Consider the following 228,966-nt stretch of genomic DNA (forward strand, 5'->3'; position numbering starts at 1 on the left):
ACCGGACGGGAGCTGAGCGACGACGACATCGAGATGCTGGTCGCGCTCGGGGTGGTCGAGCCGACGCCGGACGAGGACGTGTTCCAGGTCGCGACCGCACACCTGAGCCTCGGCGTCGAGCTGCTCGACCTGGACCTGCCGGTCGAAGCGGTGCTGGCGGCCGGTCGGATCTTCACCGAGCACGGCCGCGCGATCGCGGAGGAGCTGACCGAGGTGTTCCGCACCAAGGTCTGGCCCCACTACCGCGACTCCGGCGGTCCGCCGGAGCACATCCAGCACCTCGTCGAGCGGTTCAAGCCGGTCACGATCCAGGGCCTGGTCCTCGCCTACGAACGCGCCGTCGGCGAAACCCAGCGCGACACCATCCGGCGCACCCAGCACAAGCGCGCCAGTAGGTGATCAGGCGTTGGGGACGCGGAGGTAGGTGAGGCCGCGGAGGTCCAAGTAGGTGTTGTCCGGGGTGCTGACGACGCGGAGCAGGACGGACTCGCAGCCGTTGCAGCGGGCAACCATGCCGGGGGCGTCGACGTACAGGCGGGACTCGGCGAAGACGGCGACCTGGCCGCAGCCGTTGCACTGACCGGTCGCGGTGGTCAGGTCCACGGCGAACACTTCGCTCAGGGCCCCGGCAGCCGCGTTGCCGTCCAGGTAGTTGGCTTCACTCATCCGAAACGCTCCGTTCTGACTCGGGCCGGGTCGTGACCGGCCGCGACCAGCAGATCCGCCACCGTCTCCACGAACGGCGTCGGCCCGCACACGTACGTCGTCGCGCCGTCCTCGGGCGCGAACGCGTACTGCTCGATCAGCTCCGCGTCGATCCGCCCCACCCGCGGTTCCCCGGCCGGCGCCTCGCGGGTGTACACCAGCCGGACGTCGACGTCGTCCGACGCGGCCAGCTGCTTCAGGTCCTGGACGTAGATCACCGACTCCGGCCGCCGTACGGAGTACAGCAACCGCATCGGCGTCCCGGAACCGGCCGCCGCGCGCAGCATCGACCGCAACGGCACGACCCCCGATCCCCCGCCGATCAGCTGCACCGGCCCTTCCTGGCCGGGCTTCCACACGAACCAGCCGCCGACCGGCCCGCGGATCTCCAGCGGGTCCCCGGCCTTCAGCACCTCGACGAGGTACGGCGACACCTCACCGTCGGGCACCTCCTCGACGGTCAGCTCGATCGTCTCGCCGGTCCAGGCCGACGCGATCGAGTACGACCGCGAGGCGCGGTACCCGTCGGGCGCGGTCAGCCGCACGTCGAGGTGCTGGCCCGCGAGATGTCCCGGCCAGTCCGGTACGTCGAGCACGATCGTGCGGGCCGTGGCGGTCTCACGCCGTACCTCGGCCACCGTGGCGATCTGCCACGTCAGTCGCCGGCGTATCGCTGTTCTTTCCATGGGTCTCCGTACTCGTGATAGCCGGCGGTCTCCCAGAAGCCGAGGTCCTCGGTGTCGGACAGCACCAGGCCGCGGACCCACTTGGCGCTCTTCCAGAAGTACAGGTGCGGGACGAGCAGCCGCGCGGGTCCGCCGTGCTCGGGATCGAGCGGGTCCCCGTCGTACTCGTAGGCGATCCAGGACTGCCCGTCGAGCAGGTCGTCGAGCGGCACGTTCGTGGTGTAGCCGCCGTAGCTGTGCGCCATCGCGAAGTCCGCGCCGGTCTCGACGTCCGCGAGCAGGGTGTCGAGCGAGACGCCCTTCCAGGTCGTCTGCAGCTTGGACCACCGGGTCACACAGTGGATGTCCTTGGTGATCTCCTCGGACGGCAACGCCATCAGCGCCGCCCAGTCCCACTTGTACTTCTCGCCGGTCTCCGTGGTGACCGTGAACTCCCAGTGATCGGTCAGGATGTGCGGCGTCGGGCCGGCCGACAGCACCGGGAAGTCCCGCGTCAGGTACTGCCCCGGCGGTAGGTCGTTGCCGCCCCCGCGCCGCCCTGTGAAACCTGGTGACACAATGTCCATGCCGACCCCTCCCTCGGTGTGCCGCCCGGCCACCGCTCGGGAACACGCTGATGAGCGCATCGTACGGCGTGCGCACCGGCGGGCGAGTGAAGGGCACAAGAACGGGTACCGGGTTCCCTCCAGACAATCCATCAGGCCAGTGTTGCGATGAGTCACCAGATCATGATCCGGCCGTTAGAGTGGAGCATCCGCCCAGCGGCGGCTCGAATCTGGGTGGGGTACGTGGATCTTGACCGCGGTGCGCGGGTGTGGGGGGCGATCAGGTCCTCCGCACGCGCTGAGGGTACGTCCCCAACGCTGTCGCATGCTGTCCACGCCTGTGCCGCGGCGATGTCGGCAGTCGGTGCCGGCTTCGCGATGACCCGCGACGGCGGCGCCTGGGAGCCGCTGATCGCCAGCGGTCCGGAGGCGGCGGAACTGGACGAGGTGCAGTTCACCCTGGGCGAAGGCCCGAGCTGCGACGCGTTGCAGCGCGGCACGCCGGTCCTCGAATCCGACCTCGCCGGCCTCGGCGCCGGGCGGCGCTGGCCCGCGTTCACCGCGGCCGCCACGGAGCGCGACATCGCGGCCGCGTTCGCGTTCCCGATCGGCGTCGGCGCAGCCCGGATCGGCGTCCTGACCGTGTACCGGACCGAGCGCGGCCCGTTGCCCGGGGAGCTGCTCCAGGACGCGTTGGTGTACTCCGACGCCGTACTGGTCCTGGCCCTCGACGACCGGGTCGGTGCCGGCACCGACCCGGAGCAGGTGGTCTCGGCAGCCTTCAGCAACCGGCGTGCCGAGGTGCACCAGGCCACCGGCGCGGTCGCGGCGCAGCTCGGTGTCAGTGTCACCGACGCGCTCGCGCGGCTGAGGGCCTACGCCTACAGCAGCGGCCAGACCTTGCAGGAGGTCGCCGTCGCTGTCATGGCCGGCGAACTGCACTTCGAGATCGACCACACCGCACCGCGAACGAAGGAGACGGACTCACAGCATGGCGAGCAGCAGGAGGACTCATGAGCGCGACTGACAGGCGAGTGCGCGAGGTATTCATCGAGCTGTCCGACACCCTCGTCGCCGACTTCGACATCATCGAGTTTCTCGCCCGGCTCGCGGACCGCTGCAGCGAGCTGCTGGACGTGTCTGCGTGCGGCATCCTGCTCGTCGATCACCTCGGCGTGCTGAACCTGGTTGCCGCGTCCAGCGAGGAGGCGCGGCTGATCGAGCTCGGCCAGCTGCAGAACCGCGAAGGTCCCTGCCTCGACGCCTTCTCCACTGGGCATCCGGCGCAGCACGCCGACCTCCGCGACGGGTCCAGCCCGTGGCCGGAGTTCACGACGGCGGCTGTCGACGCCGGCTACGCCTCGGTCCAGGCGCTGCCGATGCGGTTGCGCGACACGACGCTGGGTGCGGTCAACCTGCTCAGCGAACGGCCCGGCCCGCTGACCGCGGACACCGTCCAGCTCGGGCAGGCGCTGGCTGACGCGGCAACCATCGGTATCGTGCACCAGCGGGCCATGGCCCGGCAGGAGATCATCACCGAGCAGCTGCAGACCGCCCTGAACAGCAGGATCCTGATCGAGCAGGCCAAGGGCTTCCTCAGCCACAGACTCTCCGTGGGCGTCGACGAAGCCTTCGACGTCCTCCGCTCCTACGCCCGCTCCACCAACCGCCGCCTGACCGAGGTGGCCGCCGACGTCGTCGAAGGCCGGATCACCCTGGCCCGGTGATCCCGGCTCAGATGCCCATCGTGCGGCCGATGATCTCCTTCATGATCTCGGTGGTGCCGCCGTAGATGGTCTGGATGCGGGTGTCGAGGTAGGCCTTGGCGATCGGGTACTCGGTCATGAAGCCGTAGCCGCCGTGGAGTTGCAGGCAGCGGTCGACGACCTTCTTCTGGAGCTCGGTGGTCCACCACTTGGCCATCGCGGCCTCGGCCACGGTCAGGGTGCCGGCGTTCAGCTCCTGGATGCAGCGGTCGACGAAGACCCGGGCGATCTGTGTCTCGGTGGCGAGTTCGGCCAGGACGAAGCGGCTGTTCTGGAACGACCCGATCGGACGGCCGAACGCCTTGCGGTCCTTCACGTACCGCAGGGTCTCGTCGAGCATGTTCTCGCACGCCGCGGCCGCGACCACGGCGATCGTCAGCCGCTCCTGGGGCAGCTTCTCCATCAAGTAGACGAAGCCCTTGCCCTCCTCGCCGAGCAGGTTGTCCACCGGCACCCGGACGTCGTCGAAGAACAGCTCGGCGGTGTCCTGCGCCTTGAGCCCGATCTTGTCCAGGTTCCGTCCGCGGTCGAAGCCGGGCATCCCGCGCTCCACGACGATCAGCGAGATCCCCTGGGCGCCCGCGTCCGGGTCGGTCTTGGCCACGACGATCACCAGGTCGGCCAGGATGCCGTTGGAGATGAAGGTCTTCTGCCCGTTCAGCACGTAGTGGTCGCCGTCGCGCCGCGCGGTCGTCTGGATGCCTTGCAGATCACTGCCCGCACCGGGCTCGGTCATCGCGATCGCGGTGATCGTCTCCCCCGAGCAGAACGCCGGCAACCAGCGCGCCTTCTGCTCGTCGGTCGCATAGTCCAGCAGGTACGCCGAGTTGATGTCGGTGTGGATCGTGAAGCCGACGCCGCTTGCGCGAACCCTGGTCAGCTCCTCGATCAGCACCGCGTTGAACCGGAAGTCCCGCACCCCGCCCCCGCCGTACTCCTCCGGCATCATGAAGCCGAGCAGGCCCGCGTCGCCGGCCGCGGTCCAGAGTTCGCGCGGCACGATCCCGGCGTCCTCCCAGCTGTCGTGGTGCGGGACGATCTCCTTGTCGCAGAACGACCGGACGGTCTCGCGGAAGGCATCGTGATCGGCGTCGAAGAGCTGACGTTCCACGGGCGGGTTCCTTTCAGGTCTGGACGGCGGCGCCGGACTCCAGCAGGTCGTCGAGGTCGGTGATGCCCCAGTCGGCCAGGGCCTCCCGGGTGTGCTCCCCCGGCCGCGCGGGCGGCAGGCCGAGGCTGGTCGGTGTCCGGCCGAAGCGCGGCGCGGGCGCCGCCTGCCGGACGCCGTGATGGTCGACGAAGGTGCCGCGGGCAACGAGATGCGGATGCTCGCCGGCCAGCGGCAGCACCGGCGCGACGCACGCGTCCGAGCCGTCGAACAGCTCCGTCCACTCCGCCTGGGTGCGCTGCCGGAACGTCTCGGCCAGGACCTTGCGCAGCTCCGGCCAGTTGGCCGGATCGTTGCGGTCCGGCGCGTCCAGGCCGAGCTTGCCGAGCAGATCGGCGTAGAACTGCGGCTCGAGCGCGCCGACCGCGACGTGCTTGCCGTCGGCGGTCTCGTACACGTCGTAGAACGGCGCCCCGGTGTCGAGCAGATTCGTCCCGCGCTCCTGCTGCCAGGAACCGGCCGCGAGCGCACCGAGCAGCATCGTGGTCAGGTGCGCCGAGCCGTCGACGATCGCCGCGTCGACGACCTGTCCCTGCCCGCTGCGCTGGGCCTCGTGGAGCGCGGCAAGCACGCCGATCACGAGGTAGAGCGAGCCGCCCGCGAAGTCGCCGAGCAGGTTCGCCGGAACCTGCGGCGGCCCGCCGGCCCGCCCGATCAGGTGCAGCGCGCCGGACACCGCGAGGTAGTCGATATCGTGCCCCGCGGCCTGCGCCAGCGGCCCGTCCTGGCCCCACCCGGTCATCCGTCCGTAAACGAGCCGCGGGTTGATCGCGTGACAGTCGGCCGGTCCCAGCCCGAGCCGCTCGGCGACCCCGGGCCGGAAGCCTTCGACCAGTACGTCGGCCTGCGCGACCAGCCGCCGTACGACGTCGACCGCGGCCGGCTGCTTGAGGTCCAGGGCCGCACTGCGACGGCCGCGGTTGACCAAGTCCAGTTCCGGCGGCCCCATCGACAGCCCGCCGCCGGGCCGGTCGATGCGGAGCACCTCGGCGCCGAGCTCGGCAAGCATCATGCACGCGAACGGCGCCGGGCCGAGCCCGGCCAGCTCGACCACCTTCACGCCCTCGAGTGGACCCATGCGGGCTATTGTGACAGTCCCACTGTCACAGTCGTCAAGTCATCCTGCGCGTCCCGGCCAGCGCGGTCAGCGGCAGCACGACCATCAGCCCCACGGACACCGCGAGCACGATCGACCAGCCAACATGGTCAGGTTCGAGATGACCGAGATGGAAGACCGTGTGCGGGACGGAGAACGCGAGATAGGCCACCAGCGCCAGCGTCGCGAGGAACCGGTCGAGGCGGACCGCCGCGGCGATCAGGACGATGGCCAGACCGAGCGACGCCGCACCGAAGTCGCGGAACGCGTGTTCGGCGTACGGCGGGTCCCAGTCGACCGTCGGCACGTGGTCGTAGAACGTCCTCGGCACGAGTGTCAGCCACACGCCGAGGACCAACTGGAGCGCGGCGAAGGCGATCAGCACCGCGCGAACGTACGCCCTCATCGAAGGTACTCCGCAAACGTGATCCGCCCGTAGGCCGGACCGTCGACCGTCGCAGCACCGTCGGCGAAGGCGCGGAACGTCTTCCCCGGAACCCGCACCGGCAGCACGGGCCGGCGCGACGAGCGGGCCTTCTTCCACTGCTGCGCCAAGGCCCGCGCCGACAGCCGTTCCGGACCGCCGATATCGGCGGCGCGACCGTTGACCGGCGGCGCGGTCACGAGTTCGGCGAGCCGGACGGCGACTTCGTCGACCGAGATCGGCTGCAGGGTGACGGCCGGGGCGAGGATCACCGGCGCGAAGCGCTGCGCCGTGAAGACCCGGTCGACGAGGTCGTGGAACTGGGTCGCCCGCAGGATCGTGTACGGAACGCCCGACCCGGCGACCAGACGCTCGGCCTCGAGCTTGTGCCGGTAGTACGCCAGCGGGATGCGGTCGATGCCGGCGATCGACATCACGATCAGGTGCTGGACGCCCTTGACGGCATCCAGGAGGTTGCGGGTCTGCTCGACGTCGCGGCGGCCCTGGCTGGTGGCCAGATGGACGACCACGTCGGCTCCGTCGACAGCGGCGTCGAGCCCGACACCGCTGGTCAGGTCGGCCACGACCCGATCAGGGCCGGGCCTGCGACTGAGGACGCGGACCTGATGGCCGGCGGCGCCGAGCTGGGTCACGGTCGGTCGGCCGAGCGTGCCGGTCCCGCCGGTGACGAGGATTGAGCTCATCGGATTCCTTTCGGTCACCAGCTCAGATCGGGCAGCCCTCCGATTCGTGACAGCTGTCCGACGGCGAACGCGAGTTTCTCCGGGTTCAGCACGAACTGGACGTCGGTGACGCCGTCCGGGCCGATGCCGACGAAGCAGATCGCGACCACACCTTCGGGGCCGACGGCAATCAAGGCCGGGCCGCCGTTCGCCTCGCCCAGCCGTGCCTCGATGCCGCCGCCGAACCGCTGCAGCGCTCCCGCGAGGTAGCGAGCGACCCGGTCCCGCCCGGTGAGCACGTTGCGGGCTGCGGACACCTTGCCGCCGCTGTCCGCGCGGGACACCACGTCTGCCGCGAGCAGCTTCTCGAGCTCTTCGATCTCCCCCAGCCGGGCGGCCGCGATGAACCGCTCGACCAGCTTCCGCCAGCCCGCGCGGTCGACCGGCTGCTCCCGTGGCTTGTCCGCGGCCAGCTTCTTGCCGGCCCGCGACGCCAACTGCCGCGCGTTCGCCTCGGACGTCCCGATCAGCTCGCCGACCTCGCGGTAGCCGTACGCGAACGCCTCGTGCAGCACGTACGCCGCACGCTCGGCCGGTGTCAGCCGCTCGAGCAGGAGCAACAGCGCGAACGAGACCGACTCCCGCTCCGCGACGACGTCCAGCGGTCCGAGCGCGTCGAACTCGGTCCGCCCGGTCAGGACCGGCTCCGGCAGCCACTGACCGACGTACGTCTCCCGCCGCGCCCGTGCCGACGTGAGCTGCCTGATGGACAGGTTGGTGACGGTCTTGGCCAGATACGCGTCCGGGTCCCGCACCGAGGAGCGGTCGACGTCCTGCCAGCGCAGCCACGCGTCCTGCAGGATCTCCTCGGCGTCGGTCGCGGTACCGGTCATCCGGTACGCGATCCCGAACAACCGGCCCCGCAGGCGCTCGAAGTCGTCCACGCTAGCGGTCCTGCAGGAACGTCTCCGCGGCGCGCTGGATCTTGGTGTAGTACGCCGACCAGCCGGCCTCGTCGAGCAGGTCCCCATCCTTGCCGCCCTGGCCGTCGATCAGTTCGCGGACGATGTCGGCGTGCCCGGCGTGGTGCGCCGTCTCGTCGACGACCCGGACCAGCAGCGCGCCGAACGTCGTACCGCGTTTCCCCTCGGCCCAATGCGGCACTTCGGCCGGGTGGTCCAGGTCGAGCTCGGCGATCGAGCGGTCGCTGTGCGCGCAGGCCTCGCGGTAGAGGCCGGTGATGTATTCGGTCGACTCGTCCGGCTTCGCCCACAGGTCGGCGCCTTCCCACACCGAGCCGTCCGCCTCCCAGGGCAGGACCTCGGCCGGCGGGCGGCCGACGCTGGTGCCGAGATAGACGTACTCGATGCCGACGAGGTGCTTCACCAGGCCGAGCAGGTTCGTCCCGGACGGTACGAGCGGGCGCCGGCGGTCGTACTCGCTGATCCCGTCGAGTTTCGCGAGCAGCAACGCGCGCGTGTCCTGGAGGTACTGCTGCAGGTGGGACTTCATGGCGCTCCTGGTGGGACGAAGGGAACAGCGGGCGCGCCGTCCTCGATCAGGCGCAGCAGTGCGGCGGTGTCGGCGTACTCGTCGATCATGTCGGCCAGCCGGTCCAGCCGCTCCTCGCGCAGCCCCGCGAACGAGACCGAACCGTCGGGCGCAGGCTTGCCGGTGAGCTCCGCGACCTCACGCAGGAAGGTATGCCGCGCAGCGTCGTCGTCCAGCAAACCGTGCCAGATGGTTCCCCACACGGTGCCGGCACGACAACCACCTGGGAACTCCTGCGCGTCGCCGATCACGTCGACGACGCCGTGGTGGATCTCGTACGCCGTCGGCGCCGGCCGCGCCAGCACCTTCTCCCGCCCGAAAACCGTTGTGACGGGCAACAACCCCAGCCCGGGGTGATCGCCACCGGTCTCCACGCCGTCAGGATCCGAGACGACTGCGCCCAGCGCCTGATACCCACCGCAGATCCCCAGGACCGGACGGCGCTCGGCCACCCGTGCCGTCAGCGCGTCGGCCAGGCCCTGCGCGCGGAGCCAGGCCAGGTCCGCGACCGTGGCGCGGGAGCCGGGCAGGACGACGAGGTCGGCGTCACGGATCTCGGCCGGGGTCGTCGTGAAGAACACGCTGTTGGTCGGCTCGACCGCGAGCGCGTCGAGGTCGGTGAAGTTGCTGATCCGCGGGAACCGCACGACCGCGATCGTCAGCAGGTCGCCCGGCGAGGTCCGCCGTACCGGGATGTCCAGCGCGTCCTCGGAGTCCAGCCAGAGCTCGGGCAGCCAGGGCAGGACGCCGTACGTCGGGCGGCCCGTGACGGAGGTCAGCATGTCGATGCCCGGCTGCAGGAGCGACACGTCGCCGCGGAACTTGTTCACCAGGAACCCGCTGACCAGCGCCTGGTCGGCGGCATCCAGCAGCGCGACCGTGCCGAACATCGCCGCGAACACGCCGCCGCGGTCGATGTCGCCGACCACGACGACCGGCGCTCGCGTGTGCTGTGCGAGGCCCATGTTCACGTAGTCCGACTGCCGCAGGTTGATCTCCGCCGGACTGCCCGCGCCCTCACTGATCACGACGTCGTAGCGCGACGCGAGATCGTCGTACGCCGCGAACGCCGCCTTCGCCAGCTCGGCCCGCTCGGTCAGGAACCCGCGCGCGGACAGCTCACCCCACGGCTGCCCCATCAGGACCACATGGCTGCGCCGGTCGCTGCCGGGTTTGAGCAGCACCGGGTTCATCGCCGCCTCGGGTTCGGCGCCGGCCGCGACGGCCTGGATCCACTGCGCGCGGCCGATCTCGGTGCCGTCCGCGCAGACCATCGAGTTGTTCGACATGTTCTGCGCCTTGTACGGCGCGACCCGGACACCCTGTCGCGCCAGCCACCGGCACAGCCCGGTGACGACGGTCGTCTTCCCGGCGTCGGACGTCGTACCGGCGATCAGCAGCGAACCCACGACGTCATCTTAGGGTTCCTGTTCGCGCCGCCGTTCAGCCCTCGGCAGCCGCGGCGTCGCGCCCTGGAAACGGGTGCTCCCGCTCGTCGACGACAGTGGTGTCGCGATGTTCTCCAGCGACTTGCCTTCCGCGTCCACGCCGAAGAACCAGGCAATCAGTCCGCCGATCAGCATCACGGCCGCGCCGATGATGTAGCCGACCGTCAGCGGCCCGCGCGCCGGGTGGTCGCCCTCACCGATCAGCGAGGCGAACAGGAACGGCGCGATCACACCGCCGGTCAGCTGCGAGATCGCGAAGAAGAACGAGATCGCCTGCCCGCGCAGCTCGATCGGGAAGATCTCGCTCACCGTCAGGTACGCCGACGACGCGCCCGCCGACGCGAAGAAGAACACCACGCACCACAACCCGGTCAGCGACGCGGCGTTCAGGACGCCGGAGTTGAACAGCAGCGCCGTGATGAACAGCACGACGGCGGCCAGCGTGTAGGTGCCGAGGATCATCTTCCGGCGGCCGATGGTGTCGAACAGGCGCCCGAGCAGCAGCGGCCCGGCCAGGTTCCCGATCGCGAACGGGAAGAAGTACAGCGCGACGCTGGAGTCATTCAGGCCGAAGTACGACTTCAGCACCAGCGCGTAGGTGAAGAAGATCGCGTTGTAGAGGAACGCCTGGGTGACCATCATCGAGAAGCCGAGGAACGAGCGGCTGCGGTAGTCGCGCAGCATCACCCGGGCGATCTCGCGGTACGTCACCGGCGGGTAGTCGACCACCTCGATCGCCTCGTCGTCGCCGACCTCGCGCAGCTCGCCGCCCTGCTGCCGGACCTTCGCCTCGATGTCGTCGACGGTCCGTTCGGCCTCCTCGACCCGGCCGTGCGTCATCAGCCAGCGCGGGCTCTCCGGGATGTGCCGGCGCAGGTAGATGATGATCAGCCCCAGCACCGGGCCGATCAGGAAGCACAGCCGCCAGCCCCACTCGATCGGGACGATGTCGGTGTTCAGGAACACCAGGCCGACCGCCGAACCGATCAGCGCGCCGGCCCAGTAGGTGCCGTTCACGCCGATGTCGACCCGGCCGCGGTACCGCGACGGGATCAGCTCGTCGATCGCGGAGTTGATCGCGGCGTACTCGCCGCCGATGCCCATCCCGGCGACGAACCGGAAGAACAGCAGCGACCCGAGGTTCCAGGACAGCCCGGCCGCGCCGGAGGCGATCAGGTAGACGAGCAGCGTGACGATGAACAGGCTGCGGCGCCCGAGCCGGTCGGTCAGCCGGCCGAACAGCAGCGCGCCGACCACCTCGCCGGCCAGGTAGACCGACGCCATCAGACCGACCTCGGAGGTGGTCAGATGCAGCGTCTCGGGCTCCTTCAGCACGTTCCCGACCAGGGAGACGAGCTGGATCTCGAGGCCGTCCAGGATCCAGGAGACGCCCAGACCGACGACGATCATCCAGTGGAACCGTGTCCACGGCAGCCGGTCCATGCGGGCCGGCACGAGACTCGGTATCGCCTTCCCGTGCTCCAACGCGTGCTCGCTCATCCCAGCTCCTCCCGGACCATGACGGTGGTTGTCGAAAGCCCAACGGCCGGTACCCCGGCAGTCACGGTCCTCAAACGCTGGGTGACGGTGGCTAGAGTGGCGATCATGCAGAACGACATCACCGTGGTGGACGCCAAGGAGCAGAGCCGCTACGAGGCGCACGACGCAGACGGCACGCTGATGGGCTTCGTCGACTACCGGTTGCACCCGGGCGTCATCGTCTTCCTCCACGCCGAGACGCTGCCGGAGTTCCGCGGCCGCGGCGTGGCCGGCACGATCGCCACCAAGTCCCTCGACGACGCCCGCGCCGGTGGTCTCCGGGTGAAGCCGGCCTGCCCGTTCTACCAGGACTTCCTCGCCGAGCACACGGAGTACGCCGACCTGGTGAAGGCGGCGCAGCAGTGACCGCACCGGTGCTGGGCAAGCTGGACTGGCAGCCGGCCGCCGAGGTGCCGGAGCTGCTGGCGGCGCCGGTGCAGGACGCGCTCGGCGACCTGCCGGCGTACGCGGCCGGTATCGACCCCGGGCTCGCCGACACCGCGGCCTTCTGCGCGGAGTACGACGTACCGATGGCCGCCTCGGCGAACTGCGTGGTCGTGCTCGGCAAGCGGGCCGGCGAGGAGTCGTACGCCGCGGTGCTGGTGCTGGCCACGGACCGCGCCGACGTGAACGGCGTGATCCGCAAGCACCTCGGCGTCCGGAAGATCTCGTTCGCCGCGCAGGACGACGCGGTCGGCACGACCGGTATGGAGTACGGCGGGATCACGCCGATCGGGCTGCCCGCGGACTGGCCGGTGCTCGTCGACGAGGCGGTCGTGCGGGCCGGGCCGGTGGTGATCGGCAGCGGCATCCGCGGCTCGAAGATCCTGATCGACGGCGCGGAGCTGGCCTCGTTGCCGACCGCGGCCGTGCTGGACCTCGCCCAGCCCTGACCCCAGACGAGCCCTGCCTGAGCCCCGATGGAGCAGCACGACTGGCCCGCCGAGTACGCCGAGCTGACGGCGGCGGGCCGGCGTGCGCCGCTGCCGCCCGCGGACCTCGACCGGCTCGCGGTCGCCGCCTTCGTGCTCGGGCGCGACGACGAGGTCGCGGCGTACCGGGAGCGGGCCTACGAGGAGCATCTCGCCACCGGTGACGTGGTGGCCGCGATCCGCAGCGGGTTCTGGCTCGGGTTTCACCTGCAGCAGCACGGCGAGCTCGCGCGGGCCGCGGGATGGCAGGCGCGGATCGAGCGGCTGATCCCCGAAGACAGCCCGCAGCTGGCCGGGATGGTCGCCATGGCCGACGCCGCGCTGCGCATGAACTCCGGTGACCCGGCCGCCGCACTCCCCCTCTTCGAGCACAACATGGGCTGGGCGACGGAGCCGGACGCGATCGTGCTGGCCGCTCTCGGCCGCGGGAACTGCCTGAACATGCTCGGGCGCGGCGCCGAGGCGCTCAAGGCGCTGGACGAGGCGATGGTGCACGTGACCGCCAGCCAGGTCGGCCCGGAGGTCGCCGGGATGGCGTACTGCTCGGTGATCGCGTTGTGCATGAACCTCTACGACATCCGCCGCGCCCAGGAGTGGACGCAGGCGCTGACCGGCTGGTGCGACCAGCAGTCCGGTCTGGTCCCGTACCGCGGGGCGTGTCTGGTGCACCGCGCGCAGATCCTGCAGTACCGCGGCGCCTGGTCCGATGCGGCCGACGCGGCCGAGGACGCGTGCCGCCGGCTCTCGGCCGGCACCGTCGGTTCGGCCTGGTACCGGCTCGCGGAGGTCGAACGCCGGCGCGGGCACGCCGCGGCCGCCGAACGCGCGTACTTGTCGGCAGCCGCGGACGGGATGGACGTCCAGCCCGGTCTCGCCCTGCTGCGGGCGGCGCAGGGCCGGGTCGACCTCGCGATCGCGGGCCTCGAGCGGGCCCTGGCCGAGGACTCGTTCTCGGCGAACCGGCCGATGCTGCTCGCCGCGCGGGCCGAGCTCGCGGTCTCCAACGGCGACCGCGAGACCGCCCGCAAGGCGGCCGCCGAGCTGACCGAGCTGGCGCGCGCGGACTCGCCGTACCTGCAGGCTCTGGCGGCGTCCTGCGAGGGCGCGGTGCGGATCGCATGCGGCGATCCCCAGGGCGCGATCCCGTTGCTGCGACGCGCGTGGTCGCTGTGGCAGCAACTCGACATGCCGTACGAAGGCGCGCACACCCGGTTACTGGTCGGGCGCGCGTGCCGAGCGCTCGGTGACGTCGACGCCGAGCAGATGGAGATCGACAGCGCGCGGGCCGTGTTCGAGCGACTCGGCGCGGTGGTCGACCTCGCCGCGTTGGAGTCGGACCGCGGCAGCGGGCTCAGTCCGCGAGAGCTCGAAGTACTGCGTCTGCTCGCAACCGGCGCCACGAACCGGGCCGTCGCCGATCAGCTGTTCCTGAGTGAGCGCACGGTCGCCCGGCACGTCAGCAACATCTTCGCGAAGCTCGGTGTGAACAGCCGGGCCGCCGCAACGGCGTACGCCTACGAGAACGGACTGGCTGGGTAGAAATGACCATTGGCCATTCGGAAAGTGGCGTCATCGGTTGATGTGCGGGTGCACCTCCGAGCCCTAACTTGAGGGTTATGAACAGGGTCGGAACAGTGGTGATCGGCGCGGGACAGGCCGGGCTGGCGATCGGGTACTACTTGCACAAGGACCGCGAGGACTTCGTCGTCCTCGACGGGAACGAACGCGTCGGCGACTGCTGGCGGCAACGGTACGACTCGCTGCGGCTGTTCAGCCTGCCGCGGTACGCGAGCCTGCCGGGGCTGCGGATCGGCACGCAGGACTGCCCGAGCCGAGACGAGATGGCCGACTACCTCGAGCAGTACGCCGTACATCACGAGCTGCCGGTGCGGACCGGCGTACAGGTGACGCGGTTGTCGCGGGACGACGAGGGCTTCCTGGTGGAGACGACAGCCGGCGACTGGCGGGCCGGCAACATCGTCGTGGCGGCCGGCATGCACACCGTGCCGCGGTGGCCGTCGTTCGCGGATCAGCTCGATCCGTCGATCGAGCAGCTGCATTCGCTGGAGTACCGGAACCCGTCGCAGCTCGCGGACGGGACCGTGCTGGTCGTTGGTGCGGCCAACTCCGGGACCGACATCGCGCTCGAGGCCGTGAAGACACACCGCACCCTGCTCGCCGGCCGGCACCCGGGACAGGTGCCCGTCGACATCGACTCCGCGGCAGGGCACTTCTTCACGCCGATCGTGATGTTCCTGTTCAAGTACGTGCTGACGCGCGGTACGCCGATGGGCCGCAAGGCGATCGCGAACGCCGTCCGCAACGGGCTGCCGCTGACGCGCAACAAGCTCGAGCACCTCGACACGGCCGGGATCGAGCGGATCGGGCGCATCGAAGGGACTCGCGACGGCAGGCCGGTGACCGCCGACGGCGACATCCTCGACGACGTCCGGACGGTGGTCTGGTCCACCGGGTCGGATCCGGATCACCGGTGGATCGACCTGCCGGTCTTCGACGACGCCGGCCGGCCGCGGCAGGAGCGCGGCGTGTCCACCGACGTACCGGGGCTGTACTTCCTCGGGCTGGACTTCCAGTACGCGATCGCGTCCGCGAGCATCCAAGGCGTGGACCGGGATGCTCGCTTCATCGTCAAACATCTCGCCCGCCGGGCCGTCGCCCGAGCGGTACCTGTAGACAGCCGGTAGCATCTCCCGCTGGAATGGGTGCGTGGCTGGGCGTGGGTCAGGGTGAGTGAGCAGACGGTGAGTGGCGGCGACGGTGGACCGACGGCACTCCGGATCATGCTCGGCGGGCAGTTGCGGCGGATGCGCGAGTCCGCCGGGATCAGTCGCGCCGACGCGGGCTGGCAGATCCGGGCCTCGGAGTCCAAGGTCAGCCGGATGGAGCTCGGCCGCGTCGGGTTCAAGGAACGCGACGTCAGCGACCTGCTCGAGCTGTACGGGATGGCCGACGAGGACGAGCGGTTCCGGTTGATGGAGCTGGCCCGGGCGGCGAACAACCCGGGCTGGTGGTCGCGGTACGGCGACGTGATGCCGAGCTGGTTCGCGAACTACGTCGGGCTCGAGGTCGCCGCGACGCTGATCCGGACCTACGAGGTGATGTTCGTCCCGGGCCTGCTGCAGACCGAGGAGTACGCGCGCGCCGTCGTCCAGATGGGCAAGTCGTTCCTGCCGCACCAGGAGGTCGACCAGCGGGTGGAGCTGCGGGTCACCCGGCAGCAGATCCTGACCCGGCCGAACCCGGCCCGGCTGTGGGTCGTCATCGACGAGTCCGTGCTGCACCGGCCGGTCGGCGGCGAGGAGGTCATGCGGGCCCAGATCGAGCACCTGCTCAAGTGGTCGCAGCAGCCGAACATCACCCTGCAGGTGATGCCGTTCAGCAGCGTCGGCTACCCGGGCGCGGGCGGCGCGTTCAGCCTGCTGCGGTTCGCGGACGGCGACCTGCCGGACATCGTCTACATCGAGCACGCGGCCAGCGCGATGTACCTCGACAAGCTCGAGGAGGTCGACGAGTACGTCGCGATCATGGAAGGGCTGACGATCTCCGCGGCCCCGGTGTCCTCGACCGAGGGCCTGCTGCTGCGGGCCCTCGCGAGGATGTAGCTCAGGCGACCTTGAGGTCGACCTTGATGTTGCCGCGGGTCGCGTTGGAGTACGGGCACACCTGGTGCGCCTTGGCGACCAGGTCCTCGGCGGCGGGGGTGTCCAGGCCGGGCAGGCTGACCACCAGCGCGACCTCGAGGCCATAGCCGGCGCCGCCGTTGATCGGGCCGATGCCGACCTCGGCGGTGACGGTCGAGCCGTCCACATCCAGACGAGCCTTGCGCGCAACAACCTTCAGCGCGCTGTGGAAGCAGGCCGCGTAGCCCGCCGCGAACAACTGCTCGGGGTTGGTGCCGTTGCCGGTGCCGCCCATCTCGGCCGGCGGCGCGACCACGACGTCGAGCTTGCCGTCATCGGTGGCGACCTTGCCGTCCCGGCCGCCGTTCGCGGTGGCGTGGGCGGTGTACAGAACCTTCTCGACAGCGATTGTCATAGCTGGTGTTCTCCGTTTTCAGCGAATGGGGTCGAGCAGGAGCTTGCCGACGGTCCGGCGAGCTCGCAGGTCTTCGTGGGCGGTGGCGACCTCGGACAGCGCATACTCGCCGCCGACGATCGGGCGGAGCTTGCCGGCCGCGGTCAGGTCGAACAGCTCGGCGAGCGGCCCGCCGAGCAGCTGCGGGTTCGCGAAGCAGTCGGCCAGCCAGAAACCGGTGATGGTCTTGGAGCCCTTCATCAACCGCCCCGGGTCGATCGGCGCGGCCTGCTGCCTGGACGCGGCGCCGAAGGTGACCAGGCGGCCGAACCGGGCCAGCGCGGCGAACGACTCGTCCAGCGTCGGGCCGCCGACCATCTCGAGCACGATGTCGACGGGCTTGCCGCCGTTCGCCTCGAGGATGCGATCCTTCAGGCCCTCCGGCGCACCGTCGATGGCCGCGTCGGCGCCGAGCTCGAGAACCTGCTTGCGCTTCTCCTCGGTGGAGGCGGTCGCGATCACGCGGCCGGCGCCCCACAGCTTGGCCAGCTGGACGGCGAGTGAGCCGACACCGCCGGCACCGGCGTGCACGAGGACGGACTCCCCCGGCTGCAGGTGCGTGGACGTCTTCAGCAGGTGCCACGCCGTAGTGCCCTGCAGGGCGAGCGCGAGCGCCTGGCCGTCGGTCACACCCTCCGGCACGTCCCACGCGTACGGCGCGTGCGCCACCGTCTGCTCGGCGTACCCGCCGGAACCGACCAGGGCGACCACGCGACGACCGTCGGCCGTGTGACCGACGACCTCGCCGCCCGGGATGAGCGGAAGCTCGGTCTTCGACAGGTAGCTGTTCTCGACCTGGTGGGTGTCCGCGTAGTTGATGCCCGCGCGGTCGACCGTGATCAGGACCTGCCCGTCGCCGGCGACCGGCTCCGGGACGTCGCTGACCTTCAGGACCTCTGGGCCGCCGAACTCGGTGATCTGAATGGCTCGCATACACCGTACTATACACTGTACGTTATGGACGCCGAAGGGAGATGGGTCACATGGCGCGGACGCCGCGGAACACGCTGAGCGCGGAGCTGATCGTGCGGACCGCGCTCGAGCTGATGGAGGCCAAGGGCACCGACGCGTTCAGCCTGCGCGGGGTTGCGGCCGAGCTGGGCGTCGGCCCGATGGCGCTCTACACCTACTTCCGGAACAAGGACGATCTGTACGACGCCGTTCGCGATCACCTGATGGGTCTCCTGCCGGACGTCCCGCAGGACGTGCCGTGGCCGGACCAGGTGCGCGCGGTGTGCCGCTCGCTGCGGCTGCTGATGCTCGAGCACCCTTGCCTTGCGCAACTACTCGCGGGACGCCCGTTGAGCGGTCACGAGACGGCCCGGGTCGCGGAGGGACTTCTCGGCGTACTGCGGGCGGCCGGGTTCGCCCCGGAGACGGCGGCGCGGACCCATACGACCTTGTTCACGTACGTGCTGGGGTCGACGTCGTGGGAGATCCAGATGGCCGCCGAGCGCCGTGATCCCGAGGCGTGGCGGCGGTTGCGGGCGTCGATGGAATCGCTGTCCGCCCGGGACTTCCCGTCCGTGGTGGAGCTGGCGCCGGAGCTCGCCCGCACGACCGGAGGTGACGAGCAGTTCGACTACGGCCTCGACCTGCTGCTCGCGGGACTCAGAACACCATCGTGACGATGGCCAGGACGCCGATGCAGACGATCAGCGCCCGCAACGCGATCGGCGGCAGCCGGCGGCCGTAGCGGGCGCCGATGAAGCCGCCGATGGTGGAGCCGCCCGCGATCAGCGCGGCGGCGAGCCAGTCGACGTGGGAGACGATCACGAACAGGATCGCGGCGACGGTGTTCACGACCGTGGCCAGGACGTTCTTCAGGCCGTTCATGCGCTGCAGGTTCGAGTCCAGGCCGAGGCCGAGGATCGCCATCAGCAGCACGCCCTGCGCGGCCCCGAAGTATCCCCCGTACACACCGGTCGCAAAGACGGCGGGGATTACCCACCACGCCCCGCGGTGCAGGTGCGAGGGCGCGTTGATCCACTTCGACAGCCATGGCTGGAACGCGACGAGCAGACAGCCGAGCAAGATCAGCACTGGTACGACGGCGTGGAACGCGGAGTCGGGCAACGTGAGCAGCAGGACTGCCCCGACGATGCCGCCGGCCAGCGACGCCGGCACCAGCCGGAGCATCCGGCCGCGCTGCCCTTCGAGCTCGCGGCGGTAGCCGATCGCGCCGGCCGCCGTACCGGGCGCCAGGCCGACCGTGTTGCTGACGTTCGCCAGCACCGGAGGGATGCCGACGGCAAGCAACGCGGGGAAGGTGAGCAGCGTGCCCGACCCCACCACGGCGTTGATCGTTCCCGCGCCCATCCCCGCCAGCAGGACGAACACCGCCTCGAACCATGTCATCGCTGACTGACTTTACGCACCTGATCGGGGTTCCCGCTCATCGGTCCGTCCGTTGGGCAGACAGTATGCGATCGACCTGTCGTCAATCGACAGCGCAAGGCCCTCCCCGGGCAGTTCCGGGGAGGGCCTTGGGTGCTCGTCTCAGCGCTGCGGCGGCTCAGCAGCCGGCGGCTCCTGCGGCGGCAAGTCCTGGGTGGGAGCCGGCGGCGGGACGGCCGGCGCCGACGGCGCGGCCTGGCTGCGGCTGCTGACGGCCGCGGACTCGGCCGCCGCGATCGCCTCGCGGACGGCGTTGTCGGCCTCGGCCACCGCGGCACCACCCGAGCCGTTGCCGACGCCGGCGGTGTCGAGCTCAGGCACCTGGCCGTTCTCGATCTGCGGTGCCTCCCAGTTGCCCTCGGCCTGCTGCGCGATCCCGGCCACCTGGCCGACCGCGCTGCCGAGACCCTTGAGCGCGTCGCCGATCTCGCTCGGCACGATCCACAGCTTGTTCGCGTCGCCCTGGGCGATCGACGGCAGCATCTGCAGGTACTGGTACGCGAGCAGACCCTGGTCCGGCTTGCCGGCGTGGATCGCGTTGAAGACCGTGGTGATGGCCTGCGCCTCACCCTGCGCCTTCAGGATCCGGGCCTGCCGCTCGGCCTCGGCACGGAGGATGCGGGACTGCTTGTCACCTTCGGCGGTGAGGATCGCGGACTGCTTCTGGCCCTCGGCGGACAGGACGGCCGACTGCCGCATACCTTCCGCGGTGAGGATCGCGGCGCGCTTGTCGCGGTCGGCGCGCATCTGCTTCTCCATCGAGTCCTGGATCGACGGCGGCGGGTCGATCGAGCGCAGCTCGACCCGGTTGACCCGGATACCCCACTTGCCGGTCGCCTCGTCCAGCACGTACCGGAGCTTCTCGTTGATCTCCTCACGCGAGGTCAGCGTCTGCTCCAGGTCCATGCCGCCGATGATGTTGCGCAGCGTCGTCATGGTCAGCTGCTCGATCGCCTGGATGTAGTTGGAGATCTCGTACGTCGCCCGCACCGGGTCGTTCACCTGGAAGTAGATGACGGAGTCGATCGACACCATCAGGTTGTCCTCGGTGATGACGCCCTGCGGCGGGAACGCGACGACCTGCTCGCGCATGTCGATGGTGTAGCGGACCTTGTCGACGAACGGGGTCAGCAGGTTCAGCCCCGGCTGCAGGCCGGTCTTGAACTTACCGAACCGTTCGACGATGCCGACGGTCTGCTGCTGCACCACCCGGACGGACTTGATGAGTGTGACGATCACCAGTAAGGCGACCAATGCCAGCACTACGAGGAACGCGGTCACTCGACCCTCCACTCGACAGAACGCTCAGGACGGACAGTCTTCCGTATGGACGGGCCATCCCGCGTACCGGTTCCCGGCGCGTCGGGTAGGGCCTGCCGCCCTACTTCCGACAGTACTGCGCGGACAGCTCAGACCTGAGGCGGGTCGTTCGGCTTCGGCGGCTCGGTGGCGTCGAGCTGGTGGTGCAGCGGTTCGCCGACCGGGTACACGACCGCGGTCGCGCCGTCGATCGACATCACCTCGACGCGGGTCCCCGGCGCGATCGTCGACACCTCGTCGTACGGCCGGGCCGTCCAGAGCTCACCGCCGAGCCGGATCGAGCCGCCGCCGTCGGGATGGATCTCCTTCACCACGGTCCCGGTGCGGCCGATGACGTGGGCCGAGCCGGTCTTCAGTTCCTGGCCGTGATGGATCTTCCGGACGATCATCGGACGGATCGCGGCGAGCATCGCCGCCGCGGTGACCAGCCCGACGACGATCTGCAGCCAGAGCAGCCCCGGGAAGAACGCCGCCACCCCGGCCGCGGTGAGCGCACCGGCGGCCAGCATCAGCAACGTGAAGTCGAGCGAGGCCAGCTCGGCCAGACCGAGGACGGCGGCGATCGTCAGCCACGCCGCCCACATGTTGTCCCGCAGCCAATCCATCATTTCCCAAGCCTATCCACGTCCGGGGCCCCCAGCAGATCTTTCGACGCGTCACCGGCCCGCTGGGATCCCGCGTCAGAGGGCGCGGGCGGTGTAGCGGCCGTCCTCCTGCTTCAGGGTGAGGGCGAGGTCGAAGGTCTCGCTGAGGTTCTCGGCGGTGAGGGCCTCGTCCATCGGGCCGGCGGCGACGATGCGGCCCTGCTTGAGCAGCAGGGCGTGGGTGAAGCCGGGCGGGATCTCCTCGACGTGATGGGTGACGAGCACCATCGCCGGCGCCCCGACCGCGGTCGCGATCGCGCTGAGCGAGCGGACCAGCTGCTCACGTCCGGTCAGGTCGAGGCCGGCCGCGGGCTCGTCCATCAGCATCAGCTCGGGGTCGGTCATCAGCGCCCGGGCGATCTGCACCCGCTTCCGCTCCCCCTCGGACAGCGTGCCGAACGTCCGGTCGGCCAGGTGCCCGATCCCGAGCTCGGTCAGCAGCGCCGCGGCCCGCTCGTGATCCAGCTCGTCGTACTCCTCGATCCAGCGGCCGAGCACGGCGTACGACGCCGAGACCACGACGTCGGACACCCGCTCGCCCTTCGGCAACCGGTCCGCGAGCGCCGCGCTCGTCAGGCCGATCCGCGGCCGCAGCTCGAACACATCGACCGCGCCCAGCACCTCACCGAGCAGGCCGGCGACACCGGACGTCGGGTGCAGCTGTGCGGCGAGCACCTGCAGCAGGGTCGTCTTGCCGGCGCCGTTCGGCCCGATCACCACCCACCGGTCGGCCTCGTCGATCGTCCAGTCGATCCCGTCGACCAGCCGCGAGTCACCCCGGACGATCGTCACCCCGGCCAGCTCCACCACTGCAGTCATGCTCAAAACCTAAGGGGTCGCCCTTGCCGATCGGTGATCGGGTGGTGCGAGACTTGCGGGCGTGCTGACGACCTCCGCCTCGCTTCGGTTCACGGTCTGGACGAACGCGATGCTGACCGGTGCCTGCGATCCCGACACCGCCGCGCAGAAGATCCTCGGCGACGACGTCGGTCACCACGTGGCCGGCCTCGCCGGCCACCCCGAGCCGGCCACGCTGCCGGTCGCACTGAACCTGTTGCGCGCCGCGGGGACGACGCAGGCGCATCTCGCCCTGCCGATCCCCGGCGACCCGATCGGCCTGGCCGGGCCGCCGCCGTTCAACGAGGCCGCGCTGGAGACCGGCGAGGCCGTCGTCCTGACCGGGCCGGAGCTCGGGCTGGTTCCGTCGTACGTCGGTCCCGCGGTGCAGTGGACCGTGCTGCCGGCGGTGTCGCCGCTGCCCGCGGACTTCGGCGAGGCGGACCGCGCTCTGCGGATGGCGCTGATCGACGCGGCCGAGTCGCTGGCCGCGCTGGACGTGGCGCGCTGGAAGCCCGAGGTCGCGGACGCGCTGATCGACATCCGCAAGATCGGGCGCGGGCGCGGCGACGATCTGGCGCCGGGGTACGAACCCCGCGCGGTGAAGACCGCCGCGACCGCGCGCCGCTGCCTCGCGATCGCCGACGCGGCCCTCGAGGACGACGGCGCCGCGGTGACCGGCGCGGAGGCCGACGCCCGGCGACGGGCTCTGCTCGGCCTCGCGGCCGCCGCCCGCCGCGCCCTCGTCGCCGCCTGCGCCCCACCCACGCCCTAACCGCGGGGGGTTGGGTAGCGTTCGGGTGAGATGACTGAGCTCAGTGAGGTTGAGAAGGCGGCGGCCGGTCGGCCGACGGTGCTGGTGACGTTGACGGGCACCGACCGGCCGGGGCTGACGTCCGCGGTGCTGTCCACGCTCGCGACCCGCGGGCTCGAGGTGATCGACGCCGAGCAGGTCGTCCTCCGGGGCCGGCTGATCCTCGGTGTGCTGTTGTCCGCCCCGCGCGACCACAAGGACCTGAAGGACGAGCTGAAGGCGCTCGCGAACGTCCTGGACGTCGACATCTCGGTGAAGAAAGGCGTCGGCGACAACGAGCCGCGGCGCAAGGGCCGCAGCCAGGTGACCGTCATCGGGCACCCGCTGTCGGCCGCCGGGCTGGCCGCGGTCGCCGGGCGGATCGCCGACACCGGCGCCAACATCGACCGGATCAGCCGGATGGCGCGCTACCCGGTGACCGCGATGGAGTTCGCCGTGTCCGGCGCCGATCCGGACGCGCTGCGGACCGTGCTCGCGCAGGAAGGGGTCCGGCAGAAGCTCGACATCGCCGTCCAGGACGGCGGGCTGTACCGGCGGGCCAAGCGGCTGATCGTGATGGACGTCGACTCGACGCTCATCCAGGGCGAGGTCATCGAGATGCTCGCCGCCCACGCCGGCCGGCTCGCCGAGGTCGCCGCGGTCACCGAGCAGGCGATGCGCGGCGAACTCGACTTCGCCGAGTCGCTGCGGCACCGGGTCGCGGCGCTCGAAGGTCTGCCCGCGACCGCCCTCGACGAGGTGTACGCCGCGATCGAGCTGGCGCCCGGCGCGCGCACGCTGGTCCGGACGCTGAAGCGACTCGGCTACCAGTTCGCGATCGTCAGCGGCGGGTTCAGCCAGATCACCGGCAAGCTGGCCGCGGAGCTCGGGATCGACTACGCGAAGGCCAACGAGCTGGAGATCGTCGACGGCACGCTCACCGGCCGCGTTGTCGGCGAGATCGTCGACCGGCCCGGCAAGGCGACCGCGCTGCGCCGGTTTGCCGAGCTGTCCGGTACGCCGCTGACGCAGACCGTGGCGATCGGCGACGGCGCCAACGACCTCGACATGCTGGCCGCCGCCGGCCTCGGTGTCGCGTTCAACGCCAAGCCGGTCGTCCGCGCCGCCGCCGACACGCACCTGAGCGTGCCGTACCTGGACACGATCCTCTACCTGCTGGGTATCACCCGCGAAGAGGTCGAGGCGGCCGACGCCGACACCCCCGCCTGATCACGACGATGCGGCAGGATCGGTCGCATGGACTTCACGCACCGCCCCGCAACCCTTGACGACGCGCCCGCGATCCACCGGCTGATCGCCGCCGCCGAGCAGCTCTGGCACGGACAGACCGACCGGGGTCCGGACGCCGTGGCCGCCGACCTGCAGCGCCCGCTCATCACCCTCGAGCTCGACACCCGCGTGATCGAGGCGCCGGACGGTGAGCTCGTCGCCTGGGCCTGGGTCCACGGCGGGCGGCGCGCGCAGGTCGACGTACACCCGTCGTACGTCGGTCGCGGCCTCGGGACCCAGCTGCTCGACTGGGCGGAGGCGCGCGCTCGCGAGCACGGCAGCGACTGGCTGGCGCAGACCGTCGACGACGCAGACACGGCCGGCACCGACCTGCTCCGCGCCCGCGGGTACGACGTACTGGCGACCAACTGGTTGCTCGAACGCCCAGTCACCGGCGACGCCCCGGTCCTGCCCGAAGGCGTGACGCTGCGACCGTTCGCGCCGGGTGACGCGCGCGCGGTCCACCAGGTCGTGCAGGACGCCTTCGACGAGTGGCAGCCGCGGCGGCACGAGTACGACGAGTGGGCCGGAACGAGTATCGAGCGCGCCAGCTTCGACCCCGAGGCGTCACCGGTCGCGGTCGCCGGCGACGAGATCGTCGGCGCCGTCATCAGCCTCGAGCTCCCCGACTCCCCCGACGGGTACGTCGACCAGGTCGCCGTCCGGCGGGACTTCCGCGGCCGCGGGCTGGCGCGGGCACTGCTCACGTACGCCGCGGCGGCCGCCGGGCGGCGGGGCAAGCAGACGCTGACGCTCTGGACGCACTCCGGCACCGGGGCGCTCGCGATGTACGAGCGGCTCGGGATGTCGGTCCGCCGCAGCACGACGGTTTACCGGACTGCGCTGTGAGCTGTTGACACACTGCCGTGAGAGCGCTCACATTGGCCTCATCCACCGCCCCTGGAGGTCGACATGCGGATCCGCCCCCTCGCACTCGCCCTGGTCGTCCCACTGCTCGCCGTCGTCTCGATCGGCGTCGCCGCGCAGGCCGACGTACCCACTCCACCCGCCGGCTGGTCGACGGTGTGGAGTGACGACTTCAACGGGCCCAGCGGCAGTCTGCCGTCGGGCTCGAACTGGATCATCGACACCGGCCACGGCTACCCGGGCGGCCCCGGGAACTGGGGCACCGGCGAGATCCAGAACTACACCAACAGCCCGAACAACGTGTCCCTGGACGGTGCCGGGAACCTCCGGATCACGCCGCGCCGGGACGGAGCCGGCAACTGGACGTCGGCCCGGATCGAGACCCAGCGCGGCGACTTCAAGCCGCCGTCCGGCGGGGTGCTCGCGATCGAGAGCCGGATCCAGATGCCGAACGTCACCGGCGACGCCGCGCTCGGCTACTGGCCGGCGTTCTGGGCGCTCGGGTCGCCGTACCGCGGGAACTACTGGAACTGGCCGGGTATCGGCGAGTTCGACATCATGGAGAACGTCAACGGGATCAACTCGGTCTGGGGCGTGCTGCACTGCGGCGTGAACCCCGGCGGCCCGTGCAACGAGACCACCGGCCTCGGCGCCAGCCGCGCGTGCCCGGGCTCGACCTGCCAGTCCGCGTTCCACACGTACCGGTTCGAGTGGGACACGTCGGTCTCGCCGAACCAGTTGCGCTGGTACGTCGACGGCCAGCAGTTCCATTCGCTCAGCCAGAGCCAGTTCCCGGCCGACACCTGGTCGATCATGACCTCGCACGCCGGCTACTTCGTGCTGCTGAACGTCGCGATCGGCGGCGCGTTCCCGGACGCGCTGAACGGGCCGACGCCGCGCGCCTCGACCGTCCCCGACCGGCCGATGGTCGTCGACTACGTCGCGGTGACCGCCAAGGGCGGGGGCACGACGACTCCCCCGACGACACCGCCGCCGGGCGGCTCCTCGGCGTACAGCACCCTGCAGGCAGAGTCGTATGCGCAGCAGTCGGGCATGGGCCTGGAGACCACGACCGACACCGGCGGCGGCCAGAACCTGAAGCAGATCGGCAACGGCGACTGGGCGCTCTACCGCGGGATCGACTTCGGCAGTACCGCGGCGACGCAGTTCGTGGCGCGGGTCGCGTCCGGTGCCGCGGGCGGGGTCAGCGGGCTGGTCCAAGTACGGCTGGACAGTCGCAGCAACGCGCCGATCGGCAGCTTCGCGATCGCCAACACCGGCGGCTGGCAGTCCTGGCGCACCGTCCCCGCCAACATGGCGTCGGTGACCGGCACACACGACGTCTACATCACCTTCACCAGCGGCCAGCCGGCCGACTACGTCAACCTGAACTGGTTCACGTTCGGCCACTGAGGTACCTAGCACCTATTCTTCGGCTTATGTCAGAACTGCAGGGTGGGCCGGGTGCCCTGTTCGCCATCGGCGGCGCCGAGGACAAGCTGAAGAAGCGGACGGTGCTGCAGGAGTTCGTCGAGGCGGCAGGCGGGTCGAAGGCGCGGATCGTGGTGGTGCCCACCGCGTCCGCGCTGGGGCCCGACGTCGTCGACGTGTACCGCGCGCTGTTCGCGGCTCTCGGCGCCGAGAGCGTGGTCGGCGTCCGCCCGGAGAACCGGGAGGACGCCGACGACCCGGCCTTCATCGCCCCGCTGAACGACGCGACCGGCATCTTCATGACCGGCGGCAACCAACTCAAGCTCGCGGGTGTCGTCACCGGCACGGCGTTCGGCCGCGCGGTCACTGCCGCCCATGCACGCGGCGCGGCCGTCGGCGGTACGTCGGCGGGCGCCAGCATCCTGGCCGAGCACATGATCGCGTTCGGCCGCTCCGGCGCCACTCCGCGGCAGCGGATGAGTCAGCTGTCCGGGGGTCTCGGCCTGGTCCAGGGCGCGATCGTCGACCAGCACTTCGCCCAGCGGAATCGGTACGGCCGGCTGCTGTCGCTGGTCGCGCAGTCCCCCGGCCTGCTCGGGATCGGCGTCGACGAGGACACCGCGGCGGTCGTCCGCGGCAGCCACCTGGAGGTCGTCGGCCGCGGCGCCGTGACGATCTTCGACGGCACCCGGATCACGTCGAACGCCCACAACGCCAAGCGGTCCGAGCCGATCCTGGCGTCCGGCGTCGTCCTGCACGTGCTGCCGGCGACCGCGACGTTCGACCTGCAGAACCGGGTGCTGCTGTCGTACGGCCCGCAGCCGGCCGCCTCGGAGTACGCCGAGCTCGCGGCCGCCGAGGCGGACCTGCGCAAGCTCGCGAAGGAGATCGCCGCGGAGGGGGTGTCACCGGCGTACTACGCCGAGCGGAAGCGGCGGGCAGGCCGCCGGGCGAATAAATCTGCCGCGGCCGGGGAATCCAGACCGGAGGCGACCGAGCCCCTGACCAGACCAACACAGGCGGCCGGCGCCGACCCGCTGCACCCTGCGTCCCCCGACCGCACGCTCCCAGAACAGTGACCCCCCAATGACCGAAACCCAAGGTACGCCCGCCCCCGACCTGAAGATCATCGAGACCCGCGTGTACCGCGGCCCGAACGTCTGGAGCTACGACCCCGCGATCCACCTGGTCGTGGACCTCGGCTCGCTGGAGAACTTCCCGTCGAACACCATCCCCGGCTTCACCGAGCGGCTGCTCACCGACCTGCCCCGCCTCGACCAGCACCACTGCTCGCGCGGCCGCAAGGGCGGGTTCATCGAGCGGCTGTACGAAGGCACCTGGCTCGGCCACATCGCCGAGCACGTGTCGCTGCAGCTCCAGCAGGAGGCCGGCCACGACATGCGCCGCGGCAAGACCCGGCAGGTGAAGGGGTCGCCCGGCATCTACAACATCACCTACGCGTACGCCGACGAAGCGGTCGGGCTCGCGGCGGGTGAACTCGCCGTCCGGTTCGTCAACAACCTGGTCCAGCCCCAAATGAAGGATGGACAGCCGGCGTTCGACTTCACGACCGAGCTGGAGAAGTTCATCAAGCAGGCCGAGCGGACCGCGTTCGGCCCGTCCACGCAGGCGATCGTGGACGAGGCGGTGTCCCGCGACATCCCGTGGATCCGGCTCAACAAGGCCAGCCTGGTGCAGCTCGGGCAGGGCGTGCACGCGAAGCGGATCCGGGCCACGATGACGTCGGAGACCGGCTCGATCGCGGTCGACGTCGCCAGCGACAAGGACCTGACCACCCGGCTGCTCGCGTCGGCCGGCCTGCCGGTGCCGCGCTCGGAGTCGGTGCGGACGGTCGAGGAAGCGGTCTCGGTCGCGCACAAGATCGGGTACCCGGTGGTGTGCAAGCCGCTCGACGGCAACCACGGCCGCGGCGTCTGCCTGAACCTGCAGGACGCGGACGCCGTCCGCGAGGCGTTCCCGATCGCCGCCGAGCAGTCCCGGCGCGGATTCGTGATCGTGGAGAACTTCGTCACCGGCAAGGACTACCGGTGCTTGATCATCAACGGCCGGATGGAGGCGATCGCCGAGCGCGTGCCCGCGCACGTCGTCGGTGACGGCCTCCACACCGTGGCCGAGCTGGTCGACATCACCAACGCCGACCCCCGCCGCGGGGTCGGCCACGAGAAGATCCTCACCCGGATCACGATCAACAACGCGGCCCGCCAACTGGTCCGCGACCAGGGGTTCGAGCTGGACGACGTACCGCCCGAGGACGTGATGGTGAAGCTGACGCTCACCGGGAACATGTCCACCGGCGGGATCTCGATCGACCGGACCTGGGAGGCGCACCCGGAGAACGTCGAGATCGCCGAGGAGGCGGCCCGGATGATCGGGCTCGACATCGCCGGGATCGACTTCATCTGCCCCGACATCACCCAGCCGGTGCGCGAGACCGGCGGCGCGATCTGCGAGGTGAACGCGGCGCCCGGCTTCCGGATGCACACCAACCCGACGGTCGGCGAACCGCAGTACATCGCCAAACCCGTGGTGGACATGCTGTTCCCGCCCGGTGCGGTCAGCCGGATCCCGATCGTCGCGGTGACCGGGACGAACGGGAAGACGACGACCTCGCGGATGATCAGCCATGTCTTCAAGGGCATGGGCCGCAAGGTCGGGATGACCTCGACCGACGGCATCGTGATCGACGAGCGGCTGGTGATCCGGCAGGACGCGTCCGGCCCGAAGTCCGCGCGGATGGTGCTGCAGAACCCGCGCGTCGACTTCGCGGTGTTCGAGGTGGCGCGCGGCGGGATCCTGCGCGAAGGCCTCGGGTACGAGCGCAACGACGTGGCCGTCGTGCTGAACGTCCAGCCCGACCACCTCGGGCTGCGCGGCATCGAGACGCTCGAGCAGCTCGCCGACGTGAAGGCCGTGCTCGTCGAGGCGGTGCCGCGGACCGGGTACGCCGTACTGAACGCCGACGACCCGCTGGTGCGGAAGATGCGGCGCAAGTGCTCGGGGCAGGTCGTGTGGTTCAGCATGGCCGAGCAGGGCAGCGAGATCCGCGACTACATCGAGGGCCACTGCCGCCGCGGCGGGCGCGCCGTGGTGCTGGAGCGGTCGGACCTCGGCGACATGATCGTCGTCAAACACGGCCGCCGGTCGATGCAGCTCGCGTGGACCCACTTGCTGCCGGCAACGTTCGGCGGCCGGGCGATGATGAACGTGCAGAACGCGATGGCGGCCGCGGCGGCGGCGTTCGCGGCGGGTGCGCCGCTGCACGACATCCGGCAGGGCCTGCGGACGTTCAACACGTCGTACTACCTGTCGCCGGGCCGGCTGAACGAGATCGACGTCGACGGGCGCAGCGTGATCGTCGACTACTGCCACAACGCGCCCGCGATGCGGATGCTCGGTGACTTCGTCGACCGGCTCGGCGAGAGCCTGAGCGCGTCGTCCGAGGTCGGGCGGCCGTCGCGGATCGGCGTGATCGCGACCGCGGGCGACCGCCGCGACGACGACATCCGCGAGCTCGGCGAGGTCGCGGCCCAGCACTTCGACGTGGTCGTGGTCCGCGAGGACGCCCGGCTGCGGGGCCGCAAGCGCGGCGAGTCGGCCGAGCTGGTCACGGCCGGGGTGCGGGCCGCGATGGACAACGGCGCGCGGTGCCGGCGCGTGGACGTCGTCCTCGACGAGCTCGAGGCGGTTCGGTTCGCGCTCGAGCGGTCGAACCCGGGCGATCTCGTGGTGTTGTGCGTCGATCAGCACCAGTCCGTGCTCGCCGAGCTCGAATCGGTGTCGCATCTCGCGCAGGCCGGGGCGCGGTCGGGTGACGAGGGCGGCGACCCGGACTTTGTGCAACCCGACGAAGAGATCACAGAGGACCCCGCGCGGGAACTTGCCTAGGGCAAGTCTCGTTGGCCGTTGCGTGAAGACGAGGCTATTGCTGTTGTTCGTGCCCTTCCTGGTCGCCGGTTGCGGATCGAATGCGACGCAGGAGGTCGCGGCCGGCACTCCCGGCGTACTCGTCGAGGACGCGTGGGTGCGGGCGACGACCGGCGCCAAGGACACCACGATGACGGCCGCGTTCATGGCGCTGACCAACCCCGGCGACACCGACGTGAAGTTGACCTCGGCAACGTCACCGGTGGCCGGCGTCGTGCAGTTGCACGAGATGGCGACCCAGGACGGCAAGATGGTGATGCGTGAGAAGACCGGCGGGGTCACGGTCCCCGCCGGATCCCACGCCCACCTCTCCCCCGGCGGCGACCACATCATGCTGATGTCGCTGAAGCACCCCCTGAACCCCGGCGACGAGGTGCCCCTCACCTTGAAGTTCTCCGACAACAGCACCCACGACCTCAAAGTCCCCGTCAAAGCCTTCACCGAAGAAGAAGAGCACTACCACCCCACCCCCCGATGACCGCGCCCACCAGCGGCCCCTCGCGGCGGCGGTTGCTCGGCTTCGGCGGGCTGGCTGCTGCTGGGGTCGTGGCCGGCGCGACAGGTGTTGTTGCCGTTGGCGCCGAACGGACTACGGTGCAGCCTCCGGCGCGGGCGATCTCGCCGTACGGAACGCATCAGGCGGGGATCGCACGCGCGGCGCCGGCGTCGGCCGAGCTGGTGGCATTCAAGCTGTCCACGGACCGGGCCGGGCTGGGACGGCTGATGCGGCTGTGGACCAATGACATCGTCGCGCTGGCGGACGGGCGTCCCGCGCCCGGCGACGCCGCGCCGGAGTTGGCGGTCGCGAACAAGGGGCTGACCGTGACGGTCGGGTTCGGGCCGCGGGTGTTCGACCTGACCGGACAGCGGCCGGCCGGGCTGGACGATCTGCCGGTGATGCGGCACGACCGGCTGGAGGCCGGTTGGTCGGGCGGGGATCTGCTGGTGATGGTCGGCGCGGACGATGCGGTGAGCGTGGTGCATGCCGTCCGGCGGCTGGTCGCGGACGCGAAGCCGTTCGCGACCCCGGTCTGGCGGCAGACCGGCTTCTGGGACAGCACCGGCCCGAACGGCGAACCGGTCACCGGCCGCAACCTCTTCGGCCAGGTCGACGGCACCGGAAACCCCGCCTTCGGTACGCCGGAGTTCGACCGGACCGTCTGGTCGGCCGACGGCCCTGACTGGTTCCGCGACGGTACGACGCTCGTCGTCCGGCGGATCCGGATGAACCTCGACACCTGGGACGAGCTGACCCGCTCCGAGCAGGAACGCGCCGTCGGCCGCAAGCTGTCCACCGGCGCGCCGCTGACCGGCACCGCCGAGCACGACGACCTCGACCTCGAGGCCCGCGACGCCGACGGCCGCCCGGTCATCGCCCAGAACGCCCACGCCCGGCTCTCCCACCATTCCGAGAACGACGGCCGCCGGATCTTCCGCCAGGGTCTCAACTACGTCCACGACACCGGCGCTGCCCGCGAGTCCGGCCTGATCTTCCTCAGCCACCAGGCCGACATCGCCGGCCAGTTCCTCCCGCTGCTGACCCGGCTGGACGCCGTCGACGCTCTCAACGAGTGGACGACCACCATCGGCTCCGCCGTCTTCGCCCTCCCGCCCGGTTTCCGGCCCGGCGAGTGGCTCGGCCAGAAACTTCTCAGCTGACCTGTCACCCTGCGACGCTCGTCATGACGTTGTAGGGGTGTGGGGATGACAGCCGAGGACGACTTCGACGAGTTCGTGCGCGCGCGGTGGAGCGCCACCGCACGACTCGCGTACGCCCTGACCCTGGACCACCAGAAGGCCGAGGACCTGGCGCAGGACGCGTTCACCAAGCTCTGGTTCCACTGGCGGAAGCTGCGGACCGGCAGTCCCGAGGCTTACCTCCGCAAGATCGTCACCAGCACGTTTCTGTCCGGACGACGCCGCCGCTGGCACGGCGAACACCCGACCGACACGCCGCCGGAATCGATCGTCGACGCCGGCACCACGCAGGTGGAGGAACGCCTCGCCCTCCGCGAGGCGATGGCACGCCTCAGCCCGCGCCAGCGCGCCGCCGTCTACCTCCGGTACGCCGAGGACCTGCCCGAGCGGACTGTCGCCGAGCTGCTCGGATGCTCCGTCGGAGCCGTCAAGCAACACACCCGGCGGGGCCTGGAAACGCTCCGCGTCGACATCACGTTCGCCACCCCGGACGAGCTGGCCGACCTGGCCGGAAAGGAGATCCGATGACCGACGACCCGAACCGGCTGTCCGAGGACCTGGGCGCGAAGTTGGCCCTGCTCACCGCCGAGCGCCCCGAGCCCGCCGACCCCGCCGTGCAGGTACGGCTGCGGATCAAGCGCCGCCAGGTACGTCGCCGTACCACCGCCGCGGCGATCACCGCGGCGGCGGTGACCGCGGTCGTCGTGGTGGCGAGCTCAGCGCTGGGCTCCCTGCGGTCCGCGGAGCCAGGCGTCGCCACCTCTTCGTCGACGGCCCCTGCCCCCGCGCTGCAGACCCAGCATCTCGGCTTCAAGTACACCCCGCTTCCGTCGCCCTGGTCCGACGAGCCGGCGTTCACGACGCAGCCGGACTCGCTCAAGTACGCACCGGCCTTCTACGTCGCCCGGGGCAGCATCCCGAACGAGAGCTGGGCAGTCGCGTCGTACATCAGGTCCGGCTGCCTCGTCGTCACCGACGAAGGTCCGGCGAAGGCCTTCGGCGGCGCCGACGCCTGCTTCAGCGAGAACTGGCAGCCAGGGCAACTCGCGCAGTACCGGGCCGTCCCGGCGGATGTCCCGAACCTCTCGTCGCCGATGCACCTCACGCTGGTCATGGGCGCCGTGGCCGCCGACGCACGCAAGGTGCGGGTCACCGCCGGCGGCAAGACCTACGACACCGACGCCGTCGGTACGCCGAACAGCAGTCGCCTGCGCTTCTTCGCGCTGGTCATCGACGCGGCCGACGTCACCTCCGTCACCCCGCTGACCGCCACCGGCCGGCAGGCGCCCGGCCCGCGTGGACGCTGAACAAGGTCGCACCGGGTAGCTGTGCTCCAGGTGTGGAAGGGCGGCGCTTCCCGGACACCGATCAGCCTATGGTTGAACCTTCACCTAGAGAGCCCTCTCCGGCGTGTTGCCGACGGGCGAGCAGGCGCCGGCGCGGTTCGATCTCGTCGATCCAGTCGAGGTCGTCGGACAGGACGGCGTCGTTGGACCGATCGGCGTACGGGTCCGGGGGCGGCGGCGCCGGCGGCAGGGCGCGGAGTTTGAGGGCCACCATCGGGATCGCCAGCAGGACGCCGACCACCATCCACGGCCAGTACTCGCGCAGCAGCGGCTCGAAGGACTGGAAGAAGGCCTCGGTCGAGGCGTTGCCGACGGCGTCCATCGGCTTCCCGGTCGACTGGCTGACCAGCCGGACCGACGCCACGATGCCGAAGCAGACCAGGTAGAACCCGGCCAGCGGGAGCCAGGACCCCACCGACCGCCAACCGCGCTTCCAGCACGCGACGTACAGCAGGAGCGCGAGCCCGGCCCCGACCAGCAGCCCGTTGAGCTGCCACAGCCACCGCCAGTCGGCCAGCTGCTCGGCCGGGCGCAGCGCGCTCCAGGCCACCGGCAGCGCCAGCGCGAACGCGGCGACCACCGAGCTCCGGGCGCCGAGGGCGCCGAAGAACCCGCCGAGAGCGCTTGCCACCAGCAACGTGATCAGCAGGTCGCGCTCGCCGATGGAGTTCCCGGTCAGCCACCACATGCCCGCGGCAACGACCAGCACCACCGGTACGGCGATCCGGATCCGCCCGATCAGCAGCCCCGCCAGCACCCCGCCGGCGAAGCCCCCGAGCACCACGAGGTCGATCCGCGGCGGCACGAAGGACGTCGTACCCTCCGGCAGGCCCTTCAGGTAGGTCGCGGAGAAGCCGCCCACGAACCAGGCGACCACCGCGGCCGGGATCGACCACAGGTAGCGCATCACAACCCCGTTCCCACCCCGACAGTCCCGTTGCGGGGGCGGAAGGGGCTAGCGCTGGGCTCTCTCGACCTTGCTCTTCAAGGTCTCCGGTGTGTCGACAGTAGCCCCCTCGGACCGCAACCAGTCGTCAAGACTCGCCCGATGCTGCAGAGACATCACTGCCACCACGTCGCCGGGCCGGGCTTCCGCGACCAGCGCCTGCGCCGCCGCCAGCTCGGTCGGGAACGCCGGTACGTCGGTCACGCCGACCGAGGCGGCCCCCTCGCGGAACACCGCCTCGAGCTCCTCCGGCGGCCGTCCGCGCAGGTAGTCGCTCTTGTGGCCGATCGCCACCCGGTCGGTGGCCCGCGCGCCCATCGCGCCGAGCGCCGCGACCATGTCGTCGGCCCGGTCCCCCGGCGATCCGAGCGCCAGCATCAGCCGGCCGCCTTCCGGCCGGACGCCGTTCATGATCTCGAGCAGCGCCTCCAGCCCGGCCTCGTTGTGCGCCAGGTCGATGACGACGGTGAAGCCGCGCAGCGAGTACATGTTCATCCGGCCGGGGTTGTTCTCGTTCGGCGCGAACGTGCTCAGTCCCTCGATCACGGCGGCCCGCGGCAACCCGAGACCGAGCGCCGCCGACGCCGCGGCCAGCGTGTTCTCGACGTTGTAGTGCGACAGCCCGGACAGCGTCATCGGTACGTCGACCACCTTGAGCAGCGGCTCCGGGTCGCGGGCGTTGTCGAGCACCGTGACGAACCCGTCCAGCACGGTCGTCGCCCGGCCGCCCTCGTCGAGCACGGTCCGGATCGACGGCGAGTCGGGGTCGCGGGAGAACACCCAGCACTTGGCCGGCGAGCCCAGCCGCATCGCGAACGTCCGCGGGTCGTCGCCGTTCACCACGCACCAGCCGCGCGGCCGGGTGATCTGGGTGATCACGGCCTTCACCTCGGCGAGCTGGTCGATGGTGTCGATCCCGCCCAGGCCGAGGTGGTCCGCGGTGACGTTGGTCACCACCGACACGTCGTTGTACGCGACGCCGATGCCGCGGCGCAGGATCCCGCCGCGGGCCGTCTCGGTGACCGCGAGCTGGATGCCCGGCTGCGACAGCACCTGTCCCGCGCCGCTCGGGCCCGAGAAGTCGCCGTACTTCACCAGTTCGCCGTCGAAGTACACGCCGTCGGTGCTCGACCAGCCGACGTGCAGCCCGGCGGCCCGCCCGATGTGCGCGATCATCCGCGACGTGGTGGTCTTGCCGTTCGTCCCGGTGACCGCGACGACCGGCACCTTCGGTCGCAGCGTCGGCGGCGGGTTGCCCGGCGGCTCGTCCCGGACCCGCTCGCCGACCGCAGCGATCAACTCGGTCAGGTCATCGGCACCGAACGCGTCGAGCACCTCGACGATCGCGGTGCCGAGCGCCCGCGCGCGACCCTCGTGCGCCCACGGGAACGCCACCACGAGCCGCCGTACATCGGCCTCCGGACGGACGCGGACACCGATCCGCCCGATCCCGGCTTCGCGGGCGATCCGCCGGACGACGTGGCCGACGACCCGGATCGCGAACCGCTGCCGGAAGCCGGACCCGATCCGCCCGGGACGGGTGGCGCCGAGACCGATCGCCTGCGCGTACGCCTTCGCCGCTGGTGCGGGCGCGTCCGCGATCGCCGACACGTCCAGCGTCAGCTTGATCGCAGCGCGGCTGAAGTAGAGGTTGGCGCCGTCGAGAACGCGGAGCTCCACCAAGGACGTTGCCACTACGCTCCCATCGCGTGGTAACCGCCGTCGACGTGCACGATCTCGCCGGTCGTCGCGGGGAAGAAGTCACTGAGCAGGGCGACGATGGTCCGCCCGGTGGGCTCGAGGTCCGACGGGTCCCAGCCCAGCGGGGCCCGGTCAAGCCACGGCTCCTCGAACTTCTCGAAGCCCGGGATCGCCTTCGCGGCCAGGGTCTTCAGCGGACCGGCCGAGACCAGGTTGCAGCGGATGCCCTGGGCGCCGAGGTCCCGCGCCAGGTACCGGTTGGTGGATTCGAGGGCCGCCTTCGCCACGCCCATCCAGTCGTACCCGGGCCAGGCCACGGTCGCGTCGAACGTCATCCCGACGACGCTGCCGCCGCGGCTCATCAGCGGCGCGCAGGTGACGGCGAGCGCCTTCAGGCTGTACGCCGACACGTGCACGGCCTGCGCCACGTCGTCCCACGGGCCGTCCAGGAACTTGCCGCCGAGGATCGTCTCCGGGTTGCCGTACGCGATCGAGTGCACGACCCCGTCCAGCCCGTCGACGTGCTCGCGGACGGCGTCCGGCAGCGCGGCCAGGTGCTCGGCGTTCGTGACGTCGAGCTCCAGGACCGGCGGCTCGGTCGGCAGCCGCTTCGCGATCCGCTTGGTGATGCTCAGCGCGCGGCCGAAGTTCGAGATCAGCACGGTCGCGCCCTGTTCCTGCGCGACCTTGGCCGTGGCGAAGCCGATCGACGAGTCGAGGGTGACTCCGGCGACCAGGATCCGCTTGCCGTCGAGGATGCCCATCAGTTGCCCATCCCGATCCCGCCGTCGACCGGGATCACCGCGCCGGTGATGTAGCCGGCCTCCTCCGACGACAGCCAGCGGACCGCGTTCGCGATCTCTTCGGTCAGGCCGAAGCGGCCGAGCGGGATCTGGCTCAGGTACTGCTTCTGGGTCTCCTCCGGCAGCACCGCGGTCATGTCGGTCTCGACGAAGCCGGGGGCGACCACGTTCGCGGTGATGCCGCGGCTGCCCAGCTCGCGGGCGATCGAGCGGGCCATGCCGATCAGGCCGGACTTGCTGGCCGCGTAGTTCACCTGGCCGGGCGAGCCGAGCAGGCCGACCACCGACGAGATGAACACGATCCGGCCCTTGCGCAGCCGCAGCATGCCCTTCGCGGCCCGGCGGGCGACCCGGAACGAGCCGGTGAGGTTGGTTTGCAGGACCGCGTCCCAGTCGTCGTCGGACATCCGCAGCAGCAGCGTGTCGCGGGTGATGCCGGCGTTGGCCACCAGCACCTCGACCGGCCCGTGCTGCTCCGCGATCGTGTCGAACGCGGCGTCGACCTGCTCCTGGTCGGTGATGTCGCACTTGACCCCGAGGAAGCCCTCCGGCGGCGGGCTGGTGTTGTACGTGACCGCGACCTGGTCGCCCGCTTCCTTGAACGCGGTCGCGATCGCCAGCCCGATCCCGCGGCTACCGCCGGTCACCAACACTGACCTACCCACAAGCCCTCCTCACATCGCCGGACGGAGGAACGCTATCCCACCGGGGCGGGTGCTCCCGACTTCGCGGGACCTGTCAGGAGTCTTCGAGCCGGAAGCCGACCTTCATCGTCACCTGGTAGTGGTCGATCTGGTTGTCGGAGAGGTGGCCGCGGATGTCGGTCACCTCGAACCAGTCGAGGTGCCGCAGCGTCTCCCCGGCGCGGGTGATCCCGTTGGTGATCGCCTGGTTCAGACCCTCTTTCGAGGTGCCGACGATCTCGGTGACCCGGTAGGTGCGGTTACTCATCGCCGTCCTCGCTTCGCTGCGGGCGGCGCTGAGGCACGATCGGACTGCGTTGAATGATTCCCTCGCTTCGCTCGGTCATGACAAACCTCTCTCCAGCCTGGCCACGCCCGGGCTCGGTTGCCGAACCGGCGCGGCGTACCGTTGTTGTGAGGAGGATAGATGTCGAAACGCCAGGAGCGGAGCGACGCCACGGTCATCTCGGTGACGAGCGCGCAGCCCGGCCGGTCCGAGGACCTGGACAGCCGGATCGTGCGCTACGCGTGGATGATGTCGATCCGGATCGTCTGCTTCGTGCTCGCCGTCGTCACGCCGTCGCCGTGGCGCTGGCTGTTCGTCGTCGGTGCGATCGCCCTGCCGTACTTCGCGGTGGTGCTGGCGAACGCCCACCGGTCCTCGACCCAGCCCGCCGCGGATCCGTACGTGGCGCCCGCCCGGCCCGCGATCGGGGACCGTCCGACGGTCGTCGTACGGGCCGAGAACGACACGTCCGAGGACCCTTCCGGCGACCCTTCCGAGGACCGTACGGCCGACACCGAAAAGTGATCTCGGCCGGGACTGGAAAACTTGGACTGATCCGTGTCAGAATCTCCCGCGTGCTCTGAAGTTCATCAGTGAAATTCAGGGACTTGATGCGGCGTCGGACGGCTCCCCCCGTGGCTGTCCGACGTCGCTTCATTTTGCCCAGGCTATTGATTATTGAGACATCAGGAATGCAGAGGAATGGCACCCGCGGATGACTGAAGAAGACACACCTGCGGTCTGCTCCGCCAAGGGCTGCGGGAACCCGGCGACCTGGGCCTTGCTGTGGAACAACCCGAAGATCCACACCCCCGACCGGCGCAAGACCTGGCTGGCGTGCGACGAACACAAGGACAGCTTGTCCGACTTCCTCGGGCGCCGGTCATTCCTGCGCGAGGTCGAGCCATTCGTCAGGTGAATACCTAGTACCGAAAAAGCACATTTCCGGATTGGGCCGGTATCACCGTCAACCGCCGATCGCGGACATCGGCCGCGCGGGTTGCAGGAAGCTCGGGTCGTTGATGCCGTGACCCGGCAGTTTGTTGAGCATCGCACGACGCCAGCGATCGGCCAGCTCGGCGTCGTCGGCGCCGGCCCGCAGCGCGCTCCGCAGGTCCGACTCGGTGCGCGCGAACAGGCAGTCCCGGACCTGGCCGTCGGCGGTCAGCCGGACCCGGTCGCAGTCCCCGCAGAACGGGCGCGTCACCGAGGCGATGATGCCGACGGTTCGCGGCCCGCCGTCGACCAGGAACGACTCGGCCGGCGCACTGCCGCGCTTCGAGGCGTCGTCCGGTGTCAGGTGGAACCGCTCGGTGAGCATGCCGAGGATCTCGTCCGCGGTGATCATCGTCGTCCGGTCCCAGCCGTGCTGGGCGTCCAGCGGCATCTGCTCGATGAACCGCAGTTCGTAGCCGCGTTCGAGGCAGAACTCCAGCAACTGCGGCGCATCCGCGTCGTTCACGCCGCGCATGAGGACCGCATTCACCTTCACCGGCGTCAGGCCGGCGTCGTGCGCGGCCTGCAGGCCCGCGAGCACGTCCTTCAGCCGGTCCCGCCGGGTGAGCTTCTGGAACGTCTCCGCGTCGACCGTGTCGAGGCTCACGTTCACGCGGTCCAGACCGGCCTCCTTCAGCGCGGCCGCCGAGCGCGCGAGACCGATCCCGTTCGTGGTCAGCGACACCTCGGGGCGCGGGTCGAGGCTCGTCGTCCGGGCGACGATGTCGACCAGGCCGCGGCGCAGCAGCGGTTCGCCGCCGGTGAAGCGGATCTCGTGCACGCCCAGGTGGGTGACGGCGATCGAGACCAGGCGGACGATCTCGTCGTCGGTGAGCAGCTCGGGCTTCGCCAGCCAGTCCAGGCCCTCTTCCGGCATGCAGTACGTGCACCGCAGGTTGCACCGGTCCGTGAGCGAGACGCGCAAGTCGGTTGCGACCCGGCCGTACCGGTCCGCCAGCCCTGTTCGCGTCACTTCGGGGGTCGCCGTCACGCCCCCAGCGTACGTGCCGCGCGCCGGTCGTTTCAGGGCATGGCTTAAGTTCGAGACGTGGGTCGCTTGATGAACGTCCGCTGGATCGCCGCCGCGCTCGGCGTGCTCCTCCTCGCCGGCGTGTGTGTGCAGCTCGGTCGCTGGCAGCTGCACCGCCTCGACGAACGCAAGGCGCGCAACGAGGTGACCCGGACCAACCTCGCCGCGCCCGCGGCGCCGATCGACCAGATTGTCGGCCCGCCGGGTGTCGTGGGTGACCAGCATGCGTGGCGGACCGCTGTCGTCACCGGGCGGTACGACGCCTCGAAGCAGGTGGTGCTGAAGTACCGCAACGTGCAGGACAAGCCCGGCTTCGAGATCGTCACACCGCTGGTCCTCGCCGACGGCAAGGCGGTGCTCGTCGACCGCGGGTTCCTGGCCCGGCAGAGCTCGGAGCTGATGCCGCTGCACGTTCCCCCGGTGCCGGCCGGTGAGGTGACCGTCACCGGCCGCCTGCAACGCAGCGAGCGCGGCGGCCGCACGAACGGCGGCACCCCGGACGACGGTACGGCGCGGCTCATCAACGGGCCCGACTACGCGAAGGTGCTCGGGCTGGAGCTGTACGACGGCTACCTCACGATCGACAAGCAGGAACCGGCCAACGACCCGGCGTTCAGCGGGTTCCCCGGTCCGGAGATCGACGACGGGCCGCACTTCTTCTACGCGCTGCAGTGGTTCTTCTTCGCGCTGCTGGCGCTCGGCGGCCTGGTGTACTTCTCCCGCCAGCAGACCCGGGACGCCGGTCCGCAGCCGCCAGTTGTTGCTGCGCGCAACGAAACCCCGGAACCCGTGAAGCACGGCGACTGACGCGCTGTTTGCCGTCGGCCACGAACGGTCGAGGTGCGCGGCCGGGGGCGGTGCGGCAGGATGGTGGTGTGGACCTTGGACTACGCGACCGCACCTACATCGTCACCGGCGCCAGCGCCGGGCTCGGTTTCGCCACCGCGAAGGCGCTGGCCGCCGAAGGTGCCCGGCTGGTCATCTCCAGCCGCAACGAGGAATCGATCGCGCGCGCGGCCGCCGAGCTCGGCGAGAACGTCGTGGGCATCCCGGTCGACAACGCGGCCCCGGACAGTGCGGAGCGGCTGGCCGCGACCGCGATCGCCAAGTGGGGCGCGCTGCACGGCGCGCTGATCAGCGTCGGCGGTCCGCGCGCCGGGACGGCGCTGGACACCGACGAGGAGGACTGGCGGGCGGCGTTCGACAGCGTGTTCCTCGGCGGCCTGCGGATCGCTCGCGCGGTCGCCCGGGCGGGCGCGGAGGACACCTCGATCGCGTTCGTGCTGTCGTCGTCGGTGAAATCCCCGATCAACGGGCTGGCGATCTCGAACGGCCTGCGGCCCGGGCTCGCCATGGTGGCCAAGACACTGGCCGACGAGCTCGGGCCGAACGGGATCCGGGTGAACGGGCTGATGCCGGGCCGGATCGCCACCGACCGGCTGAAGGAGCTGGACGGCAGGTCCGCCGACCCCGACGCCGCCCGGCGCGCCGCCGAGAAGACCATCCCGCTGCGCCGCTACGGCTCCCCCGACGAGTTCGGCCGGGTCGCCGCGTTCGTCCTGTCCCCCGCCGCGTCGTACGTCACCGGCGCGATCATCCCGATCGACGGCGGCGCCCTCCGCGCTCTCTGAGAGCCTCCATCACCCCCACTGGCCGGGGACGTAGTCGCCGGCCGGCTGCTGGGTGATGACGTTGAGGCGGTTCCAGGTGTTGATGCCGGCGATGGCCGCGACCAGGGCGCCGAGCTGCTCCTCGTCGTAGTGCTTGGCAGCGTTCAGCCAGACGTCGTCGGGAACGCCGCCGGCCGCGTCGGCGATTCGGGTGCCGGCTTCGGCCAGCGCGAGCGCGGCGCGCTCCGCCTCGGTGTAGACGGTGGCTTCGCGCCAGGTCGCGACCAGGTTGATCCGGACCGCGGTCTCGCCGTGGTGCGCGAGATCCTTCGAGTGCATGTCGACGCAGTACGCGCAGCCGTTGATCTGGCTGACCCGCAGCTCGACCAGCTCCAGTGTGGCCAGCGGTACGCCGGCGTCCATCGCGCCCCGGGCCGCGGTGTTGAGGTGCTTGACGAACTTGCCGAGGACGGGGTTGGTGAACAGATCCAGACGAGCATCCATAACAGGTGTCTCCTAGCGAATGAGCAGGTTGATGACACCTATTCCGACAAGGTAGGCACGCATGTTGTGAGGTGACGTCAGTCACCAATCCGATTGCCCTGCTCGTCCCAGTGCTCGGCGACCTTCTTGCTCGGCTGGACCCGCGGCGGCTCCCCCGGCATCTTCGGGTAGTCGGGCGGGAAGTTCAGCTCGCCGCCGGGGAGCTCCTCCCAGAGCCGTAGCAGCGCGTCCAGCGGGTACGCCGTTTCGTCCATACCGGCCCACGGGTCGCCGTCGCTGAGGTACTCCGGAACCGTGTGCAGGTTGAAGGCGCGGGGATCGTCGAGCTCGGCGAGCCGCTCCCAGGTCACCGGCGTACTGACCGGGGCGCCCGGCCGGGGCCGCAGTGACCAGGCGCCCGCGACGGTGCGGTCGCGGAGGTTCTGGTTGAAGTCGAGGAAGATCGAGGCCTCGCCGCGCTCCTCCTTCCACCAGGCGGTGGTGACGCCGTCGTCGCGGCGCTCGAGCTCGCGGCCGAGGCCGATCGCGGCGTGCCGGACCTCGTCGAAGGTCCACTCCGGCCGGATCCGCACGTAGATGTGGATGCCCCGGTTGCCGCTGGTCTTCGCGTACCCGCGCAGGCCCAGCTCCTCCAGGAGCTCCCGAGCGACGCCGGCCACCCGGCGCGCGTCGGCGAAGGTCGCACCAGGCTGCGGGTCGAGGTCGATGCGCAGCTCGTCGGGATGCTCGAGGTCACGGCTGCGGACGGCCCACGGGTGGAAGGTCAGCGTGCCCATCTGAGCCGCCCACACGGCCGCGGCGGGCTCGGTCAGGCACAGCTCGTCGATCGGGCGGCCGTTCGGGGTCAGGACCCTGCAGGTCACGAGCCAGTCCGGCGCGCCCTTCGGAAGGCGCTTGGAGTAGAAGCCGTCGCCCGTCTGCCGGCCGGTCGTGTCCACCGACAGCTTCATGCCCTCGCGCCAGCCGCCGGGCCAGCGCTCGAGGGCGACCGGGCGGTCGCCCGACGCGTGCATGAACGCGGGAGCGACGCTGATGAAGTACTCGCAGACCTGCAGCTTCGTGACCTCCGGAGCCCACTCGGTCGCCTCGTAGACCACCCGCTCGGGACTGGACACCCGGACCTCACGGTCCCCCACGGTGAGCATCACCGGTGTGCTCTTCGCCATGCAGCGACCGTATCGCCCCGCCCGGACACAGCGGCCGGATTTCCGTGCGCCGCACGGGAAAGGCAACTTTTCTCGACCTCTGGCCACGGTAGGTGACCGAGCGGTAACGTTCCTGCACCTCGTTCCTGGGGCGTGAGGCCTCCGGGACACCTGACAAGGAGCGCGAGGATGAACAGATCCGCCCTGTTCGCCGCTGCGACTGCAGTGGCGACCACCACCGCCCTCGGACTGACCAGCGCCACCACAGCAACGGGAGCGCCGACGGCGTCCCCTGTCCCCAGCCCCGCCGCGGCCGTCGCCAAGGCCAAGGAGGCGATCAGCGGCAACCTGACCGCGCTACGGGCCACCACGGCCGACGCGTTCGTGGTCAAGGACGTGATCGTCGACCAGGACGGCTCCAGCCACGTCCGGATGGACCGCACGATCGGCGGCCTCCCGGTCCTCGGCGGCGACGTCGTCGTCCACCAGTCGAAGGACGGCGCCTTCAAGGGCGCCAGCCTGACGCTGAGCAAGAGCGCGAACGTCGGCCGGACGCCGAAGCTCGGCAGCGCGACCGCGACCGCGAAGGCGGTTGCCAGGGGCCTCAAGGCCGACGGCAAACCGAGTCTGGTGATCGAGGCCCGCAAGGGCGCGCCACGGCTCGCCTACCTGGTCACGGCGGTCGGCACCCAGGCCGACGGCACGCCGAGCCGCATCACCACGACCGTCGACGCCCTGACCGGCGCGAAGCTCGTGAGCGAGCAGCACATCGAGACCGCGACCGGCGACGGCAAGAGCCTGTACAGCGGGACCGTGCCGCTGCAGACCTCCACGGCGACCGGCGGCTACACGCTGACCGACGCCACCCGCGGCGGCGGCTACACCGCCGACGCGAACAACAAGACCGACTCGCTGCTGTGCCAGCTGTTCGGGTTCGGCTGCACGGCCCCGACCCGGTTCACCGACGCGGACAACCACTGGGGCACCGGGGTCAACACCGACCGCGCCACGGCGGCCGTCGACGCGCACTACGGCGCCGCGACGACGTTCGACTACTACAAGAACGTGCACGGCCGGAACGGCATCTTCGGCGACGGCAAGGGCGTCCCGAGCCGCGTGCATTACGGCTCGAACTACGTGAACGCGTTCTGGGACGGCAAGCAGATGACGTACGGCGACGGCGACAACGTCGTCGCGGGTCCGCTGGTCTCGATCGACGTGGCCGGCCACGAGATGTCCCACGGCGTCACCGAGCACACCGCGAACCTGACCTACTCCGGTGAGTCCGGCGGTCTGAACGAGGCCACCAGCGACATCTTCGGCACGCTGGTCGAGTTCTACTCCAACAACGCCTCCGACCCCGGTGACTACTACATCGGCGAGGAGATCATGAAGGACCGCCCGGCGCTGCGGTTCATGGACAAGCCGAGCAAGGACGGCAACTCCGCGGACTGCTGGTCGTCCGGGGTCGGCAACCTCGACGTGCACTACTCCTCGGGCGTGGCGAACCACTTCGCCTACCTGCTCGCCGAGGGCACCGGTGCGAAGACGATCGGCGGCCTGCCGCACAACGCGTCGACCTGCAACGGCACGACGCTGGCCGGCATCGGGCGCGACAAGCTCGGCAAGATCTGGTTCCGCGCGCTGTCGACGTACATGACCAGCGGTACGACGTACGCGCAGGCCCGGACCGCGACGCTGAACGCGGCCACCGACCTGTACGGCGCCAGCAGCCCGGAGCGGGCCGCGGTCGCCGCCACCTGGTCGGCTGTGAGCGTCAACTGACGCAATAGGTCTCGTCGGGTCCTGTCCCACTGGGGCGGACAGGACCCGACGAACAAACGCTTTGTCCCCCATATCGCATTGCCCTCTGCTGTGTGCGGACCTACCGTCACAGACATGGGTGGGGACCCCGGGGAGGGGCCGCGACTACGGACCGCGCGGCCGGTACTGCTCGTCGTCGACGCTGACCCGGAGCGTCTGGAGCGGTGCGAGACAGAGCTGGATCGTGGTTTCGGCGCGGACTTCCGGGTCCGCGGCGAAGTGACGGCCGCTGCCGCCCTCGACTGCCTGCGGCGGGCCCGCGACTGGGAGCAACGGGTCGCGGTCGTGATGGTCGACCATTCGCTGCCCGACGAAGAGCGGGCCGAGATCCTCGCGGCGTCGCGGACGCTGCATCCCGACGCACGCCGCGCGCTGCTGATCGAGTGGGGCGCCTGGGCGGAGCGGACGACGGCGTCGGCGATCCTGTCCGCGATGGCGGTCGGCGATATCAACTACTACGTGCTGAAGCCGTGGATCGCGCACGACGAGCTGTTCCACCGGACAGTGGCGGAGTTCGTCCAGGAGTGGTCGCGGTACGAGGTCGCCAACTGGCGCGAGGTGGTCGTGATCGCGGCCCCGAACTCGGTCCGCGGTCAGGCGATCCGCAGCCTGCTGGCCCGCAACGGGATCCCGAGCGCGTTCCGGGAGAGCGGCTCGGCGCTCGCGAACGACGCGCTGGAGTTCATCGGCGAGCCCGATCCCGGCGACGGCGTGCTGGTGTGGATGCCGGCGGTGGGCGGTCCGGTGCTGCACGATCCGACCGACGTGGAGATCGCCGAGGCGTGGGGCGTCCCGACCACACTCGCGCCGGACGAGGAGCGGTCGTTCGACCTGCTGGTCGTCGGGGCCGGACCGGGTGGGCTGGCCGCGGCCGTGTACGGGTCGTCGGAAGGGCTGCGGACGCTGGTCGTCGAGCGCGAGTCGATCGGCGGCCAGGCGGGCACCAGTTCGCTGATCCGCAACTACCTGGGGTTCTCGCGGGGCATCCGCGGCTCGGAGCTGGCCCAGCGCGGCTACCAGCAGGCGTGGGTGTTCGGGGCGCATTTCCTGCTGATGCGCACGGTGGAGCGACTCGAGAAGCGTGGGGACGTGTTCGTCGCGGAGATCGGCGCAGTGGGCGAGGTCACGGCGCGGGCCGTCGTTCTGGCGAGCGGCGTGTCCTACCGGCGCCTGGCCGTACCGTCGCTGGAGAAGCTCGTCGGGGCGGGGGTGTACTACGGCGCGAGCGTCTCGGAGGCGCACGGGTTGAAGGACCGGGACGCGTGCGTGGTCGGCGGCGGAAACTCGGCCGGCCAGGCGGTCCTGCACCTCGCGCGGTACTGCCGCCGGGTGCTGCTGGTGATCCGTGGCGAGGACCTGTCGGCGAGCATGTCGCAGTACCTCATCGACGCGATCGACGCCGCGGACAACGTCATCGTCCGGGCGTCGAGCGAGGTGGTCGGCGGGGGCGGCGACGGCCGGCTGCAGGAGGTCGTCCTGCGGGACCGGCGGACCGGTGCCGAGGAGACGATCCCGGTCGACGGATTGTTCGTGATGATCGGTGCGGTTCCCGGGACCGAGTGGCTGCCGGAGCAGGTGGGACGGGATCCGCACGGGTTCGTGCTGACCGGGTCGGACGCCGCGACGGATCCTCGGTGGCACGAGGACCGGCCGCCACAGCCGTACGAGACGACGGTGCCCGGGCTGTTCGCGGTCGGGGACGTGCGGAGCGCTTCGGTGAAGCGGGTGGCGTCCGCGGTCGGTGAGGGATCGGTGGTGGTCTCGCAGATCCACACCCATCTCAAGGTTCGCTCGGATGCTTGAGCGCCGGTTCGTGTACTCACCGGCGATGGTCGGCCTGACCGCGCTGGTGCTGATGATCCCGCTCGCGGGCCTGATGCTGCTGCTGCAAAGGCCACAGCTCGACGTGCACTTCGAGCACCACCCCACGCACTTCTGGCTCGTGCTGCTGACCGCCGCGCTCAGCGCCGTCCTCGCCTACACGACCGGAGCGGCCGCCGTACGACGGGGTGACGCGCGGGTGCTGTTCGTGTCGCTGGCGTTCCTGTCGGCCGCCGGGTTCCTGGGCCTGCACGCGCTGGCGACGCCGAAGGTGCTCCTGGACACGCCCAACGCCGGCTTCACGCTCGCCACACCGGTAGGCGTGGCGCTGGCGTCGGTGTTCGCGTTCCTGTCGAGCCTGACCGTCTCCGGCATCACGTTGGGGCGAAGGCTGCGGGTCGCTCTGCTCGTGCTGATGGCGTTGTGGGCACTGGCCTCGGTGTTGCGGCTGTGGCCGCTGCACGGCCGCGCCGTTCCCGAGGTTGCCGACGGCATCCTCGCCGCGCTCGCCATACCGACCATCCTGCTGTACGTCGTCGCCGCGGCCCGGTACCTGCGGACGTGGTGGGCGCGGCCCTCGCTGATGCTGCTGTCGATGATCTCCGCGTTCGTGTTGCTCGGCGAGGCGATGGTCGCGCTGGTGTTCGCCCGCAACTGGGCGCTGTCGTGGTGGGAGTGGCACGTGCTGCTGCTCTCCGCGTTCGTGCTGGTCGTCGTGGGCGTCCGGATCCAGTGGTACGAGGAGCGGTTCGCCGACCTGTACCAGGAAGACACCGTGTCCGGGCAGCGCGAGCTGAGCGTCCTGTTCGCGGACCTGCAGGGGTTCACCGCGTTCTCCGAGCAGCACGAGCCGGCCGAGGTCACGGCGATGCTCAACACGTACTTCGAGGTCGTCGTACCGCCGGTGGTCCGGCGGCACGGCGGCGACGTGGACCGGATCATCGGGGACGCGCTGATGGTCACGTTCAACAAGCGCGGCGACCAGCCTGACCACGCGCGGCGGGCGGCCGAGGCCGGTCTGGCGCTGCAGGAGGCGGCCACCGCCATCCGGGCGGCGCACCCGAACTGGCCGCAGTTCCGGGTGGGGGTCAACAGCGGGATCGCGTCCGTCAGCCTGCTCGGGACGGAGGGCGGACGGACCCACACGGTCATCGGCGACACGGTGAACGTGGCGTCGCGGATCGAGGGCAAGGCTCCGGGCGGGGCGGTCGCGATCGGGGCGGCCACGAAGGCGCTGCTGCCGCAGGCCCGCACCGAGTCGCTCGGACTGGTGAGCTTGAAGGGCAAGGCCGAGCCCGTCGAGGTGTTCCGGCTGGTCGCGCTCGGGTGAAGGATCACCCGTGCCTTTCGGACGGGCACCGGGTGTTCACGTGTTGGACCTTGGAACGGCCGCGTGCCGGTGTGAGAATCCGGGCCATGTCTGCCCTGTACCTACCACGGCGCCGCGTGGGCGCTCTCGTGGTCGCTTCAAGTCTTGCCTTAGCCGGCGCCGCCGCACTGGTCGCCCGGCCTGCCGACGCCGCGTCCACCGACGTGGTCGTCACCGAGGTGTACGGCGGTGGCGGCAACAGCGGTGCGCCGTACACGAACGACTTCGTGGAGCTGACCAACAACAGCTCGGCCCCGGTCGACGTGAGCGGCTGGTCGATCCAGTACGCGTCCTCGACCGGCTCGTCGTGGCAGGTCACCAAGCTGACCGGCACCATCGCGCCGGGTACGGCGTACCTGGTCCAGGAGGGTGGCGGCGCCAACGGCCAGCCGATGCCGACGCCGAACGTGACCGGGACCATCCCGATGTCCGCGAGCAGCGGCAAGGTCGCCCTGGTCACCAACCAGACCGCGCTCGCCTGTGGCGCCAGCTGCCACGCGGACCCGGCCGTCAAGGACTACGTCGGCTACGGCACCGCGACCGACTCCGAGACCGCGCCGGCGCCGGGTCTGTCGAACACCACCTCGGCCGCGCGGGTCGACCCGAAGCAGGACACCGACAACAACAGCGCCGACTTCGCCGCGGGCAACCCGTCGCCGGGCACGCTCACCGGCGGTCCCGCCGAGCCGCCCGTCGACGCGAAGATCCACGACATCCAGGGCGCCGCGCACCGCTCCCCGCTGGAGGGCAAGAAGGTCGCGAACGTCACCGGTGTGGTGACGGTCAAGGGCAGCAACGGCTTCTGGTTCCAGGACCCGCAGCCGGACGCCGACCCGGCCACCAGCGAGGGCCTGTTCGTGTTCACGAGCTCCGCGCCGACGGTCTCCGTCGGTGACGCCGTCACGGTCGAGGGCTCGGTCGCCGAGTTCCGCCCGGGCGGTTCCGGCGGTACGACGAACCTGACGACCACCGAGCTGACCAACACGAAGGTCACGGTAACGGCTTCGGGGACCGGTACCGCCGCGGTCCCGGCGCCGACCATCGTCGGCTCGGGCGGCCGGGTGCCGCCGTCGACGGTGATCGAGGACGACGCGTCCGGCGACGTCGAGACGACCAGCACCGCGTTCGACCCGGCCACCGACGGCCTCGACTTCTGGGAGTCGCTGGAGGGCATGTGGCTGGGCATCGACCAGCCCCAGGTCACCGGGCCGACGAGCTCGTTCCGTGAGCTGTCCGTCGTGGCGGCCGGCGCGGGTGTGCGTACGGTGCGCGGCGGCATCCTGCTGCAGAAGACCGACAGCAACCCGGAGCGGGTGCTGCTGGACGACGTCCTGACGCCCATTCCGGACGCAAAGACCGGCGACAAGCTGGCTGGTGTGGTGACGGGTGTCCTCGACTACTCGTTCGGCAACTTCAAGCTGCTGCCGACAACGACGCCGACCGTGATCGACGGCGGCGTCACGCGGGAGACGACCAAGGCCTCGTCTCCGGTGCAGCTGTCGGTGGCGACGTTCAACGTGGAGAACCTGGACCCGTCCGACGGTGACGCCAAGTTCGACGGGCTCGCGCAGGCCGTCGTCCACAACCTCGCCTCGCCGGACATCCTCGGCCTCGAGGAGGTGCAGGACGACGACGGCGCCGTCAACTCCGGTACGACGACCGCGGACAAGACGCTCGGCCTGCTCGCCGCGGCGATCGTGAAGGCGGGCGGCCCGCAGTACGCCTGGCGGCAGATCGACCCGGTGAACAACGCCGAGGGCGGTGAGCCGGGCGGCAACATCCGGGTCGCCTTCCTGTACCGGACGGACAAGCCGTTGAAGTTCGTGGACCGGCCGGGCGGCGGCTCGACGGTCGCGACCACGATCGTCACCGACGCCGCGGGCCGGCCGCACCTGAGCTCGTCGCCGGGCCGCGTCGACCCGGCGAACCCCGCCTGGGCCGCCACCCGGGTGCCGCTCGCGGGCGAGTTCAAGTGGCACGGGCAGACCGTGTTCGTGGTCGTGAACCACTTCAGCTCCAAGGGCGGTGACAACCCGCTGTGGGGTCGTTTCCAGCCGCCGGTGCAGGTCACCGCGGAGAAGCGGCACCAGCAGGCCGCAGTGGTGCGCGGGTTCGTGGACCAGATCCTGGCCAAGGACACGGGCGCGAACGTCGTCGTGCTGGGCGACCTGAACGACTTCGACTGGTCCGAGACCGCGGACATCCTGGTCGGCTCGGGCAAGACCGCGCTGATCGACCTGCCGCGGACCCTGCCGCTGCCGGAGCGGTACAGCTACGTGTTCGAGGGCAACAGCCAGATCCTCGACCAGATCCTGATCTCGCAGAACCTGCGGCCGGCGTCTGCGTACGACGTCGTGCACATGAACGCGGAGTTCCCGGACCAGATCTCCGACCACGACCCGCAGGTGGTGAAGCTGATCCCGCTGCCGTCCTGGGTGCGGTAACCGGAGTCTTACGTCGGTCGCCCGGGCGGGGTTTTCTTGCCCGGGCGACCGATACTGGTGTCGTGACTGATGACACCAAGCAGTACGCCGTACAGAAGTCCGACGCGGAGTGGAAGGCGCAGCTGTCCCCCGCCGAGTTCCACGTGCTGCGCCAGGCCGGCACCGAGCGGCCGTTCGTCGGCGAGTACACCGACACCAAGACGGTCGGCGTCTACAAGTGCCGGGCCTGTGACGCCGAGCTGTTCCGGAGCGAGACCAAGTTCGACTCGCACTGCGGGTGGCCGTCGTTCTTCGCGCCGCTGGCCGAGGACCGCGTCGAGTACATCGAGGACAGCACGCTCGGCATGAAGCGCGTCGAGGTCCGCTGCGCCAACTGCGGCTCCCACCTCGGCCACGTCTTCGAGGGCGAGGGCTACGGTACGCCCACCGATCTGCGCTACTGCATCAACAGCATCAGCCTGACCCTCACCCCGGCCTGACCTGCGCGCCGTTCGCCCGGTCGGGTCCTAGACTGGGTCGGCTGGTGGACGCAGGGGAAGGAAATCGGTGGCTGACGACGTCCGTAGACCGCGGGTTCTCGATGTGCTGGCGGCGGAGGAGCCGTGGGAAGTGCCGGGCGCGTGGCTGTCCCGGGTCCGGGCGCAGCTGAAGGCCTGGGCCGACGATCCCGAGGCGTTGCGGCCGTTGCGGCCGGAGGCGTTCCCGGACTTCGTGAAGGGCACACCGGCGGCGGTCTGGTTCACCCACCAGGCCGCGCCGCTGCTGACCGGGTGGATCCCGGTCCTGCACGGTGAGTACGCCGACCTGCCGACCGAGCTGACCCGCGAGTTCTACCGGCCGTCGTCGCGGCTCGGCGGCAACGGCCACGTCATCTACGTGGCGCCGACGGACTGGCACCTGCAGGCGATCGCCGGCGCCCGCGGGTTCCGCGAGAACGGCCGCCGGCACGCGCTCCAGCTGTCCCGCAACGTCGTCGGGATGTTCGTCGACGCTCCCCCGATGGCGGCCCGCGCCACCGCCCTGGCCGCCGCGTTCGACCGGGTGCTGGCCGACCGCGAGCTGACCGAACTGCACGTCAACGGCGAGTACGACGAGATCGCGAAGTACTGGCGCACCGACGCGCTCAAGGATTCCGAGCGCGCCGTGCTGCCGGAGCTCGCCGGCCCCAGCGCGGCGCTGCGCTACTCGATCAACTCGGTCCGCGACACGCACGCGCGGATGCTGATGGCCAGCCCGGACGAGTACGCCGGCGACTTCGCCCAGGTGCTGGCCGAGCTGATCCTGGCCACCGGCCTGCGCGGTATCCCGCAGTCGGTGGCGAACGTCCTCGGCGACGCCGCGCTCGACGTGCACAAGGCGCTCGAGGACATCCACGAGGCCTTCACGCTGCCGATCTGGCACGGCCACGTCAACCAGTGGATGTCCCGTGCGATCCGCGGCGGGCAGTCGGCGCTCGCCCGGTCCTGGGGCGCCGCCGCGGCCCGCGTCGGCGTGCACCTGTCCGGTGTGCTGGCCAAGGGCCCGTGGCCCGAGGCCGAGGTCCCGGATCTGACCACGCTGTTCCGGATGCTCGACCGCGAGCGCTGGAGCATCATCGAGAACGCGGCCGCGGCCGACCAGGAGGCGTCGCTGTCGGCCGCCTGGAAGACCGTCAAGGACGACGAGGAGCCGAAGGCGCGTCCCAGCAGCAGCAGCGGCGGCACCCTCGACGATCCGATGCCCGAGGTCGTCGACTTCAGCGACGACCCGCTGGCCGAGCTCGATTCCCTGATCGGCCTGGAGTCGGTGAAGGACGCGGTCCGCCGGATGGTCGCCGAGGTGAAGACCAATCTGCGCCGCACCGAGCTCGGCCTGCCGAGTCACGAGCGAGCCCGGCACATGGTGTTCGTCGGGAAGCCCGGTACGGCGAAGACCACGATCGCCCGGCTGCTGAGCCGGATCTACCACCAGCTCGGCGTCCTGGAGAAGGGTCACGTGGTCGAGGTCGACCGCTCCGACCTGGTCGGCGCCGCCGTCGGCTCGACCGCGCCGATGACCGCGGCCAAGTTCCGTGAGGCGCTCGGCGGCGTGCTGTTCATCGACGAGGCGTACAGCCTGACGCCGGAGAACACGCCCGGCGACTACGGCCTGGAAGCGGTCTCGACGATCCTGAAGATGATGGAGGACCACCGCAACGACTGCATCGTGATCGTCGCCGGATACCACCGCGAGATGCAGCGCTTCATGGAGTCGAACACCGGTCTGCAGTCCCGGTTCCCGAAGCTGCTGTCGTTCAGCGAGTACGACACCGACCAGTTGGTCGCGATCTTCGAGCTGCAGGCGCGGCAGAAGGGCATGATCTACGGCGAGGAGGTGCTGGACAAGGTCCGCACCGTCATCCCGCCGGCGCCGCGCGGCCACAGCTTCGGTAACGGCCGTTTCATCCGGAACGTGCTCGAGGAGGCCGTCTCCAACCAGGCGACGCGGCTGTCCGCGAGCGACCCGGACACGCTCACCGAGCGGGACCTGCGCGAGCTGATCCCGTCCGACGTCCGGCCGCCCACGTCGATGCGCGCCGAGGACTACCTGCTCCAAAAGCCCGGCACCTGACCTGTTGCGTCCGAAGAAGTGGCGGGACGTCTCGTCGCTTCTTCGGACGTAACGGGTCAGACGGGGGTTGCCAGGGCTACGGGGTTGCCGTCGGGGTCCGCCAGGTAGGCCTGGCGCTCGCCCCAGGGCATCGTGGCCGGCTCCTGCAGGACCGGGTGGCCGGCCGCGCGGAAGCGTTCCACCTCGGCCTCGACGTCGTCGACGTACACGAACAGCTCGAAGCGCGGCGCCGTGCCGACCGTGATGCCGAGCTGCGCCTCGGGCCAGTTCGCGTCGGACAGGCCGAGGGACGACTCGCCGCGCTCCAGGCCGACGTAGTGCGGGTCGCCCTCCAGCGGGAACTGGTACGTCGGCTCGTACCCGAGGAGCGTGTAAAACCCGACGGCCCGGCGTACGTCGCTGACGTAGAGCACCGGGAACGCCTTGCGGTGCACGCCTAGACCAGGTTGGCGATCAGGTCGCCGAGCTCGGTCCGCTTGCCGGTGAAGAACGGGACCTCCTCGCGCACGTGCCGGCGCGCCGTCGACGCCCGCAGGTCGCGCATCAGGTCGACGATCCGGTGCAGCTCGTCGGCCTCGAAGGCGAGCATCCACTCGTAGTCGCCGAGCGCGAACGACGCCACCGTGTTCGCCCGGACGTCGGGGTAGCCGCGGGCCATCTTGCCGTGCTCGGCGAGCATCGCGCGGCGCTCCTCGTCGGGCAGCAGGTACCACTCGTAGGACCGGACGAACGGGTACACGCAGATGTAGGGCCGCGGCTCCTCGTCGGCGAGGAAGGCCGGGATGTGGCTCTTGTTGAACTCGGCCGGCCGGTGCAGCGCGAACTGCGACCAGACCGGGACCAGGTGCCGCCCCAGCCGCGACCGGCGCAGCGCGTGGTACGCCTGCTGCAGCGCGTCCGACGTCGGCGCGTGCCACCAGATCATGAAGTCCGCGTCCGCCCGGAACCCCTCGACGTCGTAGATCCCGCGGATCACCACGTCGTCGGCCGCCAGCTTCCCGATCAGGTCGTTGAGCTCGGCGGTCAGTTCGTCGCGGTCCGCGTCGCCGAGCGGCGTCTCGACCTTGAACACCGACCACAGGGTGTACCGGATGACGTTGTTGAGCTCGCGGGCTTTCGGCTTACCAGTCACGGTTTCCACGATGTCATTGTCTCCAATGCGTCCAGGTGCTCCCGCACCCGGGTGGCCGCGTTGCCACCCGATGCCACACACGCGGCGATCCCGACACCCCGGTACGCCGCTCCGCACACCGCCAGCCCGGGGACGCCGGCCACCGCGGCTTCGACCCGATCGACTCGGTCGAGGTGCCCCACGGCGTACTGCGGGAGGCCGCCGCCCCAGCGCGTCACCAGCGAGCCGACGACCGGCGCGTCGAGCCCGATGGCCTGCTTCAGGTCGGACACCGCGAGCTGGACCAGCTCCTCGTCGGACCGCTGCAGCACGTATTCCTCGCCGAGGCGGCCGACCGAGGCACGCAGTACGGCCAGCTCTCCCCCGGCCTCCGCCGACCACGCCCACTTGGCGTGCGAGTAGGTCGAGGCCTTGATCGTCCGGTCCTCCACCGACGGGACGAGGAACCCGGAGCCGGTCGCGCCGGCGGGCCAGTCACGCTTGCGGACCGCGAGTGTGACGATCACCATACTCGCGTACTCGATCGCCGCCAGCTCGGCCGACGCCGCCGGCGCCAGCTCCGCCAGCATCCGGCCCGCCGGAGCAGCCGGTACGGCGACCACGACCGCGTCGGCGGTGAACAGCGTCGGCGCGGGCACCGGGCCCGCCTCCAGCTCGAACCCGTCGGCGGTCCGCGAGATCCGGCGGACGGCGAGCTTGGTCCGGATCTCCACGCCGCGGGCGGCCAGGTCCTGTTCGAGGGCGCCGATCAGCCGGTTGATGCCGCCGACGAGGCCCGCGAACACCGGCTGGCCGGCCCGCTTCTGACCCAGTGCGCGCAGCTCGGCCGTGGCTGCGAGCAGGCTCGGCGCGGTCCGCAGCTTCGCGTACAGGTCCGGGACGGCGGCGGCGAGCGAGATCTCCTCGGCCTTCCCGGCGTACACCCCGCCGAGCAGCGGGTCGATCAGCTTGTCGGTGACCGCGGAGCCCATGCGGTCGGCAACGAACCGGCCGATCGCCACATCCTCGGTCAGCGCGGGAGCCGGCAGTTCGGCCTCGTGCGCGACCTGCTCGGCGGCCGCGGCCCCGAGCACGTCGGCGGTCGCCGCCGGGTCCACCGGAACGCCCATCACGGTCGGCGGGATGGCCCGGATCCGGTCGCCGACCCATAGGCCGGCCGAGGTGGTCGCCGGGTGCACCACGTCGTCCCCGAGGCCGACGGCGCGGATCAGGTCGACCGCCTCCGGCCGCCGCGCCAGCACGGACTCGGCGCCGAGATCGACCGGCACGCCCTCGATCGCGTCCCCGGCCAGCTTCCCGCCGAGCCGCGGCGAGCCCTCCAGCACCGTGATGTGCGGCGGGTTCGGCCCGGTCGCCAGCGCGTGCGCGGCCGCGAGCCCGCTGATCCCGCCGCCGACGACCACGACCCGGTTCATACCAAGCTCATTTCGTACTTCTTCCCCGGTCCCAGATCGGTGCTGCTGCTCCCGACCGCCCGGAACCCGACACGCGTCAGCACCGTCTGCGAGGCAGGGTTGTGATTCGAGGCCCCGGCCCGGAGCGCGGTCAGTCCGTACGTCGGTGCGAGCTCGATCACCGCACGCACCGCGGCCGTCGCCAGCCCCTTGCCCGCCCACTTCTCCGCGATCCGGTAGCCCAGCTCGGCCGATCCGTGCTCCAGATCGATCAGGTTCACCCGCCCGACCACGGCGCCGGTGCCGTCGACCAGCACGTGGAAGCGGCAGATCCCGGCCTCCTGCTCGGCGAGCAGGGCCGCGTGCCGGGTCGCGAAGTCGGCGAAGTACTCGTCGCCGCGGTCCCAGATCCAGGCCGCGAAGTACGCCCGGTTCTCGCGCTCGAAGTCGAGGACTGCGTCCGCGTGGTCCGCGCGCAGCGGCTCCAGCGTGACGCCATGGTCAGGCAGGTACATGGGCCGACTGCACGTACTTGGTGATCCGGCGCAGCACCTCGGGGTCGGCGTCCGGCGGGACACCGTGGCCGAGGTTGAAGATGTGACCGGGCGCGGCCCGGCCCTCGGCCAGGATCCGGTCGATCTCGGGCTCGATCGCGTCCCAGCCGGCGAACAGCAGGGCCGGGTCGAGGTTGCCCTGGACCGGTTTCGGCGCGCCGCCGGCGGCCGTGATCCGGCGGACGGCCTCGTCGAGCGGGACCCGCCAGTCGACGCCGACGACGTCCGCGCCGACCTCGCTCATCAGGCCGAGCAGCTCGCCGGTGTTGACGCCGAAGTGCACCCGCGGGACGCCGTACCCCGCCATCGCGTCGAACACCTTCGCGGAGTGCGGCAGCACGAACCGCTCGTAGTCCCGCGGCGACAACCCGCCGGCCCAGGAGTCGAACAGCTGGATCGCCGACGCGCCCGCCTCGACCTGCACCGCCAGGTACGCGATCGCGACGTCGGCCAGCCGGTCCGCGAGCGCGTGCCACAGCGCCGGGTCGCCGTGCATCATCGCCTTGGTCTTCGCGAAGTCCTTGCTCGGCCCGCCCTCGACCAGGTACGACGCGACGGTGAACGGCGCGCCGGCGAACCCGATCAGCGGCGTACCGCCGAGCTCGGACACCAGCTGCTGCACGGACTCCGTGGTGAACGACACATCGGCCGGCGTGACCGGACGGACCCGGGCGACCCCGGCGGCGTCCCGGATCGGGTCGGCGACGACCGGACCGACGCCCGGCTTGATCTCGATGTCGAACCCGGCCGCCTTCAGCGGGAGCACGATGTCGGAGTAGTAGATCGCCGCGTCGACGCCGTAACGGCGGACCGGCTGCAGCGTTATCTCGACGACGAGGTCGGGCCGCAGACACGACTCCAGCATCGAGATTCCCTCCCGCACCGCACGGTACTCGGGCAATGCCCGGCCGGCCTGCCGCATGAACCACACCGGCGTGTGCGGCACCCGCTCACCCCGGGCAGCGAGCAGATAGGCGGAATCGTCCAGAGCGGAGGGTCGCGTCACACAGCGATGATCCCACGCGCTCCCGAACGCCCGGACAGCCCCCGACCACGCCGCGCCGCACGCGCGGCCACACACAGCTACCGGCGCGTCTTGACGCGCGGCGGTGAGTAATCGGTCGTAGGCTGCCGATATGGGTGCCCGCAAGCAGGTCGACGCGCCACCCGCGGAGTTCACCGAGGCAGTCTCGCAGTTACGAGGTGCCCGGTTCCGGCCCGAGGTTTTCGTCGAGGAGATGCCCGCACCGCAGCGGATCGCACCGCATGCGGCGGCGGTCAGCGCCGACGTGACGGTCGACGGTGACGATGTCGCCACCGGCCGTCTGGTCGTCCTCTACGACCCGGCCGGGAACGACGCCTGGCAGTCGACCTTCCGTTGTGTCGCGTACGTGCGTGCCGCCGTCGAACCGGAGATGGTGACCGACGCGCTGCTCGGCGGCGTGGGCTGGACGTGGCTGATGGAGGCCTTGGCGGACCGGGGTGCAGACTTCCTGGCGCCGAGCGGTACCGTCACCAGGGTGGTATCGGAAAGCTTCGGCGGCATGGCCGACGACGACGCGACGGCGGAGATCGAGATCCGCGCGTCCTGGAGCCCCGTGCCCGGCCCCGGCGGCCTCGTTGACGTGACCCGCCACGCCGAGGCGTGGGGCGAGGTGCTGTGTACGGCGGCCGGACTGCCGCCCGTTCCGCCGGGGGTAGTCGCGATGCCGACCCGGCGCGGACAGCGGGGCCGATGAGCCCAGCCACCCAACAGCCGTCCGTCCCCGACGACCCGACCGCGCATCTGCCCCTCCTGGAGCTGAGGGACGGGCTCTCCGACGTCATCGACACCGGCTCTGCCCTGACCGGCACGGTCGAGGCGTTCCGGTCCGGCAGCGGCCCGGTCGCGGTCGACGCCGAGCGCGCCTCCGGCTACCGCTACTCGCACCGGGCGTACCTGGTCCAGCTGCGCCGTGAGGGCTCCGGCTCCGCGCTCGTGGACCCGATCCCGTTCGGGGACCTGTCGGCGCTCGGCGACGCGATCGTCGACGCCGAGTGGATCATCCACGCCGCGAACCAGGACCTGGCCTGCCTGGCCGAGGTCGGCATGGTGCCGCGGCAGGTGTTCGACACCGAACTGGCCGGTCGCCTGCTCGGCTACCCGAAGGTCGGGCTCGCCTCGCTCGTCAGCGAGGTGCTCGGCTACCGGATGCGCAAGGAGCACTCCGCCGCCGACTGGTCGACGCGGCCGCTGCCGGCGCCCTGGCTGGTGTACGCCGCGCTGGACGTCGAGATGCTGATCGAGCTGCGGAACGCGATCGAGCAGGAGCTGCACCGCGAGGGCAAGTGGGAATGGGCGGCGCAGGAGTTCGCCGCGATCCTCGACGCGCCGCCGCGGGAGCCGAAGCCGGACCCGTGGCGCCGTACGTCGGGCATGCACCGGGTCCGGAACCGCCGCAGCCTGGCCGTCGTCCGGGCGCTGTGGGAGGCCCGGGACCAGATCGCCGAGTCCGCCGACATCTCCCCCGGCCGGGTGCTGCCGGACGCCGCGATTGTCGAGGCGGCGTCCGCGATGCCGACCGACCGCGACACGCTCCAGCGGCTGACCGCGTTCAAGGGCCGCGGCGCGCACCGCCACATGCGGACCTGGTGGGAGGCGATCGACCACGCCCGCCGGCTCCCCGACTCCGAGCTCCCCAAGCAGGGCCCGCGGTACGACGGCCCGCCGCCGGCCCGCGCCTGGGCCGACCGCGACCCCGACGCGGCCGCCCGGCTGTCGGCCGCCCGCGCCGCGGTCGCCGAGATCGCCGAGGCGCACCGCCTCCCGACCGAGAACCTGCTTGCGCCCGACACGATCCGCCGGCTCGCCTGGTCCCCGCCCAAGGAGGTGAACCTCGAGGTGGTCACGACCTTCCTCCGCGACCACCACGCCCGCGCCTGGCAGATCGCCCTCACCGCGGAGGTCCTCACCGACGCGATGGCGTCCGAAGCCACGGTCAAACCGCTGGACTGACCACGTCCTCCTCCTTCGTCAGATCCCGCCGGATCTCGGGGTGGAGGGTGAGGACGATCTGGAGTGCGCCGAGCAGGATCACCGTCGCGATGACGACAAAGATCTGGCGGTAGCTGAGCAGGCTCACCAGCAGGCTGCCGAGGGCCAGTGAGATCGCCTGCGGCGTCGCGACGAGTACCTCGACGGCGGTCGACACGCGCCCGATCAGGTGACCCGGCGAACGGCGCTGCATCAACGTCGTGAACGAGACGAACGTCCACGGCAGGCCGACACCGCAGATCGCGGCGCCGACGAGCACCACGACGATGCTGGGGGCGACCACACAGACGACGGTCGACGCGGCGAGCACGACCAGTCCGAGGGCGCAGGTGGCGACCTCGCCGAGACGGCGTACGGCGCGGCTCGCGGTCAGGCCGCCGACGATCGCGCCGACCCCCTGACAGGTCACGAAGACGCCGGAGAACGTCGGCGGCTTGCCGAAGGCGTCCATCAGCGCGTAGATCGACGACTCGAAGAAACCGATGACGAGGATCGAGATCGCCAGCCCGGCCAGCACGTGGCGGAGCACCCGGTCGCCGGCGAGGAAACGGACACCGCCGAGCAGGTCCTCACGGAAGGTGCTCTTCGACGGGGCCGTTGTCTCGGAGACCTTGATCGTCGCGATCAGCAGGCCGGCCAGCACGAAGGTGGCCGCGTCGACGATCGCGACGAGCCAGCCGCCCGCAGTGGCGAAGATCGCGGCCCCGGCCAGCGGGCCGAACAGCCGGTACCCCTCCTTGATGGTGGCCAGGCTGGAGTTCGCGTCGACGAGCAGTTCGTCCGGCAGCAGCTCTTTCAGCAGTCCGTTCAGCGCCGCGGGCAGCACAACGAACGAGACGCCGTACAGGAAGGCGACCAACCAGATCAGCCATACATCGCCGGAGTCCCGGACGAGTACGAGCGGGAGTACGGCGGCACCGCTGGCGACGTTGCCCCAGACCAGGATCGGCTTGCGCGGCAGCCGATCCACCCAGACGCCGAGCACCGGAGCAGCCAGCGCCGGCAGCACCATGAAGAAGAACGTCAGGCCGGCCAGTGCGTTCGAGCCGGTGAGGGTCTTCACCCACATACTCAGCACCAGCAGCATCACCGAGTCGCCGAGCATCGACGTACTCAGGCCACCGAACAGGCGCGGGAACCCGGGCTGCGCGAACAGCCTCCTCATGAGGTCTCCACCCCCGGAAAGTACGTCGGCACGCCCCAGGCGACGAACTCGCACAGCCGCGCGTTCGCCGGGCGTTGCGACGGGTCGGTCAACCGCTCGGCATGGCGGTCGAGCACCGCGTTGATCGCGCTGTTCATCTCCTCGAGCTCGTCCGCGGTCAGCCAGGCGACCATCTCGGTGTTGCCCCGCGCGGCACGCCACTCCTCGGTGTCCTCCGGGGCGCGCTGCTGCGACTCCCGCAGACGGTCGATCGCCCGCCCCATCATCACGTCGGACAGTGCTTGCGCCGCGCGGCGTTCCTCGAGCGACGGTGATGCATGCTCCTCGTCCCAGCGGAACCCGAGTCCTGGCACCTTCCAGGGGCGTTGCCGGCCCTTCCCGCCCTCGGCCTCCTCGACGAACCCGTGCTGCGCCAGCTTGCGGAGGTGCCACGAGCAGTTCGCCGGGGTCTCGTCCAGCCGGTCGGCCAGCTCGGTCGCGGTCAGTGGCCCGCTGAGCGACAGCAGCTCGATGATCGCCATCCGCACAGGGTGCGCCAGGGCGTTGAGTTCCCGCGGGTCGCTGAGTCGGCGGTGAGGATTCGGCATCCATCGAAAGTACTCTTTCGAAAGAGTTGTTGCAATGCCGTACAGAAAAGATCCCCGCCGCGCGCCTGCGGCGGGGATCTCCGGTGGTCAGGCTGGGAGCTGGGCCTCGATGGCGGTGACGATCTCGTCGGACTCCGGCTCGGTGCGGGGGCGGAAGCGGGCGGCGACGGTGCCCTCGGGGCTCAGCAGGAACTTCTCGAAGTTCCACTGGATGTCGCCGGCGTCGCCGTCGGCGTCGGGGCTCTGGGTGAGCTCGGCGTACAGCGGGTGCCGGTGGTCGCCGTTCACCTCGAGCTTGCCGAGCATCGGGAACGTCACGCCGTACGTCGTCGAGCAGAAGGTCTCGATCTCCTCGGCCGACCCGGGCTCCTGACCGCCGAACTGGTTGCACGGGGCGCCGAGCACGGTGAAGCCGCGGGACGCGTACTTCTCCTGCAGGTTCTCCAGGCCCTCGTACTGCGGCGTCAGACCGCACTTCGACGCCACGTTCACGACCAGAACGGCCTTGCCCTTGTACTCGCCGAGCGAGGTCGGCGCACCGGACAGAGTGGTCAGCGGAATGTCGTACAGGCTCATGCTCATCCTTGGGAGGTTGGGAGGTGACGGGCAAGGAAGTCTTCGGTACGGCGCCAGGCCAGCGCGGACGCCTCGGCGTGGTGGAACATCGGCAGGGGGTTGTCGAACGCGTGACCGGCACCGTCGTAGCGGTGGATCTCGGCGTCACCCAGCCCCGGCACCACCGCATCGACGTCCAAGTAAGCGTCGTTGTTGCCGAAGTGGTGCAGGCTCGCCGCCCGCACCTTCGGCGCGAGCTCGAGCAGCCCGGGCAGGGCAGAGCCGTAGTAGCTGACCAGGACGTCGGGCGACGACACTGCGGCCACGTTGAAGCCCAGTCCGCCGCCGAAGCAGAAGCCGACCACGCCGGTGCCCCGGCCGCGCGCCCGCAGCCGGTCCAGCACCGCGACAGCGTCCTTGACCGCCAGGTCCCAGTCGAGGCGGCCGACGATGCCCATCGCCCGTCGCAGCAGGTCCGGCGAGGACTCGTCCAGGTCGGTGTCGTCGAGGCGCCAGTAGATCTCGGGCGCGACCACGTAGTACCCGAGGGCGTGCAGATCCGCCGCACGGCGCCTGATGTAGCCGGAGACTCCGAAGATCTCCTGCAGCACAAGGATTCCAGGCGCCCCGGAATCAGCGGATCCCCACTCGTGGACTGGTATCTCCGACGTCACACAGTGAAGCGTACGACCTCAGGAGTAACCGGCTCCGTCGCGGGCTCGGGCGCTGGCTCGGGTACGGGCGCCGGCATCCACGCCGTCGTCTCCGCGATCGCGTCGACGAGCAGCTTGTAGAGCCGGTCGTCCGGATCCGTCACGCACGCCTGCGAGATGCCCTCGACCGCGCACGACACCGCGCGCGGCGCCGTCCGGCGGGCGAAGTCCGGGGTCGCACGGCGCGCGCGGGCGGTGAACGACCGCGCCCACTTGGTCGCCGACGGCACCGACTGCAGCACAGCGAGCGAATCCGGCTCGACGTCGTCGAGCGGCCTCCCGTCGAGCGCGGCCAGTTGCTTCTCCCCCACCAGAAGCGCGACGGCCAGGATGTACTGCCGTTCCTGCGAGACGACCGGCAGCGCGTGCTGGATGCAGCGCGCGGTCACCCGCGGTACGACGTGCGGGTCGTCCGGGGTCAGCCCGATCACCGACGGGATCAACGGAGCCAGGCGGGAGCGCCCGGCGTCCGTGGTGCAGTCGTTGACGTCGCGGGCGACGCCCGCGAGCAACGGATGCGTGCAGGACGGATGGTCCGACCACGGCTCACCGGCCAGGTAGGACGCGAACTCCATGAAGCAGGCACCCTTGCGTGGGTTCCGATGTTTCCCCCGGCTCAGGACCGGCACGGACAGATCAAAATTGTTCATGGAACAACTCCAGTAACGCGGACCTTGAACACAGCATGCGCTCATTCGCGCCGCTTTTCCACGGGTCACGCTTTTGTGAGCGGACCCACACGCGCGGCTACTTTGGCGGTTCTGTTACTCACGGGTAGCATCGGGGTAGCTTTCCCGACCCCAGAGGAGGGCCCTCGTGCCCCGTGAGATCCGCGATGTCGTGTACGTCGACGGCGTTCGCACCCCGTTCGGCAAGGCCAAGGGCCAGTACGCCGAGACCCGCGCCGACGACCTGGTGATCAAGTGCATCCGGGAGCTGCTGCGGCGCAACCCGGGCCTCCCCCCGGAGCGGGTGGACGAGGTCGCGATCGCGGCCACCACCCAGATCGGCGACCAGGGCCTGACCATCGGCCGGACCGCCGCGCTGCTGGCCGGTCTGCCGAACACCACGCCCGGCTACGCCATCGACCGGATGTGCGCCGGCGCGATGACCGCCGTCACCACCACCGCCGCCGGGATCGCGTTCGGCGCGTACGACGTGGTCGTGGCCGGCGGTGTCGAGCACATGGGCCGGCACCCGATGGGCGAGGGCGTCGACCCGAACCCGCGGATCATCGCCGAGAAGCTCGTCGACACTTCCGCGCTGGTGATGGGCTCCACTGCCGAGAACCTGCACGACCGGTACCCGGGCATCACCAAGGAGCGTGCCGACGCGTACGCCGTGGCGTCCCAGGAGAAGGCCGCCAAGGCCTACGCGAACGACCTGATCCAGCCGGACCTGGTGCCGGTCGCGACCCGGTCCGCCGAGCAGGGCTGGGGTTACGCCAGTACCGACGAGCCGATGCGCCCGGGTACCTCGCTCGAGGACCTGGCGGGCCTGAAGACGCCGTTCCGTCCGCACGGGCGGGTCACCGCCGGCAACTCGGCCGGTATCAACGACGGCGCGACTGCCTGTGTGCTGACGTCGGCGGAGACCGCCGAGGAGCTCGGCCTCACCCCGAAGATGAAGCTGGTCTCGTACGCCTTCGCCGGGGTCGAGCCCGAGGTGATGGGCGAAGGCCCGATCCCCGCCACCGAGAAGGCGCTGCGGCTGGCCGGCCTGACCATCGACGACATCCAGGCCTTCGAGGTGAACGAGGCGTTCGCCGTGCAGGTGCTGGCGTTCCTGGAGCACTACGACATCGCCGACGACGACCCGCGGGTGAACCCGTACGGCGGCGCGATCGCGTTCGGCCACCCGCTGGCGTCGTCCGGGGTCCGGCTGATGAACCAGCTGGCCAAGCAGTTCGAGCAGCGCCCCGAGGTCCGCTACGGCCTCACCACCATGTGCGTCGGCCTCGGCATGGGCGGCACGGTCATCTGGGAGAACCCGAACTGGGAAGGTGCCGCGGCATGAGTCTGCAGGAACTGATCGACAGCGCTTCTGCTTTGTCGACCGACGAGGTCGTCACGCTCGCGCATTCCCGGGACGTCGTACTGCCCGGCAAGGCCGGCACGATGGCGCTCATCACGCTCGACAACGGGCACGACCACACCAAGCCGAACACCTTCGGGCCCAAGGGCCTGGGATCGTTGAACGCGGCTCTGGACGCGGCGCTCGCCCGCGACGAGATCGTCGCGATCGGCGTCACCGGCAAGCCGTTCATCCTGGCCGCGGGCGCCGACCTGACCGGCGTACCGAAGCTCACCGACCGGGAGCAGGCGCTCGCGCTCGGCAAGATCGGGCACGGCGTGATGCGCAAGCTCGTGGACGGCGGCAAGCCGTCGTTCGCGTTCGTGAACGGCGTCGCGCTCGGCGGCGGGCTCGAGGTCGCGCTGCACGCCACCTACCGGACCGTCTCGACGGCCGCGGGCATGCTGTCGACGCCCGAGGTCTTCCTCGGGCTGATCCCGGGCTGGGGCGGCAACTTCCTGCTGCCGAACCTGATCGGCGCGGACAACGCGGTGAAGGTCGTCGTCGAGAACGCCCTCAACCAGAACAAGATGCTCAGCGGGCCGGAGGCGGTGAAGCTCGGCATCGGCGACGTGCTGCTGGAGTCGGCAGACTTCCTCGAGCAGTCGCTGCTGTGGGCTTCGAAGGTTCTCACCGGTGCTGTCACCGTCGAGCGGCCTTCGGTAGACCGCGGCGAGGCGTGGGACGCTGCCGTTGCCCGGGGCAAGGCCTTCGCCGACGTCAAGGTGAGTGGCGCGGCGCCCGCGCCGTACCGGGCGCTGGAGCTGATCGCGGCCGCTCGCGACAATGACCGGGACCGTGGGTTCGCGGCCGAGGACGAGGCGCTCGCCGACCTCATCATGAGCGAGGAACTGCGCAGCGGGCTGTACGCGTTCGACCTGGTGAACAAGCGGGCCAAGCGGCCGGCCGGTGCGCCGGACAAGTCGCTGGCGCGGCCCGTTTGCAAGGTCGGCGTCGTCGGTGCGGGTCTGATGGCGGGTCAGCTCGCGCTGCTGTTCGCGCGGCGGCTCGAAGTTCCCGTCGTACTCACCGATCTCGACCAGGAGCGGGTGGACCGCGGCGTCGGGTACGTGCACGGTGAGATCGACAAGCTGCTCGCGAAGGGCCGGGTGCGCCCGGACAAGGCGAACCAGCTGAAGGCGCTCGTCACCGGGTCGGTGGACAAGGGCGTGTTCGCGGACGCCGACTTCGTGATCGAGGCCGTGTTCGAGGAGTTGCAGCTGAAGAAGACGATCTTCGCCGACCTGGAGAAGATCGTCCGGCCGGACGCGATCCTGGCGACCAACACGTCGTCGTTGTCCGTGACCGAGATGGCTGCCGACCTGGAGCACCCGGAGCGGGTCGTCGGGTTCCACTTCTTCAACCCGGTCGCGGTGCTGCCGCTGCTGGAGATCGTCCGCGCGGACCGGACCGACGACGCGTCGCTGGCGACCGCGTTCGCCGTCGGCAAGCAGCTGAAGAAGTCCTGCGTGCTGGTGAAGGACGCGCCGGCCTTCGTGGTGAACCGGCTGCTGACCCGCTTCCTCGGCGAGGTCAGCGCGGCGGTCGACGAAGGCACGCCGATCCTGGAAGCCGATCGCGCCCTGTCTGCGCTCGGCCTTCCGATGCCGCCGTTCGTCCTGCTGCAGCTGGTCGGGCTGCCGGTCGCGCTGCATGTCGCCGAGACCATGAACCGGGCGTACCCGGAGCGGTTCGCGGTGTCGGAGAACCTGGCCAAGGTCGTTGCCGCCGGCAAGAGCTCGTTCTACGTGTGGCCGGAGGGCAAGCCGGTCGTGGACCCAGAGGTCGAGGCGCTGGTGACGGTCGGCGACGCCCCGTCCACGGCCGACGAACTGCGCACCCGGGTGCTGACCGCGCTCGCCGAGGAGATCAAGATCATGCTCGACGAGGGCGTGGTCGCGGAAGCCCAGGACATCGACCTGTGCCTGCTCCTCGGCGCCGGCTGGCCCTTCCACCTCGGCGGCATCACGCCGTACCTCGACCGCACCGGCATCGCCGAGAAGGTCAACGGCACCCGCTTCCTCCCCCGAGGCGCAGCCAGCCTCGCCTGACAGACCTGCTGGGGGGCGGTACGGAGCCGGAAGCCCGCTCCGTCCCCCAGCAGCACTACAGCGGGGATCTGGGTGGCTGGCTCAGGCGCCTGCAAGCCCTCCGAGCAGCTAGCGGAACTGGGCCTCGCATGTTAATTCACGCCAAGCCGCCGACGGCGTCGCAGTCCGAGAATGCCAAGCCCTAAGGGCTGTTGCGTACACATCCGGGCGGCGCCACATCACCAACGGACACCTGAACGCTCCCCGCCGCCTCCCGAAGCCACACCCACGGCTTTCGGCGCCCGATAGCGCGGCGCCCGCCGACACAACCCCGTACGCCGGGCACGCCAGGAACGCCGGCACCGCTCGAACGGCAGGAACGGCGGGCACGCCGGCTACACCGGGCACCGCAGGCACGCCCGGCACCGCAGGCACGGCGGGAACGCCGCGAAACGCACGGCAGCACGGCACGCACGTCGGGCACCTCGGGCACGTCAGACCCGGCAGGTACGGCGGGCGCCACCCCGGCACGACAGCAACGCCCGACACCGGTACCTCGGGTGTGGCGGGTGCGGCGGGAACGCCGGAAGGCAGGCACGTCGGGCACCTCGGGCAAGTCAGACCCGGCAGGTACGGAGGGCGCCCCCGGCACGGCAGGTACCCCGGCACGGACACCCCGGATACGGCAAGCACCTCGGATACGGCAAGCACCTCGGATACGGCAGGCACCTCGGATACGGCAAGCACCTCGGATACGGCAGGCACCTCGGATACGGCAGGCACCTCGGATACGGCAGGCACCTCAGGTACGGCAGGCACCTCAGGTACGGCAGGCACCTCAGGTACGGCAGGCACCTCAGGTACGGCAGGCACCTCAGGTACGGCAGGCACCTCAGGTACGGCAGGCACCTCAGGAACCCCGGCACGGGCACCTCCGGTACAGCAGGCACCTCGGGTACGACGGGGCACGGTGGGCGCCCCCTGCATGGCAGCAACGCCCGGCACGGGCACCTCGGGTAAGGCGGCCACCGCAGGGCACCGCAGGCACGCCCGGCACCGCAGGCACGGCGGGAACGCCGCGCACCGCACGACAGGCACAGCACGCACGTCGGGCACCTCGGGTACGGCAGGGCACGGCGGACGCCCCGGCACGGCAGGAACGCCCGACACGGGCACCTTGGGTACGGCAGGCACCTCGAGTACGGCGGACACCCCCGGGCACGGCAGGCACCCCGGGCACCTCGGGTACGGCGGGCGCCCCCGGCACCGCAGGACCGCGGGGCACCGGCACCTCCGGTACGGCAGGCACCTCGGGTACGGCGGGTACGGCGGACGTCCCCGGCACCGCAGGACCGCGCGGCACCGGCACCTCCGGTACGGCGGGCAACTCGGGTGCGGCGGGTACCTCGGGTATGGCGGCGTCCGTCTGGCTGGGCCAGAGGACGGGCTACGTGGTGCCGGGGGGGGTTGGAAGGATTCGGCTCTCTCCGGACCCCGCCGCAGCACAACTGCCTCCTGCCTGCATGCCTGCGGGTAGGAGGTTGTTGTGTTGTCCGGGCTCAGCCGGTGGCTGCGAAGTCGGCCGCTTGCTGGAGGGCAGCCTCGTCGGCCCGCCATCGCGAGCGACCGTCGATGATCTCCTCGCGGTCGGGTGGCTCGGCCTCCGGTGGCGCTGCACGTCCGGGTGGCTGGCCGTGTGGCGGTGCGGCGCGTCGGGCTCTGGTGAGGGTGGGTCCGGGTTCAGCCCAGCTGGGGCGGGCGACGTGGACGATGCCGTCGAGGATGGTGATGTGCCAGCGGCCCCTGTGCAGGTCGACGTGGTGGCGACGGCACAGCAGAGCCAGGTTGTCGACCTTGGTGTCGCCGCCGTCGATCCAGGAGACCAGGTGATGCGCGTCGCACATAATCGGCGGCGCCCCGCAGACCACGCAGCCGCGGTCGCGGGCGTCCAGGGCGCGGCGCATCGCCCCGGTGACGAGCCGCACGCGGCGCCCGACGTCGAGCGGTTCGGAGTTCGAGCCGAGCACCAGCGGGATGATGTTCGCGTCGCACGCCAGCCGCCGGATCGTGGCCGCTGACAGCCCGCCGCTGTAGACGGTGCGCCCGATCGCGTCCGCGGTCGCGGACCTGAGGTCTTCGAGGTCGATCGTGACGGTGATGTTCGCCTTCGCGCCGTGCCCAGCCGGCCGACCACTCGTGCCCGCGGCGCCGGCTGTGCCCGCGCTACTCGCGGCGGGTCCGGCGGGTCCGGCGGTGTCCCATGCGGCGGCGGCGATGCTCAGGGCGGTGGACAGGGCGTCGGCCTGGCGCTTGTCGCGGGGGCGGGGGTCGTGTTCGCCGTCGACGGTCTTGTGTGGGCGGGCGCCAGCGTGCACGACGGCGCGCAGGAGTTCGGCGTTCTCGTTGGCCAAGAAGCCCTTGAACTTCACCCCGTTGTCCGCAGCCGAGAGTGTCAGGGACTCCTGTTCGTACGCCTTCAGTTCTTCTGGTTCGGGGCCGTCGGAGTCGAGCAGGTCGGCGATCTCCTTGGCGGCGGTGCGCAGTTCGCCGGGTGACAGGTGACCGGCCAGCCCGACCAGCTGCTCCGCGGCGGCGTCCAGGTGCTCCACCGGGACCCTTGACCGGACCCGGTCGAGACCGAACACGATCGCGGCCGCCTGCGCCGGACGCAGCAGCCAGCCACCACCAGCACCGTTCCCGGATACACCGTCCCCAGATCCGCTGTCGGGTACGCCGTCGTCGGACCCGCTGTCGCCCGATCCGCTGTCGCCGGATCGGTTGTCGGTGGTTGCGGAGGAGGCGGTGCGTTCGAGTGCGGTGGATACGGCCGGGTAGTGCGGGGCGGTCTGGGCGAGGCGGAGAGTGCGGCGGGCGGCCGGTGGGTCCAGGCGGTACCGGAAGCGCAGGAGTTCGGCGGTGTCGCGGGCGCCGAGCTCAGCGGCGTACCCGGTGGACTCGATCGCGGCGACCACGCTCAACCGGTAGGCCTCCAGGCGGGCGAGCTCGGCTTCCAGCGTGTCGAGGGTGGACAGCAGTTCGCTGCCACTCATCGACCACGTCGGTCGCTCGCCTAGAAGTTCCATGGCATCGACTCTAGACGGTGTCGCCGACAGTTTCCGAGCCGGAATCCCCTTATTTTGTGGGCAATTCGTGGGCCCACACCAGCAAACACCACGCGCCACTCGACGGCACCGATGTGGCGTTCGGACATGGGTGGGGCCTCCGCGGTCGCCGTCTCGTCATGATCCAAGCGACGCGCGGTGGGCGATTCTGGAATCGTTGCTGGCGATCGGTGGGGCCACGTGGCGCGGCTGGCAAGGCCCGTGCGGGGACTGGTCGACGGCGTGCGGTTCTGGGTCCGGGTCGGCTGCCGATGGGTACGGCCCGTGGTGGCGGGTCTATGCGTTGTTCGCGGGCTGGCAGTTGCTCGGCGTGTGGGACGAAATCGAGCAGGCATTGATCGCCCCGGCTGACGCCGGCGGCAAGGTCGGCTGGCGGGTCTTGGTGGACTCCAGTACCGCCCGGGGCCCATGTGCATGCTGCAGGTGCGCGCCGCGACAGCACCCACCGCGTGCCCGACGACGACGCGCTGGGGCGATCGCGCGGAGGCTGGTCAACCAAGATCCATTTGGTCTGCGAACGCGACCGGCAGGTGCTGGCGTTCGTGCTCACGGCGGGCCAGGCCGGCGGCTCACCGTAGATGATCCCCGTCCTGCAACGAATCCGGGCCTCGCGGCCCGAGCGGGTGCTGGCAGACAAGGCCTACTCCTCACGCGCCAACCGCACCTACCTTGCCCTCCGAGGCATCAACGCCCTGAAAGACAAATGCTCCGTCGCGACGCGCTACTCGCCGACCTCCTCGCGATCCAGCGCCACGAGGTCGTGGCCGGGTGAGGTCGTGGCGTTTGCGGCGGTTGTACGGCGTACCGCGGTAGCTCAGCCTTTGAACTTCTTGGCTGCGGCCGCTAGTTGGGTGGGGGTCAGGCCGGTGTCCTTCTGGAGGGCTGACTCGCCGTGGGTGGAGAGGTCGGCGTACAGGGTGGCCAGCTTCTTTTCACCGAGTTTGTCGGCGAGGTATTCGACGATCCACCAGCTGGTGCCGTAGGCCAGGTCTGCGTCGCCGTCGAAGGTCGCGGTGCTGGGGAGGGACTTGAGCTTCGGCAGGTACGCCGTGCGGACGCGTTTGCGGTACGGGTCGACGGACCAGTGCGGGTCGTCCTCGATCGAGCGGCAGCGGACGTACTCCGCCAGGCCCTCGACCGCCCAGATCGGCGTGCTCATCCCGAGCGTTGCCGTCGCCACGTGCGTCATCTCGTGCACGAGCAGGTCCTTGTCGAGCCGCTTGCGCAACGCCGGGTTCACCACGATCCGGCTGCCGATCGGCCGCCCGACGGGCTTGCCCATCTGCTCGCCCTCGAACAGCGTGACGGCCTTTGCGGCGATCGTCCAGCCGTCGCCGCTGCCGGCCGTCCAGAGCGTCGACATCACCCGCACCTGCGGCATCGCGACGACCAGCACGGCGCCGTTCCACGGTCGCTTCCAGTGCCTGCGGACCGATTTCACGGCCTGATCCGCGGCCGATGCGACCTTCTTGCCGAGCGCCGCCTCGCGCTTGTCGACGACCACGACGACCTTGCCCCGGCGGACGAGCTGGACCTCCTCGAAGTCCCACGGCTGCCGGTGCCCGGCCTCGGTCAGGGTCTCGTCGAACCCGGTGTCGTCGACCAGCACCCAGGTCCCGCCGCGCGGCACGAACGTGTACCCGAGGTCGGTCTGCACCGGCCGCGGGTCCAGCCCGCCGATCTGGTACCGCATCATCACCCGCGTCGAGAACGCAGTCATCCCGAACTTCTCGACCAGCGCCGGCGAGTCCTGGAACGCGTCCGCGGTGAAGTACTGCAGCGTCGCGAACCCGAACTTCCGCAGGTTCGTGAACAGCAGCCGCTGACGAGCGACGAGCTCTGCCTGCTTGGGGTCCACCGGGGCCAGGAAACCCTTCAGGTCGCCCTTCCGCACGGCGGCGGCCCGCCGGGCCAGAACGGCGTCGACCGCCTTCTTCCGCGCCGCCTGCTGGGCCGCGCTCAGCTCCCCCGGCGTCTTGCTCGCGGTGCCGGTCTTCGCCAGGACCGCGGTGGCCGGTACGCCGCCGTCCAGCGCCCGGACGGCAACGACCGCGCCGGACGCGGTCAGCGCCAGCGCGGCAACGCCCGCGAACAGGCGTTTCGGGTGTTTCATCGGTGCCCCCCTCGGACAGTCGGCTGATCCTAGCCGACTGCCCGAGGGCTGGGTTCAGGCTTTCTGCACCTCGCCGGTGCGCTGCTCCAGCCCGACCCGGCTCTTGCGGTAGCCGTAGAGGGCGTAGACCACGAAGCCGAGCACCATCCAGATCGCGAACCGCAGCCAGGTCTCCAGCGACAGGTTCAGCATCAGGTAGAAGCAGATCAGCGCCGCGAGGATCGGGATCACCGGGTTGCCCGGCACCCGGAACGAGCGCTCGATGTCGGGGCGGCTCTTGCGCAGCAACGGCACCGCGATCGACACCAGGGTGAACGCGGCCAGCGTGCCGATGTTCACCATCTCCTCGAGCTTGCCGATCGGGGTCACGCCGGCGACGATCGCGACGACCACGCCGATGCCGATCGTCAGGCGGTACGGCGTGCCCCACTTGGCGTGCGTCTTGCCGAGCTGCCGGGGCATCAGGTGGTCGCGGCTCATCGCGAACACGACCCGCGCGGCGCCGATCATCAGGGTCAGCACGACGGTGGTCAGACCGGCCACCGCACCGGCGGAGATCAGCGTCGCGAAACCGCCCCGGCCGACGGACCGGAACGCCTCGGCCAGCGCGGCCTCACCGCTGATGTCGGTGTAGTTCACCATGCCGGTGATGACGATGCAGACCAGCACGTACAGCACCGTGCAGATGGCCAGCGACCCGATGATGCCGCGGGGCAGGTCGCGCTGCGGGTTCTTCGCCTCCTCGGCGGTGGTCGCGACCACGTCGAACCCGATGAACGCGAAGAACACCAGCGACGCGCCCGACACCAGGCCCATCACGCCGAACGTCGAGGGTGTGAAGCCGAACAGGGCCTGGAACAGCGGCGTCGTGATCGTGACGTCGCCGTTCTCGGCCGGCACGCTCGGCGGGATGAACGGCGTCAGGTTCGAGCCCTTGATGTAGAACAGGCCGGCGACGATCACGAACAGCACCACGAACAGCTTGATCGCGACGAGCACCAGGTTGACCCGCAGCGACTCCTTGATACCGATCGTCGCGAGCGTCGCCAGCACCAGGACCAGCAGCATCGCGAGCACGTTGACGTTGCTGTCGGGCCCGATCGAGGACGGCCAGCCCAGTCCGATCTGTTCCAGGAACAAGGCGGCGTACGTCGACCAGCCCTGCGCCACGACGCTTGCCCCGAGCATCAACTCGAGCAGCAGGTCCCAGCCGATGATCCAGGCGAAGATCTCACCGAGGGAGAAGTACGAGAACGTGTACGCCGACCCCGACACCGGGACGGTCGACGAGAACTCGGCGTAGCACAGCGCGGCCAGTGCGCAGCAGACGGCGGCCAGCACGAAGGACAGTGCGATGCCCGGTCCGGCGTACAGCTTGGCCGCGCGGCCGGTCAGGGTGAAGATGCCGGCACCGATGATGACACCGATACCGAAGACGGTCAGGTCGACCGCGGTGAGGCGTTTCTTGAGCTGGTACTCCGGTTCGTCGGTGTCGGCGATCGACTGCTCGATCGTCTTCTTCCGCACAAGACTCATCTGGCGCCTCCTCGAGGTGGACGGAACCCTTCGAGCCTGTACCTCTGACCGGGTGAGGTCAAACCGCCACTCAGCGTTGCGGCTCGTATGTTGTCAGCGACGTCCACAGCGTCGCCTCGGTGAGCCCCGTACGGCTCAGCAGGATGCGGTCGCGGGCGGCCTGGTCGGTGCCGTTGCGGGCCATGTCCTCGTACAGTTCCTCGACCTTGCCGAGACCGATCCGCCGCACCAGGTACCGGACCGCCAGCCAGCTCACGCCGTACACGTCGGCGGAGTTCTGGTAGAAGCCGGCGTCGCTGGGCAGCGAGCTCAGCTGCGGCAGCGCCTCGTCGACGACCTCCTGCTCCCACTTGCCGACCTCGCCGGCTCCGCTGACCGCCTCGATACCGCTCCAGGACACGTACTCCGCGGCGCCTTCGGCCAGCCACAGCGGTTCGTACCCGCCGAGGTCCGCGGTCGCGACGTGGGTGATCTCGTGCGACAGCAGGATCTCGTCGACCCGGTCGCGCTCGTTCGGGTTGACCACGATGTACCCGCCGGCGACCGTACCGTCGGCCGTCTCCTGACCGGGCAGCGAGGAGAACGTCGTACCGGTGCTGGCCGCGGACTCGATGTCCTCGTCGGCGAACCTGGCGTCGCGGACCTCGGTCTCGTCGAGCGCGATCACGAACACCGACCCGCTCCACCGCAGCGGCCAGTACGCCGCGACCTCGCCGAGGCCCTCGGTCGCCTCGGCGACGATCGCCCGGCCGCGCGCCGTGTCGCCCTTCTCGACGACGACCAGGACGCGCGGCCCGCGCTGCACCTCGATCCGGCCGAGGTCCCAGGCCTCCCGGTGCGCGCCCGGCCCGAGGTCGGAGTCCAGCTCGTCGTCGGCGGTGATCAGCCAGCGGCCGCCGCGGGCGACGAAGGTGTAGCCGAGCTCGGTCGTCACCGGCGTGAAGTCGACCTTCTGGATCTGGTACCGCATCAGCACCCGGACCAGGTACGTCGTGCTGCCGTGGGCCTTGAGCACCGCCGGGTTGAACCGCTCCTCGGCCTGGCTGTAGCCGATCTCGGTGAAGCCCATCTCGACCAGGTTCGCGAACAGGATCTTCTGCTCGGCGCGGAGCTTCTTGTTCGCTGGGTCGACGTCGGCCAGGAACAACGCCTCGTTGCCGGTCTGCACGGCCTGCGCGCGGCGCAGCAGCACGGTGTCGACGGCGACCCGGCGGGCGGCGACGGCGGCGGCGATCCGGGACGGCTTGGTGCCGGTCGCCGGCGGCGGAGCCGGGGTCGCGGTGCGGGTGGCAGCCACGCGCTCGCGGGCGTCCTGCTCGCGCTGTTCAACGGTGTACACGACGCCGCCCGACACCAGGGCAACCGCCACCAGCAGACCCAGCCAGCGGCGGGGTCCTGGCGGACCGGACTTGGGCGTCGTCGCACTCACTTCGGGTCGTTCCCTCCGAGTACCCGGGTGGTCGCAGCCGGGCCACCCTACTCGACGCCGGGCGGTTACGCTGCCGCAGCAGCCTTCAAGGCGCGGAAAAGTCCCGCTTCCGTCATCCCGACGTGCTCGAGCATGATCCGGTCGCGCTCCTTCTGGCTCGACCCGAGCGCGGCCAGCTCGCGGTACAGCGTGCCGACCTCGACCCCGCCGAACCGCGTGAACAGGTAGTCGAGCGCCAGCCAGGACAGCGGGTACGAGCTGTCGGCGCGCGCGAAGAACGTGTCGTCGGTGGGCAGGCTCGTCGCCTTCGCGAGGTACTTCGCCCGTACGTCCAGCCGGTACTGCGGGATCGCCAGGGGTTTCTGCCCGTCCATCGGCAGGAACTCGACGTACGTCGCGGCGCCTTCGACCATCCAGCGCGGGGCGTACGGGCCGTACGGCGCGGCGGCGACGTGGGTGAACTCGTGGGCCAGCGTGCGGGCGTCGACCTTGGCGCGGTTGTGCGGGTTCACCACGACGTACGAGTCGGTCCGCTGGCCCTCGCCGGTGACCTCACCGGGTAGCGTGCGGTACACCCAGGTCGCCATCGCGAGCGCGTCCTCGGCGTTCTTCGGCTGCGTGTAGTCGGCGCCCCGGACGATCTTGTCGTCGAGCGCGATCACCACGCCGGAGCCGTTCCAGCCGCCGGGCCAGTTCTTCGAGACCGCCTGCACCGCGCTGCCCGACATCGCGGCGAGCTTGTCCGCGAGGGCCTCCTGGCCCTGCTCCACGACGACGAGGACGCGCGGCTCACGCTTGACCAGGACCGGGCCGAAGTCCCAGGCCTCCTGATGCGAACCGCGCGGCAAACGCTTGTCCAGATCGGAGTCGGAGACGAGCACCCAGGTGCCGTTCGAGCGCTGGGTGAACGTGTAGCCGAGCATCGCGCGCACCGGGACCAGGTCGATGGCGCGGATCTGGTAGGTCATCGCGACGGCGACCAGGTACGTCGACGGGCCGTACTTCTGGGCGATCGTGTCGTCGTACTGCTGGGCCAGCTGCTGATAGGCGAGCTTCGCGAAGCCGAACTGGCGAAGGTTCGTGAACAGCGTGCGCTGGCTCGCGACCAGCCGCTTGTCGCCGGCGTCGACATCGGCGACGAACGCCTGCTCGTTGCCGGTCAGCACAGCCTGCGCACGGCGCTTCAGGACCGCGTCGACGGCCGCCGCCCGCGCGGCCTGGTCGACCGTCGGCGTGCTCGTGGCCGGGTGGGCGACGCGATCGCCGGCCTGGCTCGACCGATGCAGGGCGAGGCCGCCGGCCACCGCAATCGCCACCAGGACGAACGACAGCAGCAGCGGCCAGACCCGCGATCGCCGGCGCGCGGCAGCGTGTCTGCTGTGCCGCCCTGGCTCGGCCATGGGCCGTTAGGCGTTACCCGGACGGCCGCGGGCCGGATCCGGCTCGTTGAGCGCGTGGCCGTGCTGGCGCGTGAGCTGCTCGGTGATCTCCCGCGCCACCTCCTGGCCGGTGAGCCCGATCTCCTGCAGGACAGCGGCCCGCTTGGCGTGGTCGAGGAACTGCTGCGGGATGCCGAAATCGCGCAGCGGGGTCTTCACTCCCCCGTCACGCAAGGCCTGGGCGATCATCGTGCCGCAGCCGCCGGCGCGGCCGTTGTCCTCGATCGTGGCGACCAGCTCGAACTCCCCGGCCAGCTCGATCAGCTCGGGCGGCACCGGCTTCACCCAGCGCGGGTCGACCACGGTGACGCCGAACCCGTGCGCCTCGAGCCGCTGCGCCACCTCCATCGCGGTCGCGGCCATGGCGCCGATCCCGACGAGCAGCACGTCCTTGCCGGTGCGCCGCAGGACGTCGAGCTGCCCGATCCGGTCGATCGCCTCGATGTCCGGGAACACCTCGCCCTTCGCGTACCGCAGGACGGTCGGGGCGTCGTCGACGTCGACGGCCTCGTTGAGGAGCTCCTGGACGCGCTTGCCGTCCCGCGGCGCGGCGAGCCGGAGGCCGGGCACGACCTGCAGGATCGACATGTCCCACATGCCGTTGTGGCTCGCCCCGTCGTCACCGGTGACACCGGCCCGGTCGAGCACGAACGTGACACCGCACTTGTGCAGCGCGACGTCGAGCAGGAGCTGGTCGAACGCCCGGTTGAGGAACGTGGCGTACAGGCCGACGACCGGGTGCATGCCGCCCATCGCCAGACCGGCCGCGCTGGTCACCGCATGCTGCTCGGCGATGCCGACGTCGAAGGTGCGGTCCGGGAACTCGTCGGCGAACGCGGCCAGGCCGGTCGGGTGCAGCATCGCGGCGGTGATCGCGACCACGTCCGGGCGGCGGTGGCCGATCTTCACCAGCTCGTCGGAGAACACGTCCGTCCAGCCGCGCGGCTTGTTCGCCGGGCGGATCTGGTGGAAGTTGTCCTCCTCGTCCTGCTCGGCGGCGGCGTATCCGTAGCCCTTCTTGGTGACCGCGTGCACGATCACCGGGCCGCCGAAGGACTTGGCGTTGCGCAGCGCGTCCTCGAGGGCTTGCCGGTCGTGGCCGTCGACGGGGCCGACGTACTTGAGGCCGAGGTCCTCGAACATGCCCTGCGGGGCCAGCATGTCCTTCAGCCCCTTCTTGATGCCGTGCAGCACCTCGTACATCGGCGGGCCGACGTACGGCGTGCGGCCGAGGTTCTTCTTGATCAGGTCGAGGATCTTCTCGTACCGCGGGTTGGTGCGCAGGCTGGTCAGGTGCGTCGCCAGGCCGCCGACGGTCGGGCTGTACGAGCGGCCGTTGTCGTTGACGATGACGACGAGCTTCAGGTCCTTGGCGGCGGCGATGTTGTTCAGCGCCTCCCAGGCCATCCCGCCGGTCAGGCCGCCGTCGCCGATCAGCGCGACGACGTGCCGGTCCTCCTTGCGCAGGCGGTACGCCTTGGCGAGCCCGTCGGCGTACGACAGCGCGGTCGAGGCGTGGCTGTTCTCGACGACGTCGTGCTCGGACTCGGCGTGGCTCGGGTACCCGGACAGGCCGCCCTGCTGACGGAGCGTGCCGAACTCGCCGGCGCGGCCGGTGAGCAGCTTGTGCACATACGTCTGGTGGCCGGTGTCGTAGACCAGGCGGTCGCGTGGCGAGTCGAACACGCGGTGCATCGCGAGCGTGATCTCGACCATGCCGAGGTTCGGGCCGAGGTGACCGCCGGTCCGGGACACGGTCTCGACCAGCACGTCCCTGATCTCCGCCGCCAGATCAGTCAACTGCTGATCGGTCAGCTTCCTCAGGTCGGCCGGCCCTCCCAGCGTCTCCAGCACGCGCATCGAGCTCCTCCCGCGGGTCGTCCTCGAATACTTGAGTCTATGCATCCCACGCCCGGAATCCGAACTCGGCAACGGCCTCCCCGGCCGTCCCGGGCAATCTCACCTTCCAGGACGCCGCCCGGGTACGCCAGGTTCGAACGTGTGGCTCGTCTCACCTAGGGTGATCGCGTGGAGATGGTGACGACGTTGTTCCGGAAGTACGACGGGCAGCCGCATCGTCTGGTCGAGGCGATCCGGCTCGGCGAGGACGAGTACGGCCTGTGGGTCGGCTCGGTCCCCGGGACGCAGGGCCGGCGCGCCGACGGCAGCTGGCAGACGATCGACCATCACCGTGTCCGCCTGTTCCCGCACGGTCAGTGGTGGAGCGCCCTGTTCAACGACACGCCGCACCAGACCGCGATCTACTGCGACATCACCATGCCTCCCGAGTTCGGCGTCGACTCGGTCACCGCCGTCGACCTGGACCTCGACATCCGCCTGCTCCGCGACGGCACCGTCCGCGTGATGGACGAGGACGAGTTCCGCGACCACCAGATCCGCTACAACTACCCGCCCCAGGTGATCGCCACCGCCCAGGCCACCTGCAACCACCTGGCCGCCACCATCACCACCACAGAGCCCTTCCTGACCGCCTACAAGCCGTACCTGGAGCAGGTCCGCGCCCTGTCCGAAGACTGAGCGGTTGAGGTGACCGGCCCCCAGGGCTAGGAGCCCCCCTGAGCCCTCGAGGGCCGATCACGATGACGACCTAGGGCCGACATCCCACCATGCTCGGTCGCTGTCGGCGACGGGTCCACCGCTGACAGCAAAATTGCAGGAAGTTGCAGTGCTGCTGAGCGCGGCGGCGGGCTCGCGGATGAATATGCTGCCGCGGTGGGGATCACGGTGACGATCATTGACGTGTCGGGGGCAGGGCGGGTCGGGGCGACGACCCTGCTGGAGGGGGTCTCGAGCAGGTCGACGCTGCGCGATCTCGTGCGGACGCGGGTCCGGGACGAGGTGGCGCGCTTCAACGCCGCGCCGCAGCCGATCTTCCGGGGACTGGTGATGCCCGAGGGCGGGTCGCCGGCCGAGGACGGGTTCCGGGTGCCTCGGCAGCGGCAGCTCGACTGGGAGCGGCAGGCCGATCGGGCGATCGAGGCATTCGGGCGGAACGGGTTCTTCGTGCTCGTGGACGACCGGCAGGTGACCGAGCTCGACGAGGAACTCGAGCTGACCGCGGACACGGACATCCGCTTCGTCCGCCTGGTCCAGCTGGTCGGCGGCTGAGCATGGCAGGCGACGAGGCCGCGACCCTGGTCGGCGCGGCGCTGGAGGCGTTGCGTGGCAGGTCCTGGACGGCCGACGGGGACGCCCGGGCGATGCCCCAGATCCAGGCGATCCAGCAGGCGCCGGAAGCGCTGCGGCGCGAGTGCATCCTGACCGCCTCCGATCGGGTGGACAGCTACCACTGCGTGCAACTGCTGTCGGTGATCGCGCGCAAGCGCGTCCAGCTGTCTGAAGCGCACATCGAGCGGCTGCTGACGCCGCGGCTCGGCGAGCTCGAGCAGCCCGAGTTCTGGTGGAGCAGCGAGGCGCTCCGCGCGGTCAGCCGCCAGATCGAGCACGCGTACGCCGCGTTGCCCGGCGTGGAGCAGGAGCGGTTGAAGCCGCTGATCGTCCGGGCGGCTGATCAGGCTCAGGACGCGGCGACCGCGACCCGGCTGAGGAAGCTGGTGGGGCCCGAGGACAAGCTCCGCGTCGACCTGATCGACGGAGGCGACGACGTCGGGCCGCGCCTGCGCAGCGCGTTCGAGGCCGCCGGCGAACCGGCCGACGTGGCGGCAGCGGCGGTCGACGTTCTCGCGGCGTTTCCCGGCAGCGGCCGACCGTCGAAGAAGTGGCTCACCGAGGCAGAGCACGTCGCCGGCCGGCTGACCGGTCCCGCGGAGCTGGTCGGTGCACTCCTCGATGCGCCTCTCGACGCGAGCGACAGCGAGACGGCGTACACCCACAACGCCAGCACCTACACCGTGCCGCACTACGCCACCGCCGCCAACGAGGCCTTCCTGTGCGGAGTCGTCGCGCTCGCGGGGCTGCTGCGGGATCCGGCGCTCCTGTCGCGGCTGCGGCGGCTTGCGCTCAAGACCGTGACCGTTATCGGGGGTCAGTTCGGAAACCCCCGAAGCCTTCGGATCGCCAACGCCTCGGCGCAGGCGATGGCCGACATCGGCGCGCCGGCGTCCATCACCGAGTTGCTCGCACTCGAGCGCTCCGTGCGGCACGGGACCCTGCTGAAGCAGATCCGGAAGGCCGTCGACGCGCTCGCCTCGGCGCAGGGAATGACCCGCGACCAGCTTCTGGAACGCGCTGTCGAGACCCATGACCTCGACAGCGACGGCAAGCGCCGCACGGAGTTGTCGCGAGGCTTCGCCGAGGTCGTCGTGGACGGAAGTACGGCCTCGCTCGGGTACGTCGACGAGAACGACAAGCCCCGCAAGTCCGTCCCCCCGGACGTGAAGCTGGCCAGCGGCGACAAGCTCGCAGTGATCCGCGACCAGCTCAAGGCGATCCGGAAGACGATCGCCGGCGAGCGTGTGCGGCTGGACGGCCTGATGGCGGCCGACCGCTCCTGGCCGCTCGACGACTGGCGTAGCTGGTACCTGGACCACCCGGTCACGGGTCGGCTGACACGCACGCTGATCTGGGTCTTCAGCACGCCGCAGGGAGAGAGCATCGTCGGCGTTCCGCTCGGCGGCGCGACCGCGGTCACGAGCTCGGGTCAGCAGGTCGAGATCCCCCGGCAGGCAGAGGTACGGCTCTGGCACCCGATTCACGCCTCCGCGGACGACGTACGGGCGTGGCGACGGCGGCTGCTCGACCAGCAGGTCGTCCAGCCGTTCAAGCAGGCGTTCCGCGAGCTGTACGTGCTCACGCCGGCCGAGGAACAGACACGCGTGTACTCGAACCGCTTCGCCGGGCATGTCTTCGGACAGGTCCAGGCTCGCGCGCTGATGAAGGGGCGTGGATGGTCCCCGGTCGCGGTCGCGTGGTGGGACGACGGCATCGACAACGGCGTGGCCCGGCGTACGTTCGACGCGGCGGGAATCCGCGCCGAGTTCTACTTCGACCCGATCCACGACCTGCAGCCGGACGCGACCGACCTCTACCCGTACTGCACCAGCGACCAGGTGCGGTTCGTCGACGTCCGCGGTGACGAGTCGGTCGAGCTGGCCCAGGTTCCGCCGCTCGTCCTCACCGAGGCGCTGCGCGACGTCGACCTGTTCGTCGGGGTCACGTCGATCGGCGCCGATCCGGAGTGGCTCGACCGCGGTACCGAGCGCCGCTTCGACACGTACTGGCACAAGTACGGCTTCGGCGAACTGTCCGCGGCCGGCGTGATCCGGCGCGAGGTGCTCGAGCAGCTCGTCCCGCGCCTCGCGATCGCCGACCGGTGCTGGTTCGAGGACCGCTACCTGATCGTGCGCGGCGACCTCCGCACGTACCGGATCCATCTGGGCAGCGCCAACATCCTGATGGCGCCGAACGACCAGTACCTGTGCATCGTGGCCGCCCGCGACGGCCAGGCGCAGAAGCTGTTCCTGCCGTTCGACGACGACCCCGTCCTCAGCCTGGTGCTCAGCAAGGCGTTCCTGCTCGCGAACGACACCGCGATCACGGACCCGACGATCACCGCCCAGATCAACCGCCGCTGACCCGGCGGCCGATAGGTTGGGCGGCATGCGTGATGTTCGGGTGGTCTATCGCAAGTACGACGAGAAGCTGCACTGGCATCAGTGGATGCGCTATCTGGGCGAGGACGAGTACGGCGTCTGGCTCGGCGCGCCGGCGGGGTCGGTGTCGCAGCGCGGCGACGAGCCGGTGGTGACCCAGGAGCAGGCGCACGTGCAGCTGTTCCCGCGGGACCAGTGGTTCACCGCGATCTTCAACGACGAGCCGCGGTACACCGAGATCTACGCCGACATCACCACGCCGGTCGAGTTCTCCGACGACGTGGTGACGATGATCGACCTCGACCTGGACGTGATCAAGCGCCGCGACGGGACCGTGTTCATCGACGACGAGGACGAGTTCGCCGAGCACCAGGTGAAGTACGCGTACCCGCCGGACGTCATCGCGACCGCCCGCGAGACCTGTGACCGGCTGGTGCAAGCGGTCGCCACCGAGGAGCCGTTCCTCACCGTCTACAAGACCTACCTCGACAAGATCAGGTAGTTCCCGTTCACGTGCTGCTGTGCTACCGGGCCACGTGGACGCTGAGGGTGCCGTTCTTGAGCATCATCACGCCGGGGAGCGGGCCGCGCTGGCCGGCGTACATGTCGGCGATCGGGGCGACGGTCAGGTAGAGGTTCTGGCCGGGCGGTACGTCGACGGCGACGGCCGGGAGTTCGATCGTGCGTCGTACGCCGCGCGCGGTGGCCTTCTCGCGGAGCGGCATCGTGTTGTTCTGGACGACCTTCGCGGTGAGCGGGCTCGTGCCGACGCTGAGGGCGAAGTACGCCACCGACCGCGGGATCACCGTGTAGACGTCCGCGGTCAGCGTGGGCGTGCCGGCGATCGTGACCGGGCCCTTCGCGATCGGCAGGTTGACGGGGAGTCCGGCGCCGGTCGGCGCGGCGATCTTGCCGAGCTCGTACCGCTTGTTGAGCGTCAAGTTCCGTTGCGTGAGGCAACGGCCGTCGGCGGTCGCCAAGTGGTACGTGCCGAAGCCGCTCAACCCGGTCGACTGGTGCAGGAGCCGCAGCCGCATGAAGCGGATCGAGAGGCTCGAGAAGGATGGCGATCCGAGCGTGACCGAGCACGGGTCGCCGGCCGTCGCGTAGCCGGGCGGTACGACGCTGGGCAGCGTGTGGCCGCCGTTGTACCCGACGAAGATCGACCGGGCCCGGGCGCGAGCGGTCAGCGCGTGGTCGAAGTTCGCGAGGCCCTGGTTGAGGTTGAACAGGTTGTCGGAGATGCCCTGGCCAAGCAGCACCGGGATGTCGAGCTTGCGACCCTGCCGCACGTGCCAGGCCGGTCCGTTGTGCGCGAAGAACGCGTCGAGGTGGCGTCCGGCCTGGCCCGCCGGCCACGCGCCGGTCGCGATCAACGCCACGAACGCCTTCGACACCGCCGGCGGCAGATGCGTCCCGCCGCCCGCGAACAGGATCGACAGCCACATGCTCCGGGCGGCCTCCTGCGGCGCGAGGCTCTGCTTGAGGTCCCACCAGGTGATCTCCGGTGCGAGCGCGTCGAAGCGGGTCCGGCCGCGGTCGCGAAGCTCGGTGAAGGCGCCGGCGAACTGGTAGCCGCCGCCGTACGACCCGCCGATGGCACCGATCAGCGGGTCACCGGGACCTTGCTTCGTCACCCAGTCCAGGCCCGCGACGAGGTCGACGAGCTTCACCACGTCGCGCCCCTCGTAGTCCGGGTTCATCACGTGCGCGACGCCGGTGCTCTGTCCGAAGCTGCGTTGGTCGAAGCTCAGTACGCCGAAGCCCGCGTCGAGCCACGCCTTGAACGCGGCCTGGTCCGTGGTGCGGCTCCCGCCCCAACCGTGGCTGTGGAAGATCAGCGGCACGGTGTGCTGCGTCGAGGCGGTGGCCGGCTTGAACAGCGTGTAACAGATCCGCACGGGCGTCGTCGTACCCGGCTCCGGGACCGACTGCACACATCCGTTGCTGACCGTGTCGGCCGCCGCGGCGGGAACGACCGAGGAACACAGCAGCGCGACCACTCCGACCAGCCACAGCAGACGACGCATCAGTCACTCCAGGTGATCGACGGATCTCGCTTCGCACACGCTAGAGGACCAGCTGGGGCCTGACCAGTCCCCGGCCTCAGCCGTGGGCGAACCGTTGGGCAGAAACTGGGTGGAATCGGCCGCGCGCTGCGACACTGTGCGCGTGCATATCGCGATCGAGGTCGTGGCCCTCGTCGCCGTCGTCGCGGCCGGCGCCGCGTTGGCGCGGCGGTTAGGCATCTCGGCCCCTCTGCTGCTGGTGGTCGTCGGGATCGCCGCGTCGTACCTGCCGTTCATCCCCCGCGTCGAACTCGCCCCCGAGGTCGTCCTGGTGGGATTCCTGCCGCCGTTGCTCTACTCGGCCGCGATCAAGACCAGCCTGGTCGACTTCACCAAGCACCGGCGCTCGATCGGGCTGCTGTCCGTCGGCCTGGTCGCGTTCACCGCGCTCGGTGTCGGCGTGGTCGCCTGGTGGCTGCTCGGCCGGGTCGCGGAGTCGATCGGTCAGGAGCCGCTGCCGTTCTGGGCCGCGTTCGCGATCGGCGCCGTCGTCGCGCCGCCCGACGCGGTCGCCGCGACCGCGATCGCGAAACGGGTCGGCCTGCCCCGGCGCGTCGTCACGATCCTCGAGGGCGAGAGCCTGATGAACGACGCCACCGCGCTGGTGTGCCTGCGCACGGCGATCGCGGCCGCGCTGGTGGCGCCGACCGTGTGGGACGTCAGCCTGGACTTCCTGCGCGCGGCCGGCGGCGGTGTGCTGATCGGCATCGCGGTGGCGTTCGTGCTGGCCAAGGTCCGGCGCCGGTTCACCGATCCGGTGCTGGACACCACGCTCAGCCTGACCGCGCCGTTCATCGCCTACATCGCGGCGGAGAACCACTACGTGCACGCGTCCGGCGTCCTCGCGGTCGTGGTCACCGGCCTGCTGCTCGGCCACAAGGCGCCGATCATCCAGTCGGCCAAGTCCCGGATGTCGGAGCGGACCAACTGGCGGACCTTCCAGTTCCTGCTGGAGAACACGGTCTTCCTGCTGATCGGGCTGCAGACCCGGTGGATCCTCGACGACCTGACCGCGAGCCCGCTCCCGACGTGGCTGATCGCGACCACGACGATCGCGGTCTTCGTCGCCGTGGTGCTGCTGCGGCCGATCTGGATCATCCCGACGACGCTGCTATCGCGGCGCTTCCTCGGACCGTCCCGGCCCGGACCGGTGTCGCGCAACGCGCTGATCGTGGTGTCGTGGGCGGGGATGCGCGGCGTGGTCACGCTGGCCGCGGTCTTCACGCTGCCCGAGAGCACGCCGCACCGGGAAGTGCTCGTGTTCATCGCCCTGGCCGTCACCGCGGGCACCCTGCTCGTGCAGGGTTCGACGCTGCCCTGGCTGGTACGCCGCCTGCGCCTGCCCGGCCCGGACCCGGCGGAGGACGCGTTGCAGGAGGCCGCCGTACTGCAGGGCGCTCATCGGGCCGCGATCGAGAAGCTCGACGAGATCTCGACGCCGACCGACCCGCCCTCGGTCCTCGACGTCCTGCGGCAGCGGGGCGAGGCGCGCGCACAGGCCGCGTGGGAGCGGCTCGGGCGGCCGGAGACCGAGTACGAGACGCCCAGCGAGGCGTACCGGCGGCTGCGGATCGAGATGCTGCAGGCCGAACGCGCGCACATCCTGAAGGTCCGCGACGCCGGACTGGTCGCGGACGAGGTGCTGCAGCGGGCGCAGAACGTGCTCGACATCGAGGAGTCGATCCTGGATCGCGACGAGGACGACGACGTCGGCGGGCGGTCCGAGGACCTGAAGCCGAAGACGACGCCGGGCGGGGCGTGTGAGCACCTGGAGCAGGCGCCGGTCGTGGTCACTCCGAACACCCCGGACGGCTGCGAGGAGTGCCTGGCCGAGGGCGGCTCCTGGGTTCACCTGCGGCTGTGCCTGGGCTGCGGTCACGTCGGGTGCTGCGACTCGTCGGTGATGAAGCACGCCAGCAAGCACCACGAGGAGACCGCGCACCCGGTGATGCGTAGCTTCGAGCCGGGCGAGACCTGGCGCTGGTGCTTCGTCGACGAGAAGCTAGGTTGACCAGATGGCGGACTGTCTTTTCTGCTCCATCATCGCCGGTACGACACCTGCGCAGATCGTGCTCGACACGCAGGACGTCGTCGGCTTCCTCGACATCCGGCCGGTGTTCAAGGGGCACACGCTGATCGTGCCGCGGGCGCACGTGCCGACGATGGTGGAGATGACCGACGAGGTGATGATCCCGCTGTTCGGCGCGGCCCGATCGGTCGCGAGCGCCGTCCGGACCGCGTTCGACGCGCAGGGCTCGTTCGTTGCCGTGAACAACGTCGTGTCCCAGTCCGTGCCGCACCTGCACGTCCACGTCGTACCACGCACCAAGGGCGATGGTCTGCGCGGCTTCTTCTGGCCCCGCACGAAGTACGCCGACACCGCCGAAGCCGAGGAGTACGCCGGAAAGCTCCGCGCCGCCCTCGGCGACTGAGCGGCTCGGCTTCCTTGGTCAACTCGATGACGTGAGCATCAGCCGGGGATGCGTTTCTCGTACTCCACCTGGGGCAGCGGGTTGCCATCGCCGAAGTCGCGGGTCCGGGTGGCGCCGGTCTCGGTGAAGCCGCACTTGCGGTAGAACCGGCGGGACTGCGGGGTGTCGCGGAGGGTCCAGAGATGGACGTGGCCACCGAGCTCTCGCAGGGTGGCTTCCATCAGCGCGGCCGACACGCCGCTCCCCCAGCCGTCGGGATGCGTGTAGAAGCTGTGAATCTCCGCGAACCCGGGCCGGCTCCCCGACGCGCCCGCCCACGACATCGCCAGCGGCCGCTCGCCGACGAACCCAAGCATGACGAGCCCGTCCCCCGCGCTCAGTCGCTCGTGCCACCTGGTCAGCCGGCTCTCGATCCCTTCCCGCGCGACATCCTCGGAGAAGAGCGGCGCGTAGGCGGCGCCCCACGACGCGGCATGAATCTCGCCGACAGTCACGCCGTCGGCCGCCGTCGCGCGTCGCGCGGAGAAAGCTCCCGCCGCGCGGTCCGTGGACTGGCGGGTCGCTCCGTCCGCGGACTGATCCGTCGGGGCTCCCCCAGCTCCCTCAGTGGACTGGTCGGTCAAGGCGCTCCTCCAGCTTCGTCAGCGCGCGCTCGACGGCGACGCGCACAGCCGGATCGGGGTCATCGGCCAACGGCCGGATCGCCTCCGCGTGCTCGAACTCCCCCGCCGCACCGACCGCGCGAACCACGGCCGCCCGCACGCGCGGCAGCTCGTGGCCCAGATCCGGCAGCAGCGCGTCGACCAGCTCACCGAGCTCACGCTGCGCGGTGATCTTGGCGACATGCTCCCGCACCCGCCACGCTGGATCATCCGCCGCTCGGCGGAGCACGTCGACGACGTCATCCCGCCAGACGTACAAGAACACGCGGGCAGCCCAGACCCGGATCCAGTAGTAGTTCACCGGATCAACAGGCGACTTCCACCCGCCCGGGTTGTCCGCCCCGGTGATCGCCACCAGCTTGGGCAGCTCAGCCCCGTACGCCGCCTCCCCCGAGATCTCCCCGTCGAGAAACGCGACGCACCAGTCGATCACGGCGTCCTCGCCGTACGCCGCACACGCGGCCCGCACGACGTCCCGTGGCGACTCCCTCTCGCTCATCCCCCCAGTCAACCCCACGGCTCCGACAGTTCCCGGCCGCCGAGTCGTGGATATCGGCTCTGAAGATCAGCCACAATCCACGACTCGCGCTGCGCCGCACGAACCATTCGCCACGACTCGGCGACCGCCGGGAGTGCTCAGCCCGCGATCAGCGAGCGCAGCACGTACTGCAGGATGCCGCCGTTGCGGTAGTAGTCGGCCTCGCCAGGGGTGTCGATGCGGACGACCGCGTCGAACTCCTTGACCGCACCGTCGGGCGACGTCGCCTTGACGTGCACCGTGCGCGGGATGGCGCCGTCGTTCAGCGCGGTGACGCCGGTGATGTCGAAGGTCTCCTCACCGGTCAGACCGAGCGACTCGGCGGTCTCGCCCTCCGGGTACTGCAGCGGGAGGACGCCCATGCCGATCAGGTTCGAGCGGTGGATGCGCTCGAAGGACTCGGTGATGACGGCCTTCGCGCCGAGCAGCGCCGTACCCTTCGCGGCCCAGTCCCGCGACGAGCCCGAGCCGTACTCCTTGCCGGCCAGGATCACCAGCGGGGTGTTCTGCTCCGCGTACGCCTGCGCGGCGTCGTAGATCGTGGTGACCGGCGCGTCGTCCTTGGTGAAGTCGCGGGTGAAGCCGCCCTCGGTGCCCGGTGCGATCTGGTTGCGTAGCCGGATGTTCGCGAACGTGCCGCGGATCATCACCTCGTGGTTGCCCCGGCGGGAACCGTACGAGTTGAAGTCCTTGCGGTCCACACCGTGCTCGGCCAGGTACTTGCCGGCCGGGCTGTCGGCCTTGATCGAGCCGGCCGGGGAGATGTGGTCGGTGGTGACCGAGTCGCCCAGCTTGGCCAGCACGCGGGCGCCGGCGATGTCGGTGACCGGCGACGGGTCCTTCGCCATGCCCTCGAAGTACGGGGGCTTGCGCACGTAGGTCGACTCGGCGTCCCACGCGAACGTCTTGCCCTCCGGCGTCGGCAGCGACTGCCAGCGCTCGTCACCGGCGAACACGTCGGCGTAGTCCTTCGCGAACATCTCCTTGTTGATCGAGCTCGCGATGGTGGCCTCGACCTCGTCGGCGCTCGGCCAGATGTCCTTCAGGAACACGTCGTTCCCGGCGCTGTCCTTGCCCAGGGCATCGGTCTCGAAGTCGAAGTCCATGGTGCCGGCCAGCGCATAGGCGATCACCAGCGGCGGGCTGGCCAGGTAGTTCATCTTCACGTCCGGGTTGATCCGGCCCTCGAAGTTCCGGTTGCCGGACAGCACGCTCACCACCGCGAGGTCGGCTTCCTGGACTCCGGCCGAGATCGCCTCGGGCAGCGGGCCCGAGTTCCCGATGCAGGTGGTGCAGCCGTAGCCGACCAGGTGGAAGCCGAGCTTCTCCAGGTACGGCGTGACGCCGGCCTTCTCGTAGTAGTCGGTGACGACCTTCGAGCCGGGCGCGAGCGACGTCTTCACCCACGGCTTGGACGCCAGGCCCTTGTCGACCGCGTTCTTCGCCAGCAGCGCGGCCGCGAGCATGACCGACGGGTTCGACGTGTTGGTGCAGGAGGTGATCGAGGCGATCACGACGTGGCCGTGGTCGAGCTCGATCTCCTGACCCTCCAGCGACACCTTCGTCTTCTTCGACGGGCGATCCTTGGAGACGTGGACCTCGTGCGGGCTGTCGTCGACGTTGCCGTGGCCGTTCGGCGCGTCGCTGGCCGGGAAGCTGCCGGTCTCTGACGGGTCGACGTCCTTCTCCTCGGCGGCGTAGTCCGGCAGCACGCCGCGGAACGACTCCTTGGCCTTGCTCAGCTCGATCCGGTCCTGCGGCCGCTTCGGCCCGGCGATCGACGGTACGACGGTCGACAGGTCGAGCTCGAGGTACTCGGAGAACCGCGGCTCGACGGCCGGGTTGTGCCAGAGGCCCTGCTCCTTCGCATACGCCTCGACCAGCGCGACGTCCTCGTCGGAGCGGCCGGTCAGCCGCAGGTAGTCCAGCGTGACGTCGTCGATCGGGAAGATCGCGCAGGTGGAGCCGAACTCCGGGCTCATGTTGCCGATCGTGGCGCGGTTCGCCAGCGGGACCGCCGCGACACCGTCGCCGTAGAACTCGACGAACTTGCCGACCACACCGTGCTTGCGCAGCATCTGGGTGATCGTCAGCACGACGTCGGTCGCGGTCGCACCGGCCGGGACCGCCCCGGTGAGCTTGAAGCCGACCACCTTCGGGATCAGCATCGACACCGGCTGGCCGAGCATCGCGGCCTCGGCCTCGATCCCGCCGACGCCCCAGCCGAGCACGCCGAGGCCGTTCACCATCGTGGTGTGGCTGTCGGTGCCGACGCAGGTGTCCGGGTACGCCTGGCCGTTGCGGACCATGACGGTGCGGGCCAGGTGCTCGATGTTCACCTGGTGCACGATGCCGGTGCCCGGCGGAACGACCTTGAACTCGTCGAACGCGGTCTGGCCCCAGCGCAGGAACTGGTACCGCTCGCGGTTCCGCCCGTACTCGAACTCGACGTTGCGCTCGAACGCGTCCGGCGTACCGAACACGTCGATGATGACCGAGTGGTCGATGACCAGCTCGGCCGGCGCCAGCGGGTTGATCTTGGTCGGGTCACCGCCGAGCTCGCCGACCGCCTCGCGCATCGTGGCCAGGTCGACCACGCACGGGACGCCGGTGAAGTCCTGCATGATCACCCGCGCCGGGGTGAACTGGATCTCGGTGTCCGGGGCCGCGTTCTGGTCCCAGTTGCCGAGCTTGCTGATGTGCTCGGCGGTGATGTTCGCGCCGTCCTCGGTGCGCAGCAGGTTCTCCAGCAGGACCTTCAGCGAGTACGGCAGCGTGTCCGCACCCTCGATGCCCGCCAACCTGAAGATCTCGTACGACTGTCCGTTGACCTCGAGTGCACCTTTGGCACCGAAGCTGTCGACGCTCGCCATCAACCCGCTCCTCTTGTCCGCTCCGTGTCCGCTGCGCCCCATCCTGCCGAGCGCGTTGACCGGCTGCGAGGTCAGGTTCACCTAACCTCGCGCCGCAAACTCTCTCGACATCAAGATACACGACATCGAGCCAACTTTCCCGCGATCAGGAAACCTGTGGAAGAACCTCCGCCGCGATCAGGTCGAGGTGGTCGAGGTCCTGCAGGTCCATGATCTGCACGTACTGACGCTGCGATCCGACCGCCGCGAACTGCCCCAGCCGGTCCACGACCTCGGCCGGTGTGCCCGCGATGCTGTTCGCCTTCAGGTCCTCGACGTCGCGGCCGATCGCCTCCGCCCGCTGCTTGACCTCGGCGTCGTCCTTGCCGACGACCACGGTGTGCGCGGTGGACAGCGCGAGCGTCTTCGGGTCACGTCCCTGCGCGACGCAGGCGGCCTGCACCCGCTTGAAGAGCGTCTCGGTGACGTCGACGCCGCGGAACCCGGCGTTGAACTCGGCGGCGTACTTCGCGGCCAGCTCCGGCGTCCGCTTCTTGCCCGCGCCGCCGACGATGATCGGCGGGTGCGGCTGCTGCACCGGCTTCGGCAGCGCCGGCGAGTCGCTGATCCGGTAGTGCTCGCCCTGGAAGTCGTACGTCTCCCCTACGGGCGTGTCCCACAGGCCGGTGATCAGCTCCAGCTGCTCGGACAGGATGTCGAAGCGGCCGGGGGTGTCGGGGAAGTCGAGGCCGTACGCCTTGTGCTCGGCCTCGTACCAGCCGGCGCCCAGGCCGAGCTCTGCGCGGCCGCCGCTCATCTGGTCGACCTGCGCGACCGAGATCGCCAGCACGCCGGGGTTGCGGAACGTGGCCGAGCTGACCAGCGTGCCGAGCTTGATCCGCTGTGTCTCGCGGGCCAGGCCGGCCAGCGTGACCCACGAGTCGGTCGGGCCCGGGAGGCCGTCGTTGTCGCCCATGACGAGGTAGTGGTCGGAGCGGAAGAACGCGTCGAAGCCGTTCTCCTCCGTCTTGCGGGCGACCGCGAGAAGGTCGTCGTACGAGGCGCCCTGCTGAGGTTCGGTGAAGATCCTGAGAAGCATGGCGCCCACGCTATCTCGCGCTGGTGTACAGCTTCTCCAGGTACGACGGCTGCCACTCGGGACCGCGGTCGTACAACCGGCGGACCAGTCCGTCGACGTCGAGCCGCTCCTCCACCGGGTTGTCCCACCAGTCGGGCACCTGGTCGTACCACCGGTCGATCCGCAGCGTCCGGCCGGCCGCGTCGATCCGCGCGAACAGCCACCCGCCCAGCTCGCTGCGCGCCTCCGTCAGCCACAGGTCGCCGAGCAGACCGCTGAGCTTGTCCGCCGCGAACTCCGGGTCGTCGACCTCCGGCGGCTCCAGGTCGAACCGGTACGACGGCGCGCCCGGATCGAGCACCTGCACCTGGATCGTGAACCCCGACGGCACGATCGCCGTCCGCGCCCGGCACCAGTCGTGCAACGCCTGCACCGCCTCCGACTCCTCCGGCCGCGGCCGCGGCCGCTCCACCTCGGCCCGCATCGCTTCCTCGATCGAACCGGCCACAGGCACCACCCGCGGCCCGCCACCCCCGATCAACCCAAGCCCGGGCACCACCATCGCGACCGCGTCCCGGCGATCCGTCATGGCATCGTCCGGCGCGTCATCGAAACTGACCGCAGGAATCACACCGGTCGGCTCGTCGTCGTCGACGACGGGCATGCTCCCCGTAGGCGTGTCGTCGTCCAACTCCGCCGCGTCCCAACCACCCGCACGCCGAGCATCCGCAGATTGCTCCGCGCCGGTCTCGGTCCAGTACCGCGACTCCCCGGGCCGATCGCGCCGCCCGTCGGCACCTGGTTGCGCCACTGGGTCCCGGTCGGCATGCGGTCCATCCCAGGACTGCGCCTCCGGACCGGGGGTCTGCTCCAGGCCGGCGTGCGGTCCCGCCCAGGACTGCGAGGCCAGGCCGCGAGCAACGTACGGCTCAGGCTCCGGTTGGGGTTCTAGCTCGGGTTGGGGTTCTAGCTCGGGTTGGGGTTCTAGCTCGGGTTGGGGTTCTAGCTCGGGTTGGGGTTCTGGCTCGGGTTGCGGCTCCGGCTCCGGCATGGGGTCCGGCTCGGGCTCCGGGTACGGCTGGGGGAACGGCTGCGGCTCCGGCTCGGGCAGGGGCTCCGGTCCGGGTTCAGGCTCCGGGTCCGGGATCGGCGTCGGCTCGGGAGCCGGCCCGGGCGTCGGCTCCGGGCCTGGGATCGGCTCGGGCGTCGGGGTCGGGTACGGCTGTGGGCCGGGGCCCGGGGTGGGCTCGGGTGTCGGGCCTGGGTACGGCCGGGGGGTTGGCTCGGGTGCCGGGCCTGGTTCTGGCGCGGGCGGGGTGGGCTGGGGCCAGGGAGCGGGGTGTGGTTCGGGCTGGGGCCACGGTTCGGGTTGTGGCTGCGGCCAGGGCTGCGGTTGAGGGTGAGGCTCTACCTGACCTTCAACCTCCGCCGCACGAGACCGCCCGAAGACCTCATCCTCGTCGTCGAACTCCTCGTACCGCTCATCACGCCCCGCCGCGTCACCCGGCACATCGACGATCCGCAGACCATCAGCCCGCACGTCGCCTGCCCAGGCCCCGTCACCGGCAAGCCCAGACCTCCGTACGCCGCCAGCCTGCGCATCCTCGCCCGGCCCGTCACCGGCCGACGCCCGTACGTCGGAAGCCCCCGCCGCCTCACCCGGTACGTCGTCGGTCGGCGCAGACGCTCGTACGTCCGAGGTCCGCGCAGGCTCGCCCGTCGGCGGGTGCGGCTGTGCGTCGGAAGCCGGGCTGAGCTCACTCGGTACGTCGGAGGTCCGCGCTTCCCGGCTCGGCACCTCGCCGGTCGGAGCGAAGGCCCGTACGTCGGAGGTCGGCGCGGGCTCAGCCGGTACGTCAGAAGTCGGCTCGGATGCCTCGCCCAGCGGCGTACGTGCGCGTGCGTCGGGTGCATACCTCCGTACGTCGGTTGCGGGCCGGGCTGTCTGCGGTACGGCGGTGGTTGACGCCTGCACCTCGGAGGCTGGTGCGGGTGAGCTTGGGTCCGTGCCGTCGAGGATTGCGGGGATCTCGGCGGTCTGGTCGTCCGCGTCGGCGAGGTCCGAATGGTCTGGCGTCGGGTCGGGGTCGGTGTGTGCGACCGGGGCGAAGGGAGACGGGCCGGTGAAGGAGGCCAACTCCTCCTCGTCGGCCGCTGCCTCGTCGTACGGCCGGGTTGCTTCCTCGCGAACGTCAGCGGTGCCGTCCGCCGGCCCAGCGTGGTCGCCGGCAGGACCGGCCTGGTCGTGGATCGGCCCAGCGTGGTCGCGGGTCGAACCGGCGTGGTCGTGGGCAGGACCGGCGGGGGTGTGGGCAGGACCGGCGGGGGTGTGGGCAGGACCGGCGGGGGTGTGGGCAGGACCGGCGTGGGTGTGGGTGGCGGCTTCGTGTGGCTGGGGGTTGAGGGCCGCGGCCTCTTGAGGCGGGGTGGTGTCGTGGGCGCGGTCGACCGCCGCGGACTCGTCTGAGGGGAGGTCGAGGACTGCTTCGATCTCGGCTGTCGGTGCGTCGTCGTCCTCGAGGTCTGCGTTCGTGGCGAACGGCGAACCGGCAGGCGCCGCGTCCGGGGCCTGGTCGGCGGTGAAGCGCGAACCTGCCGCGCCCGGCGCGAACGGCGACTCGGGACGGGCAGGCGCCTGGGCATCCCGCGCGAACGGCGAGTCCGGGTGTGCGCCCTCCCGGGCATCCCGCGCGAACGGCGAGTCGGGGTGTGCGCCCTCCTGGGCATTCCGCGCGAAGGGCGAGTCCGGACGGGCTGCCTCGCGAGCATCCTGTGCGAACGGCGAGTCGGGGTGGGCTGGTGGGGCGTTGGTCGGGTCTGTGGTAGGGGCTTCTACCCATTGGCCGTTGACCCAGCCGGGGCCGGTCCAGGGGGGCTCGGCTTCGGGGAAGGGGGTGTATTCGCTGGTTGCGTCCTGGTCGGACCAGGACTGTTGTTCGGCGGTTTCGAAGTCCTGGTCGGCGGGAGCGGCCGCGGCGGGGGCGTCGGCGAAGAGGCTGTTGTAGAAGTCGTCGCCCTCGTACATCCCGCCGCCGACGCGCGGTGGCTCGGAGGACGGGAGGTTCGGGTTGTAGGCCGGTGTCGGAAGACCCGGACCGGACACGTTCTCGGGGAGGTACGTGCCGGGCGCAGCGAGATCAGCCTCGGGCTGGTCGTACTCAGGCTCCTCGGCGGTCTTCCGGCGCCGCAGCCAGCCCTGCTTCCGAGATCCGCCGGTGTCGTCGGGCTCGCCGGATGACACCGGCGGCGGGTCGGCGATCGGCTGGCCGGTGAAGGGGCTGATGCCAGGCGGGACGACGTACGACTCCTCGTCGTCGGCCTGCGGGTTGTCTCCGATCACGGCATCTTCAACGACCGACACCTCGGCCGTGTCAGGGTCCGCGGCGAAACTTGCCGGTTCTGCAACGTTGCGCGTGAAGTCCTCCGCGGCGACGACGCCGGCGGGCAGGTCGGGCTGCACCGGGGACCGCGGGTCGATGGCGAAATGGCCGAAGTACGCCGCGAGGGCCGGCGCCGAGATCCCGGGGCCGGCCGCGGCCCGGACCAGCTCCACGCCGAACGGGCGGAGCTCGTCGAGGCCGCCGAGGTAGTCGCACCACTCCGCGACCCACTCGGCCATCACGTCGGCGGTGGCCTCGTCCGAGGTGATCCATTGCCCGATCGGCGCGAACCCGTCCTCGACCGGCTGCCACGGATCGCCCGGGTACGACGCGCGCGCCCAGCTCCCGTTGAACGCGCCGTACACGAAGCCGAGCTCGCCGGCGGTCTGCCGCTGCCGCACCTCGGGCTGCCCGATCCAGTCCGGGGATCCGGCCAGCAGGTCCTCGCCCGCGGTCTGGCTGTGCTGCGTGTGGAAGCCCCACAGCACCGCCCGCCCGTCTTCGAGCCGCACCATCCGCAGCACGGACGCGGTCTCGTCCTGGTGGTGGTACCCGTCGGCGTCCGCATACCACCGGCGGTCGAAGCCCGTGGCATGGGCGACCGCCGCGAGTGCGGTCCAGCGGGCGCGCAACTCCTCCGGGTCGTCCAGGTCAACGAGCGGCATCAGGTCTCCAAGCGCATGTGGAATCCAGGCCCAGACGCTACCCGAGCCCTCCCGGACTGACCACATCACTGTCCACAGGTTCGAGAATGGCGACGCACTCGATGTGGTGGGTCATGCCGAACAGGTCGAAGGCGCGCAGCGACGCGATCCCGTACCCGAGCCGCCCGAACGTCTTCAGGTCCCGGGCCAGCGCCGCGGGATCGCACGCGACATAGGCCACCCGGCGCGGCCCGAGCGCCGCGATCCGCCGTACGACGTCCTTCCCGGCGCCGGTGCGCGGCGGGTCGAGGACGACGAGGTCCACGTGTTCGAGGCCCTGACCGGCCGCGGCGTTCAGCACCCGGTCGACGTCGCCGTTCTCCAGCGTCACGCCCTCCAGGTCGTGCAGATTCCGCCGGGCGTTCCGTACGGCGTCCTTGTCGCCCTCGATCGCGAGCACCGGGCATCCCGCCTCGGCCAGGAAGGCCGCGAACAGCCCGGCACCCGAGTACAGGTCCAGCGCGGTCTCTCCGGCGACAGGCTCCAGCCCGCTCAGTACGGCGTCCAGCAGCATCTCCGGCGCGGCCGGGTGGACCTGCCAGAACCCACCGGCCTCCACCAGGAACCGCCGGTCGCGTACAACCTCAACGAGCCGCTCCCCCGGGTCCTTGTCGGTCTGTACGGCGGTCTTGCCCTCCGACGACACCACGGCCTGCACAGACGTCACGCCCGGCCACCGTGAGCCAAGGACGTCCGGGGTCCCCGGATGTGCGATCAGGCACCGGTCGATGGGCACCAGGTCGTGGGAGCGGTGCGCGTACATGCCAGGCCGGCCGTCCACCACGGCGTACCGCATCCGGGTCCGCCAGCCGAGCCCGTCGTCGCCCGGGGACTCCATCACGATGGTCCGCTCGATCCCGCCGATCCGGCGGAGGGTGTCCGACACGACCGTGGCCTTCAGCCGCCGCTGCTCGACGATGTTGGCGTGCTGGAAGTCGCAGCCGCCGCAGCGCCCCGGCCCGGCATACGGGCACGGCGGCTCGATCCGCTGCGGGGACGGCGTGAGCACCTGGACCGCGTCGGCCCGCAAATACTTCGCCGTCTGCTCGGTGATCCGGGCGTGCACCAGCTCCCCCGGCAGTGCATGCCGGACGAAGACCACCTGACCCTCGTGCCGGGCGACGCAGTGTCCCCCGTGCGCGACTGGCCCTACCTCCAGCTCGACTACCGCCCCGACCAGACTGTCCTCGTCCGTCATGAGTTACCGCCCCATGACCCGCCGAGCGGCAGCGAGGCATTCAATACAGTCACCGATCTCCTGACGTCTTTCGGGCCCCGCGCCGTACCTGGCCGGCCACCCGTTCCACCCGGTCCTGCCGCTCCTCGGCCCCCTGCGACGAGAGCAACTGATAAGGAACGGACGTAACCATGACACCAGGTGTGAACAAGAGCCGCCCCTTGAGCCGCAGTGCGCTCTGGTTGTGCAGGATGTGCTCCCACCAGTGCCCGACGACATACTCCGGGATGTAGACCATCACCACGTCCCGCGGCGACTGCCGCCGGATGTCGCGCACGTACTGCAGGATCGGCCGGGTGATCTCCCGGTACGGCGAGGCGAGCCGCTTGAGCGGGATCGGGATGCCGCGGGCCTCCCACTCGGCCTGCAGCGCGTCCGCCTCGTCCCGGTCGACGTCGACGGTGACTGCCTCGAGCTGGTACGGGCGGGCCGCCTTGGCGAAGGCCAGGGCCCGCAGGGTCGGCTTGTGCAGCTTGGAGACCAGGACGATCGAGTGCACCCGCGACGGCAGCATCAACGGCTCATCACCCTCGGCGGCCATCTGTTTGCGGACGGTGTCGTAGTGCCGGTGGATGCCCTTCATCAGCACGAACAGCACCGCCATCGCGATGATCGCGATGTACGCGCCGAGCAGGAACTTCGTGATCAGCACGATGATCAGCACGATGCCGGTCAGCGTCAGGCCGATCGCGTTGATCACCCGGGACCGCTTCATCCGGGCCCGCTTGGCCGGGTCCTCCTCGGTGCGCAGCAGCCGGGTCCAGTGCCGGACCATGCCGGTCTGGCTGACCGTGAAGGACACGAACACGCCGACGATGTACAGCTGGATCAGCCGGGTGACCTCGGCGTTGAAGGCAACGATCAGCACGATCGCGAAACCCGCCAGGATGATGATGCCGTTGCTGAACGCGAGCCGGTCGCCGCGGGTGTGCAGCTGGCGCGGCAGGTAGCCGTCGCGGGCGAGGATCGAGCCCAGCACCGGGAAGCCGTTGAAGGCGGTGTTCGCGGCGAGCACCAGGATCACGCCGGTGGCGGCGGCGACCAGGTAGAAGCCGGGCGAGAAGTGGTCGAAGATGCCCTTCGCCAGCTGGCCGATCACCGGGTCCTGGTGGTACCCCTCGCCGACCGGCTCACCGTCGCGCAACAGCTGGGTGGCCGGATCCTCGGCGAACCGCACCTTCATCACGTTGGCCAGCGCGACCACGCTGACCACCATCGCGATCGAGATCGACCCGAGCAGGGCCAGCGTGGTCGCCGCGTTCCGGCTCTTCGGCTTCTTGAAGGCCGGTACGCCGTTGCTGATCGCCTCGACACCGGTCAGCGCCGCACACCCGGACGAGAACGCCCGGAGGATCAGGAACGCCATCGCCAGACCGCTGGCGCCGTGCGCGAACTGGTCCTCGGCGGCGATGTCGAGCGTCGAACTGCTGGCGTCGGGCAGGGTGCCGAACAGCAGCCGGCCGAAGCCCCAGGCGGCCATCCCGAGGATCGTGAACATGAAGATGTACGTCGGGATCGCGAACGCCGCGCCCGACTCGCGGACCCCGCGCAGGTTCATCGTGGTCAGGAACAGCACCGCGATCACGGCCGCGGTCGCCTGGTGACCCTCTAGTCCCGGGATCGCCGAGGCGGCGTACTGCGCGGCCGACGAGATCGACACCGCGACGGTCAGGACGTAGTCCACCATCAGGGCGCTCGCGACCGTCAGCCCCGCGGTCGGCCCGAGGTTCACGTTGGCGACCTCGTAGTCACCGCCGCCGGACGGGTAGGCGTGCACGTTCTGCCGGTAGGACAGCACGACGACCACCAGCACCACCGCGACGGCCAGCGAGATCTTCCAGGAGATCGTCAGCGCGGCCAGGCCGGCGATCGACAGGGTCAGGAAGATCTCGTCGGGCGCGTACGCGACCGACGACAGCGCGTCGCTCGCGAAAACGGGCAGGGCGATGCGCTTCGGCAGCAGGGTCTCGCCCAGCTGGGTGCTGCGCAGTTTGCGACCGAGCAGCAGCCGTTTGCCGATATCGCCTAGAGCGGGAGTCACACCGGTGATGTTAGAGGGGGTCGCGGTCCGTAGAGTCAGAGGGCGGCAGAGGGTGGCCGGTCCGTGATGTCAGCCGAGGGCCCCGTCCGGTGTAGCGTCTATCCCTGCCGAACGAGCCAGTAGGCCCCTGAAGGGGCGAGGAGTGATCAGGCAGTGCACGTCGTCATCATGGGCTGCGGCCGCGTCGGGTCGACGCTCGCGCGCGGCCTGGAGAAGCGGAGCCACACGGTCGCGATCATCGACCAGTCGGCCGACGCGTTCCGCCGGCTGAGCCCCAACTTCACCGGCCGGACGATCGTCGGCATGGGTTTCGACCGCGAGATCCTGATCGAGGCCGGGATCGAGGACGCCGAGGCGTTCGCGGCGGTCTCGAACGGTGACAACTCGAACATCCTCGCCGCCCGGGTGGCCCGCGAGACGTTCGGGATCGGCAACGTGGTGGCCCGCATCTACGACCCGGGCCGCGCCGAGGTCTACCAGCGGCTCGGCATCCCCACGGTCGGCACGGTCCGCTGGACCGTCGACCAGATGATGCGCCGGCTGCTGCCCGAGGGCTCCGAGCCGGAGTGGCGGGACCCGTCCGGGACGGTCCGGCTGGCCGAGGTCCACGTGCACGCGGAATGGATCGGCCGCGCCGCGTTCGACATCGAGAAGGCCACCGGCGCCCGGGTCGCGTTCCTGACCCGGCTCGGCGAGGGACTCCTGCCCCGGGCCGACACGGTCATCCAGGAGGGTGATCTGGTCCACGTGGTGATGCTCGAGCGGGACGCCGCCGCGATCGAGTCCCAACTCGGCACCAAGCCTGAGGAGCTGTGATGCGGGTAGCCATCGCCGGCGCCGGCAACGTCGGTCGTTCGATCGCCGGCGAACTGCTGGAGAACGGTCACGAGGTGCTGCTGATCGACAAGGACCCGCGCGCGATCAAGGCCGAGTCCGTCCCGCGCGCGGAGTGGCTGCTCGCCGACGCCTGCGAGCTGTCGTCGCTCGAGGAGGCCGCGCTCCAGCGCTGCCAGGTGGCGATCGCCAGCACGGGTGACGACAAGGTCAACCTCGTTGTCTCGTTGCTCGCCAAGACCGAGTTCGGCGTCCCGCGGACCGTTGCCCGGGTCAACCACCCGCGCAACGAGTGGATGTTCAACGAGGCCTGGGGCGTGGACGTGTCGGTGTCCACGCCGCGGATCATGTCCGCGCTGGTCGAGGAGGCCGTGTCGGTCGGCGACCTGGTCCGGCTGTTCACCTTCCGCCAGGGCGACGCGAACCTGGTCGAGCTCACCCTGCCCGAGGACTCCCCGATGATCGGTCAGCGGGTCGGCGACGTCGACTGGCCGCTCGACACGGCGCTGGTCGTGATCCTGCGCGAGGGCCGCGTGCTGCGTCCGGACCCCGAAGGCACGCTCGAGCTCAACGACGAGCTTCTCTTCGTCGCCGCCGACGAGACCGAGGAACAGCTCGAGGCGATGCTCTCCCCGCACCACCACCACAAGGCGGAGTAGCCCCCCCGAGTAGTCCCCCGAACGGGAGCCGGACCAGGGCCCGGCTCCCGTCACAGGTCAGCGCAACCCGAAGGCCCGCACGATCTCCTGGTCGACGGTACGGCCTGCCCCGTCGTCGGCCCGCGTCCGCAGCGTCACGAACTGTGCGGACCGAGGCGCGTCCAGCCGGATGCTCCAACTGGCCGCGGTACGACGTACCTCGGCGTGCCGCCAGGTCTTGCCGTCGTCGTACGACACGTTGACCGTCGGCCTACGGATACCGAGCGCCGACGACGTCTCGGACCAGCGTGGCGTGACGCCGAGTTCCGCCGTACGGCCCGCCCGGCCGTCGGCGTCCACGTCGACGGCGTAGTGCAGCTGGATCAGCGACTCACTGATCGCCTCGTCCGACGCGGTAGAGGTGAACCCCCACTCGGTGCGGGTCGAGGTCGAGAACGGGTTCGGATAGGTGCCCCGGGTGTTCTCGGCGACCAGCCGGAACGGCAGCCGGTCGGGGCTCAGGCCGGTCGCGGTCAGCTGGTCCCGCTGCTCCTGCTTCACCAGCTGGTCGCCTTGGTACAGGCTGAGCTGCTGGGTGAGATCCCAGTTGCCCTGCGCGGTACCGATGACCGGTCCGGTGCCCCAGCCGGGCGACACAGCGGTCAGCTGGTCACCGCTGCGGACCGGCGAGTATCCCTTCGCCAGCCACGGTCGCTGGATCGGCCCGAACCACTGGATCGGCGTCCGGCTCCCGGCCCGGTAACTCGTCCAGCCCGGCTCGACCTGCTGGATCTCGCGCAGGATCTGGGCACTGGCCTGGTACTGCACCCCGGCGGTCACCCAGTCGGTCCGCGTCCCGGCGACCGGCATCCCCCAGCTGTTCATGCTCGATTCCCAGTCTCCGTTCCACACGTCGTACCGGTTCTCGACACCGTCGCCCGGGCGGAAGTTGCGGTAGGCAACGTCGAGCCGGGCGAGGTCCCGCGGACCCGGCCGGTACGTCGGGTCGGCCGGGACGTGATCGGCGAAGTGCGACAGGTCGTACTGGTAGGCCGTCACCGGGTTCGAGTCGGCGGTGAGTGTGTGCTGCCCGCCCTGCTGCAGTGCGGTGATCAGGCGCTCGCCCTCGTCCCGGGTCAGCGTCGCGATCGTGAGCGGCGGCGGCGCCGGCGCCCAGATCGAGTCCACCCACGGGTCGAGCTTCCCGACCCCATCGTTCACCACCACGAGCAGCTTCGCCCCGGCCTCGGCCGCTGCCGCCGCCTGGTCCTGCAGCGACACGGCGTCACTGCGCCGGACCACCACGGCCTTGCCCCGGCGGTCCACGCCGGGCGCCGCGGCAGCGGACCCGTCTCCGGCGTACACGGCCTCCAGGTCCTGGCGGCCCTTCGGCAGCGGCGTCGCCGCCCGCCGGACGCGCACGTCGTCGTACGAGCCGAGTGTGAGCGCGGGCTGTTCGAGCCGCCAGCGCGCGCCGGCCACGAACGCGCCGTCGGTCACCTTCTGCGTCGGCAGTACCCACGCGCTGTCGTAGCTCGGGTCCGGCCAGCGCGAGGAGCCGACCGAGAAGTCCCGGCCGAAGTCGCGGTACGTGTTGACCCGCACCTCGCCGAGCGTGGTGGCCTGGGGCGTCGTGCTCTTCAATTGGCGAGCCTGGCGCGCGTCGTACGTCGCCGTCCGGTCCTGGTCGAGGTGGATGTCGACCAGGCTGAGAACGGCGAGACCCTTGCTGTTCGGCCCGTGGGTACCTTCGACGTCGGCGGTCAGCCAGGTCGTGTAGTCGCCGGCCGGGAGCCGCAACTGCACACCCTCCTCGCCGACCGTGAACTGGCCGTAGCTGCCCCGCCCGATCAGGATCGCGTCGCCGGCCAGCGGCCGCCCGGACCGGTCCTTGGCATTCAGCGTGAGTACATGGCGCTCGCCCTCCCCGCCGATCCCGATCAACGTCCCGAGCTGGCGGTGATTCGCGGCATCGACCGCGATGAGCCGGCCGGACAGCTGCTTGTCGACCGGTAGCAGGTCGACCGCGGCTGCGAGCATCACGCTCGCCGTACCGTGCGCCGGCACGGTGACCGTCGACGCCGAAAGCGTGAACAGGCCCGCCGGAGCCTCGTCGACCTGGGTCGAGAGCTCGAGAGTGGCGTCGGTGTCACCACCGTTCGTGTAGGTGATCTCCTTGACCACCTTCTCCCCCGTCGGCACCGGCCAGGTGTGATAGCCGGAGTACGCCGAGGCCGTCGCGGAGAGCGGTGACTTGCTGGTCGCCGCGATGTCGAGACGACCGTTGCCGGCCTTGTACGGCAGGTACTGCGGCGTGGGCTTGGCGTTGCTCACCAGAGCGTCCTTCAGCTGCTGGCCCGACCAGTCCGGGTGTTGCGCAGCGAGCAGAGCCGCCGCGCCGGCGACGTGCGGCGTCGCCATCGACGTACCGCTGAGCTCCTGGTAGTACCCGGAGCCTTCGGCGGCGTACTGCGAGCGGGCCGCCAGGATCGCGACCCCGGGCGCGGTGATCTCGGGCTTCAGCCCGCCGTCACCGAGACGCGGTCCCCAACTGGAGAAGTCGGCCAGGTTGTCGGCGCCGTCGACCGCACCGACGGTCAGCGCGGCGTCCGCGGCCCCCGGCGATCCGACGGTGTAGAACCCAGGTCCGGCGTTGCCGGCGGCCACGGTGAAGAGGGCCCCGGTCTCGGCCGAAAGCGTGTTCAGTGCCTGGCTCATCGGGTCGGTGCCGTCCGTGGGACTGCCGCCCAGGCTCATGCTGATCACCTTGGCGTGCTGGTCGCGGGCGGCCCACTCCATGCCCGCGATGATCCAGGACTCCTGGCCGCCGCCCTCGTTGTTCAGCACCTTGCCGACGTGCAGCCGGGCGCCGGGCGCGACACCGCGCTCCACACCGCCGGAGGCGTCGCCGGTGCCGGCGATCGTCGAGGCGACGTGCGTACCGTGCCCCTGCCGGTCGGTGACGTCCTCGCCGGGGACGAAGCTGGCCGACGCGGTGACCCGGTCGTCCAGGTCGGGGTGCTCCAGGTCGACCCCGGTGTCCAGGACCGCGACGTCGACGCCCTGGCCGGTATTGCCGCCCTGCCACACCTCGGGCGCGCCGATCTGCGCGGTGCTGTCGGCGAGGTCGGCCTTGACCTTGCCGTCCAGCCAGACCTTGGCGATGCCGCCGGACAGCGCCGGCGTCTGCGACCGCGCGGTGGAGCCCGCGGTCAGCGAGTGCCAGAAGCCGGCCGTTCCGTCGGTGACCACCGCGGCGCCGTGGATGCTGTCCAGCGTGCGCTGCCGGCGGGCACCGGCCGGCACCTGCTGAGTCCGCGAACGCGCCGCGGCGTCGGTGTAGGTGACGATCAACGGCACCTGGTCGCCGTACCCGTCGGCCACCAGCCTGGTGACGTTGAACAGGTCGTTGTCGAGGAGTTTCGCGGCCAGGTAGCGGCCGGCCGAGCGCGGATAGACGTAGGTGTCGCCGCCGTCGACGTGTACGTCGTTGTCCGCGAGCCGGCCGTCGGGGCTGGTCACGGTCACGTTCTGCTTGCCGTCTGCTCCGACGGACAGCGTCACCTTGTCACCGGTGACCAGGGTGACGCTTCCCGCGACCGGCTTGGCGGCTGGCGCGGTCTTGGAAGGCGTTGGAGGGGTGGTGCCGGGTTGGGCAGCGGCGGCGGGGCCGCCGGTCAAGGTCGCGGCCAGGACGACAACAGCCATACAGGCAGCTGCCGGCCCGGACCCACGGCCAAGGCGTGGTGTCACGAGTGCCTCACAGGATTCGTGCGAACAAAGTCGCGAAATCGTAGGCACCCCGACGCGGAGCGTTCAGCGGATAACTGTGGCCTGTTCTCGCCACGTCATCCTTGTGACACCGCGGCTACTTCTTGTTGCCCCGCAGCAAGTGGGTGATGCTGTCGCGGGCCTCGGCCCACTTCTCGGCGGGCATGGAACCGCGAAGGACGGCGTAGGCGAGCCAGATCGCCAGCGCATAGAAGGGCAGCCCCAGGCCGATCTTCGCGATGCCGAGCGCGTTCAGGCTGCCGGTGAAGTACAGCGGGACCTGGACGATCAGGCGGATCGCGAACAGGCCGACGAAGACCAGGGTGGCGCGGGAGAAGCCTTTGAGCAGGTCAGGATCGCGGCGCCAGGCAGTGCCGGTCTGGGTGATCACGCCGTACAGGACGCCGAACAGGGGCCAGCGGATCAGGACCGTGATCAGGTACAGCAGGCCGTAGCCGAGGTTGGTGAGCAGGCCCGGGACGTAGAAGTCCTTGGCGTTGCCGGTGCGGTTCGCGACCCAGGCCGAGATCAGTACGCCGATGAAGCCGCCGAACACGTTCCGCAAGGCTTGCCGGCGGATCAGCCGCACCACCGCGAGCACCGCGGCCAGTCCGACCGCGATGATCAGCGACAGCTGCAGTTTGTGATCGGTGACGGCGTACGCGACCAGGAACGCGATCCAGGGCAGGCCGATGTCGAGCAGCGCGCCCCAGCCGCCGAGCGCGTGGAAGAAGTCTTTGTCGGTGGACTTCGGCGGCTGCTCCTCGTGCGCGGCCTGGGTGGCGGCCGCCTCGACCTCGGGCTGCAGGATCTCGACCAGCTTCTCCTGCAGATCGTCCTCGACCTGGTCCCGGCGGGACGTCGGCTCAGCCATGAGCAGCCTGGGGACGCAGCTCGTACCGCGGGTTGAACATCACCCGGTCGCCGTCGACGACGCCGATCCGGCCGGAGGCGATCAGCTCCGAGCCGGCGTGGATGCCGCCGATCTTGCGGCGGCCGAGCCAGATCAGCTTGACCGTGCCGGTGCCGTCGTACAACTCACCCTCCAGTGCAGGTACGCCGCCGCGCGGGCTGAACGTGATGGTGCGCAGCGTGCCGTACAGCGTGACCAGTTCGCGGTCGTGGCAGCCGGTGATGGACCGCGCGCCGCAGTCCTGCGCGAAGTCCTGGAGGACCTCCGCGTCCTGCTGGTCACGGTCTCCGGCCAGCCCACGGAACGCACGCTTCCACAGCCCCGCGGGTTTGTTGCTACCCATGTCGTCGAGTGTAGTCCGCTCAGGCCTCTTCGGGCGCGTTCGGTTCGGCGCCCGGCGGCAGCTGCAGCGGCAGCGACTCGCGGACCGCCATCGGCTCGTTCCCGCGGACCACGACGACGTTGCGCAGCGTCGCCTCCATCGGCTCGGCGGCGTCCGGCTCAACGGCGGCGCGGCCGAGCACCGTGCCGCGGAGCAGCCAGCGCGGGCCGTCCACACCGATCACCCGGGAGGTCTGGCTGAACACCTGTCCCTCCGGGTCCTCGACCGGGACGACCAGGACCAGCTCGGTGCCGAACGGGCCGTCGGTCTCGGTCGCCGTACCACCCATCCGGGCGGCCTCGGCGGCGATCTCCTGGCGGACCTCGTTCCAGATGCCGCTGGTCTTCGGCGCCGCGAACGCGCGCAGTTCCAGGGCGGAGTCGTCGAGCATCAGCAGCACCGCCTGGACGACGCCGCTCTGCTCGTCCACCTGCAGGCCGAGCTCCATACCGGGCCTGCCGGTGACGACCAGCGCGCCCAGGTCGATCCGGTCCTCCGCCTCCAGCTCGGCGGCGTCGACCTCACTCGAGTCGTACGGGCCCTCGGCGCGGGGGTCCGCCGCACCGGCCTCCTCGAGGGTCTCGCTCGTCTCGGGCTCGTCGTTCTTGCCCTTGCGGCGGAAGATCACAGCTGTTGCCTACTTCCTTGGTTGATTGCGGCCGCCGTAGTCTCGCGCATCCGACAGGTCAACGGATGCACCTGCTCAGCGTGTCACATTGCCGAAACCGCCGGTCGACCCGTGTCCCCCGTCACCCCGTGCGGAGCCGGGCAGCGAGGTCACCTCGACGAAGCGAGCCTTCTCCACCTGCTGGACGACGAGCTGCGCGATCCGGTCGCCGCGGCGGATCGTCACCTCGGCGTGCGGGTCGAGGTTGATCAGGTTGATCTTGATCTCACCCCGGTACCCGGCGTCGACGGTGCCGGGGGCGTTCACGATCGAGACGCCGTGCTTCGCGGCCAGCCCGGAGCGCGGGTGCACGAACGCGGCGTACCCGTCCTGCAGGGCGATGGCGATCCCGGTGCCGACCAGGCCGCGCTCCCCCGGCTTCAGGGTCAGGTCGGCGGCCGCCACCAGGTCCGCGCCGGCGTCGCCGGGGTGCGCGTACGACGGGAGCGGGAGGTCGGGGTCGAGTCGCTGGATGAGTACCTCGGTCACGAGAGGCGACCCTATCGAGCGCGCCGGACGGTCCACGTGCCAGGCTGGTCCTGTGGGCCTGGAACAAAGCAAGTATCGCGAGAGTCTGCGGGTGCCGGTGTCGTGGTGGATCATCGCCGCCGCCGCTGTCATCACGCTGTTCGTCATCGTCGCCGTGCCGGTCGGGACGATCGCCGGCGCGGTCGTCGGCGGGCTCGCCGCGGTCCTGCTGCTGGCGCTGTTCCTGCGGTACGGCGGCGCGCGGGTCGAGGTGGACGACAAGCGGTTCAAGGCCGGCCGCGCCGAGATCGACCGCGCGTACCTGGGCGAGGTCGAGGCGCTGACCGGCGACGACGCCCGGCACGCGTTCGGGCGGGACTGCGACCCGCAGGCGTTCCTCGTCCTGCGCAGCTACCTTCGCGGGGCCGTCCGGGTGCAGATCACCGATCCGGCCGACCCGGCGCCGTACTGGGTGGTCGGCACCCGCCACCCCGACCGATTGGCTGCCGCCCTGAGCGGGCACAGCGTGGGAAGATCCTGACGTCAGCAGTCGTCCTAGGAGGGTGCAGTGGTCGGAGCGAAGATCGGCTGGAAGCTGGTGCAGGCCGCCTTCACGATCGTGGTGGGCCTGGCCGCGAGCAAGGCGGTCAGCACGGCCTGGAAGCTGGGATCGGGCGGGAAGCCGCCCAAGGACGGCCAGGGCGAGTACCTGGAGGTCATGACCTGGGCCGCCGCCAGTGCCGCGGCCGCCGCAGCTGCGAAGCTGTTCGCCGAGCGCCGCGCCGCGGCGTACTACCTGAAGAGCACGGGCCACGCACCGCCCGGCTACGTCCAGGACTCGGTGGCCGGGCGCCTGATCAGGGGTACGGACACCGGGCTGGTCAAGAAGGAGGACTGAGTCCGAACGCACAACAGCGGGACCTCCCACCGGAGTGGGACGGTCCCGCTGTTCGTTGTGCGAAGTAGGGCGCGCTGGTGTCAGGCTGCGCAGTCGCGGCAGATCAGCTGCCCGTTCTTCGTTTCGGCGAGCTGGCTGCGGTGGTGAACCAGGAAGCAGCTCGAACAGGTGAACTCGTCGGCCTGGCGCGGGAGGACCCGGACCGCCAGCTCCTCGTGACTCAGGTCCGCGCCGGGCAGCTCGAAGCTCTCCGCGGCCTCGGCCTCGTCCTCGTCGACCTTGCCGGAGTTCTTGTCGTGACGGCGTGTCTTGAGCTCCTCGATCGACTCTTCGGAAGCGTCCTCGTCCGTCTTGCGCGGGGCGTCGTAATCAGTCGCCATGGTGTTTCCCTGCCCTCTTCGTACCCGTGGTGTTGCCTGCTGAGCCCTTGAACGGGTGGAGCGGCCGAGAAATTCCGCGTCGGAGCACCGCGCCGAACTTTCGTCCCCCGAAACCCTTGACAGCCAGGCCGGGACCGGCAAACACCGTTCCCGAGGACGGGATTGTGCCTTATAAAGGTCCGCAATGCACGACTGGGTCCATGGTGTGGCCCGCGTGTCGCCACAAATGTCAGTACCGAACAGCAGAATGCTCGTTAGTGCGCACTAGTGCGCAGAAACGAGCACTCTCCGGCAGCTACGCGCGCAACGGGTCGGCTCCGGCGAGTAACGCGTGGAACGGCTCGAACAGCGCCGGCGTGGCCGCGATCGACATCTCCGGCGATACCGGCGCGCCGTTCAGCCCGCCGATCCGGGCCCCGGCCTCGGCCGCGATCAGCGCACCGGCGCCGTAGTCCCACGGGTTCAGGCCGCGTTCGTAGACCACATCCAGCCGGCCGCAGGCGACGTAGCACAGGTCGATCGCGCCGACCCCGATCCGGCGGATGTCGCGGACCTTGGTGATCAGGTGCTGGATCACCTCGGCCTGCACCTGCCGGCGGGCCGGGTCGTACCCGAAACCGGTCCCGACCAGTGCCTGGCCCAGCTCGGTCGCACCCGACACCTGGATCGGCCGTCCGTCGGCGAACGCCCCGCCGCCCTTCGTCGCCGTGAACACCTCGCCCTTCGGCGCGTCCACGACCACCCCGGCGACGGTCTCCCCGCCGTACTCCACCGCGATCGAGACGGCGTACGTCGGGAGGTCGTAGAGGTAGTTGACGGTGCCGTCGATCGGGTCGACCACCCAGCGCACGCCGCTGGTGCCGACCACGTCGTCGCCCTCCTCGCCGAGGAACGAGTCGTCCGGCCGGGCCTGCAGGATCCGGGCCCGGATCAGCTCCTCGGACTCGCGGTCCACCGCCGTGACCACGTCGGTGACGGTGCTCTTGGTGTCGGCGACGGTGACCGTGCCGCGGCGGCGTTCGACGATCAGGTGCGCCGCCTCCTCCGCCACGTCGACCGCAAGCTTCAACAGCTCATCTGAAGACGTCATACAGCTTCCTTAGCTGGGGTGGGTCGGCGGAGCGGTGGGCAGCAGTCGCGGCGGCAGTCGTCCCAGCCCGGGCCGAGCTCGCCGACGCAGGGCCGGGCCGGCTGCTCGCCGCGCTCGGCCGCCGCCCGCTCGAGCACGAGGTCGCGGAGCATCGTGACGAACCGCTCGTCGGTCCCCGGCGTCGCGGCGCGCGCAATCGGCAGCCGGAGCTTCTCGGCCGTCGCCGCGGCCTCGGTGTCGAGGTCGTAGATGACCTCCATGTGGTCGCTGACGAACCCGATCGGTACGACGGCCACACCGGGTACGCCCTCGGCGGCCAGCGCCTCCAGGTGGTCGTTCACGTCCGGCTCGAGCCACGGCACCTGCGGCGGCCCGGACCGCGAGCAGTAGACGAGGTCGGTCCGCCGGGTCTGCCCGGTGCGGCGCTCGAGCTCGGCGGTGATCGACGCGGCGACGTCCAGGTGCCAGCTGACGTACCCGTCGCCGCCCGGGCCGCTGGTCGCGTTCATCGCGGTCGGGATCGAGTGCGTGACGTACGCGATCGCGGCGCCGTCCGGCAGCGTGCTCAGCGCATCGGCGGTCGATTCGACGAAGGAGTCGACGAAGCCCGGGTGGTTCGCGTAGTGCCGGAGCTTGTCGATCCGCGGCGCGTCCGGGACCTCGCGGGCGGCGTCCTCGAGGTTCTCCCGGTACTGCCGGCAGCCGGAGTACGACGGGTAGGCCGACGTGACGATCACCACGGCGCGCCGGATGCCGTCGGCGGCCATCTCGCGCATCGTGTCGGTCAGGTACGGCGCCCAGTTGCGGTTGCCCCAGTAGATCGGCAGGTCCAGCCCGATCTCGTCGAAAGACGCCCGCAGCGCCTTCAGCAGCGCCCGGTTCTGGTCGTTGATCGGGCTCCGGCCGCCGAACGAGTAGTAGTGCTCGCCGACCTCTTTCAGGCGCTCGTCGGGGATCCCGCGGCCGCGGGTCACGTTCTGCAGGAAGGGCAGCACGTCCTCGGGCTTCTCGGGCCCGCCGAACGAGAGCAACAGCACAGCGTCGTACGGAGCAGCGTCGACCGGGGCAGCGTCGATCGAGGGTGGGGCTGGCGACATATTCCAAGCTTCTCAGACGGCGGGAAGCTAAGCTGCCCCCGGTCTCTCATGCTCAAGCCCTACGTTCACCTCATGCGCCGTCCCGGTGCCGGCGCCTTCTTCGCCGCCGGGATCCTCGGGCGCATGCCGATCTCGATGATCGGCCTCGGCATCGTCATCCTGATCGCCCAGGAGAGCGGTTCGTACGGTCTGGCCGGCGCGGTCTCCGGCGTGGCCGTGATCGCCGGTGCGCTGACCGGTCCGGTCCAGGGACGCCTCGTCGACCGCTTCGGTCAGCGCGGGCTGATCCTGATCGGCTCAGTGACCTGCACGGTCGCTCTGGCCGCATTGCTGGTCGCGGTCCGCGCCGACGCTGCTATCTGGGTGCTCTACGTGCTGTCGTTCATCGCCGGTGGCATGAGGCCGCAGGTCGGCTCGTTCGTCCGGGCCCGCTGGACGCACTTGCTGGGCCGTGGTCGCGCACTGCAGACAGCCTTCGCACTGGAGGCTGTTGGCGACGAGGTGGTGTTCATCGTCGGCCCTGTCCTCGTCACCGCGCTGGCGACGCAGGTGAGCCCGTACGCCGCTCTGTCGGCGGCCGGCGTGTTGGGACTGGCCGGTGGTATCTGGCTGGCGTTGCTGCGCGCATCCGATCCGCCCGGCCGTGGCAAGGCGAACGGCCACGAGCAGGCGCCACTCCCCTGGCTGTCGATCATGCTGCTCAGCTTGATCGGTCTGGGTCTCGGCGCGACTCTCGGCGGCGCCGAGGTGATCACCGTCGCGTTCACCACCGAGAAGGGACAGGCCGGGCTGTCCGGCGTCGTACTCGCGGTCTGGGCGTTCGGCAGCCTGCTGGCCGGGCTCTGGTACGGCTCGGTGCACTGGCGGGCGCCGGTCGAGCGCCGGCTGCTGCTCGGCACGATCGCGCTCGCGATCACGCTGGCGCCGCTTCCCTGGGTCGACAGCATCTGGCTGCTCGGTGCGGTGCTCTTCTGCTGCGGCATGACGATCGCTCCGACGATGGTCGCGGTCACCGCGTGCGTCGAGGAGTGGGTGCCGCCGGAGCGACTGACCGAAGCGATCACGTGGACCGTCACCGGCATCCTGCTCGGCGTCGCCCCGGGCAACGCGGCCGCCGGGCACGCGGTCGACGTGTGGGGCCCGTCGGACGCGTACTGGGTCCCGTTCGGCGTCGGCATCGCCTGCGCGCTCGTCGCCGCGGTCTCCATCACCTTCGCCCGCCCGAAGGAACGCTTCGCCCACAATTAGGCTTGCATCTCCAGTTACGGGAGGTGTTTGGGTAGTGGGCATGGACCACTCGATCGGGGCTGCGGCGCGGCTCGCCGGGGTGTCGGTGAAGGCCGTGCGGCACTACTCCGACCTCGGGTTGCTGACGTCCCGGCGGAGTGCGGCCGGCCACCGGCGGTACGACGACACAGCCGTCGCCCGGCTGCGGCTGATCCGGACGTTGCGGGCCCTGGACCTGGATCTGCCGACGATCGGTGCCGTGCTGCGGGACGAGCGCTCACTGGCCGACGTCGCCGCCACCCATGCGGAGGCCTTGGCGATCCAGATCCAGACGCTGCGCCGGCAGCACGCCCTGCTCACGGTCCTCGCCCGACATCCCGAACCGAAGGACCTTGACCTCATGACCGAACAGTCCGAGCAGGACCGCCGCGCGCTGATCGCAGACTTCCTCAGCGCGACGCTCCGAGGCGTTGACCAAGCGATCCACCAGAACCTCACCCCGGTGCTGCCCGAGGACGCCGACGCCACCCAGCTCGCCGCCTGGTCGGAGATCACCAGACTGGTGTCCGACGACGAGTTCCGTACGTCGGTGCGCCGCCTGGCGACCGGCTACCAGGCGCTCGCGAGCCAGCGCACCGACGACCCGCTGCGCGCCGACCCGGCGTACCGCGGGCGGCTGATCGCACTACGCCGCGCCGTGGATCCACGCTGGGAGCGCTATCTCGAGCTCGTTGCCGTCGTCAACGGCTGGGCCGCGCCGTCACGGATTGCGGGGTAGCGGGGCGTTCCAGCCGCGGCGGATCGCGACCAGCCGGATCGCGAAGCAGGTGCCGGCGGCGGCGATCGGGATCCACAGGGCGTGGTAGTCCAGCGCGGACGCGATGACCACGATGGCGGCCCCCAGGAGCGCCGGGGTGGCGTAGATCTCGGAGCGCAGGACGACCGGGACGCGGCCGCTGAGCACGTCGCGCAGGACTCCGCCGCCGATGCCCGAGAGCACTCCGAGGAGTGCCGCGGAGATCGGCGACAGGCCGAACTCGATCGCCTTCAGCGCCCCGGTCACGCAGAACAGGGCAAGACCGGCCGCGTCGAAGATGTTCACCAGCCGCTCGACACGGCCGATGCCGGGGTGCAGGAAGAACGTGAGCAGACCGGCCACGATCGGAACCACCAGGTAGCGCCAGTCGCGGAGCGCGGCCGGCGGCGCCTGGCCGATCAGCACGTCCCGGATGAAGCCGCCGCCGAGCCCGGTGACCAGTGCCAGCACCTCGATCCCGAACACGTCCAGCTTCTTGCGTACGCCGACCAGCGCGCCGGTGATCCCGAACACGAAAATCCCGATCAGGTCGAGCACCTGCAGCACCACGGATCCACTCACAGCCCGCACGCTAAACCACGCGCGCCGCCGCTCCCGCGCTTCTAAGGTTTGTGGACATGAGCCGCGCCCCCGACGTCGACTACTCCGCCACCTCGCTGCGCCCGAGCTGGGACTCGCTGCCGCCCGCCTTGCACGAGGCTCTCGCGGTTGCCCTCGGCACGGAGATCACTTCCGTGGCCAAGCCGGTGTCATCGGGTTTCACCGGCGGCTTCGCGGCCCGCGCCGCACTGGCGGACGGCCGGCACGTCTTCATCAAAGCGGCGCCGGAGGGGCTACACGCCTACGAGGCGTACCAGCGCGAGGCCGAGGTCGTCCCACAGCTTCCGCCTTCCGTGAGAGCGCCCGCGATCGTCACCACGGCCCACACACCCAACCCGGCCCGCTTCGCCGACGGCAAGCAAGCACAGGCTCGACCGCATGGCGAGCGAGCAGGTGGTCACCCGCACGGCGACACCGCCTCGTCGCCGTCGTCCCCGGCCTCGGAGCCGACCTCGGCCTCCGGCCCAGCCTCGGGCCCGGCTGCAGCTCTTCCCGGCGGCGACGGGACGCGGTGGTTTGCTGTGGTGTCGGAGTGGGTTGAGGGGCGGATGCCGGGGACGCCTTGGACCGTCGAGGACTTCGGGCGGGTTACTGCTGCTTGTGAGCAGATGGCCGACGTCTTGCGGCCGAGCCCGCTCAGCGGGCTGAGCGTGTTCGCGGAGCTGGTCGGGGACGACGTGGGTGTCCCGGCGCAGATTCTGGCGGGTCAGCGGGAGATGCCGACCGGACTGCAGAGCTGGCTGCCGCGCGTGCTGCCTGAGCTCGCGGAGCTGGTAACCCTCGCACCGGAGGCGCTCTCCGGCGACTCGGCCACGCACTCCGACCTGCGCCCGGACAATCTGCTGATCGACAACGCCGGCACCTGCTGGACCGTCGACTGGAACTGGCTGACCCTCGGCCCGCGCTGGGTGGACTGGGTCGGCCTGCTGCCGATCGCCCAGCACCACGGCATCGACACGTTCACCGCCGTCACCCGCAGCCCGCTCACCGCCGACGTACCGAAGGATCACCTCGACTGCCTGGTCGCCGTGATCGCGGCGTACATGATGAAGAACGCCGACGCCCCACCCCCACCCGGCTGCACCCCGGCTCTGCGCGACCACCAGCGTCTCTTCGCGTGGACATTCCTGGACTGGCTCGCCGTACGACGCGGCTGGCCTACCGTGGAGACATGACGAAGGCTCCCACCAGCAGGTTCAAGGTCGAGGTGCTCGACGGTGACCGCACGTCGCGGCGTGAGGACGTCGTCAGCACCGAGGAGCCGCTGGAGCTGCGCCTGGAGTGGCCGGGCCGGCCGCCGGAGCCGCTGGTCGTGACGATGCGCACCCCCGGCTCCGACTTCGAGCTCGCCGCCGGGTTCTGTCTCGGCGAGGGCTTCGCGGTCCGCCCGGACGCGATCCGGACCGTTGCCTACTGCACCGATGTCACGCTGACCCAAGAGCAGCAGTTCAACACCGTCACGGTGACCTTCGACGGTCCCCCGGACCGCGAACCGCCCCAGCGGTACGGCGTGACGTCGGCCGCGTGCGGCGTATGCGGCCAGCAGAGCCTCGACGAGCTCGCCGAGCGCCACTACGACCCCGTCGACCCGGTCGAGGTCCCGGTCGACGTCGTACGCCGGCTGCCCGATCTGCTCCGCGAAGCGCAGCCGATGTTCAGCCGCACCGGCGGTCTGCACGCCGCGGGCCTGTTCACCGCCGACGGCCGCAAGGTCGTGGTGAAGGAGGACATCGGCCGGCACAACGCGGTCGACAAGGTCGTCGGCTGGACCGTCCTCAACCAGCACAGCCGCAAGGGCCTCGTCCTCACCGTGAGCGGCCGGGCCGGCTACGAGATCGTCCAGAAGGCCGTCGCCGCCGGCCTCGGCATGGTCGTCGCCGTCGGCGCCCCGTCAAGCCTCGCCGTCGACCTCGCCCGCGAGTTCAACATCACCCTGGCCGGCTTCACCCGCGGCGACCGCTGCGTCGTCTACTCCGCCCCGGAGCGGATCATCCGGTAAGGAGATCTGCCGCAGATCTAAGGGGGTATGCCTGATGTGAGATCCCCCGCCACCGCCGGAACGTGGAGGTGGAAGGGACACGATCATGAAACTGCACTACACCGTCATCGCGATACCGCTCTTCGTCTGCGGCACGGCCGTGGCCGGAGCGGCCCAGGCCTCGGCAGTTCCCCCGCGCGAGCCCGATGCCCAACAGAGCCAGCCGCGTGTCGAGGTCCCGGTGGACGACACCGCCAACGAGGTCGCACAGACAACCGCCGGAGTGCTGGCGGGCGCCGGCCTGGCCGCTACAGCCACCTGGTTCTACCGCCGCCGCCATCCACTCGCTGCCAATTGAGCCGACATCCGGCGGCGAAAATCAGCCGCCCGGATCCGCCAGCCGCTCCGCGAGCGCCGCTGCCTCGAAGCGCGTCGTCGTACCCGTCTTCCGCAGAATGCTCGAAACGTGGACACTCACCGTCTTGTCACTGATCACCAGATCCTTTGCGATCTCGCCGTTCGATCGGCCGGTGACCAGGAAGGCCAGGATCTCCCGCTCCCGCGGGGTGAGAGCCGACAGGACCGACTCCTCCCGATCGGGTACGACGAGCGGCTCCGGTTCACGCAGGCTGATCCGGACCCGCCGGGCGAGCGATTCGACGCTGCGCAGCAGTGGCTCGGCGCCCAACTCGTCGGCGCCACGTCGAGCTTGCCGGAGCGGCTCGGCGACACCGACCGGGGGCCAACCTGCCGCGATCGCCGCCTCCGCGTAGCGCCATTGCGCCACCGCTCGATGCCATGGCGCACCCACTGCGTCGCAGGCCTGGGCTGCGCGCTGCCAACGGCTAGCCTGGTCCGGGTCGTCACGACACCGCGCGACCTCGGCGTGAAACAACGCACTCCGCATCGATTGCACCGACGCGTCCGTCTGCTCCCGGGTGAACGGCTCCCACGGCCAGGAATCGAGGATCTCCTCGAGACCGGCAATGGCCCGCGTGGCACTCGCGGTGTCACCTGCGTCGCGCGCCGCCTGTGCGAGCTCAGCAGCCGCGTTGGCGTACAGCACCAGCAGGTCGTCGTCCTCCGGAGTCGGAGCGGCGCCGGGCCGCGTCAATCTGGCTCGCAGCCAGTCGACCGCCTCCTGCGGCTTGCCCTCGGCGACCAGCACTTCGGCTCCGCCCGCGGCCAGTGTCTCGCGGATCCCGACGAAGTTCTCGGCGACCAACTCCCGAGCCCGATCGAAATGAAGCCGGCCCTCAGCTGTCCGGCCACGACGCACGGCCAACGATGCCGCGGTCAGCCTGACTGCGGCGCCGGGAATGCTCGGACAGCGCGCGGCCAGCGCGGCCCGCAATATCGCCTGGCACTCCTCCCACCGTCCCGCCTCCAACAATCCGTCGGCCCCGAGGTAGGCGAGGAAGTACCCGAGCATGTCGCGCCCAGGTACCGCCAGTTCGGAGTAGCCGCGGAGCGCCAGATCAGTTGCTTCCGTACGTCGTCCAAGAGTGCGCAACGCGTGCACCTGCCAGACGAACGCCATCAGCCACTCCAGCATCGCGCCGCCGGCACGGGCCAGTTGCTCCGCCTCCTGCCCGTCCAACAATGCCTGTTCGGGTGCACTGCCGGCGAGCACGCTGCATCGATATCCCAGCGCGGCAGCCAACACCCGGTCAGAGCCGGCGGCCCGCGCCACCCGAACGGCCTCGTTCGCATGGGCGACCGCGATGGGGAGACTCTGCCAGTTCTCGGCCCAGGCGACGGCTGCGAGCGCCCGCGCGTGTGCGGCACTCTCGGGGAGGCGCGCCGACAGCTCAAGCGCCTGCCCGAGGTCCACCAGCACCGCCTCGATCGGCTCGGTCCGGTGCCAGTGCATCATCCCTCGGTCGACAAGGATTCCGGACGCCACCAGCGGCTCCTTCGTGCTGTCGATCATGCCGAGCGCATCGCCGGCGAGTTCGATCGCCTGGTCGTTGCGGCCCACCCGCGAACACACAGCGCTGGTCCGGAGGTACAGCGCTATACGGTCGGCCGGACTGCCGCGAAGGGCTGGTGAGACTTGCTCCCACAGGTTGCACATTCGCTCCAGCTGGATGACTTCCTCGGCCGGCGCGCGGAGGTTCGCAGCCTGTTCGGCGGCAATCCGCGACCACTTGTAGGCCTCGTCGATCCGTCCTGCCCGGAGGCTGTGTACCGCCAGGTCGGGGGCCACCGATGCCCCCGCCCGAGCTTCCAGTACGTCAAGGTAACCGGCGTGGATATCCGGCGCCCGGCCTGGTGGCAGCCCGTCGTACAGAACCTCGGCCAGCAGCGGATGCCGGAACCAGCACGGATCAGCCGGGCCCATCGCCAGAACGCCACGCTCCTGGGCCTCGATCACCCACGCGGGTAACCCGGTGACGTCGACTCCCTGACGGGAGGCAACCGCGGCCAGTACGTCGAGAGCGGTCGGGCGACCGCCGACAGCGAGGACCTGGACCATCTGGCGAGCCTGCTTCGACAAGCGGTGCCATGCGGCGAGAAGTGCCTCCCTCAGTCCTTGGGGGACCGCGTCCGGCAACGCGACCCCGGACAGGTCCTGAACCAGCAATTCTGTGAGGTACGGATTCCCGTCCGATCGAGCCTGGACCTGGGCAACGAGGTCGACGTCCGGCAGGACGCCGAGCAGGTCCCCCACCTGGGCACCGGTCTCGGCGAGCTCGAAGCGTTCGAGCTGGATCTCCTCGAACGACGGCATCCGCCGCATGTCGGCGAGCCAGCCGTGCAGTGGATGGCCCACGCCGAGGTCCTCGTCGCGGCACGTGCCGAGCACCGTCAGGCGCCGGCGGCGGAATCCGGTGATGAGATAGGCCAGAACGTCCAGCGACGCGAGATCTGCCCACTGCAGATCGTCGACGACCACGACGGTGCGATGCCGATCCGCGATGCGGTTCAGGACGAGGTCGACGACAGGAACGAGGCGCCCGGCCGGCACGTCGTGTGCAGCGCGCACGCCGGGCAACAGACTGCCCAACTCATCGGCGCCGGCGAGTACCTGAGCTCGCTCGGCCGGGTCGGCCGCCTGGAGCCAGTCCTGCAGGATGCCGACGACCGGCGCGTACGGAACGGATGCTCCGCCGAAACGGACGCAAGAACCCCAGAGCACCAGGAGCTCCGGATCTGTGCACAGTTCCCGCACCAGGCGGGTCTTGCCGACCCCCGCCTCACCGCGCACGATCGCCGCGGCCGGCCGCCCCGCTGCGCCGCCGGCCAGGATCTGCCTGATCCGTTCCCGCTCGGCGCCCCGCCCGACGAACCGATGACCAGGCTGTGCCTGCCCCCTCACGACCAACAGTCTCCACCCGGCGCAGGTGGTCGCCAATCACCCGTCGAGTGTGATGAACGTGGCCTTCGGGACGTATTCGTAGCGGTCCGGCATGCAGGTCAGGACGATGATCTGGCCGTGGTCGCCGGCGCGGCCGAGGAGGGCGCCCATGTCGCGCAGGCGGGCCTTGTCGGACCAGCCGAGGGCGTCGTCGAAGATCACCGGCACGCTGCCCTCGCCGGTGCTGACCAGGTGGCTGATCGCCAGCCGGGTGATGATCGCCAGCTGCTCCTGAGCGCCCGTCGACAACGCCTCGACCGGCAACCGGACACCGTCGAGCTCGCGCTCGGCGACTGCGAGGTCGTCGTCCAGCCAGACCCGGAACGACGGGCCGTACACGCTGCGCCCGAGCGACTCGATCCGGCTCTGCAGCGGCTCGGAGTACTTCGTCTGCGCCTCAGCCCGATGCCGGCTCAACGTCTCATGCACGCGCTGCGCGGCTTCCGCGCGCCGCAGCAGGCTGTCGTGCTCCGTCCGTACGGCGGCCAGCTCCAGCTCGGCCAGGTCGCGCCGCGTCGCGAGTCCGTCCCGGCCGGACTGCTCGAGCCGGCCTTCCGTCGTACGGAGCGCGTCGCGCAGCCGGTCGCGCTCGTCCTGCAGCCGTTTCGCGACGGCCAGGGAGTGCGTCAACTCGTCGGCGACCCGGTCGGCCCCGGCTTCGTCGGCCTGGGCCTGGACGGCGGTCAGCTCCTCGAGCACCGCCTCGACCTCGGCCGTCGCCTCCGTCTCGGCCACCGTCACGGCCTCGTCGTCGAGCACCGACCGCGCCGACTCCAGCGCCTCGGTCGCGGCGGCCAGGCGCTCTCCCGCCAGCTCGGACCGGGCGCGCGCGTTCTGCGCCTCGGACCGGTCTTCGTCCGCGGCCTTCCGCGCCTGCTCCACGGCGAACTCGGCGTCCTTCAGCAGCCGCTCCGCCTCTGCCAGGCCGTCCCTGGCAGCGTCGAGCGCGCGCTGTGCGCCCGGCAGATCGGCCGGCGCCGGCCCGGTCTCGGTGACATCGTCGAACAATGTGTCATGCGGCGACGCGAACTCCGTGAACTCCGCGAACAGCGACATCTGCCCCGGCACGCCCTCGACGGCGGGTTGTTTGCCGCCGACGTCCTCGGCCTCGTCGACGCTGCCGAGGCGCGCCGTCAGTACGGCGATCCGCTCTCCCGGGTCACCGCCGGCGGTCAGCGATTTCTCGGTCCGGCGTGCCTCGTTCAGCTCGGCGCTCGCGGTGTCGGCCTTGCGCAGCAGCTCTCGCGCCGCGGCGACGTCCTTGACGCCGGCCTTCTTCAGCAGGTCCTTCTCCCGCCGCACGGCGTCGTCGACCCGGGCGCGCAGCGTCGCCGCCTCGCCACCGGCCCGGACGATCACCTCGACCTGGCCCGGTACGCCGACGACGAGCTCGCCGGAGACCAGCACCTCGGCCGACTCGTCGAAGCCCAGCTCGGGCGGCGCGTTGCCTTCCAGACCCGTCCCCGACAGCTCCACGGGCTCCGCGCCGAGTCGGCGTACCGTCACCTCCGGTACGCCGGCCGCGAGCGCCGCGCGCGCCTCGACCACCGCCGCCCGGGCGTCCTCCAGCGCCGCCACGATCGCGTCGTCGACCTTGATCCGGTCCAGGATCGTGCCCGCGGCCGCGATCCGCGCGCGGACGTCGACGAGCTCGGTCTGCTGCCCGACCAGCCGGTCCAGCTCGGCGCGATCCATCAGGTCGGAGACGCGCCGCTCGGCCGTCTGAACGTCGGTGCGCCGCAGGTCCTTGAGCTCCACGACCTCCGCGAGCGCGGCCTCCGCCGCCTGCACGGTCTCGGCCGCGGTCTTCGCGACCAGCTCCGCGTCCGCTCGTCGCCCGGCCAGCTCGCCCTCGAACTTCGTGAAGCGCTCGACCTCGTCGAGCAGGCGCTCCCGCTCCAGCCGGGTGCGGGTGTGGTTCTCCAGCCGGGCGCGGGCGGTCTCCGCCCGCGACCGCACCGAGTCGCGCCGGAGCAGGATCTCGTCGGTCGCCTGTTTGCGCTCGCGCAGTGCCTCGAGGACGGTGAGATGTTCGGTCAGGCGGCCGGTCACGTCGTCGAGGTCCAGGTTCAGTCGCTCGGCACGGCGGATGTCGGACTGGACCTCCTCCATCGCCTGGAACGCCTGCTTGCAGGACAGCTCGGCCGCGGCGACGGCCTTCGCGGACCGGGCGAAGTCGCCGGTCGGCTTGCCGCGGGGCGTCCAGTACCGCAGGTACTCGTGCTCGACGGCCGTCACCAGCGGCATCGACGCGCCGTCCACCGGCGTCCCGGACTCCGCGGTCACCGCGGTGATCAACGGCTCGGCATCGGCCGGCGTTGGCAGCACCAACGACTGCCCCTGGCTGACCATCAAGGTCTGCCAGAGCACCGGGTCGACGTTTTCGTGGAACAGCCGCTCGGCCTCGTTGTGCGCCTCGCGCCCCGTCCAGGACTGCCGGCGGCCGTCGGGCTCGACGATCGTCAGCTCGGTCGAGCGGTTCTTCAGCCAGCGCTTCGAGTACGTCAGCTCCCGGCCGCCGAGACTCAGCTCGGCGGTCACCTGCGGACCGACGTCCTGGCCGACCGGCTGGATGTCGCGGATCCGGGTCGACTTCGAGTCGTCGGGCAGGTCGAAGACCAGCCCGAACGCCTCGACCAGGCTGGACTTGCCGACCTCGTTGTCGCCGACCACCACGGTGGTGCCCAGCGCGCGGAACCGGACCATGCGGTCCTTGACGCCACGGAAGTCCCGTAGCGCCAAGCTGTGCAGTCTCATCCCGCGTCCCGCGCCAATCGGTGCATCAGGGACAGCGCGGCGCCGGCGCTCTCGTCCCCACCGGCCAGAGCCTGGCGCAGCTCCTCCATCGCGGCCCGGGCCGGGCCGCTGAGTTGCAGCGACTCCAGGTCCGCCGCGTCCGGCGCCGGGCGCACGGTCCAGAACTTCACCCAGCGCTCGACACTCGCGAAGACCTCGCCCTGGGCGTCGATGATCGTGTCCAGCCGGGCCAGCAGCGGAAGCGACAGCGAGCCGTCACCGGCGAGCCGCACGTATGTCCGCTCCTTGTCCGGCAGCTCGGCGAACCAGTCCTCAAGGGCCGTGATCGACTCCTCGTCGAACAACTCGACCCGGTGGTCGACCATGTGCCAGCCGCCGACCCGCACCGGCTCGACGTCGATCGCGCCGTCGGCGATCGTCACCTTCAAGACGTTGCCCGGGTCATCCTCCTCCGGCGACGTCACCTCCTGCGTCCCGGAGAACCAGATCCGGTCGGTGACCCGGGTCGTCGAGTGCCGGTCGCCGAGGCCGACGTACTGCAGCCGGCCGTCCGCGACCGCGGCCTCGAGTGCGGCCTGGTCGATCGGCGGTACGTCGGACATACCGCCGGACAGGCTCGTCAACTGGCCGTGCGCGAGCAGGATCCGCGTGGTCTCGGCAGCCGGCGGGAGGTCGGCGTACCCGGGCGCGGCCGGATCCGACAGCGGGCGGCGCGAACGCCACGGCGCGCCGACGATCTCGACCCCCGGCATGATCTGAAAAGGCGTCGTTTCGGTCAGCACCGTCACGTGTTCCGGCGCGTGCGCGAGCCACTGGCTCGACGTCCACAGCGACCCCGGCTCCAGCGCGTCATGGTTGCCCGGGAGCAGCACCACCGGGACAGGGATCCGCTTGAGCGCCTCACAGGCCCGCAGGATCGTCTGCCGCTCGACCTGGTTGTGCTCGAACACGTCCCCGGTGACGACCACGAACGCCGCACCCGTGTCCTTGGCGACCTCGCCGATCCGCGCGACAGCATCCAGCCGCGCCTGACCCCACCGGGCCTGGCCGTCCGGCCCCAGGAACCGGCGCATCATCCCCAGCTGCCAGTCCGAGCTGTGCAGAAACGTGATCGACTCGCCCATAGCGTTGAGAACGCTAACCCGCGGCACCGACAACCGCGCAACCCAACACACACAAACCGCTACACCGCCCACACTCCGGACGCTCCGCCGAACCGACTTCGAGCACGGATCAACCATTTTCGTGCGCCGGAAACGGTTGGTGCGTGCTCAAGGACGAATGAGAGGGTCGGAAGGTGGATGCGTACCTGACGACTGAGCGGCTGGTGCTGCGGCGGTTCACGGCGGACGATGTCGAACTGCTGCTCGAGCTCGACTCGGATCCTGAGGTGATGCGGTACCTGACCGGGCAGCCGACGCCGCGTTCCGAGATCGAGGACGTCGTACTGCCGGCGATCCTGAAGGTGTACGACGAGCACCCGGGGCTGGGCACGTTCAAGGCCGAGACGCGGGACGGGTTCGTCGGGTGGTTCGGGCTGCAGCCGACCGCGGATCCGGGGACCGTGGACGTCGGGTACCGGCTGCTGCGGACCGCGTGGGGCAAGGGGTACGCGACGGAGGGGACGCGGGCGTTGATCGCGCAGGCGTTCAACGGGCTCGGGATGCAGCGGGTGGTCGCGGACACGATGGCGGTCAACCACCGGTCGCGGGACGTGATGCGCCGGTCCGGGCTGCGGTTCGAGAAGGTGTACCACGAGCACTTCGACGATCCCCTGCCCGGAACCGAGTTCGGGGAGGTCCTGTACGCGACCGACCGCGCGACCTGGGAAGCTGTGCGGCATGGGTGACGACCGGCCGTACGCCGTACTGGACATCGACGCGACGCTGTCCGACACCAGCCGACGGATCCACTTCCTCGAACAGAAGCCGAAGGACTGGGACTCGTTCTTCGCACACGCCAAGGAGGACGCGGTCCTCGACGAGGGCCTGGCGGTCGCGACGACCCTCGCCACGGACCACGAGATCGTCTACCTGACCGGCCGCCCCGAGCGCCTCCGCCGAGACACCGAGAAGTGGCTGAAAGACAACGGCTTCCCCGACGGCAAGCTCTACATGCGCGGCAACACCGACCGCCGCCCGTCCATGCTGATGAAGCTGGGCCGCTTGAAACGCCTTGCCGAACACCGCCCGGTGGCCGTCCTGGTCGACGACGACGCCAAGGTCGTCGCCGCCGCCCAGAAAGCCGGTTACACCGTGATGAGGGCCGACTGGGGCCTCGACCCCGAAACCCAGCCGACCCTCTTCGAAGCCCAAGAATCCGAAGGCCGCACCTGAGCCGAGCTGTTGGCGCCCGCACGACAACCGTTCGAACGGATATCCCCGCGAGTTGCCGAGGCTGAGACAGGATGCGGTGGGCGGGGACCTGCTATTTCATGTCTCTAGCCGCCATTTCCTGTCTCATGTCCGCGGACCGGCGGGCCCACCCCAGCGGCACGAGCCAGCGGGGTAGTCACATCGGCACTCCTGCCCGGGACGGGTGGGTGCACTCGTCCCGGGCCGGTGGGGTTACTTGCTGAGGCCGACGATCAGGACGTTCGGGTACGGCGGGTACGGGGGCAGGTAGAAGTTCTGCACTTTGGAGCCGTGCAGGAACGCGTTGCGGGCGTAGATCAGCGGGACGATCGGGGCGTCCTGCATGATCTGCTTGTCGACGGCGCCCCACATGCCGGCCGCCTTGGCACGGTCGGACTCGGCGGTGGCGGCGGCGATTGCGGAGTCGACGGCCGCGTTGGAGTAGCGGGAGATGTTGTATCCGCCGTTGCCGATCTCCGAGGACGCGAACAGCGGCTGGATGTTGCCGATCGCGCTCGGGAAGTCCGGCAGCCAACTGGACACGGTCAGGTCGAAGTCCGGCTTGTTCCCGGTGATCAGGTCGGTCAGCGGCTCGGAGTCCAGCGGCTTGATCTGCACGTTGATGCCGGCGCGCTTCAGTCCCTGCTGAATCGCCTGCGCGGGGCCGAGTTCCAGGTTGTCCGCGGCGAGCACGAGGTTCAGGTTGCTCACCCCGACCGCAGCCAGCATCTGCTTGGCCTTCTCCGGATCACCCGCCGGGGGCGCCTGGTACAGGTCGTACTTGTTGTACCCGTCGATGCCCGGCGTGATGAGGGTGCTCGCGATCTCTCCGCCGTACTCCGGTCCGCCCGAGGCGACCTGGAATGCCTGCTTGTCGACGGCGTACTCGATCGCCTTGCGGACCTCGGGGTTCGACAGCGCCGGGCGCTTGGTGTTCATCGCCAGGTACTGCAGCGCGCCGGCCGGGGAGGTCGCGACGCGGGCCTTGACGGCCGGGTTGCCAGTGATCGTCGGGATCAGCGCGGCCGGCACCGAGACACCGGTCGCGGCGGCGAACTTGTCGTCGCCGGCGTCCGCGATCAGCCGCTGGTTGACCACATCGGGCTGCAGACCCATGTCGGTAACGATCGAGTCCGGCATGCCGGTCCGGGCCTCGTCGGTCGACTTGTCCCAGTTCGGGTTCCGTACCAGGACCAGCTTCGAGCCGGGCGTGTACGACTGCACCTGGTAAGGACCGCTGGCCAGCGGCTTCTCGCCGTAGTGCGCCGGGTCGGTGTCGGCCTTCTTGGGCACCGGCGAGAACGCGGGCATGCTGACGACCCACGGCCAGTCGCCGTACGGCTTGTTCAGTTTGAAGACGATCGTGGTGTCGTCGGGCGTCTCGATCGAAGCCAGCTCACTGCCCTTGTAGGGGCCGGTGTACTTGTCGCCGCCGACCAGCAGCGACTTGTGGTAGCCGAGACCGCCGGACAGCTCGGGCGCGAACGACCGCTCCACGCCGTACTTGATGTCCGCGGCGACGATCGGCGAACCGTCGGCGTACTTGAGGCCGGACTTCAGCTTGTACGTCCAAGTCTTGCCGCCGTCGCTGACCTGACCGGTGTCGGTGGCCAGGTCCGGAACGAGCTCGGCCGCCTTGTCGGGCGACGTCTTCCACGACGTCAGGCCGCGCAGCACCAGGTGGATCGAACTGGTGCCGAGGTTCTGGCTCTTGGCCGGGTCGAAGCTGATCTCCTTGGCCGTGCTCAGCACATGGAAAGTTCCGCCCTGTTCGGCGGTTGCGGTGCTGCCGCCACCACTGCTGGACTTGTCGTTGGCGTTGCACGCGGCTGCGGCCAGCGCCAGCACGGCCGCTGCCGCGACCGCTCGGGTTATGCGTTTCATTCTGTCCTCTCAGAGGTGGGGGGCTCAGGGAAGTAGCAGGCGGCACGGTGCTCCGTATTCCCGTGGACGGGTTCGAGCACGGGTCGTTTCGTCGCGCAGACGTCCTCGGCCTTGTAGCAGCGGGTCCGGAAGGGGCATCCGGACGGCGGGTCGACGGGCGTCGGGACGTCGCCGGTCAGCACGACCCGCTCGCGGACGGCTCCCGGCTCCGGCACCGGCACGGCGGACAGCAGCGCCTTCGTGTACGGGTGAGCCGGCGCGCCGTACACCTGCGCGGCCGGCCCTTCCTCGACGATCGTGCCGAGGTACATCACGGCGATCCGGTCGGCGACCTGGCGGACGACGGCAAGGTCGTGGGCGACCAGGACGTACGACAGGCCGAGCTCGTCGCGCAGGTCGGCGAGCAGGTTGAGCACCTGCGCCTGCACCGACACGTCGAGCGCGGACACCGGCTCGTCGCACACCAGCAGGTCAGGCTTCACCGAGAGCGCCCGGGCGATCCCGATCCGTTGCCGTTGCCCGCCGGAGAACTCGTGTGGATACCGCTCCAGGTGCTGCTCGGACAGCCCGACCTGTTCGAGCAGTTCGACGAGTTGGGCCCGGGTCGGCCGGATCCCCTGCGCGCGGAACGGCGTACTCAGGATGGTGCCGACCGACTGCCGCGGGTTCAGCGAGGCCTGGGGGTCCTGGAACACCATCTGGATCCGGCGGCGGATCGGCCGCAACCGGCGGCCCCTGACCCTGGTGACGTCCTTGCCGCCGATCTCGACCCGGCCCTGGGTCGGGTCGAGCAGCCGGGTCGCGACCCGGGCCAGGGTGGACTTGCCGGACCCGGATTCGCCGACCAGCCCGACGGTCTCGCCCTTGCGGACGACGAGACTGACGCCGTCGACCGCGCGCACGGCCTGGGCCTTCTGCCACGGCACGCCGCGCAGGCCGAAGTACTTCTTGACGTCCTTGAGGTTCAGCAGCTCGTCAGACATCCGACGGCCTCCGTCCCAGGTGGCAGGCCGCCTCGTGATCGCCCTCGCCGGGACGCGGGGTGAGCTCGGGACGCTCGGTGATGCAGCGCTCCCCCACCAGGTGCGTGTACGCGCACCGCGGCTGGAACGGGCACCCGGTGGTGATCGACCCCGGCGTCGGCGGGCTGCCCGGGATGGTGGTCAGCCGCGGTTTCGGGGGTACGTCGACGCGCGGCATCGCGCCCAGCAGACCGAGGCTGTAGGGGTGCGCGGCCCGGAAGAACAGGTCGCGGACGGTGCCGCGCTCGGCCGCGCGCCCGGCGTACATCACCAGGACGTCGTCGGCGACCTCCGCGACCACGCCGAGGTCGTGCGAGATCAGGATCAGCGCCGTCCCGAACTCCTCCTGGACGTCGTCCAGCAGGCGCATGATCTGTGCCTGCACGGTGACGTCGAGTGCGGTCGTCGGCTCGTCGGCGATCAGCACTCTCGGGTCGTTCACCAGAGCCATAGCAATGACGACCCGCTGCCGCATTCCCCCGGAGAACTCGTGCGGGAAGCTGTCCGCGCGGCGGGCCGCGTCCGGGATGCCGACCTTGTCGAGCATCTCGACGGCCCGGAGGAGCGCCGCCTTCTTCGAGACGTCGTGGTGCAGCCGGTACGCCTCGGCGACCTGCCAGCCGACGGAGTAGTACGGATTGAGCGCGGACAGGGCGTCCTGGAACACCATCGCGATGTCGTTGCCGCGGATCTTGCGCAACTCGTCGGCGGGCAGGCCGTTCAGCTCGCGGCCGTCGAGCAGCACCTCGCCGGCGACCTCGGCGTTCGACGGCAGCAGCCCCATCACCGCGGCCGAGCTGACGCTCTTGCCGGATCCGGACTCGCCGACGATCGCCAGCGTCTCGCCGGGCGCGACGGCGAAGTCGATCCCGTCGACGGCCGGCACCAGGCCGCCCTCGGTCGTGAAAGTGACCTTCAGGTCGTGCACCTCGAGCACCGGCTCAGCCATGGCTCACCCTCGGGTCGAGCACACCGTGCACTATGTCCACCACCAGGTTCGCGAGGATGATCAGGAACGCCGAGAACAGCGTGACACCGACGACCACGGCCACGTCGAGCTGACCGACCGCGGTGATCAGCAGATCGCCGAGACCCTGCATGCTGAACACCTTCTCGGTCAGGATCGCGCCGCCGAGCAGGGCGCCGAGATCGAGGCCGAATAGGGTGATGACCGGGACCAGCACACCGCGCAGCCCGTGGGTCAGCACCACCCGCGCCTCGCCGGCGCCCTTCGCGCGAGCCGTGGTGATGTAGTCGAGGTTGAGCTCCTCGAGCATCTGCGACCGGGTCAGCCGGATGTACGAAGCGGCCGACAGGATCGCGAGCACGATCCACGGCGTGATCAGGTGCCAGGCCCAGTCGACCGGGCTCTCGGTGAGCGGCACGTAGCCGCTGACCGGGACCATGTTGAGCCAGAACCCGAACACCAGGATGGCGAGCAGGCCGAGCAGGAACGACGGGGTCGAGACGCCGAGCAGCGCGACGCCGATCGCCAGCCGGTCGGCGAGGCGGCCGCGGTTCAGCGCCGCGATCACGCCGAGCGACACACCGAGCACAAGCCACAGGACCGCCGCGCCGAGCGCGATCGACGCGGTGACCGGCAGCCGGTCGAAGATCAGCGTGGTGACCGGGCGGGCGAGCGGGAACGAGTACCCGAAGCAGGGCGCGTTGCACTGCACCGCCGCCGCGCCGTCACCGAACGTGCGGCCGGCGACGATGCCCTTCAGGAAGTTCAGGTACTGCTGCAGGGTGCTCTGGTCAAGCTGCATGAAGTGCCGCGCCTGCTCGAGGCGGTCCGGCGTACAGGGCTTGCCGCAGGCCAGATGTGCCGGGTCGGCGGGGATCGCGTAGAAGATCAGGTAGACGGCGAGGCTCAGCGCGAGCATCACGATCAGGGCGCCGGCCAGGCGCCGCGTCACGAACCAGACGAGGCCGGGCATCAGCTCGTCCTCCGCAGCCGGACGTCGAACGCGTCCCGGACGCCGTCGCCGAGCAGCGTGAAACCGAGCACGGCGAAGAACAGCATCGTGCCCGGGAACAGCAGGAACCACGGGTCCGCACCGGTGTACACCCAGGCGATCGAGTCCGAGATCGACCGCCCGAGACTCGGTGTCGGCGGCGGGACTCCGACGCCCAGGAAGGACAGCGCCGCCTCGGCGCCGATGTACCCCGGGATCGCGAGGGTGGCGACCACGAGCACCGGGCCGATCAGGTTCGGCAGGAGCTCGCGGGTGATCACCATCCAGCCGCTGGACCCGACGCTGCGCGCCGCCTCGACGAACTCCCGGGCGACCAGAGACCGGGCCTGGTTGCGGATCAGCCGCGCGAGGCCCGCCCAGCCGAACAGGCTGAGCACCAGGATCAGCAGCAGCCAACGCGGGAACCGCGCCGGCACAACGATGCCGAGGGCAATCATGAAGACCAGTTGCGGGAAGCCGAACAGGAAGTCGAGCAGCCGCGACAGCACCGCGTCGTACCAGCCGCCGAAGTACGCCGCGCTGATCCCGGCGAGGGTGCCGACGACGGTGGTGATCAGCGTGACCACCACCGCGATGAACAACGACGTCCGCAGGCCGAGGACCGTGATCGCGAACAGGTCGCGCCCGGTCAGCGGCTCCACCCCGAACCAGTGGGTGCCGCTCGCACCCCCGACCGGGCCGCGGGGCGCGTTGCCGCGCGCCGGGTCGAGCAGGTCGATGTGGTACGTCGTGGCGTCCTGACCGGCGAGTCGCACCAGCAACGGCGCAGCCGCGGCGATCACGATCAGCAGGGTGACCAGGACGAGGCCGATCCGCGCACTACGGTCCCGCCGGAACCGGCGCATCGCTTGCCGGGTGGGCGATACGGTCCCGGCGACCGAGGAACTCACAAGCACTCCTGACAGGTTCGAATCACAGTGATCCGTGATGGCCGACAAAACCTAGGCGGCATCCTCCCACCACGCCGCCCGCATCTCGAATCCCGAGAATGTCTGGCTGTTAACTGTGCATTCGGTTAGGTGCTCCCGGACGGTTACGCTCCGCAGGTGGATCAGATGGTGCGAATCGGCGACCGGATGCTCATGTACGCGGTCTACGGCACGGCCGAGGGCGTCCCCGCCCTGTCGTTCGGCGGCACGCCGAGCACCCGGTGGAAGCGGCCGGAGGTGGTCGCGACCATCGAGGCGTCCGGACTGTGGATGGTGATGCCGGACCGGCCCGGGTACGGCGGATCGACACGGCAACCGGGCCGATCGGTGGCCTCCGTGGCGTCCGACGCGGCCGCGCTCGCCGACTCGCTCGGATGGGATCGCTTCGCGGTCACCGGAGGCTCCGGAGGCGGGCCGCACGCGCTGGCGTGCGCGGCGCTGCTGCCCGACCGGGTGACGCGCTGCGCGGTGACTGCGAGCAACGCACCGCCGATCGTCGACGGCCCCGAGCCGACCGAGGCGGAGGAGCAGGCCGATCCGCGCCGCAACCGCACGTCCTGGCTGGCGGTGCACGGCGACCTGCGACCGGGGCTCGAGGAGACGGCGCGGTCGATCATGGCCGCGGTCGAGGCGGGCGGGCCGGAGTTCCCGCCCGATCCCGGCGCGCCGCCGGGGCCTCCGGCGCGCGAGGATCCGGAGGCCGTGGCCCGGCTGACGGCCACCTTCGTCACCAGCCACGACGGCTGGATCGACGACCACATCGCGTTCGCGAACCCGTGGGGATTCGACCTCGGCGCCATCGAGGTCCCGGTCAGCCTCTGGCACGGATCGGCCGACGAGCGCGCCGGCAAGTACGCCGACCTGCTCGCCGCCGCGATCCCGGATGCCGAGCGCAGGTACTACGTGGGCGGCCACATCCCGCCGGCAAATGCGTACCGCGAACTGCTGCAGTGGCTGACACTGTCCTGATGGACCTCGCACGCCAACTCGTTCTCGACCTGTATCCGGACGCCCGGGCCGCGTGGCTCGGCGGGAGTGTGGTGCGCGGTGACGCGGGTCCGACGTCCGATCTGGACATCACGGTGCTGCTGGACGGTGCTCCGGCGCCACGGCGGAAGTCGCTGGAGTACGCCGGGTGGCCGGTCGAGCTGTTCGTCCACACCGAGAAGTCACTGCGTCACTTCGCCGACAAGGACCAGCTGCGACGCCAGCCCACGATGATGCGGCTCGTCGGCGAGTCCGTCGTACTGCTGGACACGGACGGGTCCGGGGCGCGGCTGAAGCAGGAGTACCTGGCCGAGGTGGCAGCCGGGCCGAAGCCGCTGTCCACCGACGAGCTGGATCTCCTGCGCTACATGATCACGAACCTGCTGGACGACCTGTCCGACGCAGAAGGCGATGTGCGGCTGGCCATCACGTCGGTGCTGTGGCAGGACGCGGCTCGCCTGCTACTGACCGGAGCGGGCCACTGGTCCGGCACCGGCAAGGGCCTGCTGCGCGAGCTCACGACGTACGACGTTGCTCACGGCACGCATCATGCCTCGGCCTTGATGCACGGCGTCCGCGGGGACGACAACAGCCTGGTCGACGAGGTGGACAGCATCCTCAGGCCTTATGGCGGCCGGCTGTTCGCGGGCTTCGAGTTGTCGGCGCAACTGGACGGTTGACGGGACCTTGGGCGGGTCGCCGGTGGACTTCCGGCCCTGCTCGCCTCTGTCCGGTGCGGGTGAGCTGAGAGTTGAGGCGGACTGCCCTCAACCCAACTACGGCATTCGAGGGTGTGGTCTCCATGACACCTGCGATATCGGTCTCCGGACTGGTGAAGGACTTCGGCCCGGCCACCCGAGCTCTCGACGGACTGGATCTCCGCGTCGAGGCCGGGGAGGTGCACGGCTTCCTCGGACCGAACGGCGCCGGGAAGACGACCACGATCCGTGTGCTGCTGGGCATGCTGCGGCCGGACGGTGGACACGTCGAACTGCTCGGCGGGAACCCGTGGCGCGACGCGGCCGAGCTGCATCGACGCCTCGCCTACGTTCCCGGCGAGGTGAATCTGTGGCCGAACCTGACCGGCGGTGAGGTCATCGACGTGCTGGGCCGCCTGCGCGGCGGCCTGAACGCCCGCCGCCGCGAGGAGCTCCTCGAACGCTTCCAGCTCGACCCGACCAAGAAGATCCGGGCCTATTCCAAAGGCAACCGGCAGAAGGTGGCTCTGGTGGCGGCGTTCGCCTCCGACGTCGAGCTGTATCTACTGGACGAGCCGACCTCCGGGCTGGACCCGCTGATGGAGGCGGTGTTCCAGGACCTGGTCCGGCAGTTGCGGGTCGACGGACGCAGCATTCTGCTGTCCAGCCACATCCTGGCCGAGGTCGAAGCGTTGTGTGACCGCGTCACGATCATCCGCTCCGGCCGGGCCGCCGAGAGCGGCACCTTCGACGACCTGCGCCACCTCACCCGGATGTCGGTGGTGGTCGACACCGCCGAGCCGCCGGCCGCGGTGGCGACCTGGGCCGGCGTGCACGACGCATCGGTGCATGACCGGCATGCGGAGTTCAGCGTCGATCCGAGCGAGTTGAACCGGGTGCTCGCGCACCTGGTCGATCTCGACGTACGGTCCATGGTCACGTCACCGCCCACGCTCGAGGAGCTGTTCCTGCGACACTACGGCCAGGCGCGGGACGGCGCCGCGCGGGCAGCCGAGGCGGTGACGGCGAGATGAAGGGATTTACTGCGACACTGCCGCTGGTCCGGCTCGCGCTGCGGCGGGACCGGTTCACCCTGCCCGCCTGGATCCTGGGGATGGCCGCTTTCCTGGCCGCGACGACCGCCATGTTCGAGGACAGCTACACCAAGCATCCTCAGCTGCTCGTCCCGGACACCCGGATCGTGGTCGAGAATCCCGGCATGCGGGTGCTCGGCCTGGTCACGGGCCCGAGCGTCGGCGGCTACACCTTGCACCGCGACGGTCTCACGTTGGCCGTACTCGCGGCCATGATGAGTGTGCTCGCCGTCGTCCGGCACACCCGTCAGTCCGAAGAGCTCGGCCGTGAGGAGATGCTGCGAGCCGGCGTGGTCGGCCGCCACGCCTCGCTGGCCGCAGCCGTACTCGTCGCGCTCACCGCGAACGTCGTACTGCTGTTCACACTCGCGCTCGCCATGATGGCCGCAGGACAGCCGGCGGCCGGCTCGTTGGCGGCCGGCGCCTCGATTGCCCTGGTGGGCATCGCCTTCACCGGCGTCGCCGCGGTGACGTCCCAGCTGGCATCGACCACCCGCGGGGCGATCGGCCTGGCCGGCGCGGCGCTCGGCGTCTCGTTCATGCTCGCGGCTCTCGGCAACATGCTCGGAACGGTCGACTCGGCAGACCTCCGGGTGACCAGCGGATGGCCGGCCTGGGTGTCGCCGCTCGGCTGGAGCCAGCAGATGCGGCCGTTCGCGGACGACATCTGGTGGCCGCTCGGACTCGCCGTGCTGGCCATGGTCGCACTCTGCTCCTTGGCGATCGTTCTGGTCGGCCGCCGCGACGTCGGCCGGGGCACCTGGCCTGAGCGCCAAGGTGCCGCGCAGGCGAGCCCGGCGCTGCTGAGCCCGACCGGTCTTGTCTGGCGGTTGCAGCGTGGAGCGCTGCTGGGCTGGATCATCGGTCTGCTCGGGTTCGGCCTGGTGTTCGGAGCCCTGAGCGATCAGATCCGCGGACTGCAGGGTGAGGCCACCGAGTGGTACGCCGGCTTCGGCGGTGACGCCGACCTGCTCGGGGCCTATTGGGCCTCGATGATGCAGATGGCCGGAACAGTCGTGGGGATCTACGTCGTGACCCTTCTCCTGCATCTGTACCGCGACGAGGCGCAGGGCGAGCTCGAGGCAGTGCTCGGCACAGCCGTCTCACGAGTCCGCTGGCTGCGGGCGTACGCCGTGAACGCGCTGGCCGGCGCTGCACTGCTACTGCTCGTCTTCGCGGCGGCCATGGCCCTGACAGGCGGTCAGGTCCTCGGTGGCACCGGACCGCTGCTGCGCGACCTGATCGGAGCCGCTGTGCTGCAACTGCCCGCCATCGGTGTCCTGGCAGCCGCGATCGTCACCGTGATCATGCTCCTGCCGCGATGGTCGGTCGGTCTGTCCTGGGCACTCCTGGTGGGCTCGATCGTCGCCGGGCCGATGTTCGGCCTCTCGCTGGGACTGCCGAGCTGGCTGCTGAACCTCTCGCCCTTCACGCACGTGCCCAACGCACCGGCCGTCGACCCTACGGCCGGACCGATCCTGGGTCTCTGCCTGGCCGCCGGGCTGCTGGCCACCGCGGCGGCCGTGTCGCTCCGCCACCGGAACCTCACCCTCCCGGCCTGACTCTGCCCAGGTCTGTCGGGCTCGGTGTATAAGGTCGGGTTCGTGCCTGATATCGACGCAAGCTTTCTCGCTCTCCCCCGGCAGGAGTTGGCGGCGGCCGCCCTGCAGCGCGCCCGTGACCTCGGTGCCACGTTCGCCGAGTTCCGGCTGGAGCGGATCCGGTCCGAGTCCATCGCGCTGCGCGACAGCGTGCTGGAGAGCGCGACGGACGACGAGGACCTCGGTCTCGCCGTGCGCGTCATCCACGACGGCACCTGGGGTTTCGCCGCCGGTGTCGCGCTCACCACGGACGAGGCGGTCAGCCTGGCCGAGCAGGCCGTGAACATCGCCCAGGTGTCGCGGCCGATCAACGCCGAGACGATCGAGCTCGCCGACGAGCCGGTGTACGACGACGCCACCTGGCTCTCGTCGTACGAGATCGACCCGTTCAGCGTGCCGCGGGCCGAGAAGGTCGCGCTGCTCACCGACTACAGCGATCGCCTGCTCCGGGCCGACGGCGTGGCGCACGTGAGCGTGCACGTCGCCACCATCCACGAGTGCAAGTACTACGCGAACACAGCCGGCACGTCGTACACGCAGCAACGGGTCCGTATCGGTCCCGACATCACCGCGCACGCCGTCGCCGAGGATCGCTTCGACTCGATGTCGTCGACGGCTCCGCCGGCCGGCCGCGGCTGGGAGTACATGACCGGCACGGGCTGGGACTGGGACGAGGAGCTCGCGCAGATCCCCGGCTGGCTGGCCGAGAAGATGGCCGCGCCGAGCGTCGAGGCCGGCACATACGACGTCGTCATCGACCCGTCGAACCTCTGGCTCACGATCCACGAGTCGATCGGCCACGCGACGGAGCTCGACCGCGCCCTCGGCTACGAGGCGAACTACGCGGGCACCAGCTTCGCCACCCTCGACCAGCTCGGCGCGCTGAAGTACGGCTCGCCCGTCATGCACGTCACCGGCGACCGCACCGCTGAGCACGGCCTGTCCACCGTCGGGTACGACGACGAGGGCGTGGCCGGCCAGCAGTGGGACCTGGTCAAGGACGGCGTCCTGGTGGGCTACCAGGTCGACCGCCGGATGGCGAAGAAGAACGAGGATGTACTCGGCACACCCCGCTCCAACGGGTGCGCGTACGCCGACTCGTCCGGCCACATCCCCATCCAGCGGATGGCGAACGTGTCGCTGCAGCCCGCGGCGGACGGCCCGTCGACCGAGGAACTGATCGGCCGGGTCCGGAACGGGATCTACATCGTCGGCGACAAGTCCTGGTCGATCGACATGCAGCGGTACAACTTCCAGTTCACCGGGCAGCGGTTCTACAAGATCACCGACGGCAAGCTCGACGGTCAGCTCCGCGACGTCGCCTACCAGGCCACCACGACCGACTTCTGGGGCTCGATGGAGGCCGTCGGCGGCCCGCAGACGTACGTCCTCGGCGGCGCGCTGAACTGCGGCAAGGCCGAGCCCTCGCAGTCCGGCGCCGTCAGCCACGGTTGCCCGTCCGCGCTCTTCCGCGGCGTCCGCATTCTCAACACCACTCAGGAGGCCGGCCGGTGACGGGCATCCAACTCACTCCGCAGGACACGATCGAGCGGGGGCTGGCCCTGGCCGCGGACGGGGGCGCCGACGGCTGCGTCGTACTCGTCGCGGAGACCTCGAGCACCAACCTGCGGTGGGCCAACAACACCCTGACCACGAACGGCGCGATGCGCGGCTCGAGCGTGACCGTGATCGCCACGGTCGGCGCCGGCGAGGGTACGGCGGCGGGCGTCGTCGGCCGTTCGTCGGTCACCGACGACTCGCTGCAGGAGATCGTGTCCGCGGCGATCGCCACGGCCCGCGCGGCGGCACCCGCCGAGGACGCCCGTCCGCTCGTCGACGGTACGGCGTCGGCGGACTGGGATCTCGAGCCGGAAGAGACCTCCGTCGGCGTGTACGAGAAGTTCGCGCCGTCACTCGGTGAGTCGCTGAAGCGCGCCGGCCTCGAGCGGCGCCGGCTGTACGGCTTCGCGAACCACGAGGTCGCCACGCTGTACGTCGGTTCCTCGACCGGTCTGCGGCTGCGGCAGGCGCTGCCCCGCGGGTACGTGTCGTCGACCGGCAAGAACGCCGATCTCAGCCACTCGGCCTGGGTCGGTACGGCGACCCGCGACTTCACCGACGTCGACGCGCTCGCGCTCGACGCCGAGCTCACGCGCCGGCTCGGCTGGGCGACCCGGACCGTTTCGGTCGACGCCGGGCGGCACCCGACGATCCTGCCGCCGGCCGCGGTCGCGGACCTGATGACGTACCTGTTCTGGCAGCTCGACGGCCGGGACGCCTTCGAGGGCCGGACCGTCTTCTCCAAGCCCGGCGGCGGCACCCGGATCGGTGACACGCTGTCGTCGCAGCCGGTCACCCTGCACTCGGACCCGACGCTCGCCGGGCTCGAGGCGTTCGCGTTCGCCGTGGCCCGCTCGTCCGGCGGCTCGTCGAGCGTCTTCGACAACGGCCTCACGCTCGCCGCGACCGACTGGATCCGCGGCGGCAAGCTGGAAAACCTGATGACGAGCCGGTACACGGCCGACCTGATCGGCGCACCGGCGGCGACACCGGACATCGAGAACTACGTGGTCTCGGTCGACGGCGCTACCGGCTCGACCGACGACCTCGTCGCCGGGCTCGGCAACGGACTGCTGCTGACCTGCCTGTGGTACATCCGCATGGTCGACCCACAGACGCTGCTGCTCACCGGTCTCACCCGGGACGGCGTCTACCTGGTCGAGAACGGCGAAGTCACCGGAGCGGTCAACAACTTCCGCTTCAACGAGAGCCCGGTCGACCTGCTCGCCCGGTTCACCACGGCCGGCGCGACCGTTGCGTCGTACTCGAGGGAATGGGGCGACTACTTCTCCCGCACCGCGACACCGCCGCTGCTGATCCCGGACTTCAACATGTCGAGCGTCAGCCAGGCGAGTTAGCTATTTGGACAGAGCGACGCGCCACATCACGCGTTGCCCTTCCTGGTACGGCGTGAGCTCGTCGAGGGTCCAGTTCTCGGCGAGTTCACGGACCAGGGCTTCGTCGAAGAAGCGGCCGACGAACCCGTCGTGCACGCGCAGTCCGTCGTCGAACTGCTGCCAGTGCCGCGAGCAAGCATCCTCCGACGACCACACGGCGTACACGAAAACGCCGCCCGGGCACAGCACCCGGTGGATCTCGGCGACGAGTGACCGCAGCTCGGACACCGAGAACGCCATGTTCAGGAGGAGATTCGCGAACACCGCGTTCACTCCGCCGTCGGCCGGCGGCAGCGGGTCGCGGACGTCGTGCAGCGCAGCCGTCACCCGGTCGTCGAGGCCCTCGCGCTGCGCCTCGTGCCGCAGCTGATCGAGCGCGGTCTCGCTGAAGTCGGTCGCGTGCACGCTGAATCCCTGTCTGGCCAGGAAAAGCGCGTCCCGGCCGTGGCCGGCGCCGAGCTCCAGGACGTCGTCGATGCCCGCGGCACCGAACCTCTCCGCGGCCCGGTGCGCCGCAGCCGATGGCTCCGACCCGTGCAGCAGCGGGCGTTTCGCGTACGCCGAGTCCCACCGTTCTTGCTGAGCCCTTGCGAGCTCGACATGCCCAGTATTCATAGTGCTCCCCGTGGTCGTCACGCCGGTCTGGACGATCGGCAGACCGCAGCAGCCTACGTCAGAACTTTGAGTAGACGTACTCAGGCAGCGGCCCGTTCCGCCCCGCGAGAGTGGAACGGACCCGAGGAGGACCCGATGCCGACCGCCACCATCTCCTGCCCCACCTGCCGCACCCACCTGCACCTCACCCTCGAGCCGGCCCCTTATCCACAGCCTTACCCACAACTCCCTGCGCGCCCAGCCCCGCCCCACCTCGGCATCCACCCAGTCACCCCACCACCCACACCTCCCGCTACACCTGTTGCACCTCCCGCTGCTCCTGTTGCACCGTCCGCGCCTCCCGTGCCGCCTGCACCTCCTGCCGGGCCTGCTGTGCTGCCTCCTGTCGCAGCTCGCACCACCCGCCCGTCAAGGATCTACCGCCTCAGCCCCCAAGCCACCCTCCTCACCCTCGGCGTACTCCTCCTGCTGGCAGCAGGCGTCACCTTCCTCGCCGTCAACTGGCGCAGCCTCCCCGTCCCCGCAAGCCGCCGTACCCTCGCCGGCACCGCCGAAGCCCTCGCCATCCTCGGCACCGGCCTGCTCACCGTCGACCTGTACGGAGCCCGCGCCCTCGGCCTGATCTCACCGACCGCCGTCGACGGCGTCACCTACAGCGCGATCGTCTTCGCCACCATCGCCGTACTCGCCCTCGTGATGACCCGCCTGGCCCCCAAGGTCGTCACGTACGGCGTCAGCACTGTCGTCGCCGCCCAGCTCCCGATCCCTCTCGTCCTCATCGACCGCACGAGCCTCCCCGTAGTCCTCGCCGCGCTGCTCACCCAGGTCGTCGCCACACTCGCCCTGTCCGCGAAGGGCACCCCGATCGTCCGTCGTACCGGATCTGTCACCGCCGCCGTCGTCTTCAGCGGCATCCTGCTCGCCGGCACGACCCGCACGCTCCTCGGCCTACTGACGACCACCGACCTGACCACCACGATCGCCACCGCGGCAGTCATCTGCATCGCCGCAGCAACCGGCATCGCCATCCTCCACAAGCGCCCACTCCCCGCCGCAATCCCAGCCGGGGTCGGCGAATGCGTGTGCGCCGCGGCCGCCGCCTTCGCGGTCGCGACCACGCTCCCCCAGCTCCCCGGCCCAAGCCGCTGGTTCACCACAGCACTCGCCACAGCCCTGGCCATCACCGAGCTCGCCGCGGGTCGCCGTACCGGCAAACTCGCCGTCGTCCTGCACGCCGCGACCATCACCGTCGCCGCCGTCGACCTCGCCTACTGCCTCGCAACAGAAGACATCCGCCAGCTCGGCTACCTCACCGCGATCCTCGCCGTACTGGCCGTCCTCGCCGCCGTCCGCAAGCTCACCGACCCGGTCCCCACATCCACCATCGCCAGCCTGAGCGCACAGTTCGCGATCGTCCTGTTCGCCTTCGACGGGTACGTCGACACGTGGCCGGCCGCCGTCGCACTTGCCGTCGTCGCCGCGATCGGCATCGCCGTCACCTGCGGGTACGTCGGTCAACCGTTGGAGCCCGCCCTGCTCAGCACGGCCGCCTGCGCCGCCGTACTGGCCGAGATAGCTGCCGTGGCAGCCTCCCCGTACACCGCGACCGGCGTCGTCCTCACCATCGTCGCCGCCCCACTGATTGCCTACGGCATGAACCCGCGCCGCCGCCCCTCGCTCCTGCAGGCCGCGCTTCTTCTCGTCATCGCCAACACCACCGTCATGTTCGGCGCCGACGCCCACACCCTCGAGTGGTACACGGTGCCGCCTGCCTTGATCCTGCTCACCACCGGCATCGTTGCCTGGCGCAACCAACCGAGCTAGATCTTCCTGGGCCCGGGCCTGCTCCTCGGCCTCGCCCCTTCCACCCTCATCGCCAACACCACCGACAACTGGCTGAGAACAACCCTGGTAGTAGCCGCTGCCGTCCTCCTCATCCTCGTCGGCACCCGCCGCTAGGCCCCGTTCGTCATCGGCGCCGCCGCCGTGGCCAAGATCGGCATCGCCCGCTCGCTGCGCTGACAAACGCTCGTCCCAGTGCGCGACACTCGGCAGCCGGTCGCCGTGCTGCCAATTGGCGGATACTGAGATCTCGGGCAACTGTTTCACCGGGGGCACCATGTCTGGCGACCACTTCTTGCCATCAGAGGCCAAGGCGCTCGTCTACGACTTCACGGTGCTCCGGAAGAACCAGGGCCTGAAACAGTCCCGGCTGACCGAGGACCGCGCCGGCAACCTGCTCGGATCGCGGGCGGTCCGCGACTACATGGCGAAGCACGGCGTCGGTGATCCCGCGGCCGCCGCCATCCAGGTGGTCATCGACGCCGTACGCCAACTCTCGGTCCCCTCCGACCAGATCGTCGCGGACGCCGTCTTCGGCCTCGGTCTCTTCCTCACCGAGTACGCCGACCAGCACGTACAACTGCCGGTGATCCGCGCCCTCGAGACCGCCGACCTGGGCGACCGGCGAGACTCGTTGCGCAACCACTGGCACCACCTGCACCAGGCCGTCGGCGCCTCCGCCCCTGAGACGCCGGGAGACCGCTACCTCCGTGACACCATCGAGCCGCGAATCTTCCGCGATCTGGCCATGCTGATCACCGGATCCACTGACGAGCATGCGCAGGCGGGCCCGATCACCACTGCCCCCAGGAGGCTCTCCGAAGGCGCCCGGACCTCGTCGCCGGGCCGGGTCGTGGTCGTCGGCGGCGTCGCGATGGATCACGTCTTCCACAGTGACGCCGTACCGCTGCCCGAGACGTCTGTCAGAGCCACTGACCACGTCCGATCCCCTGGCGGCAAAGGGCTGAGCCAGGCGGTCGCGGCCGCGCGTCTCGGTCTCGAGGTCGCGCTGATCGCCGCCTGCGCCGACGACGAGGACGGTGCGACGATCAAGCAGTACCTGGACGACGAACGCGTCGACACCTCGATGATGAAGATCGTCCGCAACGAGACGACGCCGCAGACCGCGGTCATCGAGTTCCCCGACGCGGAGAGCGCCGCGGTCGTGTGGCACAACGAGAACGCCGTCAGCCTGACCATGCAGGACGTCCATCAACATCGCGCCGCACTCGCGGCCTGCGACGCCGTACTGCTGACCTTCGAGATCCCGCAGGACGTGCTGTCCAGCACGCTGCACCTCGTGACGGGGCTCGGTCCGGAGCGGCCGGTCACGGTCGTCACGCCCGGCCAGCCCTACGACACCGGCCCCCCGTCCGGCCGGGCATTCGCGCAGATCGACTACCTGGTCGCCCACAGCTGGGAGCTCCGGCGGCTCAGCTACTACACGCCCGGGAGACAAGCCTCGAACCACCTCGGCGAGAACTTCCTCCGTCTCGGCGTGAAGTCGGTCTGCGTACTCGGCAACCGCGGCGGAACCATCTATTCCCAGAACGCACCGCAGCGATCGATCACCCCGCCGCCGTCGATGCTGAAGGAATCCTCGATCACGAGAGACCTCTTCTGCGCCGCGCTCGTCGCCCGCCTGGTGGAAGACCGCTCCCTCACCGACGACGCCGTCCGCTGGGCGACAGCCGCCATGGCCAGCTTCACCGAGGACTACGCCAACGCCCGTACCTTCCCCGACCGCAACCGCATCGAACAAATGCTCCGAGCCTTCCCCGGCGAAGCCTGGTGATGACTCCAACTCTTCTTTGGCGGCTCAGATGTCCGATCAGTTCACCGCGCGATCACCCGAGGTAGCCCCACTCGTCTCGGTGTTCGTCGCCCTGCGCAAGAACGAGGGCATGACCGCGCAGCGCCTCGCAAGCGGTCGGGCGCAGCCTCTCCTTCACCTGTCGGCGGTGCGCGATCGAGCTGAACGGACCGGGGAACCCTCGACGGAGGTCGCCATCGAGTTGGTCCGCGAGCAGGTGCGCAGGTTGGACAGTCTCACCGACAGGATCATCGCCGACGCTGCACTGGGACTGGCCAGCTTTGCTGACGTCTACCGGTCGGACGGCGTGCCTGCCAACGTCCTCCACAAGCTCGAGGCCGGAGACCTCGGAGTCAGACGGGCGGTCGTGCTGTCGCACTGGGCAGATCTTCATCAGGCCTTGGCGGGACCAGGCTTCGCCGGCGCGCCGGAAGCTCCCAGCGATCGCAGTCTCCGCGGGCGAACCGAAGACCAAGTGTTCGAGCGGCTCGCCGTCCAACTGCTCAACGCATCCGCTCTCCACACCTCCGACCGGGCGTCCGGTCACACGGCAACCACTCCGGTCGCGTCCGAAGCGCCGCCGAAGCCGACGGGTCGTGTGATCGTCGTCGGCGGAGTCACGATCGACCACGTCTGGCGAGTCGACCGCCCGCCCGACCTGGAGACTTCGCGGATCGCCACCGGCTACAGCCGATCTCCGGGCGGTAAGGGCCTCAGCCAGGCGGTGGCTGTCGCCCGTCTCGGATTCGACGTTGCGCTGGTCACCGCGGTCGGGAAGGACCGCGAGGGCCAGGAGATCCTCGATCATCTGGAGCTCGAAGGCGTCGACCGGTCCTTGATCAGAGCTGTACCCAACTCGACGACGCCGGCCACCGGCATCTTCGAGCGACCGTTCGGCGAGAGCGCGGCAGCCGTCTGGCGCGGCTCCTTGGAGCTCGACAGCCGCCACCTGGATCGGCACGCCAAAGCCTTGTCGAGCTGCGCAGCTCTCCTGTTGACCTTCGAGGTCCCGCTGCCCGTCCTGCAGCGAACGCTCGACCTGGCCACGAGCCGGCCGCTCATCATCGTCACACCGGGTCAGCCGTACCCGGACGCCGAGCTGACACGGGACGCCTTGGGCCAGATCGACTACCTGGTCGCGCGCCCGTGGGAGCTGGAACGGTACGCCCGATCGGCGGATGCCCGGTACGACCCGCAACTGATCAGCAACGAACTCCTGAAGCAGGGCCTGAAGGCTCTGTGCGTCCTCGGCACCCGCGGCGGCACCGTCTACCTGTCAACCGGCGACTCGATCGACATCCCGTCCACGTCATCAGTCATCAAAGAGTCGTCAATCACCCGCGACGCCTTCTGCGCCGCGCTCGCCACCGGCCTGATCGAACACCGCCCCCTCCCCGACGCCATCCACTGGGCAGCCGCCGCAATGGCCGCCGTCTCCGCGGACTACCTGAAGTCCCCCTCCCCCCCACTCCGCGCCCGCGTCGACGCCATGTACCAGAAATACTTCGCCTGAGTCGACCTGCCGATTGGCAGCCGCCCCGCCGCGCAGAGGCGCCCTGACGGGTGTGATCAGACCAATTGGCAGGCCCGGGCCACCCCAGCCCATCGACGGGCGTACCAGGTCGGTCACGGTCACCCGCCATTTGGCGCCGTACGCGTCCGGGCTGCCGCCAACCTGCCCCCGGGGGCCAAAAAGTAAGTCGTTGACACCCAAATGTCCTGAGCTGCAATGGATGGTGAGACGAATTTCAAGCGGGGATCCGGGGGGATCCTTGGCAGCTGACCAGCAGCACGAATGGTTGTGTGAAATTCAGAATCGAGACTCACCATGGCCGAAACTCAAGCAGTAGTCGCGCTAGTATCGAGCGTTGTCATTGCCTACTACGTCGTCAGTCGCTGGAGAGCGTTGGCGTCCTTCCTGGTCTTCATCGTGCTCGCCGTCTTCGTGTTCGGGGTCTTCATGCTGGTCCAGACGTTCAACGGCGAGCCACCCACCCAGGGGGACCAAGTCGTGAAGACCGAGACCACTTCTCACCCACGCTGAGCGTTGGCCGAGGGTTCACCGCGGCCAACCACCGACAGGGGAGCATTGTGCACGCCACCATTTCGTCCGGCCGCCTCCAGATCGTCTTGCTACACATTCTCGAGTATTTCCGGTCGACCGGCGGTTTGACCTTTTCCGGCCTGCAATTCTGCCCGGACGAATTGGCTGCGCCGTTGCTCGACCTCGCGATGGTGCGCCGCTACTCCCTTGTGCACGATGTCGCTCTCGAGACCAGCGCACTGGCGGTGGTCGCACAATGCGCTCGCGAATTGCGCCCTACGGATCAGATTGTCGTCGACGCTGCCCTGAGCTTCCGGCTGCACTCCGAGCGGTACGCACGATCCGGCATCAGCCGGCAAACCATTCGGCAACTCTCGGACCGCGATCTGGACCGGCGTCGCCACGCACTCCTCGGAAACTGGCGCAGTCTGCACGAGGCACTCCTCGACGCCTCCGACGCACCGCCGATCGGCAGCAGCCCGAGTGAGAGCAGCTTCCGTGCCACGATCGAACCGACCGCGCTTCGATCTCTCGCCCGGCAGTTGGCACGCCAAGAGCTCAACTCCGTTGTGTCCGCCAACAGTTCTCCGTCTTCTTCGACCGACTCTGATCACCAGCACGCCGAGCGAATGCGGGGCAGGATCATCGTCGTCGGTGCGGCCGTGATGGATGCGGTGTTCCGGATCAGAGACCTTCCGCGCTGGGAGACATCGATCGAAGCGCACGACCTCACGTTCTCGCCAGGCGGCAAAGGCCTGACCCAGGCTGTCGCAGCGGCGCGGCTCGGCCACCGCGTGTCCCTCGTGGCCGCGATCACCGACGACCGGTTCGGCGCGGAGATCGTCAACTATCTCCGCGCCAACGACGTCGACACCTCGCTGCTGAAGATCGTGCCGGGTGCGGACACGCCTTTCACCGGTGTCCTCGAGATGGACCGGGGAGACAGCCTCGCGACCTATTGGCGCAACGAGAACGAGGTGCGGCTCGATCCGTGGGACTGCGACGAACTCGTCTCCGAACTCGTCGACTGCGACGCCGTCCTGATGACGTTCGAGGTTCCCCGTGAGACTGTCGAGCACAACCTCGCGCTACTGCGGGACATCGGCGACGCGAGACCGTTGACCATCGTCACTGCCGCCCAGCCGTACGCCGACGCAACGCTCTCAGCCGATGCTTTCCAGCAAATCGACTACGTGGTTGCACATCCTTGGGAGCTTCGGTGCCTGAGAAGCACCAGCCCGCAGCACTTCGACCCCGACCCGAGCGCTCGCGAGCTCCTGAAAATGGGCGTCGGATCGGTGTGTGTGCTGCTGCGGGGTGCATGCACGATGTACTCACAGTCGGCCGAGAACGCAGTACAGGCTCCCGGCCTTGCCTCGAACTACAAGGAGTCCGCAACCGCCCGCGACGCGTTCTGCGCCGCACTGGCGGACGAACTGATCCAGAGCGGCCGACGGTTCTCCCCTCGCGCAACCAACTGGGCATCAGCGGCGATGTCGTGTGCGATCGCCGACTATCCGCTCAAGGTCTCACTGCCGTCACCGACACGGATCGAGACCATGCTCGCTCGCATCACACAGCCGGCGTAGCTCGGCATTCATCTACGCAGGCGGTGCAACTCGGCAAGGGGAACCGGCTCGGTCGCGCCTCGAATACGCCAGCAGTAGATCGACGAGTCGAGCAGCGTCGCCCTACTCACCTCCAGCCTGACCCCCAATCGCTCACGCAACTCGTCCTTGTTGGATGTCCCGAACTGCTGGCGTAGCTGACGAGGACTGATGTACTGCCGGTTGAAGTACAGGTAGGGCCGAGGCCGCACACGCAACCACTCCTGCCAATTGGCAGCCCGATAACTCGTCCCGGTGAACCCCATGTTGGGGTCGACCGTCGTGACCAGAAGACTCGCATCGCGCCGCTCACGCCGGAACCAGCGCCGCACCTGCGCCAGCAGCCTGGAGATCGTGCCGTGCGGTGCCACCTGGAACGAGTAGACCCGCGAGATGTCCCACACCTCCCGCGGCGGAACGCCGAACCGCCGCTCGAGCGCGCCCCCCAACCGCCGCCAGTCCAACGGCGTCGCACTGCACAACGCAACAGGCAACCCACTCGAGCGATCCACCAACGCAAAGTTCACCGAGCCCGGTCGTGCGCTCCTGAGATAGTGCAGGTGGCTGAACACGGCGAACGCCTTGTCGTCGTCATACACAACGAACCGCAGATCATCGAGCCCACGGGTTTCACCGCTCGGCACAAGCCCACGAATCGCAGCGATGTCGGCCGACAGATGCCGGGCACTCCGGATCACCTCCGCCAGCGCCAATCGCCGGCCCACCGTCCCATCCGACCGAGCCACCCGCGGAAGATGCAGCCTGGCCCGCACCGCCACCCCTCGGGCATCGACCGCCCGTCGCTCCGCGACCTTGGCGACCACTTCAACAAATCCGGACACCGGCTGCCGACACTCGGCCAAAGAAAGCCCTACTGGTAGGAACGCAAGCAAGTCGTCGGCAAAGTCCCGCCTGACATTTGACAAGCCGCGCTACCCATCCTCACATGGAGCCACCCAGCCAACACCATGATACGCGGCACCAGGTCTTACCGCTGCGTGAGCGTGGCGCCTCTTTGCCTGTCCGAGGTTCGCTTCTTGCTTGTGGCCTCGAGAAGGATCTGATAGCGCTGCCAGACGTCGTCGTCACGCAGCTTGCCGAAACGCATCCGGCGCTCGCGCTGATACTCGATCGATTCACTCAGAAGCGTTTCGTGCGGCGCGCAGAGCACCTTTCTCCGGTCTCGATACCCGAACTGATCGAAGGTCAGATCGATGACCAAACGCCGAGCTGAATCACCGATCTCGACCCAGCAGTGAAACTCTGATTTCCCGCCGCGGCCTCCGTCGAAGACGACATAGCCGACGCAATAGTTGGCACGCAACCGTCGGTGCCAACTCAGCTTTGAGATGAGCCAAGCGGAACTGACGCCGCACTGTCCGATTGAAGGCGATTTGCCGCTCTGCAGGAGCTGCACAAACGGTTGGTAACAGGTTGCCTCTGACCATGCTTCGGTGAGGACACCTCGATACTCCCGCAGCCGCTTCCTTAGTTGCCACAGGCGCACAAAGGCGACCGCCTGCTGTGCGCCCTCTTCTGCATAGATCGCCCGGAGCTTGCTAGCGCGGCGTTTGGTGAGCGCCATCAGATCACGCTGGCGAGCCGTGGACTTCGAGGTCGCGCCGGGTGCCTCGCTGAGGGCAGTGCTCACCGCCTGCTCATGCTCGACGCACGTCACCCCGTTGACCCCATCTCCCGACCAAGCGCTTGGTGAGTCGCGAGTCTAGGGCCAGGGTCACCTAGAGTGTCAAGTTCGACACCCTGGGTCATAATCTCTAGATAGGGCGCTGGTTCCGGGCGGAGCGCGCTCGGTGTACGCACGAGCATCTTCACCGACCGGTTGCACGAGGCAAATGCATGAGCCATTTGATCCGCTTTGGCAACCGATTGGCAAGGGGTTGCCAGCATCAGATGTTCGCAGTCAGTCCTTCGAGTCGGCGCTATGTAAAGGGTTTGGGATGGTGCCGGTTACGGGGATGGGTGGGCGGGTGGCGAGGTCGGTGTAGCCGAGGGTTAGGCGGTAGGTGTTGAGGGGGTAGCGGAGGAAGGTTTCGGCGGTTAGGGCGGTGGCTTTGAGGCGGTCGGCGTGGTGGGGGTGGGCTTGGGTGTAGCGGTCTATTTCGGCGCGGGTGAGGGACCAGAAGGTGGGTTCGGGGATCAGGTGGTGGGCGGCGAGGGGGTTGAGGACGCCCAGGAGGAGGGCGTCGACGACGTACTGGCGGAGGATGGGCCAGGGTTTGCGGGGTAGGACTCGGGTGTGGGAGTCGGGCTCGGGGCCTCGGGCAACGATGGGGGTGGTGGAGATGTTGATGTCGTCGACCAGGTCCTTGATGACCAGGCGGGTGGGGAGTCCTGTGCTGTTGCAGATGATGGCGAGGTTTTCGCCGTGGGGGTTGACGGTGATGCCGTAGTGGTGGAGCAGGTGGAGGAGGGGGCGTAACACGGTGGCGAGGAGGTGGCTCAGCCAGGTTTGGGCGTCGGTGCCGGCGCGGGTGATCGCGGTTGCCGCGAAGCCGGGGTGGAGGACGGCGGCCAGTGGCCAGACGGTTTCGTCGGCGCGTAGGCGTGGGTCGATGGGGTCTCGCCAGATGCAGCCGAGGGTTTCGGTCCACTGGTACGGGATGCCGGGGTGGGTGGAGAGTTCGGGGTGCGGGACGGTGACCGAGGCGACCTCGCCGAGGAGTTCGGTGCCTAGTTCCTGGAAGACCTCGTCGCGGGACCACAGGCCGCGCAGCCATTGGGTGATCATCGGGGCGGCGAGGGTGCAGTGTGACGGGATGCCGCGGTAGACCGAGGTGTTCAAGATCTTCAGCGGCAACTTGACCTGGTAGCGCGCGGGGTTGGAGATGTTGACCATCGTGCGGATCGACTGGGTCGGGAGGTACTCGTCGGGGCTCTCCCCCAGCACCACGATCTCGCCGGTCGCGAGTTCGCGGGCCCACTGGGTGCGGACGACGTGGTCCAGCTGCCACGGGTGACACGGCAACCAGACATAGGCGTCCGGGTCGTCCAGCGTCGCGCGGAAGGCCGAGATGGTCGCCGGGTCCAGCTCACGCGCGATGACAGCGTGCTCCGACAGGTCCGGCGTACCGCCGAACTCGGCGAGTCCACGTCGTACGGCGAGCCAGACCAGGCGCAGCGGCGTCCGCGCCTCAGGTGCGTACCGCTCACTGTCCGACGCCGAGAACCCCAGGCGTCCCTTGTTGGCCACCAGAAGTGGATGCCCGGTCAGATGCCCTTCCAGCCGGCTGTGGTGCAGTCCGAGCAACTCAGCAGCGGGCACGGCCGTGGAAGCCATGCGTACGTCGGCAGCGAGGGTGCTCGTCAGCTCCGCGACGTACCCGGCCACGGTCGACCCGTCGACCCCGAGTACGCCGACGGCGTCGACGGCGTCGACGGCGTCGACGAAGAACTGGATGGGATCGGTCGCGACCTCGCTCTCGTCGTCGCCGAGGATGCCGGCAGTGCTCCGTCGTATCGACGCCGGATCGACCCGCCAGCTCCCGAAACCACCGCGAGTCGCCTCGAACACATAGGACACCGACCCGAAGTCGAGTCGATCGTCGACAGGCTCCAGCAACCCTTCGCTGCAGAACTGTGAGATCAACTTCGCCAGCAGCTCCGACGAGCACTGCGTCCAGACGCTCATCCGGGGATCGCAAACGTCGTGTACGCGGTGGACTTGGGCAGCCGGAAGACCTCTCGGCCGGCCACACTGTTCAAGATCGTCGCATTGCGAACCGCTCCGATGCCAAGGTCCGGCGCAGCGACGCCGTGGCTGTGCAGGTCGGCATTCGCCACGAAGAGACGGCCCTCCAAAGCACCCTGCACACTGTGGTCCCGGTTGATGACCCAGCGGCCGGCAGCGTCGTGGTCGATCTGCGACTGCAGGCACTCCATAAAAGGCAAGGAACGGTTGCGGTAGCCGGTGGCGGCCACTACAGCGCCGGTGGTGTGCTGGAAGGTCTTGCCGCTGTCAGCGTGCAGCATGGTGAGCTCAAGACCGTCAGCGCGGGCGACCGCGGACACAACACCCACGCCGACCTGCAGCTCGGCCGGGGCGGCGCTCAGGTCCCGCGCGTACAGGAGGTCGTGAATGTCCTCCAGAGTCTCCGACGAGATGCCCTTGTAGTGGCGCCACTGGTCCTTCACCAGTTGGTCACGCACACGCTCGTCCAGTGCGTGGAAGTAGTCGACGTACGACGGCGTCGTCATCTCCAGCACGAGCTTCGAGTAGTCGAGAGGTGTGAACGCCGCCGTGCGGGTCAGCCACGACACCGCCGGGCCATCTGAGCGCAGCAGGTCCAAGAAACACTCAGCACCCGACTGGCCCGAGCCAACCACCGTCACATGACCTGTGCGCACCAGGTCGTCCCGGCGGAACAGATAGTCCGCCGAGTGCGTGAACCGCTCAGCAGGCAGCCCAGCCAGCGCAGCAGGTACGAAAGGCTCGGTGCCGACGCCAACGACCAAGTGCCGGGCCTCGAACCGCTCCAAAGCCTCACCGCGCTCAACCGTCAGCTCGAACGACGACCCGTTCCACACCACCTCCCGCACGTGGTGACCGAAGTGCAGTGAGTCGAGCTGCGCAGCACACCACCGCAGGTACGCCTCGTACTCCCGCCGCGTCGGATGGAACTTTTCCCGCACGTAGAACTGATACAGCCGGTCGTTGTCCTTCAAATACGACAGAAACGACAGGTGATGCGCCGGCTCGACCAACGACACCAGGTCCGCCAGGAACGACACCTGCAGCATCGCGTCCTCGAACATCAACCCGCGGTGCCAGGTGAACTCGGGCCGGCTGTCGAACACAGCCAGTTGTACGTCGTCCACACCGTCGGCCAGTGCGGCCAGTCCGAGGTTGAACGGCCCGCAGCCGATCGCGATCACGTCGTACATGTCATGCCTCCCTGCACGGCCCGGGTGCGGACCATCAGTAGTGCTGTCTTCTCGGGCAGCTGTAGCTCCCCGTGCTGGACGAAACCCGCCGCGACGAACGCCCGGACGGACGGGGTGTTCTCGATGTCCGGTTCGGCCACGACCTGCGAGCAGTCTGTATTCGCCTGCAGCACCACAGCAGCCAGCGAACGCAACAACTCACGCCCGAGTCCCTGCCCGACGCGCGTGACATCACCGATCGCCACATGCACGCCCCAGTCGTCTTCGCCGTACGCGTAGTACTCCGCCAGGCGGTCGTGCCGGACCCGGTACAACTCGACGTACGCGAACTCCTCCCGGTCCACTGCGACCAGGTACGGCGTGGAGTGCTCCCCCGCCGCTTGCTGCTCGATCTCCTGCGCCCAGCGCTCAACCGACCAGCCCTGGTGCCACCAGCGAGCGATGTGCGGCTGTGACATCCACTGGGCGATCTGCGGGGCGTCGGACGGGTCAGCCGCGCGCAGTTCGAAGGACGTCACCGCAGCGGGTTGGGGATGTCGAGATAGACCGACTGTGCGTCCAGTGGCGCCACTACCTCATCGATGCCACGCAGCCGGGTCAGCATGTTCGCCTTGCACGGCAGGGTCTTCGCCTCGAGCCAACGGCGCGCCAGCCGGTCGCCGTCGGGTCCGGCAGCCTTCAGCAACGGCAGTGCGAGCGTCAGCCGCTCCCGCACCACACCGAGCAGCTCGCCCTCGTCGGCAACCCCATCCGCCGCGAGGCAGCCGACCACGGCCAGCGCCTGGTTGTGCAGCAGGTAGTAAGTCAGTCGATCGTCGACAATCGGGTCGTCAACCACCGCCAGCGTCGAGTCACGCAGCCCAGTGATCCCGAGCAGACCACGCAGGTACGACGATGCGAGGTAGTACCCCTGGTTGTCGCGGTACGCACCGCCCTTGATCCGCCCTGCCGCGTCGAGCCGCACCAGCGTGTTCTGTTGATGCGCCTCGAGGCCGATGCCTGTCTCGGCGTACAAATGCAGCATCGGGATCAACACGTTGTCGATGTACGCCGCCGTCCAGCCGGAAGGATCATCGGCGGCACAAGCGCTCAGCCGGCTCACACCACCGGGACGCGGCGCGACCAGACCCGCCAGGCAGGCGTAGCTGTTGACGTCGGCCGGCACCTCCCGCACCGCCACGTCCAGACCGGTCAACGTCGGTCCGCCCTCATCGAGCGCAACCCAGGCCGGGTCGCGGACGATGCTGAAGCGCGGGTGCGCGGTCGCCGTCCCCGCGTTGTACGCCGCGTCGAGCAGCCGGTTGATCTCCAGCCCGCGGCGCAGCTCGGTCGGCGTCGACTCCCGCCGCGAGTTCGTGATCCGCAGCCCGAGCGACAGCTTCAGCATCACCGCCAGGTCCGGATGGAACACGGTCCGCAGGCTGGACGTCGGGTACCACTGGGCGCCGGCCGGCCCCAAAGCCTTCACCCGGCCGGCAGAGACCAGCGAGGCGACCCGCGGGCGCGCGGCCACGGCGGACGCCTGCCACGGATGGGCCGGGATCAGCACCCGCCCCGCCGACGGGGTGATACCGGCCAGCGCGCCCATCAGCTGCACAGCGTCCAGTCCCTGCAGCGAGGGCGCGCCGGCCACCTGGTCCGACGACACCAGCTCGGCGTCGGCTTCGAACCAGTGCATGGCGAAGCGGCCGCCGAGCTCCGGCGAGTACGCCGCCAGCTCGTCACCGCTCAGTCCGTCCCGGCTCTTCGGCGCCGGATGGTTCAGATGCCCGAGCAGCAACGCCTGCTCGAACTCGAGGAAGCGTCCCGGCCCCCGTACGCCGTCGGCCTGGTCGACGAACAGCGACACGTTCCGCACCGACTCGGCCGTCCGCGCCGCCAGGTCGTCGATCTCGGCGGGATCCGCGTCCGCGGACAGCAACCGCACCAGCTCCTCAGGCGCCGGCCGTACGCCGTCCACCCGCACGTCGCCGAACTGGTGCAGCCCCGTCCGGGACGCGTGCTCGACCTGCGCCGTCACGGTCGACTCGCCGACCGGGAACGTCAACGGCCCGAGGGCGACCGGTACCGCCGACTCCCTCGTGTAACACCGCAGGATCGCATTCAGATGCGCATCGACCGCAATACTCACGCCGCTCCCTCGCCGGTCAGGACGTCGAGGCCGGTGGCCACGACCTGGTCGAGCAGGTCCTCGATGTCCGACGCCGTGGCATTCGGGTTCAGCAGCGTCAGCTTCAACGCGACCGCCGCCGGGCGGCCGCCGCGGGCCGGCAGCTTCGTCCGGCCGATCAGCACCCGGCCGGACGTCAGCAACCGGCGCCGGACCTCACCCTGGACGGCGTCCAGCGCGGACGCGTCCAGCCCCTGCCCGGCGACCCGGAACAGCACCGTGGTCAGGGTCACCGGCGCCAGCAGCTCCAAGTTGCTGTCGGCAACGACCCGGGCCGCGGCGGCGTGCGCGAGCTCGTGACAGGTGTCGAGCATCGTTCCCAGTCCGGCCCGTCCGTATGCCGCCAGCGTGGTGGCAACCTTGACCGCGTCCGGACGGCGCGTGGTCTGCAGGCTGCGACCGAGCAGCCCGTCCAGCCCGGAGTCGATGTCGTCGGCCGGGTTCAGGTAGTCGACCGAGCGGTCGAAGGCCGAGAATCGCGTCCGGTCCGCCACCAGCAGCACGCTCGTCGCGGCCGGCTGCCAGCCGATCTTGTGCAGGTCCAGCGTCACCGAGTCCGCGAGCGGCAGGTCGGCGACCAACGGAGCCAGCCGGTCGGAGAACAGCGCCCCGAACCCGTACGCCGCGTCGACATGCAGCCAGACGCCGTACTGCCGGGCCAGCGCAGCGATCGGTGCGATCGGGTCCACCGACCCGAAGTCCGTCGTACCGGCGGTCGCGATCACCGCCACCGGCGTCCGGCCGGGCCGGGCGAGCTCGGCGGCGAGGACGTCGGTCCGCATCCGGAAGTTCTCGTCGGACGCGATCGTGATCGCCGCATCCTCTCCGAGCCCGAGCGCGGCGCAGGCCCGCTGGACGGAGAAGTGCGCGAGCTCGGAGCAGAACACGACCGGCCGGTCGAGACCCTGCAGACCGTTCCGCCGGACGTCGACGCCTGCCGCGACGGCCGCACTGTCGCGCGCGATCAGGACCGCGAGCAGGTTCGAGATCGAGCCGCCGGGCGTCAGCACGCCGTCCGCCCGCGGACCGAACCCGGCCAGGCCGGCCAGCGCCTTCACGACCCACTGCTCGATCGCCAGCGTCGCCGGTCCTGAGTCGTAGGTGTCCATCGAGGCGTTCGACGCCGACGCCAGCGCGTCCGCGTCGACCGCGACCTGCAGCACGGGCGGCTGCAGGTGCGCCGCGGCGTGCGGGTGACTGAGGTCGATCCCGTGCTCGGCGAGCAGCCCCGCAATCAGGTCGAGCGCCGCGGACTCCCCCACGCCGGTCGACGGCACCCGCGGCTCGCCCAGCATCTCGGCAGCGCGCCGCAGCACCGCTCCCGGCGACCCGTGCGGCAACGGTCCACGCTCACGGTCCGGCACCGTCGAGGCCAACGGCCAACGCGCGGCGAACGGATCCTGAACGGGTGCGGGCGGCACTGTCACGGCGGACAGACGCGCGGGCTGCGACATCCAGATCTCCCGGGAAGTTGTCGAGTAAGGCAACCCTTACTAAGGCAGCCCTAACTTTTGCCCGGCTCACCCACCGTGTCAACTCGGCCACGGCCGGAGTGAACATCCTCACGATCCGAAGCAACCGGATCCCCACCTCGGTGCATCTCAATCATCAACTGAGCGAAAGGGGCGGCCATGACGAGTGTGCGCGCGATCCTGACCCGCGGCATGGTGCAGGCGGTGGCCGCGCTGGCGGTGCTGACCGGTCTGGCCGGCTGGATCGCCGGTGCACGGTACGGACACGCATTGGTCACCCTGGGGCTAGCGGTGTACATAGCGACGTTCTTCACCCGGCGCACGAGCTTCAGGCGCTCCTGGGGAACGCTCGAGCTGATGCAGGCGACCGGGGACGAGGCGCTGGAGCATGTCGAGGGCGCCGTCCGAAGCTTCCGGAAACTCGCGGCCAAGCGACCCGGCGAGGCCCGTCACCTGGCCAATGCTCTCGACAAGCAGTGGCAGCTGCTCAACGAACGAGACAAGCACGAGGAAGCCGTCGCGGCCGCCCGGGAAGCGGTCGAGACCTGGCGATCGCTGGTGGTCGACCACCCGGGGTGCCGCAGCAACTTGTCCAGGGCGCTGAACCATCTGGCGCTCAGCCTCGGCAGGCTCGATCGCGACAGCGAGGGCATCCAGTACAACGAGGAAGCGATTGTCGTGCAGCGTGCTCTGGTCGTGGCGGAGGAGAACATCTTGGCGCAGCACCTGGCCAACCAGGCGATCGGTCTGCGCAGATGCGACCGGTGGGAGGAGGCCCTACCCGTCGCGACGGAGGCGTGCGAGCTCTACCGGCGCGTGGTGCCCCTGAAGCCCGACATGCTCGAGGACGCCGCCCAGGCCGCGGAACGGCTGGTGACCACCCTCGGGCACCTCGACCGGCGCGAGGAAGCGGTCTCCGCGGCCCACGAATGGATCGGGTACGAGCGCGCCCTCGCCGAGGCGGATCCGGCCCGGGTGCCCGAGCTCGCCGAGGCGGTCCGCGTCCTCGGCGGGATCATGCTGCTCGCCCACCAGGACGACGGGCTGAGCTACTGGCGGGAGTCGTTGGAGATCCTACGGCGGGACGGCGGACACCCGGCGACGTACGCCGCGCTGTGCAGCACCGTCGGGCGCGGGTTCGCATCCGTCGGCGAACACGACGAGGCGCTGGCCGTGTACCGGACCGGTCTCGCCGTCCGCCGAGAACTCGCGGCCGCGGAGCAGGGACAGTTCGGCGACCTCCTGACCGAGCTCGCGGAAGCGGCCTTCTCGATGCGCGTCTACACGGGCAACAGTGAGCCGGCCGCCGCCCAGTTCACCGCCGAGGCGACCGCGCTCGCCCGCGAACACGCTTCGTCCATCAGCCGCGCCGCGCTGGCCGAGGCCGCGGATCTACTCGGCCGCGCCGAGTTCGCCGACGAGGCACGTGAGCTCGAGGAGCTCAGCGACCGTAAGGCATCCTCGTGAGGACGAAGGTGGCGACGTTCAGGTGGTCGATCGTGCCGCCGTCGCGGACGACGTGGAGCTTCTCGCCGGCCAGGTAGCCGTCGCGGCCCTGGTAGAGATCGGGGCCGAGAGGTGACAGGCGGGTAGTGAGGCCGCCTGACAGTTGGAGGATGCCGGCCGTCGCGGAAATGGTGACCGGCGTGTTGCCCCAGTACCAGTGGCCGAGCAGTTCGGCGCCCTGGGCGAGCGGCGGCTCCGGAAGCCACTCCTGCGTGAGCGGCGGCTCGTACCTCGTCAGGATCCGCACCAGGTCCGGTGCGAGGGAGGCGACCCGGCCGTACGTCGCGTTGCCCAGCGTCGCCGCTCCGACCCGGCGGACCCGGTCGACGAACAACCCGGCGAGGAAGCCCGGCATCGACCCGGTGTGACCGATCAGCAGATGCGGGTCGTCCGCGATCAGCCGCAGGCCCAGCCCGTACGACGCGTTCAGCCCTTCGCGCGGATCCGAGGCCACCGGCGACGCCATCTCCTCGACCGACTCCCGGCTCAGCACCTCGTGCAGCGGGTCGATCCAGAACCCGGCGTACCGCGCCAGGTCCTCGATCGTGCTCCACAGCTGCCCTGCCGGCGCCATCGCGCCCGAGTCGTACGACGGCTCCGGGTCGAGCTGCCCGCTGAACGGATGCACCGAGAACCCCTGCGCGGACGGCCCTTCCGGGAAGTACGTCGTACGCCGCATCTCCAGCGGATCGAGGATGCGCTCCCGCACCAGCTCCAGCCAGGACGCCCCGCGCAGCCGCGCCACGATCTCACCGAGCAGGCCGTACCCGAGGTTCGAGTAGTGGTGCCGCCGGTCTGCGGGGCCGGCGGCCTGCGAGTCGTTCATCGCCGCGGTCAGCTCGTCGAACGAGACGCCCGGATTGCGTTCCCACCAAGGGCCCTCGGGCTCGGCGTTCATCCCGCCGCTGTGCGCGAGCAGCTGCCGGACTGTCCGGTCCCCGAACGCGATCCCGGGCAGATGCTTGCCGACGGCATCGTTCAGCGCCAGCAACCCGTCGTCGCGGCACTGCATGATCAGCAGCGCCGTCATCGTCTTGGTGATCGAGCCGATCCGGTACTGCACGTCCGTGCCCGGCAACGCCCCGTCCGCCGTCGCGAACCGCCCACGCGATCCCGTCCAGACCAGCGCGCCGTCGCGCACCACCCCGGCGTTCACCGACGGCAGCTTCGACTCCCCCTGCGCCGCCGCGACCTCGGCGAACAGGGCAGCGGCGGTGTCAGGACGTACGGAAGTCACTCAAAGGCCTCCGGGGCGGGGCACGAGCAGATCAGGTTGCGGTCGCCGTACGCGCCGTCGATGCGGCGGACCGGCGGCCAGTACTTCGAGGTGCGGTCGACCGAGCGTGGGAACGCCGCCTCCTCGCGGGTGTAGGCGTGCTCCCACTTGTCGTTGATGACCGACTCGGCGGTGTGCGGCGCGTTCACCAGCGGGTTGTCGGCGGCCGGCCACTCCCCGGCGGCGACCCGGTCGATCTCGTGCCGGATCGCGATCATCGCGTCGCAGAACCGGTCCAGCTCGCCCAGGTCCTCGGACTCGGTCGGCTCGACCATCAGCGTGCCGGCGACCGGGAACGACATCGTCGGGGCGTGGAACCCGTAGTCGATCAGCCGCTTCGCGACGTCGTCGACGGTGATGCCGGTCTCCTTGGTCATCGGCCGCAGGTCCAGGATGCACTCGTGCGCGACCAGGCCGTTCTCGCCCGTGTACAGCACCGGGAACGCACCCTCGAGCCGCTTCGCCACGTAGTTCGCGGTCAGCACGGCGGCCTTGGTCGCTGCGGTCAGGCCCTCGGCGCCCATCATCCGGATGTACGCCCAGGAGATGGCGAGCACGCCCGCGGACCCGAACGGCGCGGCGCTGATCGGGCCGACACCGGACTCCGGACCGGCCTGGTCGAGCAGCGGGTGGTTCGGCAGGTACGGCGCCAGGTGCGCCGCGACCGCGACCGGGCCGACGCCCGGGCCGCCGCCGCCGTGCGGGATGCAGAAGGTCTTGTGCAGGTTCAGGTGACTGACGTCGCCCCCGAACTCGCCCGGCTTCGCGAGGCCGAGCAGGGCGTTCAGGTTCGCGCCGTCGACGTACACCTGGCCGCCGTGGTCGTGGACGATCCGGCAGACCTCGCGGACGCTCTCCTCGTACACACCGTGCGTCGACGGGTAGGTGATCATGATCGCGGCCAGCTTCTCCGCGTGCTCGGACGCCTTCGCGCGCAGATCGTCCAGGTCGATCGTGCCGTCGTCGTTGCCCTTGACAACGACGACCTTCATGCCGGCCATCACCGCGGAGGCGGCGTTCGTGCCGTGCGCGGAGGCCGGGATCAGGCAGACGTTGCGGTCCGCCGAGCCCTGGGCGCGGTGGTAGCCGCGGATCGCGAGCAGACCGGCCAGCTCACCCTGCGAGCCGGCGTTCGGCTGGATCGAGACCTTCGCGTACCCGGTGACCTCGGCCAGCCAGCGCTCCAGCTGACCGATCAGCTTCACGTAACCGGCCGCGTCCTCGATCGGCGCGAGCGGGTGCAGGTCCGCGAACTCCGGCCAGGTGACCGGCTCCATCTCGGTGGTCGCGTTCAGCTTCATCGTGCAGGAGCCGAGCGGGATCATCCCGCGGTCCAGCGCGTAGTCCATGTCGGACAGCTTGCGCAGGTACCGCAGCATCGCCGTCTCGGACCGGTGCGTGTTGAACACCGGGTGCGTCAGGTACTCCGTGGTCCGCGGTACGGCGACGGCGGGCGCGCCCAGCGTGTCGTCGTACTGTGCGCCGAAGGACTGGCAGACCCGGGTCAGCGTCGCCACGTCGGTCTTCTCGTCGCACGAGATGCCGACGTGATCGGCGTCGACGAGCCGCAGCCAGATCCCGTTCTGCCGGGCGGCGTCCACCACGTCGGCGGCGCGTCCGGGGACGCGGGCGAGGACCGTGTCGAAGAAGTCGCCGTGCACGACCTCGACGCCGCCGGCCCGCAGCGAGGCGGCGAGCTTGCCGGCGTACGAGTGCACACGCTCGGCGATCGCCTGCAGGCCGTCGGGGCCGTGGTAGACGGCGTACATCGACGCGACGACCGCGAGCAGGACCTGCGCCGTACAGATGTTGGACGTCGCCTTCTCGCGACGGATGTGCTGCTCACGCGTCTGCAGCGCCAGCCGGTACGCCGGGGCGCCGTCCGCGTCGACCGAGACGCCGACGAGACGACCGGGCAGCGACCGCTCCAGACCGGAACGCACGGACATGAAGCCGGCGTGCGGACCGCCGTAGAACAGCGGCACGCCGAAGCGCTGCGACGAGCCGATCACGATGTCGGCCCCGGCCTCACCCGGCGCCTCGAGCACCGTCAGCGCGAGCAGGTCGGACGCGACGGCGACCAGCGTGTCGCGCTCGTGCGCCGCCTCGATCAGCGGCTTCAGGTCGCGGACGGCGCCGTTGGAGCCCGGGTACTGCACGAGGAAGCCGAAGAAGTCACCCTCGGGCAGGCCGTCGGTGGTGTCGGCGACGACGACCTCGATACCCAGTGCCTCGGCGCGGGTCTGCACGACCGCGATCGTCTGCGCGAAGGTGTCGGCGTCGACCAGGAAGCGGTCGGACTTACTCTTCTTGTTCGACCGGTGCGCCAGCGTCATCGCCTCGGCGGCCGCGGTGCCCTCGTCGAGCAGCGACGCGTTCGCGGTCGGCAGGCCGGTCAGGTCCGAGACCACGGTCTGGAAGTTCAGCAGCGCCTCGAGGCGGCCCTGGGAGATCTCCGGCTGGTACGGCGTGTACGCGGTGTACCAGGCCGGGTTCTCGACCAGGCGGCGGACGATCACCGACGGCGTGAACGTGCCGTAGTACCCCTGGCCGATCATCGAGGTGGCGACGGTGTTGCGGGCCGCGAGCTGCCGCAGCTCGGTGAGCGCGTCCACCTCGGACGCGGGCTCGGGCAGCCGCAGCGCCTCGGCGGAGCGGATCGACGCCGGGACCGCGGCGTCGACGAGCGCGTCGACATCGGCGTACCCGAGGACTTGCACCATCCGCGCGATCTCGTCGGGACGCGGCCCGATGTGGCGGTCGGCGAACGTGGCGGAGAGTTGTTCGGTCATCAAGAGGCTCCGTTGCTGACGTGCTTCCGGTCGCCTCCCCCTCTGTCACGCACTACGCTCCAGAGTCGCCTGTGACACTCGGTCCATGGGCCTGAGAGGTTCCGGGGAGGAATTGCCCCTTCGGCGCCCGATGACACGGGACTCTCCCGAGTGCTGTGAACGGCTGTCCCGAGGCTACCAGGAATCCGCGCACAGTTCGGGCACGCAGGACCGAACGAGATGTCAGCCGGTCATCCGGGCGCGGCGGCGGGCGGCGAGTTCGTCGCGCGCATGGGCCTCGGAGTCGGCGTCGTCGTGGCCGTCGGCCCGCTCGGTCGGCAGCTCCGACAGCGAGCCCTCGACCTCCCGCCAGACACCGCCGAGCGCGATCCCGAACACACCCTGGCCGCCGGCCAGCAGATCGATGACCTCGTCCGGCGAGGTGCACATGTACACCGACGCGCCGTCGCTCATCAGCGTGATCTGGGTCAGGTCGTCGAAGCCGCGCTTGCTGAGGTGCGCGATCGCGGTCCGGATCTGCTGCAGCGAGATCCCGGCGTCGAGCAGCCGCTTGATCACTTTCAGCAACAGGACGTCACGGAAACCGTACAACCGCTGCGTTCCCGAGCCGGTCGCCGGGCGCACGGACGGGGAGACCAGGCCGGTGCGGGCCCAGTAGTCGAGCTGCCGGTAGGTGATCCCGGCCGCGGCGCAGGCCGTCGGCCCCCGGAACCCGACGTCCTCCGGCATCGGCCGCAGGTCGTCGTCGAACAGCAGACCCTGGACGCCGGCGGTGGCTGTAGCGGCAGCCATGGCCTCTGCGTGCGCGTCGGACGTCGACTGCGCCGTCAGATCCGTGTCCCCGGTGCGTGTCACGCCTGAGCCTCCCTGGATACCGACTGGAACGAGTCATCTGCGTGGAGTGACATCACCCCACGACTCCTTCACGGTAAGCCGCCGCCCGAACCGGGTCAACGACAACCGCGTCGAGCCGTGAGCGTGTCGCGACCGTCGTACGAATCGTTACCTAGCCGCACTTGCACCTTCTGCCGCACCACGGCGGGGCCGGGGTGTCAGCTCTTGTCGAAGTCCTCCGGGGTCACCTGGTCGAGGAACTCCCGGAACCGCTCGACCTCCTCTTCCTCCTCCACCTCGTCGGCGTCGTTCGCCTCGCTCTCCGGGACCGGGATGCCGGCCTCGGCGAGGATCTCGTCGGCGCAGAACACCGGCGTGCCGGTCCGCAGCGCGATCGCGATCGAGTCCGACGGCCGGGCCGAGATCTCGGTCTTGTCGTCGAACACCAGGATCGCCTCGAACACGCCGTCGGTCAGGTTCACGATCCGGACCTGGCTGAGCGTGTGCCCGAGCACCCGGATGGTCTCCGCGAACAGGTCGTGGGTCAGCGGCCTGGGCGGCTCCATCCCCTGCTGGGCGAAGGCGATCGCACTCGCCTCGGCAGCACCGATCCAGATCGGCAGGTATCGCTCACCTCCGACCTCCTTGAGCAGCACGATCGGCTGACTCGAGGGCATCTCCACCCGGACTCCGACCACGTCGACTTCGCGCACCCCTTCAGCCTACTCCGAGCCGAAGCACCGGGTGGGCCGAAGGGGTCACCTGTGGACGAAGGCCGTGCGGTCGCCTACGGACGCGGCAGGCGGGAGCGGACCAGAGCGGTGTGCAGCCGGACGGTGAGGGCGGCCAGCTCCCCGGTCTGTTCGGTACGGCGCGGCCCCGTGACCTGCTCGATCAGGCCGACCTCGCGGTCCGCCGCCGTCCGGAACGCCCGCAGGTGCCGCGGCTCGATCCCGTACGACGCCAGCTCGGCCGCGACCTGCGCGACGACGATCGCGTCGCCGCCGTAGTGGTTGCCGCTGGCCACCACCAGGCCGTGGCCTTCCAGCTCACCTAGCAGCTCCGAGGACACCCCGGCGGCCCGCAGCAGCTCGTCGCGGGTCAGCCGCAGCTCGGTGCCCGCGGCACCGAAGTCCTCGGCGACCGGCTGGCCGGGAGTCTGCGGCAACGAACTCGGCGCGACCGGTGGCCCCGCGGCCGCCGGACGCAGGCCGCGGTCGATCGCGCCGAGATGTTCCTTGATCACCTTCAGTGGCAGGTACTGGTCGCGTTGCGCGGTCAGCACGTACCGCAGCCGCTCCAGGTCGGCGGCGCTGAACTTGCGGTAGCCGGACGCCGTCCGGGCCGGCGTGACCAGCCCCTCGGCCTCCAGGAACCGGATCTTGGAGATCGTGACGTCGGCGAACTCGGCCTGCAGGAGCTGCAGCACCTCGCCGATGCCGCGGCCGCCCACCGGCCCTTCGGCGCTGGGATCAGGCTTGGCCACTGGCGTAGTACACCAGCCGGTACTTGCCGATCTGGACCTCGTCGCCGTTGTTCAGCAGGACCTCGTCGATCCGGTCCCGGTTCACGTACGTGCCGTTCAGGCTCCCGACGTCGCGGACCTTCACGCCGTACGGGTCCCGGCGGAACTCGGCGTGCCGGCGCGACACCGTCACGTCGTCGAGGAAGATGTCGCTGTCCGGGTGCCGGCCCGCGGTCACCACGTCGACGTCGAGCAGGAACCGGCTGCCCGCGTTCGGGCCGCGCTGCACGATCAGCAGGGCGGAACCGGCCGGCAGTGCGCCGACCGCGGCCGCGTCGTCGGCCGACAGCGGCTCACCGGTCTGCTGCTCCGGCTCCGGCTCGGCGCCGATCGGCGTGAGCATCGCGGTGTCGGTGACACCGGGTGTCGGCTGGGGGGTCGCCGGGGCTGCCGCCGGGCGGTCCGCGCCAGGCAGCATCGCTCCGCACTGCGAGCAGAACCGGCTGCCCTCGGAGTTCTCGTGCCCGCACTGGTTGCAGAACGGCATGCTGTGATCCTCCCGATCGCCGGCGGTCCGGCGACGTCTTCGATAGACCCCGTATTGACAGTGTGGACAGCGGCCTCAACCCTCGACCAGCGGTTGAGGCCGGTAACGCTACCAGCCAGTTGTCAGCTCTGGTCGAGCTGCCCCTTGTAGGCCTCGGCGTCCATCAGCGCGGCCACCTCGGCGGCGTCCTCGACCTCGATGTCGAGCAGCCAGCCCTCGCCGTACGGGTCGCTGTTCACCAGGTCCGGCTGGTCGGCCAGCGCCTCGTTGACCGCGGTCACGGTGCCGTTCACCGGGGCGAACAGGTCGCTCACGCTCTTGGTCGACTCCAGCTCGCCGCACGCGTCGCCGGCCCGCACCGCGCTGCCGACGTCGGGCAGCTGCACGTACACGATGTCACCGAGCTGGTCCTGCGCGAAGTCGGTGATGCCGACCCGCACGGGTCCTTCCTCGCCGGCCTTCAACCACTCGTGCTCGGCCGTGTACTTCAGGTCTTCGGGGTACACCTTCGTTCCTCTTTCACTCAAGTACAGCTACAGGGACAGCTACTTGGTCGGGCTGGGCGCCGGGCGAGCGTAACGATGCTCCTCCGGGACGTGCAAGGCGGTGATCGGGACGTTCCCGAGCTCGGTGACCTCGGCCGTTCCGCCCACCTGCGGGCCGGTCACCTCACTGACCAGACCGCCCGGGAAGTTGGCCGCCTCGGCCAGGTTGTGGGACTCCCCGATCGCCTCGATGACGTACGGCGAGTTCACCTTCTGGCCGTCGATCGAGATCCCCGGCGCGTCGTCGACGAAGTCCGTGCTGGCCACCACCCGGACCGACCCGTTGACCTGGATCGCCTCCGCGCCGGCGTCGCGCAGCTCCTCGATCGCGTCCAGCAGGTTGCTCGAGGTCATCTTGCCCTGCGGGTCGTTCAGCGTGATCCGGACCCCGGGGCCCTGCGCGGGCAGCGTACCGGCGAGGATGCCGAGGGTGCGGACCTGGGCCTCGGCCTGCTCGCGCGCGGTCTGCGCCTTGTCGGCGCTGGAGGACAGCGAGTTCTTCCGCTCCTCGAGGTCGGCGATCTCGCTCTCCAGCCGCCGGGTGTTCTGCCCGAGGCCGTCGAGGATCGCGATCAGGTCCTCGCGGCGGGCGTTCTGGTAGCCGTCGTCGGCCCGGTTCACCCGGACCTGCACGACCGCGACGCAGGCCACCAGCGCGAGCACGACCGCGACGATCGCCTGGCCGCGGGACGGCTTGAACCCGGCCCGCAGCCGGCGCAGGGCCAGGTTCGGCGTCCGCGGCTTCGGCTTGGGCATCGGTGTCGGGGTCCGCGGCGCATCGGCAGGCGAACCTGCAGGTGTGCCGGCAGGTGTGGTGGCAGGTGTACCGGCGGCCGGTTGCGCGGGTTTGTCCGGTGTCTCGTCGCTCATGTCAGGCCCGGAAGATGTGCCGCCGGATCGCGGCCATGTTGGTGAAGATGCGGATGCCGAGCACGACGACCACACCGGTGGACAGCTGCGACCCGACGCCGAGCTGGTCGCCCAGGTAGACGATCAGGGCCGCGATCAGCACGTTGGACACGAACGAGACGACGAACACCTTGTCGTCGAAGATCCCGTCCAGGAACGCGCGCAGCGCGCCGAACACCGCGTCGAGCGCGGCGACGACCGCGATCGGCAGGTACGGCTGCGCCCAGTCCGGGACGTCGGGCGCGACCAGCAGACCGATGACGACACCGATCACCAGCCCGAGTACGGCGATCATCTCGTTCTCACCTTCGCGTAGCGCAACGCGATGGTCGCATCGGCCGGCACCTGCAAGGAATCCTCCGTCGTGATCGTCATCCGGACATCGAAGTTGCTGACCAGGTACTGCACCCACTGCCCGCCGGAGCTCTGCGCGAACCGGGCGGGCATGGTCGCGGTGTCCCCGATCGCGAGCACCGTGTACGGCGGGGTCAGCGAACTGTAGTCAACGGTGATGGCACTGCCCGCGCCGCGGATCGCGGTCAGCGAGGTGATCCGGTGCCCGTTCACCGAGACCGCCTCCGCGCCGGACGTCCACAGGCCGTTGACGAGTTGCTGCAGGTCGACATCGAGCAGCCGGCCTTCCTTGGCGTCGGCGTCCTTGGCGTCGTCGATCACCGCCTTGATCCCGGGGCCGGTGACCGCGATCGCCCCGGTCTGCAGCTCCAGGTCGTCGAGCTTCTGCTGCAGCGCCGCGCCCGTGCTGTCGTTGCTCAGTCCGCTCGCCTGCAGCCGGCGGACTTCGTCGGCGAGCTGGGACTGGTGGATGCGCAGTTCGTTCAGCCGGGTGTCGGCCTGGTTGATGCGGGTAATCAGTTCCTTGCGCTGCTTCTCCGCCTCAGGCGCGCTGCGGTAGTTCTGCGCGGCGGCCACGGCGAGCAGGAAGCCGAGGACGGCGGCGGCCAGCACCAGCAGGATCCGGTGCCGGGAGCGGGTCTGCTTGCCGTCGGCGTTCGACCGGGTGCGGGCGGCGACGGCGTACCCCTCGTCGATCGGGTGCGCCACCAGGTTGTTCAGCAGTGACATCGACGCGTCGACGCGCCGAGGAGGCGTCTGCTGGGGGGCTTGCTGGGTCACCCGGCCGAGTCCTTGATCGGTTTGACCGTCTGGGTCAGGTGCCGCAACTGGGCGAAGTACAGCGCGCCGGCCCAGTAGTACAGACCGGTGCCCCAGATCGCGAACGCCCAGCCGAACACCCGGGCGAGCAGGTTGAGCGTGCTGTCGCCGTCACCGAGCAGCAGCAGCGGGAACGCGTACAGCAGACAGAAGGTCGCGGACTTGCCGAGGAAGTGCACCGGCAGCGCGTTAAAGCCACGGCGGTGCAGGGCCGGCAGGGTGAGCGTGAGCAGCACGTCCCGCAGCGGCAGCGCGATCGCCAGCCACCAGGGGATGATGTCGCGCAACGCCAGCCCGATGACGGTGGCGAAGATGTACAGCCGGTCGGCGACCGGGTCGAGCATCTGGCCCAGGCGGGTCGTCTGGTTCATCCGCCGGGCGATCTGGCCGTCGGCCCAGTCGGTGAACCCGGACACGGCCAGCACGAGCAGCGCCCAGCCGTCCTCCTCCGGCCCGAGGACCAGCCACAGGAACAGCGGCACGCCCAGCAACCGCAGGAAGCTGAGTGCGTTCGGGATCGTCCACACCCGGTCGGACACTTCCAAGTCCGGCACGCGACCCCTCCCTCTCTCCACCCTGGATACCCGTCGTAACTCTACTGGGGCGCCCCGACAGGTTTACGGCCGCCTGGCCCGGGGCACGCCCCGGCTTTCCCCTGATACCAGAACGCGCCTGCCCGGCGGCCGCTACGCCCGCGACGAACCAGTGACCCGATCGATACCCCCTGGTGATGCTTACGCTGAGCACATGAGGTTCCTCGTACTGATCTACGGCAACCCGGAGTCCCGGGCGGTATGGGACGCGTTGACGGATGAGCAGAAGAAGGAAGGCATGGCCGGGTACGCCGCCCTGCACGAGGCGCTGGCCGCGCGTGGCGAGCTGGTCGCGTCGGAGTCGCTCGACGCCCCGGAGCTCACCAAGCAGGTGCTGGTCCGCGACGGCAGGCCGATGACGACGGACGGTCCGTTCGCCGAGGTGAAGGAGCAGCTGGCCGGCTTCTACCTGCTCGAGTGCGATTCGATGGACCGGGCGGTGGAGATCGTCGCGCAGATCCCGGAGGCGCCGTTCAGCGTCGTCGAGGTGCGGCCGGTGCGTGACCTCGGCGCGTTCATGTGATGCTCGAGGAGCTGCTCCGGGAGCAGGCGCCGCAGGTGCTCGGCGCGCTGGTCCGGCGGTACGGCGACTTCGACGCGTGCGAGGACGCCGTCCAGGAGGCGCTGCTGGCGGCCGCGCTGCAGTGGCCGGCCGAGGGTGTGCCGGACAATCCGCGCGGCTGGCTGGTCACGGTCGCGTCGCGGCGGCGGATCGAGGTGCTGCGGAACGAGGCGGCCCGGACGCGCCGCGAGGAGACCGTGGCCTCGTGGACTGCCCCGGAGCCGGCGTCCGCGGAGGACGACTCGTTGACGTTGCTGATGTTGTGCTGCCATCCGGCGCTGACGCCGCAGTCGCAGGTGGCGTTGACGCTGCGCGCCGTCGGCGGGCTGACGACCGGTGAGATCGCCCGCGCGTTTCTGGTGCCGGAGGCAACGATCGGTCAGCGGATCAGCCGGGCGAAGGCGAAGCTCCAGGGCGCCCGGTTCGCGATGCCGCCGGCGTCCGAGCAGCCCGAGCGCCTGGCCGCCGTACTGCATGTGCTGTATCTCGTCTTCAACGAGGGCTACACCGCCTCGTCCGGTACGTCGCTGCACCGGGTCGAGCTGAGCGCCGAGGCGATCCGGTTGACCCGCCAGCTGCACGCCTCGCTGCCGGCCGAAGGTGAAGTGGCCGGTCTGCTGGCGTTGATGCTGCTGACGGATGCGCGTCGCCCCGCGCGGACGACGGCCGACGGTGCACTGGTGCCGCTGCCGGAGCAGGACCGGTCGCTGTGGGACGCGGCGGCGATCGCCGAGGGCACCGCGTTGATCGAGTCGACGTTGCGGTCCGCCCCGGTCGGGCCGTACCAGCTGCAAGCGGCGATCGCCGCGGTCCACGACGCGGCGGCCACCGCGGACGAGACCGACTGGCGCGAGATCCTGATGCTGTACGAACTGCTCGTGTCGACCGCGCCGGGTCCGATGGTGACGCTGAACCGGATCGTCGCGGTCGCGATGGTGCACGGACCGGCCGCCGGGCTGGCGTTGCTCGACGACGTGGATCCGGCGCTCCACGACCACCACCGGCTGGCCGCCGTACGGGCGCATCTGCTCGAGTTGTCCGGCGACACCGCGGCCGCCCGGGAGGCCTACGAACTCGCCGCGCGGCTCACGCAGAGCCTTCCCGAGCAGCGCTATCTGCTGTCCCGGGCGGGCTCTGCGGCCGGCCCCAGCTGAGCTCGGCCTCGATCGTCAGTTCCAGTACGCCGTCCTGCGCGTACGGACGGACCGCGGCCTCGATCCCGGCGTCGAACGCGGCGGCCTCGTCGGCCGGCATCAGGTGGCGGGCGAGGCTGGACGTCGAGTGCAGCCGCTCGATGTAGTCGGTGACGGTCTGGTGGTACGTGACGGGCGCCGTCCGCGCCGTGCCGGTGAGGTCGAGCAGGCCGCGGTCCCGGATCGCGTGGACGACGTTGAACTTCGGGTCGTGGTTCTGCTTGCGGGAATGCCGCTCGATGACCTGGACGAGTTCGGGCAGCCAGGGCTCGTCGACGGGACCGTGGTCGACGACGACCAGCTGGGCGTGCGGCGTCAGGTGCGGGACGATCTGCGCGAACGTCTCCTCCCACGGCATCCAGTGGATGCTGGCGCCGGCTGTCACGAGTGCGTACGGGCCGTCGAGGGCGGCGGTCTCGATCGGGCTGACCTGCCAGCTGATGTTCGGACGGTCGCCGCCCGGGCGCAGCTTGCCGGCCTCGACCATCGGCGCCGAGAAGTCGACCGCGTCGACGTGCTCGACGTGCGGCGCGAGCGGCCGGGCGATCGCGCCCTCGCCGGCGCCGATGTCCAGAACCCGGCGCGGCTCGTCGGTGATCAGCTCCAGGAGCCGGTCGAACACCTCGTCCGGGTACGGCGGCCGGTGCTGGTAGGCCTCCGCCACTGCCGCCTGCTGGAACGTCGCCGCGAGTTCGGTCATGCGTCGGAGCGTAGACCGCGGCGCGCCACCCGAGTACCGCATTCTGCTGCGGGCCGACGTAACCTGCCCGTCTCGTTCGGTCACGCGGCTGAAACACGCGCTTCTTACTTTTTGAGAGTCCACGTCAGCCCGCACGAGGCGGTGAGGCCGATGTACGAGCACGTCGACCCGTTCATCGGGACCGGCGCCACCGACCTGCCCACGCCCAAGGGCCTGGCCGCGACCTGGTGGTGGCCCAAGCCGCAGGTCGGCAACACCCACCCGGGCGCCATGCACCCCTTCGGGATGGTGTCGGCCTGCCCGTACTCCGGCGCCTACCCGACCGGCTACGGGCTGTACGACTTCAACACCGAGGGCGTGCCCGGACAGTTGTACGACCGCCCGGTCGCCTCCGGCTTCACGCACTTCCAGCAGTCCGGCACCGGCGCGATCCGCAAGTACTACAACTACTTCCGGGTCACGCCGATGCTCGGACCGCTCGACGACCTGGGCACCACGTGGGACCTGCTGGACGAGGTGGCCGAGCCCGGCTACTACGCCGCGACGCTGAGCTCGGGGGTGCGCTGCGAGGTGACGGTCGGCCCCAAGTCGGCTGTGCACCGGTACACCTTCCCGTCGCACGACGCCGCCCGGATCGTCATCGACGCGTCGACCGGCGGCCTCGCGATCCCGCACAGCAAGACCGTCCCGCTGAAGGCGCACCTGACGCTGCTTGAGCCCGGCGTGGCGCAGGGCGAGATCCACGTCGAAGGGGTGCCGCTGGCCGTGCACCTGGAGGTCGACGCCCCCGGCTGGCGGCAGCTGCTGTGGTACGACCGGCGCCTGATGCCCGGCGGAACCCGCCTCGACTTCGACTACATCCGGCCCACGACGCTGCGGCCGTTCGGGCTGATCTTCATGGGCCCTTCGCGCGCCGAGCAGACCGTCGAGGTGCGGCTCGGGTTCTCCCTGCGCGGGTGCGAGACGGCCCGCGACAACCTGCACTCGGACGTCGGCCGCACCCGGACCACCTTCGCCGTCCGGCAGGACCGCACGGCGGCCACCTGGCGCGACCACCTCGGCAAGGTGGCGATCGACGCCGCGTCCGATGACCAGGCGACCGTGTTCGGCACCGCGCTCTACCACTCGCTGGTCAAGCCGTGCTTCGCCCCGGACGAGAGCCCGTCCTGGACGACCGAGGGCCCGTACGCGTTCGACATCTGCACCATGTGGGACATCTACCGCACCCAGCTTCCGCTGATGACCACGCTGTTCCCGCAGCGTTCGGTCGCGCTGGCCGGCGCGATGCTGTCGATCTGCGAGCAGGAGGGCAACCTGCCGATCGGCTACCGGATGGCCAAGGGCGCCGACCGGTTCTCCCGGCAGGGCAGCGCGCTCGCGCACACCTTCCTGGCCGACCTGTGCCACCTGGACCTGCCGGGGATCGACTGGGACTGGGCCATGGTGCACCTGGAGATGGACCTGCGCCGGACGTACGGCGAGGACTACCTGGTGCACGGTGTGGCGCACCCGATCAGCCACACCCTCGATCTCGCGTACGCCTACCACTGCACCGCGGCGATCGCCCAGAAGGTCCGCGACCGGCCGCTGGCGCAGCAGATGCGTGATCTCGCGCAGGGCTGGCGGGCGGCGTACGACCCGGGCACCGGTCTGCTGCGCGACTCGACGTTCTACGAGGGCGGCCGGTGGAACTACTCCTTCCGGCTGCTCCACGACATGCGCGCCCGGATCGCCCTCGCCGGCGGCGACGCGGCGTTCGTCAAGCTGCTCGACACGTTCTTCGGGTACGACGCCGCACCGGTCACCCAGCCGGGCGTGGCGCCGAGCGTGGCCGAGATGGACGCCGGGTACGGCCTGTGCCGGTTCGAGGGCCTGAACAACGAGCCGGACTACGAGGCGCCGTGGTCCTACCACTACGCCGGCCGGCCGGACCGAACCGCCGAGGTCGTACACGCCGCGATCGCCAACCAGTTCGGCACCGGCCGCGGCGGCCTGCCGGGGAACGACGACTCCGGCGGGCTGTCCGCGTGGTACGTGTGGGCGACGCTCGGGCTGTTCCCGGTCGCCGGGCAGAACCTGTTCCTGGTGAGCGCGCCGGCCGTGGCGGAGTCCACGACCCGGCTGCCCGAGGGCGACCTGTCCATCACCACGACAGGCTTCGAGCCGGTCGAGGCAGGCGGACCGGTCTCGTACGTCCAATCCATCGCGGTCGACGGCAAGACCCTCGAGCGCCCCTGGATCTCCGGCCGGGAACTGCGGCACATCCGCACCCTGCACATCGAGCTCGGCCCCCGGCCCTCCGGCTGGGGCACCCGGATCAGGCCACCGTCCACGTCCGACCCACTGAACACCACTGGAGGTGAGGCATGACCATCGACGACCACTCCCCCGAGCCGTCCACACCCAACCGCCGCCTGGTCATCGTCGTCCGCGCCGACCCGGTGATCTGCGGGCACTCCGGTGAGGCGCGGTGCCTCGCAGAGGTGGCGCTCACCCGCGGGTTCGACGACGTACGGATCGTGACGTGGCCGCTCGACGCGCTCGAGGCGGCCGGGCTGCCGTTGAAACCGCTCGATCGCGTGCTGCCGTACAGCCCCGGGATCACGGTGGAGCGGCCCGGCCCGGTCGGCGACTACCGGGTTCCGGACGGGCGTTACCTGTCCGGGCTCGTCGGGCGGCTGGTCGAGCTGTTCAGCGACGGGGTGCCGACGGTGGCGATGTCGCTGTATCTGAGCCCGCACGCGATCGCCGTACAGGAAGCCGTCCAGGTGGCGCGCCGGATCGGGCCCGCCCAGGTCATCACGGTGGCCGAGGCGGTGGGGTCGGACATCACCAACGTGGTGCGCGAGTGTGTGGACACCGGCCGGTTCGGGGCGGCCGCGCACATCCTGTCGATCTACCTGGCCGCCGATCACTGCGTGGCGGTGTCGGAGTACACCAGGGACCTGATCGTGGCCGCGGCGGCGACCCTCGACGCCATGCACGGCACGACGTTCGCGCAGCAGTGCCGGGAGCGGATCGCGATCTCGTACCCGGCGGTCGACTCCTGGTCGTACCTGTCGCTCACCGACGACAGGATCGCCGAAACCCTCGCCCGGCGCGGCCTCGCGCGGGACGGATACGTGCTGTTCCTGTCCCGGATCGCCTCGGCGAAAGGGGTCGACGACCTGATCGACGCCTACGCCGGGTCGCGGTCGGCCGAGCGGGTGCAGCTGGTCCTGGCCGGGCGCGGGCCGCAGGAGGACGAGGTGGTGGCGCGGGTGGCGGCAGCGGGCCTGGGCGAGCGGGTACGGGTGCTGACCGACGTGGACGACGCGGAGAAGCCGGCGCTGATGGCCGGCAGCGCGGCGTTCGTGCTGCCGACCCGCGAGCAGCCGGAGTTCGTGGAGACGTTCGGGATCGCACTGGTCGAGAAGGCGCTCGCCGGCGGCGGGCCGGTCATCACCTGCGCGACCGGCGGCGTTCCGGAGGCGGTCGGTGACACGGCCCTGCTGGTGCCGCAGCACGACCCGGTCACGCTACGAGCCGTGCTCGACGAGGTCGTGTGCGACTGGACCCGTGAGCAGCGAGCGGAGGCCGAGCGGCGCGCGCGGGCGTACGCGTTGCAGTTCGATCGGGCCGCGGTGTTCGATCGGCTCTTCGCGCTCGCCGAGCCGCCCGCCGTCCACGTCGCCTGAGATCTACTCGGCGCTCCAGACGGTCGCGTGCTGTTCGAAGTACGCCGGGTCGCTGTGCACGGGGATGACGCAGAGCAGGTGACCGCCGGGCGCGCGGAGGGTGTGGCAGCCTTGCCAGCTCGCGACCTCGACCGCGCCGAGCCCGGTCAGCCGCGCCACCTCGGCCGGTACGTCGTCGGTCTCGATGTCGAGGTGGTAGCGCGGCTCGTCGTCGACGGACTGGATCGCCGTCACGTACCCCGGGACGGCGTCGTGCAGCGTGGTGAACTGCGGCTCCCCCTCCGGCGACGAGGTCCGGACGCCCAGCGCCCGCGACCAGAACGCCGCGGCGTCGTCCACCTCGTCGCGCCGGACGTCGATCAGGAACGTGGAAACCCGGCTCCGATGCATGCCGGCCAACCTAACGTTCCGGACGGGGGTCGTCCGGAACCGGGGTTAGCCTGCTCGGCATGGAAGCGCTCGAGGAGTCGCAGGTCACCGTCGTCCCGGCGAACGAGGTGCCGTGGGAGGACTTGCAGACCGTGTTCGGAACGACGGACGCCGGGCAGTGCCAGTGCCAGCGGTTCAAGATCCGCGGCTGGATCTGGCGGGACTCGACGCTCGACGAACGGATGACGAGGCTGCAGGACCAGACCGCCTGCGGTACGCCGGACGCGCCGTCGACGGCCGGCCTGGTCGCGTACGTCGACGGCGAGCCGGCCGGATGGGTCGCCGTCGAGCCGCGGACGGCCTACCCGAAGTTGCGGACGTCGCGCATCCCCTGGGCGGACCGCTCCGAGGACAAGGACGACGAGAGCGTGTGGGCCGTGACGTGCATGACCGTCCGCAAGGGCTTCCGCGGCCGCGGCCTCACCTACCACCTCGCCCGCGCCACGATCCCGTACGCCAGAACGCGCGGCGCCCGGGCCCTCGAGGCCTACCCGATGCTCACCCAGCCCGGCAAGACCATCACCTGGGGCGAACTCCACGTCGGCCCCCACCAGGCCTTCGAAGAAGCCGGCTTCCGCCAACTCACCCACCCCACCCTGCGCCGCACCGTCCTGCGGATCGACTTCACCTGACTCAGTCATAGGTGGCCTGGGCCTGCCAGGCGGCCCGGTGCAGGGTGAAGAGCCAGGCGCGGGTGTCGGCGGTCTGGAACTGGAAGCGGGCCTGGCGGGTCTCGGCGCTCGGGTCCCACCAGCGCTCCGCGGTCAGCCACGGGCCGGCCCAGCCGGTGATCGGGTGGATCTTGTTGCTGTCGGCAACTTGAACGCCGGGGGCCCGGGCGGTGCCGACGGGGAGCAGGGTGAACGCGGACGGGACGCCGGACAGCTCGCCGCGGGCGGTCACCGAGACCTGGGTGCCGTCGGCGGCGAACACCTTCGCGGGGATCGGCTCCGGGAAGATCGTGGTCGGCGCCAGGGCCGGCCAGCGCCCGCTGCCGGTGATCGCGCCGGGCCACGGCTGGTCCGGCGGGCGGGCCGGCACCGCCGGGTCGCCCCACGGGACCAGCGTCTGCCGCTCGGCGAACCCGCGCCCGCCGCCGATCACCACGGACGCGACCGCACCGTGACCGAGCATGCTCTGCACCCGCGACAACGCCCGGTGGATCCGCTCGTCCGGCCCGCCGCCCCACAAGCCGTCGGCATGCGCACCGACCGGATCCGCCTGGTCCGGGATCAGCCGCACCCGGACCACCGGTGACGTCAGCTCGCTGGTCGCCGTCCCACTCCCCTGCAGTTGCCAGCGCACCCGGTCCACCACGTCCGCCGCGGTGAACCAGCGCGGATGCAACCACTCCCGCTCGTGGATCCGCCCGGACTCGGTGCCGACCTCGACCCGCAGCGTCGTACACACCAGGCCGAGCTCGGTCAGCCGGACGATCAGCTCGTCGGCGACCACCCGGACCGCGAACGCGACCTGGTCGACACGGTCCACCGGCGGCTCGAAGTCGAGCGTGCGGGTCAGCTCCGGCGGGATCTCCCGGCCGGTCACCGGGCGGTCGTCGCCACCCCGGGCGAGCCGGTGCGCGAAGGCGCCGTCCGGGCCGAACCGGGTCAGCACCTCGGTGCGGGGCAGCCGTGCGAACGCACCGAGCGACCGCAGTCCCAGCCGGCGCAGCAGATCCGTGAGCGCCGGCTGCTCGAGCACGTCGACCGACAGCGGCGCGAGGAACTCCGGCGACCCGCCCGGCGGCACCACATGCACCCGGGTCCGCGCGGAACTCACCCGGGCCGCCTGCTCCGCGGCGAACGGGCCGTCGGCGACCCCGATCCGGCCGCCGGGCACGTCGAACGTCTCCAGCCGGTCGAGCAGCTTCGCCGCGGCGGTCTCCTCGCCGCCGTAGAACCGGGCCGGGCCGCGCGCCTTCAACGCGCACATCCCCGGACGGATCACCTGCACGCCCGGCGTGATCGCCTCCAGGCACGAGATCACCGGGTCGAACGCCCGCGCGTCGACGACCGCGTCGTACTTCAGCACGACCAGCTCCGGGCAGCGCGACTGCGCGTCCCGGGCCCGTTGCCCGCGACGCACCCCGTCGGCGCGGGCAGCGGCGGAGGTGGCGAGCACCTTCCCCTTCTCCAGCACCGCGATCGGCTCGTCCGGCGACCGCCCGGTCGCCGCCGCGGCCGCCGCCACCGGCCAGTCCGGCACCCAGATCACCATCGTCCGGGTCAGCCCGCCGCCCATCAGCCCACCGCACCGATCCGGTCCGCCCACTCCTCCTGCCAGCCAGGAGCTTCAGCCGGCTCGGCGGAGCGGATCGCGCCGTCGGGGCCGGGCAGCCAGAGGTCGTGGCGGGCCCGCACGGCGGCGCGCCGGCCGGTCACCGCGACGGTCGCCCGGCGGGCGGTGAGCAGACCTTCGCCGTCGCCGAGGCCGGTCCAGGTGTTGCTCTCGATCTCGAACCGGGCCTCGCTGCCCGGCCACGACCCGTAGGCGATCAGCATCGCGCCGCGGGTGCGGAGCCGCGCGGCCAGCCGGGACGCCTCCCCCGGCGTCACCTCGCCGGGCGGACGGACGACGACCACGGTCAGCGCGTCGACCAGCGCGGCCACGACGCTCAGCCACTCCCGCCCCGGATCCGGAACGAGCACGAGACGCTCCAGGTCCACCCCGAGCCCACGCGCCGCCTCGGCCCCGAACGACGGCACGCCGACCACACCGCACCAGGCGCCCTCCGCGGACGGTCCGGCCATCAGGGCCATCACCAGCGCGGCACTCCCACGCACCGAATACACCGAACCGCCGCGCAGGCTCGCGCCCGCCAGCAGCTCACTCACCGCCGGATGCGTCGGCAGCTCCCGGTCCACTCCCGCCGTGTCCAGCGCCTGCTGCACCCGGGCCGCCGAAGGCACCTTGCCGACCCCCGCGACCGGAGCGAGCCGCACCTCCTCGCCGCCCCGCACCTCTTCCCGGGCCTCTTCCTGCGCCGTCTCCTGGGCATTCTTCTGGGCCTTCGCCCTGGCGAGGAGCAGGCGGGCGTGATCAAGGGCCGTGACCCGGCCTTCCGATGCCTCGCTCCCCGTCATGACTCCATGTTCGAACACCTGTTCGAACAAGTCAATCCGGTCGTCCACAGGCCCGCGGCTGGCTAGAGTCCGGGACATGCGACGCGTCGATCACCCTCGGTACACCAGCGCTTTGCGGCAGGTCGAGGACAGTATCGACGCCGCCTGGGACAGTTTCCGCGCCTCCGCCGGAGCAACCCCCGAGGAGGCTCGCGACCTGGCCGAGGTCGTCCTCCAGAACACCTCGGAGTTCGACTGGCGAGTCGTGGACGGCGCCCTGAAACAGCTCACCTGTCCGGATTGCGGCGCCCAACTCGGAGCAGGCTCCCTCGGCTGCCCGAGCTGTGACCGGGCGAACGGGTTCCGGTTCGCGGCCCGCGAGACCGACAGGCCCGGCGTACCACCGGGCAACGAGCACGCGATCCGCGTCTCCTCCGCGGTCGCCCGCACCCGCCACCGCTACTCGCCGCGCGCCCGCGCCGGCTACGAGATCGTCCTCCCAGAACTGCTCGCCGGAGCGCTCCCGACGACCCGGCAGGCCCAGCACGCCAAGCACCTCATCAACCAGCTCACCGACGACGAGGTGGAGCACCTGCTCACCCTGGCGGACATAGGGTGAGGGCATGCCAAGGACTATTGCCACCAACACCAAGGTCGAGCTCGACGGTCTGCTGGAGTTCGTGCGGCCGCGGCACCACATGTTGCTGATGACCACCCGGGCCGACGGGACCGTGCAGGCGTCGCCGGTCTCGGGCGGCGTGGACACCGAGGGACGGATCGTCATCTCGTCGTACCCGGAGCGCGCCAAGAGCACGAACGTGAAGCGGTCCGGCAAGGCCGGCGTCGTCGTGCTGTCGGACGAGTGGAACGGCGCCTGGGTTCAGGTGGACGGCAGCGGCGAGGTGATCGAGCTGCCGGAGGCAGTGGACGCGCTGGTCGACTACTACCGCTCCATCTCCGGTGAGCACCCGGACTGGGACGAGTACCGCGAGGCGATGGTGAAGCAGGGCAAGTGCCTGATCCGCATCACCCCGGAGCGCTGGAGCCCGATCGCCACCGGCGGGTTCCCGGCGCGCCTGGCCGACTGATGCGGACAGCCCTGGTCGTCCACGCGCATCCGGACGACGAGGTGTTCGCCACAGGTGCCGCCACGTCCGTGCTGAGCGATCAGGGCTGGCATGTCGTCCTGCGGGTCGCCACCGGCGGAATGCACGGAGCCCTCGATCACCTCGGCGTCTCCTGCGCACTGCTCGGCATCAAGGAGTGGGACTGGCTGGGAGAGGTCGACCAGTGGATCGACGACGGCGGGCGCGGTGGACCGCGCTCGCCGGCCGCGGCGTCGCCGGACGCCCTGGCCGAAGCGATCGAGGTCGCGGCCGCCCAGGTCGAGCCGGAGCTCATCCTCACCGTGGGCAGCGACGGGCTGACAGGTCACCCGGACCACATCGCCATCTCACAAGGCATCCAGCAGGCCCTGCGGCGCCTTGACTGCCGTGCGCTCGGCGCACGAGTCAGGGCGCAAGACGTGCGTGCCGGCGAGCAACTGATCCAACAGCTCGCACCAGGCGAGCGTGTCGGCTCGGGCAAGGTCAAGGGATGCGAGGCGCCGCTGGAAGTGATCAGTGGAGCATCAGAGCAGCGACGGCGGCAAGCACTGGACGCGTACTACGAGGGTCTGGGCAGCAAGCCGCTCGCAGAACTCCTCGGCGTACACAGGGCAAGCAGCGACGGCCTGCTGCTGCGTGCGGTGTTCGACGCGGCCGGCTGGCAGCACGACCGTTTCGAGGAGCTCACTGCTTCGAACGGCGCTCCATCGTCGCGGTGATGCGCTGCATGGCGCCTTCGAGGTGTTCGCGCAGCGCCGCCTCGGCGCCCTCCTCGTCGTGCGCCACACAGGCGTCGAGGATGGCCTGGTGTTCGCGCCGGGTCTGCTCGATCCGGGCCTTGGTCTGCCGCGAGCCGAACCGGTAGCGCTCGCTGTTCTGCCAGACCGGCTCGATCGCGCGGGGCAGCCACCGCGAACCGCCGGCCCGGTAGATCGCGAAGTGGAACTCGGTGTGGGCCTGCCGGGACGCGATGTTGTCGCCCTGCTTCGACAACCGGACGTGCTCGGCCAACGCGGTCCGCGCCGCCGACGCGTCCGTGTCGGAGAACTGCGTCGCGGCGGCACGGACGGCCAGCGACTCCAGCGCCAGCCGGGTCTCGTGGGTGTCGCGCAGGTCCTCCATGGACAGCTCACGCACCCAGGCGCCCTTGTGCGGGACGATCTCGACCAGTCCGAGCGCCGCCATCCGCCGCAGCCCTTCCCGGATCGGCATCTGGCTCATGTCCAGCCGCTTGGCGAGCTCCTCGAGCCGCAGCGCCGTACCGCTGGGGAGTTCGCCGGACAGGATCAGTTCGTGCAGCTCGGCGGCGGCTTCCTCGGCGAGCGTACGACGCCCGGTCGGTCCACCGGGCGTGAGCTCGAGACGTCGGATCATCAGTAGCTGGCAGCCTCTCTCCTCTTCAGCTCTGGAGGTACCGTAGCCGCCGACCGGGTATCCGGCGCCCTTCGGCGACGGATTGCTCAGTAAATACAAGTGGTCTAGCCCACCCGCGGCTGGTCAGAGAGTCGTCAGATCCAGCAGCACCCGGCCCGCCGGCCGGTCCAGAACGTCGTTGATCCGGTCCGCCGGTACGACGTCGTAGTCGGCTCGCCAGGACGTCCCCGCGATGCCGGCCAGCGCCTGGCCGACTGCGTCCGGCGCCAGCACGGTCCGCTGCAGGTTCACCGGCAGCACCCGCAGGTCCCGGCCGATCAGCTGGTGCAGGTCGATGGTGGTGAACTCTCCGGCCTTGTACCCAAGGACGGCGATCCGCCCGCCCGGAGAGATGTGGCCGAGCACTCCACCGGCCACCGGACCGCCCATGGTGTCGATCACCGCGTCGCACCACGGCAGCTCCCGGCCCACCTGTCCGAGGCCGTCGACGCGGACGAGCTGATCGACCAGTCCGTTCGCGTCGTCGGCACGGTCGTCCATCGACACCAGGCCGATCACCCGGGCCGCGCCCGCCGCCCGTGCGATCGCAGCGCTCATGCACCCGACCAGACCGGTCACTCCGGTGACGACCACGGTCTCACCCTCCTGCACGTCGGCCACGCGACGTACGGCGGTGTGAGCGGTCAACGCCGGCGTCATCAACGCCAGCGCCGTACCGGCCTCCAGCGACGGTGGCAGCCGATGAACGGCGGCGTTCGGCACGACGGCATATCGGCCCCAGACGCCGGCTCGCGTCACACCGGCGCCTTCACCGCGGACCACCACCGGCGTCCCCGGTTCGAGGACGTCGGAGCGCACCACTACGCCGGCTCCTTCGGAGCCAGGCACGAACGGCGACGGTTGCCGGCCGGACAGGGCCGACCGGTCCAGCGGCGTGACCGAGGCCAGCCGCATCTCCACCAAGGTCTCACCCGGGCCGGCGGTCAGCTCGACCTCTTCGGCCTTCAGCTGCTCCCCTGGTCCATGACTGCGCAAGACAGTCCCCCGTGTACTCACTTCACTACCCCGTTCCCCACGATTTGATATCTGATCACAACCACGACCAGACGCAAGACCCGTCTCACCACTCGGCGACCTCCTTCGCCAGCGGCCGGGTCAGTACCTCGGCCGTGGCGGACCGCGCGGCGGACACTCCGTCGCTGCCCATCGGGAACGGCCAGTCGCTGCCGGCCAGCACCCGTCCGGGCCCGAACGTCTTCGTCAGCAGTTCCAGTACGGCGTCATCGTGGACCAGGTCGTCGACGTAGAACCGGCGCAACGCCTCGGACACCGGCAGGGACACCGGTGCGATACCCGGCCGGGCCTGGTCGATCCCACGCTGCCACCGTCCGGCGACGGCCGCCGTCACACCACCCCCATGGCACAGGCAGAACCGGATCCCCGGAAACCGCCCCGGCACGTCCGCGAAGACGAGCGAAGCCGCCGCCAGTCCGGTCTCGTACGGGTTTCCCAACAGGTTCGACAAGTAGAACGAATCAAGCCGTTCGTCGTCACTGTGGCCGGGGTGAATGAGCGTGAACGCCTCGAGCGCGTCCAGCACGCGCCACACCGGATCCAGCCCGGCGTAGCTCGGCGTACCGAGGGCGAACCCGCCGAAGACACCCTCCTGCGCCAGCGACGCGGCGACCGCAGGTGCGGCCGCGTCGAGCAGCGGCAGGTGCGCCAGCACCCGCAGCTGAGGTGTGGCGAGCTCCCGGAGGCCGTGGTTCACCAGCTCGGCCCACTCGATGCCGGCGTCGTACCGGAAGAGCGCCGGCGGCACCGACACCACAGCACCGTCGAGGTCCTGCTCGGAGATCCAGTGCAGCAGTGCGGCCGGGTCGGCGAGCCGGCCGAGTGGGAGCCGCTCTCGGTCGACGACCAGCGCGCCGTTGTCGACGGACAGCCCGAACTCACCCCGCTGCGCCGCCGACAGCACGGTCGGCGGGATCAGGTGGGTGTGGACATCCCAGCCGGCCATGTCAGCGGGCATCCTCGTCGTTGTCGTAGAAGTCCGGACGCTCCGGGTAGTGCGGACCGTCGTACACCTCGAGGAGCACGGACGTCTCCTCCGCACGCGTCGGACCGTGGACGACGCCCTTGGGGTTCCAGTAGAAGCTGCCCTTGGTCAGCGTCGTCCCGGTCGGCAGGTACACGTACCGCCCGGACAGGCAGAACATGAACTGGTTCGACGCGTGCTTGTGCTCCGACGGGATCCCCGAGCCCTTCTCGAACCGCACCAGCGCGATCGACGCCTCGGTCACCGGGTCGCGCCACAGCATCTTGTGGGACAGGCCGGCCAGCGACTTCTCCACCCACTCCAGATCGTCCGTCTGCAGCAGGATCTCCCGCAGCGGCTCGTCCATACTCATGGGGCCTCCCGGCCGGTCACCCGCGTGTACAGCTGCTCGGCCACGCCGGGGCCCATCGGAGCCACCGCGGCGATGTGACCGTCCGGCCGAATCAGTACGACGCTCTCCGCCGGTACGCCGTACCGCTTGGTGGCGACGCTGCCGGGGTCGAACAGTGCCCGGTCCCGCAGGCCGGAGTCGTGCGGCGCGTCCCAGCGGGACACCGCGTAATGCTGCAACGCCGGCGACTCGTTGACCGGGATCCCCGGCCGGCGCCGTACGTCGGTGAAGTAGAGCGCGACGAACGAGTCGCGGCACAGGTCGTGGATCGACGTCCGGCCGGCCGGGCTCTGCAGCACCAGGTCTGGCGCCCGGTCACCCGCCCGGACCGCCGGCGGCGTGGCGGAGGTGGCCACCATCGACCAGTCGCCCACACCTTCGACGTCCAGCCGCACACTCAGCAGCGTCCGGTTGTACGCCGTGGCCCACGGGCCCGTCGCCTCGGTGACAGCACCCCGCTGGAAGGACATGTACTTGCGCGCCGCCTCGGCCATCTCGCCCGAGCCCTCGATCGCGACCGGACGCTGTTCCTGCTCGTAGCCGTCCAGCAGCGACGGGTCGGCCCAGCCCCGCAGCACCCAGGCCAGCCGCCACGGCAGGTTCGACGCGTCCAGCGCGCCCGTGTTCAGGCCGAGCGCCCACATCGGCGTGATCAGGTGCGCGGCATCGCCCATCAGGAAGACCTTGCGGTCCTTCGTCCACTGCTCGGCAACCCGGTGGTGCACGTTGTAGACGACCGAGCCGAGCAGCTCGATCCGGTCCACCTCGCCGATGAACTGCTTCACCTTCACCAGCAGGTCTTCGTCATCCGGTGTGTCGGCGCCCGGCGCCAGCGGGAACAGGAACCGCCAGTTGTCCGGCTGCCGGATCAGCACCATCCACTCGGACTTGTCCGCGAAGTAGGCGAGGTACGGGTAGTCCCTGGCGTTGTCGACGTCCAGATCCACCACGACGTCGATCAGCATGTACCGCTCGGGCAGGGTCTCCCCCACCACCTTCACACCGAGCGCGTCCCGGATCTTGCTGCGTCCACCGTCACAAGCCAGCAAGTGCGACGCTTCCAGCTCCTGCGGGCCGTCCGGGGTCTCCAGTTGCAGTACCACCCGGTCGTCGAGCACCTCGAACGACGTGAGCCGGTGCTGCGTCCGCACGGGCTCCGGAAGCGCCGCGGCCAGCAGCGGCTCCATCTTCTGCTGCGGCAGGTTGATGACGAACGGGAACTGCGTGTCGTTCACGAGCTCGGCGAGCTGCACCGACGCGCGCGGGGTGTTGGTGGCCCGGTCGATGTCGCCGATCTCGTCGATCCGCAGCGCGGCGCCAAGGATGCGGTCGACCGCGCCGTACCGGTTCCAGATCTCCAGCGTCCGGCTCAGCGTCGTACCGGCCTTGGTGTCGGACGACAGGACGGCGTCCTCCTCCAGCAGCACGTACGGGATGCCGTAGTGCGCCAGACCCAGTGCGGTGGTCAGACCGATCGGTCCGGCACCCACCACGGCGACAGGCAGCTGTTCAGTCAACTCTCACTCCGTGCAGCTAGATGAAGCTCGTGAGCTTGGCAAAGGCACGTTCCCGCGTCAGCACCGACCCGGTCATCGCGGCCGCGTCCGACAGCAGGAACAGCAACGGGCCGACCACGTCCTCGGGGTCGCCGATACCTATGGTGTCCTGCCAGTGCTCGCGGTCCGTACCGGCGTTCGCACCGCGGAACTGCTCGGTGTCGATCACGCCCGGCGCGACCACGTTCACCCGGACCCGGTCGCCGGCCACCTCGACCGCCAGCGTCTTCGCGAACGCCACCAGCGCCGCCTTACTGGCCGAGTACGCCGCGGCGCCCGCGTACCCGGTCGACGCCATACCCGACGTGAACACGACCACTGAACCGGACCGCCGCGTCACCATGTGCGGTACGACGGCCTGGCACGCCCACACCACACCGTCCAGGTTCACCTGCAACGTCCGGCTCCACGACGCCGCGTCCATGTCCAGCACCGGCGACCGCGGCTGCACCGCCGCGCCGGCGACCAGGCCGTCGATGCGCCCGTACCGCTCCAGCACACCCGCTACCGCGGCCTTGATCGCAGACTGGTCCGCTACGTCCACCTTGACGTACTCCACACCGCTGGGCGGCACAGTGACGTCGAAGACGACCGCCGTACCGCCGGCGGCGTTCACCGCGGCGGCCAGCGCCGCGCCAATGCCCTGCGCGCCGCCCGTGATCACGACGACCTCACCGGTCGCGTCGAAGCGCGCCTTCACGGCGTCTCCTCTTCCTTCGACGCCTGCTTCGATGTCATCGTCTCGGTGATCCGCTGGAACGCACCCGCCAGATGGCTGCGCAACGCCCGCTCGGCCGCGTCCGGGTCCTGGGCCACACACGCGTCCAGGATCGCCTGGTGCTCCTGCCGGCTCCGCTCGATCAGGAATGCGGTCGGCCGGCTGCCAAACCGGTAGCGCTCGCTGTTCTGCCAGACCGGCTCGATTGCTCGCGGCAACCACTGCGACCCACTGGCCCGGTAGATGGCGAAGTGGAAATCCGCATGGGCCTGACGGGCGCCGGCGGAGTCCTCCGCGCGCGACAACCGGAGGTGCTCGGCCAAGGCAGCCGCGGCCTTGGTCAGGTCCTCCTCGGTGAAGCGGACGGCCGCAGCACGGACGGCGAGACTCTCCAGCGCGAGCCGGGTCTCGTGGGTGTCCCGCAGATCGGACAACGACAGGTCCCGCACCCACGCACCGCGATGCGGGATGATCTCGACCAGCCCCAGCGCCTCGAGCCGCCGCAGGCCTTCACGGACGGGCATCTGGCTCATCTCCAGCCGGCTGGCCAGCTCCACCAGCCGCAGCGGCGTACCGCTGGGCAGTTCGCCGGACAGGATCAACTGGTGCAACTCGGCCGCCGCGTGCTCGGCGAGAGTACGGCGACCTCCCTTGCCGCCGCCCGGCAGCAACTCCAACGGGCCGCTCATCCGCGCACCACCCGGTTGCGCAGCTCACCGAGCTTGTCCGCGCGGGTCACGACCACATCGCCGTCCTGCAGGAACACTTGCGGCTCGCGGGCGTTGCCGATACCGGCCGGCGTACCGGTGAGCAGCAGGTCGCCCGGACGCAGCGTCATACCGAAGGACAGCTCGCTGATCAGGGTGGCGACGTCGAACGCCATCTGCCGCGTCGACGCGTCCTGGCGCACCTCGTCGTTCACCAGGCACTGCAGCCGGATGTCCTGCGGGTCCCCGACCTCGTCGGCGGTGACGATCCACGGCCCCAGCGGCATCGTGTCGTCGATGCTCTTGCCCTTCAGCCATTGCCCGCCGTGCGCACGCTGCAGGTCCCGCTGCGACACGTCGTTCGCCAGCGTGTAGCCCCAGACGTGGCCGAGCGCGTCGTCGACGGCGATGTTCTTGCCGGTCTTGCCGATCACCAGCGCGACCTCGGCCTCGTAGTCCCACTTGGCGGAGATCGCCGGGTCCCAGGCGATGTCGTCGTACGGACCGATCACCACGTCCGGGCCCTTGGTGAAGAACGTCGGGTGCTCGGGACGGTCCACGTCCTGCCCCTCGCGCTTGCCCTTGCTCTCCTCGAAGTGGTCCCAGTAGTTCCACCCGGTGCAGAGGATGTCCCGCCGGAACCGCCGCAACGGCGCCCGCAGCAGGTCCGCCCGGAACGGGATCGTGTCCACCACCGAGGCGCCGTCCGTGATCACCCCGGTCAGGTCCGTTGCCGACAGCAACTGGACCGTGTCGCCGTCGAGGACGCCGGGCCGCTCCCGCCCGTCGTGCTCCACCGTCACGTACTTCATCTCAGGTCCACTCGACGCCACGCACAGAGTTCACCCCCCGGTCAGGCGATCACGGCGATCGCGTTGATCTCGATCAGGTAGTCGGGATGCGCGAGCTTGCTGACCTCGACCATCGTCGAGGCCGGCAGCGGCTCGGTGAAGTACTGCGCGCGGATCTCGTGGATCTTCGCGAAGTCCTCCATGTTGCGCACGTACACATCCACCCGGCAGACGTCCGCCAGCGTGCCGCCGGCCGCCTCGACCGCCGACTTGACGTTCTCGCACACCTGCCGGGTCTGTTCCCGGACGTCACCGACGCCGGCGATGCCGCCGTCCGGCCGGCGCGCGGTCATCCCGGAGACGAACACCAGCCGCCCGGTCGCCTCGACCGTGGTCGCCTGCGAGAACACCCCGTTCGGGCTCCGCAACGCGCCGGTGGTCACCTGTGTCTTCGGCATCAGCCCACTACTCCTCCCGCCGGGACGACGGCGCCGACCGCGCGCGCGGTCGCCAGCAGCCCGTCCAGTCCCGACCTCTCGATCAGTACGCCGCTCCGCCGCTGCTGCGCCGCGCGCTCGGCCTCGATCTCACCCGGCAGGTACAGCCGGTTGACGCCCGGCGCCGTCGCGCTCCCCCGAACCCGCGCGGCCAGCCCGGACGAGCGCCGCTTGAAGTCCTCGACACCGCCCATCAACTCCGGGTCGATCGCCAGGAACAGGTGCGCGCAGTCGTTCGGCCGGTCCGGCTCCCGGTACAGCGGGCGGACCTGGTCGCCCCACCCGCCGCCGCTCAGCACGCCGGTGAGCACGTCGATCATCAGCGCCAGCCCGAAACCCTTGTGGCCGGCGGCCGGCAGCAGCATGCCGAGCACCGCCTCGTCCGGGTCCGTGGTCGGCGTGCCGGACGGGTCGGTGGCCCAGGTGTCCGGGATCGGCCGCCCGGCCGACGCCGCCAGCCGGATCTTGCCGAGGGCAACGGCCGACAGCGCCATGTCCAGCACGATCTCGACGCCGGCCGTGGTCGGCACCGCGATCGCCAGCGGGTTGTTGCCGACCAGCCGCTCGGCGCCGCCGGGAGCGGGCATCAGCGGCGTGGTGTTCGACACCGCGATACCGATACACCCCGCCTCGCCGGCCTGCATCGCCCAGCGGCTGGCCGCCCCGAAGTGGTGAGCGTTGCGCACCGAGACGATGCCGATCCCGTACCGGCCGGCGCGCTCGATCGCGTGCCCCATCGCCTGCGGGCTGGACAGCTGCCCCATCCCGCCGCGGGCGTCGACCACCATCGCGGCGCCGGCGTCGAACAGGATGTCGAGCTCGCGCTCCCGGGTCACGCCGCCGGCGTTCAGCCGCTCGACGTACATCGGGACCAGCATCACGCCGTGCGAGCTGACACCGCGCAGATCGGCCTCGACGAGCGCGGCGGCGATCTCGTCCGCGTCCTCGGACTCGAAGCCGAGCGCGGTGAACACGCCGGCCACCGTGGCCTCCAGCCACTCGGGCCGGACCAGCACCCGCCGGTCCGCGTCGGACGCTTGAGCGGTCATCGGGTTTCCCGGGCCCAGGGCAGCAGGACGTGCTCGAGCAGGACGAGGGCATAGAACAAGACGATGCTCATGATGCTGAGCAGCGTGATCGCGGCGAACGCCAGGGTGGTGTCGGCGCTGGCGCCGGACTGCTGGATGACGTACCCGAGTCCCTTGGTGGCGCCGACGAACTCGGCGATCACCGAGCCGATCACGGCCAGCGAGATCGCGACCTTGAACCCGGTGAAGATCTGCGGCATCGCGTAGCGCAGCCGGAGCTTGAAGAACTCCTGCGCGCGGCCGGCGTTCAGCGACCGCATCAACTCGACCAGCTCGGCCGGCGTCGACTTCATCCCCTGCGCGGTCGAGATGACGATCGGGAAGAAGCACATCAGCAGCACCATCACGACCTTCGGCCACTGCCCGAAGCCCATCCAGATCACCAGCAGCGGCGCGATCGCCACCTTCGGGATCGAGTTCACCATCAGCAGCAGCGGGTACACCAGCCGCTCCAGGACCGCCGACCGGACGATCACGAGCGCGATCGGTACGCCGACCACGATCGCGAGCCCGAAACCCTCGACCGTCTCGAGCAGCGACGTCCCGGTCTCGCGCAGGAGCGAGCCGGGCTGCTCGAAGAACTTGACGACCACGTCCCCCGGACTCGGCAGCAGGTACGGCTCGATCGAGAACACGACCGTCGCGCCCCACCACAACCCGATCGCCGCGGCCAGGCCGACGATCGGAAGGATCACGGCGGCCACCGGCGAATCGGTCAGCCAGGTGCGCTTCGGCATCGTCCGCCCGGTCATCGCGGCCGCACCTCGTCGGCGATCTCCTTCTCGGCGAGCAGCTCGTGCAGCCGGCCGCTGATCGCGGCGACCTCGGTGAGGTGCGCGTTCTGGCCGAGGCTGCGCGGCCGCGGGATGTCGATGTCGACGACCTCCCGCATCCGGCCCGGACGCGGCGTCAGCACGACCACCCGGTCGGCCAGCACGACGGCCTCCTCGATCGAGTGCGTGACGAACACGATGGTCGTGGACAGCTCCATCTTGATCCGCTGCAGCTCTTCGGACAGCTCTGTCCGGGTCAGTGCGTCGAGCGCCGAGAACGGCTCGTCCATCAGCATCACCTGCGGGTCGCGGATCAGCGACCGGCACAGTGACACCCGCTGCTGCATACCGCCGGACAGCTCATGCGGCAGCCGCCGCTCGAAGCCCTGCAACCCGACCAGCTCGAGCAATTGGTGGGCCCGATCCCGGTAGGCCGCCTTGTTCCTGGACGACCCCCCGGTGCCCTTGTCGATCTCGACCGGCAGCATCACGTTCGACAGCACCGAACGCCACGGCAGCAGGGCCGGCCGCTGGAACATGAACGAGACGTCCCGGCGCGGTCCGGTGACGGGCTTCCCCGCCACCTGGACCACACCGGACGTCGGAGGAAGCAGTCCCGCGATCAGCCGGAGCAGCGTGGACTTGCCACAGCCGGACCGGCCGATCAGCGTGACGAACTCACCGCCGCGAACGTGCAGGTCGATCTTCTCGAGGGCGGTCACCCGGCCCTCGCGTCCGTCGAAGACCTGCCCCACGCCGTCCAGGCGAATCATCCGGTTCCAGAACTCCTAACGTCAGCTCTTGGGAGCCAGGCTGAGCGTGACGACGTCCTCGGGCTTGACCGCTCCCTTGCCGATCGCGTCCGACTCCTCGAGCAGCGAGATGACCTTCTGCACCCGCTCCTGCGTGGCTTCGCCGAGCGGACCCTTGAAGTCGTCCGGCTTGATGTACTCCTTCATGATCTCGAGTTCCTTGGTGGCGACCGCGAGATCGGTGTTCGGCACGTACTTCTTCAGCGTCGCGGCCGCCGCGGCCGGGTCGTCGTACGTGTCCTGCAGGCCCTTGAGCAGCGCGCCGGTGAACTTCTTCACCTGGTCCGGGTGGTCCTTGGCCATGTCCGTCCGGGTGATGATCGCGTTGCCGTACAGGTCCGGCAGCGCCTTGCCGTACGGAAGCACGACCGCCTTGCGGTGCTTCTCCTTGTCGGCGTTCTCGATCAGCGGCTGGCCGACCACGAACTGGCCGATGCCCTGTACCTTGCCGGAGGCCAGCAGCGCGGGCAGACCGGGAGGCGGCGACGGGAGGAACGTGACCGACTTCGCGTCGATCCCGACCGCCTTGGCGTAGACCGGGAACATCACGGTGTTCGTGGACCCCGGCTGGTCGCCGATGGTCTTGCCGGGCAGGTCCTTCGGGCTGTTGATGCCCAGGCCCTCCAGCGACATGATCGCGGCCATCGACCGCTGGTGGACCATGCCGACGGTGGTCACCGGGAGCTTCTGCTTGGCGAGGGTGATGACGGTGGCGGTGAAGTCGCCGATGCCGTAGTCGGCCTGACCGCCGGCGACCAGCTTCATCACGTCGACGGTGCCGCTGCCGGGCGTGATCTTGACGTCGAATCCCGCGTCCTTGAAGTACCCCTTCTCGAGCGCGACGTACGCGTACGCCTCGCGTCCGAAGGTGTTGAACGACGTCAGGTAGCTGACCTTCTGCAGCCCGTTGTCGGCTGCCTTGCCGCTGTCGTCACCGCTGTTGCACGCACTCACCAGGGCGAGCCCCAGGACCGCCATCAGGGCGATGACGGAACGCCTCAACCTCATATCGACCTCTCTCGTCCCGATATTTGATCAAACATCAAATACTGAAAGGTGGTCAATCGGCCCGCGGGGTCTTCACGGGGACTTAACGTCCGCCGTGCCGGTCCTCGCAGTCCTGCCGGCCACCGTCCTGGAGCCGTTCCCCAAACCTGTCCGGAAACACATGCTGTAACCGGACGGGCACCCGCCCCGACCACAGACCGTACCTGCCGCAGCAGCAGATCGCGACGCCCACGAGGGCCGAACCCGCCCACTCTCCGTCAAATTTGCGTAAACACTCAACCTCTTCGTGACCCAGCCCACGCTGCCCGCCCGGATTCCGGGGTTTCCCAGCGCTCACTCCGGGGAGGGAGGTGAGCCGCCCCGGCCTTTGGCAGGATGTGACGGTGCGACGGGTGACGCGGCGGGTCTGGCGGGCGATCGGGTGCCTGTGGCGTCCGTCGACGTACCTGCGCTGGGTGTACCTGCTGCTCGGCGCGGCGCTGGTGCTGGCGTTCATCCTGGTCGACAGCGCGCTCGGCGCCGTGGTCTCCGACCTGGACCTGCCGAAGGTTGCCACCGGCATCATCTGGGTCCTGCTCGCGCTACTGCCCCCGGTCGCGCTCGGCCTGCTGCCGGCCGTCCGCGAGGTCCAGGGGATCGCGGTCGAGTCGCTGCTCGCGGTGCGGTTCGAGGAGCGGCCGCTCGGCCCGGCGCGGACCTGGGCGCAGCGGCGGCGGACCAGCGTCTGGTTCTGCCTGCACCTGGTGGCCGGCGGCGTCGTCGGCATCCTCAGCACGATCGTGTTCGCCGTGGGCGCGATCTGGCTGGCGGCTCCGTTCCGCTCCCCCGGATCGCGCGACATCGTCCCGGGCTGGTCGTACGACATCCGCGGCGGCTGGAGCGACCTGTGGATGCCGGCCGCGGCGATCGGCGGTCTCGCCGGGCTGTTCCTGCTGTCGGCGGCGACCGGGGCACTCCTCGCCTACCTGGCGCCGCGGGTGCTCGGCCCGACCGCCGCGGAGCGCATCGAGCTGCTCGAGAAGCAGACCGCGACACTTGCCGAGCGCAACCGTCTGGCCCGCGAGCTGCACGACAGCGTCGGGCACGCGCTGAGCCTGGTCACGCTGCAGGCGGCGGCCGCCCGGCGGGTGCTGGCCACCGATCCGGAGTTCGCCGAGACCGCGCTGGCCGCGATGGAGACCTCCGCCCGGGCGGCGCTGGCCGATCTCGACCACGTGCTCGGCCTGCTCCGCGACGACCGGCGGCCGGGGGCCCGGACGTCGCCGCAGGCCACGCTGGGCGGGCTCGACCGGCTGGTCGAGGCCACCCGGGCCGGCGGGATCACGGTCGAGGTCGAGCGGTCCGGCGATCTGGACCAACTGCCGGCCGCGGTGTCCCGGGAGGCGTACCGGATCGTGCAGGAGGGCCTGACCAACGCGATCCGGCACGCCGGCCGCCCGGCCGGCGAGCTGACCGTGCACCTGTCGATCTGCCTCGACGGGTCCGGGCTGCGGCTCGCGGTGACGAACCCGGTCAGCGGCAGGTCCGATCACTCCGGCGGTGGCCGCGGCCTGGCCGGTATCCGTGAAAGAGTCGCCGTACTGCGGGGAACCGTGGACGCCGGCCCGGTCACCCGGCCGGACGAGCCGGGATGGCAGCTCGCGGTGCAGCTGCCGGTCAGCGTGACGAAAGGATGAGATGAACCTGTCGGTGGTCGTGGTCGACGACGAGCCGCTGATCCGGAGCGGGTTGCGCGCCATCATCAACGCCGAGGCGGACCTCACGGTCGTCGGCGAGGCCGGTGACGGCGCCGAGGTGCTGCCGCTGGTCCGCCGTACCGGCGCGGACGTCGTGCTGATGGACGTCCGGATGCCCGCGGTGGACGGCATCCAGGCGACCCGGCTGCTGCTGGAGAGCCTCGACCCGGCGCCCCGGGTCCTGGTCGTCACGACGTTCGAGAACGACGACTACGTGTACGACGCGCTGCGCGCGGGCGCGTCGGGGTTCCTGCTCAAGCGGACCCCGCCGGACGACATCATCGCGGCGATCCGCACGGTCGCGAAGAGCGAGTCGCTGCTGTTCCCCGAGGCGATCCGGACCCTGGCGCTCGCCCACGCCGGTGCGCCGGCGGCCGACGGGCTCGACCGGTACCAGTTGACCGAGCGCGAGCAGGAGGTGCTCCGGCTGATGGCGCGCGGGCTCTCGAACGCGGAGATCGCCGCGGAACTGTTCCTCGGCCTGCAGACCGTGAAGACCCACGTCGCCAACGTGCTCGCCAAGCTGAACGCGCGCGACCGCACGCAGGCCGTGATCCGCGCCTACGAGTCAGGTTTCGTGCCGCTGCACTGAGCGGTCAGGTGTTGGCCGGGTCGTCGGACTCGGCCAGCGTGCAGGCGTTGTGGAGCGGGTCGACGGTGTTCGCCGTCATCGCCAGGCGCTGCAGGAGCAGCCGGAAGCTGGAGCGCTCCGACTCGTCGAGGATGCCGAGCACCTCGTCCTCGCCGGCGCGGAGCCGCCGCTCCAGGTCGCAGAGCGTCGCGACCCCGTCCTCGGTCGGCGCGATCAGCCGCGCCCGCCGGTCGGCCGGGTCGGGCCGGCGCTGCACCAGCCCCGCCTTCTCGAGGTCGTCCAGCAGATAGGTCATCACGGTCCGGTCGACGCCGAGCTGGGCGGCCAGGTCGAGCTGCCGCTTCGGGCCCTCGGCATTCGTCGTGGCGAGCACCTGGTAGCCCCGCGGGCCGCCGGGCAGCCCCTCCAGCGCCGACGCGGCCGCCTTCGCGTACCGCCGGAAGACCACGCCGAGCGCCCAGCCGAGGTCGGCCTCCACCGGCGCGCCGTCGGCCACCGACGGCGCGACCCCGCGCGCGGAACGGGCGGCGATCTCGGGCGACGTGCTGGACATGTCCCCATCGTACGGGGTGTACGCCACCTGGAATACGATCTGACTTGAATATGTTCTGCTCAGCAGATTATCTTCAGTACAGCTCAATACGAGCACGCCCCCTCAACGCGATGGAGACAGAACGAATGAGCACCCTGTTACGCATCGACGCCAGCATCCGGCTGGAAGGATCGGTGTCCCGGGCCCTGGCGGACAGCGCGGAGGCCGCCTGGAAGGCCGAGCACCCCGACGGTGTCGTCGTCCGGCGTGACCTCGGACAGCACCCGCTGCCCGCGACCGTGTGGCCGACGCTGGCCGCCGCCCAGGTCGGCCAAGAGCCGGTCGCCGACTCCGACCGGATGCCGCTCGCCGAGGCCCAGGCGATCGCCGACGAACTGAAAGCCGAGATCGTGAACGCCGACGCGGTCCTGCTCGCCGTACCGATGTACAACTACGGCATCGCCCAGAACGTGAAGACCTGGATCGATCTGCTCGTGATCGACAAGGACCTGGCCTTCGGTTCCCGCCCGCTGGCCGGCAGGCCGGCGATCTTCGCCATCGCCCGTGGTGGCGGCTACGGACCGGGCTCGCCGAAGCACGGCTGGGACCACGCCACGCCGTACCTCGAGCGCATCTTCGGCGACGTCTTCGGGATGAACCTGCGGACTGCCGCCGCCGAGCTCACCCTGGCCCCGGTCACCCCGGGCATGGAGGAGCTGATCGACGCGTCCAAGGTCTCGGAGTCCGAGGCCCACGTGGAGGCCGGGACCCACGGCAGCGTCGTCGCCCGTGAACTGATCGGCAAGGCTGCCTGACCCTGAGCTGAACGGGTTCTAGTGGTGCCGAGCTCGAGCCGGCATCACCGGGGCCTCCAGACCGACAGCGTCACCGACAGCGTCACGATCGCCGGCTCTGGCAGGACGGCGATCCCCTGCAGCAGCTCGCGGTAGTCGAGGTGCCGGGCGCTTGGCGTCATCAGCACCAACTGCTCCACGGCCGACCGGTCGAGCCGCATCGTCTCCTCGACCAGTTCGTTGCCGACGCGCTCGAACTCCCCCGCGAGCGACTCCTCCAGCCGGCGTTCCTTCTGGTCGTCGACACTCACCATTCCCAGCACGTCGACAAGCTCGGCGAGATGCGGCTGGTTCGGGGTGACCACGAGCAGCCGGCCGCCGGGCGCCAGGATGCGCGCCATCTCGGTGGCGTTGCGCGGGGCGAACACATTCAGCAGCAGCTGCACCGAGTCGTCCAGCAACGGCAGCTCACGCCACGCGTCGCACACCACGGACGCGATCCGCGGGTCCACCCGAGCCGCGCGGCGAGCGGCGTACTTCGAGACGTCCAGGGCGATCCCGCGGCGGTCGGGGGACAGGCCCAGGACGCCGGACAGGTAGTAGGCAGTGCCGGCGCCGACCTCGACGACCAGGTCGTCCTCCCCGAGGTCCGCCCGCAGGATGAGCGCGTCGCGGATCGGCGCGTAGTGGCCGGTGCCGAGGAAGACCGTGCGGGCGCCGACCATCGCGGCCGAGTCGCCCTCGATCCCGGTCGACGCCGAAGGCAACAAGTTCAGGTAGCCCTGCTTGGCCAGGTCGTACGCGTGACCGTGCGCGCAGCGCGCCGTCCGGCCGTCCAGCGCCAGCGGATCCGCACAGACCGGGCAGCGCAGGACTTTGACGAGGTCGCCTTCCACCTGGCCTAGGTTATGTCGCGGCTTGTGATTCGGGCCCAGGCGGCTGCGTAGAAGACCGCGAGGTAGCCGCCCTGGAGGAGCAGGTTGCGGCCGATCTCGTGCCAGTACGGCGGATCGCGGAGCAGGTCGGCGAACGACTGCCAGCGGTACATCAGCAGCCACGGGTGGATCGCGTGCAGCTGCGGGATCGCGGTCAGGATCCCGAGCACGATGAACGTGCCGAACGTCGCCGCCATCGCGGCCAGCGGGGTCGAGGTCAGCGACGAGATGAACAGGCCGATGCCGGCCAGGCCGAGCAGCGACAGCGAGATCACGACGGCGATGCCGAGCGCGCGAAGCAGGCCCTCGCCGAGCGAGACGGTCGAGCCGGACAGCAGCAGGACGTCGCCGACCGGGAACAGGACGAAGCCGACGATCAGGCCGGAGATCCAGATCGTCATCGTCGCGGTCAGGCAGAACACGGCCAGGGCGACCATCTTCGCGGCGAGCAGCCGGGACCGGCCGGCCGGTGCGGTCAGCAGGTTGCGCAGCGTCCCAAGGCTGGCCTCGCCGGCCAGCGACTCCCCGGAGATCACGGTCACCGCGGTCGGCAGGAAGAACGGCAGCGACAGGCCGAGACTCGCGACGATCAGGAACAAGCCGTTGCCGGCGACCTGACCGATGAAGCCTTCGGCCCCAGGGTCCGTGCCGGCGATCTTGATCGCGATCCCGATCAGCAACGGCACGGCCGCCAGGACCCCGAGGCCTACCTGCGTCCGGGCCCGCGCGAACACCAGCCGCAACTCCGAGACGAACAGCGCGAGCGTATGCCGCCCAGCTCTCGGCTCCTGCCCGGCCACAGCCCCCGTCTCCGGCGCGGGCGGCGCACCGGCGCCCGGGCCGGCCGGCACGTCGGCGGTCTCACTCGGCGACATCGAAGCCCTCCCCCGTGAGTGCCACGAACGCGTCCTCCAGGCTGGGGCGTTCCAGGCCGAAGCCGTGGATACGCACGTCCGCCGCCACCAGCGCGGCGGCGAACTTCTCGATCGGGAGCTCGCCGGGATCGCCCTCGACGGTCTCGCCGGTGGTCTTCAGCTCCGTGACGCCCAGACCTTGCAGCGTCTCGGCCGCCTGGGTGAGGTCCGGCGTACGGACCACGAGCCGGGGACGGAGCTCGGCGCGCAGGTCGGCCACCGTGGACTGGCGGAGCAGCTTGCCGCGGCTCATCACCGCGGCGTGCGTGCAGACCTGCTCCACCTCGGCGAGCAGGTGGGTCGAGGTGAACACCGTCGTACCGTCGTGGGCCAGCTCCTGGATCAGGTGCCGGACCTCGCGGGTGCCCTGCGGGTCGAGACCGTTCGTCGGCTCGTCCAGGACGAGCAGCTCCCGGCGCTGCATCAGCGCGACCGCGATCGCGAGCCGCTGCCGCATCCCCAGCGAGTACGCGCGGACCTTCTTGCCGGCCGCGTTCGACAACCCGACCCGCTCGAGTGCCTCGCCGGCGCGCGCCTTGCGGGTCTTCGGGTCGGCGGTGCGGTCGGCGGCGTCGAACCGGAGCAGATTCGCCTGCCCGGTCCAGAACGGGTAGAACGCCGGCCCCTCGACCAGCGCGCCGACCCGGGGCAGCACCCGCAGGTGCGCCTTCGGCATCGGCTCGCCGAGCAGCTCGACCTCGCCGGCCGTCGGCGCGATCAGGCCGAGCAGCATCCGGATCGTCGTCGTCTTGCCGGACCCGTTCGGCCCGAGGAAACCGAACACGCTGCCGGCCGGCACCTCCAGGTCGACCGCGTCCACCGCGACCTGCCCGCCGCGGAACCGCTTGGTCAGCCCGCGGGTGATGACCGGCATGCCGGTCATCCGGCTGTTCAGCGGGGGGCCTTCGCAGCGGCGGCCTGCAGGGTGTCCGGGGTGACCAGGCCGACGAAGACCCGGCCGTCGTCCGTGATCAGCGCGCTCACCATCTTGCTGGTCACCACCTTGCCCTTGCCCCACGTGCCCTGCACCGTCGGCGCCTTGGCGAGCAACTGCGCGAGCATGCCGTTCCCGGTCAGGCCCGAGGTCTCCGCACCGCGGATCATCGCGACGCTCTCCCAGCCCTCACCGATGACAGTCGGCTTGTCCTGCGTCGCCGTACCGGGCTTCTTCGGCTCGATCTGCTTCGGCTCGGTCTGCTTCGGGGCGACCCGCTTCGGCCCGGCCGTCGACGGCACCTTCTGGTCCGTGACCTTCACACCCTTCGGCGGAGTGAAGGTGAACGTGGACGCGGCCGGTACGTCGAACGACACCGAGCTGAAGCCCAGCTCGAGCGCCGGGTCGTTGCCCTTGCGCGGCATCACCGTCACGTCCAGCGGGACCCAGGTCTTGGAGTCGATCGCCAGCGTCACGGACCCGACGGTCGTCTTGTCGGTCTTCGGCACCAGGCGCAGCTTGTACGCATCCCGGCCGGCGACCTTCTCGGTGCCGCTGACCTCGACCTTGGTGGTCGGGTCGATCGCGTCCAGGAACTGCTTGGCGACCGCCTGCGGGTCGTACGACTCCGGCCTCGACTCCGGCCGGGCGGTCCGGTGGGCCGGCAGGGTCAGCTTGGTCGCCTCGCGCTTGGACGAGTCGTAGGCCCAGGCGGACTTCCCGTCGGTCGTCCAGACGCGCTCGGCCTGGTTGTAGATGATCGAGACGCGCGCCTTGTCCGGGCCGGCGTACGCGACCCGGGCAGTGTGCTCGCCGCTGAGCAGGTCGGTGACCTGCTGGGTGCCGGGCGCCATCCCGGGGATCGCCGGCAGGCCGAGGTCCGCGTCCGAGCGGACGGTGCCACTCAGGCCGTCGACCTTCGCCGTCTGCACCTTCGCCAACAGGTCCTGCGCGGTGATCCCGGGCAGCTTCGGCGAGGCATCGGCGACCATCGGCCCGAGTGCCCCCACGCCCGCCACCACGGCAACCGCCGTGACCGGAACCAACCACCGTCGACTGCGCTGTGCTACGCCCATGGATACAGCCTCGCACCGGGCCGGGGCGGATCCAAGTGCCCTCAGGGTAGGTTCACCCGAAAGAGTGAGCCCGGCGTACGACCGTGGTCGTACGCCGGAGCCTCAGCGGGACTGCAGCGCGTCCAGGGCCACGGTCATCGCGGCCGCGACGCGGAAGTCCAGGCGCTCGTCCTGGACGGTGATCCGGTAGCGGTCGCGGACCGACAGCTTCCGCTCCACCGAGAGCACCGGCTGCCCGGTCGACCGGTCGGTGAAGTCGAAGTGGAAGATGAACGGCAGCGGGATCTCGCCGATGAACGGCACGAAGTCCCAGACCCGCCGGACGATCGCGACGGTCTGGTTGCGCTCGGTGCCGTCCGCCTCGACGCCCGGCGCGCTGAGCTGCCAGCTCGACCGCAGCAGGCTCTTGCCGAACTCCTTCTTGAACCACCCGATCACCTGCCCGTCGGCGTCGTACACGTCGTACCCCGACCCCAGGTCGATGGTCTTGCGGGCCTTGAACGAGAACACCGGCCGAGACTTGGTGTCGTCGCTGTAGAACGTCACCTGCTCCTTGAACGCCATCCGCTTCTGCTGCGCGAACGCGAGCAACGGGCCGTCGCTGCCGTCCGGGTTGGTGGCGATCAGCTCGTACTTGTTCGCCATCATCGTCACGCGCTGCTTCATCGAGAAGGCGGGGGCATACATCACAGCATTCATGCGGAGGAGTGTGTCAGACCACAGGCCGACGCACCGACCTGCAGACCGCGAGCGAGCGCCACGGCCCGCTCGGAATCCTCGACGACCTGTACGACGAGCTGCCCGACGCCCTGCAGGGCCAGGTCCCTGGCGATCTCGACGCCGAACTCCACGGCCTCCGCGGGCGTCCGGGCCGCCCTCCACAACACCCCGAAATCAGCGGCCGGCCGGTCCGTCCCCAGGTCGACCACCAGCGCCTCCGCGTCCTGGAGCTGTGCCGCGTCACCGCCGACGACCACCCGCACACACTGACCGGCCGCCGGTACGACGGCCTGCGCGGCCTGCTCGGCGTCGCCGACGATCGAGGCGGTCCGGCGGCCCCATTCCTCGTGATGGACCGCCCAGGACAGCGGGCGGCGCTTGGCCCACCCGGATCGGACCAGCTCGGGCGCCGGCGCGAACCGGTCGACGTACCCGACGCAGAGGTATCCGATCAGCTCGATGTGCCGGGGCAGGTCGAGGACCGCCGCGACCTCGGCCGGCTCGAAGAACGAGACCCAGCCGACGCCGAGACCTTCGGCGCGGGCGGCGAGCCAGAGGTTCTGGATCGCGATCGCGGCGGAGAACAGGGTGGTCCGCGGATCCGCGTGCCGGCCGAGCACGTGCCGGCCGCCGCGGCCGGGGTCGCAGGTCACCGCGATGTTCAGCGGCGCGTCGAGGATCGCCTCGATCTTCAGCCCGTCGAACGCCGCGCGCCGGTCCGGCGGGAGCGACGCCGCGAACGCGTCCCGCTGCGCGACCGCGAGCTCATGCACCTTGCGCCGGGTCGCGACGTGGCGGATCACCAGGAAGTCCCACGGCTGGCTCAATCCCACACTGGGCGCCCGGTGCGCCGCCCCGAGCACCCGCCCGAGCGTCGCATCGTCGACCGGGAGATCCAGAAACCCGCGCCGGACGTCGCGCCGCTCGGCGATCACCCGGTACACGGCCTCCCGGTCCCCCGGCCCGTACCCGGCCGCGGCCGACGTCCGGCCGAGCGCCACGGTCGCGTTCGAGCTTCGCTGCTTCGGGAGGACGAGCTGGGCACCTGTGGCGAGGACAGCGGCCTCGGCAACGCTCGGGGTTCCCTTGAGCTGCTCGACCTGCTCGCTCGGCGTCGGCACCCGCTGCTCGGCGAGTTCGTCGGCCGAGAACGTTCGCAGCTCGGCGCCCAAGTCGTCGACCAGTTGCCGTACTGCGGGCTCGCGGTCCTTGCCTTCGACCGTGACGACCAGGCTGATCGTGTCGGGTTGCTCGCGCAGGATCGTGGTGAGGAGTTCGTGCAGTTCGGCGTACGGCGTACCGGAGCGAAGGCCGACGCCGAGGACGAGGCTCACCGGGCACGCTCGCGCGCGGCCGTCACGAGGCGGGCGGCGACGTCCGGGGTGGCGGTCCAGTGCAGGTGCAGGTACGACGCGTGGACGTGCGGCAGCGTGATGCCTTCCACGCCGCCCGGGAGATGCCAGGCAGGCCGTACGTCGGTGTCCGTGTCGAGCGTGGTGCGGTGGAACTCGTGACCGCGCACCCGGCGTCCCTCGTCGAAGAACCGTGTGGTGCTGGCAGCGACCGCCGTACGGTAGCCGAGCGTGAGGCGTCCGGTCATGCGGCCGGTCGCCGGGAGTACGCCGGTCATCGGGTGACCGTCGAGCTCGCGGCACAGGTACAACAGGCCTGCGCATTCGGCGACCACGGGCAGACCGGCCGCGACCTCCTTGGCGACCTGATGGCGGAGCTCGGTGTTGGCGGCGAGCGCCTCGGCGTGCAGCTCCGGGAAGCCGCCGCCGAGATACAGCGCAGCGGTTGCCTCGGGCAACTTATCGGTCAGCGGGTCGAAGGTGACGACATCGGCCCCGGCCGCGGTGAGCAGCTCGGCAGTCTCGGTGTAGCGGAACGAGAAGACAGGTCCGCCCGCGACCGCGACCACCGGCCGGGCGCCGTCCGGCGACGTGACCTCGGCCGACGGGTCCCACGGTGTGGCGTCGTGTGCGGGCGCGGCCTTCGCGGCGGCGACGAACGCCTCGAGGTCGACGCCGTCGCGCACCAGTTCGGCCGCGGCGTCGACGGCCCGCTCGGCCTGTTCGCGTTGCTCGTCGGCGGGGACGAGGCCGAGATGACGACTCGGAACCGTCAGCCGCGTGTCCCGCCGCAGCACCCCGAGCACCGGTACGCCGGTCGGTGCGACGCCCGCCCGGACCTCGGCCTCGTGCCGGTCCGTGCCGACCTTGTTCAGGATCACCCCGACGATCCGTACCTCGGTGTCGAAGGCGACGAATCCTTGGACGACGGCCCCGACGCTGCGACCGGCTGCCGACGCGTCCACCACCAGCACGACCGGCGCCATCAGCAACTTCGCGACGTGCGCGGTCGACGAGAAGCCCTCGGTTCCGAGCGCGCCGTCGTACAGGCCCATCACGCCTTCGACGACGGCGATGCCGGCGCCGGTCGCGCCGTGCGCGAAGAGCGGTCCGACCCGCTCCTCCCCCGACAGCATCGGGTCGAGGTTGCGTCCCGGCCGTCCGGTCGCGACGGCGTGGAAGCCGGGATCGATGTAGTCGGGCCCGACCTTGAAGCCCGCGACGACGTGGCCGGCCCGGCGCAGCGCCGCCATCAGCCCGACGGCCACGGTCGTCTTCCCGGCGCCGGACGACGGTGCCGCCACGACCACGCGCGGGATCACCACTCGATGCCCTTCTGGCCCTTCTGCCCGGCGTCCATCGGGTGCTTGAGCTTGGTCATCTGGGTGGCCAGGTCGGCGGCCTCGAGCAGCTTCGGGGCGGCGTCGCGGCCGGTGATCACGACGTACTGGTGGCCGGGCCGGTTGACCAGCGTGTCGACGACCTCGTCGACGTCGACCCAGCCCCACTTCATCGGATACGTGAACTCGTCGAGCACGTACAGGTCGTGGGCCTCGGCGGCCAGCCGGCGCTGGATCTCGCGCCAACCCTCGAGTGCGTCGGCGGCGTGGTCCTCCTCGGTGCCGGCCTTGCGGGACCAGCTCCAGCCCTCACCCATCTTGTGCCACTCGACCGGCCCGCCCTCACCGGTCGCGGCGTGCAGCCGGCCGAGCGCCTTGAACGCACTCTCCTCGCCGACCTTCCACTTCGCGCTCTTCACGAACTGGAAGACCCCGATGTTCCAGCCCTGGTTCCAGGCCCGCAGCGCCATCCCGAACGCCGCCGTCGACTTCCCCTTCATCTCACCGGTGTGCACCATCAGCAGCGGCCGGTTGCGGCGCTGCCGGGTGGTCAGGCCGTCGTCCGGTACGGCGACCGGTTGTCCCTTCGGCATGTCAGGCCGCCTTCCGCTCGGTCACTGCACGGACGAGGTTGCCGGCGGCAACGTCTCCGAGGTCGAGGTACTCGGCTCGGAGGTCCGACGCGAGCTCCGCGGCGAGTCCGAGCCGGACGCCGCGGTGCGGCTCACAGTCGACCACGACGGTGGCGATACCGCGGTCCGCGAGCCATCCGGCGGCCTGGCGGGCGCGGGCGAACGCGTTGTCGCCGTGGGTGGCGCGGCCGTCGGTGACGAGCACCAGGAGCGGACGCCGGCGCGGATCCCGGATCGCCGCGATCCGCAGCACCTCGGCCGCCTGCACCAGCCCTTCGGCGAGCGGCGTGCGGCCGCCGGTCGGGAGCGACTCGAGCCGTCGTACGGCGGTCTCGACGCTGCCCGTCGGCGGGAGCGCGACCGTCGCCGCGGCGCCGGCGAACGTGACCAGGCCGACGGTGTCGCGGCGCTGGTAGGCGTCGAGGAGCAGCGAGACGATCGCGGTCTTCACCTCGGCCATCCGCTTCTTCGTCCCCATCGAGCCGGAGGCGTCCACGCAGAACAGCACGAGGTTGCCCTCACGCCCTTCGCGCACCGCCAGCCGTACGTCGGTCGCGCGGACCACCAGCCCGGGACCGCTCCGCCCGCGAACGTTCTGGTGTGGCGCCGCGGCGCGCACGGTCCCCAGCACATGCGGCCGTCCGGCTTCGCGGCCCACCCGAGCGCGGTCGCCGACCACGCGACCCACCTCGGTGATGGCCCGTCCGCGCCGGCCGGCGACCCCGGCGCCGGCGCTCTGCACGCTCAGCAGACGGGCCTTGTAGGGCTCGGAGGCGCCCACAACCTCGCCACTCGGTGCGGAACCCGCGACCGCCTCGTCGCCATCCGAAGATGCGCCCGAAGGCGTGCCGTCACGGAGGTGATCCGAGTCCACCTCGGCCGACCGGTTCGCCGGGTCACCCTGGTCGGAAGGACTCACGCCGTCCTGGCAACCGTCCGAACCCTGTCCGCCCGGACCCGGGTCGTCCGGGTGGGGTGGGTCGTCGTCGGGGTCGGTGGGTGGGGTGCTGTTGTTGATGGCCTCTTCCAGCTGCTGGTCGTCCAGGCCGGGGGCGTCGAAGGGGTTCCGGCGGCGGCGGTGCGGCAGGGCGAGTTTGGCGGCGGCGCGGACGTCGTCGACCTCGACGACGGTGCGGCCGGACCACGCGGCGTGGGCGACCGCGGTGCGGGCGGTGACCAGGTCGGCGCGCATCCCGTCGACGTCGAACGACGCGCAGATCTCGGCGATCTGGCGGAGCGCGGAGTCGGTGAGGATCACCTCGGGCAGCAGGTCGCGCGCCTTCACGATCCGCTCGGCCAGTTCCCGCTGCGGGCCGTCGTGCCGGGCCGTGAAAGTCTCCGGGTCCGCCTCGTAGGTGAGCCGCGCGCGCATCACCTCCACGCGGACGGCGGGATCCCGGCTGGCGACCACGTCGACGGTCAGCCCGAACCGGTCGAGGAGCTGCGGCCGCAGCTCGCCCTCCTCCGGGTTCATCGTGCCGACGAGCACGAACCGCGCCGGGTGCGTGACCGAGACGCCGTCGCGCTCGACCGTCGCCCGCCCCATCGCGGCGGCGTCCAGGAGTACGTCGACCAGGTGATCGTGGAGCAGGTTGACCTCGTCGACGTACAGCAGTCCGCGATGCGCCGCGGCGAGCAGCCCGGGCTCGTACGCGGTGACGCCCTCGGCGAGCGCCTTCTCCAGGTGCAGCGAGCCCAGCACCCGGTCCTCGGTCGCGCCGACCGGCAGCTCGACCAGCCGCGCTGCCCGCACGGACCGCTCCCCGGTGTGCGGACCGTCCGGGCAGGCGGGATCCGGGTGGTCGGGATCGCACGAGAACCGGCAGCCGGCGACGACGTCCACGGGCGGCAGGACCTCGGTGAGAGCGCGGACGGCGGTCGACTTCGCCGTCCCCTTCTCGCCGCGGATCAGCACCCCGCCGATGGCCGGCGAGATCGCCGCCAGGATCAGCGCGAGCTGGAGATCGTCCATCCCGACGATCGCGGTGAACGGGAAGCTGGTCGAACGCACGGACCGCATCGGCGGTGGATCCCTTTCGTCGAGCGGGTGTCCACGCCCGCTACGGCACTGGTACGCCGGCAGCCCGGCGGACGACCGCGGATGTCCTGGCTTCCAGGGATCAGACCCTGGTCACAGTGGCGGGACCGCCCCGGACTCCCAGCACGCTGGTCACCGGTGTTCCTCCACACTCGTCGGCCCGATCATGGCACACCCGCGCGCCCCACAACGCACCCCGGTCACGTGGTCCTCACCACGTACGGCTTCAGCGGGTCAGGCGTTTGGCGAGCGCTGTCGCGGCTGCGTCGTCCCTGACCTCGCGGATGCCGACGATCGGTGTGACGGTGACGAAACCGTCGGCGAGGAACGCCTCGTCGGTGCCCGGGACCGGGGTGGCCTGGGTGCGCTCGACGACGATCATCGGCTCGCCCGTCGGAGCGGTCGCACCGACCAGCCGGGTACGCCGGGGCACGGCCAGCGACGCGTGCCGGACGCCGGCCAGCTGTTCCAGCGGGCGGTCCGGGACGTTGATCGTCAGCACCGTCCCGCCCGGCTCGTCCGCGATCCACCCGAGCGCCTCACCGGCGATCGTCGCCGCGGTCGGCCAGTGCGCCGGGTTCTCGGAGTCGATGCTGACGGCGACCGCCGACGTACCGGTCTCGGCCGCGGTCAGCGCCGCCGCGACGGTGCCCGAGTGGAAAATCGACACGCCGATGTTCAGCCCGCGGTTGATGCCCGACAGCACCAGGTCCGGCGTCGGCCCGAACGAACCGGCCTGCGCCATCGTCACCGCCTGCGCCGGAGTGCCCTCGATGCCGATGAACGTGACGCCGTTCTCCACGTCGGATGCGGTCCGGACCGGCCGCCCGACCATCCCCGCGCGGGCCGATCCGACGCCGCTCTCGTCGAGCATCGGGGCCACCACGAGTACGTCGTACCCGAGCTCGGCGATCGCCGGCGCGAGCGCCCGGATGCCTGGAGCGCGGTAACCGTCGTCGTTCGTGATCAGGACTCGCGGCATGTCCCTACCCAATCAGGCGCGGTCCTCGATGTCACCTTCCGTCTCAAGGACTGCGTTGCGTAGCGTCTCGAGCGCTTCCGCCGACGGCTCCGCCCACAGGCCGCGCTGGGCGGCCTCGAGGAGGCGCTCCGCGATGCCGTGCCGCGCCCACGGGTTCGACGTCCGGAAGAACTCGGCCATCTCCGGATCGGCGACGTACTGCGTGGTCAGCGACTCGTACATCCAGTCGTCGACCACACCCGCGGTCGCGTCGTACCCGAACAGGTAGTCGACCGTCGCGGCCATCTCGAACGCGCCCTTGTACCCGTGCCGCCGCATCGCGGCCATCCACCGCGGGTTCACCACGCGGGCCCGGAAGACCCGCTTGGCCTCCTCCTCGAGCGTCCGGGTCTTCACCTGCGCGGGGACCGCGGAGTCGCCGACGTACGCCTTCGGGTTGGCGCCGGTGAGGTGCCGGACCATCGCGACCATGCCGCCGTGGTACTGGAAGTAGTCGTCGGAGTCCATGATGTCGTGCTCGCGGGTGTCCGCGTTCTTCGCCGCCACCTGGATCCGGGCGTACGCGCGCTCCATCGAGCCGCGGGCCTCGGCGCCGTCCAGGTCCTTGCCGTACGCGTACCCGCCCCACACCGCGTAAACCTCGGCCAGCTCGGCGTCGGTGCGCCAGTTCCGGGCGTCGACGAGCGGCAGCAGGCCGGCGCCGTACGACCCGGGCTTGGAGCCGAACACGCGGGCCGTCGCCTGCCGTACGTCGTTGCCCGCCGCAACATCGGTGTCCACGTGCGCCTTGAGGAAGTTGTCCGCCGGCGACTCGTCGAGGGCGGCGACCGTACGGACCGCCTCGTCGAGCAGCGCGACGACATGCGGGAAGGCGTCCCGGAAGAAGCCGGAGATCCGGATCGTCACGTCGATCCGCGGCCGGCCGAGCTCCTCCAGGCCGACCACCTCGAAGCTCGTGACGCGACGGGACGCGTCGTCCCAGACCGGCCGGCAGCCGAGCAGCCAGAGCACCTCGGCGAGGTCGTCGCCCTGCGTGCGCATCGCCGACGTACCCCAGACGGTGAGGCCCACGGACCGCGGCCATTCCCCGGTCTCGGCCTGGTGCCGCGCCAGCAGCGAGTCGGCCAGCGCGACCCCGACGTCCCAGGCGTTACGGCTCGGGATCGCCTTCGGGTCCACCGCGTAGAAGTTGCGCCCGGTCGGCAGCACGTTGACGAGCCCGCGCGTGGGCGACCCCGAAGGCCCGGCCTCCACGAACCGCCCGTCCAGCGCCCGCAGCACGTTCCCCAGCTCGTCCGGCGTCCGCGCGAGCCGCGGAACAACTTCGGTCGCTGCAAAGGTCAGCGACGCCTCGACCTCGGGACAGTCCCGGGCCAGCACCTCGGCGACCACCACCGGAACCTTCGTCGCGTCCCAGCTCAGCGTTTCCATCCCGAGCACCAGCTTCCGCGCGACAGCCTCCAGGATGTCCACCCCGTCGGCCCCGGTCACCGCCGGCAGGTCCGCGAGGGTGGCCAGATCGGTCAGGTCGGCCGCCGGCCCCGGGTTGGCCAGCAACTCGGCCTCGTCCACTCCGAAAGCCGACCCCAGAGCAGCCCGCAGCCCCGGAATCGAGTACGACCCACCCCACAACTGCCGAGCCCGCAGTACGGCGAGCACCAGGTTGACCCGCGCCTCACCCACCGGCGCACCACCCAGCACATGCAGCCCGTCGCGGATCTGCACGTCCTTGATCTCGCACAGATACCCGTCCAGATGCAGCACGAACTCGTCGAAGTCGTCGTCCTCCGGCTTCTCCGCGGTGTGCAGGTCGTGGTGCAACTGCGCCGCCTGGATCAGCGTCCAGATCTGCGCCCGCAGCGTCGGCACCTTCTCCGGGTCGAGCGCCTGCACCGTCGCGTACTCGTCGAGCAGGTACTCCAGCTTCGCCATGTCGCCGTACGTCTCGGCCCGCGCCATCGGCGGCACCAGGTGGTCGACGACCGTCGCGTGCGCCCGCCGCTTCGCCTGCGTCCCCTCGCCGGGGTCGTTGACGATGAACGGGTAGATCATCGGCAGGTTCCCGAGCACAGCGTCCGGCGCACAACCGGCCGCCATCCCGATCCCCTTGCCCGGCAGCCATTCCAGCGTGCCGTGCTTCCCGAGGTGTACGACGGCCTGCGCGCCGAACCCGCCCTGGTCGGCCGGCGCCTCCAGCCAGCGGTACGCGGCGAGGTAGTGGTGCGACGGCGCCATGTCCGGATCGTGGTAGATCGCCACCGGGTTCTCGCCGAAGCCGCGCGGCGGCTGGATCATCAGCACGACGTTCCCGAACCGCAACGCGGCCAGCGCGATCGCGGGCTCCGCGCCGGACGTGTCGACGTACAGCTCCCCCGGTGCCTCCCCCCACGCCTCGGTCATTGCCGTCCGCAACGACTCGGGCACGCCGCCGAACCAGCGGGCGTACGTGGACGCCGGAACCTTGGCGACCGCGTTGGCGAGCTGCTCGTCGGTCAGCCAGTCGACGTCGTGGCCGCCCGCCGCGATCAGCCGGTGGATCAGCCCGTCGCCTTCGAGCTCGCCGACGTCGAGGCCGCCCAGGTCGTACCCGGCCTCTTGCAGCTGCCCGAGCAGCACGACCGCCGACGCCGGCGTGTCCAGCCCGACGGCGTTCCCGATCCGGGCGTGCTTGGTCGGGTACGACGACAGCACCAGCGCGATCCGCTTCTCGGCTGCGGGTATGTGCCGCAGCCGGGCGTGCGCGACCGCGATACCGGCCAGCCGCGCGCACCGCTCCGCATCCGGCGCGTACCGGGCCAGGCCGTCGGCGTCGTACGACTTGAACGAGAACGGGATCGTGATCAGCCGCCCGTCGAACTCCGGGATCGCCACCTGCGTCGCCGCGTCCAGCGGGCTGACGGCCGCATCGCTGTCCACCCACTGCTCGCGCGTCGACGTCAGCGCCAGGCCCTGGATCAACGGAATGTCGAGCGAGGCCAGCGCACCGGCGTCCCACGCGTCGTCCGAGCCGCCCGCGCTCGCGTCGGCCGCGACCGATCCGCCGGCCGCGAGCAGCGTCGTCACGAGTACGTCGCACTTGCGCAGCAACTCGAACAACCCGGCGTTGTCGGGCGACGTCGGGTCGAGCCCGCGGAGCGTCCCGCAGTACACGGGCAGCGGCTGGGCGCCGGCCGCGTCGACCGCGGCCGCGAGCGCGTCCACGAAGGCGGTGTTCCCGGAGATCTCGTGTGCGCGGTAGTACACGATGCCGACCACCGGACGCCCGTCCTCGGCGTACGTCCCGCGCACGCCGTACGCCGGGAGCGCGCGCGGCGGCTCGAACTCGTCGCCGGTCAGCAGCAGCGTGTCCCGCAGGAAGCCGGCCAGGTTGCGGAGGTTGTCCGCGCCACCCTCGCGAAGGTAGGCCAGCGCCTCGGTGACCGCCCCGGCCGGGACGGTCGACAGCGACATCAGCTCCGCGTCCGGCGCGGCCTCACCGCTGACCACCACCGTGGGCTTCCCCGAGGCGAGCACAGCGTCGAGCCCGTCCTCCCACGCCCGCCGCCCGCCCAGCAGCCGCACCACAACCACATCAGCGGCGCCGAGCAGCGGACCCAGTTCGGTGAGCCCCAGCCTGGCCGGGTTGGCGACGTTCCAGCCGGCACCCGCCTCTGCTGCAGCCAGCAGATCGGTGTCAGCGGTCGAAAGCAGCAGAAGATTCGCAGCCACGCGCACAGTCCTTCCCGGGATGTCCACGTCCCGACCGGAGGTACGACGGCGGCAGTTCCTGACTCCCCCCAGAACGCGGGGTCACAGTGGCGGGACCGTCCCGGACTCACACCGGGTTCCTGCAGATGCCGTCGAATGACGCCGCGACTCTATCCGACCCAGCTCGGTCTGTGGGTCTGAGAGGATGCGGTCCAGATCACCTCGCGAAAGCGGCCACCGATGACCTCCTGGCGTAACACTGCCTCTGCCGAGGCACAGCAAACGCTCGACGACCTGTTCGACACCGCCGTCCAACTGGCGGTTGAGCACCTGGTCAAGCGCGGCGGCTTTCTGCCGTTCGCCGTCAGCGCGGCAGACGGTGAGCCGATCTCGATCGAGATGCTCGGCGAGAAGGCCGACGCACGCCGGACGATCGACTTGCTCTGGGACAGTCTGCGGGCGAGGCGGGACGATCTGATGGCGGCTGCGGTGGTCGCGGATGTGCGGCTCGGCGGCGATGGGTGGCCCGACGGCATTCAGGTGGAGGCCGAGCACCGGGACGGGATCGTGTTGAGCATCGTCGCGCCGTACCGTCGGCGGCGCCTTCGACGCGACGTCGAACTCGAGGAGTTCGGTCTCGCCGAAGGTCAGCGCCGGCTTTGGTGAGCTCTATCTGTGCATCGCGTAGTGGGCGGCCAGGAGGTCGGTGCCCCAGTCGTTGCGGACGTCGCGCCAGACCGAGTGGATGTGGTTGGCGTTGTCCTGGGTGTTGTCGTACTCGGCGAGGAACGTGGGACCCGCGATCGAGTAGTAGTGGCGGTGGCCGGTGCCGGGCTGGGTTTCGCCGGCCCAGGCGAACGTCAGGCGTTCGATGCCGTGCTCGGTGATGTCCTGCCAGGTCTGCAGGCCGATCGGCCCGGCGGCGCGGCCGACGTACTGGCCGATGAGGAGGCTGAGGAGCTGGCGCTGGTCCTCGGTCATGTCGCCGTACGCGAGGCCGCGGTGCAGGAGTGACGCGTCGGCCACCGGGTCGTGCCGGGTCAGGATGTCGTCGGGCGCGTCCGGAGAGACCAGCGCGACCTCCAGCTGTCCCGGCTCTAGTGCGTGCAGCAGCTGGAAGCCCAGGTCCTGCTCCGTGGCCAGAAACCGCCGCCCTGCCTGTGGCCCGGTCAGCACCTCGGCCGGGTTCGACCCGAGGAACTGTGGTGTGAACGCGATCGCTCCGTCCACGACCGTCACGTGCAGTGCCAGGTGGTGACCGTTCAGCCGCCAGGCCCACGGCTCCGTGCCGTTCGGGTCCCCGAGCACGCGCAGGAAGTACCGGTCGGCGACGGTCGCGCCTTCCCACTCCCCCGACGGCGGCAGGTCCGGCAGCCCGCGGACCACGATCTCGGCGTCCAGAACCGCCCAGACGTCGGCCGTACCGCGCTCGCTGCACCCGGTCGCGACCAGCCGCTCCACGAGTTTCTGCTGCGCCGGCGTCAGCTCGGTCAGGGCAAGGCCCGGCACAGGTCCCGGCAGGTACGTCCACTGCTTGTGGTCCGGGGTGTCGAAGGGTGCGCGGATCTTGCCGGCCTGGTCCGGTGTCAGGCTCGCCAGCAACTCGAGAACCGTGTCCCGCGTCTGCGCTACAACCATGCCGATCGCTCCCGTTCCGTCGGTTCGTAGGTGGTCCACTGTTCGAACGGCCGGTCCAGCTTGTACCGGAAATCCGGCTGCCGCAGCAGGACGCGTGTTTCGGCGTTCCCCGGGTTCCGCAGCGACTCGAAGAACCGCACCGACCAATGGAACCACCGCATACAGAACAGCCGCATGGTCAGGCCGTGCGAGACCAGCAGCACGTTGCGCGGGGCGTCCGCGCTCTCGAAGTCGCGGTGCATGGTCTCCAGGAACGTCGACACCCGGTCGTACACGTCCGACCCCGACTCACCGTGGGTGAACCGGTAGAAGAAGTGCCCGAACGAGTCGCGGAGCTTCTCCTGCCGCTCGATGTCCTCGGTGTCCTGGAGGTTCGCCCAGTCCTGCTCCCGCAGCCGCGGCTCCTCCCGCGGCAGCTCGATCAGGTCGTCCAACCCGAGCGAGTCGAGCGTCTGCCGGGCGCGCAGGTACGGCGAGACGTACACGCGGACCGGCTCGTTCTCGAACAGCTCCCGCAGCTCCCGCCCCGCCTTGGCGGCCTGCTCATGGCCCACCGGGGTCAACGGGACCGCATGGTCGGGGGTCCGCTCGTAGACCGTCTTGTCCAGGTTCGCCTCGGACTCGCCGTGCCGGATCAACGCGATCCGCACCGGCCGGCGGCTCAGATCCATCGCTTCCCCTTCCCGAGTACGGCCGCAAGACACACGGCGGCGATCCCGACCCGCCGCGCGAGTTCCGCCGTACGGCGCACGTCGGCGACCGTCGGCGCCGGGCCGTCACCCAGCGTGCCGCGGTCCTCCGCGTAGCTGCCGTAGCTGTTCGTACCGCCCAGCGTGAGCCCGAGCGCTCCGGCGAACGCCGCCTCGACCGGCCCGGCGTTCGGGCTCGGATGCTTCGGCGCGTCCCGGTGCCACACGGCGACGGTTTCGCGGGGGCGGCCGGATGCGAGCCCGGTCAGCAGCGCGCAGACCCGCGCCGGCAACAGGTTGACGAGGTCATCCAGCCGCGCCGACGCCCAGCCGAAGTCCTCGTACCTGGGTGAGCGATACCCGACCATCGCGTCCAACGTGTTCACAGCCCGATACCCCAGCAGACCTGGTACCCCCAGCAACCCGCCCCACAGCAGCGGCGCCACGCACGCGTCGGAGGTGTTCTCCGCGACCGACTCCACCGTCGCGCGGGCCAATTCGTCGGCCTCCAGGCCGGTCGCGTCGCGCGCACACAGGTGGCTGAGGCGATCCCGCGCACCTGGAACGTCCTTCTCCTCCAGCAGCTCAGCCATCGCCTCGGCCTCACGCTCCAGACTGCGAGCGCCCAGCACAGCCCAGGTGGCAGCGGCCGTAACCGCGGTGTGAAGCACCGAATGCCGACGGCAGGCCCGCTCAACCGCAACCCCCAGCGCCGCGGTCGCACCGACGAGCACGGCCGTGTACCCGGCCCCCCGGCGCCGGGAGTCGCCGTACATCTGCTGCTCCAGCCAACCGGCAGTCCGCCCAAACCCGGCCACCGGGTGATACCGCCGAGGATCCCCCAGCACCCGATCAGCAGCAAACCCCAGCAAAAGACCCAAAGCCCGCGACACCCTCGGCAGTCTGCCACGGCACACAGCCGGATTGTCCGTGCCACCCTCCGGCCGTGGTGACCTGGGACCAGACGCGGCGAGCGGGGACCTGGCATGACAGGTCTCCGCCTACTACTTCAGGTCTCCGCCCACCGTTTCGGGTCTCCGGTGCTCGGGGTTATCCGCTCGTGCTGGAGGTTCTTCACCCGTGTACAAGCGGAGAACCCCCAACTGCAGTGGAGAACCGGCCGTCTGCGCGGTCCTTGGTTGTGATTGGGTGAGCGGCATGGGAATCGCGGAGCTGCTCCGGCAGGTCGACGGGAGCGGGGAGTTCGGGGTCTGGCTGGGCCGGCTGGACGGTACGCCGGTGTTCGTGCACGAGGCGGAGCGGGCGCACTACTCCGCGAGCACGATGAAGCTGCCGGTGGCGATGGCGATGCTGCGCAAGGTCGACGCCGGTGAGCTGTCGATCTCCCAGCCGGTGGCGGTGCACAACGACTTCGCGTCCGCGGGCGGCGGCCGGTTCGGGGTGAACCCGGAGGAGGACGAGGCGCCGAAGACCTGGGAGCAGCTCGGCAAGAAGGTGCCGCTGGACTGGCTGGCGACCGAGATGATCACCCGGTCCAGCAACCTCGCGACCGACCTCGTGCTCGAACAGGTCGGGATCGCCGCCGCCCACGCCGAGCTGGCCGCGGCGACACTGCCCAGCTCGCCCGCACCCGAGTCCAGGATCCAGCGCGGTATCGACGACGTCCCCGCCGCGCGGGCCGGGATCAGCAACCTGATGAGCCCGGCCGGGATGGCCGGCGTGCTCGTTGCGGTGGGCAACCAGCAGGGCGAGTCCGCCGACTATCTGCGCGAGCTGCTGGCCGGCAACCAGTGGAACGGCGAGATCCCCGCGCTGCTGCCGAAAGGCACCCGCGTCGAGCACAAGAACGGCTGGGACACCCGGATCCGGCACGACGGCGGCATCGTCCGCCCCGAGGACGCCGACCCGTTCGTGCTGGTCGTCTGTACGACGTCGGAGCTGCCCGACAGCGAGGCGCAGAAGCTGATCGCCTCGATCGCGCTCGAGGCCTGGAATCACCGGCACGACCTGGAGGCAGTGCGGTGAAGATCACCACCCATCTGGTCTCGGCGCCGCTGCACACGCCGTTCGTCACGGCCCTGCGGACGGCCACCCACGTCGAGTCGCTGCTGGTCGAGATCAGCGACGGCGAACTCAGCGGCTGGGGCGAGGCGCCCCAGGTCTGGAAGGTGACCGGCGACTCGCTCGCCGGCTCCCAGGCCTGCATCGAGGGCCCGATCAGCACCGCGCTCGACGGCCTCGGCCCCGACGACCTCACCGAGGCGCTGCGTCGCGTGCAGCGTGCCGCGGTCGGCAACTTCGGTGCGAAGGACGCCGTCGACGTCGCGCTGCACGACCTCGCGGCCCGGCGGCGCGGGCAGACGCTGCACGGGTTCCTCGGGTCGACCACCGACGTCGTCCGGACCGACGTGACGCTGTCGGTCGGCGACGCGGACGCCTTGGCGGACGCCGGGAAGGCGCGGGTCGCCGACGGGTTCGACGTTCTGAAGATCAAGGTCGGCACCGACGCGGCCGGCGACATCGACCGCGTTCGCCGGGTCCGCTCGGCGATCGGCCCGGAGCCGCGGCTGCGGCTCGACGCGAACCAGGGCTGGACGCGGCGCGACGCGGTCACCGTGATCCGGGCGCTGGAGGACGCCGGGTGCGCGATCGAGCTCGTCGAGCAGCCGGTCGCCGCGGCCGACCTCGACGGCATGGCCTGGGTGACCGACCGGGTCAGTACGCCGATCCTCGCCGACGAGTCCGTATACGGCGTCCGCGACCTGGTCGCCGTGATCCGCCAGGGCGCGGCCGACCTGGTGAACGTCAAGCTCGCGAAATGCGGCGGGCTGGCGCCGGCGCGGACGCTGCTCGAGCTCGCCCGCGAACACGGGCTCGGCGCGATCGTCGGCTGCATGATGGAGAGCCACGTCGGCGTCGGCGCGGCGGCCGCGCTGGTGTCGGCGTACCCGACGACGGCGGTCAACGACCTGGACGCTGCCTGGTGGCTGCGCGAACCGCCGGTGACCGGCGGGATCCGGTACGACGGCTCGCTGATCCACCTGCCGTCGGCTCCCGGACTCGGCGTGACAGGGTTGACCGCATGAAGTTAGCCGCCACCAAGGTTCCGGTCAGCACGGTCTGGACCTCGCCGGACGCGCCGCGCGACATCGACGCCCCGGCAACCGCCGCACAACCCGACGCCGCCGCCTGGGCGCGGTCGATGGACACCGAGACCCGGCTCGGCCTGCACGGCCGGACCCTGACCCAGCTGCTGTTCGCCGAGCCCGTCCTGGTGCGCTCGGAGCGCAACGGCTGGTCCGAGATCCTGGCGCCCTGGCAGCCGTCGTCCGAGGACGAGCTCGGGTACCCAGGCTGGGTTCCGTCGAGCCACCTGGGCGAACTGCCGCAGAGCGCCAACGACCCGGTCGTGATCGCCGTACCGACGGCGTCGCTGCTCGCCGAGCCCGGCGGCCGCCCGGTCGCCGAGCTGTCGTTCGGCACGGTGCTCGCCTCCGACGAGCACGCCGACGGGCACACGCGGGTGGCGACGCCCGACGGCGGGTCCGGCTGGCTGGCGGACGCTGCCCTGCGGTCCGTGTCCGAGCCGTCCACCGCCGACGACCGGCTGCGACTCGGCGAGCAGTTCCTCGGACTGGAGTACCTCTGGGGCGGTACGTCGGCGTACGGGCTGGACTGCTCGGGGCTGATCCACACGGTCAGCCGGGTGCTCGGTCTGCGGACGCCGCGCGACGCCCACGACCAGGCGGACACGCTGCCGAACATCCCGATCGACGAGGCGCGGCCGGGTGACCTCTACTTCTTCGCGCGGGACGGGAAGCGGGTGCACCACGTCGGGTTCGTGTCCGCGACCGGGATGCTGCACGCGTCCGAGACCGGCAAGCGCCTGGAGAACGAGGCGCTCTCCGACGACCGCCGCGCCACGCTGGTCACGGCCGCCCGCTTCTGAACACAGCAGATCGCCCCGGACCGCCGACGCGGTCCGGGGCGATTCGCTTGGTGTCAGGAGTTCTTGTGATGCAGCTCTGGTGCCGACTCGTCGGCCTGCTCGGCGTCCTGGGGCCGCTCGCCCTGGTCGACCGACCGGGTCTGGCCGTTCGCCTCGGCAGCCCCCGTCTCGGTCGTGCCGGTGGCCGTCTCCGCGGCGGTCGGCTCTTCCGCCGACTGCAGCGTGCGGGACTTGTGCAGGCTGGCGATCGTCGTGATGCCGAGCGTGATGATGATGAAGCCGAGCGAGACCCAGATCGGGATCTCCGGCGCCCACTCGATGTGGTGACCGCCGTTGATGAACGGCAGCTCGTTGACGTGCATCGCGTGCAGCACCAGCTTCACGCCGATGAACGCGAGCACCACCGAGAGGCCGAGCGACAGGTAAACGAGGCGGCGGAGCAGGTCACCGAGCAGGAAATACAGCTGCCGCAGGCCCATCAGCGCGAAGACGTTCGCGGTGAAGACCAGGAACGGCTCCTGGGTCAGGCCGTAGATCGCCGGGATCGAGTCGAGCGCGAACAGCAGGTCGGTGGTGCCGAGCGCGATGATCACGATCGCCATCGGGGTGACGAGCCGCTTGCCGTTCTTCTTCACGGTCAGCTTGACGCCGTTGTACTCGTCGGTCGCGTTCAGCCGGCGCTTGGCGAACCGGATGACCGCGTTCTCCTTGTAGTCGTCGTCATCGTTCTCGCCCTGCTTGGCGAGGTGGATCGCCGTGTAGACCAGGAACGCGCCGAACAGGTAGAAGATCCACGAGAACTGGTTGATCGCCGCCGCGCCGACCGCGATGAAGATGCCGCGGAACACCAGCGCCAGGATGATGCCGACCAGCAACGCGGTCTGCTGGAACTTCCTCGGGACCCCGAACCTGGCCATGATGATCAAGAAGATGAACAGGTTGTCGACGCTGAGGCTGTACTCGGTGAGCCAGCCGGCGAAGAACTCCCCGGCGTACCGCCCGCCGGAGAAGTACCACACCCCGAGGCCGAAGATCACCGCGAGGCCGATGTAGAACGCGATCGCCGTGGCCGATTCGCGGGTGCTCGGCTCGTGCGGCCGGCGGCCGATCACGAAGACGTCGAACGCCAGCAACGCCAGCAGCAGGCCGACGGTGATGTACCAGACATAGTCAGCAACGTGCACAGAATCCTCCGGAGCTCAGACGACAAACCGACTCCGAAGGTCTCTTCCGCGTCACGCCGAGTGATCGTCCACGAGCCGGCGTAGCGCCGGAGGCACCGGGTCGGGGACGAACCCTGACCGTGATGACGATGCCGCCGCGAAAGGAATACTCCCCTTCTCCGGAACCATTCTGACGGCTGGAAGTCCAAGACTCCAAATCCAGGACGCCGTGTCCGCCTGTCGAAATGATCACAGGCGGGTCAGGGAATAGTTGCAGCCCGTGATCTATTGGCCGCCGATCAATTCCCCGCCGGCGGGCGTTGCCGCTTGGGCAGCTTCGCCACCACCGTCTCGTACGACGCGTCGACCAGCTCCAGGATCTCGTCGTCCGGCACCGCCCCGCCGAGCCGCACGGTGTTCCACCCGGAGCGGCCGATGTAGGCCATCGTGCCGACGTCGTCCGGGTAGGCGTTCACCAGCTCGTCGGCCTCGTCGCGGTTCGCCCCGCACTTCAGCCCGACGCTTCCACCTCCGAGGAACGCGAAGATCTTCGGCCCGACCTTCGCGACCACGTCCCCGTCCCACGGCTCGTCCTGCCACGCCCCGGGCTTCTTCAGGCAGTACCCGAGCAACTCTCCATCGCCCAGCCGCTTCATAGCGGGAGACTAGACCCGCGGAGGAGGCTGGACGACGGGCCGGACGGAACTAGGCTGCTCGGCATGGGTTCTGTTGTGGTGGCCGCGGTGCAGGCTGGGTCCGTGCTGTTCGACACGGCCGCGACGCTCGTGAAGGCGGAGCGGTGGATCCGCGAGGCGGCGGCGGACGGGGCGCGGTTAGTGGTGTTGCCGGAGGCTTTTCTCGGCGGCTATCCGAAGGGGTTCGACTTCGGCATCACGGTCGGGTCGCGGTCGCCGGAAGGCCGGGAGCTGTTCCGGCGGTACCGGGAGGCCGCGGTCGAGCTGGACGGGCCGGAGGTCGCGCGGCTGGCCGAGATCGCGGCCGAGGTCGGCGTTCAGCTCGTCGCCGGGGTGATCGAGCGCGACGGCGGGACGCTGTACTGCACGGCGGTGTTCGTCGATCCGGGCGCCGGGCTGGTCGCCCACCATCGCAAGCTGATGCCGACCGCGGCCGAGCGGTACCTGTGGGGTCAGGGCGACGGGTCGACGATGCCCGCGGTCCGGACGGACTTCGGGGTGCTGGGCGCCGCGATCTGCTGGGAGAACTACATGCCGCTGTTCCGGCAGACCATGTACGCGAAGGGCGTGCAGCTGTGGTGCGCGCCGACCGTCGACGACCGCGAACAGTGGCAGGCGACGATGCGGCACATCGCGCTCGAGGGCCGCTGCTTCGTGATCAGCGCGAACCAGTACTTCACCCGCAACGACGCCGGCCACACCGGCGACGAGACCGTGCTGATCAACGGCGGCAGCACGATCATCTCGCCGCTGGGCGAGATCCTCGCCGGTCCGTTGCGCACCGGCGAGGGTGTCCTGCTCGCGGAGCTCGACCTCGCCGAGCTCGACCGCGGGTACTTCGACTTCGACTCGGTCGGGCACTACTCCCGGCCGGACGTCTTCACGCTGACCGTCGACGAATCGCCGCACCGAACCGTCGTACGCCGGAGCTGAGGCAGGCCCCGGCGCCCCGCATCGTACCGACCGCCGGCGCTACTTCGCGCCGGCGTTCGTCATCTGGCGGAGCTCCTTCTTCAGCTCGGAGATCTCGTCGCGGAACCGGGCGGCTACCTCGAACTGCAGCTCGGCCGCGGCGTTGTGCATCTGGTCGGTGAGCTGCTGGATCAGGTCGGCCAGGTCCGACGACGGCAGGCCGCCGGCCAGCTCCTTCGCCTTCTCCCCTGCCTTCTTCCCGCCGCCCGGGACCGGCGCCTTGCCGCGCGACTGGGTGCGGCCGGAGCCGAGCAGCTCGGCGGTGTCCGCGTCCTCGCGGGCCAGCATGTCGGTGATGTCGGCGATCTTCTTCCGCAGCGGCTGTGGGTCGACGCCGTGCTCCTCGTTGTACGCGATCTGCTTCGCGCGCCGCCGGTTGGTCTCGTCGATCGCCAGCTCCATCGACGGCGTGATCTTGTCCGCATACATGAACACCTGGCCGGACACGTTCCGCGCGGCCCGTCCGATGGTCTGGATCAGCGACCGGCCCGACCGCAGGAAACCTTCCTTGTCCGCGTCCAGGATCGCGACCAGCGACACCTCGGGCAGGTCGAGGCCCTCCCGGAGCAGGTTGATGCCGACGAGCACGTCGAACTCGCCCATCCGCAGCTCCCGCAGCAGCTCGACCCGGCGGAGCGTGTCGACCTCGCTGTGCAGATACCTGGTCCGGATGCCCATCTCCAGCAGGTAGTCGGTCAGGTCCTCGGACATCTTCTTGGTCAGCGTCGTGACCAGCACCCGCTCGTTGCGCTCGACCCGGACCCGGATCTCGTGGATCAGGTCGTCGATCTGACCCTTGGTCGGCTTCACGATCACCTCGGGGTCGACCAGACCGGTCGGCCGGATGATCTGCTCGACGAACCCGTCGGACTTGTCCTGCTCGTACTGCCCCGGGGTGGCGGACAGGTAGACGGTCTGGCCGATCCGCTCCAGGAACTCCTCCCAGCGCAGCGGCCGGTTGTCCATCGCCGACGGCAGCCGGAACCCATGCTCGACGAGCGTCCGCTTGCGCGACATGTCGCCCTCGTACATCCCGCCGATCTGCGGGACGGTCACGTGCGACTCGTCGATGACGAGGACGAAGTCCTCCGGGAAGTAGTCCAGCAGGCAGTGCGGCGCCGACCCCGGCTCCCGGCCGTCGGTGTGCCGCGAGTAGTTCTCGATCCCGGAGCAGGTGCCGATCTGCCGCATCATCTCGATGTCGTACGTCGTGCGCATCCGCAGCCGCTGCGCCTCCAGCAGCTGCCCGTTGCGCTCGAGCTCGGTCAGCCGCTCCGCGAGCTCGGCCTCGATCGAGGTGATCGCGCGCTCCATCTTCTCCGGCGCGGTCACGTAGTGCGTGGCGGCGCCGATGTAGACCTCGTCCTCCTCGGACAGCACCTCGCCGGTCAGCGGGTGCAGCGTCATCACCCGCTCGATCTCGTCGCCGAAGAACTCCACCCGGACGGCGAGCTCCTGGTAGACCGGGAACACCTCGAGCGTGTCGCCGCGGACCCGGAACGTGCCGCGAGTGCCGGCCAGGTCGTTGCGGGCGTACTGCACGCCGACGAGCTTGCGGAGCAGGCCGTCGCGGTCCATCTCGGTGCCGACCTTCACGTGGATCATCCGGTTCAGGTACTCGTCGGCGGAGCCCAGGCCGTAGATGCAGGAGACGGTCGCGACCACGATCACGTCGCGGCGGGTGAGCAGCGACCAGGTCGCCGAGTGCCGCAGCCGCTCGACCTCCTCGTTGATCGAGGAGTCCTTCTCGATGTAGGTGTCCGTCTGCGGGACATACGCCTCGGGCTGGTAGTAGTCGTAGTACGACACGAAGTACTCGACGGCGTTGTCGGGGAAGAACTGGCGCAGCTCGTTCGCGAACTGGGCGGCGAGGGTCTTGTTCGGCTGCAGGATCAGCATCGGGCGCTGGATCCGCTCCGCCAGCCAGGCGATGGTCGCGGTCTTGCCCGTGCCGGTCGCGCCGAGCAGGACGACGTCCTGCTCGCCGGCGTTGACACGTCGCTCGAGGTCCGCGATCGCCGCGGGCTGGTCACCCGCCGGGTCGAAGTCCGACACCACTTTCAGCGGGGCGACCATCCGCTGGAGATCCGAGACCTGTCTCATGCCTCCACCGTACGGCCGCCCGCCGACAGTTTCTAAAAACCCCAGGTCAGAAGCTCTTGACGACGCTGTTGTTCATGTAGACGAGCTCGTTCACACGCCGTGCGTAAACGCGGGTCTCGAGGGCCGCGTCGGTGGCCGTGGTGCGGTCGAACTGGTCCTGGTAGGCGGTGACGAAGCCCTGCATCGCGATCTTCTTGCCGTTCTTCGCGACCCACACGCCGGTGTAGGTGACCGCGTAGCACGCCTTGATGTTCGGGTTCGCCGGCTTGCACGCGGTGCCCTTGCCGATCTTGACGCCCTCCATGCCGTTCGACTCGACGTCGACCAGGTGCTCGGCGAAGCCCTTCGCGTCGTACAGCTCGGTCTGCCGGACCCAGTAGTACCCGTCGATCAGGCCGCGCGCGTTGAACTGCTGGAGGATGTAGTTCTTCCCGCTCCTGGACTTGTCCGGGTCCGGCAGCCAGCCCTTGGACGGCGTGAACCAGACACCCCAGCCGACCTCGACACCGACGTCGTTCGCGCCCTTGGAGTCGTTCGGGGTCGGCGTCGGCGAGGGCGTGTACATGGTGCGACCCACGCCCGACGACGGCTCGGCGGTGGGCTGGTCGCCCTTGTCCTTGCCGTTCACCAGCAGCACGACCCCGACCGCGACCAGCAGCACCGCCACGATCGCCCCGGCCATGATGATCCACGGCGTCTTGCTCGACCGCTGCGGGTGGTTCGGCCGCTTCGGTCCGGGACCCCAGCCGCCACCGGCGGGACCCTGCGGACCCCGGGGGCCCAGCGGGCCCTGGGGCGCCTGCGGCCCTGGGCCCCAACCGCCGGGAGCGGGGGCCGGCGGCGGGCCCGGGGGTGGACCGTACTGCTGACTCATAGTTGTTCCTCGCGGTAGTTCCGGGGATCCGTCACAGGCTGTCGATCACGGACTTCTTCATCGTCGCCGCGTCCGCTTCGGCCTTCGGGGCGAAGTCGGCCATGGTCCGGAAGTCCAGCGCGGTGACCACGTTGTCCTTGCGCCGGTACACCTCGACCCACCCCTTGATCTTCGACTCCGTGCCGTCGGCGGCCTTGTAGCTCGACGTGTAGTCGATCGCGACGCACTCCACCAAGACGTCCTTCGGGCACGGCAGGTTCCGTACGTTGCCCAGCTGCGCGATCTCCTTGTCGACCTCGCCCTCGACGATGCCGAGCAGGTAAGCGTTCGCGGTGACGTTCTGCTTCTGCCGCACCCAGAAGAACGTCCGTGCGGCGGCGTCCGGGGCCGGCTTCGTGCCTGGCGGGAAGATCGCCACCTGCTTTCCGCTCTTCTCCCAGGTGACCACCGCCCAGCCCTGGACCGGGACCAGCGAGACCCCGAAGCCGACCGGAAGCGCGTTCGGCGGCGGCTGGTACGACGACTGCGGCGCGGTCGGCGTCGCGGGCGGCGGACTCGGCGACCGGCCCGGATCGGCCTTCTTGTCACCGCCGGACAGCGCCACCAGCACGACCGCGACCAGCGCGACCACCAGCAGCCCGGCGCCGATCGGGATCAGCAGCGGCGGGAACGAGGGCCGCTTCTTCTCCGGCGGCGGCCGCCGCAGCGACGGCGGCCCGACCTTGTCGCCCCACGCCGACGACGTCTGCGTCGCCGGACCGGAACCAGGTCCGGGCCCCGCCCCCGGTCCGGCACCTGGACCGGCGCCGGGCGTACCGCCGTCGCCCCACGGCGACGGCGGCGGTGGCACCTCCAGGTCCCACGGCGACGGCGGGAGCTGTTCCTCCTGCTCGCCGGTGTCCGGCTCCGGTCCGGGCTTGGCCACCCAGGGGTTACCGGCGGAGCCCTTGTCGCGCTTTCCGCTCACTGACTCTTGACCACCGACCGCAGCATCGCCGTGGAGTCGCTCTGGATCGAGGACATCTTGTCCTTGCGTCCGTAGACCCGGATGATCGTGATCACGCCGTCGTTGCGCTCGATCACGCCGACGAAGCCGACCACCGGCATGCTGCCGTTCTGGGTGGTCGCGACCCCGCCGAAGCTCTGGGTGGTGACGACCTTCACCGGGGTGTCGTCGTCCGGACCGGGCTTGGTCTCCTTCGGCGTGCCCTTCTGCACCGACGACAGCTGCTTCGTCTCGGCCGTCAGCAGCTTGGGCAGCACACTGGCGGTGTTCTCACCGGCCCCGGCCTTCCAGCTGGCCACCATGAAGTACGCCTCGCCCTGCTTCAGCAGGTACACGCCGCTGAAGCCGTCGATGCTCTTGCGGACGTAGCCCGGTTGGGGCTTCACGTACACGCCCTCGGCGACCTCGATGCCCTCGTCGCCGCCGCCGTTCGACGGCTCGGTGCTCGGACTCGGGCTCGTGCTCGGCTCACTGCTCGGCTCGGAGCTGGGCTCGGAACTCGGCTCGCTGGTCGGTTGCGAGGTCGTCGGCGTCGGGTCCGGCCCTGCCTTGTCGTCGTCGCCGCCCTTGAAGACCAGTGCCAGGACCACGCCGATGATCGCGACCACCGCGAACGCACCGCCGGCGATCAGCAGCGTCTTGCCGCCACCACCGCCGCCACCGCGGCGCTGCGGCTGCTGGCTGTACTGGCCGCCCCACTGCTGCTGGCCGCCGCCGTACTGCTGCTGCTGTCCCTGGTAGCCCTGCTGGTATTGCTGCTGGCCGGGGTATCCCTGCTGCGGCTGCTGACCGGGGAAGGTCTGCTGCTGCTGCTGCGGGTACGGCGGCTGCTGGCCGTACCCCGGCTGCTGCCCGTATCCAGGCTGCTGACCAGGCTGCTGCCCGTACCCAGGCTGCTGGCCCGGCTGCTGTCCAGGCTGCGGTCCATACCCGGGCTGCTGCCCGTAACCCGGCTGCTGCCCTTGCTGGCCAGGCTGCTGGCCCGGCTGACCAGGCTGCTGACCGTACGGCTGCTGTCCACCACCGTACGGCGGCTGCTGGTTGCTCATGCCTGCGTCTCTCCAGTCGTCGCTTCGTACCTACTGGCGCCGGTCGGTGCTGCCACTCCGCGGGCGGACTTCGGTACGGACCGCACCGAGTTGCCGCAGGCCGAACAGAAGTCGGAGTGCGGGAGCAGCGGCATCTCACAGCGCGAGCAGAACGCCAGGTCGCCGGACGCGTGGTTGGACCCGCCCCGGGCGGCCGACTCCAGCGCCGCCTCGAGCAGACCCTTGTGGAGCACCGTCCGGACCCTGATGATCAGCGCGCCGAGCAGCAGCAGGCCCCAAACCACACCGAGGACCGAGCCGATCGTCGAGCCGTGACCGCCGACGAAACCGAGCAGGTAGACGCCGCCCTGGAACAGCGCGTTCACAGCCATCGCCTGGATCAGACCGGCCACCCAGCGCGGCGTGAAGCCGTCGTACCCCTCGCCGAGGCCGGAGAACTCCGCCCCCGCGAGACCGGTCGCCGAGCCGTACACCAGCGGCTTGATGAAGCCGTGCAGCAGCACGATCGAGATCCACGTCCCGGCACTGCTGCCCGGACCGGCGAAGCCGCCGCTGATCCAGCCCCAGTGCAGCACCAGCGTCTCGAAGCAGGCGTAGCCGACACCGGCCACCACGCCGAACGTGAAGCCGTCCATCAGGTCGTCGTAGCGCGGCCGCGAGGCCAGGTAGAGCGGGCCGATCTGACGGATCAGCTCGGACACCACCGGCACCAGCAGGAGCAGGATCAGCAGGTCGCGGCCGGACGGTCCGGCGCTGTTGGCGCCGATCGTGTCCAGCGACAGCGCCAGCTTGTCCTTCCACAGCCAGGTGAAGACGGCCGCGAGGACACCGGTCAGCACGAAGGCCGCGGCGACCACCGGGATCGGCTCGTCCTCCCAGAGGTTCACGTCGTACAGGTAGATGATGTAAACGATCGGGATGGCGAAGGCCGCGATCATGATCGCCACCGGCAGCGCGCCGAGCGCGGCCGTCACCACGGTCAGCAGCAGGGCGATGCCGAGCGCGACCTTGTAGGTGTACGGCTGCTTGCCGGATCCCTGCGGCATGATCGTCGAGACCAGTTTGAACGACGCCACCGGCTCATCGGGCCTGGCGGCGTACGCGTTCTTCCGCTCGGCGTCCCCGGTACGCATGTCGTTGCCACAGTGGTGGCAGTAGTGCGAGACCTCGGGGACGTCAGAGCTGCAGCGCGGACAGACCACGCCATCCTCCCAACCTCGGACGTCCGGACCGGCGCGGGTCGCGCCGTCGGTGGCCGGCCCCGGATCGACCGGGCCGGACCGGGACAGATTCTCGTACAGCCGGTCCCGGGATCATCATTTACCGCGCAGGGGTCACCTTTTCGTGTCCGGACCGTGCCCTGAACGCCGTTCGAGTGTGGCCCACACCTCGTCCAGGCGGCGCTCCAGGTCGGCGAGCGTGCCCGCGTTGTCGACCACGACGTCGGCGACCGCGAGCCGGTCCTCCCGCGACGCCTGGCTGGCGATCCGCCGCTCGGCTTCCTCGGCAGCCATTCCGCGCTGCGCGGTCAGCCGCTCGACCTGGACCTCGACCGGTACGTCGACCACCAGCACCACGTCGAAGCCGCCCGCCTGGCCGGTCTCGACCAGCAGCGGGATGTCGTGCACCACGATCGCATCCGCGGCCGCCCCGGCCTCGATCTGGGCGGCCCGCGCCCGGACCCGAGGATGGATGATCGCCTCCAGCCGGCGCCGGGCGGCCTCGTCGCCGAACACGATCTTCCCGAGCGCCGGCCGGTCCAGCTCACCGTCGGCGGTCAGCACGCCGGGGCCGAAGGCCGCGACCACCTCGCCCAGTCCGTCGGTCCCGCGCGCGACCACCTCCCGCGCGAGGACGTCGGAGTCGATCACCACGGCGCCGCGCGCGGCCAGCCGCGACGACACCGCGCTCTTCCCGGCACCGATTCCGCCCGTGAGTCCCACTCTCAGCACCGTCGCAGCCTACCGACCCACCTCCGCGGAGCTGGTGAGCCCACGGCGGCGGACATGTGGACCGCACGGCCCTGACCCAGCTGCCGGCCGGCTGTACAGATGCTGAACAGGCGAGACCCCCGCACCCAATCGGGTGCAGGGGTCTCGGATGCTGCGGCTACCGGGTCAGGATCAGCCCTGGCCGGTCAGCTTCTCGCGGAGCGCCTGCAGCGCCTCGTCGGAAGCGAGCGCGCCCTCGGCGGGAGCGTCGTCCTTCGGGGCAGCGGCCGAGGAGTACGACGAAGCCTCGCCGGCCTCGACGTCCGCCGTCTTGGCGTCCTCGATCTGCTTCTTGTGGGCCTCCCAGCGCGTGTGGGCCTCGGCGTACTGCCGCTCCCACTCCTCGCGCTGCGCGTCGAAGCCCTCGAGCCACTCGCCCGTCTCCGGGTCGAAGCCCTCCGGGTAGATGTAGTTGCCCTGGTCGTCGTACGTCGCCGTCATGCCGTAGAGCGTCGGGTCGAAGTCGTCCGAGACCGGGTCGACACCCTCGTTGGCCTGCTTGAGCGACAGCGAGATCCGGCGCCGCTCGAGGTCGATGTCGATGATCTTGACCATGACGTCGTCGTTGACCTGGACGACCTGCTCCGGGATCTCGACGTGCCGCTCGGCCAGCTCGGAGATGTGCACCAGACCCTCGATGCCCTCCTCCACGCGGACGAACGCACCGAACGGAACCAGCTTGGTGACCTTGCCGGGCACGATCTGGCCCATCTGGTGGGTCCGGGCGAACTGCTGCCACGGGTCTTCCTGGGTCGCCTTCAGCGACAGCGAGACGCGCTCGCGGTCCATGTCGACGTCCAGCACCTCGACGGTGACCTCCTGGCCGACCTCGACGACCTCGGTCGGGTGGTCGATGTGCTTCCAGGACAGCTCCGAGACGTGCACCAGACCGTCGACGCCGCCGAGGTCCACGAACGCACCGAAGTTGACGATCGAGGAGACGACACCCTTGCGGATCTGGCCCTTCTGCAGCTGGGTGAGGAAGTTCATCCGCACCTCGGACTGCGTCTGCTCCAGCCACGCCCGGCGGGACAGGACCACGTTGTTGCGGTTCTTGTCCAGCTCGATGATCTTGGCCTCGATCTCCTGGCCGACGTACGGCTGGAGGTCGCGGACCCGGCGCATCTCGACGAGCGAGGCCGGCAGGAAGCCGCGGAGGCCGATGTCCAGGATGAGACCACCCTTGACGACCTCGATGACGGTGCCGGTGACGACGCCGTCCTCTTCCTTGATCTTCTCGATCGTGCCCCACGCCTTCTCGTACTGAGCGCGCTTCTTGGACAGGATCAGGCGGCCTTCCTTGTCCTCCTTCTGGAGAACCAGGGCCTCGACGTGGTCGCCGACGTTGACGACCTCGTTCGGGTCGACGTCGTGCTTGATCGACAGCTCGCGGGAGGGGATCACGCCTTCGGTCTTGTAACCGATGTCGAGCAGGACCTCGTCCCGGTCGACCTTGACGATGGTGCCCTCGACGATGTCGCCGTCGTTGAAGTACTTGATGGTCTGATCGATCGCCGCGAGGAAGTCTTCCTCCGACCCGATGTCATTGACCGCTACCTGCGGGGTGTTGCGCACTGCGGGGTCGAGGGGAGCCTCGATGCTGGCCGTCATGTGGTGGGTTGCTCCGTGGACTGGTGGTGTCGTGCGGTTGCGCATGGTCCTTTGGATCGCACCAAACCGCGGGATTGCCTGACGACGACAGATTCACCACCGACTGCTGCGAGCACGAGCCTGCTCCGTCCGAGGTCGCGCGGGCCCATAGCGCATCTGACAGAATACCGGTCTTCACGAAGACAGCACAACCTGGGGCACCCGGTGCCTACCGGGCGCCCGCCGAGGTCTCCCGACGTGCCATTGCTCTCAATGTACGACGCCGAGGCCGGAACGGCCGCCGGCCAGCGTGCCGGTGTCCGCCATCCGGGAGACCAGGCGGTGCGCGGCGGCCGCGATCTCGTGCTCGGCGGCCCGCTGCGCGAGGTCCAGCAGCGCCCACAGATCGGCCGCCCGGCCCAGCTCGACCAGGCGCTCCCCGAGGCCCATCCCCCGCAGCGGCTCCAGCACCGCCGCGGCCAGGACCGGGTCCTCGGCGAAGCGGAGCAGATTGCCGAGGTCGGTGTACGGCGATCCGGCGTGGGCGAACTCCCAGTCGATCAGGCCGGTGATCCGCGCCGTCTGCGGGTCGACCAGCAGATTCTTCGGGTTGAAGTCGCTGTGCACGAGGCAGACCCGGTCGGCCCCGCCGGCGAGCAACTCCTCGGCCTCGTCGATCACGGCCGCGAACCCGTCGCCCAGCTCCAGGTCCAGGCCCCCGACGTACTCCGTGAGGTCGCCGAGGCCGAACGGCTCCACGGCCAGTTCGCCGCCCCGGAACATCCCCGCCTGCAGGAACGGCATCCCGCTCAGCCGCGCCAGCACCTCCCCCAGCTGGGTTCCGGCCGTACGGCGCTGGTCGTCCGTCGCGGTGTCCAGGAACACCTGCAGATTGACGCCGGGCAGCCGCTCGGTCAGCAGGTACGGCGGGTCCTCGTACGACCCTTCGCGCTTGAGGTCGAGCACCCGCGGCACCGGCAGCAGCCCGCGCACCAGCTCGAGCAGTGCGGCGTCCACGGGGGCCCGCTCCGGGTCCTTCGCGTAGAACTTGATGACCGCGTCCTCGCCGCCGGCGCTCACCGCGAAGGTCTGCCCGCCGTACCCGCCTGTCAACGGAACGGCACTGGCCGCGAAGTCAGTCATACGCCTGACACTAGAGTGTCCGGCGTGAACAGGCCGGTACGGGAAGAGCTCACCGAGGCTCAGACGTCACGTGCCAGCCGGACGTACTGGGACTCGGCGGCCCCGGAGTACCTGGCCGAGCACGGTGACTTCCTCGGGGACGACCGGTTCGTCTGGTGCCCGGAGGGTGTCGACGAGGAAGCTGCCCAGCTGCTCGGACCGGTCCGCGGCAAGCGGGTCCTGGAGGTCGGCTGTGGCGCGGCGCAGTGCTCACGCTGGCTCGTCGGGCAGGGCGCCGACGTGGTTGCCTTCGACATCTCGACCGAGCAGCTCCGGATCGCGCAGCAGCTCGACGTACGCACCGGCACCGCGGTCCGCACGGTGGCGGCCGACGCCGTCGCGCTCCCCTACCGTGACACGACCTTCGACATCGCCTGCTCGGCGTTCGGCGCGCTGCCGTTCGTGGCCCATGCCGGTACGGCGTTCCGCGAGCTCGCGCGCGTCCTGAAGCCGGGAGGTCTGCTGGTGTTCTCGGTGACGCACCCGTTCCGCTGGACGATGCCTGACGATCCGTCGGCCGCCGGCTTGCGGATCACCCACTCCTATTTCGACCGGACGCCGTATGTCGAGGTCGACGCCGCCGGTACGCCGGTCTACGCCGAACACCACCGCACCACCGGCGACTGGATCCGCGAGCTCACCGGCGCCGGCTTCGTCGTCGACGACCTGCTCGAACCGGAATGGCCTGCCGGTCACGAGCTCGTCTGGGGCGGCTGGGGACCCGAACGCGGCCCTCTCGTCCCCGGCACCGCCATCTGGACCGCTCACAAGGGACAGCGCGCATGACCCGGTTCCCGGCAGTGGACGGGCTGCGGGTGATCGCCGCGCTCGCGGTGGTCGTGTCGCAGGTCGGGCTGCACACGCAGGCGCCATTCGCCGGTGTCGTCTCCCGGCTGGATGTCGGCTGGGCGATCTTCTGTGCGCTGTCCGGGTTCCTGCTCTACCGGCCGCACGTGCTCGCCTGGTTCTCCGGCACTCTGCCGCCGCTGACCCTGCCGTACCTGCGCGGCCGGGCGCTGCGCATCCTCCCGCTGCTGCTGGTCGCGGTGGTGCTGTCGATCGTTCTCGTCCCGGACCCGGCGTCCACTTACCTTCGCTGGGCCGTGCTGACGCCGCTCCCCCTCTACCTCCTGCTGCCCGGGCTAGGGCGGCTGTTGACCGGGTACGAACGTCCCACCCGCCGCAGTGTCCGTTGGCGGCTCCTCGTTCTGGTCGGTCTGACCGCGCTGGGACCGGCCTGGATGGCTGCCGTCATGGCAACTGGTCACCCCGAAGCGGGCCTCTGGCTGCCCGGGTACCTCGGCTGGTTCGCGGTCGGCATGGGTATGGCGCTGTGGCAGGTCGCCCGCGCCACAGGTCGGCTCGGCGCGTCGACACTCGACACGCTGACCAGGGTCCCGGCAACGCTCTGGGGCATCGCCGCTGCGCTCCTGTTGATCACCGCAACCCCGCTCGCGGGACCGTACGACCACTCTGTGCCGACACCGGCGCAGGCGCTCCTCAAGAACCTGATCTACACCGTGGTCGTCGCCTGTGCGCTCTTCCCGGTCCTGACACCCACAGCAAGGACGGTCCGCGTGCTGGGCGGCCGCCCAGCGCGGCTCGCCGCACCGCTCTCATACGGCGTGGTGGCCTACCAGTTCGTCGTACTAGGGCTGATCGACGGCCCGTTCGCCGTACAACTGCCGGTGACGCTGCTGGCCTCCGTTGTGCTGGCGGCTCTGAGCTACCGCCTGGTCGAGCGCCCGGTCGTGCGCTTCGGGAAGAAGACCGCGACGGCCAAGACCCCGAGCAGGGCGACCAGTCCGAGCAGCAGCCCGGCGCGGTAGGTCCGGTCCGGCATGAAGCGAGCCGTGACGACCTGCTCCGGCCCAGCCGGCAGTACCCAGCCCTGCTGCCAGCCGCCGATCCGGATCGGCGTGAGCTTCTGGCCGCTGCCGTCGTACGCCTCCCAGCCCTCGTTGTAGTTCTGCGCGACCGACAGCACGGACGGCCCGTCCGCATCCGGCACCTCGACCGTCAGCTCGACCGGGTTCGGGCGCCACACGTCCACGCCTTGCACCGGCGTCACGGACACATCCCCGAATCCTGCCTTCGCCAGGGTGGTCTCGATCGGCACCACACCGCCGTTCGGCCGCATCTCCACCTGGTGGAGGCCGGACCGCAGCGGGATGGCCGACATCTGACCGCACAAACTGAACGCGACCGGCCGTCGCCGCAGCAGGTCCTGCAAGGTCGGGGCGATCTGCGTCCGCGCCGGTACGCCGTCGATGCTGACCGACGGCCCGTTCCCGCAGTACGCCGGGACCCGGCGCTGCGGATCGACCGCCTTCCGCAGCTCGTCCGCTCCGAGCACCTCCACCTCGGTCACACCGACCGGACTGGTCCGGGCGTCCTGCAGCGGCTTCGTCGCGGTGAAGTCGATCTTCAGGGTCCGGGCGTGCCTCGCCGCGAACCGGACGTACCCTGCGGCGTCGACTGTGGCCGGCAGCGGTGCGCCGCCGTCGAAGTGCAGGACGACGTCGGCGGGCCGCGAACCGTCCAAGTAGGCGTCGGCCCGGAACCGCAGACCTCGCACCTCCCTTGCCGCGGGCAACTTCAGGGTGAGGCTCGGCGCCGGGTCGTCCGGCGCCGCCAGCCAACCGGTTCCGAGGTCGCGGTCGACGGCGGCATCCGGCCGCCCCTCCGGCGCCGCAACCGCCCGGGACGAGGCCGTCGCGGTGATCGCGCCCGGCGCCGAGAACAGACGCTCGAGCGCCTCACCCTCCTGCGACAGGGCTGTCCCCCGCAGTTGGTACGTCGCCGCTTGCGGGAGCTGGACACTCCGGGACAGACCGTTCGGCTCGGCTGAGTCCTTGGCCTGGTCCTGGCTGCACACGGCCCGCGAGCCGACGTGGAGACAGGCCGACCGCCCGACCTGCGCGTTCCGGAGGACGATCGCACTCGGCTGCCGCTCTGTCTGCTGACCGCTGGTCGAGATGAGCGGCAGGCCGTCCAGCTTGCCTGTCGCGTCCGCGCTGAGCACCGCCGCGCCCTCGCCGCCGAGCGCGGTCACGACGGTCGGTACGTCGTCGGCGCTACCTCCGACCGCGACGAGCCGGGACCGCGGGATCAGCCGCCCCGGCGTGGTCGCTCCGACGTCGTAGATCTCCACACTCGGGTACGGCAGGCGGGTCTCTCCGGCAGGGCCGAAGTACGCGACCCGACCGATGCCGGCGTCGGCCAGGCTCTCGTGGATCGCCAGCGCCGGAGTACCGTCCTGCCGGTCGTTGCGCACCACGACATAGCGGACGCCGTCGCGGCTCAGTTCCTGCTGCAGCGCCTGGTCAGCGACACCGGAATCGATCCGGTTCCGCGTGTCGTCCGTGAGCGCAGCCAAAGGACGCTTGACCAAGGCGGCAAGCGGCTCGTTGGAGTCGGACAGGACAAGGACACTGCCCGGCGCGGTCTGCTCGTCGAGCCAGCCGGCCGCGTCCTCCCAATGCGCCGGGATCGCAGGGAACGCCCCGTCCGGTCGTGAGAGCACCACCGGCAGCGCAGCAGCCACCGCGAGACAGGTGGCCAGCACGGGTACGACGCGGCGGTGGACGCCCCGCGACACGCTCACGTTGGTCAGGCGACGCAGATAGTGCGCAACGGCGAGGGCGAGCGGTACGCCGACCACTACGCCGGCCACCGGCGCCCAGCGCGGTCCTGGCGGCGTAGCGCCGTACCGGAGCAGCATCAGCAGCGGGACCAGCCACCAGATCGACACGGCGGCGACGAAGCCCAGCCAGACAGCGGCCAGCTTCACCCTGACGCGGACCAGCAGCCAGATCGCAGGTACGACGAGGGTCGCGGCGCCGGCGACCGGATTGGCCGCACCGATCAGTGCGAACGCGACAGCCGACCAGCTGGCGCGCCACCAACCGGAGCGGGCTCGTGGCGAGACGAGCGGCAGGAGTATCCAGGGAGCCATGGCCATCGGCCACACCTCGGTGGGGAGCTCACCGAACGCCCGCGGCACCAGGGCGTACAGCAGGGCGACAGCGAGACGCGTCCACGGCACGCCGTACTGCAGGACGTTGCACAGCTTCCAGATGCCGAGGAAGGCAACGCACAGGACCAGCGACCACCACAGGCGCTGGGTCACCCAGTCCGGCACCGACAGCGCCTTCAGCAGCCAGTGAAACGGGCCGATCGGAAACAGGTAGCCGTAAGCGTCGGTCTGCAGTTGACCGAACGGACTGTGCGGATCCCACAGGTGCAGCGCCCGCGACAGGAACCCGCCAGGCCCGGCGGTCAGCTCCAGCCTGCGATCCGGAACGATCTGGCCGGGAGCATGCTGGAAGCACAGAGCGATCAGACCCAGGCATCCCAGGACGAGCCGTGCCCGCCAGACGACCTGCTCCGAACTACCCGCTCTCAGCCTCCTCACCGGCGGGACATTAACGGATCCTGCGGCCTCGAACCGACATCGTTACCTCTCGGTGATGCTTCGGTCCGAGGCCCGGATCACCCGGTTCCGACGGCGAAGACATGGATGCGCCCGAACCCGCCGCTCGGAGGCGGAAGCTCGATCCCTGTCGGGGTCTTTCCCGGCAGCAACACCCAGGTCGTCGCGTAGACATAAGTCACAATCTGCTCGCGGCCGACCGGGGTCCAGTTGCGGTACGGCATCTGGGCCACCACCGTGTTCCCGTGACCGATGGCCTGTGCGCCGCCGCCGCGGGTCCAGTCGGTGAATCCGAGCGTGACCGGCTGCCTGGTCCCGTCGCTGTAGGTGATGGTCGCCGCGCCGGACACACCGGTCGGCCAGCCCTCGGCGGCTCCCAGGACGCCGAGCTTCGTCGCGCCCGGCGCCGCGGTCACCTTGATCGGCTGTCCCTGAGCGACGAAGTTGTCTCGTTCGCCTGCCGCCGTCGACGGCCACCGGTACGTGACGCCGCCGTGCAGGACCTGCGCTCCCGCAGTCAGTCCCGCCGCGGCCAGTGCCTGCCGCGAGTAGCTTGCGGCGCCGTTGTCGAAGTCCGCCGTACCGATCTGGTTGTCGTCGCTCACGCCGGCGTTCGCCCGGTGCCCGGAGAAGCCGATGTCGAAGATGTGCAGCCGCCCCGAACCGGTGGTGACCGGCAGTGTGACGCCGACGACCGCCTTGGCCGGATCCACCGCGAACGATGCCGAGAACAGATACGTCTGGACCTGCTCCGGCCCGCCCGCCCAGTAGTTGTTGCGGTAGGGCATCTGGGCAGCCACGACGTTGTCGGCGCGCTTGCCCACGGCTCCGCCCGCGAGTGTCCAGTCGCTGAACCCCAGCTGGACCTGCTGCTGCGTACCGTCGGCGAAGTTGACCGTCGCCGTTCCAGTGACGCTGTCGAAGCCGCCCTCGCTGCTGCCGAGGAACCCGATCCGGTCCGCTCCCGGCGGGCTCGCGACCGTGACCTGCTGGCCCGCGGCGGCCACGTTGT

Annotated in this window: 209 protein-coding genes and 3 riboswitches (2 of these 212 only partly in view); of the genes, 80 read left to right on the forward strand and 129 right to left on the reverse strand. The window is 70.3% G+C overall.

The features are described from left to right. Positions 1-399, forward strand: the 3' portion of a protein-coding gene (locus ACWEOO_RS08175; RefSeq protein ID WP_452142388.1) for a MerR family transcriptional regulator. The gene continues 354 nt to the left of window position 1, outside the view; only the last 399 of its 753 coding nucleotides appear in the window; its start codon lies beyond the left edge, outside the window; the stop codon is at positions 397-399. Here ACWEOO_RS08175 and ACWEOO_RS08180 read toward each other — a convergent pair whose 3' ends face one another. The 3 genes from ACWEOO_RS08180 to ACWEOO_RS08190 are packed head-to-tail and all read right to left on the reverse strand — an operon-like array spanning position 400 to position 1,957. Then, a complete protein-coding gene (locus ACWEOO_RS08180; RefSeq protein ID WP_359929339.1) occupies positions 400-666 on the reverse strand; it encodes a DUF6510 family protein in 267 nt (88 codons plus the stop codon). Next, the gene (locus tag ACWEOO_RS08185; RefSeq protein ID WP_452142389.1) at positions 663-1,391 is read right to left on the reverse strand and encodes a ferredoxin reductase; all 729 of its coding nucleotides are present in this window, start codon (positions 1,389-1,391) and stop codon (positions 663-665) included. Before ACWEOO_RS08185 ends, ACWEOO_RS08180 begins: the two co-directional genes overlap by 4 nt. Beyond that, on the reverse strand, positions 1,361-1,957 hold the full coding sequence (locus ACWEOO_RS08190; protein ID WP_359929343.1) for a sulfite oxidase-like oxidoreductase: 597 nt from the start codon (positions 1,955-1,957) through the stop codon (positions 1,361-1,363). Before ACWEOO_RS08190 ends, ACWEOO_RS08185 begins: the two co-directional genes overlap by 31 nt. A 330-nt stretch (positions 1,958-2,287) precedes the next feature. On the opposite strand from ACWEOO_RS08190, the gene ACWEOO_RS08195 reads away from it, so the two are divergent. Together ACWEOO_RS08195 and ACWEOO_RS08200 are read left to right on the forward strand one after the other, a co-directional pair. After that, positions 2,288-2,953, forward strand: a complete 666-nt coding sequence (locus ACWEOO_RS08195) for a GAF and ANTAR domain-containing protein (RefSeq protein WP_452142390.1) — start codon at positions 2,288-2,290, stop codon at positions 2,951-2,953. Continuing rightward, on the forward strand, positions 2,950-3,663 hold the full coding sequence (locus ACWEOO_RS08200) for a GAF and ANTAR domain-containing protein (RefSeq protein ID WP_452142391.1): 714 nt from the start codon (positions 2,950-2,952) through the stop codon (positions 3,661-3,663). The genes ACWEOO_RS08195 and ACWEOO_RS08200 overlap by 4 nt, the downstream gene beginning before the upstream one ends. A 7-nt stretch (positions 3,664-3,670) precedes the next feature. Here the strand turns inward: ACWEOO_RS08200 and ACWEOO_RS08205 are convergent, their stop codons facing one another. Genes ACWEOO_RS08205 through ACWEOO_RS08240 form a run of 8 tightly spaced genes read right to left on the reverse strand, consistent with a single transcriptional unit; the run spans position 3,671 to position 11,572 of the window. Then, positions 3,671-4,813: an acyl-CoA dehydrogenase family protein gene (locus ACWEOO_RS08205; protein ID WP_452142392.1), complete on the reverse strand. Its 1,143-nt coding sequence runs from the start codon at positions 4,811-4,813 to the stop codon at positions 3,671-3,673. A gap of 13 nt (positions 4,814-4,826) precedes the next feature. Beyond that, a complete protein-coding gene (locus ACWEOO_RS08210; protein WP_452142393.1) occupies positions 4,827-5,948 on the reverse strand; it encodes a CaiB/BaiF CoA transferase family protein in 1,122 nt (373 codons plus the stop codon). Between the two features lie 34 nt (positions 5,949-5,982). Next, a complete protein-coding gene (locus ACWEOO_RS08215; RefSeq protein ID WP_452142394.1) occupies positions 5,983-6,372 on the reverse strand; it encodes a hypothetical protein in 390 nt (129 codons plus the stop codon). Then, positions 6,369-7,094: an SDR family oxidoreductase gene (locus tag ACWEOO_RS08220; RefSeq protein WP_452142395.1), complete on the reverse strand. Its 726-nt coding sequence runs from the start codon at positions 7,092-7,094 to the stop codon at positions 6,369-6,371. The genes ACWEOO_RS08215 and ACWEOO_RS08220 overlap by 4 nt, the downstream gene beginning before the upstream one ends. A gap of 14 nt (positions 7,095-7,108) precedes the next feature. Continuing rightward, positions 7,109-8,017, reverse strand: a complete 909-nt coding sequence (gene sigJ, locus ACWEOO_RS08225) for an RNA polymerase sigma factor SigJ (protein ID WP_452142396.1) — start codon at positions 8,015-8,017, stop codon at positions 7,109-7,111. A 1-nt stretch (position 8,018) separates the two neighbouring features. Further along, a complete protein-coding gene (locus ACWEOO_RS08230) occupies positions 8,019-8,585 on the reverse strand; it encodes a DinB family protein (protein WP_452142397.1) in 567 nt (188 codons plus the stop codon). Beyond that, positions 8,582-10,033, reverse strand: a complete 1,452-nt coding sequence (locus ACWEOO_RS08235; RefSeq protein WP_452142398.1) for a cobyric acid synthase — start codon at positions 10,031-10,033, stop codon at positions 8,582-8,584. The genes ACWEOO_RS08230 and ACWEOO_RS08235 overlap by 4 nt, the downstream gene beginning before the upstream one ends. Before the next feature lie 9 nt (positions 10,034-10,042). Next, on the reverse strand, positions 10,043-11,572 hold the full coding sequence (locus ACWEOO_RS08240; protein ID WP_452142399.1) for an MFS transporter: 1,530 nt from the start codon (positions 11,570-11,572) through the stop codon (positions 10,043-10,045). Between the two features lie 105 nt (positions 11,573-11,677). On the opposite strand from ACWEOO_RS08240, the gene ACWEOO_RS08245 reads away from it, so the two are divergent. The 5 genes from ACWEOO_RS08245 (at position 11,678) to ACWEOO_RS08265 (ending at position 16,166) form a co-directional block, all read left to right on the forward strand. After that, positions 11,678-11,977 (forward strand): GNAT family N-acetyltransferase, encoded by a 300-nt coding sequence (locus ACWEOO_RS08245; RefSeq protein WP_355690603.1) that lies wholly within the window; start codon positions 11,678-11,680, stop codon positions 11,975-11,977. Beyond that, entirely contained in the window at positions 11,974-12,504 is a 531-nt protein-coding gene (locus ACWEOO_RS08250) for a YbaK/EbsC family protein (protein WP_452142400.1), read from the forward strand. Before ACWEOO_RS08245 ends, ACWEOO_RS08250 begins: the two co-directional genes overlap by 4 nt. Positions 12,505-12,531: 27 nt before the next feature. Next, on the forward strand, positions 12,532-14,082 hold the full coding sequence (locus tag ACWEOO_RS08255; RefSeq protein ID WP_452142401.1) for a LuxR C-terminal-related transcriptional regulator: 1,551 nt from the start codon (positions 12,532-12,534) through the stop codon (positions 14,080-14,082). 77 nt (positions 14,083-14,159) lie between these two features. Further along, positions 14,160-15,248, forward strand: a complete 1,089-nt coding sequence (locus ACWEOO_RS08260; RefSeq protein WP_452142402.1) for a flavin-containing monooxygenase — start codon at positions 14,160-14,162, stop codon at positions 15,246-15,248. Between the two features lie 96 nt (positions 15,249-15,344). Further along, the gene (locus ACWEOO_RS08265; protein WP_452142590.1) at positions 15,345-16,166 is read left to right on the forward strand and encodes a helix-turn-helix domain-containing protein; all 822 of its coding nucleotides are present in this window, start codon (positions 15,345-15,347) and stop codon (positions 16,164-16,166) included. Position 16,167: 1 nt separating this feature from the next. Here the strand turns inward: ACWEOO_RS08265 and ACWEOO_RS08270 are convergent, their stop codons facing one another. Both ACWEOO_RS08270 and ACWEOO_RS08275 read right to left on the reverse strand, forming a co-directional pair. Further along, positions 16,168-16,599, reverse strand: a complete 432-nt coding sequence (locus ACWEOO_RS08270) for an organic hydroperoxide resistance protein (protein WP_452142403.1) — start codon at positions 16,597-16,599, stop codon at positions 16,168-16,170. Between the two features lie 18 nt (positions 16,600-16,617). Further along, the gene (locus ACWEOO_RS08275) at positions 16,618-17,571 is read right to left on the reverse strand and encodes a quinone oxidoreductase family protein (protein ID WP_452142404.1); all 954 of its coding nucleotides are present in this window, start codon (positions 17,569-17,571) and stop codon (positions 16,618-16,620) included. 50 nt (positions 17,572-17,621) lie between these two features. On the opposite strand from ACWEOO_RS08275, the gene ACWEOO_RS08280 reads away from it, so the two are divergent. After that, positions 17,622-18,266: a TetR/AcrR family transcriptional regulator gene (locus ACWEOO_RS08280; RefSeq protein WP_359929374.1), complete on the forward strand. Its 645-nt coding sequence runs from the start codon at positions 17,622-17,624 to the stop codon at positions 18,264-18,266. Here the strand turns inward: ACWEOO_RS08280 and ACWEOO_RS08285 are convergent. The 4 genes from ACWEOO_RS08285 to ACWEOO_RS08300 all read right to left on the reverse strand — a co-directional run bounded on the left by ACWEOO_RS08285 (position 18,250) and on the right by ACWEOO_RS08300 (position 21,818). Then, complete coding sequence (locus ACWEOO_RS08285) at positions 18,250-18,996, reverse strand: sulfite exporter TauE/SafE family protein (protein ID WP_452142405.1); 747 nt, start codon at positions 18,994-18,996, stop codon at positions 18,250-18,252. The genes ACWEOO_RS08280 and ACWEOO_RS08285 overlap by 17 nt on opposite strands. A 141-nt stretch (positions 18,997-19,137) precedes the next feature. Then, on the reverse strand, positions 19,138-20,316 hold the full coding sequence (locus ACWEOO_RS08290) for an SPFH domain-containing protein (RefSeq protein ID WP_452142406.1): 1,179 nt from the start codon (positions 20,314-20,316) through the stop codon (positions 19,138-19,140). 128 nt (positions 20,317-20,444) lie between these two features. Next, positions 20,445-20,963, reverse strand: a complete 519-nt coding sequence (locus tag ACWEOO_RS08295) for an NfeD family protein (protein ID WP_355690588.1) — start codon at positions 20,961-20,963, stop codon at positions 20,445-20,447. A gap of 72 nt (positions 20,964-21,035) precedes the next feature. Continuing rightward, a complete protein-coding gene (locus tag ACWEOO_RS08300; RefSeq protein WP_355479411.1) occupies positions 21,036-21,818 on the reverse strand; it encodes an ABC transporter ATP-binding protein in 783 nt (260 codons plus the stop codon). 61 nt (positions 21,819-21,879) lie between these two features. Here ACWEOO_RS08300 and ACWEOO_RS08305 point away from each other — a divergent pair, with 61 nt between their 5' ends. The 10 genes from ACWEOO_RS08305 (at position 21,880) to ACWEOO_RS08350 (ending at position 33,167) form a co-directional block, all read left to right on the forward strand. After that, entirely contained in the window at positions 21,880-22,611 is a 732-nt protein-coding gene (locus ACWEOO_RS08305; RefSeq protein WP_452142407.1) for a hypothetical protein, read from the forward strand. A 30-nt stretch (positions 22,612-22,641) separates the two neighbouring features. Further along, positions 22,642-23,859 carry a phosphoserine phosphatase SerB gene (gene serB, locus ACWEOO_RS08310; RefSeq protein WP_359929383.1) on the forward strand — a complete coding sequence of 406 codons (1,218 nt, stop codon included), beginning with the start codon at positions 22,642-22,644 and terminating at the stop codon, positions 23,857-23,859. Positions 23,860-23,886: 27 nt separating this feature from the next. Further along, on the forward strand, positions 23,887-24,768 hold the full coding sequence (locus tag ACWEOO_RS08315; protein WP_452142408.1) for a GNAT family N-acetyltransferase: 882 nt from the start codon (positions 23,887-23,889) through the stop codon (positions 24,766-24,768). A gap of 63 nt (positions 24,769-24,831) precedes the next feature. Beyond that, positions 24,832-26,199 (forward strand): glycoside hydrolase family 16 protein, encoded by a 1,368-nt coding sequence (locus ACWEOO_RS08320; protein ID WP_452142409.1) that lies wholly within the window; start codon positions 24,832-24,834, stop codon positions 26,197-26,199. Positions 26,200-26,225: 26 nt separating this feature from the next. Next, a complete protein-coding gene (locus ACWEOO_RS08325) occupies positions 26,226-27,296 on the forward strand; it encodes a cyanophycinase (RefSeq protein ID WP_359929389.1) in 1,071 nt (356 codons plus the stop codon). Between the two features lie 7 nt (positions 27,297-27,303). Beyond that, positions 27,304-30,123: a cyanophycin synthetase gene (cphA, locus tag ACWEOO_RS08330; protein ID WP_452142410.1), complete on the forward strand. Its 2,820-nt coding sequence runs from the start codon at positions 27,304-27,306 to the stop codon at positions 30,121-30,123. 49 nt (positions 30,124-30,172) lie between these two features. Next, a complete protein-coding gene (locus ACWEOO_RS08335) occupies positions 30,173-30,640 on the forward strand; it encodes a copper chaperone PCu(A)C (protein ID WP_452142591.1) in 468 nt (155 codons plus the stop codon). Continuing rightward, entirely contained in the window at positions 30,637-31,821 is a 1,185-nt protein-coding gene (locus ACWEOO_RS08340) for a Dyp-type peroxidase (protein WP_452142411.1), read from the forward strand. Before ACWEOO_RS08335 ends, ACWEOO_RS08340 begins: the two co-directional genes overlap by 4 nt. Positions 31,822-31,866: 45 nt before the next feature. Further along, on the forward strand, positions 31,867-32,388 hold the full coding sequence (locus ACWEOO_RS08345) for a SigE family RNA polymerase sigma factor (protein ID WP_452142412.1): 522 nt from the start codon (positions 31,867-31,869) through the stop codon (positions 32,386-32,388). Continuing rightward, a complete protein-coding gene (locus ACWEOO_RS08350; RefSeq protein WP_452142413.1) occupies positions 32,385-33,167 on the forward strand; it encodes a hypothetical protein in 783 nt (260 codons plus the stop codon). Before ACWEOO_RS08345 ends, ACWEOO_RS08350 begins: the two co-directional genes overlap by 4 nt. Before the next feature lie 61 nt (positions 33,168-33,228). Here ACWEOO_RS08350 and ACWEOO_RS08355 read toward each other — a convergent pair whose 3' ends face one another. The 5 genes from ACWEOO_RS08355 to ACWEOO_RS08375 form a co-directional block, all read right to left on the reverse strand. Continuing rightward, positions 33,229-34,113 (reverse strand): hypothetical protein, encoded by an 885-nt coding sequence (locus tag ACWEOO_RS08355; protein WP_452142414.1) that lies wholly within the window; start codon positions 34,111-34,113, stop codon positions 33,229-33,231. 48 nt (positions 34,114-34,161) lie between these two features. Then, on the reverse strand, positions 34,162-35,847 hold the full coding sequence (locus ACWEOO_RS08360; protein WP_452142415.1) for a Mur ligase family protein: 1,686 nt from the start codon (positions 35,845-35,847) through the stop codon (positions 34,162-34,164). Beyond that, complete coding sequence (gene fabI / locus ACWEOO_RS08365) at positions 35,847-36,617, reverse strand: enoyl-ACP reductase FabI (RefSeq protein ID WP_355479434.1); 771 nt, start codon at positions 36,615-36,617, stop codon at positions 35,847-35,849. The genes ACWEOO_RS08360 and fabI overlap by 1 nt, the downstream gene beginning before the upstream one ends. Beyond that, positions 36,617-37,321 carry a 3-oxoacyl-[acyl-carrier-protein] reductase gene (fabG, locus tag ACWEOO_RS08370; protein ID WP_355690565.1) on the reverse strand — a complete coding sequence of 235 codons (705 nt, stop codon included), beginning with the start codon at positions 37,319-37,321 and terminating at the stop codon, positions 36,617-36,619. The genes fabI and fabG overlap by 1 nt, the downstream gene beginning before the upstream one ends. Positions 37,322-37,394: 73 nt before the next feature. After that, positions 37,395-37,607, reverse strand: coding sequence for a dodecin (locus ACWEOO_RS08375; protein ID WP_452142416.1), 213 nt, complete (start codon positions 37,605-37,607; stop codon positions 37,395-37,397). Between the two features lie 159 nt (positions 37,608-37,766). Between ACWEOO_RS08375 and ACWEOO_RS08380 the strand changes: the two genes are divergently transcribed. Together ACWEOO_RS08380 and ACWEOO_RS08385 are read left to right on the forward strand one after the other, a co-directional pair. Then, on the forward strand, positions 37,767-38,150 hold the full coding sequence (locus ACWEOO_RS08380) for a DUF3099 domain-containing protein (RefSeq protein WP_452142417.1): 384 nt from the start codon (positions 37,767-37,769) through the stop codon (positions 38,148-38,150). A 190-nt stretch (positions 38,151-38,340) separates the two neighbouring features. Further along, positions 38,341-38,544: a hypothetical protein gene (locus ACWEOO_RS08385; protein WP_452142418.1), complete on the forward strand. Its 204-nt coding sequence runs from the start codon at positions 38,341-38,343 to the stop codon at positions 38,542-38,544. Positions 38,545-38,592: 48 nt separating this feature from the next. Here ACWEOO_RS08385 and moaA read toward each other — a convergent pair whose 3' ends face one another. After that, positions 38,593-39,612: a GTP 3',8-cyclase MoaA gene (gene moaA / locus ACWEOO_RS08390; protein WP_452142419.1), complete on the reverse strand. Its 1,020-nt coding sequence runs from the start codon at positions 39,610-39,612 to the stop codon at positions 38,593-38,595. Between the two features lie 57 nt (positions 39,613-39,669). On the opposite strand from moaA, the gene ACWEOO_RS08395 reads away from it, so the two are divergent. Beyond that, complete coding sequence (locus ACWEOO_RS08395; protein WP_452142420.1) at positions 39,670-40,458, forward strand: SURF1 family cytochrome oxidase biogenesis protein; 789 nt, start codon at positions 39,670-39,672, stop codon at positions 40,456-40,458. A gap of 68 nt (positions 40,459-40,526) precedes the next feature. After that, positions 40,527-41,282, forward strand: coding sequence for an SDR family oxidoreductase (locus tag ACWEOO_RS08400; protein WP_359929416.1), 756 nt, complete (start codon positions 40,527-40,529; stop codon positions 41,280-41,282). Positions 41,283-41,291: 9 nt separating this feature from the next. Here the strand turns inward: ACWEOO_RS08400 and ACWEOO_RS08405 are convergent, their stop codons facing one another. Together ACWEOO_RS08405 and ACWEOO_RS08410 are read right to left on the reverse strand one after the other, a co-directional pair. After that, complete coding sequence (locus tag ACWEOO_RS08405; RefSeq protein ID WP_355690554.1) at positions 41,292-41,765, reverse strand: carboxymuconolactone decarboxylase family protein; 474 nt, start codon at positions 41,763-41,765, stop codon at positions 41,292-41,294. Between the two features lie 77 nt (positions 41,766-41,842). Beyond that, a complete protein-coding gene (locus ACWEOO_RS08410) occupies positions 41,843-42,931 on the reverse strand; it encodes a DNA polymerase domain-containing protein (protein ID WP_452142421.1) in 1,089 nt (362 codons plus the stop codon). A 168-nt stretch (positions 42,932-43,099) separates the two neighbouring features. Here ACWEOO_RS08410 and ACWEOO_RS08415 point away from each other — a divergent pair, with 168 nt between their 5' ends. From ACWEOO_RS08415 to ACWEOO_RS08440, 6 genes are all read left to right on the forward strand, one after another. Beyond that, positions 43,100-44,695 (forward strand): M4 family metallopeptidase, encoded by a 1,596-nt coding sequence (locus ACWEOO_RS08415; protein WP_452142422.1) that lies wholly within the window; start codon positions 43,100-43,102, stop codon positions 44,693-44,695. Between the two features lie 114 nt (positions 44,696-44,809). After that, positions 44,810-46,537 carry an FAD-dependent oxidoreductase gene (locus tag ACWEOO_RS08420; RefSeq protein WP_452142423.1) on the forward strand — a complete coding sequence of 576 codons (1,728 nt, stop codon included), beginning with the start codon at positions 44,810-44,812 and terminating at the stop codon, positions 46,535-46,537. Beyond that, positions 46,530-47,885, forward strand: a complete 1,356-nt coding sequence (locus ACWEOO_RS08425; protein WP_452142424.1) for an adenylate/guanylate cyclase domain-containing protein — start codon at positions 46,530-46,532, stop codon at positions 47,883-47,885. Before ACWEOO_RS08420 ends, ACWEOO_RS08425 begins: the two co-directional genes overlap by 8 nt. Before the next feature lie 86 nt (positions 47,886-47,971). Further along, positions 47,972-50,368, forward strand: coding sequence for a lamin tail domain-containing protein (locus ACWEOO_RS08430; RefSeq protein ID WP_452142425.1), 2,397 nt, complete (start codon positions 47,972-47,974; stop codon positions 50,366-50,368). A gap of 62 nt (positions 50,369-50,430) precedes the next feature. Continuing rightward, the gene (gene msrB, locus ACWEOO_RS08435; protein WP_359929427.1) at positions 50,431-50,847 is read left to right on the forward strand and encodes a peptide-methionine (R)-S-oxide reductase MsrB; all 417 of its coding nucleotides are present in this window, start codon (positions 50,431-50,433) and stop codon (positions 50,845-50,847) included. 67 nt (positions 50,848-50,914) lie between these two features. Next, positions 50,915-52,957: an AAA family ATPase gene (locus ACWEOO_RS08440; RefSeq protein ID WP_452142426.1), complete on the forward strand. Its 2,043-nt coding sequence runs from the start codon at positions 50,915-50,917 to the stop codon at positions 52,955-52,957. Positions 52,958-53,013: 56 nt separating this feature from the next. On the opposite strand, the gene ACWEOO_RS08445 is transcribed toward ACWEOO_RS08440, so the two are convergent. From ACWEOO_RS08445 to hemE, 5 genes are read right to left on the reverse strand one after another with little or no spacing between them, the layout of a single operon-like run. After that, the gene (locus ACWEOO_RS08445; protein WP_355690540.1) at positions 53,014-53,391 is read right to left on the reverse strand and encodes a VOC family protein; all 378 of its coding nucleotides are present in this window, start codon (positions 53,389-53,391) and stop codon (positions 53,014-53,016) included. A gap of 2 nt (positions 53,392-53,393) precedes the next feature. Beyond that, positions 53,394-54,101, reverse strand: a complete 708-nt coding sequence (gene hemQ, locus ACWEOO_RS08450; protein WP_452142592.1) for a hydrogen peroxide-dependent heme synthase — start codon at positions 54,099-54,101, stop codon at positions 53,394-53,396. Next, positions 54,086-55,504, reverse strand: coding sequence for a protoporphyrinogen oxidase (gene hemG, locus ACWEOO_RS08455; protein ID WP_452142427.1), 1,419 nt, complete (start codon positions 55,502-55,504; stop codon positions 54,086-54,088). Before hemG ends, hemQ begins: the two co-directional genes overlap by 16 nt. After that, complete coding sequence (locus ACWEOO_RS08460) at positions 55,501-55,998, reverse strand: GNAT family N-acetyltransferase (RefSeq protein WP_452142428.1); 498 nt, start codon at positions 55,996-55,998, stop codon at positions 55,501-55,503. The genes hemG and ACWEOO_RS08460 overlap by 4 nt, the downstream gene beginning before the upstream one ends. Beyond that, a complete protein-coding gene (gene hemE / locus ACWEOO_RS08465; RefSeq protein ID WP_452142429.1) occupies positions 55,985-57,043 on the reverse strand; it encodes a uroporphyrinogen decarboxylase in 1,059 nt (352 codons plus the stop codon). Before hemE ends, ACWEOO_RS08460 begins: the two co-directional genes overlap by 14 nt. Positions 57,044-57,173: 130 nt before the next feature. Here hemE and ACWEOO_RS08470 point away from each other — a divergent pair, with 130 nt between their 5' ends. Both ACWEOO_RS08470 and ACWEOO_RS08475 read left to right on the forward strand, forming a co-directional pair. Beyond that, positions 57,174-57,776 (forward strand): DUF3000 domain-containing protein, encoded by a 603-nt coding sequence (locus ACWEOO_RS08470; protein WP_359929441.1) that lies wholly within the window; start codon positions 57,174-57,176, stop codon positions 57,774-57,776. Continuing rightward, positions 57,773-59,032 carry an HRDC domain-containing protein gene (locus ACWEOO_RS08475; protein WP_452142430.1) on the forward strand — a complete coding sequence of 420 codons (1,260 nt, stop codon included), beginning with the start codon at positions 57,773-57,775 and terminating at the stop codon, positions 59,030-59,032. Before ACWEOO_RS08470 ends, ACWEOO_RS08475 begins: the two co-directional genes overlap by 4 nt. Here ACWEOO_RS08475 and ACWEOO_RS08480 read toward each other — a convergent pair. The 5 genes from ACWEOO_RS08480 to ACWEOO_RS08500 all read right to left on the reverse strand — a co-directional run bounded on the left by ACWEOO_RS08480 (position 59,016) and on the right by ACWEOO_RS08500 (position 62,666). Next, a complete protein-coding gene (locus ACWEOO_RS08480) occupies positions 59,016-60,236 on the reverse strand; it encodes an MFS transporter (RefSeq protein ID WP_452142431.1) in 1,221 nt (406 codons plus the stop codon). The two genes, ACWEOO_RS08475 and ACWEOO_RS08480, sit on opposite strands and share 17 nt — an antisense overlap. Next, positions 60,233-60,823 (reverse strand): winged helix-turn-helix domain-containing protein, encoded by a 591-nt coding sequence (locus ACWEOO_RS08485; RefSeq protein WP_452142432.1) that lies wholly within the window; start codon positions 60,821-60,823, stop codon positions 60,233-60,235. The genes ACWEOO_RS08480 and ACWEOO_RS08485 overlap by 4 nt, the downstream gene beginning before the upstream one ends. Before the next feature lie 87 nt (positions 60,824-60,910). Beyond that, positions 60,911-61,399 carry a glutathione peroxidase gene (locus ACWEOO_RS08490; RefSeq protein WP_452142593.1) on the reverse strand — a complete coding sequence of 163 codons (489 nt, stop codon included), beginning with the start codon at positions 61,397-61,399 and terminating at the stop codon, positions 60,911-60,913. A gap of 2 nt (positions 61,400-61,401) precedes the next feature. Next, positions 61,402-62,052, reverse strand: coding sequence for a dienelactone hydrolase family protein (locus ACWEOO_RS08495; protein WP_452142433.1), 651 nt, complete (start codon positions 62,050-62,052; stop codon positions 61,402-61,404). After that, a complete protein-coding gene (locus ACWEOO_RS08500) occupies positions 62,049-62,666 on the reverse strand; it encodes a hypothetical protein (RefSeq protein ID WP_359929449.1) in 618 nt (205 codons plus the stop codon). Before ACWEOO_RS08500 ends, ACWEOO_RS08495 begins: the two co-directional genes overlap by 4 nt. Before the next feature lie 241 nt (positions 62,667-62,907). On the opposite strand from ACWEOO_RS08500, the gene ACWEOO_RS08505 reads away from it, so the two are divergent. Continuing rightward, positions 62,908-64,107, forward strand: a complete 1,200-nt coding sequence (locus ACWEOO_RS08505; RefSeq protein WP_452142434.1) for a thiolase family protein — start codon at positions 62,908-62,910, stop codon at positions 64,105-64,107. Beyond that, entirely contained in the window at positions 64,104-66,215 is a 2,112-nt protein-coding gene (locus ACWEOO_RS08510) for a 3-hydroxyacyl-CoA dehydrogenase NAD-binding domain-containing protein (protein WP_452142435.1), read from the forward strand. The genes ACWEOO_RS08505 and ACWEOO_RS08510 overlap by 4 nt, the downstream gene beginning before the upstream one ends. A 1,538-nt stretch (positions 66,216-67,753) precedes the next feature. On the opposite strand, the gene ACWEOO_RS08515 is transcribed toward ACWEOO_RS08510, so the two are convergent. The 6 genes from ACWEOO_RS08515 to dxs form a co-directional block, all read right to left on the reverse strand. Continuing rightward, the gene (locus ACWEOO_RS08515; RefSeq protein WP_452142436.1) at positions 67,754-69,277 is read right to left on the reverse strand and encodes a DUF222 domain-containing protein; all 1,524 of its coding nucleotides are present in this window, start codon (positions 69,275-69,277) and stop codon (positions 67,754-67,756) included. 853 nt (positions 69,278-70,130) lie between these two features. Then, on the reverse strand, positions 70,131-71,429 hold the full coding sequence (locus tag ACWEOO_RS08520; RefSeq protein ID WP_452142437.1) for a hypothetical protein: 1,299 nt from the start codon (positions 71,427-71,429) through the stop codon (positions 70,131-70,133). Between the two features lie 54 nt (positions 71,430-71,483). Then, the gene (locus ACWEOO_RS08525) at positions 71,484-72,965 is read right to left on the reverse strand and encodes an APC family permease (RefSeq protein ID WP_452142438.1); all 1,482 of its coding nucleotides are present in this window, start codon (positions 72,963-72,965) and stop codon (positions 71,484-71,486) included. A gap of 70 nt (positions 72,966-73,035) precedes the next feature. Further along, positions 73,036-74,394 carry a hypothetical protein gene (locus ACWEOO_RS08530; RefSeq protein WP_452142439.1) on the reverse strand — a complete coding sequence of 453 codons (1,359 nt, stop codon included), beginning with the start codon at positions 74,392-74,394 and terminating at the stop codon, positions 73,036-73,038. Positions 74,395-74,459: 65 nt separating this feature from the next. After that, positions 74,460-75,794 (reverse strand): hypothetical protein, encoded by a 1,335-nt coding sequence (locus ACWEOO_RS08535; protein WP_452142440.1) that lies wholly within the window; start codon positions 75,792-75,794, stop codon positions 74,460-74,462. 6 nt (positions 75,795-75,800) lie between these two features. Further along, complete coding sequence (gene dxs, locus ACWEOO_RS08540; protein ID WP_452142441.1) at positions 75,801-77,693, reverse strand: 1-deoxy-D-xylulose-5-phosphate synthase; 1,893 nt, start codon at positions 77,691-77,693, stop codon at positions 75,801-75,803. A 174-nt stretch (positions 77,694-77,867) separates the two neighbouring features. Here dxs and ACWEOO_RS08545 point away from each other — a divergent pair, with 174 nt between their 5' ends. From ACWEOO_RS08545 to ACWEOO_RS08560, 4 genes are all read left to right on the forward strand, one after another. Beyond that, a complete protein-coding gene (locus ACWEOO_RS08545; protein WP_452142594.1) occupies positions 77,868-78,371 on the forward strand; it encodes a DUF402 domain-containing protein in 504 nt (167 codons plus the stop codon). A gap of 195 nt (positions 78,372-78,566) precedes the next feature. Then, positions 78,567-78,962, forward strand: coding sequence for a hypothetical protein (locus tag ACWEOO_RS08550; protein ID WP_452142442.1), 396 nt, complete (start codon positions 78,567-78,569; stop codon positions 78,960-78,962). Positions 78,963-78,964: 2 nt separating this feature from the next. Beyond that, positions 78,965-81,388, forward strand: coding sequence for a DUF4132 domain-containing protein (locus ACWEOO_RS08555; protein WP_452142443.1), 2,424 nt, complete (start codon positions 78,965-78,967; stop codon positions 81,386-81,388). A gap of 25 nt (positions 81,389-81,413) precedes the next feature. Further along, entirely contained in the window at positions 81,414-81,908 is a 495-nt protein-coding gene (locus ACWEOO_RS08560; protein ID WP_452142444.1) for a DUF402 domain-containing protein, read from the forward strand. Positions 81,909-81,930: 22 nt separating this feature from the next. Here the strand turns inward: ACWEOO_RS08560 and ACWEOO_RS08565 are convergent, their stop codons facing one another. Next, positions 81,931-83,436, reverse strand: coding sequence for an alpha/beta hydrolase family protein (locus ACWEOO_RS08565; RefSeq protein ID WP_452142445.1), 1,506 nt, complete (start codon positions 83,434-83,436; stop codon positions 81,931-81,933). A 142-nt stretch (positions 83,437-83,578) separates the two neighbouring features. On the opposite strand from ACWEOO_RS08565, the gene ACWEOO_RS08570 reads away from it, so the two are divergent. Both ACWEOO_RS08570 and ACWEOO_RS08575 read left to right on the forward strand, forming a co-directional pair. After that, positions 83,579-85,486 carry a Na+/H+ antiporter gene (locus ACWEOO_RS08570; protein WP_359929477.1) on the forward strand — a complete coding sequence of 636 codons (1,908 nt, stop codon included), beginning with the start codon at positions 83,579-83,581 and terminating at the stop codon, positions 85,484-85,486. 4 nt (positions 85,487-85,490) lie between these two features. Further along, on the forward strand, positions 85,491-85,907 hold the full coding sequence (locus tag ACWEOO_RS08575; RefSeq protein WP_452142446.1) for an HIT family protein: 417 nt from the start codon (positions 85,491-85,493) through the stop codon (positions 85,905-85,907). Between the two features lie 38 nt (positions 85,908-85,945). Here the strand turns inward: ACWEOO_RS08575 and ACWEOO_RS08580 are convergent, their stop codons facing one another. From ACWEOO_RS08580 to ACWEOO_RS08610, 7 genes are all read right to left on the reverse strand, one after another. Continuing rightward, positions 85,946-86,530 carry an N-acetyltransferase family protein gene (locus ACWEOO_RS08580; protein WP_452142447.1) on the reverse strand — a complete coding sequence of 195 codons (585 nt, stop codon included), beginning with the start codon at positions 86,528-86,530 and terminating at the stop codon, positions 85,946-85,948. Next, complete coding sequence (locus ACWEOO_RS08585) at positions 86,511-87,068, reverse strand: HEAT repeat domain-containing protein (RefSeq protein ID WP_452142448.1); 558 nt, start codon at positions 87,066-87,068, stop codon at positions 86,511-86,513. Before ACWEOO_RS08585 ends, ACWEOO_RS08580 begins: the two co-directional genes overlap by 20 nt. Before the next feature lie 137 nt (positions 87,069-87,205). Continuing rightward, positions 87,206-89,980 carry an aconitate hydratase AcnA gene (acnA, locus tag ACWEOO_RS08590; protein WP_452142449.1) on the reverse strand — a complete coding sequence of 925 codons (2,775 nt, stop codon included), beginning with the start codon at positions 89,978-89,980 and terminating at the stop codon, positions 87,206-87,208. Positions 89,981-90,125: 145 nt separating this feature from the next. Further along, complete coding sequence (locus tag ACWEOO_RS08595) at positions 90,126-91,058, reverse strand: LLM class F420-dependent oxidoreductase (protein ID WP_452142450.1); 933 nt, start codon at positions 91,056-91,058, stop codon at positions 90,126-90,128. 10 nt (positions 91,059-91,068) lie between these two features. Continuing rightward, positions 91,069-95,082: a hypothetical protein gene (locus ACWEOO_RS08600; protein WP_452142451.1), complete on the reverse strand. Its 4,014-nt coding sequence runs from the start codon at positions 95,080-95,082 to the stop codon at positions 91,069-91,071. Positions 95,083-95,119: 37 nt separating this feature from the next. Further along, a complete protein-coding gene (locus ACWEOO_RS08605) occupies positions 95,120-96,319 on the reverse strand; it encodes a class I SAM-dependent RNA methyltransferase (RefSeq protein ID WP_452142452.1) in 1,200 nt (399 codons plus the stop codon). A 49-nt stretch (positions 96,320-96,368) separates the two neighbouring features. After that, on the reverse strand, positions 96,369-98,399 hold the full coding sequence (locus tag ACWEOO_RS08610) for an APC family permease (RefSeq protein WP_452142453.1): 2,031 nt from the start codon (positions 98,397-98,399) through the stop codon (positions 96,369-96,371). 153 nt (positions 98,400-98,552) lie between these two features. Here ACWEOO_RS08610 and ACWEOO_RS08615 point away from each other — a divergent pair, with 153 nt between their 5' ends. Both ACWEOO_RS08615 and ACWEOO_RS08620 read left to right on the forward strand, forming a co-directional pair. After that, complete coding sequence (locus tag ACWEOO_RS08615) at positions 98,553-99,215, forward strand: potassium channel family protein (RefSeq protein ID WP_452142454.1); 663 nt, start codon at positions 98,553-98,555, stop codon at positions 99,213-99,215. Further along, a complete protein-coding gene (locus ACWEOO_RS08620) occupies positions 99,215-99,892 on the forward strand; it encodes a potassium channel family protein (RefSeq protein WP_359929496.1) in 678 nt (225 codons plus the stop codon). Before ACWEOO_RS08615 ends, ACWEOO_RS08620 begins: the two co-directional genes overlap by 1 nt. Before the next feature lie 57 nt (positions 99,893-99,949). On the opposite strand, the gene ACWEOO_RS08625 is transcribed toward ACWEOO_RS08620, so the two are convergent. The 5 genes from ACWEOO_RS08625 to dut form a co-directional block, all read right to left on the reverse strand. Then, positions 99,950-103,579, reverse strand: a complete 3,630-nt coding sequence (locus tag ACWEOO_RS08625) for a S8 family serine peptidase (RefSeq protein WP_452142455.1) — start codon at positions 103,577-103,579, stop codon at positions 99,950-99,952. 160 nt (positions 103,580-103,739) lie between these two features. Then, positions 103,740-104,516: a DUF3159 domain-containing protein gene (locus tag ACWEOO_RS08630; protein WP_452142456.1), complete on the reverse strand. Its 777-nt coding sequence runs from the start codon at positions 104,514-104,516 to the stop codon at positions 103,740-103,742. After that, positions 104,509-104,898: an OB-fold nucleic acid binding domain-containing protein gene (locus ACWEOO_RS08635; RefSeq protein ID WP_355690469.1), complete on the reverse strand. Its 390-nt coding sequence runs from the start codon at positions 104,896-104,898 to the stop codon at positions 104,509-104,511. The genes ACWEOO_RS08630 and ACWEOO_RS08635 overlap by 8 nt, the downstream gene beginning before the upstream one ends. Before the next feature lie 19 nt (positions 104,899-104,917). Further along, positions 104,918-105,565, reverse strand: coding sequence for a DUF3710 domain-containing protein (locus ACWEOO_RS08640; protein WP_452142457.1), 648 nt, complete (start codon positions 105,563-105,565; stop codon positions 104,918-104,920). A 75-nt stretch (positions 105,566-105,640) separates the two neighbouring features. Next, entirely contained in the window at positions 105,641-106,093 is a 453-nt protein-coding gene (dut, locus tag ACWEOO_RS08645) for a dUTP diphosphatase (RefSeq protein WP_452142458.1), read from the reverse strand. Positions 106,094-106,145: 52 nt separating this feature from the next. Here dut and ACWEOO_RS08650 point away from each other — a divergent pair, with 52 nt between their 5' ends. Beyond that, positions 106,146-106,613, forward strand: coding sequence for a DUF3093 domain-containing protein (locus ACWEOO_RS08650; protein WP_452142459.1), 468 nt, complete (start codon positions 106,146-106,148; stop codon positions 106,611-106,613). A 27-nt stretch (positions 106,614-106,640) separates the two neighbouring features. Next, positions 106,641-106,970: a DUF4235 domain-containing protein gene (locus ACWEOO_RS08655; protein ID WP_359929507.1), complete on the forward strand. Its 330-nt coding sequence runs from the start codon at positions 106,641-106,643 to the stop codon at positions 106,968-106,970. Positions 106,971-107,050: 80 nt separating this feature from the next. On the opposite strand, the gene ACWEOO_RS08660 is transcribed toward ACWEOO_RS08655, so the two are convergent. The 3 genes from ACWEOO_RS08660 to ACWEOO_RS08670 form a co-directional block, all read right to left on the reverse strand. Then, positions 107,051-107,350: a DUF4193 domain-containing protein gene (locus tag ACWEOO_RS08660; protein ID WP_130379292.1), complete on the reverse strand. Its 300-nt coding sequence runs from the start codon at positions 107,348-107,350 to the stop codon at positions 107,051-107,053. A 295-nt stretch (positions 107,351-107,645) separates the two neighbouring features. Continuing rightward, positions 107,646-108,440, reverse strand: coding sequence for an inositol monophosphatase family protein (locus tag ACWEOO_RS08665; RefSeq protein ID WP_452142460.1), 795 nt, complete (start codon positions 108,438-108,440; stop codon positions 107,646-107,648). Beyond that, on the reverse strand, positions 108,437-109,537 hold the full coding sequence (locus ACWEOO_RS08670) for a ferrochelatase (RefSeq protein WP_452142461.1): 1,101 nt from the start codon (positions 109,535-109,537) through the stop codon (positions 108,437-108,439). Before ACWEOO_RS08670 ends, ACWEOO_RS08665 begins: the two co-directional genes overlap by 4 nt. Before the next feature lie 72 nt (positions 109,538-109,609). Here ACWEOO_RS08670 and ACWEOO_RS08675 point away from each other — a divergent pair, with 72 nt between their 5' ends. Both ACWEOO_RS08675 and ACWEOO_RS08680 read left to right on the forward strand, forming a co-directional pair. Continuing rightward, entirely contained in the window at positions 109,610-110,785 is a 1,176-nt protein-coding gene (locus ACWEOO_RS08675; protein WP_452142462.1) for an MFS transporter, read from the forward strand. Between the two features lie 40 nt (positions 110,786-110,825). Then, on the forward strand, positions 110,826-111,542 hold the full coding sequence (locus tag ACWEOO_RS08680; RefSeq protein WP_452142463.1) for a MerR family transcriptional regulator: 717 nt from the start codon (positions 110,826-110,828) through the stop codon (positions 111,540-111,542). Here the strand turns inward: ACWEOO_RS08680 and ACWEOO_RS08685 are convergent. Next, positions 111,525-112,142: a trimeric intracellular cation channel family protein gene (locus tag ACWEOO_RS08685; RefSeq protein WP_452142464.1), complete on the reverse strand. Its 618-nt coding sequence runs from the start codon at positions 112,140-112,142 to the stop codon at positions 111,525-111,527. The genes ACWEOO_RS08680 and ACWEOO_RS08685 overlap by 18 nt on opposite strands. 56 nt (positions 112,143-112,198) lie before the next feature. Between ACWEOO_RS08685 and ACWEOO_RS08690 the strand changes: the two genes are divergently transcribed. The 3 genes from ACWEOO_RS08690 (at position 112,199) to ACWEOO_RS08700 (ending at position 114,517) form a co-directional block, all read left to right on the forward strand. Next, positions 112,199-113,356 carry an aminoglycoside phosphotransferase gene (locus tag ACWEOO_RS08690; RefSeq protein WP_452142465.1) on the forward strand — a complete coding sequence of 386 codons (1,158 nt, stop codon included), beginning with the start codon at positions 112,199-112,201 and terminating at the stop codon, positions 113,354-113,356. Then, on the forward strand, positions 113,353-114,180 hold the full coding sequence (fdhD, locus tag ACWEOO_RS08695; protein WP_452142466.1) for a formate dehydrogenase accessory sulfurtransferase FdhD: 828 nt from the start codon (positions 113,353-113,355) through the stop codon (positions 114,178-114,180). Before ACWEOO_RS08690 ends, fdhD begins: the two co-directional genes overlap by 4 nt. 85 nt (positions 114,181-114,265) lie before the next feature. Beyond that, positions 114,266-114,517 (forward strand): hypothetical protein, encoded by a 252-nt coding sequence (locus ACWEOO_RS08700; protein ID WP_359929524.1) that lies wholly within the window; start codon positions 114,266-114,268, stop codon positions 114,515-114,517. A 21-nt stretch (positions 114,518-114,538) separates the two neighbouring features. Here ACWEOO_RS08700 and ACWEOO_RS08705 read toward each other — a convergent pair whose 3' ends face one another. The 3 genes from ACWEOO_RS08705 to ACWEOO_RS08715 are packed head-to-tail and all read right to left on the reverse strand — an operon-like array spanning position 114,539 to position 121,401. Continuing rightward, on the reverse strand, positions 114,539-117,481 hold the full coding sequence (locus ACWEOO_RS08705) for an AAA family ATPase (RefSeq protein WP_452142467.1): 2,943 nt from the start codon (positions 117,479-117,481) through the stop codon (positions 114,539-114,541). Positions 117,482-117,517: 36 nt separating this feature from the next. Beyond that, positions 117,518-120,277: an AAA family ATPase gene (locus tag ACWEOO_RS08710; RefSeq protein WP_452142468.1), complete on the reverse strand. Its 2,760-nt coding sequence runs from the start codon at positions 120,275-120,277 to the stop codon at positions 117,518-117,520. Further along, on the reverse strand, positions 120,274-121,401 hold the full coding sequence (locus ACWEOO_RS08715) for a metallophosphoesterase family protein (protein WP_452142469.1): 1,128 nt from the start codon (positions 121,399-121,401) through the stop codon (positions 120,274-120,276). Before ACWEOO_RS08715 ends, ACWEOO_RS08710 begins: the two co-directional genes overlap by 4 nt. Before the next feature lie 173 nt (positions 121,402-121,574). Between ACWEOO_RS08715 and ACWEOO_RS08720 the strand changes: the two genes are divergently transcribed. Next, a complete protein-coding gene (locus ACWEOO_RS08720; RefSeq protein ID WP_452142470.1) occupies positions 121,575-122,126 on the forward strand; it encodes a GNAT family N-acetyltransferase in 552 nt (183 codons plus the stop codon). Further along, a complete protein-coding gene (locus tag ACWEOO_RS08725) occupies positions 122,119-122,613 on the forward strand; it encodes a phosphatase domain-containing protein (protein ID WP_452142471.1) in 495 nt (164 codons plus the stop codon). The genes ACWEOO_RS08720 and ACWEOO_RS08725 overlap by 8 nt, the downstream gene beginning before the upstream one ends. A gap of 231 nt (positions 122,614-122,844) precedes the next feature. Here the strand turns inward: ACWEOO_RS08725 and ACWEOO_RS08730 are convergent, their stop codons facing one another. The 5 genes from ACWEOO_RS08730 to ACWEOO_RS08750 are packed head-to-tail and all read right to left on the reverse strand — an operon-like array spanning position 122,845 to position 128,406. Next, the gene (locus tag ACWEOO_RS08730) at positions 122,845-124,515 is read right to left on the reverse strand and encodes an ABC transporter substrate-binding protein (RefSeq protein ID WP_452142472.1); all 1,671 of its coding nucleotides are present in this window, start codon (positions 124,513-124,515) and stop codon (positions 122,845-122,847) included. Next, positions 124,512-125,498 carry an ABC transporter ATP-binding protein gene (locus ACWEOO_RS08735; protein ID WP_452142473.1) on the reverse strand — a complete coding sequence of 329 codons (987 nt, stop codon included), beginning with the start codon at positions 125,496-125,498 and terminating at the stop codon, positions 124,512-124,514. Before ACWEOO_RS08735 ends, ACWEOO_RS08730 begins: the two co-directional genes overlap by 4 nt. Next, positions 125,491-126,486, reverse strand: a complete 996-nt coding sequence (locus tag ACWEOO_RS08740; protein WP_452142474.1) for an ABC transporter ATP-binding protein — start codon at positions 126,484-126,486, stop codon at positions 125,491-125,493. Before ACWEOO_RS08740 ends, ACWEOO_RS08735 begins: the two co-directional genes overlap by 8 nt. Beyond that, positions 126,479-127,477: an ABC transporter permease gene (locus ACWEOO_RS08745; RefSeq protein ID WP_452142475.1), complete on the reverse strand. Its 999-nt coding sequence runs from the start codon at positions 127,475-127,477 to the stop codon at positions 126,479-126,481. The genes ACWEOO_RS08740 and ACWEOO_RS08745 overlap by 8 nt, the downstream gene beginning before the upstream one ends. Then, the gene (locus ACWEOO_RS08750) at positions 127,477-128,406 is read right to left on the reverse strand and encodes an ABC transporter permease (RefSeq protein ID WP_363710890.1); all 930 of its coding nucleotides are present in this window, start codon (positions 128,404-128,406) and stop codon (positions 127,477-127,479) included. Before ACWEOO_RS08750 ends, ACWEOO_RS08745 begins: the two co-directional genes overlap by 1 nt. A 165-nt stretch (positions 128,407-128,571) precedes the next feature. Between ACWEOO_RS08750 and ACWEOO_RS08755 the strand changes: the two genes are divergently transcribed. The 6 genes from ACWEOO_RS08755 to ACWEOO_RS08780 all read left to right on the forward strand — a co-directional run bounded on the left by ACWEOO_RS08755 (position 128,572) and on the right by ACWEOO_RS08780 (position 135,743). After that, entirely contained in the window at positions 128,572-129,414 is an 843-nt protein-coding gene (locus ACWEOO_RS08755; protein WP_452142595.1) for an alpha/beta fold hydrolase, read from the forward strand. Next, entirely contained in the window at positions 129,414-130,112 is a 699-nt protein-coding gene (locus ACWEOO_RS08760; protein WP_452142476.1) for a nucleotidyltransferase domain-containing protein, read from the forward strand. Before ACWEOO_RS08755 ends, ACWEOO_RS08760 begins: the two co-directional genes overlap by 1 nt. A 122-nt stretch (positions 130,113-130,234) precedes the next feature. Next, a complete protein-coding gene (locus ACWEOO_RS08765; protein ID WP_452142477.1) occupies positions 130,235-131,164 on the forward strand; it encodes an ATP-binding cassette domain-containing protein in 930 nt (309 codons plus the stop codon). Next, positions 131,161-132,786, forward strand: coding sequence for an ABC transporter permease (locus ACWEOO_RS08770; protein WP_452142478.1), 1,626 nt, complete (start codon positions 131,161-131,163; stop codon positions 132,784-132,786). Before ACWEOO_RS08765 ends, ACWEOO_RS08770 begins: the two co-directional genes overlap by 4 nt. Positions 132,787-132,828: 42 nt before the next feature. Then, the gene (locus ACWEOO_RS08775; protein WP_452142479.1) at positions 132,829-134,340 is read left to right on the forward strand and encodes a TldD/PmbA family protein; all 1,512 of its coding nucleotides are present in this window, start codon (positions 132,829-132,831) and stop codon (positions 134,338-134,340) included. Next, entirely contained in the window at positions 134,337-135,743 is a 1,407-nt protein-coding gene (locus ACWEOO_RS08780) for a metallopeptidase TldD-related protein (RefSeq protein WP_452142480.1), read from the forward strand. The genes ACWEOO_RS08775 and ACWEOO_RS08780 overlap by 4 nt, the downstream gene beginning before the upstream one ends. Here ACWEOO_RS08780 and ACWEOO_RS08785 read toward each other — a convergent pair whose 3' ends face one another. Next, entirely contained in the window at positions 135,744-136,397 is a 654-nt protein-coding gene (locus tag ACWEOO_RS08785) for a class I SAM-dependent methyltransferase (protein WP_452142481.1), read from the reverse strand. 372 nt (positions 136,398-136,769) lie between these two features. Between ACWEOO_RS08785 and ACWEOO_RS08790 the strand changes: the two genes are divergently transcribed. From ACWEOO_RS08790 to ACWEOO_RS08810, 5 genes are all read left to right on the forward strand, one after another. Then, the gene (locus ACWEOO_RS08790; protein ID WP_452142482.1) at positions 136,770-138,221 is read left to right on the forward strand and encodes an SCO7613 C-terminal domain-containing membrane protein; all 1,452 of its coding nucleotides are present in this window, start codon (positions 136,770-136,772) and stop codon (positions 138,219-138,221) included. Between the two features lie 295 nt (positions 138,222-138,516). Continuing rightward, positions 138,517-140,034: a PfkB family carbohydrate kinase gene (locus ACWEOO_RS08795; RefSeq protein WP_452142483.1), complete on the forward strand. Its 1,518-nt coding sequence runs from the start codon at positions 138,517-138,519 to the stop codon at positions 140,032-140,034. Between the two features lie 28 nt (positions 140,035-140,062). Further along, complete coding sequence (locus tag ACWEOO_RS08800) at positions 140,063-141,565, forward strand: PfkB family carbohydrate kinase (protein ID WP_452142484.1); 1,503 nt, start codon at positions 140,063-140,065, stop codon at positions 141,563-141,565. A gap of 393 nt (positions 141,566-141,958) precedes the next feature. After that, on the forward strand, positions 141,959-142,096 hold the full coding sequence (locus tag ACWEOO_RS08805) for a hypothetical protein (protein ID WP_359929564.1): 138 nt from the start codon (positions 141,959-141,961) through the stop codon (positions 142,094-142,096). Positions 142,097-142,143: 47 nt separating this feature from the next. Then, complete coding sequence (locus ACWEOO_RS08810; RefSeq protein ID WP_452142485.1) at positions 142,144-143,685, forward strand: PfkB family carbohydrate kinase; 1,542 nt, start codon at positions 142,144-142,146, stop codon at positions 143,683-143,685. Positions 143,686-143,693: 8 nt separating this feature from the next. On the opposite strand, the gene ACWEOO_RS08815 is transcribed toward ACWEOO_RS08810, so the two are convergent. From ACWEOO_RS08815 to ACWEOO_RS08845, 7 genes are all read right to left on the reverse strand, one after another. Then, entirely contained in the window at positions 143,694-144,545 is an 852-nt protein-coding gene (locus tag ACWEOO_RS08815; RefSeq protein ID WP_452142486.1) for a Mom family adenine methylcarbamoylation protein, read from the reverse strand. Between the two features lie 146 nt (positions 144,546-144,691). After that, positions 144,692-145,354 (reverse strand): hypothetical protein, encoded by a 663-nt coding sequence (locus tag ACWEOO_RS08820; RefSeq protein WP_452142487.1) that lies wholly within the window; start codon positions 145,352-145,354, stop codon positions 144,692-144,694. A gap of 270 nt (positions 145,355-145,624) precedes the next feature. After that, positions 145,625-147,352, reverse strand: coding sequence for an IucA/IucC family protein (locus ACWEOO_RS08825; protein ID WP_452142488.1), 1,728 nt, complete (start codon positions 147,350-147,352; stop codon positions 145,625-145,627). Beyond that, positions 147,349-148,605, reverse strand: a complete 1,257-nt coding sequence (locus ACWEOO_RS08830) for a lysine N(6)-hydroxylase/L-ornithine N(5)-oxygenase family protein (RefSeq protein WP_452142489.1) — start codon at positions 148,603-148,605, stop codon at positions 147,349-147,351. The genes ACWEOO_RS08825 and ACWEOO_RS08830 overlap by 4 nt, the downstream gene beginning before the upstream one ends. Next, entirely contained in the window at positions 148,593-149,123 is a 531-nt protein-coding gene (locus ACWEOO_RS08835) for a GNAT family N-acetyltransferase (RefSeq protein ID WP_452142490.1), read from the reverse strand. Before ACWEOO_RS08835 ends, ACWEOO_RS08830 begins: the two co-directional genes overlap by 13 nt. Continuing rightward, on the reverse strand, positions 149,120-150,736 hold the full coding sequence (locus ACWEOO_RS08840; RefSeq protein ID WP_452142491.1) for an IucA/IucC family protein: 1,617 nt from the start codon (positions 150,734-150,736) through the stop codon (positions 149,120-149,122). Before ACWEOO_RS08840 ends, ACWEOO_RS08835 begins: the two co-directional genes overlap by 4 nt. Next, positions 150,733-152,229 carry a pyridoxal phosphate-dependent decarboxylase family protein gene (locus tag ACWEOO_RS08845; RefSeq protein WP_452142492.1) on the reverse strand — a complete coding sequence of 499 codons (1,497 nt, stop codon included), beginning with the start codon at positions 152,227-152,229 and terminating at the stop codon, positions 150,733-150,735. Before ACWEOO_RS08845 ends, ACWEOO_RS08840 begins: the two co-directional genes overlap by 4 nt. A 177-nt stretch (positions 152,230-152,406) precedes the next feature. Between ACWEOO_RS08845 and ACWEOO_RS08850 the strand changes: the two genes are divergently transcribed. Continuing rightward, positions 152,407-153,714, forward strand: coding sequence for a hypothetical protein (locus tag ACWEOO_RS08850; protein WP_452142493.1), 1,308 nt, complete (start codon positions 152,407-152,409; stop codon positions 153,712-153,714). Here ACWEOO_RS08850 and ACWEOO_RS08855 read toward each other — a convergent pair. From ACWEOO_RS08855 to ACWEOO_RS08905, 11 genes are all read right to left on the reverse strand, one after another. Next, on the reverse strand, positions 153,689-154,990 hold the full coding sequence (locus ACWEOO_RS08855; protein ID WP_452142494.1) for a serine hydrolase domain-containing protein: 1,302 nt from the start codon (positions 154,988-154,990) through the stop codon (positions 153,689-153,691). The two genes, ACWEOO_RS08850 and ACWEOO_RS08855, sit on opposite strands and share 26 nt — an antisense overlap. Further along, on the reverse strand, positions 154,987-157,821 hold the full coding sequence (gene gcvP, locus ACWEOO_RS08860) for an aminomethyl-transferring glycine dehydrogenase (RefSeq protein WP_452142495.1): 2,835 nt from the start codon (positions 157,819-157,821) through the stop codon (positions 154,987-154,989). The genes ACWEOO_RS08855 and gcvP overlap by 4 nt, the downstream gene beginning before the upstream one ends. Before the next feature lie 69 nt (positions 157,822-157,890). Then, positions 157,891-157,980, reverse strand: a riboswitch (glycine riboswitch). 63 nt (positions 157,981-158,043) lie between these two features. Then, a complete protein-coding gene (locus ACWEOO_RS08865; protein WP_363711139.1) occupies positions 158,044-158,613 on the reverse strand; it encodes a MerR family transcriptional regulator in 570 nt (189 codons plus the stop codon). A gap of 260 nt (positions 158,614-158,873) precedes the next feature. Next, positions 158,874-159,368: a bifunctional nuclease family protein gene (locus ACWEOO_RS08870; protein ID WP_355690393.1), complete on the reverse strand. Its 495-nt coding sequence runs from the start codon at positions 159,366-159,368 to the stop codon at positions 158,874-158,876. A 74-nt stretch (positions 159,369-159,442) separates the two neighbouring features. Beyond that, positions 159,443-160,141 carry a transcriptional regulator FtsR gene (gene ftsR, locus ACWEOO_RS08875; protein WP_452142496.1) on the reverse strand — a complete coding sequence of 233 codons (699 nt, stop codon included), beginning with the start codon at positions 160,139-160,141 and terminating at the stop codon, positions 159,443-159,445. Then, entirely contained in the window at positions 160,128-160,667 is a 540-nt protein-coding gene (locus tag ACWEOO_RS08880; RefSeq protein WP_355690389.1) for an FHA domain-containing protein, read from the reverse strand. Before ACWEOO_RS08880 ends, ftsR begins: the two co-directional genes overlap by 14 nt. A 122-nt stretch (positions 160,668-160,789) precedes the next feature. Beyond that, positions 160,790-161,173 carry a glycine cleavage system protein GcvH gene (gene gcvH, locus ACWEOO_RS08885; protein ID WP_355690388.1) on the reverse strand — a complete coding sequence of 128 codons (384 nt, stop codon included), beginning with the start codon at positions 161,171-161,173 and terminating at the stop codon, positions 160,790-160,792. Positions 161,174-161,212: 39 nt separating this feature from the next. Next, on the reverse strand, positions 161,213-161,968 hold the full coding sequence (locus ACWEOO_RS08890; protein WP_359929590.1) for a DUF881 domain-containing protein: 756 nt from the start codon (positions 161,966-161,968) through the stop codon (positions 161,213-161,215). A 115-nt stretch (positions 161,969-162,083) separates the two neighbouring features. After that, on the reverse strand, positions 162,084-162,416 hold the full coding sequence (locus tag ACWEOO_RS08895) for a small basic family protein (protein WP_012920789.1): 333 nt from the start codon (positions 162,414-162,416) through the stop codon (positions 162,084-162,086). Continuing rightward, entirely contained in the window at positions 162,413-163,255 is an 843-nt protein-coding gene (locus tag ACWEOO_RS08900) for a DUF881 domain-containing protein (RefSeq protein WP_452142497.1), read from the reverse strand. Before ACWEOO_RS08900 ends, ACWEOO_RS08895 begins: the two co-directional genes overlap by 4 nt. Further along, entirely contained in the window at positions 163,252-163,848 is a 597-nt protein-coding gene (locus ACWEOO_RS08905) for a CDP-alcohol phosphatidyltransferase family protein (RefSeq protein WP_359929594.1), read from the reverse strand. The genes ACWEOO_RS08900 and ACWEOO_RS08905 overlap by 4 nt, the downstream gene beginning before the upstream one ends. A 193-nt stretch (positions 163,849-164,041) precedes the next feature. Here ACWEOO_RS08905 and ACWEOO_RS08910 point away from each other — a divergent pair, with 193 nt between their 5' ends. Together ACWEOO_RS08910 and ACWEOO_RS08915 are read left to right on the forward strand one after the other, a co-directional pair. Next, on the forward strand, positions 164,042-164,410 hold the full coding sequence (locus ACWEOO_RS08910) for a YciI family protein (protein ID WP_363710865.1): 369 nt from the start codon (positions 164,042-164,044) through the stop codon (positions 164,408-164,410). Continuing rightward, positions 164,410-165,603 carry an RNA polymerase sigma factor gene (locus ACWEOO_RS08915; protein WP_452142498.1) on the forward strand — a complete coding sequence of 398 codons (1,194 nt, stop codon included), beginning with the start codon at positions 164,410-164,412 and terminating at the stop codon, positions 165,601-165,603. The genes ACWEOO_RS08910 and ACWEOO_RS08915 overlap by 1 nt, the downstream gene beginning before the upstream one ends. Here ACWEOO_RS08915 and ACWEOO_RS08920 read toward each other — a convergent pair. After that, on the reverse strand, positions 165,536-166,342 hold the full coding sequence (locus ACWEOO_RS08920) for a class I SAM-dependent methyltransferase (protein WP_452142499.1): 807 nt from the start codon (positions 166,340-166,342) through the stop codon (positions 165,536-165,538). The two genes, ACWEOO_RS08915 and ACWEOO_RS08920, sit on opposite strands and share 68 nt — an antisense overlap. A 150-nt stretch (positions 166,343-166,492) precedes the next feature. Between ACWEOO_RS08920 and ACWEOO_RS08925 the strand changes: the two genes are divergently transcribed. Together ACWEOO_RS08925 and ACWEOO_RS08930 are read left to right on the forward strand one after the other, a co-directional pair. Beyond that, positions 166,493-168,712 (forward strand): glycoside hydrolase domain-containing protein, encoded by a 2,220-nt coding sequence (locus ACWEOO_RS08925; RefSeq protein ID WP_452142500.1) that lies wholly within the window; start codon positions 166,493-166,495, stop codon positions 168,710-168,712. Then, positions 168,709-170,019 carry a glycosyltransferase gene (locus ACWEOO_RS08930; protein ID WP_452142501.1) on the forward strand — a complete coding sequence of 437 codons (1,311 nt, stop codon included), beginning with the start codon at positions 168,709-168,711 and terminating at the stop codon, positions 170,017-170,019. Before ACWEOO_RS08925 ends, ACWEOO_RS08930 begins: the two co-directional genes overlap by 4 nt. Positions 170,020-170,022: 3 nt before the next feature. On the opposite strand, the gene ACWEOO_RS08935 is transcribed toward ACWEOO_RS08930, so the two are convergent. Beyond that, on the reverse strand, positions 170,023-170,409 hold the full coding sequence (locus tag ACWEOO_RS08935) for a VOC family protein (RefSeq protein WP_452142502.1): 387 nt from the start codon (positions 170,407-170,409) through the stop codon (positions 170,023-170,025). A 59-nt stretch (positions 170,410-170,468) separates the two neighbouring features. Here ACWEOO_RS08935 and ACWEOO_RS08940 point away from each other — a divergent pair, with 59 nt between their 5' ends. Continuing rightward, complete coding sequence (locus ACWEOO_RS08940; protein WP_452142503.1) at positions 170,469-171,080, forward strand: GNAT family N-acetyltransferase; 612 nt, start codon at positions 170,469-170,471, stop codon at positions 171,078-171,080. A gap of 1 nt (position 171,081) precedes the next feature. Here ACWEOO_RS08940 and ACWEOO_RS08945 read toward each other — a convergent pair whose 3' ends face one another. Both ACWEOO_RS08945 and ACWEOO_RS08950 read right to left on the reverse strand, forming a co-directional pair. After that, positions 171,082-172,692 (reverse strand): DNA polymerase Y family protein, encoded by a 1,611-nt coding sequence (locus ACWEOO_RS08945; protein WP_452142504.1) that lies wholly within the window; start codon positions 172,690-172,692, stop codon positions 171,082-171,084. Next, complete coding sequence (locus ACWEOO_RS08950; protein ID WP_452142505.1) at positions 172,692-173,534, reverse strand: hypothetical protein; 843 nt, start codon at positions 173,532-173,534, stop codon at positions 172,692-172,694. The genes ACWEOO_RS08945 and ACWEOO_RS08950 overlap by 1 nt, the downstream gene beginning before the upstream one ends. Before the next feature lie 76 nt (positions 173,535-173,610). On the opposite strand from ACWEOO_RS08950, the gene ACWEOO_RS08955 reads away from it, so the two are divergent. From ACWEOO_RS08955 to ACWEOO_RS08965, 3 genes are read left to right on the forward strand one after another with little or no spacing between them, the layout of a single operon-like run. Continuing rightward, positions 173,611-174,132 (forward strand): hypothetical protein, encoded by a 522-nt coding sequence (locus tag ACWEOO_RS08955; RefSeq protein WP_359929611.1) that lies wholly within the window; start codon positions 173,611-173,613, stop codon positions 174,130-174,132. Between the two features lie 4 nt (positions 174,133-174,136). Continuing rightward, positions 174,137-174,601, forward strand: a complete 465-nt coding sequence (locus tag ACWEOO_RS08960; protein ID WP_452142506.1) for a PPOX class F420-dependent oxidoreductase — start codon at positions 174,137-174,139, stop codon at positions 174,599-174,601. Further along, the gene (locus tag ACWEOO_RS08965; protein WP_452142507.1) at positions 174,601-175,338 is read left to right on the forward strand and encodes a PIG-L deacetylase family protein; all 738 of its coding nucleotides are present in this window, start codon (positions 174,601-174,603) and stop codon (positions 175,336-175,338) included. The genes ACWEOO_RS08960 and ACWEOO_RS08965 overlap by 1 nt, the downstream gene beginning before the upstream one ends. Here ACWEOO_RS08965 and ACWEOO_RS08970 read toward each other — a convergent pair. The 13 genes from ACWEOO_RS08970 to ACWEOO_RS09030 all read right to left on the reverse strand — a co-directional run bounded on the left by ACWEOO_RS08970 (position 175,304) and on the right by ACWEOO_RS09030 (position 186,393). Further along, complete coding sequence (locus ACWEOO_RS08970; protein ID WP_355690357.1) at positions 175,304-175,993, reverse strand: GntR family transcriptional regulator; 690 nt, start codon at positions 175,991-175,993, stop codon at positions 175,304-175,306. The two genes, ACWEOO_RS08965 and ACWEOO_RS08970, sit on opposite strands and share 35 nt — an antisense overlap. 123 nt (positions 175,994-176,116) lie before the next feature. After that, positions 176,117-177,049, reverse strand: a complete 933-nt coding sequence (locus ACWEOO_RS08975; RefSeq protein ID WP_452142508.1) for a zinc-binding dehydrogenase — start codon at positions 177,047-177,049, stop codon at positions 176,117-176,119. Between the two features lie 64 nt (positions 177,050-177,113). Continuing rightward, positions 177,114-178,025, reverse strand: coding sequence for an amidohydrolase family protein (locus tag ACWEOO_RS08980; protein WP_452142509.1), 912 nt, complete (start codon positions 178,023-178,025; stop codon positions 177,114-177,116). Continuing rightward, entirely contained in the window at positions 178,015-178,404 is a 390-nt protein-coding gene (locus ACWEOO_RS08985; RefSeq protein WP_359929620.1) for a cupin domain-containing protein, read from the reverse strand. Before ACWEOO_RS08985 ends, ACWEOO_RS08980 begins: the two co-directional genes overlap by 11 nt. Continuing rightward, positions 178,401-179,960, reverse strand: coding sequence for an FAD-dependent monooxygenase (locus ACWEOO_RS08990; protein WP_452142510.1), 1,560 nt, complete (start codon positions 179,958-179,960; stop codon positions 178,401-178,403). The genes ACWEOO_RS08985 and ACWEOO_RS08990 overlap by 4 nt, the downstream gene beginning before the upstream one ends. Before the next feature lie 16 nt (positions 179,961-179,976). After that, positions 179,977-180,699 carry an SDR family NAD(P)-dependent oxidoreductase gene (locus ACWEOO_RS08995; RefSeq protein ID WP_452142511.1) on the reverse strand — a complete coding sequence of 241 codons (723 nt, stop codon included), beginning with the start codon at positions 180,697-180,699 and terminating at the stop codon, positions 179,977-179,979. Then, a complete protein-coding gene (locus ACWEOO_RS09000; RefSeq protein WP_452142512.1) occupies positions 180,696-181,406 on the reverse strand; it encodes a GntR family transcriptional regulator in 711 nt (236 codons plus the stop codon). Before ACWEOO_RS09000 ends, ACWEOO_RS08995 begins: the two co-directional genes overlap by 4 nt. Then, entirely contained in the window at positions 181,403-182,236 is an 834-nt protein-coding gene (locus ACWEOO_RS09005) for a fumarylacetoacetate hydrolase family protein (RefSeq protein WP_452142513.1), read from the reverse strand. Before ACWEOO_RS09005 ends, ACWEOO_RS09000 begins: the two co-directional genes overlap by 4 nt. A gap of 41 nt (positions 182,237-182,277) precedes the next feature. Continuing rightward, complete coding sequence (locus ACWEOO_RS09010; protein ID WP_452142514.1) at positions 182,278-182,673, reverse strand: RidA family protein; 396 nt, start codon at positions 182,671-182,673, stop codon at positions 182,278-182,280. After that, positions 182,673-183,761, reverse strand: a complete 1,089-nt coding sequence (locus ACWEOO_RS09015) for an Ldh family oxidoreductase (RefSeq protein ID WP_363710846.1) — start codon at positions 183,759-183,761, stop codon at positions 182,673-182,675. Before ACWEOO_RS09015 ends, ACWEOO_RS09010 begins: the two co-directional genes overlap by 1 nt. Continuing rightward, entirely contained in the window at positions 183,758-184,552 is a 795-nt protein-coding gene (locus ACWEOO_RS09020) for an ABC transporter permease (RefSeq protein WP_452142515.1), read from the reverse strand. Before ACWEOO_RS09020 ends, ACWEOO_RS09015 begins: the two co-directional genes overlap by 4 nt. After that, positions 184,549-185,346: an ABC transporter ATP-binding protein gene (locus ACWEOO_RS09025; protein WP_452142516.1), complete on the reverse strand. Its 798-nt coding sequence runs from the start codon at positions 185,344-185,346 to the stop codon at positions 184,549-184,551. The genes ACWEOO_RS09020 and ACWEOO_RS09025 overlap by 4 nt, the downstream gene beginning before the upstream one ends. Positions 185,347-185,367: 21 nt before the next feature. Beyond that, positions 185,368-186,393, reverse strand: coding sequence for an ABC transporter substrate-binding protein (locus tag ACWEOO_RS09030; protein ID WP_452142517.1), 1,026 nt, complete (start codon positions 186,391-186,393; stop codon positions 185,368-185,370). 383 nt (positions 186,394-186,776) lie between these two features. On the opposite strand from ACWEOO_RS09030, the gene ACWEOO_RS09035 reads away from it, so the two are divergent. Continuing rightward, positions 186,777-188,069 (forward strand): sensor histidine kinase, encoded by a 1,293-nt coding sequence (locus ACWEOO_RS09035; RefSeq protein WP_452142518.1) that lies wholly within the window; start codon positions 186,777-186,779, stop codon positions 188,067-188,069. A 1-nt stretch (position 188,070) separates the two neighbouring features. Then, positions 188,071-188,721, forward strand: coding sequence for a response regulator transcription factor (locus ACWEOO_RS09040; RefSeq protein ID WP_363710840.1), 651 nt, complete (start codon positions 188,071-188,073; stop codon positions 188,719-188,721). 4 nt (positions 188,722-188,725) lie between these two features. On the opposite strand, the gene ACWEOO_RS09045 is transcribed toward ACWEOO_RS09040, so the two are convergent. Beyond that, positions 188,726-189,274: a MarR family winged helix-turn-helix transcriptional regulator gene (locus tag ACWEOO_RS09045; RefSeq protein WP_452142519.1), complete on the reverse strand. Its 549-nt coding sequence runs from the start codon at positions 189,272-189,274 to the stop codon at positions 188,726-188,728. Between the two features lie 125 nt (positions 189,275-189,399). Here ACWEOO_RS09045 and ACWEOO_RS09050 point away from each other — a divergent pair, with 125 nt between their 5' ends. Next, positions 189,400-190,068 carry an FMN-dependent NADH-azoreductase gene (locus ACWEOO_RS09050; protein ID WP_359929642.1) on the forward strand — a complete coding sequence of 223 codons (669 nt, stop codon included), beginning with the start codon at positions 189,400-189,402 and terminating at the stop codon, positions 190,066-190,068. A gap of 44 nt (positions 190,069-190,112) precedes the next feature. Here the strand turns inward: ACWEOO_RS09050 and ACWEOO_RS09055 are convergent, their stop codons facing one another. The 11 genes from ACWEOO_RS09055 to cobN form a co-directional block, all read right to left on the reverse strand. Further along, on the reverse strand, positions 190,113-190,943 hold the full coding sequence (locus ACWEOO_RS09055) for a putative RNA methyltransferase (RefSeq protein WP_452142520.1): 831 nt from the start codon (positions 190,941-190,943) through the stop codon (positions 190,113-190,115). A gap of 5 nt (positions 190,944-190,948) precedes the next feature. After that, positions 190,949-191,857, reverse strand: coding sequence for an ABC transporter permease (locus tag ACWEOO_RS09060; protein ID WP_452142521.1), 909 nt, complete (start codon positions 191,855-191,857; stop codon positions 190,949-190,951). Next, entirely contained in the window at positions 191,844-192,770 is a 927-nt protein-coding gene (locus tag ACWEOO_RS09065; RefSeq protein WP_452142522.1) for an ATP-binding cassette domain-containing protein, read from the reverse strand. The genes ACWEOO_RS09060 and ACWEOO_RS09065 overlap by 14 nt, the downstream gene beginning before the upstream one ends. Positions 192,771-192,787: 17 nt before the next feature. Then, positions 192,788-193,840 carry a LolA family protein gene (locus ACWEOO_RS09070; protein ID WP_452142523.1) on the reverse strand — a complete coding sequence of 351 codons (1,053 nt, stop codon included), beginning with the start codon at positions 193,838-193,840 and terminating at the stop codon, positions 192,788-192,790. A 168-nt stretch (positions 193,841-194,008) separates the two neighbouring features. After that, positions 194,009-194,605 carry a hypothetical protein gene (locus tag ACWEOO_RS09075; protein WP_452142524.1) on the reverse strand — a complete coding sequence of 199 codons (597 nt, stop codon included), beginning with the start codon at positions 194,603-194,605 and terminating at the stop codon, positions 194,009-194,011. Then, positions 194,602-195,960, reverse strand: coding sequence for a 5,6-dimethylbenzimidazole synthase (gene bluB, locus ACWEOO_RS09080; RefSeq protein WP_452142525.1), 1,359 nt, complete (start codon positions 195,958-195,960; stop codon positions 194,602-194,604). Before bluB ends, ACWEOO_RS09075 begins: the two co-directional genes overlap by 4 nt. Beyond that, a complete protein-coding gene (locus ACWEOO_RS09085; protein WP_452142526.1) occupies positions 195,957-197,303 on the reverse strand; it encodes a cobyrinate a,c-diamide synthase in 1,347 nt (448 codons plus the stop codon). Before ACWEOO_RS09085 ends, bluB begins: the two co-directional genes overlap by 4 nt. Then, positions 197,297-197,911, reverse strand: a complete 615-nt coding sequence (gene cobO, locus ACWEOO_RS09090) for a cob(I)yrinic acid a,c-diamide adenosyltransferase (RefSeq protein ID WP_359929656.1) — start codon at positions 197,909-197,911, stop codon at positions 197,297-197,299. The genes ACWEOO_RS09085 and cobO overlap by 7 nt, the downstream gene beginning before the upstream one ends. A 1-nt stretch (position 197,912) precedes the next feature. Beyond that, entirely contained in the window at positions 197,913-199,970 is a 2,058-nt protein-coding gene (locus ACWEOO_RS09095) for a putative cobaltochelatase (RefSeq protein ID WP_452142527.1), read from the reverse strand. Positions 199,971-200,029: 59 nt separating this feature from the next. Further along, positions 200,030-200,157: riboswitch (cobalamin riboswitch) on the reverse strand. A 57-nt stretch (positions 200,158-200,214) separates the two neighbouring features. Then, positions 200,215-200,970 (reverse strand): 5'/3'-nucleotidase SurE, encoded by a 756-nt coding sequence (surE, locus tag ACWEOO_RS09100; RefSeq protein ID WP_452142528.1) that lies wholly within the window; start codon positions 200,968-200,970, stop codon positions 200,215-200,217. A gap of 12 nt (positions 200,971-200,982) precedes the next feature. Continuing rightward, the gene (gene cobN / locus ACWEOO_RS09105; RefSeq protein WP_452142529.1) at positions 200,983-204,678 is read right to left on the reverse strand and encodes a cobaltochelatase subunit CobN; all 3,696 of its coding nucleotides are present in this window, start codon (positions 204,676-204,678) and stop codon (positions 200,983-200,985) included. A 33-nt stretch (positions 204,679-204,711) separates the two neighbouring features. Next, a riboswitch (cobalamin riboswitch) is annotated at positions 204,712-204,839 on the reverse strand. 58 nt (positions 204,840-204,897) lie between these two features. On the opposite strand from cobN, the gene ACWEOO_RS09110 reads away from it, so the two are divergent. Next, positions 204,898-205,323, forward strand: coding sequence for a hypothetical protein (locus ACWEOO_RS09110; protein ID WP_452142530.1), 426 nt, complete (start codon positions 204,898-204,900; stop codon positions 205,321-205,323). Between the two features lie 3 nt (positions 205,324-205,326). Here ACWEOO_RS09110 and ACWEOO_RS09115 read toward each other — a convergent pair whose 3' ends face one another. The 3 genes from ACWEOO_RS09115 to ACWEOO_RS09125 are packed head-to-tail and all read right to left on the reverse strand — an operon-like array spanning position 205,327 to position 207,901. Further along, positions 205,327-206,295 (reverse strand): DUF3500 domain-containing protein, encoded by a 969-nt coding sequence (locus ACWEOO_RS09115; protein WP_452142531.1) that lies wholly within the window; start codon positions 206,293-206,295, stop codon positions 205,327-205,329. Then, complete coding sequence (locus ACWEOO_RS09120) at positions 206,286-206,966, reverse strand: histidine phosphatase family protein (RefSeq protein WP_452142532.1); 681 nt, start codon at positions 206,964-206,966, stop codon at positions 206,286-206,288. The genes ACWEOO_RS09115 and ACWEOO_RS09120 overlap by 10 nt, the downstream gene beginning before the upstream one ends. Next, a complete protein-coding gene (locus tag ACWEOO_RS09125) occupies positions 206,957-207,901 on the reverse strand; it encodes a cobalamin biosynthesis protein (protein WP_452142533.1) in 945 nt (314 codons plus the stop codon). Before ACWEOO_RS09125 ends, ACWEOO_RS09120 begins: the two co-directional genes overlap by 10 nt. Before the next feature lie 241 nt (positions 207,902-208,142). Between ACWEOO_RS09125 and ACWEOO_RS09130 the strand changes: the two genes are divergently transcribed. From ACWEOO_RS09130 to ACWEOO_RS09140, 3 genes are read left to right on the forward strand one after another with little or no spacing between them, the layout of a single operon-like run. Next, positions 208,143-208,970 (forward strand): serine hydrolase, encoded by an 828-nt coding sequence (locus tag ACWEOO_RS09130; protein WP_452142534.1) that lies wholly within the window; start codon positions 208,143-208,145, stop codon positions 208,968-208,970. After that, positions 208,967-210,031, forward strand: a complete 1,065-nt coding sequence (locus tag ACWEOO_RS09135) for a mandelate racemase/muconate lactonizing enzyme family protein (RefSeq protein WP_452142535.1) — start codon at positions 208,967-208,969, stop codon at positions 210,029-210,031. The genes ACWEOO_RS09130 and ACWEOO_RS09135 overlap by 4 nt, the downstream gene beginning before the upstream one ends. Continuing rightward, complete coding sequence (locus ACWEOO_RS09140) at positions 210,028-210,894, forward strand: C40 family peptidase (protein WP_452142536.1); 867 nt, start codon at positions 210,028-210,030, stop codon at positions 210,892-210,894. The genes ACWEOO_RS09135 and ACWEOO_RS09140 overlap by 4 nt, the downstream gene beginning before the upstream one ends. Positions 210,895-210,947: 53 nt before the next feature. On the opposite strand, the gene ACWEOO_RS09145 is transcribed toward ACWEOO_RS09140, so the two are convergent. Continuing rightward, on the reverse strand, positions 210,948-212,078 hold the full coding sequence (locus ACWEOO_RS09145; RefSeq protein ID WP_452142537.1) for a TerC family protein: 1,131 nt from the start codon (positions 212,076-212,078) through the stop codon (positions 210,948-210,950). 278 nt (positions 212,079-212,356) lie between these two features. Continuing rightward, positions 212,357-212,713 (reverse strand): MmcQ/YjbR family DNA-binding protein, encoded by a 357-nt coding sequence (locus ACWEOO_RS09150; RefSeq protein ID WP_452142538.1) that lies wholly within the window; start codon positions 212,711-212,713, stop codon positions 212,357-212,359. Positions 212,714-212,776: 63 nt separating this feature from the next. On the opposite strand from ACWEOO_RS09150, the gene ACWEOO_RS09155 reads away from it, so the two are divergent. Next, entirely contained in the window at positions 212,777-213,685 is a 909-nt protein-coding gene (locus ACWEOO_RS09155; protein ID WP_452142539.1) for a nitrilase-related carbon-nitrogen hydrolase, read from the forward strand. A 39-nt stretch (positions 213,686-213,724) separates the two neighbouring features. Here ACWEOO_RS09155 and uvrB read toward each other — a convergent pair whose 3' ends face one another. From uvrB to ACWEOO_RS09195, 8 genes are all read right to left on the reverse strand, one after another. Then, entirely contained in the window at positions 213,725-215,827 is a 2,103-nt protein-coding gene (gene uvrB / locus ACWEOO_RS09160) for an excinuclease ABC subunit UvrB (protein WP_359929683.1), read from the reverse strand. 46 nt (positions 215,828-215,873) lie between these two features. Beyond that, positions 215,874-216,701: a hypothetical protein gene (locus ACWEOO_RS09165; RefSeq protein WP_359929685.1), complete on the reverse strand. Its 828-nt coding sequence runs from the start codon at positions 216,699-216,701 to the stop codon at positions 215,874-215,876. Between the two features lie 31 nt (positions 216,702-216,732). Further along, entirely contained in the window at positions 216,733-217,668 is a 936-nt protein-coding gene (locus tag ACWEOO_RS09170; RefSeq protein WP_452142540.1) for a hypothetical protein, read from the reverse strand. Continuing rightward, positions 217,665-218,756, reverse strand: a complete 1,092-nt coding sequence (locus tag ACWEOO_RS09175; RefSeq protein ID WP_452142541.1) for a hypothetical protein — start codon at positions 218,754-218,756, stop codon at positions 217,665-217,667. Before ACWEOO_RS09175 ends, ACWEOO_RS09170 begins: the two co-directional genes overlap by 4 nt. Beyond that, on the reverse strand, positions 218,753-219,889 hold the full coding sequence (locus tag ACWEOO_RS09180) for a PrsW family glutamic-type intramembrane protease (RefSeq protein WP_452142542.1): 1,137 nt from the start codon (positions 219,887-219,889) through the stop codon (positions 218,753-218,755). Before ACWEOO_RS09180 ends, ACWEOO_RS09175 begins: the two co-directional genes overlap by 4 nt. A 201-nt stretch (positions 219,890-220,090) precedes the next feature. Then, complete coding sequence (coaE, locus tag ACWEOO_RS09185) at positions 220,091-220,708, reverse strand: dephospho-CoA kinase (protein WP_452142543.1); 618 nt, start codon at positions 220,706-220,708, stop codon at positions 220,091-220,093. Positions 220,709-220,879: 171 nt separating this feature from the next. Next, positions 220,880-222,358 (reverse strand): 30S ribosomal protein S1, encoded by a 1,479-nt coding sequence (rpsA, locus tag ACWEOO_RS09190; protein ID WP_355479721.1) that lies wholly within the window; start codon positions 222,356-222,358, stop codon positions 220,880-220,882. A 249-nt stretch (positions 222,359-222,607) separates the two neighbouring features. Further along, complete coding sequence (locus ACWEOO_RS09195) at positions 222,608-223,480, reverse strand: phosphotransferase family protein (protein WP_452142544.1); 873 nt, start codon at positions 223,478-223,480, stop codon at positions 222,608-222,610. 24 nt (positions 223,481-223,504) lie between these two features. Between ACWEOO_RS09195 and ACWEOO_RS09200 the strand changes: the two genes are divergently transcribed. Then, positions 223,505-224,305, forward strand: a complete 801-nt coding sequence (locus ACWEOO_RS09200; protein ID WP_359929697.1) for a class I SAM-dependent methyltransferase — start codon at positions 223,505-223,507, stop codon at positions 224,303-224,305. Then, positions 224,302-225,348 (forward strand): acyltransferase family protein, encoded by a 1,047-nt coding sequence (locus ACWEOO_RS09205; protein WP_452142545.1) that lies wholly within the window; start codon positions 224,302-224,304, stop codon positions 225,346-225,348. The genes ACWEOO_RS09200 and ACWEOO_RS09205 overlap by 4 nt, the downstream gene beginning before the upstream one ends. On the opposite strand, the gene ACWEOO_RS09210 is transcribed toward ACWEOO_RS09205, so the two are convergent. Both ACWEOO_RS09210 and ACWEOO_RS09215 read right to left on the reverse strand, forming a co-directional pair. Then, positions 225,246-227,936 (reverse strand): alpha-(1->3)-arabinofuranosyltransferase domain-containing protein, encoded by a 2,691-nt coding sequence (locus ACWEOO_RS09210; protein ID WP_452142546.1) that lies wholly within the window; start codon positions 227,934-227,936, stop codon positions 225,246-225,248. The genes ACWEOO_RS09205 and ACWEOO_RS09210 overlap by 103 nt on opposite strands. A gap of 77 nt (positions 227,937-228,013) precedes the next feature. Next, a protein-coding gene (locus tag ACWEOO_RS09215) for a GH92 family glycosyl hydrolase (protein WP_452142547.1) crosses the window boundary here: on the reverse strand, positions 228,014-228,966 show its end. Its footprint extends 2,410 nt past the window's final position; only the last 953 of its 3,363 coding nucleotides appear in the window; its start codon lies beyond the right edge, outside the window; it ends in the stop codon at positions 228,014-228,016.

Source organism: Kribbella sp. NPDC004138 (assembly GCF_053603655.1).

Bases quoted from the DNA above. Each gene is read 5' to 3' on its own strand.
- ACWEOO_RS08180 (WP_359929339.1), bottom strand. From the start codon at position 666: ATGAGTGAAGCCAACTACCTGGACGGCAACGCGGCTGCCGGGGCCCTG.
- ACWEOO_RS08185 (WP_452142389.1), bottom strand. From the start codon at position 1,391: ATGGAAAGAACAGCGATACGCCGGCGACTGACGTGGCAGATCGCCACG.
- ACWEOO_RS08190 (WP_359929343.1), bottom strand. From the start codon at position 1,957: ATGGACATTGTGTCACCAGGTTTCACAGGGCGGCGCGGGGGCGGCAAC.
- ACWEOO_RS08195 (WP_452142390.1), top strand. From the start codon at position 2,288: ATGTCGGCAGTCGGTGCCGGCTTCGCGATGACCCGCGACGGCGGCGCC.
- ACWEOO_RS08200 (WP_452142391.1), top strand. From the start codon at position 2,950: ATGAGCGCGACTGACAGGCGAGTGCGCGAGGTATTCATCGAGCTGTCC.
- ACWEOO_RS08210 (WP_452142393.1), bottom strand. From the start codon at position 5,948: ATGGGTCCACTCGAGGGCGTGAAGGTGGTCGAGCTGGCCGGGCTCGGC.
- ACWEOO_RS08215 (WP_452142394.1), bottom strand. From the start codon at position 6,372: ATGAGGGCGTACGTTCGCGCGGTGCTGATCGCCTTCGCCGCGCTCCAG.
- ACWEOO_RS08220 (WP_452142395.1), bottom strand. From the start codon at position 7,094: ATGAGCTCAATCCTCGTCACCGGCGGGACCGGCACGCTCGGCCGACCG.
- ACWEOO_RS08230 (WP_452142397.1), bottom strand. From the start codon at position 8,585: ATGAAGTCCCACCTGCAGCAGTACCTCCAGGACACGCGCGCGTTGCTG.
- ACWEOO_RS08240 (WP_452142399.1), bottom strand. From the start codon at position 11,572: ATGAGCGAGCACGCGTTGGAGCACGGGAAGGCGATACCGAGTCTCGTG.
- ACWEOO_RS08245 (WP_355690603.1), top strand. From the start codon at position 11,678: ATGCAGAACGACATCACCGTGGTGGACGCCAAGGAGCAGAGCCGCTAC.
- ACWEOO_RS08255 (WP_452142401.1), top strand. From the start codon at position 12,532: ATGGAGCAGCACGACTGGCCCGCCGAGTACGCCGAGCTGACGGCGGCG.
- ACWEOO_RS08260 (WP_452142402.1), top strand. From the start codon at position 14,160: ATGAACAGGGTCGGAACAGTGGTGATCGGCGCGGGACAGGCCGGGCTG.
- ACWEOO_RS08265 (WP_452142590.1), top strand. From the start codon at position 15,345: ATGCTCGGCGGGCAGTTGCGGCGGATGCGCGAGTCCGCCGGGATCAGT.
- ACWEOO_RS08270 (WP_452142403.1), bottom strand. From the start codon at position 16,599: ATGACAATCGCTGTCGAGAAGGTTCTGTACACCGCCCACGCCACCGCG.
- ACWEOO_RS08275 (WP_452142404.1), bottom strand. From the start codon at position 17,571: ATGCGAGCCATTCAGATCACCGAGTTCGGCGGCCCAGAGGTCCTGAAG.
- ACWEOO_RS08280 (WP_359929374.1), top strand. From the start codon at position 17,622: ATGGCGCGGACGCCGCGGAACACGCTGAGCGCGGAGCTGATCGTGCGG.
- ACWEOO_RS08285 (WP_452142405.1), bottom strand. From the start codon at position 18,996: ATGACATGGTTCGAGGCGGTGTTCGTCCTGCTGGCGGGGATGGGCGCG.
- ACWEOO_RS08295 (WP_355690588.1), bottom strand. From the start codon at position 20,963: ATGATGGATTGGCTGCGGGACAACATGTGGGCGGCGTGGCTGACGATC.
- ACWEOO_RS08300 (WP_355479411.1), bottom strand. From the start codon at position 21,818: ATGACTGCAGTGGTGGAGCTGGCCGGGGTGACGATCGTCCGGGGTGAC.
- serB (WP_359929383.1), top strand. From the start codon at position 22,642: ATGACTGAGCTCAGTGAGGTTGAGAAGGCGGCGGCCGGTCGGCCGACG.
- ACWEOO_RS08315 (WP_452142408.1), top strand. From the start codon at position 23,887: ATGGACTTCACGCACCGCCCCGCAACCCTTGACGACGCGCCCGCGATC.
- ACWEOO_RS08320 (WP_452142409.1), top strand. From the start codon at position 24,832: ATGCGGATCCGCCCCCTCGCACTCGCCCTGGTCGTCCCACTGCTCGCC.
- ACWEOO_RS08325 (WP_359929389.1), top strand. From the start codon at position 26,226: ATGTCAGAACTGCAGGGTGGGCCGGGTGCCCTGTTCGCCATCGGCGGC.
- cphA (WP_452142410.1), top strand. From the start codon at position 27,304: ATGACCGAAACCCAAGGTACGCCCGCCCCCGACCTGAAGATCATCGAG.
- ACWEOO_RS08340 (WP_452142411.1), top strand. From the start codon at position 30,637: ATGACCGCGCCCACCAGCGGCCCCTCGCGGCGGCGGTTGCTCGGCTTC.
- ACWEOO_RS08345 (WP_452142412.1), top strand. From the start codon at position 31,867: ATGACAGCCGAGGACGACTTCGACGAGTTCGTGCGCGCGCGGTGGAGC.
- ACWEOO_RS08350 (WP_452142413.1), top strand. From the start codon at position 32,385: ATGACCGACGACCCGAACCGGCTGTCCGAGGACCTGGGCGCGAAGTTG.
- ACWEOO_RS08355 (WP_452142414.1), bottom strand. From the start codon at position 34,113: ATGCGCTACCTGTGGTCGATCCCGGCCGCGGTGGTCGCCTGGTTCGTG.
- fabI (WP_355479434.1), bottom strand. From the start codon at position 36,617: ATGGGCATCCTCGACGGCAAGCGGATCCTGGTCGCCGGAGTCACCCTC.
- ACWEOO_RS08375 (WP_452142416.1), bottom strand. From the start codon at position 37,607: ATGAGTAACCGCACCTACCGGGTCACCGAGATCGTCGGCACCTCGAAA.
- ACWEOO_RS08380 (WP_452142417.1), top strand. From the start codon at position 37,767: ATGTCGAAACGCCAGGAGCGGAGCGACGCCACGGTCATCTCGGTGACG.
- ACWEOO_RS08385 (WP_452142418.1), top strand. From the start codon at position 38,341: ATGACTGAAGAAGACACACCTGCGGTCTGCTCCGCCAAGGGCTGCGGG.
- ACWEOO_RS08405 (WP_355690554.1), bottom strand. From the start codon at position 41,765: ATGGATGCTCGTCTGGATCTGTTCACCAACCCCGTCCTCGGCAAGTTC.
- ACWEOO_RS08410 (WP_452142421.1), bottom strand. From the start codon at position 42,931: ATGGCGAAGAGCACACCGGTGATGCTCACCGTGGGGGACCGTGAGGTC.
- ACWEOO_RS08415 (WP_452142422.1), top strand. From the start codon at position 43,100: ATGAACAGATCCGCCCTGTTCGCCGCTGCGACTGCAGTGGCGACCACC.
- ACWEOO_RS08420 (WP_452142423.1), top strand. From the start codon at position 44,810: ATGGGTGGGGACCCCGGGGAGGGGCCGCGACTACGGACCGCGCGGCCG.
- ACWEOO_RS08425 (WP_452142424.1), top strand. From the start codon at position 46,530: ATGCTTGAGCGCCGGTTCGTGTACTCACCGGCGATGGTCGGCCTGACC.
- ACWEOO_RS08430 (WP_452142425.1), top strand. From the start codon at position 47,972: ATGTCTGCCCTGTACCTACCACGGCGCCGCGTGGGCGCTCTCGTGGTC.
- hemG (WP_452142427.1), bottom strand. From the start codon at position 55,504: ATGAACCGGGTCGTGGTCGTCGGCGGCGGGATCAGCGGGCTCGCGGCC.
- ACWEOO_RS08460 (WP_452142428.1), bottom strand. From the start codon at position 55,998: ATGTACCTGCCTGACCATGGCGTCACGCTGGAGCCGCTGCGCGCGGAC.
- ACWEOO_RS08470 (WP_359929441.1), top strand. From the start codon at position 57,174: ATGGGTGCCCGCAAGCAGGTCGACGCGCCACCCGCGGAGTTCACCGAG.
- ACWEOO_RS08475 (WP_452142430.1), top strand. From the start codon at position 57,773: ATGAGCCCAGCCACCCAACAGCCGTCCGTCCCCGACGACCCGACCGCG.
- ACWEOO_RS08480 (WP_452142431.1), bottom strand. From the start codon at position 60,236: ATGAGGAGGCTGTTCGCGCAGCCCGGGTTCCCGCGCCTGTTCGGTGGC.
- ACWEOO_RS08485 (WP_452142432.1), bottom strand. From the start codon at position 60,823: ATGCCGAATCCTCACCGCCGACTCAGCGACCCGCGGGAACTCAACGCC.
- ACWEOO_RS08490 (WP_452142593.1), bottom strand. From the start codon at position 61,399: ATGAGCCTGTACGACATTCCGCTGACCACTCTGTCCGGTGCGCCGACC.
- ACWEOO_RS08500 (WP_359929449.1), bottom strand. From the start codon at position 62,666: ATGGAGTTCGCGTCCTACCTGGCCGGTGAGCCGTGGTCGGACCATCCG.
- ACWEOO_RS08510 (WP_452142435.1), top strand. From the start codon at position 64,104: ATGAGTCTGCAGGAACTGATCGACAGCGCTTCTGCTTTGTCGACCGAC.
- ACWEOO_RS08515 (WP_452142436.1), bottom strand. From the start codon at position 69,277: ATGGAACTTCTAGGCGAGCGACCGACGTGGTCGATGAGTGGCAGCGAA.
- ACWEOO_RS08520 (WP_452142437.1), bottom strand. From the start codon at position 71,429: ATGAAACACCCGAAACGCCTGTTCGCGGGCGTTGCCGCGCTGGCGCTG.
- ACWEOO_RS08525 (WP_452142438.1), bottom strand. From the start codon at position 72,965: ATGAGTCTTGTGCGGAAGAAGACGATCGAGCAGTCGATCGCCGACACC.
- ACWEOO_RS08535 (WP_452142440.1), bottom strand. From the start codon at position 75,794: ATGGCCGAGCCAGGGCGGCACAGCAGACACGCTGCCGCGCGCCGGCGA.
- dxs (WP_452142441.1), bottom strand. From the start codon at position 77,693: ATGCGCGTGCTGGAGACGCTGGGAGGGCCGGCCGACCTGAGGAAGCTG.
- ACWEOO_RS08545 (WP_452142594.1), top strand. From the start codon at position 77,868: ATGGTGACGACGTTGTTCCGGAAGTACGACGGGCAGCCGCATCGTCTG.
- ACWEOO_RS08555 (WP_452142443.1), top strand. From the start codon at position 78,965: ATGGCAGGCGACGAGGCCGCGACCCTGGTCGGCGCGGCGCTGGAGGCG.
- ACWEOO_RS08560 (WP_452142444.1), top strand. From the start codon at position 81,414: ATGCGTGATGTTCGGGTGGTCTATCGCAAGTACGACGAGAAGCTGCAC.
- ACWEOO_RS08565 (WP_452142445.1), bottom strand. From the start codon at position 83,436: ATGCGTCGTCTGCTGTGGCTGGTCGGAGTGGTCGCGCTGCTGTGTTCC.
- ACWEOO_RS08575 (WP_452142446.1), top strand. From the start codon at position 85,491: ATGGCGGACTGTCTTTTCTGCTCCATCATCGCCGGTACGACACCTGCG.
- ACWEOO_RS08585 (WP_452142448.1), bottom strand. From the start codon at position 87,068: ATGAGCGAGAGGGAGTCGCCACGGGACGTCGTGCGGGCCGCGTGTGCG.
- acnA (WP_452142449.1), bottom strand. From the start codon at position 89,980: ATGGCGAGCGTCGACAGCTTCGGTGCCAAAGGTGCACTCGAGGTCAAC.
- ACWEOO_RS08595 (WP_452142450.1), bottom strand. From the start codon at position 91,058: ATGCTTCTCAGGATCTTCACCGAACCTCAGCAGGGCGCCTCGTACGAC.
- ACWEOO_RS08600 (WP_452142451.1), bottom strand. From the start codon at position 95,082: ATGCCGCTCGTTGACCTGGACGACCCGGAGGAGTTGCGCGCCCGCTGG.
- ACWEOO_RS08605 (WP_452142452.1), bottom strand. From the start codon at position 96,319: ATGACGGACGAGGACAGTCTGGTCGGGGCGGTAGTCGAGCTGGAGGTA.
- ACWEOO_RS08620 (WP_359929496.1), top strand. From the start codon at position 99,215: ATGCGGGTAGCCATCGCCGGCGCCGGCAACGTCGGTCGTTCGATCGCC.
- ACWEOO_RS08625 (WP_452142455.1), bottom strand. From the start codon at position 103,579: ATGGCTGTTGTCGTCCTGGCCGCGACCTTGACCGGCGGCCCCGCCGCC.
- ACWEOO_RS08630 (WP_452142456.1), bottom strand. From the start codon at position 104,516: ATGGCTGAGCCGACGTCCCGCCGGGACCAGGTCGAGGACGATCTGCAG.
- ACWEOO_RS08635 (WP_355690469.1), bottom strand. From the start codon at position 104,898: ATGGGTAGCAACAAACCCGCGGGGCTGTGGAAGCGTGCGTTCCGTGGG.
- ACWEOO_RS08660 (WP_130379292.1), bottom strand. From the start codon at position 107,350: ATGGCGACTGATTACGACGCCCCGCGCAAGACGGACGAGGACGCTTCC.
- ACWEOO_RS08665 (WP_452142460.1), bottom strand. From the start codon at position 108,440: ATGACGTCTTCAGATGAGCTGTTGAAGCTTGCGGTCGACGTGGCGGAG.
- ACWEOO_RS08670 (WP_452142461.1), bottom strand. From the start codon at position 109,537: ATGTCGCCAGCCCCACCCTCGATCGACGCTGCCCCGGTCGACGCTGCT.
- ACWEOO_RS08675 (WP_452142462.1), top strand. From the start codon at position 109,610: ATGCGCCGTCCCGGTGCCGGCGCCTTCTTCGCCGCCGGGATCCTCGGG.
- ACWEOO_RS08680 (WP_452142463.1), top strand. From the start codon at position 110,826: ATGGACCACTCGATCGGGGCTGCGGCGCGGCTCGCCGGGGTGTCGGTG.
- ACWEOO_RS08690 (WP_452142465.1), top strand. From the start codon at position 112,199: ATGAGCCGCGCCCCCGACGTCGACTACTCCGCCACCTCGCTGCGCCCG.
- fdhD (WP_452142466.1), top strand. From the start codon at position 113,353: ATGACGAAGGCTCCCACCAGCAGGTTCAAGGTCGAGGTGCTCGACGGT.
- ACWEOO_RS08700 (WP_359929524.1), top strand. From the start codon at position 114,266: ATGAAACTGCACTACACCGTCATCGCGATACCGCTCTTCGTCTGCGGC.
- ACWEOO_RS08710 (WP_452142468.1), bottom strand. From the start codon at position 120,277: ATGAGACTGCACAGCTTGGCGCTACGGGACTTCCGTGGCGTCAAGGAC.
- ACWEOO_RS08715 (WP_452142469.1), bottom strand. From the start codon at position 121,401: ATGGGCGAGTCGATCACGTTTCTGCACAGCTCGGACTGGCAGCTGGGG.
- ACWEOO_RS08725 (WP_452142471.1), top strand. From the start codon at position 122,119: ATGGGTGACGACCGGCCGTACGCCGTACTGGACATCGACGCGACGCTG.
- ACWEOO_RS08730 (WP_452142472.1), bottom strand. From the start codon at position 124,515: ATGAAACGCATAACCCGAGCGGTCGCGGCAGCGGCCGTGCTGGCGCTG.
- ACWEOO_RS08735 (WP_452142473.1), bottom strand. From the start codon at position 125,498: ATGTCTGACGAGCTGCTGAACCTCAAGGACGTCAAGAAGTACTTCGGC.
- ACWEOO_RS08740 (WP_452142474.1), bottom strand. From the start codon at position 126,486: ATGGCTGAGCCGGTGCTCGAGGTGCACGACCTGAAGGTCACTTTCACG.
- ACWEOO_RS08745 (WP_452142475.1), bottom strand. From the start codon at position 127,477: ATGCCCGGCCTCGTCTGGTTCGTGACGCGGCGCCTGGCCGGCGCCCTG.
- ACWEOO_RS08755 (WP_452142595.1), top strand. From the start codon at position 128,572: ATGGTGCGAATCGGCGACCGGATGCTCATGTACGCGGTCTACGGCACG.
- ACWEOO_RS08760 (WP_452142476.1), top strand. From the start codon at position 129,414: ATGGACCTCGCACGCCAACTCGTTCTCGACCTGTATCCGGACGCCCGG.
- ACWEOO_RS08765 (WP_452142477.1), top strand. From the start codon at position 130,235: ATGACACCTGCGATATCGGTCTCCGGACTGGTGAAGGACTTCGGCCCG.
- ACWEOO_RS08770 (WP_452142478.1), top strand. From the start codon at position 131,161: ATGAAGGGATTTACTGCGACACTGCCGCTGGTCCGGCTCGCGCTGCGG.
- ACWEOO_RS08785 (WP_452142481.1), bottom strand. From the start codon at position 136,397: ATGAATACTGGGCATGTCGAGCTCGCAAGGGCTCAGCAAGAACGGTGG.
- ACWEOO_RS08795 (WP_452142483.1), top strand. From the start codon at position 138,517: ATGTCTGGCGACCACTTCTTGCCATCAGAGGCCAAGGCGCTCGTCTAC.
- ACWEOO_RS08800 (WP_452142484.1), top strand. From the start codon at position 140,063: ATGTCCGATCAGTTCACCGCGCGATCACCCGAGGTAGCCCCACTCGTC.
- ACWEOO_RS08825 (WP_452142488.1), bottom strand. From the start codon at position 147,352: ATGAGCGTCTGGACGCAGTGCTCGTCGGAGCTGCTGGCGAAGTTGATC.
- ACWEOO_RS08830 (WP_452142489.1), bottom strand. From the start codon at position 148,605: ATGTACGACGTGATCGCGATCGGCTGCGGGCCGTTCAACCTCGGACTG.
- ACWEOO_RS08845 (WP_452142492.1), bottom strand. From the start codon at position 152,229: ATGTCGCAGCCCGCGCGTCTGTCCGCCGTGACAGTGCCGCCCGCACCC.
- ACWEOO_RS08850 (WP_452142493.1), top strand. From the start codon at position 152,407: ATGACGAGTGTGCGCGCGATCCTGACCCGCGGCATGGTGCAGGCGGTG.
- gcvP (WP_452142495.1), bottom strand. From the start codon at position 157,821: ATGACCGAACAACTCTCCGCCACGTTCGCCGACCGCCACATCGGGCCG.
- ACWEOO_RS08865 (WP_363711139.1), bottom strand. From the start codon at position 158,613: ATGGCTGCCGCTACAGCCACCGCCGGCGTCCAGGGTCTGCTGTTCGAC.
- ACWEOO_RS08880 (WP_355690389.1), bottom strand. From the start codon at position 160,667: ATGCCGTTCTGCAACCAGTGCGGGCACGAGAACTCCGAGGGCAGCCGG.
- ACWEOO_RS08890 (WP_359929590.1), bottom strand. From the start codon at position 161,968: ATGCCCAAGCCGAAGCCGCGGACGCCGAACCTGGCCCTGCGCCGGCTG.
- ACWEOO_RS08895 (WP_012920789.1), bottom strand. From the start codon at position 162,416: ATGATCGCCGTACTCGGGCTGGTGATCGGTGTCGTCATCGGTCTGCTG.
- ACWEOO_RS08910 (WP_363710865.1), top strand. From the start codon at position 164,042: ATGAGGTTCCTCGTACTGATCTACGGCAACCCGGAGTCCCGGGCGGTA.
- ACWEOO_RS08915 (WP_452142498.1), top strand. From the start codon at position 164,410: ATGCTCGAGGAGCTGCTCCGGGAGCAGGCGCCGCAGGTGCTCGGCGCG.
- ACWEOO_RS08920 (WP_452142499.1), bottom strand. From the start codon at position 166,342: ATGACCGAACTCGCGGCGACGTTCCAGCAGGCGGCAGTGGCGGAGGCC.
- ACWEOO_RS08925 (WP_452142500.1), top strand. From the start codon at position 166,493: ATGTACGAGCACGTCGACCCGTTCATCGGGACCGGCGCCACCGACCTG.
- ACWEOO_RS08930 (WP_452142501.1), top strand. From the start codon at position 168,709: ATGACCATCGACGACCACTCCCCCGAGCCGTCCACACCCAACCGCCGC.
- ACWEOO_RS08935 (WP_452142502.1), bottom strand. From the start codon at position 170,409: ATGCATCGGAGCCGGGTTTCCACGTTCCTGATCGACGTCCGGCGCGAC.
- ACWEOO_RS08940 (WP_452142503.1), top strand. From the start codon at position 170,469: ATGGAAGCGCTCGAGGAGTCGCAGGTCACCGTCGTCCCGGCGAACGAG.
- ACWEOO_RS08945 (WP_452142504.1), bottom strand. From the start codon at position 172,692: ATGGGCGGCGGGCTGACCCGGACGATGGTGATCTGGGTGCCGGACTGG.
- ACWEOO_RS08950 (WP_452142505.1), bottom strand. From the start codon at position 173,534: ATGACGGGGAGCGAGGCATCGGAAGGCCGGGTCACGGCCCTTGATCAC.
- ACWEOO_RS08955 (WP_359929611.1), top strand. From the start codon at position 173,611: ATGCGACGCGTCGATCACCCTCGGTACACCAGCGCTTTGCGGCAGGTC.
- ACWEOO_RS08960 (WP_452142506.1), top strand. From the start codon at position 174,137: ATGCCAAGGACTATTGCCACCAACACCAAGGTCGAGCTCGACGGTCTG.
- ACWEOO_RS08965 (WP_452142507.1), top strand. From the start codon at position 174,601: ATGCGGACAGCCCTGGTCGTCCACGCGCATCCGGACGACGAGGTGTTC.
- ACWEOO_RS08970 (WP_355690357.1), bottom strand. From the start codon at position 175,993: ATGATCCGACGTCTCGAGCTCACGCCCGGTGGACCGACCGGGCGTCGT.
- ACWEOO_RS08980 (WP_452142509.1), bottom strand. From the start codon at position 178,025: ATGCCCGCTGACATGGCCGGCTGGGATGTCCACACCCACCTGATCCCG.
- ACWEOO_RS08985 (WP_359929620.1), bottom strand. From the start codon at position 178,404: ATGAGTATGGACGAGCCGCTGCGGGAGATCCTGCTGCAGACGGACGAT.
- ACWEOO_RS09000 (WP_452142512.1), bottom strand. From the start codon at position 181,406: ATGAGCGGCCCGTTGGAGTTGCTGCCGGGCGGCGGCAAGGGAGGTCGC.
- ACWEOO_RS09005 (WP_452142513.1), bottom strand. From the start codon at position 182,236: ATGAAGTACGTGACGGTGGAGCACGACGGGCGGGAGCGGCCCGGCGTC.
- ACWEOO_RS09010 (WP_452142514.1), bottom strand. From the start codon at position 182,673: ATGCCGAAGACACAGGTGACCACCGGCGCGTTGCGGAGCCCGAACGGG.
- ACWEOO_RS09015 (WP_363710846.1), bottom strand. From the start codon at position 183,761: ATGACCGCTCAAGCGTCCGACGCGGACCGGCGGGTGCTGGTCCGGCCC.
- ACWEOO_RS09020 (WP_452142515.1), bottom strand. From the start codon at position 184,552: ATGACCGGGCGGACGATGCCGAAGCGCACCTGGCTGACCGATTCGCCG.
- ACWEOO_RS09025 (WP_452142516.1), bottom strand. From the start codon at position 185,346: ATGATTCGCCTGGACGGCGTGGGGCAGGTCTTCGACGGACGCGAGGGC.
- ACWEOO_RS09030 (WP_452142517.1), bottom strand. From the start codon at position 186,393: ATGAGGTTGAGGCGTTCCGTCATCGCCCTGATGGCGGTCCTGGGGCTC.
- ACWEOO_RS09040 (WP_363710840.1), top strand. From the start codon at position 188,071: ATGAACCTGTCGGTGGTCGTGGTCGACGACGAGCCGCTGATCCGGAGC.
- ACWEOO_RS09045 (WP_452142519.1), bottom strand. From the start codon at position 189,274: ATGTCCAGCACGTCGCCCGAGATCGCCGCCCGTTCCGCGCGCGGGGTC.
- ACWEOO_RS09050 (WP_359929642.1), top strand. From the start codon at position 189,400: ATGAGCACCCTGTTACGCATCGACGCCAGCATCCGGCTGGAAGGATCG.
- ACWEOO_RS09060 (WP_452142521.1), bottom strand. From the start codon at position 191,857: ATGTCGCCGAGTGAGACCGCCGACGTGCCGGCCGGCCCGGGCGCCGGT.
- ACWEOO_RS09065 (WP_452142522.1), bottom strand. From the start codon at position 192,770: ATGCCGGTCATCACCCGCGGGCTGACCAAGCGGTTCCGCGGCGGGCAG.
- ACWEOO_RS09075 (WP_452142524.1), bottom strand. From the start codon at position 194,605: ATGAATGCTGTGATGTATGCCCCCGCCTTCTCGATGAAGCAGCGCGTG.
- cobO (WP_359929656.1), bottom strand. From the start codon at position 197,911: ATGCCGAAGGGACAACCGGTCGCCGTACCGGACGACGGCCTGACCACC.
- ACWEOO_RS09095 (WP_452142527.1), bottom strand. From the start codon at position 199,970: ATGCGGTCCGTGCGTTCGACCAGCTTCCCGTTCACCGCGATCGTCGGG.
- surE (WP_452142528.1), bottom strand. From the start codon at position 200,970: ATGCCGCGAGTCCTGATCACGAACGACGACGGTTACCGCGCTCCAGGC.
- ACWEOO_RS09110 (WP_452142530.1), top strand. From the start codon at position 204,898: ATGACCTCCTGGCGTAACACTGCCTCTGCCGAGGCACAGCAAACGCTC.
- ACWEOO_RS09115 (WP_452142531.1), bottom strand. From the start codon at position 206,295: ATGGTTGTAGCGCAGACGCGGGACACGGTTCTCGAGTTGCTGGCGAGC.
- ACWEOO_RS09120 (WP_452142532.1), bottom strand. From the start codon at position 206,966: ATGGATCTGAGCCGCCGGCCGGTGCGGATCGCGTTGATCCGGCACGGC.
- ACWEOO_RS09130 (WP_452142534.1), top strand. From the start codon at position 208,143: ATGGGAATCGCGGAGCTGCTCCGGCAGGTCGACGGGAGCGGGGAGTTC.
- ACWEOO_RS09140 (WP_452142536.1), top strand. From the start codon at position 210,028: ATGAAGTTAGCCGCCACCAAGGTTCCGGTCAGCACGGTCTGGACCTCG.
- ACWEOO_RS09150 (WP_452142538.1), bottom strand. From the start codon at position 212,713: ATGAAGCGGCTGGGCGATGGAGAGTTGCTCGGGTACTGCCTGAAGAAG.
- ACWEOO_RS09155 (WP_452142539.1), top strand. From the start codon at position 212,777: ATGGGTTCTGTTGTGGTGGCCGCGGTGCAGGCTGGGTCCGTGCTGTTC.
- uvrB (WP_359929683.1), bottom strand. From the start codon at position 215,827: ATGAGACAGGTCTCGGATCTCCAGCGGATGGTCGCCCCGCTGAAAGTG.
- ACWEOO_RS09165 (WP_359929685.1), bottom strand. From the start codon at position 216,701: ATGAGTCAGCAGTACGGTCCACCCCCGGGCCCGCCGCCGGCCCCCGCT.
- ACWEOO_RS09175 (WP_452142541.1), bottom strand. From the start codon at position 218,756: ATGAGCAACCAGCAGCCGCCGTACGGTGGTGGACAGCAGCCGTACGGT.
- ACWEOO_RS09180 (WP_452142542.1), bottom strand. From the start codon at position 219,889: ATGCGTACCGGGGACGCCGAGCGGAAGAACGCGTACGCCGCCAGGCCC.
- rpsA (WP_355479721.1), bottom strand. From the start codon at position 222,358: ATGACGGCCAGCATCGAGGCTCCCCTCGACCCCGCAGTGCGCAACACC.
- ACWEOO_RS09195 (WP_452142544.1), bottom strand. From the start codon at position 223,480: ATGACTGACTTCGCGGCCAGTGCCGTTCCGTTGACAGGCGGGTACGGC.
- ACWEOO_RS09205 (WP_452142545.1), top strand. From the start codon at position 224,302: ATGACCCGGTTCCCGGCAGTGGACGGGCTGCGGGTGATCGCCGCGCTC.